158 protein-coding genes, 1 tRNA gene and 3 pseudogenes (1 of these 162 running past the window's edge) are annotated in these 195,086 nt (G+C 72.3%); 68 read left to right on the forward strand and 94 right to left on the reverse strand.

Going from position 1 to position 195,086, the window contains the following annotated elements:
• A protein-coding gene (gene treY, locus ACIPYQ_RS22530; RefSeq protein ID WP_401253882.1) for a malto-oligosyltrehalose synthase crosses the window boundary here: on the forward strand, nt 1-507 show its final stretch. The gene continues 1,764 nt to the left of window position 1, outside the view; 507 of the gene's 2,271 nt are visible here — the last part of the coding sequence; its start codon lies off the left edge, out of view; its stop codon occupies nt 505-507.
• 46 nt (nt 508-553) lie between these two features.
• Here treY and ACIPYQ_RS22535 read toward each other — a convergent pair whose 3' ends face one another.
• A complete protein-coding gene (locus ACIPYQ_RS22535; protein ID WP_401253885.1) occupies nt 554-1,462 on the reverse strand; it encodes a LysR family transcriptional regulator in 909 nt (302 codons plus the stop codon).
• Between the two features lie 83 nt (nt 1,463-1,545).
• On the opposite strand from ACIPYQ_RS22535, the gene lpdA reads away from it, so the two are divergent.
• Nucleotides 1,546-2,985 carry a dihydrolipoyl dehydrogenase gene (lpdA, locus tag ACIPYQ_RS22540; RefSeq protein WP_401253888.1) on the forward strand — a complete coding sequence of 480 codons (1,440 nt, stop codon included), beginning with the start codon at nt 1,546-1,548 and terminating at the stop codon, nt 2,983-2,985.
• A 113-nt stretch (nt 2,986-3,098) separates the two neighbouring features.
• Nucleotides 3,099-4,367: a M14 family zinc carboxypeptidase gene (locus tag ACIPYQ_RS22545; RefSeq protein WP_401253891.1), complete on the forward strand. Its 1,269-nt coding sequence runs from the start codon at nt 3,099-3,101 to the stop codon at nt 4,365-4,367.
• A gap of 28 nt (nt 4,368-4,395) precedes the next feature.
• Here ACIPYQ_RS22545 and ACIPYQ_RS22550 read toward each other — a convergent pair whose 3' ends face one another.
• Both ACIPYQ_RS22550 and ACIPYQ_RS22555 read right to left on the reverse strand, forming a co-directional pair.
• Nucleotides 4,396-4,866, reverse strand: coding sequence for a GNAT family N-acetyltransferase (locus ACIPYQ_RS22550; protein ID WP_401253894.1), 471 nt, complete (start codon nt 4,864-4,866; stop codon nt 4,396-4,398).
• Between the two features lie 114 nt (nt 4,867-4,980).
• The gene (locus tag ACIPYQ_RS22555) at nt 4,981-5,544 is read right to left on the reverse strand and encodes an FHA domain-containing protein (RefSeq protein WP_401253897.1); all 564 of its coding nucleotides are present in this window, start codon (nt 5,542-5,544) and stop codon (nt 4,981-4,983) included.
• Between the two features lie 111 nt (nt 5,545-5,655).
• Here ACIPYQ_RS22555 and treZ point away from each other — a divergent pair, with 111 nt between their 5' ends.
• Nucleotides 5,656-7,425 (forward strand): malto-oligosyltrehalose trehalohydrolase, encoded by a 1,770-nt coding sequence (gene treZ / locus ACIPYQ_RS22560; RefSeq protein ID WP_401253900.1) that lies wholly within the window; start codon nt 5,656-5,658, stop codon nt 7,423-7,425.
• 31 nt (nt 7,426-7,456) lie between these two features.
• On the opposite strand, the gene ACIPYQ_RS22565 is transcribed toward treZ, so the two are convergent.
• On the reverse strand, nt 7,457-8,596 hold the full coding sequence (locus ACIPYQ_RS22565; RefSeq protein ID WP_401253903.1) for a M24 family metallopeptidase: 1,140 nt from the start codon (nt 8,594-8,596) through the stop codon (nt 7,457-7,459).
• Nucleotides 8,593-9,438: a LysR family transcriptional regulator gene (locus ACIPYQ_RS22570; protein ID WP_361768169.1), complete on the reverse strand. Its 846-nt coding sequence runs from the start codon at nt 9,436-9,438 to the stop codon at nt 8,593-8,595. The genes ACIPYQ_RS22565 and ACIPYQ_RS22570 overlap by 4 nt, the downstream gene beginning before the upstream one ends.
• A gap of 77 nt (nt 9,439-9,515) precedes the next feature.
• Here ACIPYQ_RS22570 and ACIPYQ_RS22575 point away from each other — a divergent pair, with 77 nt between their 5' ends.
• Both ACIPYQ_RS22575 and ACIPYQ_RS22580 read left to right on the forward strand, forming a co-directional pair.
• Entirely contained in the window at nt 9,516-10,343 is an 828-nt protein-coding gene (locus ACIPYQ_RS22575; RefSeq protein WP_401253906.1) for a hypothetical protein, read from the forward strand.
• 74 nt (nt 10,344-10,417) lie between these two features.
• A tRNA-His gene (locus tag ACIPYQ_RS22580) sits at nt 10,418-10,490 on the forward strand.
• Between the two features lie 73 nt (nt 10,491-10,563).
• Here ACIPYQ_RS22580 and ACIPYQ_RS22585 read toward each other — a convergent pair.
• On the reverse strand, nt 10,564-11,319 hold the full coding sequence (locus tag ACIPYQ_RS22585) for an alpha/beta fold hydrolase (RefSeq protein WP_401253909.1): 756 nt from the start codon (nt 11,317-11,319) through the stop codon (nt 10,564-10,566).
• Between the two features lie 72 nt (nt 11,320-11,391).
• Here ACIPYQ_RS22585 and ACIPYQ_RS22590 point away from each other — a divergent pair, with 72 nt between their 5' ends.
• Nucleotides 11,392-12,126 (forward strand): hypothetical protein, encoded by a 735-nt coding sequence (locus ACIPYQ_RS22590; RefSeq protein WP_401253912.1) that lies wholly within the window; start codon nt 11,392-11,394, stop codon nt 12,124-12,126.
• Here the strand turns inward: ACIPYQ_RS22590 and ACIPYQ_RS22595 are convergent.
• From ACIPYQ_RS22595 to ACIPYQ_RS22635, 9 genes are all read right to left on the reverse strand, one after another.
• Nucleotides 12,113-14,173 carry a phosphocholine-specific phospholipase C gene (locus ACIPYQ_RS22595; RefSeq protein ID WP_401253915.1) on the reverse strand — a complete coding sequence of 687 codons (2,061 nt, stop codon included), beginning with the start codon at nt 14,171-14,173 and terminating at the stop codon, nt 12,113-12,115. The genes ACIPYQ_RS22590 and ACIPYQ_RS22595 overlap by 14 nt on opposite strands.
• 135 nt (nt 14,174-14,308) lie before the next feature.
• Nucleotides 14,309-14,908, reverse strand: coding sequence for a GTP-binding protein (locus ACIPYQ_RS22600; protein WP_401253918.1), 600 nt, complete (start codon nt 14,906-14,908; stop codon nt 14,309-14,311).
• Complete coding sequence (locus tag ACIPYQ_RS22605; protein WP_361754155.1) at nt 14,895-15,263, reverse strand: DUF742 domain-containing protein; 369 nt, start codon at nt 15,261-15,263, stop codon at nt 14,895-14,897. The genes ACIPYQ_RS22600 and ACIPYQ_RS22605 overlap by 14 nt, the downstream gene beginning before the upstream one ends.
• Nucleotides 15,263-15,682, reverse strand: a complete 420-nt coding sequence (locus tag ACIPYQ_RS22610; protein ID WP_361754152.1) for a roadblock/LC7 domain-containing protein — start codon at nt 15,680-15,682, stop codon at nt 15,263-15,265. Before ACIPYQ_RS22610 ends, ACIPYQ_RS22605 begins: the two co-directional genes overlap by 1 nt.
• On the reverse strand, nt 15,679-18,054 hold the full coding sequence (locus tag ACIPYQ_RS22615) for a nitrate- and nitrite sensing domain-containing protein (RefSeq protein WP_401253923.1): 2,376 nt from the start codon (nt 18,052-18,054) through the stop codon (nt 15,679-15,681). The genes ACIPYQ_RS22610 and ACIPYQ_RS22615 overlap by 4 nt, the downstream gene beginning before the upstream one ends.
• A 365-nt stretch (nt 18,055-18,419) precedes the next feature.
• Entirely contained in the window at nt 18,420-18,833 is a 414-nt protein-coding gene (gene msrB, locus ACIPYQ_RS22620) for a peptide-methionine (R)-S-oxide reductase MsrB (RefSeq protein ID WP_327417056.1), read from the reverse strand.
• Nucleotides 18,834-18,856: 23 nt separating this feature from the next.
• Nucleotides 18,857-20,251 carry a UDP-N-acetylmuramate--L-alanine ligase gene (murC, locus tag ACIPYQ_RS22625; protein ID WP_401253927.1) on the reverse strand — a complete coding sequence of 465 codons (1,395 nt, stop codon included), beginning with the start codon at nt 20,249-20,251 and terminating at the stop codon, nt 18,857-18,859.
• Between the two features lie 52 nt (nt 20,252-20,303).
• A complete protein-coding gene (locus ACIPYQ_RS22630) occupies nt 20,304-20,771 on the reverse strand; it encodes an indole-3-glycerol phosphate synthase (RefSeq protein WP_361754142.1) in 468 nt (155 codons plus the stop codon).
• A gap of 148 nt (nt 20,772-20,919) precedes the next feature.
• Nucleotides 20,920-21,702, reverse strand: a complete 783-nt coding sequence (locus ACIPYQ_RS22635; RefSeq protein ID WP_401253931.1) for a pyrimidine reductase family protein — start codon at nt 21,700-21,702, stop codon at nt 20,920-20,922.
• Between the two features lie 84 nt (nt 21,703-21,786).
• Here ACIPYQ_RS22635 and zapE point away from each other — a divergent pair, with 84 nt between their 5' ends.
• Both zapE and ACIPYQ_RS22645 read left to right on the forward strand, forming a co-directional pair.
• A complete protein-coding gene (gene zapE / locus ACIPYQ_RS22640) occupies nt 21,787-22,842 on the forward strand; it encodes a cell division protein ZapE (RefSeq protein ID WP_401254261.1) in 1,056 nt (351 codons plus the stop codon).
• 62 nt (nt 22,843-22,904) lie between these two features.
• A complete protein-coding gene (locus ACIPYQ_RS22645; RefSeq protein ID WP_361754133.1) occupies nt 22,905-23,333 on the forward strand; it encodes an OsmC family protein in 429 nt (142 codons plus the stop codon).
• Between the two features lie 244 nt (nt 23,334-23,577).
• On the opposite strand, the gene ACIPYQ_RS22650 is transcribed toward ACIPYQ_RS22645, so the two are convergent.
• Together ACIPYQ_RS22650 and ACIPYQ_RS22655 are read right to left on the reverse strand one after the other, a co-directional pair.
• A complete protein-coding gene (locus tag ACIPYQ_RS22650; protein ID WP_401253935.1) occupies nt 23,578-24,672 on the reverse strand; it encodes an amidohydrolase family protein in 1,095 nt (364 codons plus the stop codon).
• A gap of 26 nt (nt 24,673-24,698) precedes the next feature.
• Nucleotides 24,699-26,012, reverse strand: coding sequence for a cytochrome P450 (locus ACIPYQ_RS22655; RefSeq protein WP_401253938.1), 1,314 nt, complete (start codon nt 26,010-26,012; stop codon nt 24,699-24,701).
• Between the two features lie 256 nt (nt 26,013-26,268).
• Here ACIPYQ_RS22655 and ACIPYQ_RS22660 point away from each other — a divergent pair, with 256 nt between their 5' ends.
• The 3 genes from ACIPYQ_RS22660 (at nt 26,269) to ACIPYQ_RS22670 (ending at nt 29,311) form a co-directional block, all read left to right on the forward strand.
• A complete protein-coding gene (locus ACIPYQ_RS22660; RefSeq protein ID WP_401253941.1) occupies nt 26,269-26,844 on the forward strand; it encodes a hypothetical protein in 576 nt (191 codons plus the stop codon).
• Nucleotides 26,845-26,940: 96 nt separating this feature from the next.
• Nucleotides 26,941-28,296: an alkaline phosphatase PhoX gene (locus ACIPYQ_RS22665; protein WP_401253944.1), complete on the forward strand. Its 1,356-nt coding sequence runs from the start codon at nt 26,941-26,943 to the stop codon at nt 28,294-28,296.
• A 112-nt stretch (nt 28,297-28,408) separates the two neighbouring features.
• Complete coding sequence (locus ACIPYQ_RS22670; protein WP_401253947.1) at nt 28,409-29,311, forward strand: polysaccharide deacetylase family protein; 903 nt, start codon at nt 28,409-28,411, stop codon at nt 29,309-29,311.
• A 45-nt stretch (nt 29,312-29,356) separates the two neighbouring features.
• Here ACIPYQ_RS22670 and ACIPYQ_RS22675 read toward each other — a convergent pair whose 3' ends face one another.
• Entirely contained in the window at nt 29,357-29,548 is a 192-nt protein-coding gene (locus ACIPYQ_RS22675) for a hypothetical protein (RefSeq protein WP_361754115.1), read from the reverse strand.
• Between the two features lie 217 nt (nt 29,549-29,765).
• Here ACIPYQ_RS22675 and ACIPYQ_RS22680 point away from each other — a divergent pair, with 217 nt between their 5' ends.
• The 3 genes from ACIPYQ_RS22680 to ACIPYQ_RS22690 are packed head-to-tail and all read left to right on the forward strand — an operon-like array spanning nt 29,766 to nt 33,354.
• The gene (locus ACIPYQ_RS22680; protein ID WP_401253950.1) at nt 29,766-31,124 is read left to right on the forward strand and encodes a discoidin domain-containing protein; all 1,359 of its coding nucleotides are present in this window, start codon (nt 29,766-29,768) and stop codon (nt 31,122-31,124) included.
• Nucleotides 31,124-32,371, forward strand: a complete 1,248-nt coding sequence (locus ACIPYQ_RS22685) for an MFS transporter (protein ID WP_401253952.1) — start codon at nt 31,124-31,126, stop codon at nt 32,369-32,371. Before ACIPYQ_RS22680 ends, ACIPYQ_RS22685 begins: the two co-directional genes overlap by 1 nt.
• Nucleotides 32,365-33,354: a TolB family protein gene (locus ACIPYQ_RS22690; protein WP_401254264.1), complete on the forward strand. Its 990-nt coding sequence runs from the start codon at nt 32,365-32,367 to the stop codon at nt 33,352-33,354. Before ACIPYQ_RS22685 ends, ACIPYQ_RS22690 begins: the two co-directional genes overlap by 7 nt.
• A gap of 48 nt (nt 33,355-33,402) precedes the next feature.
• Here the strand turns inward: ACIPYQ_RS22690 and ACIPYQ_RS22695 are convergent, their stop codons facing one another.
• From ACIPYQ_RS22695 to ACIPYQ_RS22710, 4 genes are all read right to left on the reverse strand, one after another.
• Nucleotides 33,403-33,906 (reverse strand): hypothetical protein, encoded by a 504-nt coding sequence (locus ACIPYQ_RS22695; protein ID WP_401253955.1) that lies wholly within the window; start codon nt 33,904-33,906, stop codon nt 33,403-33,405.
• 190 nt (nt 33,907-34,096) lie between these two features.
• Nucleotides 34,097-34,747 (reverse strand): ABC transporter, encoded by a 651-nt coding sequence (locus ACIPYQ_RS22700; RefSeq protein ID WP_401253958.1) that lies wholly within the window; start codon nt 34,745-34,747, stop codon nt 34,097-34,099.
• Nucleotides 34,744-35,577, reverse strand: coding sequence for an ATP-binding cassette domain-containing protein (locus ACIPYQ_RS22705; protein WP_401254267.1), 834 nt, complete (start codon nt 35,575-35,577; stop codon nt 34,744-34,746). The genes ACIPYQ_RS22700 and ACIPYQ_RS22705 overlap by 4 nt, the downstream gene beginning before the upstream one ends.
• On the reverse strand, nt 35,574-36,245 hold the full coding sequence (locus ACIPYQ_RS22710; RefSeq protein WP_401253961.1) for an AIM24 family protein: 672 nt from the start codon (nt 36,243-36,245) through the stop codon (nt 35,574-35,576). Before ACIPYQ_RS22710 ends, ACIPYQ_RS22705 begins: the two co-directional genes overlap by 4 nt.
• 96 nt (nt 36,246-36,341) lie before the next feature.
• Here ACIPYQ_RS22710 and ACIPYQ_RS22715 point away from each other — a divergent pair, with 96 nt between their 5' ends.
• From ACIPYQ_RS22715 to ACIPYQ_RS22730, 4 genes are read left to right on the forward strand one after another with little or no spacing between them, the layout of a single operon-like run.
• Nucleotides 36,342-37,787 carry a site-specific integrase gene (locus ACIPYQ_RS22715; RefSeq protein WP_401253964.1) on the forward strand — a complete coding sequence of 482 codons (1,446 nt, stop codon included), beginning with the start codon at nt 36,342-36,344 and terminating at the stop codon, nt 37,785-37,787.
• A complete protein-coding gene (locus tag ACIPYQ_RS22720; protein ID WP_401253967.1) occupies nt 37,787-39,538 on the forward strand; it encodes a hypothetical protein in 1,752 nt (583 codons plus the stop codon). Before ACIPYQ_RS22715 ends, ACIPYQ_RS22720 begins: the two co-directional genes overlap by 1 nt.
• Nucleotides 39,535-41,733 (forward strand): hypothetical protein, encoded by a 2,199-nt coding sequence (locus ACIPYQ_RS22725; protein WP_401253970.1) that lies wholly within the window; start codon nt 39,535-39,537, stop codon nt 41,731-41,733. The genes ACIPYQ_RS22720 and ACIPYQ_RS22725 overlap by 4 nt, the downstream gene beginning before the upstream one ends.
• Nucleotides 41,733-42,215 (forward strand): hypothetical protein, encoded by a 483-nt coding sequence (locus tag ACIPYQ_RS22730; protein ID WP_401253972.1) that lies wholly within the window; start codon nt 41,733-41,735, stop codon nt 42,213-42,215. Before ACIPYQ_RS22725 ends, ACIPYQ_RS22730 begins: the two co-directional genes overlap by 1 nt.
• Before the next feature lie 288 nt (nt 42,216-42,503).
• On the opposite strand, the gene ACIPYQ_RS22735 is transcribed toward ACIPYQ_RS22730, so the two are convergent.
• The 5 genes from ACIPYQ_RS22735 to ACIPYQ_RS22755 form a co-directional block, all read right to left on the reverse strand.
• Nucleotides 42,504-43,598, reverse strand: a complete 1,095-nt coding sequence (locus ACIPYQ_RS22735; RefSeq protein ID WP_401253975.1) for a protein-L-isoaspartate(D-aspartate) O-methyltransferase — start codon at nt 43,596-43,598, stop codon at nt 42,504-42,506.
• Nucleotides 43,595-44,545, reverse strand: coding sequence for an ATP-grasp ribosomal peptide maturase (gene tgmB, locus ACIPYQ_RS22740; RefSeq protein ID WP_401253978.1), 951 nt, complete (start codon nt 44,543-44,545; stop codon nt 43,595-43,597). Before tgmB ends, ACIPYQ_RS22735 begins: the two co-directional genes overlap by 4 nt.
• Nucleotides 44,546-44,568: 23 nt before the next feature.
• Entirely contained in the window at nt 44,569-44,805 is a 237-nt protein-coding gene (locus ACIPYQ_RS22745; RefSeq protein WP_401253981.1) for a hypothetical protein, read from the reverse strand.
• A 126-nt stretch (nt 44,806-44,931) separates the two neighbouring features.
• Nucleotides 44,932-45,111: a hypothetical protein gene (locus ACIPYQ_RS22750; RefSeq protein ID WP_401253983.1), complete on the reverse strand. Its 180-nt coding sequence runs from the start codon at nt 45,109-45,111 to the stop codon at nt 44,932-44,934.
• A gap of 44 nt (nt 45,112-45,155) precedes the next feature.
• Nucleotides 45,156-45,320 (reverse strand): hypothetical protein, encoded by a 165-nt coding sequence (locus ACIPYQ_RS22755; RefSeq protein WP_401253986.1) that lies wholly within the window; start codon nt 45,318-45,320, stop codon nt 45,156-45,158.
• A 163-nt stretch (nt 45,321-45,483) separates the two neighbouring features.
• Between ACIPYQ_RS22755 and ACIPYQ_RS22760 the strand changes: the two genes are divergently transcribed.
• The 6 genes from ACIPYQ_RS22760 to ACIPYQ_RS22785 all read left to right on the forward strand — a co-directional run bounded on the left by ACIPYQ_RS22760 (nt 45,484) and on the right by ACIPYQ_RS22785 (nt 54,967).
• Complete coding sequence (locus ACIPYQ_RS22760) at nt 45,484-46,815, forward strand: tetratricopeptide repeat protein (protein WP_401253989.1); 1,332 nt, start codon at nt 45,484-45,486, stop codon at nt 46,813-46,815.
• A gap of 206 nt (nt 46,816-47,021) precedes the next feature.
• Nucleotides 47,022-49,298: a restriction endonuclease gene (locus ACIPYQ_RS22765; RefSeq protein WP_401253993.1), complete on the forward strand. Its 2,277-nt coding sequence runs from the start codon at nt 47,022-47,024 to the stop codon at nt 49,296-49,298.
• A 370-nt stretch (nt 49,299-49,668) separates the two neighbouring features.
• Nucleotides 49,669-50,421 (forward strand): aminoacyl-tRNA hydrolase, encoded by a 753-nt coding sequence (locus ACIPYQ_RS22770; RefSeq protein WP_401253996.1) that lies wholly within the window; start codon nt 49,669-49,671, stop codon nt 50,419-50,421.
• 141 nt (nt 50,422-50,562) lie between these two features.
• On the forward strand, nt 50,563-52,209 hold the full coding sequence (locus ACIPYQ_RS22775; RefSeq protein WP_401254270.1) for a DUF692 family multinuclear iron-containing protein: 1,647 nt from the start codon (nt 50,563-50,565) through the stop codon (nt 52,207-52,209).
• Nucleotides 52,206-53,228 (forward strand): TIGR04222 domain-containing membrane protein, encoded by a 1,023-nt coding sequence (locus ACIPYQ_RS22780; RefSeq protein WP_401253999.1) that lies wholly within the window; start codon nt 52,206-52,208, stop codon nt 53,226-53,228. Before ACIPYQ_RS22775 ends, ACIPYQ_RS22780 begins: the two co-directional genes overlap by 4 nt.
• A gap of 101 nt (nt 53,229-53,329) precedes the next feature.
• The gene (locus ACIPYQ_RS22785) at nt 53,330-54,967 is read left to right on the forward strand and encodes an alpha/beta hydrolase (protein ID WP_401254002.1); all 1,638 of its coding nucleotides are present in this window, start codon (nt 53,330-53,332) and stop codon (nt 54,965-54,967) included.
• Nucleotides 54,968-55,080: 113 nt separating this feature from the next.
• On the opposite strand, the gene hemQ is transcribed toward ACIPYQ_RS22785, so the two are convergent.
• Nucleotides 55,081-55,794: a hydrogen peroxide-dependent heme synthase gene (gene hemQ / locus ACIPYQ_RS22790; RefSeq protein ID WP_361754078.1), complete on the reverse strand. Its 714-nt coding sequence runs from the start codon at nt 55,792-55,794 to the stop codon at nt 55,081-55,083.
• Nucleotides 55,795-55,798: 4 nt separating this feature from the next.
• Complete coding sequence (hemG, locus tag ACIPYQ_RS22795; protein WP_401254005.1) at nt 55,799-57,304, reverse strand: protoporphyrinogen oxidase; 1,506 nt, start codon at nt 57,302-57,304, stop codon at nt 55,799-55,801.
• A 168-nt stretch (nt 57,305-57,472) separates the two neighbouring features.
• Here hemG and ACIPYQ_RS22800 point away from each other — a divergent pair, with 168 nt between their 5' ends.
• Both ACIPYQ_RS22800 and ACIPYQ_RS22805 read left to right on the forward strand, forming a co-directional pair.
• Nucleotides 57,473-58,507 carry a DUF4349 domain-containing protein gene (locus ACIPYQ_RS22800; RefSeq protein WP_401254008.1) on the forward strand — a complete coding sequence of 345 codons (1,035 nt, stop codon included), beginning with the start codon at nt 57,473-57,475 and terminating at the stop codon, nt 58,505-58,507.
• A gap of 61 nt (nt 58,508-58,568) precedes the next feature.
• Nucleotides 58,569-59,951: an FAD-dependent oxidoreductase gene (locus ACIPYQ_RS22805; protein ID WP_401254011.1), complete on the forward strand. Its 1,383-nt coding sequence runs from the start codon at nt 58,569-58,571 to the stop codon at nt 59,949-59,951.
• A gap of 15 nt (nt 59,952-59,966) precedes the next feature.
• Here the strand turns inward: ACIPYQ_RS22805 and ACIPYQ_RS22810 are convergent, their stop codons facing one another.
• A complete protein-coding gene (locus ACIPYQ_RS22810) occupies nt 59,967-61,088 on the reverse strand; it encodes an NADAR family protein (RefSeq protein WP_401254014.1) in 1,122 nt (373 codons plus the stop codon).
• Between the two features lie 47 nt (nt 61,089-61,135).
• A complete protein-coding gene (hemE, locus tag ACIPYQ_RS22815) occupies nt 61,136-62,200 on the reverse strand; it encodes a uroporphyrinogen decarboxylase (protein ID WP_401254017.1) in 1,065 nt (354 codons plus the stop codon).
• A 91-nt stretch (nt 62,201-62,291) separates the two neighbouring features.
• Between hemE and ACIPYQ_RS22820 the strand changes: the two genes are divergently transcribed.
• From ACIPYQ_RS22820 to ACIPYQ_RS22830, 3 genes are all read left to right on the forward strand, one after another.
• Nucleotides 62,292-62,948: a DUF3000 domain-containing protein gene (locus ACIPYQ_RS22820; protein WP_361754060.1), complete on the forward strand. Its 657-nt coding sequence runs from the start codon at nt 62,292-62,294 to the stop codon at nt 62,946-62,948.
• A gap of 250 nt (nt 62,949-63,198) precedes the next feature.
• Complete coding sequence (locus ACIPYQ_RS22825; protein WP_007267191.1) at nt 63,199-63,861, forward strand: response regulator transcription factor; 663 nt, start codon at nt 63,199-63,201, stop codon at nt 63,859-63,861.
• Between the two features lie 150 nt (nt 63,862-64,011).
• Nucleotides 64,012-65,295 (forward strand): HRDC domain-containing protein, encoded by a 1,284-nt coding sequence (locus ACIPYQ_RS22830; protein WP_401254021.1) that lies wholly within the window; start codon nt 64,012-64,014, stop codon nt 65,293-65,295.
• Between the two features lie 48 nt (nt 65,296-65,343).
• On the opposite strand, the gene ACIPYQ_RS22835 is transcribed toward ACIPYQ_RS22830, so the two are convergent.
• On the reverse strand, nt 65,344-66,513 hold the full coding sequence (locus ACIPYQ_RS22835) for an alpha/beta fold hydrolase (protein WP_401254024.1): 1,170 nt from the start codon (nt 66,511-66,513) through the stop codon (nt 65,344-65,346).
• 320 nt (nt 66,514-66,833) lie between these two features.
• Between ACIPYQ_RS22835 and ACIPYQ_RS22840 the strand changes: the two genes are divergently transcribed.
• From ACIPYQ_RS22840 to ACIPYQ_RS22850, 3 genes are all read left to right on the forward strand, one after another.
• Complete coding sequence (locus ACIPYQ_RS22840; protein ID WP_215142984.1) at nt 66,834-68,060, forward strand: acetyl-CoA C-acyltransferase; 1,227 nt, start codon at nt 66,834-66,836, stop codon at nt 68,058-68,060.
• Nucleotides 68,057-70,186 (forward strand): 3-hydroxyacyl-CoA dehydrogenase NAD-binding domain-containing protein, encoded by a 2,130-nt coding sequence (locus ACIPYQ_RS22845; RefSeq protein ID WP_401254028.1) that lies wholly within the window; start codon nt 68,057-68,059, stop codon nt 70,184-70,186. The genes ACIPYQ_RS22840 and ACIPYQ_RS22845 overlap by 4 nt, the downstream gene beginning before the upstream one ends.
• Nucleotides 70,187-70,277: 91 nt before the next feature.
• Nucleotides 70,278-71,318: an LCP family protein gene (locus ACIPYQ_RS22850; RefSeq protein WP_362235225.1), complete on the forward strand. Its 1,041-nt coding sequence runs from the start codon at nt 70,278-70,280 to the stop codon at nt 71,316-71,318.
• A gap of 74 nt (nt 71,319-71,392) precedes the next feature.
• On the opposite strand, the gene ACIPYQ_RS22855 is transcribed toward ACIPYQ_RS22850, so the two are convergent.
• The 6 genes from ACIPYQ_RS22855 to ACIPYQ_RS22880 form a co-directional block, all read right to left on the reverse strand.
• Nucleotides 71,393-72,880 (reverse strand): amino acid permease, encoded by a 1,488-nt coding sequence (locus ACIPYQ_RS22855; protein ID WP_401254032.1) that lies wholly within the window; start codon nt 72,878-72,880, stop codon nt 71,393-71,395.
• 130 nt (nt 72,881-73,010) lie between these two features.
• Nucleotides 73,011-74,927: a 1-deoxy-D-xylulose-5-phosphate synthase gene (gene dxs, locus ACIPYQ_RS22860; RefSeq protein WP_362238409.1), complete on the reverse strand. Its 1,917-nt coding sequence runs from the start codon at nt 74,925-74,927 to the stop codon at nt 73,011-73,013.
• Between the two features lie 262 nt (nt 74,928-75,189).
• Nucleotides 75,190-76,476 (reverse strand): sugar ABC transporter permease, encoded by a 1,287-nt coding sequence (locus tag ACIPYQ_RS22865; protein ID WP_401254273.1) that lies wholly within the window; start codon nt 76,474-76,476, stop codon nt 75,190-75,192.
• Between the two features lie 26 nt (nt 76,477-76,502).
• On the reverse strand, nt 76,503-77,291 hold the full coding sequence (locus ACIPYQ_RS22870) for an ATP-binding cassette domain-containing protein (RefSeq protein ID WP_361754036.1): 789 nt from the start codon (nt 77,289-77,291) through the stop codon (nt 76,503-76,505).
• A 161-nt stretch (nt 77,292-77,452) separates the two neighbouring features.
• On the reverse strand, nt 77,453-78,568 hold the full coding sequence (locus tag ACIPYQ_RS22875; protein WP_361754033.1) for a substrate-binding domain-containing protein: 1,116 nt from the start codon (nt 78,566-78,568) through the stop codon (nt 77,453-77,455).
• Nucleotides 78,569-78,685: 117 nt separating this feature from the next.
• Nucleotides 78,686-79,900: an ROK family transcriptional regulator gene (locus tag ACIPYQ_RS22880; protein WP_362238412.1), complete on the reverse strand. Its 1,215-nt coding sequence runs from the start codon at nt 79,898-79,900 to the stop codon at nt 78,686-78,688.
• Nucleotides 79,901-80,528: 628 nt separating this feature from the next.
• Here ACIPYQ_RS22880 and mgtA point away from each other — a divergent pair.
• The 4 genes and pseudogenes from mgtA to ACIPYQ_RS22900 all read left to right on the forward strand — a co-directional run bounded on the left by mgtA (nt 80,529) and on the right by ACIPYQ_RS22900 (nt 85,027).
• Nucleotides 80,529-83,255 (forward strand): magnesium-translocating P-type ATPase, encoded by a 2,727-nt coding sequence (mgtA, locus tag ACIPYQ_RS22885; RefSeq protein WP_401254037.1) that lies wholly within the window; start codon nt 80,529-80,531, stop codon nt 83,253-83,255.
• A 48-nt stretch (nt 83,256-83,303) separates the two neighbouring features.
• Nucleotides 83,304-83,423, forward strand: a pseudogene (locus ACIPYQ_RS22890) (MgtC/SapB family protein); the annotation flags it as partial.
• Between the two features lie 142 nt (nt 83,424-83,565).
• Nucleotides 83,566-84,021 carry an MgtC/SapB family protein gene (locus tag ACIPYQ_RS22895; RefSeq protein WP_401254040.1) on the forward strand — a complete coding sequence of 152 codons (456 nt, stop codon included), beginning with the start codon at nt 83,566-83,568 and terminating at the stop codon, nt 84,019-84,021.
• 112 nt (nt 84,022-84,133) lie between these two features.
• Entirely contained in the window at nt 84,134-85,027 is an 894-nt protein-coding gene (locus ACIPYQ_RS22900) for a hypothetical protein (protein WP_401254043.1), read from the forward strand.
• 10 nt (nt 85,028-85,037) lie between these two features.
• On the opposite strand, the gene ACIPYQ_RS22905 is transcribed toward ACIPYQ_RS22900, so the two are convergent.
• The 4 genes from ACIPYQ_RS22905 to acnA all read right to left on the reverse strand — a co-directional run bounded on the left by ACIPYQ_RS22905 (nt 85,038) and on the right by acnA (nt 91,404).
• Entirely contained in the window at nt 85,038-85,970 is a 933-nt protein-coding gene (locus ACIPYQ_RS22905; RefSeq protein WP_362239330.1) for a carbohydrate ABC transporter permease, read from the reverse strand.
• A gap of 13 nt (nt 85,971-85,983) precedes the next feature.
• On the reverse strand, nt 85,984-86,928 hold the full coding sequence (locus ACIPYQ_RS22910) for a sugar ABC transporter permease (protein ID WP_361754016.1): 945 nt from the start codon (nt 86,926-86,928) through the stop codon (nt 85,984-85,986).
• Nucleotides 86,929-86,948: 20 nt separating this feature from the next.
• Nucleotides 86,949-88,376: an N-acetylglucosamine/diacetylchitobiose ABC transporter substrate-binding protein gene (ngcE, locus tag ACIPYQ_RS22915; RefSeq protein ID WP_401254047.1), complete on the reverse strand. Its 1,428-nt coding sequence runs from the start codon at nt 88,374-88,376 to the stop codon at nt 86,949-86,951.
• 298 nt (nt 88,377-88,674) lie between these two features.
• Nucleotides 88,675-91,404 carry an aconitate hydratase AcnA gene (gene acnA / locus ACIPYQ_RS22920; RefSeq protein ID WP_401254050.1) on the reverse strand — a complete coding sequence of 910 codons (2,730 nt, stop codon included), beginning with the start codon at nt 91,402-91,404 and terminating at the stop codon, nt 88,675-88,677.
• Between the two features lie 460 nt (nt 91,405-91,864).
• Between acnA and ACIPYQ_RS22925 the strand changes: the two genes are divergently transcribed.
• Nucleotides 91,865-94,147 (forward strand): DUF6585 family protein, encoded by a 2,283-nt coding sequence (locus ACIPYQ_RS22925; RefSeq protein ID WP_401254053.1) that lies wholly within the window; start codon nt 91,865-91,867, stop codon nt 94,145-94,147.
• A gap of 212 nt (nt 94,148-94,359) precedes the next feature.
• Nucleotides 94,360-95,889: a UDP-N-acetylglucosamine 1-carboxyvinyltransferase gene (locus ACIPYQ_RS22930; RefSeq protein WP_361754002.1), complete on the forward strand. Its 1,530-nt coding sequence runs from the start codon at nt 94,360-94,362 to the stop codon at nt 95,887-95,889.
• On the opposite strand, the gene ACIPYQ_RS22935 is transcribed toward ACIPYQ_RS22930, so the two are convergent.
• Nucleotides 95,886-96,848: a MerR family transcriptional regulator gene (locus tag ACIPYQ_RS22935; protein ID WP_401254057.1), complete on the reverse strand. Its 963-nt coding sequence runs from the start codon at nt 96,846-96,848 to the stop codon at nt 95,886-95,888. The genes ACIPYQ_RS22930 and ACIPYQ_RS22935 overlap by 4 nt on opposite strands.
• A gap of 138 nt (nt 96,849-96,986) precedes the next feature.
• Between ACIPYQ_RS22935 and ACIPYQ_RS22940 the strand changes: the two genes are divergently transcribed.
• A complete protein-coding gene (locus tag ACIPYQ_RS22940) occupies nt 96,987-97,793 on the forward strand; it encodes an excalibur calcium-binding domain-containing protein (protein WP_401254060.1) in 807 nt (268 codons plus the stop codon).
• 76 nt (nt 97,794-97,869) lie between these two features.
• Here ACIPYQ_RS22940 and ACIPYQ_RS22945 read toward each other — a convergent pair whose 3' ends face one another.
• Together ACIPYQ_RS22945 and ACIPYQ_RS22950 are read right to left on the reverse strand one after the other, a co-directional pair.
• Nucleotides 97,870-98,802, reverse strand: coding sequence for an RNA polymerase sigma-70 factor (locus ACIPYQ_RS22945; RefSeq protein ID WP_361753996.1), 933 nt, complete (start codon nt 98,800-98,802; stop codon nt 97,870-97,872).
• Nucleotides 98,803-98,952: 150 nt separating this feature from the next.
• Complete coding sequence (locus tag ACIPYQ_RS22950) at nt 98,953-99,258, reverse strand: putative quinol monooxygenase (protein WP_401254063.1); 306 nt, start codon at nt 99,256-99,258, stop codon at nt 98,953-98,955.
• A 203-nt stretch (nt 99,259-99,461) separates the two neighbouring features.
• Between ACIPYQ_RS22950 and ACIPYQ_RS22955 the strand changes: the two genes are divergently transcribed.
• Genes ACIPYQ_RS22955 through ACIPYQ_RS22965 form a run of 3 tightly spaced genes read left to right on the forward strand, consistent with a single transcriptional unit; the run spans nt 99,462 to nt 102,070 of the window.
• The gene (locus ACIPYQ_RS22955; protein ID WP_401254066.1) at nt 99,462-100,895 is read left to right on the forward strand and encodes a cytochrome P450; all 1,434 of its coding nucleotides are present in this window, start codon (nt 99,462-99,464) and stop codon (nt 100,893-100,895) included.
• A gap of 24 nt (nt 100,896-100,919) precedes the next feature.
• A complete protein-coding gene (locus ACIPYQ_RS22960) occupies nt 100,920-101,513 on the forward strand; it encodes a hypothetical protein (protein WP_401254069.1) in 594 nt (197 codons plus the stop codon).
• A gap of 38 nt (nt 101,514-101,551) precedes the next feature.
• Nucleotides 101,552-102,070, forward strand: coding sequence for an FBP domain-containing protein (locus ACIPYQ_RS22965; RefSeq protein WP_401254072.1), 519 nt, complete (start codon nt 101,552-101,554; stop codon nt 102,068-102,070).
• Between the two features lie 60 nt (nt 102,071-102,130).
• Here the strand turns inward: ACIPYQ_RS22965 and ACIPYQ_RS22970 are convergent, their stop codons facing one another.
• Entirely contained in the window at nt 102,131-103,684 is a 1,554-nt protein-coding gene (locus ACIPYQ_RS22970; RefSeq protein ID WP_401254075.1) for an MFS transporter, read from the reverse strand.
• An 83-nt stretch (nt 103,685-103,767) separates the two neighbouring features.
• Between ACIPYQ_RS22970 and ACIPYQ_RS22975 the strand changes: the two genes are divergently transcribed.
• Nucleotides 103,768-105,867 (forward strand): prolyl oligopeptidase family serine peptidase, encoded by a 2,100-nt coding sequence (locus ACIPYQ_RS22975; RefSeq protein WP_401254078.1) that lies wholly within the window; start codon nt 103,768-103,770, stop codon nt 105,865-105,867.
• A gap of 45 nt (nt 105,868-105,912) precedes the next feature.
• On the opposite strand, the gene ACIPYQ_RS22980 is transcribed toward ACIPYQ_RS22975, so the two are convergent.
• The 15 genes from ACIPYQ_RS22980 to ACIPYQ_RS23050 all read right to left on the reverse strand — a co-directional run bounded on the left by ACIPYQ_RS22980 (nt 105,913) and on the right by ACIPYQ_RS23050 (nt 122,747).
• Nucleotides 105,913-106,245 carry a hypothetical protein gene (locus ACIPYQ_RS22980; RefSeq protein WP_401254081.1) on the reverse strand — a complete coding sequence of 111 codons (333 nt, stop codon included), beginning with the start codon at nt 106,243-106,245 and terminating at the stop codon, nt 105,913-105,915.
• A gap of 125 nt (nt 106,246-106,370) precedes the next feature.
• The gene (locus tag ACIPYQ_RS22985) at nt 106,371-107,396 is read right to left on the reverse strand and encodes an ABC transporter ATP-binding protein (RefSeq protein ID WP_401254083.1); all 1,026 of its coding nucleotides are present in this window, start codon (nt 107,394-107,396) and stop codon (nt 106,371-106,373) included.
• Entirely contained in the window at nt 107,393-108,397 is a 1,005-nt protein-coding gene (locus ACIPYQ_RS22990; RefSeq protein WP_401254086.1) for an ABC transporter ATP-binding protein, read from the reverse strand. The genes ACIPYQ_RS22985 and ACIPYQ_RS22990 overlap by 4 nt, the downstream gene beginning before the upstream one ends.
• Nucleotides 108,397-109,383: an ABC transporter permease gene (locus ACIPYQ_RS22995; protein WP_401254089.1), complete on the reverse strand. Its 987-nt coding sequence runs from the start codon at nt 109,381-109,383 to the stop codon at nt 108,397-108,399. Before ACIPYQ_RS22995 ends, ACIPYQ_RS22990 begins: the two co-directional genes overlap by 1 nt.
• The gene (locus ACIPYQ_RS23000; RefSeq protein WP_401254092.1) at nt 109,380-110,525 is read right to left on the reverse strand and encodes an ABC transporter permease; all 1,146 of its coding nucleotides are present in this window, start codon (nt 110,523-110,525) and stop codon (nt 109,380-109,382) included. The genes ACIPYQ_RS22995 and ACIPYQ_RS23000 overlap by 4 nt, the downstream gene beginning before the upstream one ends.
• A gap of 23 nt (nt 110,526-110,548) precedes the next feature.
• Entirely contained in the window at nt 110,549-112,291 is a 1,743-nt protein-coding gene (locus ACIPYQ_RS23005; protein ID WP_401254095.1) for an ABC transporter substrate-binding protein, read from the reverse strand.
• Nucleotides 112,292-112,494: 203 nt separating this feature from the next.
• Complete coding sequence (locus ACIPYQ_RS23010; protein WP_401254098.1) at nt 112,495-113,205, reverse strand: GntR family transcriptional regulator; 711 nt, start codon at nt 113,203-113,205, stop codon at nt 112,495-112,497.
• Between the two features lie 70 nt (nt 113,206-113,275).
• Nucleotides 113,276-114,184, reverse strand: coding sequence for an ornithine cyclodeaminase family protein (locus ACIPYQ_RS23015; RefSeq protein ID WP_401254277.1), 909 nt, complete (start codon nt 114,182-114,184; stop codon nt 113,276-113,278).
• A gap of 29 nt (nt 114,185-114,213) precedes the next feature.
• A complete protein-coding gene (locus ACIPYQ_RS23020) occupies nt 114,214-115,230 on the reverse strand; it encodes a proline racemase family protein (protein ID WP_401254101.1) in 1,017 nt (338 codons plus the stop codon).
• Nucleotides 115,227-116,231 (reverse strand): proline racemase family protein, encoded by a 1,005-nt coding sequence (locus tag ACIPYQ_RS23025; protein ID WP_401254104.1) that lies wholly within the window; start codon nt 116,229-116,231, stop codon nt 115,227-115,229. The genes ACIPYQ_RS23020 and ACIPYQ_RS23025 overlap by 4 nt, the downstream gene beginning before the upstream one ends.
• A gap of 20 nt (nt 116,232-116,251) precedes the next feature.
• The gene (locus tag ACIPYQ_RS23030; protein ID WP_401254106.1) at nt 116,252-117,166 is read right to left on the reverse strand and encodes a dihydrodipicolinate synthase family protein; all 915 of its coding nucleotides are present in this window, start codon (nt 117,164-117,166) and stop codon (nt 116,252-116,254) included.
• 75 nt (nt 117,167-117,241) lie between these two features.
• On the reverse strand, nt 117,242-118,735 hold the full coding sequence (locus ACIPYQ_RS23035) for an NAD(P)/FAD-dependent oxidoreductase (RefSeq protein WP_401254109.1): 1,494 nt from the start codon (nt 118,733-118,735) through the stop codon (nt 117,242-117,244).
• Complete coding sequence (locus ACIPYQ_RS23040) at nt 118,716-119,030, reverse strand: (2Fe-2S)-binding protein (RefSeq protein WP_401254112.1); 315 nt, start codon at nt 119,028-119,030, stop codon at nt 118,716-118,718. Before ACIPYQ_RS23040 ends, ACIPYQ_RS23035 begins: the two co-directional genes overlap by 20 nt.
• Nucleotides 119,031-119,131: 101 nt before the next feature.
• Entirely contained in the window at nt 119,132-120,283 is a 1,152-nt protein-coding gene (locus ACIPYQ_RS23045; RefSeq protein WP_401254114.1) for an NAD(P)/FAD-dependent oxidoreductase, read from the reverse strand.
• A gap of 82 nt (nt 120,284-120,365) precedes the next feature.
• On the reverse strand, nt 120,366-122,747 hold the full coding sequence (locus ACIPYQ_RS23050; RefSeq protein WP_401254117.1) for a collagenase: 2,382 nt from the start codon (nt 122,745-122,747) through the stop codon (nt 120,366-120,368).
• Nucleotides 122,748-122,949: 202 nt separating this feature from the next.
• Here ACIPYQ_RS23050 and ACIPYQ_RS23055 point away from each other — a divergent pair, with 202 nt between their 5' ends.
• Nucleotides 122,950-124,329, forward strand: coding sequence for an aminopeptidase P family protein (locus ACIPYQ_RS23055; protein ID WP_401254120.1), 1,380 nt, complete (start codon nt 122,950-122,952; stop codon nt 124,327-124,329).
• A 444-nt stretch (nt 124,330-124,773) separates the two neighbouring features.
• Here ACIPYQ_RS23055 and ACIPYQ_RS23060 read toward each other — a convergent pair whose 3' ends face one another.
• Entirely contained in the window at nt 124,774-125,703 is a 930-nt protein-coding gene (locus ACIPYQ_RS23060; RefSeq protein ID WP_401254123.1) for a LysR family transcriptional regulator, read from the reverse strand.
• 111 nt (nt 125,704-125,814) lie between these two features.
• Here ACIPYQ_RS23060 and ACIPYQ_RS23065 point away from each other — a divergent pair, with 111 nt between their 5' ends.
• Both ACIPYQ_RS23065 and ACIPYQ_RS23070 read left to right on the forward strand, forming a co-directional pair.
• Nucleotides 125,815-126,570, forward strand: a complete 756-nt coding sequence (locus ACIPYQ_RS23065; RefSeq protein WP_401254126.1) for an SDR family NAD(P)-dependent oxidoreductase — start codon at nt 125,815-125,817, stop codon at nt 126,568-126,570.
• Nucleotides 126,571-126,623: 53 nt separating this feature from the next.
• A complete protein-coding gene (locus tag ACIPYQ_RS23070; RefSeq protein WP_401254129.1) occupies nt 126,624-126,833 on the forward strand; it encodes a 4-oxalocrotonate tautomerase family protein in 210 nt (69 codons plus the stop codon).
• A gap of 29 nt (nt 126,834-126,862) precedes the next feature.
• On the opposite strand, the gene ACIPYQ_RS23075 is transcribed toward ACIPYQ_RS23070, so the two are convergent.
• On the reverse strand, nt 126,863-127,261 hold the full coding sequence (locus ACIPYQ_RS23075) for a RidA family protein (protein ID WP_361753935.1): 399 nt from the start codon (nt 127,259-127,261) through the stop codon (nt 126,863-126,865).
• Nucleotides 127,258-128,403 (reverse strand): acyl-CoA dehydrogenase family protein, encoded by a 1,146-nt coding sequence (locus tag ACIPYQ_RS23080; RefSeq protein WP_401254132.1) that lies wholly within the window; start codon nt 128,401-128,403, stop codon nt 127,258-127,260. The genes ACIPYQ_RS23075 and ACIPYQ_RS23080 overlap by 4 nt, the downstream gene beginning before the upstream one ends.
• A 127-nt stretch (nt 128,404-128,530) precedes the next feature.
• Between ACIPYQ_RS23080 and ACIPYQ_RS23085 the strand changes: the two genes are divergently transcribed.
• From ACIPYQ_RS23085 to ACIPYQ_RS23100, 4 genes are all read left to right on the forward strand, one after another.
• On the forward strand, nt 128,531-130,207 hold the full coding sequence (locus ACIPYQ_RS23085) for an AMP-binding protein (RefSeq protein WP_401254135.1): 1,677 nt from the start codon (nt 128,531-128,533) through the stop codon (nt 130,205-130,207).
• 4 nt (nt 130,208-130,211) lie between these two features.
• Nucleotides 130,212-131,012, forward strand: coding sequence for a PaaX family transcriptional regulator C-terminal domain-containing protein (locus tag ACIPYQ_RS23090; protein ID WP_401254138.1), 801 nt, complete (start codon nt 130,212-130,214; stop codon nt 131,010-131,012).
• 73 nt (nt 131,013-131,085) lie between these two features.
• Nucleotides 131,086-131,511: a hypothetical protein gene (locus ACIPYQ_RS23095; RefSeq protein ID WP_401254141.1), complete on the forward strand. Its 426-nt coding sequence runs from the start codon at nt 131,086-131,088 to the stop codon at nt 131,509-131,511.
• Between the two features lie 43 nt (nt 131,512-131,554).
• A complete protein-coding gene (locus ACIPYQ_RS23100; RefSeq protein WP_401254144.1) occupies nt 131,555-132,394 on the forward strand; it encodes a GNAT family N-acetyltransferase in 840 nt (279 codons plus the stop codon).
• 229 nt (nt 132,395-132,623) lie between these two features.
• Here the strand turns inward: ACIPYQ_RS23100 and ACIPYQ_RS23105 are convergent, their stop codons facing one another.
• The 10 genes and pseudogenes from ACIPYQ_RS23105 to ACIPYQ_RS23150 form a co-directional block, all read right to left on the reverse strand.
• Nucleotides 132,624-134,552, reverse strand: a complete 1,929-nt coding sequence (locus ACIPYQ_RS23105) for a protein kinase (RefSeq protein WP_401254147.1) — start codon at nt 134,550-134,552, stop codon at nt 132,624-132,626.
• Nucleotides 134,553-134,762: 210 nt separating this feature from the next.
• Nucleotides 134,763-135,026, reverse strand: a pseudogene (locus ACIPYQ_RS23110) (hypothetical protein); the annotation flags it as partial.
• A 33-nt stretch (nt 135,027-135,059) separates the two neighbouring features.
• A pseudogene (locus tag ACIPYQ_RS23115) lies at nt 135,060-135,905 on the reverse strand (IS5 family transposase); the annotation flags it as partial.
• Nucleotides 135,906-135,921: 16 nt separating this feature from the next.
• Entirely contained in the window at nt 135,922-138,159 is a 2,238-nt protein-coding gene (locus ACIPYQ_RS23120; RefSeq protein ID WP_401254150.1) for a bifunctional salicylyl-CoA 5-hydroxylase/oxidoreductase, read from the reverse strand.
• A 19-nt stretch (nt 138,160-138,178) separates the two neighbouring features.
• Nucleotides 138,179-139,006: an enoyl-CoA hydratase family protein gene (locus tag ACIPYQ_RS23125; RefSeq protein ID WP_361753917.1), complete on the reverse strand. Its 828-nt coding sequence runs from the start codon at nt 139,004-139,006 to the stop codon at nt 138,179-138,181.
• Between the two features lie 87 nt (nt 139,007-139,093).
• On the reverse strand, nt 139,094-140,113 hold the full coding sequence (gene argF / locus ACIPYQ_RS23130) for an ornithine carbamoyltransferase (RefSeq protein WP_401254153.1): 1,020 nt from the start codon (nt 140,111-140,113) through the stop codon (nt 139,094-139,096).
• 144 nt (nt 140,114-140,257) lie between these two features.
• Nucleotides 140,258-141,484, reverse strand: coding sequence for an arginine deiminase (locus ACIPYQ_RS23135; RefSeq protein ID WP_361753911.1), 1,227 nt, complete (start codon nt 141,482-141,484; stop codon nt 140,258-140,260).
• Nucleotides 141,485-141,530: 46 nt separating this feature from the next.
• A complete protein-coding gene (locus ACIPYQ_RS23140; RefSeq protein ID WP_362236957.1) occupies nt 141,531-142,037 on the reverse strand; it encodes a hypothetical protein in 507 nt (168 codons plus the stop codon).
• Nucleotides 142,038-142,213: 176 nt separating this feature from the next.
• On the reverse strand, nt 142,214-144,814 hold the full coding sequence (locus ACIPYQ_RS23145) for a polynucleotide kinase-phosphatase (RefSeq protein WP_401254158.1): 2,601 nt from the start codon (nt 144,812-144,814) through the stop codon (nt 142,214-142,216).
• Nucleotides 144,811-146,289, reverse strand: coding sequence for a 3' terminal RNA ribose 2'-O-methyltransferase Hen1 (locus tag ACIPYQ_RS23150; RefSeq protein WP_401254161.1), 1,479 nt, complete (start codon nt 146,287-146,289; stop codon nt 144,811-144,813). The genes ACIPYQ_RS23145 and ACIPYQ_RS23150 overlap by 4 nt, the downstream gene beginning before the upstream one ends.
• Before the next feature lie 215 nt (nt 146,290-146,504).
• On the opposite strand from ACIPYQ_RS23150, the gene ACIPYQ_RS23155 reads away from it, so the two are divergent.
• On the forward strand, nt 146,505-146,927 hold the full coding sequence (locus ACIPYQ_RS23155) for a hypothetical protein (protein WP_401254164.1): 423 nt from the start codon (nt 146,505-146,507) through the stop codon (nt 146,925-146,927).
• A 49-nt stretch (nt 146,928-146,976) separates the two neighbouring features.
• On the opposite strand, the gene mmuM is transcribed toward ACIPYQ_RS23155, so the two are convergent.
• Nucleotides 146,977-147,876, reverse strand: coding sequence for a homocysteine S-methyltransferase (mmuM, locus tag ACIPYQ_RS23160; protein WP_401254167.1), 900 nt, complete (start codon nt 147,874-147,876; stop codon nt 146,977-146,979).
• A gap of 13 nt (nt 147,877-147,889) precedes the next feature.
• Nucleotides 147,890-148,813: an LLM class F420-dependent oxidoreductase gene (locus tag ACIPYQ_RS23165; protein WP_401254170.1), complete on the reverse strand. Its 924-nt coding sequence runs from the start codon at nt 148,811-148,813 to the stop codon at nt 147,890-147,892.
• A gap of 201 nt (nt 148,814-149,014) precedes the next feature.
• Between ACIPYQ_RS23165 and ACIPYQ_RS23170 the strand changes: the two genes are divergently transcribed.
• Entirely contained in the window at nt 149,015-149,269 is a 255-nt protein-coding gene (locus tag ACIPYQ_RS23170) for a hypothetical protein (protein ID WP_401254173.1), read from the forward strand.
• A gap of 49 nt (nt 149,270-149,318) precedes the next feature.
• Here ACIPYQ_RS23170 and ACIPYQ_RS23175 read toward each other — a convergent pair whose 3' ends face one another.
• The 4 genes from ACIPYQ_RS23175 to ACIPYQ_RS23190 all read right to left on the reverse strand — a co-directional run bounded on the left by ACIPYQ_RS23175 (nt 149,319) and on the right by ACIPYQ_RS23190 (nt 152,249).
• On the reverse strand, nt 149,319-149,804 hold the full coding sequence (locus tag ACIPYQ_RS23175) for a DUF6099 family protein (RefSeq protein WP_401254176.1): 486 nt from the start codon (nt 149,802-149,804) through the stop codon (nt 149,319-149,321).
• Nucleotides 149,805-149,927: 123 nt separating this feature from the next.
• Entirely contained in the window at nt 149,928-150,329 is a 402-nt protein-coding gene (locus ACIPYQ_RS23180; protein WP_361753887.1) for a nucleotide pyrophosphohydrolase, read from the reverse strand.
• Nucleotides 150,326-151,786 carry an ATP-binding protein gene (locus ACIPYQ_RS23185; protein ID WP_401254179.1) on the reverse strand — a complete coding sequence of 487 codons (1,461 nt, stop codon included), beginning with the start codon at nt 151,784-151,786 and terminating at the stop codon, nt 150,326-150,328. Before ACIPYQ_RS23185 ends, ACIPYQ_RS23180 begins: the two co-directional genes overlap by 4 nt.
• 67 nt (nt 151,787-151,853) lie before the next feature.
• Entirely contained in the window at nt 151,854-152,249 is a 396-nt protein-coding gene (locus tag ACIPYQ_RS23190; protein WP_030721444.1) for a cell division protein SepF, read from the reverse strand.
• A 157-nt stretch (nt 152,250-152,406) separates the two neighbouring features.
• Here ACIPYQ_RS23190 and ACIPYQ_RS23195 point away from each other — a divergent pair, with 157 nt between their 5' ends.
• Both ACIPYQ_RS23195 and ACIPYQ_RS23200 read left to right on the forward strand, forming a co-directional pair.
• A complete protein-coding gene (locus ACIPYQ_RS23195) occupies nt 152,407-153,114 on the forward strand; it encodes a DUF2470 domain-containing protein (protein WP_401254182.1) in 708 nt (235 codons plus the stop codon).
• A 37-nt stretch (nt 153,115-153,151) separates the two neighbouring features.
• On the forward strand, nt 153,152-154,072 hold the full coding sequence (locus tag ACIPYQ_RS23200; protein ID WP_401254185.1) for an NADP-dependent oxidoreductase: 921 nt from the start codon (nt 153,152-153,154) through the stop codon (nt 154,070-154,072).
• 47 nt (nt 154,073-154,119) lie between these two features.
• Here the strand turns inward: ACIPYQ_RS23200 and ACIPYQ_RS23205 are convergent, their stop codons facing one another.
• From ACIPYQ_RS23205 to ACIPYQ_RS23240, 8 genes are all read right to left on the reverse strand, one after another.
• On the reverse strand, nt 154,120-154,473 hold the full coding sequence (locus ACIPYQ_RS23205) for a 4Fe-4S dicluster domain-containing protein (protein WP_401254188.1): 354 nt from the start codon (nt 154,471-154,473) through the stop codon (nt 154,120-154,122).
• On the reverse strand, nt 154,470-156,059 hold the full coding sequence (locus tag ACIPYQ_RS23210) for an FAD-dependent oxidoreductase (RefSeq protein WP_401254191.1): 1,590 nt from the start codon (nt 156,057-156,059) through the stop codon (nt 154,470-154,472). Before ACIPYQ_RS23210 ends, ACIPYQ_RS23205 begins: the two co-directional genes overlap by 4 nt.
• On the reverse strand, nt 156,056-157,390 hold the full coding sequence (locus ACIPYQ_RS23215) for an LLM class flavin-dependent oxidoreductase (RefSeq protein ID WP_361753872.1): 1,335 nt from the start codon (nt 157,388-157,390) through the stop codon (nt 156,056-156,058). The genes ACIPYQ_RS23210 and ACIPYQ_RS23215 overlap by 4 nt, the downstream gene beginning before the upstream one ends.
• A gap of 74 nt (nt 157,391-157,464) precedes the next feature.
• Nucleotides 157,465-159,057: an ABC transporter permease subunit gene (locus ACIPYQ_RS23220; RefSeq protein ID WP_401254195.1), complete on the reverse strand. Its 1,593-nt coding sequence runs from the start codon at nt 159,055-159,057 to the stop codon at nt 157,465-157,467.
• Complete coding sequence (locus ACIPYQ_RS23225; protein ID WP_361753868.1) at nt 159,054-159,848, reverse strand: ABC transporter ATP-binding protein; 795 nt, start codon at nt 159,846-159,848, stop codon at nt 159,054-159,056. The genes ACIPYQ_RS23220 and ACIPYQ_RS23225 overlap by 4 nt, the downstream gene beginning before the upstream one ends.
• Nucleotides 159,849-159,856: 8 nt before the next feature.
• On the reverse strand, nt 159,857-160,891 hold the full coding sequence (locus tag ACIPYQ_RS23230) for an ABC transporter substrate-binding protein (RefSeq protein ID WP_401254200.1): 1,035 nt from the start codon (nt 160,889-160,891) through the stop codon (nt 159,857-159,859).
• A 41-nt stretch (nt 160,892-160,932) separates the two neighbouring features.
• A complete protein-coding gene (gene ssuE / locus ACIPYQ_RS23235) occupies nt 160,933-161,490 on the reverse strand; it encodes an NADPH-dependent FMN reductase (protein WP_401254203.1) in 558 nt (185 codons plus the stop codon).
• A gap of 95 nt (nt 161,491-161,585) precedes the next feature.
• A complete protein-coding gene (locus ACIPYQ_RS23240) occupies nt 161,586-162,584 on the reverse strand; it encodes a TauD/TfdA dioxygenase family protein (RefSeq protein WP_401254205.1) in 999 nt (332 codons plus the stop codon).
• A gap of 1,440 nt (nt 162,585-164,024) precedes the next feature.
• On the opposite strand from ACIPYQ_RS23240, the gene ACIPYQ_RS23245 reads away from it, so the two are divergent.
• Nucleotides 164,025-165,137 (forward strand): MerR family transcriptional regulator, encoded by a 1,113-nt coding sequence (locus ACIPYQ_RS23245; protein ID WP_401254208.1) that lies wholly within the window; start codon nt 164,025-164,027, stop codon nt 165,135-165,137.
• Between the two features lie 14 nt (nt 165,138-165,151).
• Here ACIPYQ_RS23245 and ACIPYQ_RS23250 read toward each other — a convergent pair whose 3' ends face one another.
• Entirely contained in the window at nt 165,152-165,649 is a 498-nt protein-coding gene (locus ACIPYQ_RS23250) for a hypothetical protein (RefSeq protein ID WP_401254211.1), read from the reverse strand.
• 217 nt (nt 165,650-165,866) lie between these two features.
• On the opposite strand from ACIPYQ_RS23250, the gene ACIPYQ_RS23255 reads away from it, so the two are divergent.
• The 4 genes from ACIPYQ_RS23255 to meaB all read left to right on the forward strand — a co-directional run bounded on the left by ACIPYQ_RS23255 (nt 165,867) and on the right by meaB (nt 171,851).
• A complete protein-coding gene (locus tag ACIPYQ_RS23255) occupies nt 165,867-166,490 on the forward strand; it encodes a hypothetical protein (protein WP_401254214.1) in 624 nt (207 codons plus the stop codon).
• A gap of 321 nt (nt 166,491-166,811) precedes the next feature.
• Nucleotides 166,812-168,677 (forward strand): methylmalonyl-CoA mutase family protein, encoded by a 1,866-nt coding sequence (locus ACIPYQ_RS23260; RefSeq protein ID WP_401254217.1) that lies wholly within the window; start codon nt 166,812-166,814, stop codon nt 168,675-168,677.
• Nucleotides 168,674-170,857, forward strand: a complete 2,184-nt coding sequence (gene scpA, locus ACIPYQ_RS23265) for a methylmalonyl-CoA mutase (protein ID WP_361753852.1) — start codon at nt 168,674-168,676, stop codon at nt 170,855-170,857. The genes ACIPYQ_RS23260 and scpA overlap by 4 nt, the downstream gene beginning before the upstream one ends.
• Before the next feature lie 10 nt (nt 170,858-170,867).
• On the forward strand, nt 170,868-171,851 hold the full coding sequence (gene meaB / locus ACIPYQ_RS23270; RefSeq protein ID WP_401254220.1) for a methylmalonyl Co-A mutase-associated GTPase MeaB: 984 nt from the start codon (nt 170,868-170,870) through the stop codon (nt 171,849-171,851).
• 350 nt (nt 171,852-172,201) lie between these two features.
• Here the strand turns inward: meaB and ACIPYQ_RS23275 are convergent, their stop codons facing one another.
• On the reverse strand, nt 172,202-173,203 hold the full coding sequence (locus tag ACIPYQ_RS23275) for an asparaginase (RefSeq protein ID WP_361753848.1): 1,002 nt from the start codon (nt 173,201-173,203) through the stop codon (nt 172,202-172,204).
• Between the two features lie 139 nt (nt 173,204-173,342).
• On the opposite strand from ACIPYQ_RS23275, the gene ACIPYQ_RS23280 reads away from it, so the two are divergent.
• The 4 genes from ACIPYQ_RS23280 (at nt 173,343) to ACIPYQ_RS23295 (ending at nt 179,178) form a co-directional block, all read left to right on the forward strand.
• Entirely contained in the window at nt 173,343-173,801 is a 459-nt protein-coding gene (locus ACIPYQ_RS23280; RefSeq protein WP_319726384.1) for an Lrp/AsnC family transcriptional regulator, read from the forward strand.
• Between the two features lie 5 nt (nt 173,802-173,806).
• A complete protein-coding gene (locus ACIPYQ_RS23285; protein ID WP_401254225.1) occupies nt 173,807-175,939 on the forward strand; it encodes a PQQ-binding-like beta-propeller repeat protein in 2,133 nt (710 codons plus the stop codon).
• A gap of 108 nt (nt 175,940-176,047) precedes the next feature.
• Entirely contained in the window at nt 176,048-176,983 is a 936-nt protein-coding gene (locus ACIPYQ_RS23290) for a serine/threonine protein kinase (protein WP_401254228.1), read from the forward strand.
• 5 nt (nt 176,984-176,988) lie between these two features.
• Nucleotides 176,989-179,178, forward strand: a complete 2,190-nt coding sequence (locus tag ACIPYQ_RS23295; RefSeq protein WP_401254231.1) for a protein kinase — start codon at nt 176,989-176,991, stop codon at nt 179,176-179,178.
• Between the two features lie 83 nt (nt 179,179-179,261).
• Here the strand turns inward: ACIPYQ_RS23295 and ACIPYQ_RS23300 are convergent, their stop codons facing one another.
• Together ACIPYQ_RS23300 and argB are read right to left on the reverse strand one after the other, a co-directional pair.
• Complete coding sequence (locus ACIPYQ_RS23300; RefSeq protein WP_361753840.1) at nt 179,262-181,511, reverse strand: MMPL family transporter; 2,250 nt, start codon at nt 181,509-181,511, stop codon at nt 179,262-179,264.
• Nucleotides 181,512-181,993: 482 nt separating this feature from the next.
• Nucleotides 181,994-182,902 carry an acetylglutamate kinase gene (gene argB, locus ACIPYQ_RS23305; protein ID WP_361753838.1) on the reverse strand — a complete coding sequence of 303 codons (909 nt, stop codon included), beginning with the start codon at nt 182,900-182,902 and terminating at the stop codon, nt 181,994-181,996.
• A 426-nt stretch (nt 182,903-183,328) separates the two neighbouring features.
• On the opposite strand from argB, the gene ACIPYQ_RS23310 reads away from it, so the two are divergent.
• Nucleotides 183,329-183,565, forward strand: a complete 237-nt coding sequence (locus tag ACIPYQ_RS23310; protein ID WP_361753836.1) for an MbtH family protein — start codon at nt 183,329-183,331, stop codon at nt 183,563-183,565.
• 110 nt (nt 183,566-183,675) lie between these two features.
• Here ACIPYQ_RS23310 and ACIPYQ_RS23315 read toward each other — a convergent pair whose 3' ends face one another.
• Nucleotides 183,676-185,034, reverse strand: coding sequence for a lysine N(6)-hydroxylase/L-ornithine N(5)-oxygenase family protein (locus ACIPYQ_RS23315; protein ID WP_401254236.1), 1,359 nt, complete (start codon nt 185,032-185,034; stop codon nt 183,676-183,678).
• A 235-nt stretch (nt 185,035-185,269) separates the two neighbouring features.
• Between ACIPYQ_RS23315 and ACIPYQ_RS23320 the strand changes: the two genes are divergently transcribed.
• A complete protein-coding gene (locus ACIPYQ_RS23320) occupies nt 185,270-185,917 on the forward strand; it encodes an FMN-binding negative transcriptional regulator (protein ID WP_401254239.1) in 648 nt (215 codons plus the stop codon).
• 77 nt (nt 185,918-185,994) lie between these two features.
• On the opposite strand, the gene ACIPYQ_RS23325 is transcribed toward ACIPYQ_RS23320, so the two are convergent.
• Nucleotides 185,995-186,873, reverse strand: a complete 879-nt coding sequence (locus ACIPYQ_RS23325) for an LmbU family transcriptional regulator (protein WP_401254242.1) — start codon at nt 186,871-186,873, stop codon at nt 185,995-185,997.
• Nucleotides 186,874-187,339: 466 nt separating this feature from the next.
• Between ACIPYQ_RS23325 and ACIPYQ_RS23330 the strand changes: the two genes are divergently transcribed.
• Together ACIPYQ_RS23330 and ACIPYQ_RS23335 are read left to right on the forward strand one after the other, a co-directional pair.
• Nucleotides 187,340-188,530 carry a cytochrome P450 gene (locus tag ACIPYQ_RS23330; protein ID WP_401254245.1) on the forward strand — a complete coding sequence of 397 codons (1,191 nt, stop codon included), beginning with the start codon at nt 187,340-187,342 and terminating at the stop codon, nt 188,528-188,530.
• Between the two features lie 110 nt (nt 188,531-188,640).
• Nucleotides 188,641-195,086: acyltransferase domain-containing protein (locus ACIPYQ_RS23335; protein ID WP_401254248.1), on the forward strand; the 6,446-nt coding region annotated here is incomplete at its 3' end.

A 195,086-nucleotide genomic window follows, 5' to 3' on the forward strand; every position in this document is an offset into this window, starting at 1 on the left:
CTCGGCATGACCCTGCTGCACCTGGCGATGCCGGGGGTCCCGGAGGTCTACCAGGGCGCCGAGACCGAGTACCGGGCCCTCGTCGACCCCGACAACCGGCGGCCGGCCCGCTTCCCCCGCCGGGAGCTGGCCCGGCTGGACGCGGGGGCCGCCCCGCAGGGCCCCGCCGAGGAGAAGCTGGCCCTGACGGCCGCCCTGCTGCGGCTGCGCCGGGACCGGCCGGAGCTCTTCCGGGGCTACGCCCCCGTCCCGGCGCTGGGCCCGGCGGCCGGCCATCTGGTGGCGTTCACCCGGGCCCCGGGCCTGCTCGTGGCGGCCACCCGGCTGTCCCACCGGCTGGCCGCGTCCGGCGGCTGGCGCGGCACCCGGCTGCCCCTGCCACCCGGCACGTGGACCCCCGTCCTCCCGACGCACCCGAGCCCGAACTCCCTCACTTCGCACAGCGGTTCGCTTGACCTGGCCGACCTGCTGGACGGCCGCCCGGTGGGTGTGTGGCTGCGCCGCTGATCCCCTCGGCGCGCGGTACCGGCCGGACCGGTCCCGCTCGCCGCACTCAGTCTGGCCGAGCACTCCCGGCCGGAGCTGCCGTAGCCCCGGCCCCGAACAGTCCTGCGAAGGCCTGTGCCGCACCGGTCAGCGGGACCCTGGAGAAGACCGCCAGTGGCCGGTGCCACGGCGGGTCGAGGGAGAGCAGTACGCAGTCCTCGCCGACGGCGCCCCGGACCATGTGGGCCGGGGCCATGACGACGCCCACCCCGGCGGCCGCCATCCGTACGGCCGTCGAGGTGTGCTCCGTACGCAGCACCGTCCGCGGGGTGAAGCCGACCGCGCCGCACGCCCGGTCCAGTACGAGGGCGCCGTCGACCAGCGGTTCCATCGCACAGCGGATCCAGTCGCGGTCGGCGAGCTCTGCGAGGCGGACGGCTCCCCGCCCGGCCAGCGGATCGTCGAAGGGGACGACGATGACCAGCTCCTCGCGGCCGATCCGCAGCAGCGGCCCCATCCACTCCGCAGGCTCCGGGCCCACCGCCAGGTCGGCGACGCCCCGCTCCAGCTGCTCCTCCAGCGCGTCGGTGGACCCGTACTCCCGCATCACGAGCGACACCCCCGGGTGCAGCGCCCGCCAGCGGGCGGCGATGCCCGGGAGCAGACCGACCGCCACGGCGTGCACGGTGGCGATGTGCAGTTCGCCGCCGGCCACACCGGCGGCGGCGCGGGCCGCCCGCTCGGCCTGGCGGGCGCTGCGCACGGCGAGCTGCGCGTGCGGAAGGAAGGCGCGGCCCATGGGGGTGAGCCGGACCCCGCGCGGCATGCGCTCCAGCAGGGCGCCGCCGACGGACCGCTCCAGGGCCTTGACCTGGTGGGACAGGGCGGGCTGGGTGACGTGCAGGGCCTCCGCGGCGCGGGTGAAGGAGGACTCCTCCACGACGGCGAGGAAGTACTCCATCTGGCGCAGGCTCATGAGCCGGAAGCATAAAGAGCGTGCATGGCACCCAGAAGATCATTTCCTTGGACGTGGCGCAACGGGCCGTCCAGGCTGGGCACATGACCAACGACGTGAGCGACGACGTGACCGACGAAAGCACCAGCACCGTGGACGTGATCGTGATCGGTGGCGGCACCGGCGGATACAGCACCGCCCTGCGCGCCTCGGCCCTCGGCCTGACCGTCCTGCTCGCCGAACGCGACAAGGTCGGCGGGACCTGCCTGCACCGCGGCTGCATCCCCAGCAAGGCGATGCTGCACGCCGCCGAACTCGTCGACGGCATAGCCGAGGCCCGCGAGCGCTGGGGGGTCCGGGCGAGCGTGGAGTCGGTCGACTGGTCGGCGCTGACCGCCACCCGGGACGACATCGTCTCCCGCAACCACAAGGGCGTGGAAGGGCATTTGGACCACGCCGGGGTACGTGTGGTGCGCAGAGGCGCGCGGTTGACCGGCCCGCGCTCCGTCCGCACCGAGGACGGGCGGGAGTTCACCGCGAGCCGCGGGATCGTCCTGGCGACCGGCTCCCGGCCGCGGCTGCTCCCGGGGCTGGAGCCGGACGGGGCCACGGTGGTCACGAGCGACGACGCCCTGTTCGCCCCCGGGCTGCCGGCTTCGGTCCTGGTGCTGGGCGGCGGGGCGATCGGGGTGGAGTACGCCTCCTTCCACCGTTCCATGGGCGCCGAGGTGACCCTGGTCGAGGCGGCGGACCGGCTGGTCCCCCTGGAGGACGCGGACGTCTCCCGGCACCTCGCGCGGGGCCTGAAGAAGCGCGGCATCGACGTGCAGACCGGGGCCCGGCTGGAGGGGGCCACCGTGGCGGGCGGGACCGTGCGGGCCACGGTGCGGACCGCGCGCGGGGAGCTCCGCGAGCTGACGGCCGAGCGGCTGCTGGTGGCGGTCGGGCGGGTCCCGGTCACCGACGGGCTGGACCTCGCGGCGGCCGGACTGGGCACCGACGAGCGGGGGTTCGTGGCACCGGCCGACTGGTCCCGGCTGGAGACCGCCGTCCCGGGCATCCACGTGGTGGGCGACCTGCTGCCGCCGCCCTCGCTCGGGCTGGCGCACGCCTCCTTCGCGGAGGGGCTGCTGGTCGCCGAGACCCTTGCCGGGGTGGCGAGCGCACCGGTGGACTACGCGGCGGTGCCGCGGGTGACGTACTCGGCGCCGCAGACGGCCGCCGTCGGGCTGACGGAGGCGCAGGCGCGCGAGGCGGCGTACGACGTGGTGGTGAACACGATGCCGCTGACCGCCGTGGCGAAGGGCATGGTGCACGGGCAGGGCGGCACGGTGAAGGTGGTCGCGGAGCGGGGCGGGCGGGTGCTCGGCGTGCACCTGGTGGGGCCGCACGTGTCGGAGATGATCGCGGAGAGCCAGCTGATCGTGGGCTGGGACGCCGAACCGTCCGACGTGGCCCGCCACATCCACGCCCACCCGACGCTCTCGGAGGCCGTGGGCGAGGCCTTCCTCTCCCTGGCGGGCCGCGGCCTGCACCAGCAATAGGCCCGGGCTCCGCCCCAGGGGTGGCACACCTGAGCGGGGGAACTGCCTGGCCTGCGGAGCAGTAGGCGGTGGGCCCTGCGGGCATGGCATCCCTTGTGACTCTCCTCCGTGACATGTGCTACCCCACGCCACGCGAACTCGGGCTGGCCGCCCGCGCACTGGCGGACGAACACCCCGGCGAGGTCCGGCTCCGCCAGGCCGGAACCTCCCGGGCCGGGCAGCCGCTCTGGGTCCTGTCCGTCGCTTCCGCCGGCCCGGGCACCCCCACCCGCAACGTCCTCGTCGTCGCCGGGGCGCACGCCAACGAGCCGGTCGGCGGCGCCACCGCCCTCTCGCTCGCCCGGCGCCTCCTGCACGAGCCCGCGCCGCGGGCCGGCTGCGGCTGGCACTTCCTGCTCTGCGCGGACCCGGACGGCGCGGACCTGCACCGCACGCCCCGCCCGTACTCGCTCCTGGACTACCACCGGAGCTTCTTCCGGCCGCCCGGCCCCGAACAGCCCGAGTGGGCCCCGTCTTTACTGCCCCCGGACCGGCTGCCGCCCGAGACGCTGGCCCTGACCGCGCTCATCGACGAGCTGCGGCCCGTGCTCCAGGTCTCGCTGCACGCCACCGACCTCGGCGGCTCCTGGGTCCAGCTCACCCGGGACATCCCCGGCCTCGCCGAGCCGTTCGCCAAATCGGCCGCCGAGCTGCGCATCCCGGTGGAGAACGGGGCCTCGGACGCCGCCGGCTGGCCCTCCCCCGGTCCCGGGATCTTCGTGATACCGCAGCCGGGGAGCGAGGCCGCCGGGGCCTTCCACCCGGAGGACACCCGGCTCAGCACCTGGTACCACGCACACCGGTACGCCGGCACCACCGCGATCGTCGAAGTCCCCATGTGGGCCTCCGACCTGGTGGACGACCCGGCTCCGCACCCCGACCCGCGCGGCGCCCTGCGGATGCTGGCCGGGCGGCTCACGGCGGACGCCGCGCTCGTCTGCGGGGTGCGGGACCTGATGCGGCCGGGTCCGCCGCCGTACGAGGACCGGGCCGCGGCCGCGCTGCTGCGCGCCGTGGACTGGACGCTCGCGCTGATCCCCCGGGTCACCGTCGAGTGGACCGGCGCCGGGGCCCCCACGGAGGCCACGGCGGCGTACATCGCCAGCATCGACGCCTTCGGGCGGCGGCTGTCGCTGCGCGCCGCCGCGATGCTGCTGCGGGTGCTGCGCGCGCAGGGGCATCCGGCGGCGCCCGGGCTGGACCGGCTGGTCACCGGGTGGTGCGAGGACTTCGCGGCCCGCTTCGGGGCCCGCTGGGTCCCCGTGGCCACCCAGGTGGAACACCAGTCCCGGACCGTCCTGGCCACCTACGAGCGCCTCCTGGCGGCCGACCGGTCCCGCTAGGCCCTCGGGAGGTGGGGCGGCCGGGCCGTCACGCGGTGGGGTCCACGGGCAGGGCGTAGCGGCGCTTCGGGGAGCCGGTGGCGCCGAGCCGGTCGTAGAAGCGGATCGCGCCCTCGTTCCAGTCGGGGGTCTGCCACTGGACCTGTTCGAGGCCGAGCTCGCGGGCCAGTTCCCGCACCCCGTCCATCAGGGCGGCGCCGAGACCGTGGCCGCGTGCCTCCTGCGCCAGGTAGAGGCAGTCCATGTGCAGGTAGTGGCGGGCGTCCCAGAAGGCGAACTCGGCGGAGCAGGCGGCGTATCCGGCGACCGCGCCGTCGGGGGTCTCGGCGAGCAGCACCCACAGCCGGGCGTCCTCGGCGAACAGCTGCGGGCCGAGCCGCCCGGCGAGGTCCGGCGGGCGCGGCGCCGACCTCTCGTACGCGACGTGCTCGTGGACGAGCTCGACCAGGCGGGGGAGGTCCCCGACGCGTGCACGGCGGATGGCGGGCGTGTGTTCCATGCCCGCCATCCTGCGCGGTGACTCCCGCCGACGCTCCGGCGGGTCCCGGTCGCGCGGTCCGGGTCGCGCGGCCCCCGTCCCCCGTCCTGCGGTCCGCGGTCCGCGTCCGACGGCCTAGCTCGCCGAGAGCCGGAAGGTCATCTTCCCGAAGCTGATCTGGTCCCCGGCGCGGACCACGGCGGAGCCGGTCACCCGGCGCCCGTTGACCGAGGTCCCGTTGGTGGAGCCGAGGTCCGTGACCACCCACACCCCGTCGCGCAGGCTCAGTTCCGCGTGCGCCCGGGAGACGGTCTCGTGGCTGAGCCGCAGTCCGTTGCCGGGGTCGCGGCCGATCCGCAGGACGGCCGCGCTCGGATGCGGGAGCAGCAGCTTGGGCAGCTTCTCGGCGGCCCAGGCGTGCCGGATGCCGACGGAGACGGCCGAGACCCGGCCGACCCAGCCGAACAGCCGACGGGTCCACGGGCTTTCGGCGGAGTCCCTGGCCTGGAGGTCGGCCGTGAGGACGGCGAGGTCCTCGGAGCGGCGGGCGACCAGGGCGAGTTCCATCCGGCGCAGAAAGGTGTCGTGGGACAGCTTGCCGAGGGCAGCGCCCTCTCTGAGCTGGCCCAGCGCCCGGTCGCGCTCGGCGTCGGACAGCCGCGGCGCGGGGAAGGCGGGGATCTCGAAACTCGACGTCACAGGGTGATTGTCGGCCCGTCGGGGCCGGAGTGTCCAGAACTCCCCCGCCACGCCCGGAATGATGGGCAGGATACGCATGCCGGCCACCGCCGCTGACGAGGGGACCGACTGTTGCAGTTCGAGGTGTGGGCACCGCAGACAGGTCATGTCGCCATGCGACTCGACGGGGCGACGTACGCGATGGAGGGCGATCCCGACCGGGCCGGCTGGTGGACCGTGGAGGCCCCGGCCGGTGAAGGGAGCCGCTACGGGTTCCTGTTGGACGGCGACCCGGTCCCGCGGCCCGATCCGCGCGGGCGGCGGCTGCCGGACGGCCCCGACGGGCTGTCGGCGGTGGTCGACTTCGAGGCTCTGGACGGGGCAGTGGCCGGGGCAGGGGCCGCGCCGGTCCCGCCGCCGCACACCCGGCTCCAGGACGCGGTCCTGTACGAGCTGCACATCGGCACCTTCACGCCCGAGGGCACCTTCGACGCCGCGGCCGACCGCCTCGGGCACCTCACCGCCCTCGGCGTGACCCACGTGGAGCTGATGCCGGTCTGCAGCTTCCCCGGCCGGCACGGCTGGGGGTACGACGGGGTGGCGCCCTGGGCCGTGCACGAGCCGTACGGCGGCCCGGCCGGGCTGGTCCGGTTCGTGGCGGCGGCGCACGCCGCCGGGCTGGGCGTGGTGCTGGACGTGGTCCACAACCACCTCGGCCCCTCCGGCAACCACCTGCCCGCCTTCGGCCCGTACTTCACCAACACCCACCACACGCCCTGGGGCGCGGCGGTGAACCTGGACGCCCCCGGCTCCGACGAGGTGCGCGCGTACCTCGTGGGCAGCGCGCTGGCCTGGCTGCGCGACTACGGGATCGACGGACTGCGGCTGGACGCCGTGCACGCGCTCGCGGACGGGCGGGCGCTGACCTTCCTGGAGGAACTGTCCGAGGCCGTCGACGGGCTGGCCGCGGAAACCGGCCGGCCGCTGTTCCTGATCGCCGAGTCCGACCGGTGCGACCCGCGCACCACCACCCCGCGCCCCGCCGGCGGCCTGGGCCTGCACGCCCAGTGGAACGACGACTTCCACCACGCCCTGCACTGTGCGCTGACCGGTGAATCCCAGGCCTACTACGCGGACTTCGCCGAGGCCCCGCTGGCCGCCCTCGCCAAGACCCTGACCCGGGCCTTCTTCCACGACGGGACCTGGTCCTCCTTCCGCGGCCGCACCCACGGCCGGCCGGTGGACCGCCGCCGGACCCCCGCCCACCGCTTCCTCGGCTACACCCAGACCCACGACCAGATCGGCAACCGGGCCCTGGGCGACCGGCTCTCGGCCTCCCTGCCCCCCGGTCTGCTGGCGTGCGCCGCGACGGTGGCGCTGACCGGCCCGTTCGTGCCGATGCTGTTCATGGGCGAGGAGTGGGGGGCGCGGACCCCGTGGCAGTACTTCACCGACCACCCCGACCCGGTGCTGGCCGAGGCCGTACGGACCGGCAGGCGCCGGGAGTTCGCGGCGCACGGCTGGAAGGCCGAGGAGGTCCCCGACCCGCAGGACCCGGCGACCCGGGACCGCTCCTGCCTGGACTGGTCGGAGCCCGAACAGGCGGTCCACGCCCGCCTGCTGGAGTGGTACCGCACCCTGGTCGTGCTCCGCCGCAGCCACCCGGACCTGCGCGACCCGGACCTGGCGGCGGTCCGGGTCGCCCACGACGAGGAGCGCCGCTGGATCACGTTCCGGCGGGGCGACGTACGGGTGGCCGTGAACCTCTCCCCGGAACCGGTGACGATCGCGCTGGGCCGCAACGGGGTGCGGGTGCTGGCCGCCTGGGAGCCCCTCGAACACCCGGGCCCCGACGGCCGGATCCACGTACCCGGCGAATCGGCGGTCGTGCTGGGGCCGTGAGACCGCGGCCGCCGCGGCCCGCCGGGCGGGCCTACTCGACGACCGCCAGCTCGCGCGGGGCGTTGTTGAGGCGGCGCCCGCCGTCCTCCGTGACGGTCACGATGTCCTCGATGCGGACGCCGAACCGGCCCGGCAGGTAGATGCCCGGCTCCACGGAGAAGCACATGCCGGGGACCAGGGGCTGCTCCTCTCCCTCGACCATGTACGGGGGCTCGTGGGTGGTGACGCCGATGCCGTGGCCGGTGCGGTGGATGAAGCGGTCCCCGTACCCGAACTCGGTGATCACCGCGCGGGCCGCCCGGTCCACCTCCTGGCAGGAGACCCCGGGGCGGACCGCCGCCACGCCCGCCTGCTGGGCCTCGCGGACGATGTCGTGGACCCGCTGTTCCTCGGCGGTGGGCTCGCCCACGTGCACGGTGCGGGAGATGTCGGAGCCGTAGCCGAACCGCAGGCCGCCGAAGTCGAGGACCACCATGTCGCCGCGGCGGATGACCCGGTCGCCGGCCTCGTGGTGCGGGTTGGCCCCGTTGGGGCCGGAGCCGACGACGGTGAAGTCGACCTGGGAGTGGCCGTGGGCGCGCAGCAGGGCGGCCAGGTCGGCGGCGACGTCCGTCTCCCGGCGGTCGGCGAAGGGGAGGTGGAGGATCTGCGCGTAGGCGGCATCGGCGGCGGCTCCCGCCGCGGCGAGCCGCTCCAGTTCCCGTTCGTCCTTCACGGCGCGCAGCATGGGCAGGCAGTCGGTGAGGGCAGCGTAGGAGGTCTGCGGCAACTCCCGCTGGAGGCCGAGGAGATGCAGGGCCCAGGTGTTGTCGCTCACCCCGAACCGCCCGGTCGGCCCCAGCAGCGGGGCGGTCACGGCGTACGGGTTCTTCCCGTCGGCCCAGTCCCGCAGGGTCAGCGCGGCGGCGCCCGGGGCCTTGGCCGCGTCGGGGGCCTCCAGTGCGGGGGCGACGAGCACCGGGTCCTGCCCGGCGGCCAGCACGAGCAGGGTGAGCCGCTCGGTCTCGGCGGTGGGCCGGTATCCGGTGAGGTGCGTGAGGTCGGGCCCGGGGGCGATCAGCAGTCCGGCCAGTCCGGCGTCGGCGGCGGCCTGCGCGGCCGCGGCCATCCGGGCGGCGTAGTCGTCGGCCGTGAAGGGTGCCGGGTCGTGGGATGCGGCGTCACGTGTCATACGGGTGATCCTGCCGTGAGCCGGGCGGCGAGGGCGGCGGCCGCGCCGGTCGGCGTGCCGGGCGTGAGCAGTTCCGTACGGTGCACCAGGCGCGGGGCGGACAGCGGTACGGCGACGCCCGCGCGGGCGGCCTCGGCGACCCGGCGGGGCAGCAGGGCGAGGCCGTGCCCGGCGGCGGCGAGGGCGCAGAGGGCGTGCAGGTCGGTGCCGTCGTAGCGGACGGAGGCGCGGGCGGCGGTGAGGGGCAGCCCCACGCCGGGGGCGTCGAGCCAGCGCGCGTCGGCGAGGTCGTCCAGCCGGAGCGCCGTCCGGCCGGCGAAGGGGTGCCCGGCGGGCAGCAGCACGGCCAGCTCCTCCTCCCCCACCCCGGTCACGGTGAGCGGTGCCACGTCGGGCAGCCGCAGCGGGTCGCTGGGCGCGGCCGGGCCGTCGACGAGGCCGAGGTCGCAGCCGCCGGTGGCGACGGCGGCGGGCACCTCGGCCGGGGGCAGCACCTTCAGGGTGACTCCGGTGGCGGGCAGGGCCGCGAGCAGCCGGGGCCCGACGGCGAGCGGGGACGCGGCGAGGGTGACCCGGCCGGGCGGGGCGGCGGTCAGCCGCAGTACGTCGGCCCGTGCGGCGTCGAGCCGCAGCAGCAGCGGCCCGGCGTGCTCCAGCAGCCGCGCCCCGGCCGCGGTCGGCGCGACGGGCCTGCGGGTGAGCAGCTCGGCCCGCAGGTCCCCTTCGAGGGCGGCGATGTGCTGGGAGACGGCGGACTGGGTGTAGCCCAGCTCGCGGGCGGCGGCGGAGAAGGAGGCGAGCCGGGCCACGGCCACGAAGGTGCGGAGCAGGTGCGGGTCCATGGTCATCAGGATCACTGATGGAAGGTGCAGGAACAATCGTTGGCGCTGAACGGCCGCCCGGCCGCAGGATGATCCACATGACCACCGCACAGACCACGCAGACCGCACAGACCGCACAGACCGCACGGACCTCGCCGGCGGCGAGGATCGCGCTCGTCGGCGACCGCTCCCCGCACGTGAAGTCCCACACCCGGATCCCGCTCCTCCTCGACGCCCTGGCCTCCCGCGACGGGCTCGTCCTCGACGCGTACTGGATCCCCACCGGTGACGCCGGGGCAGAGGCCGCCGCCGGGACGCTGGCCCGCTTCGACGCCGTCTGGGTGCTGCCGGGGAGCCCGTACGCGAGCGAGGCCGGGGCGCTGGCCGCGATCCGGGTGGCCCGCGAGGAGGGCATCCCCTTCCTCGGGACCTGCGGCGGCTTCCAGCACACGCTGCTGGAGTACGCCCGGTCGGTCTGCGGGCTGACGGCCGTCGCGCACGCCGAGAACGACCCGGGGGCGGCGGATCCGCTGATCGCGCCGCTCGCCTGTTCGCTCGTCGGGCACGAGGGCCTCGTACGGGCCGAGCCCGGCTCGCTCGCCGAGGCCGCGCTCGGCGCGGAGCGGTCGATGGAGCGCTACCACTGCAACTACGGACCCGCGCCCCGGCACCTGCCGACGCTCACCGCCCACGGGCTGCGGCTGTCGGGGCTCGACGAGGAGGGGCAGCCGCGCATCGTGGAGCTGCCCGGGCACCCGTTCTTCCTGGCCACGCTGTTCCAGCCGGAGCTGCACGGGGACGGGTCGCGGCCGCACCCGATCGTCAGGGCCCTCGCCGCGGCGGCCGTCGCGCACGCCGGCGGCCGCCCGGACGGGGTGACGGCCCGGCTCGCCGCCACCCTCGCCGCCGGCCGGTCGGCGGGATAACGCGTCGCGGGACCACCCTGCAGATCGGCTATGCTGTGCATGCACATCGAACGGGTGGTCCGCCGCCCTTCGTGGTGGGTGTAGCTCAGTTGGTAGAGCACCTGGTTGTGGTCCAGGTGGCCGCGGGTTCAAGTCCCGTCACTCACCCTGATCCCCGGGGCACGAGGTCTCCTCGTGCCCCGGGGCTTTTTTGCGTCCGGACCGTGCTCCGCGGCTGCGGCTAGTCGCGCAGGAAGGCCTCGACCTCGGTGGCGAAGGCCACGGGGGTCTCGTGCGGCGGGTAGTGCCCGGCGCCGGGGAGGGTGCGGATGCGGCAGTTCGGGTACCAGACCTGCCAGGTGGCGCGCATCACGTCGGCGGTGAGCGCGAGGTCGTACTCCCCGGTCAGGACGAGCACGGGCACCGTGTTGCCCTTGACGGCGTCGGACAGGTCCAGGGACTGCCAGCTCGCGAGGTAGTCGGCGAAGGCCTCCGGCCGGGAGACCTCCAGGGAGTGGGCGACCATCCGGTCGATCCAGCGCCGGCTCGCCCGGTTGCCGGTGACGAGGTCGAGGATGGCGCGCCGGTTCTCGGCGCTCTCCGCGGCGCCGAAGAAGAGGGCGTGGGTGGCGGCGTCCATCTCGTACGGCCCGGCCGGGACCGGGTTGATCCCGACGAGCTTCTCGATCCGCTCGGGGGCGCGCACGAGGACCTGCTGGGCCGCCTTGCCGCCCATGGAGTGGCCGAGCAGCGAGAAGGTGTCCCAGCCCAGCTGGTCGGCGAGTTCGAGGACGTCGTCGGCGATCTCGGGGAGCGTGTGGCGGCCCGTCACGTCCCGGCGGTCGCCGTAGCCGCGGTAGTCGAGGAAGGCGTACGAGAACCCCACGGGGTCCAGGTGGTCCAGCACGGAGCCCCAGTTGGCAGAGGTGCCGAACCAGTCGTGCAGCACGATGACGCGAACGGGTCCGGTGCCGATCCTGCGGTGGGCGATGGCCATGCGTTCTCCCTCGGTGACGGGGGCGACGAAAACGGACCCGTACGTTCTGCCCACCGGACCTACGATCACACCGTGAAACCGACATCGCGCACGGTGCGCATCGCCGTCACGGCCTCCCGGACCGGCACCGGCCGGCCGCACCACCTGCATCACCCGAACGCGTACGAGGTCCTCGACCGGGCCGAGATCGCGGAGGTGCTCGCCCTGTGGCCCGAGCGCGAAGCGCACGACGACTTCGAGTGCATGTGCCACGGGGACGGCGGGCTCTCGCTGTACGAGGCCGGAGGCGAGCGCATCGGGTCCGCCGAGCCGACCGGTCCGCTCGGGCCGCTGTTCGATCCACGGGACCCGGCCGGGATCCCGGCCCGGCACCGGGACCGGTGGGCCGCGGCGGCTCCCGAGGGACTGCGGGAGTACGCCCGGGCCCTGGCTGCGGGCGGGGAGGAGCCGCCCCCGCCGCACGGGGTGCCGCCCCGCGTGGTCTTCGGCTGGCTGGGCGCCGTACGGGAGGAGCCGCGCGACGCGGCGTGGCTCCTCGCGGAACGGGTTCCCCGCCTGCTGCTGGCCGGGAGGTCCACGGAGGAACTCGCCTGGGCGGTGCGGGAGACGGACCGCACCGGGCTGGAGGGCGCCGTGCGGTTCTTCGCGGGCGAGGAGTTCACCACCCGCCACCCGAAGCGGCGCCGGGTCCCGGACACCGCCCGCGACCTCCTGCTCCGGTACGCCCGCAGCCACCGCCCCGAGGACCTCCCGGTCCTGGAACGGCGGCTGCTGCGCACGCCGGAGGACCGCGTCAGACGGTCTTGATCGCCGGGTCGGAGACGCCCGGGGCGCCCGTCTCCACGTGGCCCGCGAAGCGGCGGAGGAAGGTGGCGTCGGCGTCGGAGACGACGTTCACGTCGTACCAGCGGCCCGTGGCGCCGAGGTCCACCGTGTGGGCGACGCTGCCGCCGGCCGGGACCCTGATGATCTGGGGCCCGCCGCCGTAGGCGTTGGTCACCGTGAGGTTGACGGCGGCCGTACCGGAGTTGGTCAGGGTCAGGGCCAGGTTGCCGGTGGCGGCGACGTGGCGGGCCGTGGCCTCGGGGCCGGCCTTCTTCGCCGGTCCCTTCCAGGTGCGCAGGAACCCGTTGGGGCCCCACACCGTCAGGTTGATCTGGTTGCCCGTGGAGCTGCTGGTGGACCAGGTGTCCGAGAGGGTCTTGCCCGCCTCGACCGTGTAGGGCCAGGGGCCGTCCGTACGGTTGCCCGAGGTGCTGTGGAAGTGGGCGCCGAGGGTGGGGCCGGAGGCGAAGGTGAGCGTGAACTTGCCCGTGGAGACGGTGCGCGCGCCGTCCACGTACGGGCTGTAGCCCAGGGCGCGGGTCGGCTTGGAGCCGGCCTCCTGCCTGGGCAGGGTGCCCGTGGCCGGCGGGGTCGGGTGGTAGGAGGGGTGGCGGTTCTTGTCCGGCGGGACGTACCCGGCCGTGGAGGGCAGGGCGGCGGGCGCGGCGTCGGCGCGGGTGAAGTCGAAGGCCGAGGTCAGGTCGCCGCAGACGGCGCGGCGCCACGGGGAGATGTTGGGCTCCTGCACCCCGAAGCGCTTCTCCATGAAGCGGATCACCGAGGTGTGGTCGAAGGTCTCGGAGCAGACGTAACCGCCCTTGCTCCACGGGGAGACCACGATCATCGGGACGCGCGGGCCGAGCCCGTACGGTCCGGCCGCGTAGCCGCCTCCCCCGTTGTAGAGGTCGCCGGTCACGCTCGCCGTGGACAGGCCCCAGGCCGAGGAGGCGGGCGGGTACGGCGGGACCACGTGGTCGAAGAAGCCGTCGTTCTCGTCGTAGGTGATGAACAGGGCGGTCTTCGCCCACACGGCCGGGTTCGCCGTCAGCGCGTCCAGGACCTGCGAGATGTACCAAGCGCCGAAGTTCGTCGGCCAGTTGGCGTGCTCGCTGAAGGCCTCGGGGGCGGCGATCCAGGAGACGGAGGGCAGGGTGCCGTTCACCACGTCCGCGCGCAGCCGGTCGAAGTAGCCTTCGCCCGCCTTGACGTTGGTGCCGGTGCGCGCCTTCTCGTACAGGGCGCTGCCGGGCTGGGCATTGCGGTAGGTGTTGAAGTACAGCAGCGAGTTGTCGCCGTAGTTGCCGCGGAAGGCGTCGTTGATCCAGCCCCAGGAGCCGGCCGCGTTCAGGCCGTCGCCGATGTCCTGGTAGACCTTCCAGGAGACCCCGGCGGACTCCAGGCGCTCGGGGTACGTCTTCCAGCCGTACCCGGCCTCCTGGTTGCCGAGGACCGGACCGCCGCCCACCCCGTCGTTGCCGGTGTAACCCGTCCACATGTAGTAGCGGTTCGGGTCCGTGGCTCCGATGAAGGAGCAGTGGTAGGCGTCGCAGACCGTGAAGGCGTCGGCGAGGGCGTAGTGGAACGGGATGTCGTTCCGGGTCATGTACGACATGGTCGTGGCCGTCTTGGCCGGGATCCACTTGTCGTACTTGCCGTTGTTGTACGCCTGGTGGCCGCCGGCCCAGTCGTGGTTCAGCCCCTCCAGGAACTGCATCCCGAGGTCCGCGACCTGCGGGTTGAAGGGCAGGACGTCCTTGGTCCCGTTGGACTGGAAGAAGACGGACTTGCCGTTGTCCTGGAGGACGGGCCGCGGGTCGCCGAAGCCCCGGACCCCCTTCATCGCGCCGAAGTAGTGGTCGAAGGACCGGTTCTCCTGCATCAGGACGACGACGTGCTCGATGTCCTGGATCGTTCCGGTGGTGCCCTGCGCCGGGATGGCGGCGGCCCGCGCGATGCTGTCGTTCAGCATCGTGAGGGCGGCCGTGCCGCCGGCTATCTGCAGGAACCTGCGACGGTTGAGTTCTGCCATGGCGTGAGGACCTCTGCGGGTGAGGGCGGGTCGAGGGGCGCCCCAAGGACAGCGGCCCCGGGGTACCAGCCGGGGATACCCTCATGACGCCGCGCCGTACACCTGGAGAACGGACGACGTTCCTCCGCCCGGAGGTCAGTTGCCGGCGGCCGCCGGTGCCTGCGCCCTGACGATGAGCCGGTCGAGCAGCGAGAGCAGGGACGCGCGCACGTCCTCACGGGAGCGGGCGTCGAGCATGAGGACGGGCGTGTCCGGATCGCGCAGGTGCAGCGCCGCTCCGATCTCCTCCGCGGTGTAGGGCTGTTCGCCGTGGAAGCAGTTCGCGCCGACCACGAACGGCAGTCCGCGGCTCTCGAAGAAGTCGACGGCGGGGAAACTGCGGTCCAGGCGCCGCGTGTCGACCAGCACGACCGCCCCGAGCGCCCCGTTCAGCAGGTCGTCCCACATGAACCAGAAGCGTTCCTGGCCCGGGGTGCCGAAGAGGTACAGGACGACTCCGGCGTCGGTGAGGGTGATCCGGCCGAAGTCCATGGCCACCGTGGTGACCGTCTTGGACTCGATGCCCGCGAGGTCGTCGACGCCGACGCCCGCGGCCGTCAGCCGTTCCTCCGTGCGCAGCGGCTCGATCTCGGAGATGGTCTCCACCAGGGTCGTCTTGCCGACCCCGAATCCACCGGCGACGAGGATCTTGACCGGGGCCGTTTCCCGGGAGGCGGGCGTGTCATATCCGGGCAAGGTTGTCCCTGATTCTCATGAGCAGGTTGACGTCGGTGGTCTCGGCGGCCGCCAGGGGCGGCCGGTGGTCGATCAGCCCGCGTTCGGCGAGCTCACCGAGGAGCAGCGTCATCGGGGTGAGGCGGATGTGCATCCGCGCCGCTATCTCGGCGACCGCCCGCCCGCCCGGCGGCGCGCACATGGCGAGGATCTCCTGCCACTCGGTGGGCAGCCCGCCGAGCGCTTCGTCGGTGGCCGCCGCCGTGATCGTGGTGTCCATGGTGAGGACGGTCTGCGGCACGGCTGTACGTCCGTCGGTCAGGGCGTACAGCCGCGTACGGCGGCGGCTCGCGGGCTGCGACTCCTCCTGCGGCATTACGCGGACGGCACCTGACCGCGCTCGGGGGTGCCCAGCCACTCGCCGAGCGCCTGGGCGGTGCGTACCGCCTCGCCGCCCAGTTCGCCGAGGCGGGCCTTGCGGGAGGTCACCACGATGAGCGTGCTGCCCTCGCCGCACCCGACGATGCAGAGGTACCGGTCGTCCATCTCGACGAGCTGGCGGATGACGCTGCCGCCGTCGATCTCCCGCGATATCGCCTTCATCGTGGAGGCGATGCCGGAGGCGGCGGCCGCCATGCGCTCGGCCTGGGGCTGGTCCAGCAGGTAGGCGCTGAGCCGGATGCCGTCGTTGGACAGGAGCACGGCTCCCTGGATGCCAGCGATCCGGCTCAGGTTGTTGTCGAGGACGCTGTAGATGGCGTCGTTGGCGGCGGCGGTGTTCGGTGAGGTGGTCATGGCTGATCCCGTCGGAGCTCTTCTTCCACTGTCTGGGTCCCCTGTTCGTAGTCCGCCCAGGCGTCGGCCACCTCTTCGGGTGTCGCGGTGTCCGGCCTGACGGGCGTTTCCGGCGCGCGGGGCGCGCGCAGCTGGTCGGCGATGTGGGATTGCGGGACCCGCTCGGGGAGGGCCGGCCGCGTGGGGGCCTGCACAGGAGCCGGCCGGGCCGTGAGTGCGGGCACGGGAGCGGGCGTCTTCGCACGGCGGCTGGGCAGACCGGCGTCCGTGAGCAGGACCGGCTCGGGCTGGGGTTCGGCCTCGTGCTCGGGCTCGTGCTCGTGCTCGACAGCGGGCTCGTGCTCGACAGCGGGCTCGGGCTTCTCGGGGAGGGCCCGGGGGGAGACGGCCGGCGCGGTGGCGGCCGGGGCCGGGGCGGACGGCGCGGGCCGGCTCGGGGCGTCCGGGGCGGTCGCCACCAGCAGGTTCCCGGGGAGGACCACCACCGCGCAGGTCCCTCCGTACACCGAGCGGCGCAGGGTGACCGTGGCCCCGAGCTGGTCGGCGAGGTGGCCGACCACGAAGAGCCCGAGCCGGTGCGCGTTCTGCGCCAGGACGGAGTACGGCGGGGCCTGGTGCAGGCGCCCGTTCATCTCCTCGTAGCGCTCGGGGCTCACCCGCGGCCCGCGGTCCTCGATCTCGACCGACAGCCCGTCCGCGACCAGTTCGGCGCGGATGACGACCGTCGACCGCGGCGGGGAGAACCGGGTGGCGTTGTCCAGCAGTTCCGCGAGCAGGTGGCTGATCTGGCTGATCGCGCTCGGTTCCACGCTGGTCTCGTCCAGGGCCTGCCGCTCGATGCGCCGGAAGTCCTCGACCTCGGCGGCGGCTTCGCGCAGCAGGTCGGCGACGCGCATGGGCTCGGTGTGCGGGTCGGGGACCTCGCCGCCCGACAGGATGAGGAGGTTCTCGATCTGCCGCCGCATGCCGACCGTCAGCTGGTCGGACCGCATCAACTGGGCGAGCAGCGCCTCGTCGTGGCCGAAGGTGTCCTGGAGGTCCTCGGTGAGGCTCAGCTGGCGGCTGACCAGGTTCCCGGTGCGCGAGGCGATGCCCGAGGCGAACAGGCCGAACCCGTGGCGCTCGGCGGCGAGCAGGCGGTGTCCGTCGACCGATACGGCGACGGCCCGGGCGAACGCGTCGCTGATGCGTCCGACCTCGTCCCGGTCCCCGCTCACGGCCGGCAGGGCCTCGGGGTCCACGGTCTGTCCGCGCTGGAGCCGGTCGACGACCTCGGGAAGGGTCTCCTCGGCCACCGTCACCGTGCGTTCGTGCAGGTCGTTCAGACGGCGCAGCACCGACCGGGTGGTGAACACGACCACGACGACCACGGCCAGCAGCCCGCCGCCGCTTCCCCCGATCAGCCAGGCGACCTCGGTCTGCAGCTCCGCGGCCTTGGCCTCGCCGCGGGCGAGCACCGAGCGCGCCAGGTCGATGTTGAGCGTGGTCATCTGCACGGAGAAGTTGGAGTGCGCGGACGACCAGCCGGCGACCTCGGCGGGCACCCTGATGCCCGACACGGTGTCCTTGTGCCCGGAGAGGACCGCGTTCTCGATGCGCGTCTTGGTCTGCCAGTCCGCGGAGCCGACGACCCGCTGGTAGAACCGCTCGTCCCCCTCCGCGAGGTGCGGGACGATCAGCGCCTCGTGCAGGTACCGCTGGGCTCCCAGGGAACTGACGAACTGGTCGTAGCCGGCGAAGCTCAGCTCTCCGGAGGGCCCGGCCAGGGCCAGGACGGTGTCCTCGCGCGCCACCATCTCGGTGGCCTGGAGCATCGCCACCACGGGCCGGCTCGCCTGGGCGAGTTCGGCGTCCTCCGCGTGGCTGAACTCCTGCTGGTACACCTGGATGACCTTGCCGATCACCTCGGAGTAGTAGGTCAGCGTGCTGTCGGGGGCGCCGCTGCGGGTGTCCGCGCGCTGGCGGTACGCGTCCAGTTTGTCGAGCTGCCGGGTCACCTCGGCGAAGGACCTGGAGGGGTCGTCCGCCAGCCGGCGGAACTCGGCCGCGGCCAGGTCCGTGGCCCCGCGCCGGGCGCCCAGTTCACCCTCGGTGGCGGATTTGCCCGCCCACTGGGCGGCGGTCGCCGTCCGCTCCGCCTGCATGTCGACCATGAGCGTGTAGAGGGGGGCGCCGATCCGCTCGGCGGCCTCCACGTCGGCCCTCAGCTGGTCCGACTGGTCCAGCAACCGCTGTGCGGTCACCGTGACTTGAGTGCCCATCGCCAGGGTGGGGAGCACCGCCAGCCAGATGAGCAGGGTGCGCAGGCGCACGGTGCGCCACCGACGGGTCGTCGACTGCCCTCGTACGCCTTCGGGTTCTATGGGAGACATCGGTCCTCGGGAGCGGGGGCGGCAGGGGGATGTCGGGGGTTGCCGAGCAGCCGGACGGCACGGTCCTGGGGAGGGGACGGCCACAACCGGTCCGGCTGCGGCGGGATGTGAGGGTGCCGATCATAACCAGACACATGGAGAAAACGGATAGGTGTCTTCACCGGCCAAACCTGCTATCGCCTCTGGATCACCGCAGGCCAGAGACCGGATCGGAATCGAACCGCGATGTCCTCGACACCATGACGGGCCCGTTCCCGCCAGCGGCGCGACCGCCCGTCCGCCGTGGGCGGACCGGCAACCGGAACGCACGCGGGCCCCCACCGGCCTGGAGAAGGTCGGTGGGGGCCCGCCGGGGTCCCGCGGTGTCAGCCCTCGTCGGAGGAGGGGGTCAGGCGCAGGGAGATGCTGTTGATGCAGTACCGCTGGTCGGTGGGGGTGGGGTAACCCTCCCCCTCGAAGACGTGGCCCAGGTGGGAGCCGCACTTCGCGCAGCGGACCTCGGTACGGACCATGCCGTGCGAGGTGTCGGCGATCAGCTCGACCGCGTCGGTGTCCTTCGGGTCGAAGAAGGACGGCCAGCCGCAGTGCGACTCGAACTTCTCCGAGGAGCGGAACAGCTCGGCCCCGCAGCCGCGGCAGGAGTAGACGCCCTCCGTCTTGGTGTCGGTGTACTCACCGCGGAAGGCGGGCTCGGTGCCCGCGAGGCGCAGCACCTGGTACTCGGACGGGCTCAGCTCCGCCTGCCACTGCTCGTCCGTCTTCTCGACCTCGTAGGACATGACTCTCCCGCTCCCTCGTACCTTCAGCTCGACAGCCGGGCGAGGATGGCCGGACCGAGGTCCGTGACGTCTCCGGCGCCCATGGTGAGAACGAGATCACCGGGCTTGGCCATTCCCGCGATGACGTCGGCGACGGCCGCCTTGTCGTGCTCGGCGGTGACGTCGGCGCCCGCGGACCGGGCGGCCGCGATGATCAGCTCGCTGGTGATGCCGGGGATCGGGTCCTCGCGGGCCGGGTAGATGTCCAGGACCACGGAGGCGTCGGCCAGGGCCAGCGCCCCGCCCATCTCCTTGCCCAGTTCCTGGGTGCGGGAGAAGAGGTGGGGCTGGAAGACCACCAGGATCCGGGAGTCCCCGGCGGCGCCCCGGATGGCCTCCAGGTCGGCGGTCATCTCGGTGGGGTGGTGGGCGTAGGAGTCGATGACCTGGACGCCCGCGGCCTCGCCCTTGAGCTGGAGGCGGCGCTTGACGCCGGTGTACTTGCCGAGGGCGGAGGCCAGGTTGTGCGCCGGGATGCCGAGGGCCACGCCGGCGGCGAGGGCCGCGACGGCGTTGTGCGCGTAGTGGCGGCCGGGGACGGAGACGGTGAAGGTGAGCATCCGGCCGTCCAGGACCACGGTGACCTCGCTGGTCAGGCCGCGCGGGGTGATCTTGGTGATCCGGACGTCGGCGTCCTCCTCCTCGCCGTACGTGACGACGGTGAGGCCCTCCCGGCCCGCGACGCGGCGGGCGATCTCGGCGGCGCCCTCCTGGCCGTGGGCGACGACCAGGGTGCCGCCGGGCACGACCTTGCCGACGAAGGTCTCGAAGGACTCGTAGATCTCCTCGATCGACGCGTAGTTCGCGTGGTGGTCGAGCTCCGCGTTGAGGATGATCGCGACCTGCGGGCTGTACTTGTGGAAGGTGCGGTCGCTTTCGTCCGCCTCGGCCACGAAGATGTCGCCCTCGCCGTGGTGGGCGTTGGAGCCGGGGGCGTCCAGGTCGCCGCCGATGGCGTACGAGGGGTCCAGGCCCAGGGCCGAGAGGGACACCGCCAGCATCGACGTGGTGGTGGTCTTGCCGTGCGTACCGGCGACGGCGATCGGGCGCAGCCCGTCCATCAGGCCGGCGAGGGCGTCGGAGCGGTGCACGACGGGGATGCCGAGCTCGGCGGCGCGGGCCAGCTCGGGGTTGTCGGCGCGGATGGCGCTGGAGACGACCACGCAGGTGGAGTCGTCGGCGAGGTGGCCGGCCGCGTGCCCGACGTGGACCGTGGCGCCGTGGGCGCGCAGGGCCTCGGCGGTCTCGGAGTCGCGGGAGTCGCTGCCGGCGACCTGCGCTCCGCGCTGGGCCAGGATCTTCGCGATGCCGGACATCCCGGCGCCGCCGATGCCGATGAAGTGGGGCCGTTCCATGGCGGTCGGCAGGCCGGGCTTCATTCAGGTCGCTCCAGGATCGAGGGGTGGTGCTTCGAGCTCTGACGGGCCAAGCCTATTCGTTGTGGGCGAAGAGCTTGAGCACCGGAACGCCGACCTTGTGGCGGGCCCGGGAGGCCCAGTCTCGGTGGAAGAACTCCTCCACGAAGTGCGGGGCGGTCAGGACGATCACCTCGTCGGCGCCGGTCTCGTCCACGACGGCCTTCAGTTTGTCGAGCGGGTGGTCCCCGATGATCTGCCCGGTGGCGTTGGCGCCCTTCTGCCGCAGGGCGTTCAGGGAGTGCGCGAGGGCGTGCGCCGCAGGGCCGCGGGCGGCTTCGCCCTCGGGTACGTCGCCCTCGTGGATGGCCTCGGGGAGCTCACCGAGCGCGACGTCGTCGATGGCGCGCAGCAGGCGGTCCTGGTCGCCCCGGGGGCGCATGAGGACGACGAAGGAGACCGGGTCGTCCCCGTGCAGGGTGGTGACGAAGTCCACGTCCACCGTGGTCAGCGGCTGCTCGATCATCAATACGCTCGTGAACACGGACGCCCTCTCCTTCATGGGCCGAGGCCGGCTGGCCGGCCCCTGCGGAAACCATCCTGCCCCGCTGTCGCACGGGGCCTTGCGCAGACATGTCTGCCCAGTTATGTGCCCAGCGGAAGCAAAGCGGAACGCCAAATTCCGCCCCTTGTCAGATCCGACGGTAGCTCGTGAAGAGGAACCCGGCCTCCTCCAGTACGGAGGCGGGCGCGAGCCGGTGCGGAACCGTGACGGAGGGTCCCCCGGCGATCCGCTGGGCGTCACCGGCGGCGAGCATCGGCGAGATCGTCAGGCACAGCTCGTCCAGGGCGTCGGCGGCCACGAACTGGCCCAGCAGCCGGGGCCCGCCCTCGGTGAGCTGGCGGCGCAGCCCCCGCCCGGCCAGCTCCCGTACCGCACGGGCCGGGTCCACGGCCGCGCCGTCCCCGGCCACCACGACCTCGGCCCCGGCCTTGACCGCCTCGGCCACCCGGTCGGCGGGCGCGCCGGCGCCGGTGACCACCAGGGTGGGCGCCAGCGGGGAGGTGAACAGGGGCAGCGAGAAGTCCAGGTCCATGCGCGCGGTGACCACGGCGATGGCGGGGGCCGGGCCCTGTCCGGCGGCCGTGCGGCGGGCGGCGAAGGCCTCCCGGGCGCGGGCCGGTCGGTAGCCCTCCTGGCGAACCGTTTCCGCCCCGACGACCACCACATCGGCCAGCGCCCGCAGGGTGCCGAAGATCTTCATGTCGGTTTCGCCGGAGATCGGCTGCGAGCGGCCCTCGTGCTGGGCCGCCCCGTCCAGGGTGGAGACCATGTTCGCCCGCAGCCAGTGTCCGTCCGGCCCCAGGGAGGGGTACGCGTAGGCGTCCGCGAGCTCGTCGAGCGACCACTCCCGGTCGGCCCGGTCCTGGGGCGAGGCTGGTGTCTGATCGGTCACAGGGAACAGGCGTCGCATCCGGGCAGTGTGCCACGCCCCGTAGAGTTAAGGGCTGTGTCGACATCACTCTCCACCTCCGGTTACACCTCAGGCCGGCCTCCGATAGCCGACGCGGGGCCCCAGGCCCTGTGCGCGCGCGAGCCGCGGGTGCCCGCCGAACGGCTGGTGGCCGAGATGGTGCCGCCGCCGCGGTTCGACTCGGTCCGCTTCGACACGTACAACCCGGACCCGGCCCAGCCGAGCCAGTCCGAGGCCGTCACCGTGCTGAGCGGCTTCGCCGCCGGTCTGGGCGGGGCGCACGCGAGCGGCGCCGGCAAGAAGCGCTGGTTCTCCAAGAAGCCGGCGGCCCCCGCCGGCCCGCGCGGGGTCTACCTCGACGGCGGGTACGGCGTCGGCAAGACCCACCTGCTCGCCTCCCTGTGGCACGCCACCCCGGCCGAGCCCGCGCTCAAGGCCTTCGGCACCTTCGTGGAGCTGACCAACCTGGTCGGCGCGCTCGGCTTCCAGCAGACCGTGCAGACCCTGGGCGGGCACCGGCTGCTGTGCATCGACGAGTTCGAGCTGGACGACCCGGGCGACACCGTGCTGGTGTCCTCGCTGCTCAGCCGCCTCGTCGAGCAGGGCGTGGCGCTGGCCGCCACCTCCAACACGCTGCCCGGCAAGCTCGGCGAGGGCCGGTTCGCCGCCGCCGACTTCCTGCGGGAGATCCAGGGTCTGTCGGCGCACTTCCGGCCGCTGCGGATCGACGGCCAGGACTACCGCCACCGCGGCCTGCCCGAGGCTCCGGCTCCCTTCTCCGACGAGCAGGTCGCCAAGGCCGCGTACGCGACCGACGGCGCGAGCCTGGACGACTTCCCCGGCCTGCTGGAACACCTGGCCCGGGTGCACCCGAGCCGCTACGGCGCGCTCACCGACGGGATCACGGCCGTCTGCCTGACCGACGTGGGCCCGGTGCCCGACCAGTCGACGGCGCTGCGGCTCGTGGTGCTGGCCGACCGGCTGTACGACCGTGAGGTCCCGGTCCTGGCCTCCGGGGTCCCCTTCGACCGGCTCTTCAGCGACGACATGCTGAACGGCGGTTATCGGAAGAAGTACTTCCGCGCCATATCGCGGCTCACCGCGCTGGCGCGCGACGCGAAACCCCTGGTGTCCCAGTAGGTTTGGGGATGCCGGACTCCTCCGGGCGCCCGGCCGTTTCCGCTTCTACGAAGGGATCCACCATGGCCGCCACACGCAACGCCCACGCCGTCTGGGAGGGCGACCTGCTCCAGGGCAAGGGCGTCGTCACCCTCGACTCGTCCGGCCTCGGCAGCTACCCGGTCTCCTGGCCCGCACGCACCGACGAGGAGGCGAACGGGCGGACCAGCCCGGAGGAGCTCATCGCCGCCGCGCACTCCAGCTGCTTCAACATGGCCTTCTCGAACGTCCTGGCGAAGTCGGGCAACCCGCCGGCCAAGCTGACCACTTCGGCCGCCGTCACCTTCGTTCCCGGCAAGGGCATCACGGGCATCCACCTCACCACCGAGGGTGAGGTGCCGGGCCTGGACGCCGACGCGTTCACCGCCGCGGCCGAGGACGCCAAGAAGAACTGCCCGGTCAGCCAGGCACTGACCGGTACGACGATCACCCTGGACGCCAAGCTCGTCTGATCGCTCCGGCCCCGACGGGGGTGGGGGGCGCGCCCCCCGGCCCCCCCCCCCCCCCGGGGGGGGGCCCCGGGGGGGGGCGCCCCCCCCCGGGGGCGGGGGGGCGCACCCGCCACACCGCCCCCCCACACCACCGCCCGGCTCCGCCCGCCCCCGCCCGGCCCCCCCACCCCCCCCCCCCCCCCCCGCCCCCGGGCGCCCCGCCCCCGCGGGGGGGGCGGCCCGCCCCGCGCGCCCCCCACCCCCGTCAGGCGGTCGCCAGCTGCGGGATCAGGCGCACCGCGTTGCCGTGGTAGATCCCCTGCAACTGCTCCGGGGTGAAGGCCGGGTCCGCGTCGAGGGCGGGGAGCGCCAGCTCAGTGACCGTGTCGGCGGGGGCCGCGGGCCAGTCGGTGCCGAAGAGGACGTGGTCGGCCGGCACGTGCTCCAGCAGGGTCGCCGCGGGCGCCATGGGGCCGGCCGTGTCGTAGTAGAAGCGGCTCAGGTGGTCGCGGACGGCGGCCGGTTCGACGGGCGGTTCGCAGAACCGTCCGAGGGCCTGCAGGCGCGTGGCGATGTACGGGAGGAAGCCGCCGGCGTGCGGCAGGACGACGGAGATGTCCGGGAAGCGGTCCAGCGTCCGCCTGCTGATCATGTTCACGGCGGCCCGCGTGGTGTCCAGCAGGAAGTCGCACATGAAGTTCGGGATGCCCGGAACCGTCGACGCGCCGGGCGGGCAGCCGGGCAGGTTGTGCGGGTGGGTGTCCACGACGGCGGAGAACTCGTTCAGTTCGTGGAACAGCCGGTCGTAGGAGGGGTCCCCGAGGTAGACGCCCCCGTAGTTGGCCGTCACGTTCACGCCGACGGCGCCGAGCTGCCCGAGGCCGCGGCGCACGGCCCAGGACGAGGCCTCCTGGTCGTCCAGGAACAGCGGCACGTAGTACGAGAACCGGCCCGGATGCGAGGTCGCCACCTCGATCATCGACTGCAGCGTGATGTTGACGGCCTCGCGCAGCTGCGCCGAGGACCGGTAGCGCGCCGGCAGCATCGGCTTGAGGACGGCGGTCGTGATGCCCGCCCCGTCCATGAACCGGATCGCGTCCTCGATGCCGAGCCGCGTCCACGGGGGCAGCTGTTCCGGCGTGATCAGCCCGTGGTGCACGGCCCACTCGCGCCATTGCGGCGCGCAGTAGTGGTGATGCATGTCGATCTTCGAATGGACCGCGCGGGCCGCGTCCGGGCCCGGTGCGGAGGGGCCGCGCCCGACCCGGATGACTTCGCTGGTGCCCACCGCGGCGATGCGCAGTTCGTCCGCCGGCGTGCCCAGGAGGCGCAGCGCCGGGGTACTCACGGAATCCGTCATGCCGGTCCACCGCCCATCGGGTCTGGTTACTTTCCGGAGGCCACGGAGGCCAGGGTGGGCTCGCCGGGCTCCTCGTCCGGGCGCGAGGGCTCCAGGACGAGCCGGAGGTGTTCGAGCCCCCGGAACGCCGCCACCGGCCCCTTGAGCCACGCCCCCTTGGTCTCCTCCGCGTCCGCGAGCTCCATGTCCGGGAACTCCCGCAGGAGGCAGCCGAACGCGATCTCGAGTTCGAGCCGCGCCAGCGGAGCCCCCAGGCAGTAGTGGGTGCCGTGGCCGAAGCCCAGGTGCGTCCCCTGGAGTCCCTCGCGCGTCACGTCCAGCTCGTCCGGGGAGTCGAACTTCTCGGGGTCCCGGTTGGCCGAGGAGATCGCGATCTGCACCAGGGCGCCCTCGGGGATCAGCGTGTCCCGGATCCGGGCGTCCTGCGCCGCGTACCGGAAGGTCGACGTCTCCACCGAACCCTCGAAGCGCAGCATCTCCTCGACCGCGCGGGGAATCAGCCGGGGGTCCTCGCGGAGCTTCGCCGCCTGGTCGGGGCGGAGCAGCAGGTTGAGGACGGAGTTCCCGATCTGGTAGGCGGTGGTCTTGTGGCCGGCGAAGAACAGCACCCACAGCGAGGCGACCAGTTCGGGGTCCTCCAGCCGTTCCTCCGCCTGGACGAGGTCGCTGAGGAAGGAGTCCGACGGGTGCGCGCGGGTGTCCGCGATCAGCCGCTCCAGCCGGTGCTGCAGCCGCTCCTCGGCCGCCTTCAGCTCGGCCCGCTTGCTGGGATCGAACCGGGAGCGCGTCACCACGGCGAACTGCTCCAGGATCTCCGGGCGGTCCTCCTGCGCGATGCCCATCAGCTCGCACAGGACCGCGATGGGCAGCGGGAACGCGAAGGCGGCCATCAGGTCGACCGTGCCGGCCCTCCGGCACTCGGCGAGGATGTCCTCGGCGATCTCGGTGATCCTCGGGCGCATCTGCTCCACCCGCTTGGGGGTGAAGGCGCTGCGCAGGATGCGGCGCAGGCGCGTGTGCCGGGGCGGGTCCGAGAAGAGCACGTTGTCGTCGAGCGCGTCGAAGAAGCTGCCGTACACGGCGTGGTAGGTGTCGATGGCGCCGCGCATGTTCTTGCTGAAGCGGGGGTCCGACAGGGCGTCGCGGGCGTCGTCGTGGCGGGTGATGAGGTACGTGTCGACCCCGTGGGGCGGGGTCAGCCGGCACACCGGGGCCTGCTCGCGCAGGGCGGCGTACATGGGGTGCGGGCACTGCCGGTACTCCGGCGCGCCCCTGGACACGGCCGAGACGATGTCCTGCAGCTCTCCGCCGCCGTTCGGTGCCGCATCCTGCTGCGCCATGTTCCGCACCCTCCGTCGCACTCGCTCGCACTCGCCTCCTGCGGACACACGGGTTCCCCGTGCGGGTGCGCCGCGAAACGGCGCCGCTCCCGTTCGAGTGAGGCGGCGGGGCCGGGTACGGGGTCGTCCGCGTGCGGGCCCCGGCCGCCCGTCAGCCGATCGGCGGTCGGCCGTCCGGGGCCGGGTGGGTGGCGGCCGCCGCGGCCCGGGGAAGGGGTAGGTGGTCTCCCGCCAGCCCGTCGCAAGGAGCCCGCGCATGGCCCGCAGTCTCGCCCTGGCCCTCACCGCAGCCGCCTCGCTCACCGTGGCGGCGCTCGCCGCTCCCGCCGCCTCGTCCGCCGCCGTGCCCCGTCCCGACGCCGACCGGGGCGTCGGCCGGGCGGTGGCCGACCGGGCCCTCGTCTACAAGGCGACCGCCAAGTACCTGGTGCACGCCAACGCGGTGGCGGCCGGCTACAAGCCGGACAAGTACTGCGTCTTCGACAAGGCGGGGGGAACGGGCGCGCTCGGCTACCCGCACTTCAACCACGCGTACGACAACTCCCTCGACCCGGCGAAGCCCGCCGCGCTGTACTACGAGGACGACGGGCGCGGCGGCAAACGCCTCGTCGGAGTGCAGTGGCTGGTCTACGACCGCGACCAGAAGCCGACCACGGACGAGGACCGCCCCACCCTGTTCGGCGTCCCCTTCAAGGGCCCCAAGCCCGGCAACTTCCCCGGCCAGCCGGTCCACTACGCCCTGCACCTGTGGCTCTGGAAGGAGAACCCCGCCGGCCTGTTCCAGACCTTCAACCCGGCGGTGACCTGCCTCCCGGGCACCACCCGCCCCTGACCCCCTCCCCGACGCCGTTCCTGAACACCGCTGCCGCACGACGCTGCCCGAACACCGCTGCCGAACAGCGCTGCCGAACACCGCCCGGAGCCGCCGATGTCCGTCACCCGACGCAGCCTGCTCGCCGCCGGCGCGATCGCCTTCAGCGGGACGCTCGGCGCGCTGTTCGCCGGCGGCACCCCCGCCCCGGCCCGGGCCGCCGGCGCCGGGCGGGGGTACGGGCCGCTGCTCCCCGACCCGCGCGGACTGCTCGACCTGCCCGCGGGGTTCGGCTACCGGGTGCTCTCGCGCGCGGGCGGTCCGCTGCGCTCCGGCGAGGGCACCGTCCCGGCGAACTGCGACGGCATGGCCGCCTTCGACGCCGGCGGCGGCCGGGTGCGGCTGGTCCGCAACCACGAGAACCGCACCACCGCGGCCCTGCGCGTCCCAGCCGTGCCGGGACTGACGTACGACCCCGGGGCCCTGGGCGGCTGCACGGTCCTGGAACTCGACGCGGACGGGAGGGTCACCGGCGAGCGGGTCGCCCTCGCCGGCACCGCCGTCAACTGCGCGGGCGGCCGCACCCCCTGGAACACCTGGCTGAGCTGCGAGGAGACCGAGGACCGCGCGGGCACCTCCGGCTACGCCCAGGACCACGGCTACGTGTTCGAGGTGGACCCCGCCGACCCGCACCGCTCGGGGGCGGTCCCGCTCACCGCGATGGGCCGCTTCGCGCACGAGGCCGTCGCCGTGGACCCGTACCGCGGGGTCGTCTACGAGACGGAGGACGCCTTCATCGAGCCCTTCGGGCTGTTCTACCGCTTCCTGCCGGCCCGGCCGCTCGGGGGGCTCGGCTCGCTGCGGGCGGGGGGCGCCCTGGAGGCCCTGCGCGTGCCGGGGATCGCGGACCTCGCCGCGGTGGACGAGCCCGGGGCGGAGTTCCCGGCGGAGTGGGTGCCCGTACCGGACCCCTCCGCGGCCGGGACCCCGATCCGGCTCCAGGACTTCGGGCCGGGCGGGATCACCCACGCGCAGAAGCTGGAGGGCTGCTACTGGGGCGGCTCGGGCGTCCACTTCGTCTCCAGCTTCGCCCGCACGGGCGAGGGCGCGTCCGCCGACCACCACGGACAGGTGTGGTTCTACGATCCGCGCCGGGCCCGGCTGCGGCTGGACGTGCTCTTCGGCCCGGCCGCCGACGTCGCGCTGCCCGGGGACTCCCCCGACAACATCTGCCTGGCCCCGGACGGCGGCCTGATGGTGTGCGAGGACGGCGGCGGGGCCCAGTACGTCTTCGGCGTGACGGAGGGCGGCGAGGTCTATCCGGTGGCACGCAACGCCGAGGACATCGGCCGGCCGGGGGCCCCGGAGTGGGGGGAGTTCGCCGGGGTCGCCTTCTCTCCCGACGGGCGCACGATGTACGTCAACGCCTACGCCCCGGGCACCACCTTCGCGGTGACGGGCCCCTGGCGCTGATCCCGGGCTCGTATGACTGCATGACCACATGACTGCATGACCACATGACCGCGTGCGGACCGCACCGCCTGTCGCGAAGCCTCTTTGTCGGATAGTCATATAGTTTGCGTGCGTGACCCTTTCCGCACGAAAAGTAGCTGCCACGGCCGTCACGGCGGTGCTGGGTGCCGCCCTCGCGGGATGCGGGGGCGGCGCCTCGTCGGACGCCGGCCGCGAAGCCCGCCTGGGCACCCCCGCCGCCACGGCCTCCGGTGCGCCCGCCGCGTCCCCGCAGAACGGCGCACCCGCCTCCCCGCAGGCAGGCGCGCCCGCCAAGGCCCCGACCCTGGCCCCCGGCCCGAACGGCCTGACCCCGGTCTTCGAGCGAGCGAAGCAGCAGACGGACAAGACCGTGGCGCTGACCTTCGACGCCGACATGACCTCCGACCAGGGGCCGCGCGCCGCGGACGGGGAACACTTCGACAACCCGCAGCTGATCTCCACCCTGCGCACGCTCAAGGTGCCCTCGACCGTCTTCATGACGGGCCGCTGGGCCGAGGAGTACCCGGACCAGACGAAGTCCATCGGCACCGACCCGAACTTCGAGATCGCGAACCACTCGTACAGCCACCACGCCTTCAAGTCCCCCTGCTACGGGCTGCCGGCGCTCGACGGCGCCGCCGCCCGCGCCGACGTGGACCGCGCCTTCGCCGCCTTCCGGCAGGCGGGGGCCGTCAACACCGTGCCGTACTTCCGCTTCCCCGGCGGCTGCTACGACGACCAGGCGCTGCGGGCCCTGTCCACGGCCAAGGTCACGGCCGTCCAGTGGGACGTGGTCAGCGGGGACGCCTTCGCGAAGGACCCCGACGCGGTGGCCCAGCAGGTCCTCGCCGGGGTGAAGCCCGGCTCGGTGGTGGTCATGCACTGCACGCGCAGCGCCGCCCCGGTCACCGAGGAGGCCGTCCGGAAGATCGTCCCGGAGCTGCGCAAGCGCGGCTACCGCTTCGTGAAGGTCTCCGAGCTCATCGGGAAGTGACCGGCGGCCGGGAGGTGACGGGCCGCCGGGAGGTGGCGGGGCCCTTCAGCCGGAACAGGCGGTGCGCTGCGCGTCCTGCCATTCGCACACCGGGCAGAGCACCACGCCCGGCGTCGCGACCCCGTACTCGGTGGGCTTGCCGCACTCCAGGCAGTCCGCGTACGGCGGCCCGTCCACCCGCCCGGCCGGGGCGGCGGGAGCGGGGCAGTACGACGGGTTCTCGGCCGGCTGATCCATGCGGACGAGCCTACCGGGAGTACTGGTAGGAAACTTTCCTTCCTGTTAGTCTCCCGGGCGGCGGCTTGGCGCGGTGCCCGTCCCCATGGGCATGACGCGCTCAGCGAGAGCTCTGACCCGGCCGCCGTGCACCGCCCCCTGCCCGCCCGCGGGCCGGGGCGCGCTGCTCCGCGCCAGAGTCCAGCTCTCGCCGCCCCCCAGGCCAGGGAGTCCAGGTATGCACCTGAACGCTTCCGCTCCATCCCCCACATCCCGCTCGTTCCGCAGCAGGCCCGGCGCCCTCCTCCTCGCGGGAACCGCCGTCCTCGTCCTCCTCGGCGGGCTCCTGCTCGCCTGGCCCGAACGGGCCGGGGCCGCCGCCGACCCCCTCATATCCCGCGGGAAGCCCGCCACCGCGTCCTCCGCCGAAACCTCGTCGCTCGGCGCGAAGAACGCCTTCGACGGCGACCCGGCCACCCGCTGGGCCAGCGCCGAAGGCAAGGACCCGCAGTGGATCCGGGTCGACCTCGGCGCCTCCGCCACCGTCTCGCGGGTACGGCTGCGCTGGGAGGCCGCCTACGCGAAGGCGTACCGCGTCGAGGTGTCCGCCGACGGCTCCTCCTGGACCGCGCTCGCCACCGAGGCCGCGGGCGACGGCGGCGTCGACGACTGGACCGGCCTGTCCGGCAAGGGCCGGTACCTGCGCGTCCACGGAACCGCGCGCGGCACCACGTACGGCTACTCACTGTTCGAGGCCGAGGTGTACGGCACCCTCGACGGCGGGCCGCCGCCCGGCGGCGCCTTCACCGTGGTCGCGGCCGGTGACATCGCCGCGCAGTGCACCTCCTCCGACAGCGGCTGCGCACACCCCAGGACCGCCGCGCTCGCCCGGCAGATCGACCCGAAGTTCTATCTGACGATGGGCGACAACCAGTACGACGACGCCCGGCTCTCCGACTTCCGCGCCTACTACGACAAGAGCTGGGGCGCCTTCAAGGCCAAGACCCGCCCCGTGCCGGGCAACCACGAGACCTACGACCCGGCCGGCTCCCTCGCCGGGTACAAGGCCTACTTCGGGAGCATCGCCTTCCCGCAGGGCAAGAGCTGGTACAGCTACGACGAGGGCAACTGGCACTTCATCGCCCTCGACTCCAACTCCTTCGACCAGGCCGCCCAGACCGACTGGCTCAAGGCCGATCTCGCCGCCAACACCAAGCGGTGCGTCGCCGCCTACTGGCACCACCCGCTGTTCTCCTCCGGCGGGCACGGCAACGACCCGGTCTCCAAGCCGGTCTGGAAGATCCTCTACGCCGCGAAGGCGGACCTCGTCCTGGGCGGCCACGACCACCACTACGAGCGGTTCGCCCCGCAGGACCCCGACGGCAGGGCCACCGCCGACGGGATCGTGGAGATCGTCGGCGGGATGGGCGGCGCCGAGCCCTACCCGATCGAAGAGGTCCAGCCCAACAGCCAGAAGCGCGTCAGCGGCCCCTACGGCGTGGTGAAGCTGGACTTCACCGACTCCGGCTACAGCTGGACGTACGTCGCCACCGACGGCAAGGTCAAGGACACGAGCCCGAAGTACAGCTGCCACTGATGTACCTGGCCGCCAACGGCCGCCCGGACGCGCCGCCCCGCACCCCCGGGGCCCGGCGGCGCGTCCCCGCCGCCGTCCTCGCGCTCGGCGCCGTCAGCCTGGTCACCGACATCTCCTCGGAGATGGTCACGGCGGTGCTGCCGCTCTACCTGGTCCTCGGGCTCGGCCTGTCCCCCCTCCAGTTCGGCTTTCTCGACGGCATGTTCAACGGCGCGACCGCACTCGTACGGCTGCTCGGCGGGCGTCTCGCCGACCGCGGCGGCCGGCACAAGCGCGTCGCCGGGACCGGCTACCTGCTCTCCGCGCTGTCCCGGCTCGGGCTGCTCCTCGCCGGGGGCGCCACGGGCGGGATCGCCGCCGCGCTCGCCGCCGACCGCCTCGGCAAGGGCATCCGCACCGCCCCGCGCGACGCGCTGATCTCGCTCAGCGGACCGCCGGAGGAACTCGGCCGGTCCTTCGGCGTGCACCGCGCCATGGACACCACCGGCGCCCTCCTCGGTCCGCTCGCCGCGTTCGCCGTGCTGTGGGCCACCGCCGACGCCTACGACGCGGTGTTCGCCGTCAGCTTCTGCACCGGCCTGCTCGGTGTGCTCCTGCTCGTCGTGTACGTCCCGGCCGGGCCCGGACCGGCCGTCCCTCCCCCGCGCGCCGCCCGCCCGCCGCAGCGCTCCGCCCTGCGCGACCCCGCCTTCCGCCGCGTCCTGTACGCCACGGCCCTGCTCGGCGCCACCACCATCGGCGACGCCTTCCTCTACCTGCTGCTCCTGCGCGGTCTCGACCTGCCGCCCGCCCTGTTCGCGCTGCTGCCGCTCGGCGCCGCCGCCGGCTACCTCCTGCTCGCCGTCCCTGCGGGCCGGTTCGCCGACCGGACCGGACGGCGGCCGGCCTTCCTGCTCGGGCACGGCGCCCTGCTCTGCGCGTACGCCGTGCTGCTGGCGCCCGTCTCCTGGCCGACCGCCGTCGCCGTCCTGACCCTGCTGGGGATCTTCTACGCCGGCACGGACGGCGTCCTCATGGCACTGGCCGCGCCGGCACTGCCCGCGCAGGGCCGGGCGGGCGGACTCGCGCTGCTGCAGACCGGCCAGGCCCTGGCCCGGCTGCTGGGCGCCGCGGGATTCGGAGCCGCATGGACCTTCTGGGGACCGCAGCCCGCCCTGTGGGCGGCTGCCCTCGCGCTGGCGGGGGCGCTCACGGCCGCCTCGCGCATCCTGCCCGCCGCTCCCCCGACCGCCCCGGAGGCATCGTGAACCCACCGTCCCGAGGGCTGCGCCTGGCCTTCGTCATCGCCGCGGTGCTGTTGCTGGCGGGAGGCTCGCTGGGCTACGTCCTGCACGCGCGGCACCGGGAACGGCCGCCCGGGCAGCAGGCCGACGCCTCCTTCACCCTCGCGGAACCCGGCCTCTACTTCCGGGACTCGGCCGGCGGACGGGTGGCGCGCCAGGGCGGCCCGGGCCTGCCGCGGGTGACGGGCGGACCGTCCTGCGACCGCTTCCACGCCGCCGGTGAGCACGCCCTGTGCCTGCGCAAGCTGCCCGGCATCCCGGCCCGCACCGACGCCCTCGTACTCGACCGGCGGCTGCGCGAGATCCGCCGGGTGACCGTGCCCGGCATCCCCAACCGGGCCCGCGTCTCCGCCTCGGGGCAGCTCCTGTCCTGGACCACCTTCACGACCGGCGACTCCTACGCCACCACCGCGTTCTCCACCCGGACGGCGATCCTGGACCTGCGCACCGGCTATCTGATCAAGTCCATCGAGCAGATCCCGCTGACCCTCGGCGGGGCCCGCCACCACGACTCCGACGTCAACTACTGGGGCGTCACCTTCGCCGCCGACGACAACCGCTTCTACGCCACCGTCTCCACCCGGGGCGCCACCCACCTCGTCGAGGGCGACCTGCACGCCTGGTCGGCGAAGGCACTGCGCGACAACGCCGAATGCCCGTCGCTGTCACCGGACGGCACCCGCGTCGCCTTCAAGAAGAAGGTCTCCGACGACCCCCGGTCGCCCTGGCGGCTGTACGTACTCGACCTCGCGACGATGGGCGAGCACCCGGCGGCCGAACCCCGCAGCGTCGACGACCAGGCCGCCTGGCTGGACGACTCCACCCTCGCCTACGCCCTGCCGGGACAGGACGGCCGCGCGAGCGACATCTGGTCGGCCCGGGCGGACGGCACGGGCGAGCCCCACCTGCTCGTCCCGGGCGGTTCGTCACCCGCCGACATGGACTGAGGGGTGCCCTGCCGCCTGTCGGCAGGACACCCCTCGGAGAGTTCTGCCCTACCTCATGACGGGGGTGTTCGGGAGGAGCGAGAACCCGTCGCCGCACGCTCCCACGATGTTCGACGGCGAGAAAGGCGTCGAGGTGTCGAGGGTACATACGGCCTGGTGCTGTGCCCCGTCCTGGGTCAGCAGCGTGATGTAGAGGGCACCCGGGCTGTTCTCGACGACCGAGGCCGCGGTGCCGATGACGCACTTCGGCGCGTAGGCAAGAGCACCGAGGTTGATCCACACGCCCGGGCTCCGGCTGTCGTTGAGGAACGAGTGTCCCTTCGCGTCGCTCGCGACACGGAAGATCACGCCCTCCGGGAAGTTCTCGTAGTCCGCAGCGGCGGAGCTGACGTCGCGGGCGCCGCACTTCTTGCCGTCCGCCATGGAACTGCTGGGATCCGCAGTGTTCCCCGGGCCGTCGTCGGCGATCGCGGACGGGACCATGAGCGCCCCGAGCAGTACCGCTCCCGATACGACCGACATGCCCCGCGCGGCCCAAGCCAGCTTCTTCATGTGCTTCCTTTCCTGGAGGGAGGCCCTCCGCTGCACGCGGAGTGGCCGTTCTACGGGAACGGGCATCCCCGCACCCACCGGGAAGGTCACTGAAAGTCATGGATCGTCACCCTTTGAAACGGAGAGAGGCCTCGAATGGCGGCGACCGGGCGCCCATCTGCCCGGCGGGAAGGCACCAGGAGGGCCCGTTCTAGGCGCTCCGCGCGGCGGCGCGGCAGGCCGCCGCGCCCGCCGTGGTCGCCAGGAACAGTGCCCCCGCTAGGGCTGTGAACGGCAGCGGTACGGCGCCCGAGCGCGCCCCCGTGGCCAGGGCGGACACCGCGCCGTGGGCCGGGGAGGGCGCGAGGACCAGGGCCAGCAGGGAGCCGAGGGCCGCGGCCAGGACCCCGTAGCCGCGGCGCCGTACCAGCGGCCTGTTGCACAGCGCTCCCACGGCGGCGCCGGTCAGCGCGCACACCGCCACCGCCAAGCCGCCCGCGAGGGCGGTCCGGGCGGGGTCGAGCCCGCCCGGGTCGCCGAGCAGCAGCGCCACGGCCGCGCCCGCCGCGCCGGTGAGCAGCGCCCCGGCGAGGGCGGTGAGCAGGGCCGCCGCGTGCACCCGTACCGGACCGGCCGCGGCGGCCGCGACCTCGCGGGCTGCGGCGGGCTCGCCGGTGACGCAGATCCGGACCAGCCAGGCCGTCAGCGGGACCAGGCCGGCGGCCGCGTAGCCGAGGGAGTCCGGCACCGGGTCGCCCGGCCGGATCCCGACGGCCACGAAGGCGGCGTACAGGGCGAAGGGCGCGAGCCACCGCTGGGAGCGCAGCAGCAGGGCGCACTGGTAGCGGAGCAGTGCGGTCACGGCAGTTCCTCCACGGCGCGGACGTGCCAGGGCGGCCGGGCGGTGAGCAGGACGCGCAGGACGTCGTCGGAGCGGGCGGGGTCCACGGTCAGCACCACGGCGCCGTCGGGGCCGGGGCGCCCGTCGAGACCCGGCGGCAGCGGGCCGCCGGGCGGTCCGGCGGCGCGGATCCGTACGCGGGACCCCGCCGTCCCGGACCCGGGAACGGGGACGCACACGGGAACGGGAACCAGCGCGGCCCCCTCGACCCGGTAGTGCGCGTCGGGTGCGCCCGCGAGCCGCCGGGGATCGTGGTCGACGAACACCACGGCGGCTCCGGCGGCGGTGCGTTCGGCGACGGCGAGGTCCAGCTCGGCGCGGGCCGCGGTGTCCAGCCCGGTCCAGGCCTCGTCGAGGACGAGCAACTCCGGTTCGGCGATCAGGGCCTGGGCGACGGCCACCTTCTGGCTGGTCCCCTTGGACAGCTCGGCCATCGGGGTGCGGGCGTACCCGGCGGCCCCGAACCGCTCCAGCCAGTGCGCCGCCCGCCGGGCCGCCCCGGCCCGCCCGAGCCCGTGCACCCGGCCCAGATGGGTCAGGTACGACGCGGCCGTGAGCGGCAGCGCCGCCGGGAAGCGCTCGGGCACGTAGGCGGTGCGGCGCGGGCGGCCGTCGACGCGCCCCTCGGTCGGGGTCTCGATCCCGGCGACGAGCCGCAGCAGGGTGGACTTGCCGCCGCCGTTGCCGCCTTCGATCCGGACCAGCGTGCCGGGCGGCAGCTCCAGCGAGACCCCGCGCAGCACCCAGGGCCGGCGCGGCCCGTAACGGCGGCCCACGCCGGTGAGGTTCAGTGCGCCACCGTCTCGGTGACCTCGCTCGGGCGGACGATGACGAAGCCCTCGCCGCTCAGCTTCAGCTGGACGGCCTCGCCGGAGCCGCCGCGGATCATCGAGCCGACCGACTGGGAGCGGTGCAGGCCGGTCTCCAGCTGGGCGCTCCAGCCGACCACCGCGTCCGTGTCGACGTAGACCGGGGCCTGGGCGGTGACCGGGATGATGATCGGGTTGCCGTCGCACATCACGGCGAGCTTGCCGGTGCCGGTGAAGACGCTGTTGAAGAGTCCGCCGCCGGTCATGCCGGCGCCCTTCACCATCTTGATCTCGTAGGACAGGGTGGGGTCGAAGCAGAGCACGTTGCGGCCGTTGACGGTGAGGGCGTCGCCCGGCTCGAAGTCGATGATGAAGCAGTTGGCCGCCTGGTGGGCGAACCAGGCCTCGCCCTGGCCCCGTACGGACATGAGCGCCAGGCCCTCGCCCGTCACGGCGCGCTTGAGCATGCCACCTATGCCCTGGCCCTTGCGCTCGAACTGGAGGTTGCCGCGGTAGGCGACCATCGAGCCCTGACGGGCCAGCATTTCACCGTTGACGTTGTACTTGACGGACTTGGCGTTCTGCAGGCTCATGCCAGGGGTGACGGCGGCCTGGGCCAGGTTCTCGGACGCGAAAAGATCACTTATCACTGCGCTTTAGTCCTGTCTCTTTAGACGGCTGGGGAGGAGTGCAACTACCTTTCTATCCACCCTACTTGAGCGCGTCTCAATGCCTATGGTGTGGACATGCTGCTCACCTACTTCACCCCGGACGGGTGGGAGTCCTGGGACCTGGACCGGAAGCCCCTGATCCGCCAGGACATGCCGGTCCTGATTGATGACGACCTTCGGTTCGAGGACGAACACGGCCCCCGCCCCACCGTCGCGGTGAACGCCTGGCTCCGCGAACTCCCCATCAGCGGGGTGCCGGCCGCGAAGTCCTGGCGCGCATACGCGCAGGCCATGCGGTCATGGCTGGCGTTCCTGGCCTCCCGCTCCATGCACCCCTTCGCAGAGCGCGAAGACCTGCGGGCCGCACTGGGCGCCTTCGCGGAGTACCGGCTGGCCGGACCCGTCGAAGCCCGATGGGACGGCGCCACCTGGAACCACCGCGTCAACGTGATGTCCCGCTTCTACTCCTGGGCCGTCGACAACGGCCACTGCACGAAGGTCCCGTTCACGTACGCCATGGGCACCCGCTACAGCAGGGAGGCCGGCGCGATGGAGGTACGCCGCAACACCGCCACCGTCCGCCGCGCGAAGCCCCACGTGAAAATGAAGTACCTGGAGCCGGAATTCCGGGACACCTTCCTCCGGGCCCTGGCCGGGCTGGACCCCGACGGCGCCCCGGACGACTCCTTCCGCGGCCGGGAGCTGGCCCGCAACGGCGCCATGGGCGGCCTGGTCACCGCAACCGGACTCCGCGCCCAGGAGTTCACCTACCTGCTGACCTACGAACTCCCCGCGCTGCCAGCACGGCGGACACCAGTCCCGGTCTGGTTCCCACTTGCCGAATCCACGACCAAAGGACAGAAGGCCCGCGCCACCTGGACCAGCCACAGGGCCCTGGCCGACGTCCACCAGTACGTAGAACTAGACCGGGACGCCGCCGTAACCCGCGGCCCCTACCGGCCCCCGGCCCGCCTCGGGCCGCCGCTGATCATCGAAGCACCCGACCACGAAGGCGCCCACATCAACGGCCACCGCACCCCGTGGCGCCACCTATCCCCGGCCGAACGCCTCCGGCTGGTTAACCCCGACGGCACGTCCCCAATGGTCGCCGTGCAGTCCACCGGCCAGCCCTTCGAGGACTGGGGCACGGTCTTCCGGCGCACCTCTCAGCGCATCCGGGAACGGTACGAACCCCGCTTCCCACCCAAGATGTCTCCGCACGTGCTCCGGCACACCTTCGCCATGGACACCCTGGAGGCCCTGGTCAAGGGCTACTACCAGCGGGCCGCCGCGCTGATCACCGACACCGGCGGGGACGGTGGCCTGGCCCTCTACCTGACCAAGACGGACCCGCTGATGATCCTTCGGGATCTCCTCGGACACTCCTCCGTCACGACCACGGAAATCTACCTCCGACGCCTGGACGTCCAGCGGATCTACCGCGACGCCTACACCAGCGCCCGCCACGACGATGACGACGCCGAGGCAGAGGCCGCCGCCGAGTTCGGAGAGGACATCTGATGCCAGCTCACGTCCGCCACGACCCGCTACGGGTCGAATTCGTATTCCCGGACGGGTCCCGGTACACGGCCCTGTTCGACGCGACCGCGAACCACCGGCTAGCCGCCGAGCTGGCGGCCGGGTTTCCGGAGCTGGTCCACCCCCACGGGGTGATCGGCACCCGTGGAACGGCGGTCCACTACGCGTCAGCCCTGCGGGTTCTGGTCCGCTGGCTGGCCTTCCAGGGCTTCACAGGCGGCCTGGCGGACCTGACGCGTCCGCTCCTGCTGCGGTACTGGCTGGAGATCAGCGCGGCCCGGGCGGACCTGTCCCGCACCGTGCTGCGAGCCGCCCACCAGGCCAGCGGATCTCTGGCCCCGGACGTCGTCCCCTACCTGGACGGGCGTCCCCTGAAGGCGCGACCGCGGTCAAGGCCGCACCAGCCGTATACCGAGGGCGAGTGGCAGCGGATCACCGACGCTCTTCGTCAGGCCGTCCGAGAGACCTGGGACGACCACCGCCGTGCCGTGGCCGACGCCGCCGAAGGCGAGGATCCCCGCGTGGGAGGACTCACCCGAACAAACATCGCCTGGACACTCGTACAGCACGGACCCATGTCCACGCTGGCCTTCGCCTCCCACGTCGGGTCCACCCACTACTGGGTGGAGAAGACGGAGCTGACAGCGATCCGTGAAGCGCTCTACCCATCGGCGGCCACAGCTACCGCATACCGCCTTCTCCTCGGCGTATACAGCGGAGTCGTCCCCGACGGAGTCGCAGGTCTCGGTATCGGTGACGTGACCTGGTCCGGAGACTCCGCCGTCCTACTCGGCTACATCAAGGGCCGGAGCGGTCCGGAGTCGGTCACGCTCACCGGCCGCCCGGTCCGGCTGATCGAACGATGGCTGAACCACTCGTCACTCCTGCGCCGGCACGCAAAGCCCGACACCCGCGACGAACTATGGCTCCGATCCCGCGTTCCCAGCGTGAAAGGTGAATCGAACGGATACGGCTACGTCATCAGCGGTCCCAACAGCTCCAAGACCAACATGCGCGCCAGCAGCACCGGGCTGACGGACCGCATGGCGCTGGTCGATGACGCCGGAGCCCCGTTGCGGCTCCACTCAGGACGGATTCGCACTACCTACCTGAACACTCTCAGCCGCAAGGGCTGGATGGGAAACACGGCGATCGACCCGAACCACAGCACAGCCGTGGAGGGAGACCGCTACCTGACCGCGCAGACCCCCGCCCAGCGGGACGCGGTCGAAACGATCATCGAAGAGAGCCAGGCAGACATCCTCCGCCGGGCCCTCCCGCCCGTTGTTCTCTCCCAGGAAGCCGCCGCCCGCGCCGCGGCCGACCTCCCCGCGGCGGCGGGCCGCCTCGGCGTCACCGACGGTGCCCTGGCCGAGCTACTGGGCGGCGAACGTGATGTGTTCACCGCGTCGTGCCGCGACCCTCTGTCCGGAATCCAAGGGGGGCCCGCCGGGAAGCCCTGCCCGGCACGGCCATGGGTGTGTCTACTGTGCCCGCTGGCCGTGTTCCTGCCCCGGCACGCAACAAACCTCCTGCGGCTCCGCGCGTACTTCGCACGCCAGCAACGGCAGCTGACCATTTCCGAGTTCATCGCCGTGTTCGGCCCGTACGCCGACCGCCTGGACCGGGAAATCCTGCCCGCGTTCCCGGCCGCCGCGCTGGAGGCCGCGGCGGCCGGCGTAGCCGACACCGACGTCGAGATTCCCGTACGACCCGAGGAGACAACCGTATGACGACGCCCAGCGCTCGGGCGGCCTCCAGCCGCCAGTCCCCATTCGCGGGCCTGGACGTCTGCCAGGTTGCAAGGCTGGAACTGTCCCCCGGGGCTCACGGGCCCCGGTTCGATGACGACCTGTGGGACTTGACGGGGCTGGCCCTGGCCCCGAAGTCCATGGGGTCCTATCACCTGCGGTGGGACTTCGCCCGCATCGTGAACCCAACGTGGAGGCTGGTCGCGAAAGAGATGATCACGGCCCTCCTCGCCCCGCACGACGAACGGGTGGCGCTACTGCCGCACGCCTTCCGTACGCCGAAGTCGGTCGGGTCCATGTACGACATGATCCGGCACCTGGCCAACTGGCTGAACTGGCTGACAACCGAAGGCGTCACCACCCTGGCCACCGTGGACCAGGACCACTGTGATCGATACCTGGCCCTGGCATCGCGCCGACTCAGGGGCGACGGAACGGTAAAGCCCACAACCCTGGTAGGCCGGATCACACCCGTCCAGAACCTGGCGCTGTACGGAGAGCTGTACACCCAGGACGCATACGCGCCCGGCTTCCTGCCCTGGGGCGGCCGGGCAACATCCGAAATCGCTGGATGTCAGCCAAGGGACGGGAACCTAGTGGGCCCGGTTCCCGACCACGTGTTCCAGCCGATGATGGCGGCCGCCCTGTGGATGGTCGAAACCCTCGGCCCGCATGTGGCAGAAGAGATCGAACGCGAACAGGCCCGCGCCGTCCCCATCTCCGGCATCCCGTACAAGCAGGCCTTGACCGACCGCCAGAAGCGACGGTTCCAGGCCCACATCCGGGCGTGCGTACGCGACGGCGTACCGCTGCCCCGGCTGGCAGACCGGGACATCACACAGCGCGTGATGTCAGGCGGGTGGTCGTCTTCGGATCCTCTACTCGAAGTCCACACGGACCAGTTGCTCCGGGACGGCGCAGGTAACAGATCTATGCACCCGCACAACCTGGAGATTCTCCGACCCCTCATGGAAGACGCCGTAGCCAAAGTCGGTGTCGTTGCCGTCAACGGCCGTGACGCTGCCGCAATCCAGCGCGCTGACGACACCGGACTGGTTCCGTGGACGCTCCCGCTCGACCACTGGGCACTCCACCGGCTGGCCAGCATCGTGCAAGGGGCGTGCATGGTGGTTACGGCCGCAGTCAGCGGGATGCGCGCCAGTGAGCTGGCCGAGCTGACCGAGGATTCCTGTCTCCCACCCACCTCCGCCTACAGCGGAGCCATGCGCTACCGGCTGGCGTCGCAACTGATCAAGAGTCAAGAGCTGGGCGGTGTACCGGAGGAGTGGGTCGTGGTCGAAGAAGCCTGGAGGGCCGTCGGCCTGGCCGCGCGGATCGCCCGGCGTAGCGGTGCACTGCACGGCGCCGTGTTCGGAATGAAGACACTCGCCACAGCCGACGTCTACACCCGTTTCCGCGACTGGGTGAACGGGCCCGAAGGGATCCGCCTCGGCCTAGCACAGATCCCAGACGGCCCCGTGAACGCGCGGAAGCTACGCCGGACCCTGGCCTTCGCTCTGGCTTACAGGCCCGGCGGCTTGATCGCCGCGAAGATCCACCTAAAACACGTACACGTCGCCACCACCGAGGGTTACGCGCACCGGCCCGGCGGCGCCCAGGGGTATTTCCTGGCAGAAGTGGGCGAGGAGGAGGCGAACCACCACCTGGAGCTGACCGCCGCCGCGTTCCGGGAGTTCCAGGCTGGCAACATGCCGTCCGGACCCGGGGCCCGAGACGTGATCGCCTCCTTCCGGCAGGTGGACAACGCCCTGGGCGGCCACCAGGCCGGGGAGCCCAAGGTGATGGGGTCGGACCGCCAACTGGTCAACCTCCTGCGGGACCAGGCCCAGTACCTCCACGTCGGCGCCGCGAACTACTGCTGGTTCAAGGACCCCGCGAAGGCCCTGTGCCTGAAAATCGCGGGGGCCCCAGTAACCGCCGACTCCCAGCCGATGGCCGGCATGTGCGACTCGGCCCGGTGCCCGCAGGCCACCCACCACCCGTGCCACCGGCCGGTGTGGGCGGAGAACGCGGAGCGGGCGAAGACCTTCCTGGGCACCATCCCACGCGGCCACACGGCCGCCCGCGAGCGCGTACGCGCCGACCTGGCCCGCACCGTGCGGGTCTTGGATGAGATCGACGCCGCAGCCGGTACCGGCCCGGACAGGGGGCAGTGATGGCACGCATCAGCGACGAGGCGAAGCAGCACAACGAGAGAGCGATTCGCGCGGTCATGGACCGGCTGTTGCGCGGGGAACTTCCACCCGGTGGCCGATGCGACCTGCGGACCCTGGCCGCCGAGGCCGGCGTGACCCGCACCGGGTTCTACCCGAAGAAGGACCGGGCCGGAAACGAACGGCCCGGCCCGTACCAGCACCTGGCCGAGGAGTTCGAGCGGCGCCGCCAGGCCCTGGTGGATGCCGGGGACGTCATCGACCCGCGGGACGCCCAGTTGGAGCGGTTGAAGGCGGAGAACGCCAGTCTCCGGGAGCGGCTGGCCGCGCGGAACGAGACGATCAACGAATTGACCGAGTTCCGTACGCGGGCGGTGTCGCAGCTGGCCGCCCAGCACGCCGAGATTGAGAGGCTGAGGAGAGCCCTGAACGGGGCCCAGAACGTCCGCGTACTGTCGCATGGCTCCCAAACCGGGCACGCGTAACTGGAGAGGCATACGACCCTCCAAGGTCACGCAGAAGGCCCCCACCCGTGTCGGGGTGGGGGCCCTTCGCGTACCCGGGCAGTCAGGCGCCGCTGTTCCCCTGGGCGAGGATCTCCCGGACGCGGGCGCCAGCCTGCGGGTACTTCACCGCGGTGCGGGCCGCGTGGGCGCGGCCGCGCTGGACCGACGTCCACAGGCGGGCCCGACGCTGCGGCGGAAGGTCAGGGCGGAAAGTCAGCCGGGGCCGGGGTGGGGGTCATCAGGGTCTCCTTCTCTCAGGGCCAGCGGTCACATGGCGGATGGAATGACGGCCTCGGGGGTGTCCACCCAGAGAGTCTGGCCGTCGGTGGTGATGGTGAGGCCGAACCGGTCGTGGCCGGGGCCGTTGTGCTCCTCCCACACCTGGTGGGCGCCCTCGGTGAGGTCCCAGAGGTTGCGGGGACCGGCCTGGTGGGCGGTGCCCGCGGTGACGCGGGCCCAGGAGCCGTCGGCGGTCCAGATCCGGCACCCGGTGACGGTACCGGCGGCGTCCAGCTCCGAGGAAAGGGCAACGCCGGGGAGCGTCAGGGACAGCAGGAACGGGAACCCGTCCCTCCCGAATAGGGCGGCTGGGTCCAAGCTGGTCGGACGGGTCACCGGGTTGTCCTCGGCGGCGTGCGGGTAATCGGCCGCCCCGGTGGTATCGGCTTCCCGTACGGCCATGAAGTACGACGGTTCCGGCAGGAACTGGCCCTCCGCCCGCTTGCCGGTGTCGTCCACGACCAGGCGGGCGTTCCCGGACCCGACAGGGCAGACGATGACACCGCCGGGCCGCATCTGCTCCACCCACGTGAACGGCACCGTGGCGAAGCCGCACGTCGCAATCAGCCTGTCGTACGGGGCCCGGTCCCAGAAGCCAGCCCGGCCGTCCCCTGTAATGACCAAGGGGTGGTATCCGGCCTCGGCCAGCCGCCGCCGTGCATCCCCGGCCAGGCCAGGGTCCACTTCGATGGTGGTCACGTGATCGGCGCCGGCCAGCTCGCACAGAATGGCGGCGTTGTAGCCGGTGGCGGTGGCCACCTCTAGGACCCGGTGATGGGGTCGAACGCCCAGGGCTTGGAGCATAGGGAGCATGAGCCCAGGCGCGGTGGACGACGACGTGACCACCCCGTCCGTGAACTGGGTGGCCAGGACGTCGTCCGAGTAGACCCGGGTCAGGTAGTCAGGGCCGTCCGGCCCGACCAACTGGCCGGGGCCGGCCCAAAACGCCGGCACCAGGAGATGTCGCGGGACGGCCTCCAGGGCTCGGCGTAGGACGGGATCGGATAAGGCCCCCTTGGCCTCCAGGGTGTCGGCCAGCTGGACCCGCAGCTGACGCGCGTAGGGAGGATCGAGCACGGTCATGGGGTACCTCCGGCGAGGAGTTCGGCCAGGGCGGCGGAGATGGGCAGTCCGGTCCGGGTCTCTATGAAATGCCACTCGCCGGACGGATTGCATTCGAACATCACCCATTCCCCTTCGGGGGTTACGGCGAAGTCGAACGCGCCGTAGTTCAGGCTGAAGTGGTCCAGCCAAGCCAGGACTCCGTCCCGGACGGGGCCGGGCACGGTGCACGGCTTGTACGACAGGGCGTCGTAATCGCTGCGCCAGTCCACCCTGGAGGCTTCGCTCCCGGCGTGGATCTCCGCCGCGAACAACTCCCGCCCCACGACGGTCAACCGGACTTCATACGCCTTCGGGATCCACTCCTGGAACAGGTGAGCGGTCAGGGCCACAGAGTCGTCCAGAGCAGCCGGGTCGATCAGATGGGTGGGGACGCCCTGGCGGCGGCCGTCACCGTAGTGGAGCGGGCCGCCCATCAGCGGTTTGCAGATCACCGGCCCTTCGATGCTCGCCGCGAACGCGCGGGCATCCTCGGGAACGTTCGTGATCATGGACCGGGGGGTGGCCAGCCCACACGCCACGGCCACCGGGAGCTGAACCGGCTTGTGGGAGGCGATCTTGTCGACCTCGGGCCGGTTCACCCACAGCACCGGGAGCGCGTACAGGGTGCCCAGGAGGCCGGCCAGGGCCTGCTCCGCCGCCCAGCTGTGATGGGGTTCGGTGATGACGTCGGTGATGGAGGGGAGGCGGGGCCGCCGGTAGTAGACGGCCCTCACCCCCTCCAGCCGCACAGAGCGCAGGTCATCGGCCAGGAGGCCGGACCACGGGCCGGTGGTGTGCTCCGCGGTGAGCGTCATCCGCTGCGGAAAGTCGCCCATGTCGAAGCGCATCACCGGCACCTGGCGGCTGACCAGTTCGTCCACCACCAGGTCGGCCGCCGGGTCCATCTCCTTTGAGACGACCAACACCGCGCCTCTGTTGAGAAGCTGGGTCACTGCATCACGTACGGGTCGGTGGTGTCGTCGTTGGTACTGTCCCAGTTGGTGTTGGTGCAGGACGCGGCCATGGGCCGATGGGCCAGCAGATCGCCGGACCCGTCGGTCAGGACGTTGACCTGGCGGACGCGGTCGAACGCGAAGGTGGAGCCGTCCAGGTCGATGGTGTAGGGCTCACGCTCGGCGCGGGCCCCGAACGGGATGGCCTTCGGAAGTTCCAGGGTGTCGTTCACGTGGTGCTCCTTCGGTCGGCCCCGAGATGTCGGGGCGGGGTTTGGTGTGCTGGCCCTGCGGGCCGGGGCACAGCCCCGGCGTGGGGTGGATCGGGGCTGTGCGCCGCCCCGCAGGGCCGAGGGGGTCTACAGCGGGGCTCGGTCTCCGCACCGGCACGAATGGCCGTCGGGGTCGTCGTCGTTGGGGAGGTCGGGGCGGGCGGCCACGGGCTGGTCCCCGTGGGCGAAGGCCGCGGTGGCGGACTCGCCGGACTGGGCCATCAGGACGCCGGCGGCGACGTGGCTGACGGCCCATACCACCGCCATGACCGTGCAGACCCGGTCCCGGGACCGGCCTCGACGGCGGCTCGTCACGGCACGTCCGGTGCGTCGGCGAGTCGGTCGTGCTGGACGTCTTCGGCGGGCGCCTCCAGGCGCTCCAGGAAACGCTCAAAGCCGACCGCGGCCCGGTCCGCCAGGTCGTCGCTGGGGTCGGGTGAATCTGCGGAAGGGGGCGGGAACTCCTGGTCGGACACGACGTCTCCCCTCGAATGCTTCGACGTGGTCCCGCCCAAGGCCACGGATGCGGACCACTCACAGCCCCGGGCGGGTGATGAACAGTCAACTGCCGTGCACACAGCGTGCGTATGGTGGTGACGGCTCCGGACCGTGAAAGCCGTGAAAATGCGGGAGACGACCATGGCAGCAGGGACACCGAACACCGCGTTAGCAGCGCTTTTCGAAGAGACCGGCTGGACCCGTGGCCAGCTCATCCGGGCCGTTGCCCGGGTGGGTGCCGAGGTCGGCATCCCGTTCCAGTACGACGAATCGGCGGTCCCGAAGTGGATCGCGGGAAGCCTGCCACGGCCAGCAGTTCGCCCGCTGGTCCTGGAAGCCCTGTCCCGCAGGCTGGGCCGCCCGGTCACGCCATACGCAGCGGGGTTCAGTCAAGCGCCCGAGATTTCCCGCCAATCGCCGGATACCGTGGCGGGGTTGGTCGACCTCGGGAGCGCAGACATGGACCCATCACGCAGAAGTGTCCTCGGCGCCGGCTTCTTCTCGGCCGCCGCTGCCATCCCGGGCTGGCCGGACGTCCGCGACCGTCTCGAGCGCGTCCAGGCAGACCCGCACACCCGCATCGGTCGAGCCGAGGTAGATGCCATCGCAGCCATGATCGAACACATAAGCGACCTTGATGACAAATTCGGCGGCCGGATGGCCCGTCCCATGGCTGCCGCGTTCCTGGTCAACACCATCGTGCCTGCGCTGAAAGCCACCGCGACCGACGACGTGAAGAACGCGATGCGGTCGGCGGCGGCTGATCACTGCTACCTCACTGGTTACATGGCGATGGACGAACGCCAGGACGGCCTGGCTCAGCGCTACTACGGCAAGGCGCTGGAACTGGCCGGCACCGCCGGGGACCACCTGACCTACTGCACCACCCTGCGGGGGATGAGCGTCCAGGCGGTCGACCTCGGCCATGGCCCCCTGGCGATCCGTCTGGCAGACGCGGCAGCCTCGGCGTCACCGCAGGCCGGGCCTCGGATGCTGGCCTTCCTCACGGGTCAGCAGGCCCATGCGGCGGCCCAAACCGGGGACCGTGCAACCGCCCTCTTGCGGATCAAAGAGGCCGAGACCGCCATGGAAAAGGCAGAGTCCCGGGCGAAGGCGTTCGGGTCGTACGACCCCTCCGCACTGGCGTACCACACGGGCCAGGTTCGCTACGAGCTGGGCGACGTCGCCGGCTCGATCGCATCCATGGAGCTGGCCGACCGCTTGCGGGAGCCGGTCTACCGCCGGACCCGAGTCCGGTACAACTCCATGATCGCGGAGCGGAAGCTTTCCGTGGGTCGCCTGGAGGAGGCGTGCGTGGACTGGGGCCGAGTCCTGGACGACTACCCGCACGTTCAGTCAGGCCGCTGCGACGACCGCGTACGAATCATGCTTGCCTCCCTCCGGCCTCACCTCGGCAACCCCTACGCCCGGGAGGTGTACGAGCGCGGGCGCCCGATGCTGCGGACCGCCTGAGTCCAGCCGGGGCGCCGGGCACCGGCCGTTCGCGGAAGGGGGACCCCGAACTCCTTTTCGCATCCCAGGTTGCAAACTCCGCTGGCAACGCCCCTCCCGAACATTTCAAGAGGGCAGTGCCTGCTACCGATAGCGTCGGCACGGTTGATGCCCTTCGTCTCAGCGTGCAAGCTGATGGCACATTCACTCTGTTGGAGAGTACAGATTTGGCCGACTACGACTTCCGCACCCTCTCGCCCAACGACTTCGAGATATTGATTCGCGATCTCCTCGAAGCCGAGTATCGCTGGCGCTTGGAGGCGTTCGGGCGTGGCCGCGATGGCGGCATTGACTTGCGGGCAAGCACAGCAGAGGGAAAGCTTGTCGTCCAGTGCAAGCACTACCTCGGCTCATCGTTCTCAGATCTCCGCTCGTCGGCGCGTCGGGAATCCCCAAAAATGGACAAAGAGAAGCCCGACCGCTATCTCTTCGTCACGTCCCAAAATCTAAATAGGACACAGAAGGACACCCTCGCAGGTGACCTCAAGCCGTGGATTTCTGACACCGCGGACCTGCTGGCCCAAGTCGACATTAATGGCCTAATCGCGCGACATCCGGTAGTGGAGCAACAACATTTCAAGCTTTGGCTCGCCTCGACAACCATTCTGGAACGCATTGTTCAGAGCGGCATCTGGGAGCGCAGCGAGGCGCTGCTCGAAGACATCAGGGATCGAGTCAAGCTGTACGTTCCCACCAGCAGCTTCAAGGCAGCACACGAACTACTCGACGAGAAGCACGTCGTCGTTCTAACGGGTTCGCCCGGAGTCGGCAAGAGTATGCTCGCCGAAATGCTCGCTCTAAGGTACTGGCACGAGGGATGGCAGATCGTATCGGTCGGAACCGACGTTGACGACGCGTGGGATGCATACAAGTCAGGCCGCAAACAGGTGTTTCTGTTTGACGATTTCCTCGGGCAGACAGACCTCAGCGAAAGGCGAGCCAAGGACAGTTGGGTAATACGCCTAATGGACCGTGTGGCGCGGAACCCGGACAAGCGGCTTGTCATGACAACGAGATCACAAATCCTTCAACAGACTCGACTAATCAGCGAGCCAATCGCTCATGCCGACTTTCGAGTTGTCGAGTGCGTAATAAAGATCGCTGACTACGGGGCTATCCAGCGAGCGCGCATGCTATACAACCACCTCTACTTTTCAACCCTCTCGCGAGAAGTTGTCAGGGAGTATGTAGGAAATTCGTCCTACTGGACAGTTGTTAACCACAAGAACTTCTCCCCGCGGATCCTCGAACTGGTCATCAAGCGGTCTCACTCGTCGGCGGATGAGCTCGCACGTACCCTTAACCACACGCTTGACCATCCGCTGGATCTTTGGAGAATAGTCTTCAACAACGGGTTGTCGGATCTTGGCCAACGGATCACGCTTACACTTGCGTCATTCCCTGTAAATGGCGCCAGCTCCAGCGACCTCAGGGCTTTGGTTCAGAAAGAGGCGAAGCCAACGGAGTACACGAGCGCACTTCGAGTACTAGAAGGCACCTTCGTCCGTGTGGAGAAAAGGAATGACGGGGTCACGATGATCGCCTACGCAAATCCAAGCGTACGCGACTTCACTCTCGCTTTCCTTGACGAAGAACCAGACTACCTGATGGCCATCATCGGGGACTCGGTACATCTTGCTCAAGTGAGCACGCTCCTGGTGTACGCGGTATCCGAGCCTGACGGGAAGCTCCGATTCCAGCACTGCGCCGGCACCGTGACTCGCCACTCAATCTCCATTGCCAGAAAGATGATGGAGCTGATTGTCAAAGAAAAGGAAGCCAGCAAGTCCGATTCGCGCGGACTGCTTAGGAGCTACCAGCGGACGATCAAACCCCTCCTCGACTCGCTACAGCCGGCGCATCGGCTGATGGGGAAATCGTTCAATGAGATCCTTGCGGTGACAACCGAACTCCTTAAGGGCTCAGCCTCCAAATACATGGATCCCGACGATTGGAAACTCTTCAATACGGCATTGATGATGCGTTACACAGAGGATCCGCAACACGTTCGAGGCGAGCTGAGATGGGCCTTCGAGAGCTGGGGCGAATTGCTTTACAGCATAGACGACGTGACCGCATTCGAAGAATTCTTTGAATCATACGGTCCAGTTCTAAATCGGCATTTCGACCCTAGTGAAAAATTTTACGAGAGCGTCTGGTCTGGATTGCGGCAGGAACTGGAGAATCTGTCCGGCAACGAACAAGATCGTGATGCTGATCACCAATGGGTCGACGAAGTCGAAACGGCGGCGACCAGAGTCGGCGTAATCGACGACATGAGATCGGAGATCGAGTCTGCCCGAGATTCGATTGAACAACGTTACGCAGACGACGAGTATTCTCGCAGTCGGCTTACCTCTGGGACGAGCTACGGATTCCCAGGAGCCTCCGTATCGGTTTCCGAACGCATTGAGATCGATGGAATGTTTCGCGAGCTTTCATAGCGCCCAGAATCCAGCTAACGGTGCTCCCTGGCTGCACCCAGGCGACATCGGAGACTCTTGACCTTCCGCACCATCTACCTAGCGGGACTCCACTTCGCCGGCATCGTCATCTGGTCAGCATGATGATCCAAACGAAACGCTTCGAGCTGTGATGCTGGCCACTCCGCTAGGGTCCCCATCGCTTCCTTATGCGACACCCACCTCTACCTGGTACGAGACACGGCGGCGCTGCCGTCGGGGAGCTATGAGACTCGACCTGCGGGGGACACAGCGGGTGCCGGAATAAGATCACTCTTCATGCCGCCGATCCTCGCCCGCGGTGAGTACCCGGGGCATCCTCCTTGAGGTGGAGCCTGGCATCCTTGGCGGGATGAGCAGCCAGCACACGAACGACATCTCCGACGTGCCCGCGGTCGGCGCGGACAGCCCCTTCCGGCAGGAGCACGCCCTGCGCGACGAGGCCCCGCAGTTCGTCCTGCCGCTCGTGGTCCGGATCGAGAAGGCCGAGCCGCCGGCCCGGACGGACGCCCTGGAGACGGCGGCCCGCGCGGTGTTGGTCCTGCTCACCGACGAGCGGGCGCAGGGCGAGGGCGAGTGGGCCGAGGCGGTCCGCGACTGGCAGGACGCGCGGATCCGCAAGGTGGTCCGCCGGGCCCGCGGGGCGGAGTGGCGCAAGGCGCAGACCCTGCCGGGTGTCACGGTGCACGGTGACACCTCGGAGGTACGGGTCTTCCCGCCGGTGCCCCTGGACGGCTGGCCCAAGGAGCTCGCGAAGCTCCAGGTGTCGGGAACCGATCTGGACGACCCGGAGCCGGTGGCCGCGGTCGGAAACCCGGAGCTGCCGGTGCTGTGGCTCAACCCCGGCCTCGACATGTCGGCCGGCAAGGCGATGGCCCAGGCCGGGCACGCGGCGCAGCTGGCGTGGTGGGAGCTGACCGGCGCGGAGCGCACCGCCTGGCGGGAATCCGGCTTCCGGCTGGCCGTACGGACGGCCGCGCGCGAGCGGTGGGCGGAGCTGAGCGGGAGCGGGCTGCCGGTGGTCCGCGACGCCGGGTTCACCGAGATCGCGCCGGGCAGCGCGACGGTGGTCGCCGACCACCCGGCGCTGCGCGCCCGGCTCTGACCGAGCCGCTCGGACACCCCCGCGTGCGCGGGAACCTCAAATGTTCCTCTGAACGTCCCCTGCTGCGGGTTGGCTCGACTCCGTCGGGGCCATGACACCGGCACACGATGCGTTGAGAGGGGGCGAGGGGACATGAAGCCCATGGCACACCTGGGGGTGGGCATCGGCTGGCGGCCGGAGATCGCGGACGCCGTCGAGCGGCTGCCCGGCCTCGACTGGGTCGAGGTGGTGGCCGAGAACATCTGCCCGGGCCACCTGCCCGAGGCACTGCTGCGGCTGCGCGAGCGCGGCACGCGCGTCGTGCCGCACGGGGTCTCGCTCGGCCTCGGCGGCGCCGACCGGCCGGACCCGGCGAAGCTGGCGGCGCTCGGCGAGCGGGCGGTGGCGCTGGGGGCGCCGCTCGTCACCGAGCACATCGCCTTCGTACGGACGTCCTCGCCCGTGCTGGAGGCCGGGCACCTGCTGCCGGTGCCGCGCACGCGGGACGCGCTGGACGTGCTGTGCGAGAACGTACGGATCGCGCAGGACGCGCTGCCCGTACCGCTGGCGCTGGAGAACATCGCGGCGCTGTTCTCTTGGCCGGGCGAGGAGCTGACCGAGGGGCAGTTCCTCACGGAGCTGGTCGAGCGGACCGGTGTCCGGCTGCTCATCGACGTGGCCAACCTGCACACCAACCGGGTCAACCGGGGCGAGGACCCGGCGGCCGTCCTGGACGCGATCCCGCTGGAGGCGCTGGGGTACGTGCACGTGGCGGGCGGGGTCGAGCGGGGCGGCGTCTGGCACGACACGCACGCGCACCCGGTGCCGCCGGTGGTGCTCGACCTGCTCGCCGCACTCCGCTCCCGGGTGGACCCGCCGGGCGTGCTGCTGGAGCGGGACGACGACTTCCCGCCGGAGGCGGAGCTCGCCGGCGAACTGGCCACGATCCGGGCGGTGCTGACGTCCGACCCCGCGCCGCGGGTCCGGAGGGAGAACGACCCGGAGACCGCCCAGGGGCGGGGAAGTGCGCCGGAAGCCGCCGGTGGGCCGGAGAGCGTGCCGAAGGCCGCCGATCGGCAGGGGAACGCACCGAAGGCCACCGCCAGGCCGGGCGGCACGCCGAAGGGCGCCGAGCGGCAGGGGAACGCGCCGAAGGCCACCGCCGAGCCGGGCAGCACGTCGGAAGCCGCCGACGGGCCGGAGAGCGCGCCGAAGGCCACCGCCGAGCCGGAGAGCACGCCGGAGGCCACCGCCCAGCCGGACAACACGCCAAAGGCTGCCGCCGAGCAGGCCAACGCGCCGCAGACCGCCGCCGGGCAGGCGAGCACGCCGGAAGCCGCCGGTGGGCTGGAGAGGGCGTGGGAAGGAGCCGACGGGCGCGGGGTGCGGGACGGTGTCGAGGCCGCTCGGACCCGGGTCGCGCTTGGGCAGGCCGCGCTGTTGTCGGCGCTGGTGGCCGGGACTCCCGTACCCGAGGGCTTCGACCGCGGGCGCATCCGGGTGCAGGCCCGGGCGCTGGCCGCCAAGCGGGCCGACGTGGTGGCCAGGCTGGCTCCGGAGCTGCCCGGGATCCTGGGCGGCCGCGACCCGTACCGCGAGGCGTTCCTCGCGTACGCCAAGGGCCGCCCGATGACCGGCGGGTACCGGCGGGACGCGCTGGACTTCGCCGAGCACCTGCTGATCCGGGACCTGCCGGCCGATCCCGCCGCGCGGCGCCGGCTCACCGCCTGGTGGCGGGAACGGGCCGGGGTGCGGCCGCCCCGACGGGTGGTCCGCTGGGCCCGGGCGCTCGCGGGGAGGGCGGCATGAACCTCCTCGCCGTGGCGGTCTGGATCGCCGTCCTCGTCTCCTCCGTCCTGCTCCTGCGCCGTGGGCGCGGGGGCCGCCCCGCCCCGGCGGGATCCGCGGCCCGTCTCCACGACCTGTCCGAGGCCGCCTTCGTGGTGGGCGGGCCGGGCACCGTCGTGGACGCCGCGCTCGTCGCGATGCTCGGCGACGGCCGCCTGGTGGTCGGCGGTCCCGGCATCGTCCAGGTGCGCCCCGGGGCCCGGGCCACCGACCCGGCCGAGCGGGCCGTCCTCCAGGCCCACGCCGGAGCTCCCTCCGGGTGGCTCTACCAGGTGCGCTACGCCGCCATGTGCGACCCGGCCGTCCAGGAGATCGGGGACGCCCTGGCCGCCCGCGCAATGGTGTCCCCGCCCGGATCCGGGCGGACCCGGCGCCGCTGCGGGGTGGCCCAGACCGTCGTGTGCACACTCATGATCCCGGTGTCGCTGGTGCTGACCGTCGTGGGGCTCGCCCTCGACAGCGCCCAGGTGCCGTTCGCCGTGAAGGTGCTGCCCGTGCTGGTGATCGGCATCATCGTGGGCGTGATCGGCGCGGTCCGGGCCAAGAGCCGGGTGACCGGCGCCGGGCTGCGGGCGCTGCGGGCGATGCGTTCCGCCTACGTGAACGACCGGACCCCGCACGTGCAGACGGCCCTGTTCGGGCTGCGCGGCCTGCGGGACCCGTACCTGCGGCAGCAGTTGGTGCCCGCCGCCCGCGGCACCCGGCTGGCCGCGGCGCAGTCGGGCGCGCGCTCCCACCACACCGACTCGTCGTCGTCCGGCTCCGCGGACATGCTGCTCCCGGTGGTCTGGTGCGCCGCGAGCGACGGGGGCGGGGGGTCGAGCTGCGGGGCCTCGGGCGGCAGTTGTGGAGGCAGCGGTTCCGGCTGTGGCGGCGGCAGCGGTTCGAGCTGCGGCGGCTCCTCCGGTTCCAGCTGTTCGAGCAGTTCGGGTTCCAGCTGTTCCAGCAGTTCGAGTTCGAGCTGCTCCAGCAGTTCCTGATAGGCCGACGGAGGCCAGGGCGGCCGACACCCGCCGGTGATCCTTTACAACGCACACGGGCCGGTCTCTCATCACTTCATACGATGAGAGGCGGGCCCGTCATGCGGACGAGACTCGCACGCCACGGAGCCGCCGTGGCGGCGCTCTCCCTCGCCCTGTGCACCCCCACCGCCCGCGCCGCACCGGCCCCGGACGCCGCCGGGGCGGGCGCCGGCACCGAGGCCGAGTCGGCCGGCGCCGCGCTCGCCGCCCGCCGGGCCGCCACCGCCGGTCTCGACTTCCGCGCCTGCCCCGGCGTCGAGGGGCTCCCCGCCCCGGTCCGCTGCGCCACCCTGCGCGTACCGCTCGACTACGCCCGCCCCGACGGCCCGCAGATCTCCCTCACCGTCAGCCGGGTCGCCGCCACCCGCGCCCGCGGAGCCGTCCGCCAGGGCGCGCTCGTCCACAACCCCGGCGGCCCCGGAGCCTCCGGGATGTCCTTCCCGCTCGTCGCCGGCCTGCCCGCATGGGAGCGCATCGCCGCCGCCTACGACCTCGTCGGCTACGCCCCGCGCGGCGTCGGCCGCTCCGCCCCGCTGTCCTGCCAGGACCCCTCCGCCCGCGCGACGGGCCCCACCCAGGAACCCGCCGACCCCTCCCCCGCGTACAAGGAGCAGCGCGTCGAGGCCGCCCGGGCCTACGCCCGCGGCTGCGCGCTGCGGGCCGGCGCGGCCCTGCCGTACTACTCGACCCTGAACAACGCCCGCGACCTGCACGTCCTGCGCGCCGCGCTCGGCGAGCGGAAGCTGACCTTCATGGGTGCCTCGTACGGCACCTACCTCGGCGCCGTCTATGCCGCCCTCCACCCCGGCCACGTCCGCCGGATGGTCCTCGACTCGGCGGTCGATCCCGACCCGCGCCGCATCTGGTACCGCAACAACCTCGCCCAGGCGCCCGGCTTCGAGCGCCGCTGGTACGACTTCCGCGCCTGGGCCGCCCGCCACCACGGCACGTACCGCCTGGGCGCCACCCCGGCGGCCGTGCAGGCGAGCTACGAGCGGGTCCGGGACGCGGTGGCCCGTACGCCCGCCGGCGGAAGGGTCGGCACCGGCGAACTCCGGGCCGCCTACCTCCAGGCCGCGTACTACGACGACGTCTGGCCCGAGCGTGCGTCGGCCCTGGCCGCCTTCCTGCGCGGCGATCCGGCGGAGCTGGCCGCCCAGGCCGCCCCGGACCCGGCCGCGGCGGCCGCGGCGGAGAACGCGACGGCCGTCTACACGGCGGTGCTGTGCAACGACGCCCCCTGGCCCGCGGACTGGGGGACCTGGGACCGCGACAACACCGAGCTGGCCCGCACGGCCCCCTTCGAGACCTGGGCCAATGCCTTCCTGAACCTGCCGTGCGCCTCCTGGCCGGTGACCCGGCGGCAGCGGCCGGTGGCGGTCGAGCGGCCGGCCCTGCTGCCGCGGACGCTGGTGGTCGCGGCGGAGCGGGACGGGGCGACCCCCTACGCGGGAGCGCTGGAGCTGCAGCGGCGGCTGGGCGCCGGGGCCGCGCTGGTGACGGAGGCCGGGGCCGGCTCGCACGGGGTGGTCGGCGGACGCAACGACTGCGTGGACCGTCACGTGGAGCGGTATCTGCTGACGGGCGCCACCTCGGGATGGCGCGTCACGTGTGCGCCGCATCCGGAGCCCGCACCGGTGTCGCTGGACGACCGGGCAGCGGGCGCCCGCAGGGCGCTGCTGCCGCCAGTCGTCTGAACTTCCGGGCGGGATCTCCGGCTGCGTCGTTTCGGGGGCAGGGCCTCCCGATCCACCGGAGGAACTCACCTGACGGTGTGGTCGTCCTCCGGTCCTTCCCCCCAGGGGAGGTATCAGGCGAGCCCGGCCACCAGATCGGCGACGGACTTGCGGCGCCCGGTGTAGAAGGGCACCTCTTCGCGGACGTGCATGCGGGCCTCGGAGGCGCGCAGGTGACGCATGAGGTCGACGATGCGGTACAGCTCGTCCGCCTCGAAGGCCAGCATCCACTCGTAGTCGCCCAGCGAGAAGGAGGCGACGGTGTTGGCGCGGACGTCGGGGTAGCCGCGGGCCATCTTGCCGTGGTCGGCGAGCATGCGGCGGCGGTCCTCGTCCGGCAGCAGGTACCAGTCGTAACTGCGCACGAAGGGGTACACGCTGACGTAGTCGCGCGCGACCTCGTCGGCGAGGAAGGCCGGGATGTGCGACTTGTTGAACTCGGCCGGGCGGTGCAGGGCCATGTTCGACCACACCGGCTCCAGTGCGCGGCCCAGCTTGGTGCGGCGGAACAGGTTGTACGCGGTCTGCAGCTCGTCCGCGGTCTCCGCGTGCCACCAGATCATGAGGTCGGCGTCGGCGCGCAGGCCGGAGACGTCATAGGTGCCGCGGACGGTGATGTCCTTGGCGGCCAGCTGGTCGAACAGCTCCTGGACCTCGTCGGCGAAACCGGCGCGGTCCTCGGGCAGGACGTCCTTCAGCTTGAAGACGGACCACAGGGTGTAGCGGATGACCTCGTTGAGGTCCTTCGCCTTCTTCCCCGCGTTGGGAATCTTCTCTGGTGCAGTCATGTTCCTATTGTCCCGTGCCCTGATCAGTGGTCGGCGCCAGGGGTGCCGTACGCGCACCGAGCGAGGCGAGCACCGCCTCGGCGGCCCGGCCGGCGCCGGCGATGCAGGCCGGGATGCCCACCCCGTCGTAGAGGGCGCCGCACACGGCGAGACCCGGCAGGGCGGCGACGGCCCCGCGGATCCGGGCCACCCGATCGAGGTGGCCGACCGGGTACTGGGGCAGCCCGCCGTCCCAGCGGGTGACGGTGGAGGCGACCGGCCGGGCCGCGAGGCCCACGGCCTCGCCGAGGTCGGCGAGGGAGACCTCGACCAGCTCGCCGTCCTCACGCCCCAGGTCGGCCTCGTCGGCGTAGCGGCCCACCGAGGTGCGCAGCAGGAAGAGTTCGGGATCCGCCCCGGCCCAGGCCCACTTGTTGCTGGAGAAGGTGGAGGCCTTGATGGTCCGGCCGTCGACGGGCGGTACGAGGAACCCGCTGGCGCCCCCGCCGGCGACGGCGGCCGGCAGGTCGGAGCGGCGGAAGGCCATGGTGACCAGGGCCATCGAGGCGTACTCGACCCCGCGCAGCTCGGCCGCAGCGGTGGGCGCGAGCCCGTCCAGCAGGCGTGCGGCGGGCCCGGCCGGGGTCGCGAGGACCACGCCGTCGGCCTCGATGATCTCCGTGCTCGCGGCGGTTCCCGCGCCGGCCACGATCCGCCAGCCTCCGGGCGTACGCGTGACCTCGGTGACGGGTGCGCCGGTGACGATCCGCGCTCCGGCCGCGCGGCAGGCCTCGGCCACGGCGAGCGGGAGCCGTCCGATGCCGCCGTCGATGCCGGCGAAGACCGGACCGGCCTGCTGGGGGGCGGCCGCCGCCCTCTGCTGCAGTTCCCGTACCCCGTCGGACAGCAGCGCGTGCGTCCGGGCGGCCTCGAAGAGCTGGGGCACGGCGGCCCGCATGGAGATGCGGTAGGCGTTGCCCGCGTAGACGCCGCCGAGCAGCGGTTCCACCAGCCGGTCGACGACCTCGTGGCCGAGCCGGGCGGCGACGTACGCGCCGACGGCGACGTCCTCGCCGATCTCGGCGGGCGGGAGCGTGCGTTCGGCCTCGATGCGGGCCAGGCCCTCCGCGGAGAGCACCCCGGAGGCGGCGAGCGGCCCCAGGTCGCCGGGGACCCCCATGACGTGTCCGCGCGGCATCGGCCGCAGCGCGCCCCGGGTCCACAGGTGGGCGGTGGCGGTGGCGGGCGGCTGCACGGCCTCGCCGAGGCCCACGGCCCGGGCGAGGTCCACGCCTTCGGGGCGGCGGGCGAGCATGGATTCGGCGCCGAGGTCGACGCGGGCTCCGGCGAGCTCGCCGGCGTACAGCTTGCCGCCGAGGCGCGGTCCGGCCTCCAGCAGCGTGACGCGGGCGCCTTCGGCGAGCAGCCGGTGGGCCGCCGCGAGGCCCGCGATGCCGCCGCCGATGACGACGACGTGGCCGGGGGAGCCCGCCGGGCCCGGCCGATCCGTACGCATGTCCGCTTCGTGCATGGACACATCGTCTCAGACCGATCTCCGAGGCCGGACCGTGACCGCATCGGGACCGGCCCGGGACCGTGGAAGCGAAACCCGCGGCGGGACTCTGTACGTCGAAACGGCAACACCAGCCGATCACCGGGGGTTTGCAAGATGCATGCTCTGTACAGACACCGTTCCGCGGTGGCCGTGGCCGCCCTCTCCCTGGCCGGGGCGCTCGCGCTCACCGGCTGCGGCGCGGACGCCGGGGGCAAGGCGTCCTCGGCCGACCGGGCGGCGGTCGCGCCGGCGCCCGCCCAGGACGGCAAGGCGCCTCAGGGTGCGGAGGGCGCGAAGGGCGCCGCGGCGGCCCCGTCGGCCGCCCCCGCCGACAAGAACGCCCCGCCGGCGGCCGCGGTCCGCCCGAACGTGATCCGTACGGCGACGCTCGGCATCGAGACCACGGACGCCCAGAAGGCGCTCGCCGCCGCCCGCGCCGCGGCCGACGGGGCGGGCGGCTACGTCGGCAACGAGTCGACCAAACGCGGCGAGGACGGCCGGATGACCTCGACGGTGACCCTGCGGGTGCCCGGCGAGCGCTACGACTCGGTGCTCAGCGCCATGGAGGGCAGCGGGAAGCTCCTGCACCGCAAGGTCGACGCGCAGGACGTCACCGAGAAGGTCGCCGACATTGGCAGCCGCGTCGCCTCGCAGCAGGCGAGCGTGGCGCGGGTGCGGGAGATGATGGGCAAGGCCACGGCCCTGAGCGACGTGGTGATGCTGGAGAGCGAGCTGAGCCGGCGCCAGTCCGACCTGGAATCGCTGCAGGCGCAGCAGACGGCGCTCAAGGACCAGACCTCGATGGGCACCATCACGCTGGAGGTCACGGAGCCCGCCCCGAAGCCGGAGGCCAAGGAGAAGAAGGAGAAGGAGCCCACGTTCCTGGACGCCCTGCGCGGCGGCTGGGAGGTCTTCACCACGGTCGTGCGGTACCTGACGGTGGCGGTGGGCGCGCTGCTGCCGTTCGCGCTGACGGCGGCGCTGGTGGTCGCGCTGGTCCGGCTGTACCGCCGGCGGCGCCCGGCGCGCCCGGGGGTTGCCCAGGCTCCGGCTCCGGTCCCGCAGCGGAGCGCGGCCCAGGTCCCCGCGCCTCAGTTCCCCGCACACCAGGTCCCCGCGCCCCAGGTCCCCGCGCCCCGGACGCCGGCTCCGGACACCGAGGCCGACGTGCAGGACTGAACGCGCGTTCGCCCGTAGCGTGTTCACCATCCGATGACGGGGTGAAGGGGCGGTACGGACGATGGCGACGGAACGACTGGTGGTGGTCGGCGGTGACGCGGCGGGGATGTCCGCCGCGTCACAGGCCCGCAGGCTCAAGGGCCCGGCGGAGCTGGAGATCGTCGCCTTCGAGCGCGGGCACTTCACGTCGTACTCCGCGTGCGGCATCCCGTACTGGGTCGGCGGCCGGGTCGCCGGGCGCGACGAACTGATCGCCCGCACCCCCGAGGAGCACCGCGCCCGCGACATCGACCTGCGCACCCGTACGGAGGTCGTGGAGCTGGACCTGTCCGGATCCCGGGTCCGCGCCCGCGATCTGGACAGCGGATCCGAATCCTGGACGGACTATGACAAGCTCGTCCTGGCCACGGGCGCCCGCCCCGTCCGCCCCCGGCTCCCCGGCATCGGCGCGCACGGGGTCCACGGCATCCAGAGCCTGGACGACGGCCAGCGCCTGATGGACTCGCTGGAGCGCACGCAGGGCCGCCGGGCGGTCGTGGTCGGCGCGGGCTACATCGGCGTGGAGATGGCGGAGGCCCTGGTGGAGCGGGGCTTCGAGGTCACCGTCCTGCACCGGGGCGCCCAGCCGATGGCCACGCTGGACCCGGACATGGGCGGCCTGGTGCACACCGCGATGAACCGCATGGGGATCCGTACGGTCTCCGGCGCCGAGGTGACGAAGATCCTCACGGACGAGCGGGGCCGGGCCCGTGCGGTGGCCACGGCCGGGGGCGAGGAGTACGAGGCGGACGTGGTGGTGCTCGGCATCGGCGTGGAGCCCCGTACGGCCCTCGCCCGCGCCGCGGGCCTGCCGCTCGGCCCGTCGGGCGGCATCCTCACGGACCTCTCGATGCGCGTCCGGGGCCACGAGAACATCTGGTCGGGCGGCGACTGCGTGGAGGTCCTGGACCTGATCGCGGGCCGCACCCGGCACATCCCGCTGGGCACGCACGCCAACAAGCACGGGCAGGTCATCGGCTCGGGCGTGGGCGGCGGCTACGCGACCTTCCCCGGGGTCGTCGGCACGGCGGTCAGCAAGGTCTGCGACCTGGAGATCGCCCGTACGGGGCTGCGCGAGCGCGACGCCCTGGAGGCGGGCCTGCGCTTCGTGACGGCCACGATCACCTCCACGACCACGGCCGGCTACTACCCGGGCGCGGCGGAGATGACGGTGAAGATGCTGGCGGAACGCCGCACGGGCCGGCTGCTCGGCGTCCAGATCGTCGGCGGCGCGGGGTCCGCGAAGCGGGTGGACATCGCGGCGGTCGCCCTCACGGCCGGCATGACGGTGGACCAACTGGTCACCCTCGACCTGGGCTACGCCCCGCCCTTCTCCCCGGTCTGGGACCCCATCCTGGTGGCGGCGCGCAAAGCCGTCTCCGCGGTCCGCTCGGCGGGGGTCTAGGTCGTCTCTTACTGCTTAGGTCGCAGCGCGGAGTTCGGAGCGGATCAGTTCCAGCAGGCGGCCCGTCCAGTTGCGGCCGCCGCGGGGGCCCTCCTCGCGCCAGTAGGGGGCGTCGGAGTAGCCCGTGTAGAGGATTGCGGCTTCTCCGGTGGCGGTCAGGAGTTCCGCGAGGCGCGGGTGCTGCCCGAACTTGGCGCGGAGCAGCCCGGCCATGACCGCGAGGCGCACGGCGGGCCAGTCCGCGCGCCGCGCGGCCCGTCCGCCCAGCTCCTGCGCCTCGTGGGCGGTCGCGGCGGCGCGGATCCGGTCGTGGTCGTCCCGGTCGGCGGCGGAACGGGCCCAGTAGCCGTGGAGCACGGTGAGGTAGGTCTCCCCCTCGTACGTGAAGGGGGCGTCGTAGTCGTTGCGCAGCACGAAGTCGCCGAGTTCGGCCGGCCAGCCCCGCGGGTACACGCTCTGGTGCAGGACGACCGGGGGCTGCGGGGCGCCCGCCGGGCCGTCCGCGTGCAGGACGGTCTGCCGCTGCCCGGCCCGCTCGACGCCCGCGTCCTGGTCGGTGAAGTACGCGAGGGCCTCTCGGTGCATCTCCTCCGTCACCACCGGGCCGTCCCCGTCCGCCGCCTCGCCCTGGTCGGTCACCAGGATCCGCAGCGGCCGGTCCTGGCGGTCCATGTCGCCCAGGACGTAGACCCGCAGGTGGGCGGGGACGGCGAGGTACGCCTCCCGGAGCCGGGCCCGTCGCTCCTGCGTCGGCTCCGCCTGGTAGGAGCGGACGGCGTCCCAGCACCGGTCGGCCGCCGTCGGCCGGCCGGCCAGCCGGGCGATCTCGTCGGCGACCTCCAGGAGGAAGCTCGCGTCCGTCCGCGGTTCCGGGCTGCGGGAGCGCCATTTCGACGGCTCGTCGGGCCGCTCCCGGGCGCCCGGCGGGTCCAGGGCGATCTTCCCGGAGGCCAGCAGCTTCCCCAGCCCGGCGAGGTCGGTGGCCTCGTACCCGGGGGTGATCCTGCCGTCCGCGTAGACGAAGAGGTGCTCGACGAAGTACTCGTCCAGCAGGTAGTGCCTGCGCCACACGAGGCACCAGGCCCCGTCGATGTGTTCTCCGTCGGATATGCGAAACGTCGGCCCGTGCCATGTCATGCACGGCACAGTACCGACGTTTCGATCTTGTTCGGGTGCGGTTCCGCTCAGCGGGCCGTCTTGGTGTGGACGTACTCCACCAGGCGGGTCAGCGCGTCGGGGTCGGTCGTCGGGAGGACGCCGTGGCCCAGGTTGAAGACGTGGCCCTCCAGGCCGGCCGCGGCCGCGAGGACCTCGTCCGTCTTGGCCTCGACCGCCTCCGGCGTGGAGAAGAGCACCGCGGGGTCCAGGTTGCCCTGGAGCGCCTTGCCGGGGCCCACGCGGCGGACGGCCTCGTCCAGCGAGACCCGGTAGTCGACGCCCATGACGTCGGCGCCGGCCTCGCCCATCAGGCCGAGGAGCTCGCCCGTGCCCACGCCGAAGTGGATGCGCGGGACCCCGTACGAGGCGACGGACTCCAGGACCTTCGCCGACGCGGGCATCACCGAGCGGCGGTAGTCCGCCGGGGCGAGCGCGCCGACCCAGGAGTCGAAGAGCTGGACGGCGGAGGCTCCGGCCTCGATCTGGACCTTCAGGAAGGCGGAGGTGATCTCCGCGAGGCGGTCCAGCAGGTCGGCCCACAGCTGCGGGTCCCCGTACATGAGGGCCTTGGTGTGCTCGTGGTTCTTCGAGGGGCCGCCCTCGACGAGGTAGCTCGCGAGGGTGAAAGGCGCGCCCGCGAATCCGATCAACGGCGTGGAGCCCAGTTCACTCGTGAGCATGCCGATCGCCTCGGTGACGTACGCGACGTCCTCGGGGGTGAGGTCGCGCAGCTGTGCGAGGTCCTCGCGGCGGCGGATCGGCTGGGCGACGACCGGGCCGATGCCCGGCTTGATGTCCAGGTCGACGCCGATGGCCTTGAGCGGGACCACGATGTCGGAGAAGAAGATCGCCGCGTCGACGTTGTGGCGCCGCACCGGCTGCAGGGTGATCTCGGTGACCAGGTCGGGCCGCATGCAGGACTCCAGCATCTGCGTGCCCTCGCGCAGCTTGCGGTACTCCGGCAGCGAGCGCCCGGCCTGCCGCATGAACCACACCGGGGTGTGCGGCACCGGCTCGCGCCGGCACGCCTTCAGGAAGGCGGAATCGTACGTCTGACTCGGCTGGCCCGTCGGGCGGTCGTTGGCACTCACGACCCAAATCTTCGCACGTATGAAGAAGTGCCCGACCCGGCGCGGGTGTCCCTGCGCCGTACGGCCGCACATACCGCCTAGTCTTCCCCGCATGGCTGCGGCTCAGGGACGATTTTCAGATGGCGCTGACAATGTGGACAGCGCGAAGGAGAGCTCCGTCCCGCTCCCGTTCCGCCGGGCGGTCGACGGCTTGAAGAAGGCGCGGCTGCGCCCGGGCATCGAGATCGACCCGACGAAACCGCCCCAGAGACTGGCCCCGCACGCCTACGCACTGGAGGCCGCGGTGGTGGACGGCGAGGACGACCTCGCCGACGGCCGGCTGATCCTGCTCCACGATCCGGCCGGGCACGACGCCTGGCACGGGACCTTCCGGCTGGTGACGCTCGTACGGGCGGAGCTGGAGCCGGAGATGGCCGCGGACCCGCTCCTCCCCGAGGTGTGCTGGTCCTGGCTGACCGGGGCGCTGGACGCGCGCGGGCTGACGTACGGGGAGGCGAGCGGGACCGTGACCATGGCGAGCTCGCACTACTTCGGCGGGCTCGCGGAGCGGCGCCCGGCCACGCAGATCGAGATCAGAGCCTCGTGGACGCCCCGCGAGGGGGTGGGCGGGGTGCCGGACACCTCGGCGCACCTGTCGGCGTGGTGCGAGCTGCTGTGCCAGATCGCGGGGCTGCCGCCGGTGGGTCCGACGGACACCGTCACGGGAGTGGTCTCCCTGCCACAGCGGCGCGGTCCGCACCACCCGTAGCCGCACGGCCGTACGGACGCCCCGCGGACCACCCCGAGCAGCGGGTGTCGGAAGGCGGCGTCCGTTGTGGGCTTCTGATCACCCGATGATCGATCGTGCGTCCGAATTGCCCGAATTGTTACTCACCAAATCGTGATCATTCCCTAAAGCCGGGCGGGTGACGTGCCGAAGGAGTCAGTGACCATCCGTACGGTTCGCACCGGCTTCCTTCCCCGAGCCGGCCGTCCCGCCACTCCCCCAGGAGGCCTAGGTGTCCGTTCTTCTCGAGCAGCCCGCAAGCCTGGTCGCCTACCGCCCGAACAAGCCGACGGCCATGGTCGTCGTGGCCGACCCGCGCGTCCGCTCCACCGTGACCCGCCATCTGTGGGCCCTCGGAGTACGTGACGTGATCGAGGCGTCGTCCATCGCGGAGGCCCGCCCCCGCGTCGGCAGCCCGCGCGACATCTGCGTGGCCGACGTACACCTGCCCGACGGTTCCGGTCTCACCCTGCTCTCCGAGACCCGCGCAGCCGGCTGGCCCAACGGCCTGGCCCTGTCCGCCGCCGACGACATCGGCGCCGTGCGCAACGCCCTCGCGGGCGGAGTGAAGGGCTACGTCGTCACCGGTACGCGGACCAACATCGGGCTCCCCACCCGCCCCGGCGCCGCCCCCATCGGCGCCGCGGCCGCCCGTATGCACCGCCGCCCCCCGGGTGCCCCGAGCCACCCGGGCGGCTACCGGGAGCTCTCCGGCCGCGAGGTCGAGGTCCTGCGCCTCGTCGCGGAGGGCCAGTCCAACAAGGCCATCGGCGTCTCGATGGGCCTGTCCGCCCTGACCGTCAAGTCCCACCTAGCCCGGATCGCCCGCAAGCTCGGCACCGGTGACCGCGCCGGAATGGTCGCCGTGGCGCTGCGCACCGGGATCATCCACTGAGCGCGGGGCGGCGGTCCCGGATAACCTCCCCCGGACTCCGTCCGGGGGAACCTCCGGGGATACCCCCGGAAAACTCCCCGCATACTGCCCGCACCCGTCGCCGGAACGTTCCGGCGACGGGTGCGTCGTATACACGGATACCCTTGACCGGTGACCGACGCCCAAGAGACCGCAGCAGACCTGCGCACCACCACCGGGGGCGGCCCCCCGGACGACGTCGTTGTTCCGCCCGGTGGGGTGCCGATTCCGTTGCTGGAGCCCCGTGAGGGGATCCCGCCGGTGGTCGCCGACGCGGACGCCCTCGCCGAAGTGGTCGCGGCCTTCGCCGCGGGCACCGGCCCCGTGGCCGTCGACGCCGAGCGAGCCTCCGGATACCGCTACGGCCAGCGCGCCTACCTGGTGCAGCTGCGCCGCGAGGGTGCCGGGTCCGCGCTGATCGACCCGGTGGGCTGCCCCGACCTTTCCTCGCTGGGCGAGGCCCTGTCCGGCACCGAGTGGATCCTGCACGCCGCCACCCAGGACCTGCCGTGCCTGCGCGAAATAGGCATGGTGCCCACCTCCCTCTTCGACACCGAGCTGGCCGGCCGCCTCGCCGGCTTCCCCCGGGTCGGACTCGGCGCGATGGTCGAGAGCGTGCTCGGCTACGCCCTGGAGAAGGGCCACTCCGCCGTCGACTGGTCCACCCGCCCGCTCCCCGAGCCGTGGCTGCGCTACGCCGCTCTGGACGTGGAGCTGCTGGTGGACCTGCGGGACGCGCTGGAGAAGGAGCTGGACCGGCAGGGCAAGCTGGACTGGGCCCACCAGGAGTTCGACGCCATCGCCTCCGCCCCGCCCGCTCCGCCCCGCAAGGACCCCTGGCGCCGTACGTCCGGCATGCACAAGGTGCGCCGGCGCCGTCAGATGGCGGTGGTACGGGAGCTGTGGGAGTCGCGGGACCGGATCGCGCAGCGGCGCGACGTGTCGCCGGGCAAGGTGCTGGGCGATGCGGCGATCGTCGAGGCCGCCCTGGCCCTGCCCGCGAACGTGCACACCCTGTCGGCCCTGCCCGGCTACGGGCAGCGGATGGGCCGGCGCCAGCTGGACCAGTGGATGGCCGCCGTGGACCGGGCGAAGGCCCTGCCCGAGAACGAGCTGCCGCAGCCGGGGGCGACCCCGGCCGGTCCGCCGCCGCCGCGCTCCTGGGTGGACAAGGACCCGGCCGCCGCGGCCCGGCTGTCGGCGGCCCGTACCGCCGTCTCGGCGCTGGCGGAGGCGCTCAACCTGCCCCAGGAGAACCTGATCACCCCGGACACGGTCCGCCGGCTGTGCTGGGAGCCGCCGCAGCGGCTCGACCCGGACACGGTGGCGCAGGCCCTGGCCGGCTACGGCGCCCGCGCCTGGCAGATCGAACAGGTCACCCCGGCCCTGGTCACGGCCCTGGCGGCCACCGCCTGACCCGGCCTGCCGTGCGGTGGAGCCCCCGGCCCGGTGCCGGGGGCTCCGCTAGACGGTGTCCGTGTAGGCGCCGTCCTCGTCCACGTAGAAGCTGCCCTTCTCCAGGTCCTCGACCTTGGTGTGCTTGATCCACCGCTTGGACAGCCGGTGCAGGACCTTGTGCTGGCGCTCCCAGACCATGGAGTGCCCGGCGCCGGCCACCCGGAACATCAGCTTGCGGACGCCGGGGATCGCGTCGTAGAAAGCCGGGACGGAGAAGGTGGGCGAGTTCGCCGTCTGGTCGTGCTCTCCGTAGACGATCATCACCGGAACCTGGTCCCCGAGCACGCCGTCGATCGAGACGGTGTCCTTGTTCCATCCCCACCAGTAGGTGTTGCGGAACCGCAGGACGCCCTCGGGCGCTCCGGCGACCGGGCCGCCCCAGGTCTTGCCGACCGGGTCGACGGCCATGCACTCCTTCCACACCGCCTCGACCATGCCGGCGGCCCGCTGCTTCTTGCTGTGCACCTCCTTGTCCCAGGCGTTTTCGAGACCCGTCCTGCTGGTGAGGTTCATCGGGAAGCCGAACAGGGACGGCGGGGTGGAGGCGGGAAACGTCGGCACCGGTGCGCCGAAGCTGTTGGGCGGCACGCTGGCCCGGCCGTCGGGCGGATAGATGGGCGCCAGGAGGAGCAGGCTCTCCACCTTCTCCGGGTGCTGGATCGCGTACGGCCCGAACACGAAGGCGGCCGCCGACTGGCCCACGAGCGACACCTTGGTCAGGCCCCGCAGGTTCTTGATGAACTCGACGACCGTGTCGACCTCGCCCCACTCGCTCTCCGAGTTCCCCAGCTCGTGCGGGTAGGGCGGCGGGCTGGTGTCCGGCAGCGGGTTCGGGATCAGGATGGCCTGGTGCAGCGGGTTGGCGTTGCGGGGCTTGTCCATCTCCGGCCGCGGCGAGAGGCCGGAGCCCGTGAGCTCCATGAGGAACACGTCGAATCCCGCGTCGGCCAGGAACCGCGCCCAGCTGTACTTGCCTCCGTCGTGCTGGAGGTCGAAGGCCACGACCGAGGGAACGCTGCGGCCGTGCAGCATCAGAACGGCCTTGCGCTGCGCGTTGGCGCCCGTCGGGGTGCCGTCGTACTCGCGCACGAACAGCTTGACGGCCTGCCCCTTGTTGGCGGGGACGGTCGAAGTGTGCGGGACCTGGTGGTTCACGGCCGGGGTGGTGGGGGGCATCGCTGGCATCCGATCCGTCGACTCAGCCGGAGGAGGGACGCTCCGGCCGGGTCAGGATCGGGACGGTCCGGGGGAAATGCCACGACCACGGCCGGGCGCCCACCGGACGTGACCTGAACGGGTTGGCCCGCCGGGTCCGATCGGACGGGGGCGGACGATCGTGGCGCCACGGGCGGAGTGTGACCTTCACCGCTCCTGGGGGAGGGGGTGTCCACAAGGGTTACCCGCAAGTAGCATGGTCGGGTGAGCGGGCGCTCAGCAACACATGCCGAACGCCCCCGCGCGCAGCAGTGCACACCCGCACCTGGAGGAGAGCCAACGTGCCTCGTACCGTCAGGGACGTCGTCTTCGTCGACGGCGTCCGCACCCCGTTCGGCAAGGCGGGCCCGAAGGGCATCTACCACGAGACCCGCGCCGACGACCTCGTCGTGAAGGCGATCCGGGAGCTGCTGCGCCGCAACCCGGACCTGGACCCCGCGAAGATCGACGAGGTCGCCATCGCCGCGACCACGCAGATCGGCGACCAGGGCCTCACGCTGGGCCGCACGGCCGGCATCCTCGCGGGCCTCCCGCAGTCCGTACCGGGCTACTCCATCGACCGCATGTGCGCCGGCGCGCTGACCGCCGTGACCGCCGTCGCGGGCGGTGTGGCCTTCGGTGCGTACGACGTCGCCCTCGCCGGCGGTGTCGAGCACATGGGCCGCCACCCCATGGGCGAGGGCGTGGACCCGAACCCGCGCTTCGTCTCCGAGAAGCTGGTCGACGAGTCCGCCCTGTTCATGGGCATGACCGCCGAGAACCTGCACGACCGGTACCCGACGATCACCAAGCTCCGCGCCGACGAGTACGCCGTGCGCTCGCAGGAGAAGGCCGCCAAGGCGTACGCCGACGGCAAGATCCAGCAGGACCTGGTCCCGATCTCGGTGCGCAACACCAACGAGGCGGCCGGTGAGACGGGCTGGGGCCTGGTCACCACCGACGAGCCGATGCGCCCGGGCACCACGCTGGAGAACCTGGCCGGCCTGAAGACCCCGTTCCGTACGCACGGCCGGGTCACCGCGGGCAACGCCGCCGGTCTCAACGACGGTGCCACCGCCGCGATCATCGCGTCCGAGGACTTCGCCCGCGAGAACAACCTCCCGGTCAAGATGCGCCTCGTCTCGTACTCCTTCGCGGGTGTCGAGCCGGAGGTCATGGGCTACGGCCCGATCCCGGCCACCGAGAAGGCCCTCGCCCAGGCCGGTCTGTCCATCGAGGACATAGGCCTGTTCGAGGTCAACGAGGCCTTCGCCGTGCAGGTGCTGGCCTTCCTGGAGCACTACGGCATCGCCGACGACGACGCCCGCGTGAACCAGTACGGCGGCGCCATCGCCTTCGGTCACCCGCTCGCCTCCTCGGGCGTGCGCCTGATGACGCAGCTGGCCCGTCAGTTCGAGGAGCAGCCGCACGTCCGCTACGGCCTGACCACCATGTGCGTCGGCTTCGGCATGGGCGCGACCGTCATCTGGGAGAACCCGAACTTCAACGCCGAGGGAGACTCCAAGTGAGCACCACCGCTGAGCTCCTGAAGGGCGCGGCCGAGCTGTTCCCGGACGAGGTCGTCACGTCCGCGCACGTCCGCCACCTGGACCTGCCGTTCGGCGCCGGGCGCTTCGCGCTCATCACGCTGGACAACGGCTTCGACCACACCAAGCCGACCACCTTCGGTCCGCAGTCCCTCGCCAACCTGAACGCGGCGATCGACCAGGTCGAGCAGGAGGCCCTCGCGGGCTCCATCGTCGGCGCGGGCATCACCGGCAAGCCGTTCATCTTCGCGGTCGGCGCCGACCTCAAGGGTGTCGAGCTGCTGAAGAAGCACGACGAGGCGCTCGCCATCGGCAAGGGCGGCCACGACGTCTTCAAGCGCCTCTCGGCGCTGGCGGTCCCGACCTTCGCGTACTACAACGGCGCGGCCATGGGCGGCGGCGTCGAGGTCGGCCTGCACTGCTCCTACCGCACCGTCTCGAAGGCCATCCCGGCCTTCTCGCTGCCCGAGGTCTTCCTCGGCCTGGTGCCCGGCTGGGGCGGCTGCGCCATCCTGCCGAACCTGATCGGCGCCGAGCGCGCGGTCTCGGTGATCATCGAGAACTCGCTCAACCAGAACAAGCAGCTGCGCGGCAAGCAGGTCTTCGACCTGGGCATCGCGGACGCGCTGTTCGAGGGCGCGGACTTCCTGGAGCAGTCGCTCCTGTGGACCGCGAACGTCCTGAACGGCACCACCGAGGTCGTCCGCGACGAGATCGACCGCGGCGAGGCCTGGGACGCGGCCGTCGCCAAGGGCCGCTTCATCGCGGACTCCAAGGTGCACGGCGCCGCTCCCGCCGCCTACCGCGCGCTGGACATCATCGCCGCGGCCAAGTCGGGCGACCTCCAGGCCGGCTTCGACGCCGAGGACACGGCCCTGGCCGACCTCATCATGGGCGGCGAGCTGCGCTCCGGCATCTACGCCTTCAACCTGGTCCAGAAGCGCGCCAAGCGCCCGGCCGGTGCCCCGGACAAGTCCCTGACCCGTCCGGTCACCAAGGTCGGCGTCGTCGGCGCGGGCCTGATGGCCTCGCAGCTGGCGCTGCTCTTCCTGCGCCGCCTGGAGGTGCCGGTGGTCCTCACCGACATCGACCAGGAGCGCGTGGACAAGGGCGTGGGCTACGTCCACGCCGAGATCCAGAAGCTGCTCGGCAAGGGCCGCATCAACCAGGACAAGGCCAACCGCCTGACCGGCCTGGTGACCGGTGTCCTGGACAAGGCCGAGGGCTTCGCGGACGCGGACTTCATCATCGAGGCCGTGTTCGAGGAGATGTCCGTCAAGCAGAAGGTGTTCGCGGAGGTCGAGGCGGTCGCCCCGGCGCACGCGATCCTCGCCACCAACACCTCCTCGCTGTCGGTGTCGGAGATGGCCTCCAAGCTCCAGCACCCGGAGCGCGTGGTCGGCTTCCACTTCTTCAACCCGGTCGCGATCCTCCCGCTGCTGGAGATCGTCCGCGGTGAGCAGACCGACGACGCCTCGCTGGCCACGGCCTTCGGTGTCGCCAAGAAGCTGAAGAAGACCGCGGTCCTCACCAAGGACGCCCCGGCGTTCGTCGTGAACCGCATCCTGACCCGCTTCATGGGCGAGATCCAGAACGTCATCGACGAGGGCACCCCGGTCGTCACGGCGGAGAAGGCCATCGAGCCGCTCGGCCTGCCGATGTCCCCGCTGGTGCTCCTGGAGCTCGTCGGACCGGCCATCGGTCTGCACGTGTCCGAGACCCTGAACCGCGCCTTCCCGGAGCGCTTCACCGTCTCCCCGAACCTCGCGGCGGTCGTCAAGGCCGGCAAGCGCGGCTTCTACGTCTACGACTCCGGCAAGCCGGAGCTGGACCCCGAGGTCGCCGCCCTCCTGGTGCAGGGCGACTCCGTCCTGACCGAGGAGCAGGTCCGCGCCCGCGTCCTGGACGCGGTGGCGCAGGAGATCGGCCTGATGCTGGAGGAGGGTGTCGTGGCCGAGGCCCAGGACATCGACCTCTGCCTCATCACCGGTGCCGGCTGGCCCTTCCACCTGGGCGGCATCACGCCGTACCTGGACCGCGAAGGCGTCTCGGAGCGCGTGAACGGCAAGAAGTTCCTCGCCCCCGGCCTGGCGAGCATCCCGGCCTAGTCCGGGTCTCAGACGGGCGTTCCACGGCCTGGCCCGCCCCCTTCGGGGGGCGGGCTTCGGCCATTCGAATATCTGTCTAAGATTCACCCCCATGACGGAAACGCACGCGCGGCCCAGGCGCCGCCGACGCCGCATTCTGCGGATCACCCTGCTGCTGGTCGCCGTGCTGATCCTGGGCGCGGCGGGGGCCGGCTGGTGGACGTACAGCCACCTCAACGGCAACATCGACAGCGTCGACCTGGATCAGGCGATCGGGGACAACCGGCCCCCGAAGGTGGCCGCGAACGCGCAGAACATCCTGGTGCTCGGCTCCGACTCACGGGCCGGCGCCAATGCCGATCTCGACCACGGCGATGTCAGCGGCGCCCGCTCGGACACCGCGATGCTGGTGCACATACCCGAGGGCCGGGCCAAGGCGACCGCGGTGAGCATCCCGCGCGACACCCTCATCACCCGGCCCGAATGCAAGGACGCGAAGGGCAAGACCCTGCCGTCCGCGAAGCGGGTCATGTTCAACTCCGTCTACTCGCTCGCCGGTCCGGCCTGTGTGGTCAACACGGTCGAGCAGATGTCCGGCGTCCGCGTGGACCACTTCGTCGAGGTGGACTTCGCCGGCTTCAAGGGCCTGGTGGACGCGCTGGGCGGGGTCACCGTCACCCTGGACAAGCCGATGAGCGGCGCCAAGGGCGGCCTGAAGCTGGACGCGGGCACGCACCGGCTGGACGGCACCGACTCGCTCAAGTTCGTCCGTACCCGCTACGGCTACGGCGACGGCAGCGACCTCGGGCGCATAGGCCTGCAGCAGCAGTTCATGCTGGCGATGCTGTCCGAGATCAAGAAGCAGGACGCCTTCGGCAACCCGGCGCGGCTCTACAAGCTCGCGGACGCCGGGACCAAGTCGCTGACCACCGACTCCGACCTCGCCTCGCTCACCGCGCTGTCCGACTTCGCGCAGAGCATGAAGGGCGTGAACCCGGAGACGATGGAGACGATCATGCTGCCGGTCGCCTACGACAAGGTGGACCCGAACCGCGTGGTCGTGGCCGAGCCGCAGGCCACCCAGCTGTGGGACGCCCTGCGCAAGGACGAGAAGGTCCCCGCCTCGGCGAAGGACTCCCCCGCCAAGGGCTGACGGACCCGCACACACGGAGGCCGGCCGTACGGGTGACCCGTACGGCCGGCTTCCGCCGTTCCACCGTTCCGCCGCTAGAACTTCGCGTCGGCGCCGACCTTGCCGAGGCGGCTGTGCGAGCGTCCGTAGAGGAAGTAGACGACGATGCCGATCGCCATCCAGATGCCGAAACGGACCCAGGTCTCGGCCGGCAGGTTGAGCATCAGCCACAGCGAGGCCGCGATCGACAGGATCGGGATCACCGGCACCCACGGGGTGCGGAAGGCCCGGTGCAGGTCGGGGCGGGTCTTGCGGAGGATGATCACGCCGAGGGCGACGAGCACGAAGGCGAAGAGCGTGCCGATGTTCACCAGTTCCGCGAGCTTCTCCAGGCTGGTGAAGCCCGCGACGACGGCGATGACGCAGCCGAGCAGGACGGTCGCCCGGTAGGGGGTGCGGTACTTGGGGTGGGTGACCGAGAAGACGCGCGGCAGCAGTCCGTCACGGCTCATCGCGAAGAACACGCGGGTCTGGCCGAGCAGCAGGATCATGCTCACGGTGATCAGACCGACGGCCGCGCCGAGGCTGATGGCGCCGGAGAAGAAGGGCTGGTTCACCGATTTGAAGGCTTCGGCCAGTGGCGCGGTCGGTGACATCTCCGTGTACTTCTGCATGCCCGTGACCACCAGCGTCACGGCGACGTAGAGCACGGTGCAGATGAGCAGCGAGCCGAGGATGCCGCGCGGCATGTCCCGCTGGGGGTTCTTGGTCTCCTCGGCCGCCGTGGCCACGACGTCGAAGCCGATGAAGGCGAAGAAGATGAGGGAGGCCGCGGTGAAGATGCCCATGACGCCGAAGTTGGTGGGCTCGTAGCCGAACATCAGCTGGACCAGTGGCGCGTGCCAGCCGCTGACGCCCTCGGCCTGTGGCTGGGCCGGAGGGATGAACGGCGAGTAGTTGTCGGCCTTGATGAAGAACAGGCCCGCGACGATGACCAGCAGGACCACGGTGACCTTGATGGCGACCACGATCGCGGTGATCCGCGCCGAGAGCTTCGTCCCGACGACCAGGATCGCGGTCAGCGCCAGGATCAGCAGGAAGGCCAGCAGGTCGAAGTGACCGCCGGCGTCGGGTCCGGACAGGGAGGTCGGCAGGGTCCAGCCGAGGTTGGTGTCCATGAGGTGGCGCACGTAGCCGGACCAGCCGACCGCGACCACCGCCGTACCGAGTGCGAACTCGAGCACCAGGTCCCAGCCGATGATCCACGCGGGCAGCTCGCCGATCGAGGCGTACGAGAAGGTGTACGCGGACCCGGCCACCGGCACGGTGGACGCGAACTCGGCGTAGCAGAGCGCCGCGAGGGCGCAGACGATGCCCGCCGCCACGAAGGCGAGGGCGGTGGCGGGTCCGGCGTTGTTCCGGGCCGCGATGCCCGTGAGCACGAAGATGCCGGTGCCGATGATGACACCCACACCGAACACCGTCAGGTCCCAGGCGGAGAGCGACTTCCGGAGCGCGTGTTCCGGCTCCTCCGTGTCACGGATGGACTGCTCCACCGTCTTGGTGCGGAAGGGGCTGTTCATATCCCTACTCACCGACGCACCTCCGAAAGGTGTCGACGCACGCGAACGGGCCGGGAGGCCCACCCCTTCAAGGGTGATCTCCCGGCCCGTGACGTGCAACCGCGCGGCGATCTAGTGGCCGGTACCCGTCCTAGTCGACGGCGGCGGCCGGCTCGCTGTCGTAGCGCCCGTCGAGCTTCGCCACCAGGCCCGTGACCTGGCGTGCGATGTCCGGAGCGGTCAGCCCGATCTCGGCCATGACCTCCTTGCGGGAGGCGTGGTCGAGGAAGCGCTGCGGGATGCCGAAATCGCGCAGCGGTACGTCGACGCCCGCGTCCCGCAGGGCCTGCGAGACGGCGGAGCCCACACCACCGGTACGGCCGTTGTCCTCGACGGTGACGACCACGCGGTGGCGGTCGGCGAGCGGGGCCAGCGCCTCGTCCACGGGCTTGACCCAGCGCGGGTCGACCACGGTCGAGGTGATGCCCTGCTTGTCGAGCAGGTCGGCGATCTCCAGGCACATCGGGGCGAGCGCGCCGACCGAGACGAGCAGTACGTCCGGTCGGGTGACGTCGGCGCCGGGAGCGCGCAGCACGTCCATGCCGCCGACCTTGCCGACGGCCGGGACGGCCGGGCCGACGACGCCCTTGGAGTAACGGACGACGGTCGGCGCGTCCTTGACCTCGACGGCCTCGCGCAGCTGGGCGCGCAGCTGCTCGGCGTCGCGCGGGGCGGCCAGGCGCAGACCGGGCACGACCTGCATGATCGACATGTCCCACATGCCGTTGTGGGAGGCGCCGTCGGTGCCGGTGACGCCGGCCCGGTCCAGGACGAAGGTGACCCCGCACTTGTGCAGGGCCACGTCCATCAGGACCTGGTCGAAGGCGCGGTTGAGGAAGGTGGCGTACACCGCGAAGACCGGGTGGGCGCCGCCGGTCGCCAGGCCCGCCGCCGAGGTGGCGCCGTGCTGCTCGGCGATGCCGACGTCGTAGATCCGGTCGGGGAAGGCGTCCGCGAACTTCTTCAGGCCGACCGGCTGGAGCATGGCCGCGGTGATCGCGACGATGTCCTTGCGCTCCTTGCCGAGCCTGACCATCTCGTCGGCGAAGACGGAGGTCCAGCTGGCGGCGTCGGTGGAGACGGGCAGGCCGGTGTCCGGGTGGATCGGGCCGATGCCGTGGAAACGGTCCGCCTCGTCCTGCTCGGCGTGGGTGTAGCCCCGGCCCTTCTGGGTGAGGCAGTGCACGATGACCGGGCCGCTGAAGCGCTTGGCGCGCTGCAGGGCCGACTCCAGGGCCTCGATGTCGTGGCCGTCGATGGGGCCGATGTACTTCAGGCCCAGGTCCTCGAACATGCCCTGCGGGGCGATGAAGTCCTTGAGGCCCTTCTTGGCGCCGTGCAGGGTCTCGAAGAGCGGCTTCCCGACGACCGGGGTGCGCTCCAGGATCTCCTTGCCGCGGGCCAGGAAGCGCTCGTAGCCGTCCGTGGTGCGCAGGGTGGCCAGGTGGTTCGCGAGGCCGCCGATGGTGGGGCCGTACGAGCGCTCGTTGTCGTTGACCACGATGACCAGCGGGCGGTCCTTGGCGGCGGCGATGTTGTTCAGCGCCTCCCAGGCCATGCCGCCGGTGAGCGCACCGTCGCCGATGACTGCGGCGACGTGGTGGTCCTCGCGGCCGAGCACCTCGTTGGCCTTGGCGAGGCCGTCGGCCCAGCCCAGCACGGTGGAGGCGTGCGAGTTCTCGATCACGTCGTGGTCGGACTCGGCGCGCGAGGGGTAGCCGGACAGGCCCCCCTTGGAGCGCAGGTTGCCGAAGTCCTGGCGGCCCGTGAGCAGCTTGTGGACGTAGGCCTGGTGGCCGGTGTCGAAGAGGACCTTGTCCTTGGGCGATTCGAAGACCCGGTGCAGGGCGATCGTCAGTTCGACCACGCCGAGGTTGGGGCCGAGGTGCCCGCCGGTCTTGGAGACGGCGTCGACGAGGAAGGACCTGATCTCTGCGGCGAGCTGGTCGAGCTCCTCCTGGCTGAGCCGGTCCAGATCGCGCGGTCCCTTGATGCGGGTCAGCAGCACCCGTGCCTCCTTGCAGTTGCTTGCTGGTCTGTCGAGTCTAATGTTCCGCCGCGCGGCGCGGTCATCGGGCCGTCCCGGCAGAGTCACACCTTTGTCATACATGTACGTACGACCATGCGGCCACACCTCACATACGGGCGGATACCCGCACAGGAGTACCCGCGCATGTACGCACGGATGCCCGGCGCCACGCGAAGTGGCACCGGGCACTGTGACCGTTCTTACCGCCGGATGCCGCTCCGGCGCGCAGTCGGCCGCGCGGTCAGGCGCGTCCGGCCGTCTTCTGGGTCTTGCGGGTGATCGAGTCGATCACCACGGTGGTCAGCAGCACCGCACCGGTGATCATGTACTGGATCGGCGTCGCGATGCCTTCCAGTGCCAGACCGTACTGGATCGAGACGATGACCATGACGCCGAGGAGGGCGTTCCAGGTCCGGCCCCGGCCGCCGAAGAGGCTGGTGCCGCCGATGACGGCCGCCGCGATCACGTTCATCAGCAGGTCGCCGGCGCCGGCGCTCTGGTTGGCCGCCGCGATCTTGGAGGCCCAGAACAGGCCGCCGATGGCGGCGAAGGTGCTGGAGATCGCGAAGACCGTGATCCGGATGCGGGTGACGTTGATGCCCGCACGGCGGGAGGCCTCGACGCTGCCACCCAGTGCGAAAACGTTTCGCCCGAAGGTCGTGCGGCGCAGCACGAAGTCCGTGACGACCAGCGCCAGCATGAAGAGCACCACCGCGAGCGGCAGACCCTTGTACTGGTTGAACACCACGGCGGGGCCGAAGGTGAACACCGCGAGCAGTCCGGTGCGCAGCAGGATCTCGCCGAGCGGCCGGGTGGGCATCCCGGCGGCGCCGCGGCGCTTCGCGTCGAGGTAGCAGGCGAGGAAGTAGCCGGCCACCGCCAGCGCGGCCAGCCCGTAGGCGACGGCCACGTCCGAGAAGAAGTACGTGGTCAGCTGGCCGACCACGCCGTCGGCGTCGATGTTGATCGTGCCGTTGCTGCCGAGGATCTGCAGCATCGCGCCCAGCCAGAACAGCAGGCCCGACAGGGTGACCGCGAAGGCCGGGGCGCCGATCCTGGCGAAGAAGAAGCCGTGGATGCAGCCGATCAGGGCGCCGCCGGCGACGGCGGCCAGGATCGCCAGCCACTCGTTCACTCCGTGGGTGACGGCGAGGACGGCGACGATCGCGCCCGAGACACCGCTGACCGAGCCGACCGAGAGGTCGATCTCGCCGAGCAGCAGCACGAAGATGATGCCGATGGCGATCATGCCGGTGGCGGTCATCGTGATCGCGATGTTGGTGAGGTTCTCCGGGGAGAGGAAGTTCGAGTTCAGCCCCTGGAAGATCGACCAGATGATGATCAGACCGATGACGACCGGCAGGGAGCCGAGGTCGCCGGCCTTCATCTTGCGCTTGAACTCGCCCACGTACCCGGCGAGGCCCTGCTCCCGGACGAGCAGGCGGGGGTCCACGGCCGGGATCGCGTCGTGCGCGGCCGCGGGGTTGACCGGGTCGATGTGCTCCTGCGCGACGGGGCCCTTGTCCAGTGGACCGGTGGCAGGGTTCTGGGTGCTCACTTGCCGGCCTCCGAGGTGCGGGCCGCCCGGCGGGTCACGGCGTTGTCCGTGGCACCGGTGATGGCGGAGATGATCTCTTCCTGCGAGGTGTCGGCGACGTTGAAGACACCGTTGTTGCGGCCCAGCCGCAGGACCGCCACCTTGTCGGCGACGGCCTTCACATCGGCCATGTTGTGGCTGATGAGGATGACGGCGTGGCCACGCTCGCGCAGGCGTTCCACCAGGTCGAGGACCTGTGCGGTCTGCTCGACGCCGAGGGCGGCGGTGGGCTCGTCGAGGATGACGAGCTGGGGCTCGCCCAGCATGGAACGGGCGATCGCCACGGTCTGGCGCTGACCGCCGGAGAGCGAGGCGATGGGGATCCGGACACTGGGGATCCGGATGGACAGGGTGGTCAGGAGCTCGCGGGCGCGGCGCTCCATCTCCACCTCGTCGAGGATGCCGAAGCTCTTGAGCTCACGGCCGAGGAAGAGGTTGCCGACGACATCGATGTTGTCGCACAGCGCCAGGTCCTGGTAGACCGTCGCGATGCCCAGGTTCTGGGCTTCGTGGGGCTTGGTGATGGAGACCGGACGGCCCTCCCACTCGATGACGCCGTCATCGATGGGGTGCACGCCGGCGATCGTCTTGACCAGCGTGGACTTGCCGGCGCCGTTGTCGCCCACCAGGGCGACCACCTCGCCGGAGTGGATCTCGAGTTCTACGTCGGTCAGGGCCTGAACGGCGCCGAACCGCTTCGAGACCCCTCGCAACGCCAGCACGGGCGCAGCGGACACATGAACCATCTCCTTCGCCGCCTGACCGGCGGGGATGTCGTGCAAAAAGAGCAGGAGCGGGGCGAATGGGGGAACGTTTCTGCCCGGCGCCCCGCCGGGTGGCGGGGGAAGTGGGGGCGGGGCGCCGGTCAGGCACGGGGGGCCGCCTCGCGAGGAGGCGACGGGGGCCGCTACTTCAGGCCGAGGGCGGCACAGGCGGCCGCGTACTTGTCGGTGCAGATCTCTGCGACCGAGTAGACGCCGTCCTTGACGACGGTGTCGTTGATGTTGCCCTTGGTGAGCGAGACGACCGGGATCAGCACGGACGCGACACCCTTGGTGGTCGGGCTGTCGACCGTGGAGGTGGTGATCCCGTCGAGCTTCTCGCCCTTGGCGAGGGCGACGGCCATCTTCGCCGCGGCCTCGGCCTCGGGGGCGTACGGCTTGTAGACGCTCATGAACTGCTCGCCCGCGACGATGCGCTGCACACCGGCGAGTTCGGCGTCCTGGCCGGTGACCGGGGGCAGGGGGGTGACGCCGGCCGCCTTGAGGGCGGTGATGATGCCGCCGGCCATGCCGTCGTTGGCGGAGTAGACGCCGATGACCTTGTCCTTGCCGAGCGCGGAGAGCGCGGCGGCCATGTTGGTGTTGGCGTTCTCCGGCTTCCACTCGACCGTGTCGTACTCCTTGCCGACGTTCACCTTGCCGTCGAGGACGGAGTGCGCGCCGGACTTGAAGAGCTTGGCGTTCGGGTCGGTGACCGAGCCGTTCATCATGACGATCTGGCCGTCCTTGGCCTTGTCGCCCAGCGCCTCGAGGAGCGCCTTGCCCTGGACCTTGCCGACCTCTTCGTTGTCGAAGGAGGTGTAGGCGTCGATCGGGCCCTCGGCCAGACGGTCGTAGGCGATGACCGGGATGCCGGCGTCCTTCGCCTTCTTGACCGAGCCCGCGATGGCCTTGGAGTCCACCGCGTCGACGATCAGGACGTCCACCTTGTTGGTGATCATCGTGTCGACCTGGGAGTTCTGCGTGGTCGCGTCCTGCTTGGCGTTGGCGTAGACGACCTTGCCCTTGCCGCCGGTCAGCTCCGCGACCTTCTTCTCGATGAGCGGCTTGTCGAACTTCTCGTAACGCGCGGTCTGGTTCTCCGGCAGGAGCAGACCGACCTTGATCGCGTCGCCCTTGGCAGCGCCGGAGGATTCCTTCGTCGTGTCGCCGGCCTCCTTCGCACTGCCGCAAGCGGCGAGGGAAACGGCCATGGCACCGGCGGCAACAGCTACGGCGGCTCTGCGCATACGCGTGTTCATTACTTGAACCTCCCTGACGAGGCCGCAGCACTGCGGCCGAGGTGGATGTGAGTCAACCCCGGCCGCGTTTTGCCGTCAAGGAGTGAATCCTTAACGAGATGACAACGGTGCCATCCGTTATCTACCTGAAGGCAAGACGGCGGGAGCTCGCACTCCACTTCCATGGTCTGACAAAAGTGTCGAATCGCCCATCTCGCTGAGTACGAGCGCCAGCGCGCCCAACACCTCGGCACGCCCGCCGAGGGACCCCGTCAGTACCGACAACTGCCGGGCCGCGCTGGGAATCGCGTACCTCCCCACTGATTCACGGATGGGGGCCAGGACGAGTTCACCGGCCTCCGCCAGCGAGCCGCCCAGCACCACCCGGCTGGGGTTCAGGAGGTTGCACAGGCTGGCCACGCCGCTGCCGATGTGGCGGCCCACGTCCGTGATCACTCGGCGGCAGCCGGGGTCCCCCTCGCGGGCCAGTTCGACCACCCGCTCCATCGTCAACTCCGGCCCGTGCGTGCCCTGGAGCAGCGGCAGGACGTACCGGGCGGCGGCGAAGGTCTCCAGGCAGCCGCGGTTGCCGCAGCGGCAGACCGGGCCCGATTCGTCCAGCGTGATGTGCCCGATCTCCCCCGCCGTGCCACCCGGTCCGCGGTAGATCTGGCCGTTGATGACCAGGCCCGCGCCGACGCCGCTGGCCACCTTGATGTAGGCCAGGTCCTTTACTCCCCGCCCGCTCCCCCAAACGAGTTCGCCGAGGGCGCCGAGGTTCGCGTCGTTGTCCACGTACACCGGCACGCCGAGGCGCTGCGAGAGCTCCTGGCGCGGGTTGATCCCCGCCCAGCCCGGCAGGATCGCGGTCGATCCCAGGGTCCCGGACTCCACGTCGATGGGGCCGGGCACGCCGAGGCCGACGCCGATGACCTTCTCCAGCCCCACCCCGATGTCCGCGATCAGTCGCCCGACCAGGGCTTCCGCCCGGTTGAAGCCGTCCGCCCAGGACGCGTCGACGTCCAGCGGCTCGGACTCCTCGGCCAGCACCTGGTGCGCCAGGTTCCCCACCGCCACCCGCAGGTGGGTGTGGCCGAAGTCGACGCCGATGACGATGCCCGCGTCACCGCTGAGCGAGACGCTGCGTGCGCGCCGGCCGCCGGCCGAGGTGTCGGTGACCTCGACGGTCCCGCCGTCCTTCAGTTCTCGGACGATGTTGGAGACCGTGGCCGCCGACAGTCCGGTGGTGCGGGCGATCTCCGCCTGGGTCAGCGATCCCGCGAGCCGCACCGCCCGCACGACCCGTTCGAGATTCGCGCGATGCAGCGAGGACTGCGATCCGGGAGTCTGCACGACTCATCCACTCCTGCCCATAAGCGACGGCAAGCCGTCGCCCCCCGGCCGGGACACGTCGCGGTTGCGCGCTCCGAGACCCCGGCGTCTCTCCAACTTGTGAACCTTAAGTCGAGCCTTTGCGCTTCCACACGTCAAGAGGCTGACACGGCACGAAACGGCCAGTACTGACCGAAAGGGGGAGGGAACCGGCCCCCTAGATCGTGCTACGGTCGCTGAGGCGCCGGTCCTCTGCGGCCTTTCCCGGCCGGATCGGGCGCCTGTCATGACAGCGCTACGCGAGGAGGTGTTCGGGATGAGTCCCGATCGAAGTCCTTGCCGCGCTCTCATCGGCTGACCTGTTGATCAGCTGACCCCTGTCCGAGTGCGCACGGCCGCGGTTCACCGCTGTCCCGTGCGTTGTGGCGTTTCTTTCCATTCTCTTCTTTCCGCGTGCCCCGGCAGCTCCGCCGGGGCACGCTCCCCCGGCTCCTCGCCCGGCCTTCGCCGAGGCGTGCCCCGGGGTCACTCCCACCCTGTCCGCCGGCGCGTCCCGCGGCCCTCCCGGCCGCTCCGCGCCGACCCGTGATCACTCCACGTGACCGCGCGGCTCCGTGCTGCCCGGACACCGTGGAGGGAGGTATTCGTCATGACCATGCTCACCCCCCGTACCCCGACCACACTCGCACCGCCGGGCCGGTCCCGCCGCGAGCGCAAGGCGGCCGAGCTGGAGTCCCGTACCCGGCTCGTCGGCGAGCGCCTCGCCGAGACCAGCGCCCGCCCGGCCGTCCGCGTGCTGCAGTCCGTGGACGCCTCCGCCAACGGCCTCACCCACGCCGAGGCCGCGCTGCGCCTGGAGCGCCACGGCCCCAACGTCGTCGCCCAGGAGCGCGCCCCGCGCTGGTACCTCCAGCTGGCGAAGGCCTTCTGGAACCCCTTCATCGCCGTCCTGGTCTTCCTCGCCGCGGTCATGTACTGGCAGGACCCCGCGGACCCGGGCGTCGTCATCCTCTCCGTGATGGTGGGGATCAGCGGGCTGCTGCGCTTCTGGCAGGAGTTCCGCTCGGGCCGCGCCGCCGACGCGCTGAAGAAGCTCGTCACCACCACCTGCGCGGTGCAGCGCCGGGCCGGCAGCGGCTCCGGGCCCACCACCTTCGAGGTGCCCATGGACCGGGTGGTCCCGGGCGATGTGGTCAGGCTGGCCGCCGGCGACCTGGTCCCGGCCGACCTGCGGCTCATCGGCGCCAAGGACCTGATGGTCAGCCAGGCCGCCCTCTCCGGCGAGTCCCTGCCGGTCGCCAAGGCCGACACCGGCACCCGCGGCGAGGACCTCGGCCAGCAGACGACCACCGACCCGGTCGAGGCCGACAACCTGGTGCTGATGGGGACCTCGGTCGCCTCCGGCACCGCCACCGGGGTCGTCGTCGCCACCGGCGCCGACACCTACTTCGGCTCGATGGCCGGCTCGCTCGTCGGCGAGCGCCCGCAGACCAACTTCGACACCGGCGTGCGCAAGGTCAGCTTCCTGCTGATCCGCTTCATGCTGGTCATGGTCCCGGTCGTCTTCATGATCAACGGCTTCACCAAGGGCGACTGGGACGAGGCCTTCCTCTTCGGCATCGCCGTCGCCGTCGGTCTGACCCCCGAGATGCTGCCGATGGTCGTCTCCGCCAACCTGGCGCGCGGCGCGGTCGCCATGTCGAAGCGCAAGGTGGTCGTCAAGCGGCTCAACGCGATCCAGAACCTGGGCGCGATGGACGTGCTCTGCACGGACAAGACGGGCACCCTCACCGAGGACCGGATCGTCCTGGACCGCTACCTGGACGTGCACGGCGAAGAGGACGACGAGGTCCTGGAGTACGGCTACCTCAACGCGCACTTCCAGACGGGCTTGCGCAACCTCATGGACCAGGCGGTCATCGACCGCGTCAACGAGGCCGAGGAGGTTGTCGTCGACGCACGGTTCTCGATGGTCGACGAGATCCCCTTCGACTTCGCCCGGCGCCGGATGTCCGTGGTCCTCAACCGGAACAGCATGGTGGGCAACTCCGGCCGCACCGAACACGTCATGATCACCAAGGGTGCCGTCGAGGAGGTCCTGGACCTCTGCACGCACATGACCGACCGCGGCGAGACGGTCGAGCTGACCGAGCAGCTGCGGTGGCACGTCACCCGGATCGCGGAGGACAACAACCGCCGGGGCCTGCGGGTCCTCGCCGTGGCCACCCGCACCGTCGGCACTCCGCGCGACACCTACACGGTCGCCGACGAGGACGGGCTGACCCTGGTCGGCTTCCTCGCCTTCCTCGACCCGCCGAAGGCCGACGCCGGACGCGCCCTGCAGGGCCTCGCCGACAAGGGCGTCACCGTCAAGGTGATCACCGGCGACAACGACCTCGTGGCCGCCCGGGTCTGCGCCGACGTCGGCATCGAGGTCGGGCACGTGGTGCTCGGCAGCGGGATCGACGGCCTCGACGAGGCGGAACTGCGCGCGCTGGCCGCCCGTACGACGGTCTTCGCCAAGGTCAACCCGGTCCAGAAGGCCCGCATCGTCCGGGCCCTGCAGGCCGACGGCCACACGGTCGGCTTCCTGGGCGACGGCATCAACGACGCGGCCGCGCTGCGCGACGCCGACGTCGGCATCTCGGTGGACACCGCCGTCGACATCGCCAAGGAGTCGGCGGACATCATCCTGCTGGAGAAGGACCTGACCGTCCTGGAGCAGGGCGTGGTCCAGGGCCGGACCACCTTCGGCAACACGATCAAGTACATCAAGATGACGGCGTCGTCGAACTTCGGCAATGTCTTCTCGGTGCTGGTGGCGAGCGCCTTCATCCCCTTCCAGCCGATGCTCGCGATCATGCTGCTGGTCCAGAACCTGGTCTACGACATCTCGCAGCTGGCGACGCCGTGGGACCGGATGGACGAGGAGTACCTGCGCAAGCCCCGGAACTGGGACGCCAAGGGCATCGGCCGCTTCATGGTCACCATCGGCCCGGTCAGCTCGATCTTCGACATCTCGATGTTCCTGATCATGTGGCACGTCTTCGGGGCGAACAGCGAGGCGAGCCAGTCCCTCTTCCAGTCCGGCTGGTTCATCGAGGGCCTCCTCTCGCAGACCCTGATCGTCCACATGATCCGTACCCGGAAGATCCCCTTCATCCAGTCCCGCGCCTCCTGGCCGGTGATGGTGACGACCGTCCTCGCGGTGCTGACCGGGCTCTGGCTGCCCTTCTCCCCGCTGGCTCCCACGCTCGGCTTCGTGGCCCTGCCGGCGAGCTACTTCCCGTGGCTGATCGGCGTGCTGCTCGCGTACTGCACGCTCACCCAGCTCGTGAAGACCTGGTACATCCGCCGGTTCAACACCTGGCTGTAGGGGCCCCGTCGAAGGGAGGAGAGGCCGGTGCTGCTCACCGAATGGCAGATGGCCGCACACCTGGCCGCCGCGCTCGGACTCGGAGCGGTCATCGGCCTGGAGCGGCAGTGGCGGGCCCGCCTCGCGGGGCTGCGTACGAACGCCCTGGTGGCGGGCGGGGCCGCGCTGTTCGTGCTGCTCTCGCAGTACGGCTTCCTCAGCGCGGCCTCGGAGGTCGACTACGACGGATCCCGGGTCGCCGCCCTGGGGGTCCCCCCGGACGGAGTCTGGGGGAGTCTCGGGGATCGGCTTCCTCGGGGCCGGTGTGATCATGCGGGACGGCCTGAGCGTGCGGGGCCTGAACACGGCCGCCACCCTGTGGTGTTCGGCAGCCGTCGGCTGCCTGGCAGGCGTCGGCCTGTTCGTCCTCGCCGTCTGCGGCACGGCGGGCGTGGTGGGAGCCAACATCCTGCTGCGCCCGCTGGGCCGGCGCCTGGACCGCGAGCCGCGCGGCGGGGCCGAGGTGGCGACCGACTACCACTTCGAGGCGGTGTGCCTGGAGGCGGAGGAGGCCCACATCCGCCACCGGCTGGTCGACGCGCTGGGCCGACCGGGGTACCAGCTGCGCTCGATCCGCAGCCAGGACGGCCCGGCGCCCGGCCGGGTGACGGTGTCCGCGCTGCTGACCGCCGAGGGCGAGGCGGGCCGGACGCTGGAGGAGGCGGTCAGCAACCTCTCGCTCGATCCGTCGGTGTCGGCGGTCAGCTGGTCCGTCGTGCCCGCGTGACGGGGCGCGAAGAATGAATTGAACACGTTCAGTCCGGCTGGCAGTATGGAGGCGCGCGCACCGCCGGCCGGGCGGACGCGTTCGTTTTGCCGTGCCACGAGGGGGGTTGGCCGTGCACGAGAAGCATGAGACGCGCGAGAAGCGGTCGTACGGCCTGATGCTGCTGGTCTCGGTGCTGGTGGGCTGTCTGGAGGTCGCCCTCACCGTCGTGGTGATCTTCCTGTACGTCGAGACGCAGCCGCCGCCGGACACCCCCGTCGACCACACCGCCCTGGCGGGGTCCCTGCTCTCCCTCGGCATGATCGTCGCGGTGATCGCGGTGCTGCTGACCCTGCTGTTCGTCCTGCCGTCGGTGGCGCTGGCCCACCTGCTCGGCCGCCGGATCGGCGGCCGCGAGGCGTGGTGGTGGGTGCCGCTGACGACCGCCGCCCTGGTCGCGGCGCCGATCTGGACCTTCGCGTCGTACAACGACGTGGAGACGCGGCCCGTGCTCGTCTTCTGGGCGATCTCCACGGCATCGCTCTCGGCGGGCGGCCTGATCGCCCGGCTCCGGCACCCGCAGCTGCTCCGGCGCGTGGCCCTGGGGGGCGTGGCGCTGGTGGTGGGAACCGGCCTCCTCGGCGCACTCGGTCTCACCGCCGGCCTGCTGCCCGCGTACGAGCCGCCGAAGATCGGTCCGGCGACCATGCCCGGCACCTGGGGCGACGGCTTGAACGGAAGCCTCGTCTTCACCTCGGACGGCCGGGTCACGGCCGACGGCGTCGGCGAGCCCCGACCCGGCGACGACCCCCACGTCCTGCCACCGCCGTGCTCGGGCTCCGGCACCTGGTCGTACGAGCCCGGGCGGGGCGTCCGGACCCAGAAGGTCCGGATACAGGTCCCGGGGTGTTCCTGGCCGGCGTGGAGCGTCGGCGGCACCGACGGCGAGCCCAGGCTCTACCAGCACATCGGTCACCCGGATTCCGGATACCTCTACAAGCTGCGGAAGGTCACCGGCGGCTCCTGACGCCGGGGCGCTACTTCAGCGTCGCCGAGGTGAGGCCCGCCTGGATCTGCCGCTGGAAGGAGAGGTAGACGACCAGCATCGGGACCATCGCGATGGTGGCGCCGGCGAACAGCACGGGCAGGTCCGTCTCGTAGCCCATCTGGTACTGGAGCTGGATGAGCCCCTGGGTGAGCATGTACCGCTCGGGGTCGGCGCTCGTCTGCGGCTGCATCAGCACGGCGGGCAGGATGTACTGGTTCCACTGGCCGAGGACGTTGAAGATCCCGACGCTGATCAGGCCGGGCTTGGCCATCGGCAGCATCACCTGGAAGAAGATCCGGGTGTCGGAGGCCCCGTCGATGACCGCCGCCTCGTGGATCGCCGTCGGCAGCGTCCGGAAGAAGGAGTGCATGAAGAAGACCGTGAAGGGCATCGAGTAGGCGACGTACACCAGGATCAGGCCCTGGTAGGTGTTCAGCATGTCGAAGCGCTTGACCATGAAGAAGAGCGGTACGAGCGCCAGGAACACGGGGAACATCGCCCCGCTGACGAAGAAGTAGTAGATGATCCGGTTGCCCGTGAAGGGGTAGCGGGCCAGCACGTACGCGGCCATGGAGCCGAACAGCATGGTCAGCGGGACCGAGAACACCAGCACGATGAGGGTGTTGGCGAAGTAGCCCCCGATGCCCTTCGTCCAGGCCCGCCCGAAGGCGTCGAAGTGCCAGTTGGAGGGCCAGCTCAGGGCCGAGCCGCCGATCTGCGCGTCGGTCTTGAAGGCACCGAGCGCGAGCCAGATCAGGGGCAGCACGATCATGATCGCCCAGACGACGAGGAAGCCGTGCGAGAAGACGTTGAGGGCCATGCCCTCGGAGCGGCGCTCCCGCTTCCCCGTCCCTCCGGCACCGCCGGGCTGCTCCGCGGCCTTTTCGCCCGGCGCCTTGATCACTGTGGACTGTGCAGTCATCGTGGAACTCCGCTCAGAACTCGATGCGCTCGCGGCGGGTGGCGCGCAGCGTGATGACGGAGAGGATCATGGTCAGGGCGAGCATGACCACGCCCATGGCACAGGCGTACCCGCTCTTGCCGAAGTAGAGGAAGTTGCGCATCAGCACCGTCGACATGACCTCGCTGTGGTGGTCGGGGCCGCCGCCGAACTGGCCCGAGGTCATGGTCGACACCAGCACGAACATGTCCATCGCGGCGATGCCCAGATAGACCGCGGAGGTCTGCACGGAGTCCCACAGCAGGGGCAGCGTGACCTTGAAGAAGGTCTGGGCGCGCCCGGCGCCGTCGAGCAGCGCGGCCTCGTAGATGTCCTTGGGGACGGACTGCATGGCTGCGGAGAACAGGACGAGGTAGAAGCCGACGCCGTGCCAGACGACGACGAGGAGCAGGCACCAGAGGACGAGGTTCGGCTCGTTGAGCCATTCGACGGGGTGGTTCGCGTCGATCAGGCCGAGCCTGGTCAGGAAGCCGTTGAGCAGGCCGCCCTCGTCGCTGCGGTAGATCGCGCCGAAGAGCACGGAGAGGATGGCGAGGGAGAGGACCTGCGGGAAGAAGTAGACGACCTTGTAGAAGCGCGATCCGCCGACTCCCTGCACTCCGCCGGCCCCGCCACGCCCGCCCGCGTTCACCATGAAGGCGAAGAAGAGGGCGAGCAGGATGGTGACGAGCGGGACGAACACCAGGAGCAGCAGGTTGTGCCAGAGCGCGCCGCGGAAGACCTCGTCCTTCAGCAGGGCCGCGTAGTTGTCCGTGCCGACGAAGTCGAACGTCGGTGACTGCCCGGTCCAGTTGGTGAAGGAGTAGCCGAACGTCTGCACGTACGGCCAGATGACGAAGGTCAGGTACAGCGCGAGGGGCGCGAAGAGGAAGCCGGCGATGAAGCCGTACTTTCCTCTCCCTTGGGCTACATGGCTCATGGTGTCCGTCCCTGCGGTGGTCAGCTGCGCTTGTTGTTCTTGGCGTTCGGGTCCTGGGCCGCCTTGTTCACCGCCGCCTGGGCCCGCTTGATCCACTCCTTGGGCTGGATCCGCTGCGCCATGAGCTCATTGGACGCGTTCTGGATCTCCGTGTCCATCTCGCTGTACCAGTCGGGGTAGCGGTAGCTGAAGGTGTTGCTGCCCGCGGCCTTGAGCGCCTCGACCGCCGACTGGGTGCCGGGCCGCAGCTTGACGCTCGGATCCACGCCGTCCTTGACCACCGTCAGCGAGTTCGCCTGCTGGGCGAAGATCGTCGACCATTCGCGGGACAGCATCGAACGGAGGAACTCCAGGCCCGCGGCCTTGTTGGCGGCCTTCTCCGGCACGATGAACGGCTCGTCGACGCCGGCCCGGATGGCCTCCAGCGGCATCTTGCTGTCGGCGAGCAGGGGCACCGGCAGGAACTTCATGTCGAAGTCCTCCGGGGTCTGCTTGAGCTGCTCGTTCTCCAGCCAGGAGCCGGAGGGGATGAAGGCGGCCTTGTACTGGTTCCAGGCCGTCTGGGACTCCGTGTGGGTGAGGCCGTTGGTGCCCGGCATCAGCAGGCCCTTCTCGACCACCTCGTAGACCGCCTCGACCGCGGCGAGGGCGGCCGCGTTGCCCTCGAAGGCGTTCGGTTCGAGGTTGTCGATCGCCTTCACCGCGTCCAGACCGCCCTTCTTGGCGATCAGGTCCATGATGACGACGTTGATGTAGTACGGGTACTTGCCCTGGTGGGCGAGACCGCCGATGCCCGCCTCCTTGGCCTTGGTGCAGACGGCGAGGAACTCGCCCCAGGTCTTGGGCGCCGTCCAGCCCTTCTCCTTGAAGAGCTTGCCCGAGTACCAGAAGCCGGACACGGCGTACACGTACTTCAGGACGACGTACTTGCCGCCCAGCATGCCCTGTTCGACGGCCCCGTCCACCAGGGTGTCGCGCACCTTCTTGCTCGGGTCGTCGAGCGAGGGCGCGTCGAGCACGGCGTTGAGGTCGGCGAGCTGGCCGCCCTTGCCGAGCACGTCCAGCGGGATCTTCTGGGCACCGGAGTCGTCGACGACGTCCGGCGGGTTCCCGCCGTTGAAGCGGGGCTGCAGCTTGGCGGTGATCTCCTGGGTGCCCAGGTGGGAGCTGGTGGTGCCCCACTTCTTGTCGAAGGCGGCCTCCCAGGCCTTCGCGTAGTCGTCGCCGAACCCGCCCTTGAAGACGACGACGTCCAGCTTGCCGCCCTTCGCGACGCCGAAGGGGTTCTCCTTGGTCACCGGCGCCTTGGCCGGGCCCTTCGTGGAGTTCTCCTCACCGCCGGAGGCGCAGGCGGACAGGAAGCTCATCGTCGGCACCGTGATCAGTCCGAGTGCTGCGGAGCGCTTGATCAGGTCGCGGCGTCCGAGGCCCTCACCAGTGGATCCCATGCTCATGTCCTCGCCTTCGTCAGAAGTGTGAAGGAGGCCGGAGATTCACGGTGGTTGCCGTGCATGCGGACATCACCAGAGGTCCCCGCCCGTCCCCCGGCCCGGAGCCACTGTCTCGCGGTGATCCGGACGGGCACAGGTATAGTCCACTTCCGCTCGTGTGAGCAAGATCATGCACAGTTATGGCCGCCAGTTTTTCCGAGTTGAGACCTGTCCGTCACATGGACACGCCGCCGGACGAACGGAAGGGCCGTACCCCCGTGACGGGGATACGGCCCTTTGGCTCCTATGCCGTGGCTCAGCCGCGGATGAGGTTCCGGAGCACGTACTGCATGATGCCGCCGTTGCGGTAGTAGTCCGCCTCACCCGGCGTGTCGATGCGGACGACCGCGTCGAACTCCACACCGGTGTCGGTGGTCACCTTGACGGTGCGCGGGGTGGTGCCGTTGTTCAGCTCCTCCACACCGGTGAAGGCGAAGGTCTCCTCGCCGGTGAGGCCCAGGGAAGCCGCGGTGGCGCCCTCCGGGAACTGCAGGGGCAGGACGCCCATGCCGATCAGGTTCGAGCGGTGGATGCGCTCGTAGGACTCGGCGATGACGGCCTTGACGCCGAGCAGCGCGGTGCCCTTGGCCGCCCAGTCACGGGAGGAGCCGGAGCCGTACTCCTTGCCCGCCAGGATGACCAGCGGGACGCCGGCGGCCTGGTAGTTCTGCGAGGCGTCGTAGATGAAGGAGACCGGCGCGCCCTCGACGGTGAAGTCGCGGGTGAAGCCGCCCTCGGTGCCCGGCGCGATCTGGTTGCGCAGGCGGATGTTGGCGAACGTACCGCGGATCATGACCTCGTGGTTGCCGCGGCGGGAACCGTACGAGTTGAAGTCGCGGCGCTCGACACCGTGCTCGGTGAGGTACTTGCCGGCCGGGGTGTCGGCCTTGATCGCACCGGCCGGGGAGATGTGGTCGGTGGTGACCGAGTCGCCCAGCTTCGCCAGCACGCGGGCGCCGGCGATGTCGGAGACCGGGGTGGTCTCCATCGTCATGCCCTCGAAGTAGGGGGGCTTGCGGACGTAGGTGGACTGCGGGTCCCACTCGAACGTGTTGCCGGTCGGGATCGACAGCGCCTGCCACTGGGCGTCGCCCGCGAAGACGTCCTGGTAGGACTTGCTGAACATGTCCTCGCCGATGGCGTTCGCCACGACGTCGTTGACCTCGGCCTCGGAGGGCCAGATGTCCTTGAGGAAGACCGGGTTGCCCTCGGTGTCGATGCCGATGGCCTCGGTGGTGATGTCCACCTTCATGGAGCCCGCGATGGCGTACGCGACGACCAGCGGCGGGGAGGCCAGGTAGTTCATCTTGACGTCGGGGTTGATGCGGCCCTCGAAGTTGCGGTTGCCCGAGAGGACCGAGGTGACCGCGAGGTCGTGCTCGTTGATCGCCTTCGAGATCTCCTCGTCCAGCGGACCGGAGTTGCCGATGCAGGTGGTGCAGCCGTACCCGACGAGGTTGAAGCCCATCTTGTCGAGGTACGGGGTCAGGCCGGCCTTGTCGAAGTAGTCGGTGACGACCTTCGAGCCCGGGGCCAGGGTGGTCTTGACCCACGGCTTGCGGGACAGGCCCTTCTCGACCGCCTTCTTGGCCACGAGCGCCGCGGCGACCATGACGTAGGGGTTCGAGGTGTTGGTGCAGGAGGTGATCGCGGCGACGGTGACGGCGCCGTGGTCGATCTCGAAGGAGGAGCCGTCGGCCAGGGTGACCAGGGTCGGGCGGGTCGGCACGCCGTTGGTGGCGGCCGGGGCGTCGGAGGCCGGGAAGGACTCCTTGCCCGCCTCGTCGTCGTCCTCGACGTAGTTGCGCACGTCCTGCGCGAACTGCTGGGCGGCGTTGGCGAGGACGATGCGGTCCTGCGGGCGCTTCGGGCCGGCGATGGAGGGGACGACCGTGGAGAGGTCGAGCTCCAGCTTCTCGGAGAAGTCCGGCTCGGCGGCCGGGTCCAGCCACAGGCCCTGCTCCTTGGCGTACGCCTCGACGAGCGCGACCTGCTGGGCGTCGCGGCCGGTCAGGCGCAGGTACTTCAGGGTCTCGTCGTCGATCGGGAAGATCGCGGCGGTGGAGCCGAACTCCGGCGACATGTTGCCGATGGTGGCGCGGTTCGCCAGCGAGGTGGCGGCGACGCCCTCACCGTAGAACTCGACGAACTTGCCGACGACGCCGTGCTTGCGCAGCATCTCGGTGATCGTCAGCACGAGGTCGGTGGCGGTGGTGCCGGTGGGCAGCTCGCCGGTCAGCTTGAAGCCCACGACGCGCGGGATCAGCATGGAGACCGGCTGGCCGAGCATCGCGGCCTCGGCCTCGATGCCGCCGACGCCCCAGCCCAGCACGCCCAGGCCGTTGACCATGGTGGTGTGCGAGTCGGTGCCGACGAGGGTGTCGGGGTACGCCTGGCCGTTGCGGACCATGACCGTGCGGGCCAGGTGCTCGATGTTGACCTGGTGGACGATGCCGGTGCCCGGGGGGACGACCTTGAAGTCGTCGAAGGCGGTCTGGCCCCAGCGCAGGAACTGGTAGCGCTCCTTGTTGCGGCCGTACTCCAGCTCGACGTTCTGCGCGAACGCGTCCGGCGTGCCGAACTTGTCGGCGATGACCGAGTGGTCGATGACCATCTCGGCGGGCGAGAGCGGGTTGATCTTCGCCGGGTCGCCGCCGAGGGCCTTCACGGCCTCACGCATGGTGGCGAGGTCCACGACGCAGGGGACGCCGGTGAAGTCCTGCATGATCACGCGAGCCGGCGTGAACTGGATCTCCTCGCTGGGCTGGGCCTGCGAGTCCCAGTTGCCGAGCGACCGGATGTGGTCGGCGGTGATGTTCGCGCCGTCCTCGGTACGGAGCAGGTTCTCCAGCAGGACCTTCAGGCTGTAGGGAAGGCGGGCGGAGCCCTCGACCTTGTCCAGCTTGAAGATCTCGTACGACTCGTCGCCCACCTGCAGCGTGCTGCGGGCGTCGAAGCTGTTCGCCGACACGACAGTCTCCTTCATGCATGAATTCGCGCGTATTAACCGCATCCTGCCGCCACGCCCCTTGGCCAATCCGCTAAGGTAGGGCTAAGTTAGGTAACCCTTACCAGCGGGGGCGGCTGCGGTACGCCTTCGGCAGATATCTCGATGTCGAGATAACTCTAGTACATGTCCGGGTCCGGGGACGAGGCGCGCACCCCGGGGAAGGCCTGCCCGGTCGGTCGACCGGGGGCTTCCGCTTGCTCCGGCGCGACCTCGACGCGGCCGCTGCGACCGGCGCCGACACCGGAAACCGCCCCGTTCCCGTCCGGCCGCCCGGCCGTGACGATGATCACGGAGCGTTCCGGCGCGGCCGGCCCATCCGGCCCCGCAGGGCTTGCACGCACCCCCGAGCGCCCCCCTTTCACGCCCTTCGCGGCGGCCCCCTTCGTCCCTATCCTGCTGCGCGTGGGGGCTGGGGTTTCCGGGTCAGGGGGCGACTGTGGCACGTGCGGTGGGGATCGACCTGGGGACGACGCACTCGGCCGTGGCCGTGTTCGAGGGGGGCGGTGACCGCCCGGTGGTCACCGCCGTCCCGAACGCCGAGGGATCCCGGACCACGCCGTCGGTGGTCGCCTTCACCGCGGACGGGGAGGTCCTCGTCGGCGAGGCGGCCGCCCGCCAGGCCGTCACCAACCCGGCCAGGACCGTGCACGGCGTCAAACGCCGCCTGGGGACCGACTGGACGCTGTCGGTCGACGGGACGGCGTACAGCGCGCAGCGGATCGCGGCCCTCCTGCTGGGCAGACTCCGGCAGGACGCCGAGGCCTGGGTGGGCGAACCGGTGACCGAGGCGGTGATCACCGTCCCGGCCGACTTCGGCGAGGCGCGGCGGCAGGCCGTCCGCGAGGCGGGCGAGCTCGCCGGCCTGACCGTGCTGCGCCTGATCAGCGAACCCGGCGCCGTCGGCCTGGCCTACGGCACGGACCGCGACGCCGACGACGAGACGGTGCTCGTGTGCCGGCTCGGCGGCGGCACCTTCGACGTGGGCGTACTGGAACTGGGCTGGGCCGGGAACTCCTTCGTCGTCGAGGTCAAGGCGACGGCCGGCGATCACCTGCTCGGCGGCGAGGACTGGGACCGCGCCGTGGCCGACCGGCTGGCCACCCGGTTCCGCGCCGCGCACGGAGTGGACCTCACCCGGGACGGCACGGCCCTGCGCCGGCTGCGCGAGGCGGCCGAGCGCGCCAAGACCGACCTGTCCTCGTCCACACGGACCGCCGTCGGCGTGCCGTTCGTCGCCGCGTCGGAGCACGGCCCGCTGCACCTGGACGAACAGCTGACCCGGGAGGAGCTGGAGCGGCTGACCGGTGGCCTGCTCGAACGCTGCGCGCCGCTGCTGCGCCGGGCGGTGAAGGACGCCGGCGTCTCCCCCGGTGAGATCACCCGGATCGTCCTGTCCGGCGGCGGAACGCGAATGCCGGCCCTCGCGGACCTCGTGCGCGACGCGCTGGCCGAGGGGCCGCAGGAGCACACGACCGTGCGCGTGGAGGAGGCCTGCGTGCGCGGCGCGGCCCTGCAGGCCGCCGTGCTCACGGGGGCCCACCGGAGCCTGCTGCTGCTCGATGCCACCCACGCGGCCCTGGGCGTGGAGACCGCGGGCGGCGTCATGGCCCCGGTCGTCGTCCGGGGCACCACGATTCCGACGCGGGCGTCGAGGGAGTTCACCACCGACGCCGATCTGCCGGAGGGCGGCACCCTGGCCTTCCGCGTGTACCGGGGCGACGACGACGCGGTCGCGGGCTGCGAACAGCTCGGCACGGTCGAACTGACCGGCCTGCCCCGCCGGGGCCGCGGCGCCCCGCGCATCGAGGTCACCTTCGAGATCGGGGGCGACGGCTCCGTGGACGTGGTGGCACGGGACGCCTCCAGCACGCGGACCGGGCGGATGGTCCGGGGCCGGACCGGCGCGGCGCCGCCCGGTCCCGCCCTGGTGCCACTCTCTCCGAAGGACGCGGGCAAGGGCCCGAGCGCGGCCACCGCGCCGCCGCCCGCCCGGCTGGCGGCCGAACAGGAGGGCCTGGGCGGGCACACCATGGGCTACGCCTCGGCCGGCTCCGGGGCGTGGTCGGGGCTGGCCGGGGCGGCCGGCGTCGGTGCGGCGTTCGTCCCGGCCGGCGCCCTCCTGGCGCAACCCGTCCTGTCGGTGCTGGGCGCCGTGACGGCGATGGCCTTCGCGGTGCCCGCCCTGCTCGCGCACGCCGCCCGCGGGAAGTACGCGCGGCTCGACCTCTTCGAGCGGGGCGTGGTGGTCTCCGGCACCGACGGCCGGACCGTCGCCTGCCGCTGGGACAGCCTGCAGGTCCGGCGGCACAGCGTCGACCACTACCTCAACGCCGTTTACACCGGTACGCACCACTACTGCACCCTGTCGCTGCGCGACGGCTCGCTCCTGTTGCCCGGCACGAAGTTCCCGTTCGCGCAGAGCTGGGGTCCGGTGGTGGAGGAGGAGGCGGCCCGGGCGCAGCTGCCCGGCGCGCTCGCGACGGTCCGGGCGGGCGGCAGCGTGGTCTTCGGCCCGTTCTCGCTGAGCAGGGAGGCGGTGACCGCGGGCGGCCTGTCGGTGCCCTGGGAGAGGATCGAGCCCGTCGCGTACGGCAACGGCACGGTCTCGCTGAGGGTGGTGGGCCGGCGGCGGCCGCTGGCCACGGTGTCGGTGGGGGCGGTGAACGGCCTCCGCGTCTTCCTGACGCTGGTCGACCACCTGCGGGCGGGCCACCGCTGAGTCCGGCGGCCGGGCCCGGAACCGGCAGTGCCCGCCCGGCCGGTGCGGCGGCAGCGGCTCACCCGTCTGCCCGGCCGGATCTTCACGCATCCCACGTACGGGGACCCCACCATGGGACCTGACGGTCAATAACCCACAAAACGCCCACCCGACACACCCATCTGGCATACCCGGGGCGGGGCTCATCTCATATCTGAGATAACGTGCCACCCATGGCAGACGACTACCTCGTACGCATCGGCAAGCTCATCCGTGACGCCCGTCAACACCGGGGCTGGACACAGAGTCAGCTCGCCGACGCACTCGGCACCAGCCAAAGTGCCGTGAACCGCATCGAACGCGGCAATCAGAACATCAGCCTTGAGATGATCGCCCGCATCGGTGAAGCACTCGACAGCGAGATCGTCTCCCTGGGCTACGCCGGCCCGATGCACCTGCGCGTGGTCGGCGGCCGCCGGCTGTCGGGCGCCATCGACGTCAAGACGAGCAAGAACGCGTGCGTCGCCCTGCTCTGCGGCTCGCTGCTCAACAAGGGCCGTACGGTGCTGAGGCGGGTGGCCCGCATCGAGGAGGTCTACCGCCTCCTGGAGGTCCTGAACTCCATCGGCGTCCGCACCCGCTGGATCAACGACGGCGTGGACCTGGAGCTGATCCCGCCGGCCCGCCTCGACCTGGAGGCCATGGACGCGGACGCGGCGCGCCGGACCCGGAGCATCATCATGTTCCTGGGCCCCCTGCTGCACCGGATGGACTCCTTCCGCCTGCCCTACGCGGGCGGTTGCGACCTCGGCACCCGCACCGTCGAGCCGCACATGATCGCCCTGCGCCGCTTCGGTCTGGACATCACCGCGACCGAGGGCATCTACCACGCGAAGGTGGAGGCCGGGGTCTCCCCCGACCGCCCGATCGTGCTGACCGAGCGCGGGGACACGGTCACCGAGAACGCGCTGCTGGCCGCCGCCCGGCACGACGGCGTCACCGTCATCCGCAACGCCTCCTCCAACTACATGGTCCAGGACCTGTGCTTCTTCCTGGAGGAGCTGGGCGTCAAGGTCGAGGGCGTCGGCACCACCACGCTCACCGTCCACGGCGTTCCGAACATCGACGTGGACGTGGACTACTCCCCCTCCGAGGACCCGGTCGAGGCGATGAGCCTGCTCGCCGCGGCGGTCGTCACGGAGTCGGAGCTGACCATCCGCCGGGTGCCGATCGAGTTCATGGAGATCGAGCTCGCGGTGCTGGAGGAGATGGGCCTGGACCACGACCGCTCGGCGGAGTACGTCGCGGACAACGGCCGCACCCGCCTGGTGGACCTCACGGTCCGCCCGTCCAAGCTCGAAGCCCCGATCGACAAGATCCACCCGATGCCGTTCCCCGGGCTGAACATCGACAACGTCCCGTTCTTCGCGGCCATCGCCGCCGTCGCCCAGGGCCAGACCCTGATCCACGACTGGGTGTACGACAACCGGGCCATCTACCTGACCGACCTCAACCGCCTCGGCGGCCGCCTCCAACTCCTGGACCCCCACCGCGTCCTGGTGGAGGGCCCCACCCGCTGGCGCGCGGCGGAGATGATGTGCCCGCCGGCCCTGCGCCCGGCGGTGGTCGTCCTCCTCGCGATGATGGCCGCCGAGGGCACCTCGGTCCTGCGCAACGTCTACGTGATCAACCGCGGCTACGAGGAACTGGCCGAACGCCTCAACTCGGTGGGCGCCCAGATCGAGATCTTCCGGGACATCTAGCCTCTCGGGCTCGTTCGGGGGCGGCCGCTGCGCAGCCCCTGGACGAGCCAGGGGTACACCGGGACCAGATCCGGCACCACCTGCCAGCCGTTGACGATCCACACCAGCCTCCAGTACCGGTCCACCCGGGGATCGTGCGCTTCTTCGAACCGCTCGGCCATCCAGTCCCGGAACCGGGTGTCAGGGGTGCGCGCGAGGACCTCGGCGAAGCGGTGCACGAGGTCGTCGATGACGCGTGCGCCCCTGTCGCCCAGCGGGTCGATGCCCGACTCCACGGCCTCGGCTACCTTCTGGCGGGTGAACTCCATCAGTTCCTCGCCGGCCTCGCTCTCGATGTCGAGCGGGCGCCCGGCGGCCCGGTGGCCGGCCGTCCGGCGCATCCGGGCCCGGAAGTCCTCGTCGCCGACCAGTTCGGCGAGTTCGGCCCACGCGGCGACCTGCTCGCCGGACGGATCGTCGGGGAGGTCGGGGGTGGCCGCGCGCACCATGGCCGCCGCGGCCGGGTCCGCATCGGCGGTGCCGGAGGCACCGAAGGTGCCCTCCACGAAATCGTCGATCAACCGTCGGCGTTCCTCGCCGGACAACTGCGTGAGCCTGTGCATGAGCTTGGTCTCCTCGGGACCGGCCCCGCCCCTGGCCACGGCTCGCAGAACGCTCCGGCGCAGTTGCAGCACCCGGATCTGGACGTCCGTGGCATCGGCGTGCGCCGCGGCGACTTCCGCCACCGAGAGCTCGCGGTCCAGCACCCGCTGGATCGTGGCCAGGTCCATGCCCAGCTCGCGCAGCGTGCGCAGGAGTTCCAGGCGATGCAGGGCGTCGAGGTCGTAGAGCCGATAGCCGGCGGGGCTTCGGGTGGTCGGCGCCACCACCCCCGCGTCGGAGTAGAACCGGATGGTTCGCACGGGCAAGCCCGTCCGGCGGGAGAGCTCCCCGATCGAGTAGAGGGTCGTGGCGTCCATGTCCCCCACTCTGCTGTCTCCAGTCACTGGAGACTCAAGGCCCTCCCCTCCTCCAACTCATCTCGCGTACCGACCGGTACAAGTTTCAATCTTCTATACGCTCGCCGGGCCCCTCACGTACCGCCAGAAGGACGCCACGTGACATACCCTGCGCCGCACCCTTACCCGCAAGCGCCCGTAAAGCGCTGGTGGCAGCATCCGGCACTGATCATTTCCCTGCTGGTGGTCATACCGCCCGCCGGCATAGCCCTCGCCTGGCTGAGTCCGTGGAGCCAGGTGAAGAAGGTCGTCGCGACGGTTCTGGCCGGCCTCTGGTTCCTGACGCCGTTCCTGGGCGATCCGCCGAAGAAGACCGCCGCCGACGCCAAGCCCCAGCCCGTCGCCACCCAGCCGGTCGCCGCCGCGGCCACGCCTCCGGCCGGCGCTTCGACGGCGCCCGCCGCACCGACGCAGAGCGCGGAACCCCTGATGCCTGCCGTCGTGGGCAAGCCCTTCGAGCAAGCGGAGAAGGCCGTCGAGGACCTGATCGACAAGGAACTCGCCGCTCTCAGCGCCTACAACGACGTACCGCTTCCCGCCGCCCACGCGGACTGGACCGTCTGCTTCCAGAGCCCCGAGGCGGGCGTGAAGCTCGTTCCGGCGGACGCGAACACGAGCGTGCACCTCGTCGCGCCCGGCACGGGGTGTCCGGCCGCGAAGGACACCGACCTCCACCCGAAGCCCGCGCCCAAGCCCACGCCCACGCCGACGGCGGCGCCGCGCCCGCCGAGCGACGATGACGGCTCCGACACCTCCGCCGGATCGTCCACTGGCGGTGGCGGTGGCAGCGTCTCCTACAAGAACTGCACGGCGGTTCGCGCGGCGGGAGCCGCTCCGATCCGCCGGGGCGACCCCGGATACGGACGCCACCTCGACCGGGACGGCGACGGAGTGGCCTGTGAATAGGCCAGGGTGACGGACCGGCACGAGCCGGCTTCGAATCCGTGCCGGATTCCCGAGCCGCCCCGCTCTCGCGCGGTGTTCACCGAAGGGTGAGCGGGGTCTGCGAGGCGATGCGGGTGAGCTTCTCCGGGTTGCGGACGTAGTAGAGGCCGGTGATGTGGCCGGCGTCCACGCGGGCCGTGATGATGCCGTCGATCTCGCCGTTCACGCGCACGAAGAGTGCCGGGTGGCCGTTGGCCACGGTGGGGTCGGCGGTGACCAGGTTCCGGTGCTTGACGATGCCGCCCAGGATGAAGCGGCTCACCTTGTCCGCGCCGCTGACCGGCCGCACCGCGGCCCGGATGACTCCGCCGCCGTCGGTCAGCAGGACGACCTCGGGGGCGAGGACGTCGAGGAGGCCCTGCAGGTCGCCGGTTTCGAGCGCGCGCTGGAAGGACTCCAGAGCCGCTCGGGTCCTGCTCGCGGAGACCGTCTCACGCGGGCGGCGGGCGTCCACGTGCCGGCGGGCGCGGTGCGCGATCTGGCGGACGGCCGCGGGGCTCTTGTCGACGGCCGCCGCGATCTCCTCGTAGCCGACGTCGAAGACCTCGCGCAGCACGAAGACGGCGCGCTCGGTGGGCGACAGCGTTTCGAGGACGAGCATGAGCGCCATCGACACGCTCTCCGCGAGCTCGGCGTCCTCGGCCACGTCCGGCGCGGTGAGCAGCGGCTCGGGCAGCCAGGGGCCCACGTACGACTCCTTGCGGCGGGTCATCGTCCGCAGCCGGTTGAGCGCCTGCCGGGTCGTGATCCGGACCAGGTATGCGCGCTGGTCGCGCACCTCCTGCAGGTCCGTCCTGATCCACCGCAGCCAGGTCTCCTGGAGGACGTCTTCGGCGTCGGCCGCCGATCCGAGCATCTCGTAGGCGACGGTGAAGAGCAGGTTGCGGTGGGCGACGAAGGTCTCGGTCGCCACATCGGCGGCCTGCTCGGTGGCCTGGTCCGTGGCCTGCTCGGCGGCCTGGTCGTTCATGTCCCGATCCCTCTCGTTCCCGGCCCGCCCGGTCATGGCGCGCCTCCGCCGCATCGCGCGGCTCGCCCTCAAGACACCGCGCGGGTGGCCGTTGTGACGTGCCGTGAGGCAGATCACTCCACCGCGGGGCGCGACCGGACCCGGCTACGCCTACAGGGCACCCTGTGCGGCCCCCGCCGGCCGGGGCTGGAGGATCGTGACATCGGCGGGCCGGTCGCGCAGGGCGTTCAGCTCCGGCCCGAGCTTCGCCATCACCTCGCCGCTCGCGTGCGCGTCGAGGTCGGCCCGGCTGGCCCACTTCTCGATGATCACGATCGAGGTCCCGTCGGTGTGCAGCGCGTACAGCTCGCAGCCGGGCTCGGCGTGGACGGCTTCGATGTGGCGGGCGTACGTGGCCAGCGCCTCCTCCAGGAGCCCCGGCCTGGGGTGGACAACGGCGGTGACGACGACGGACATCGGGAACTCCTTCAACGAGACGGGCGTTGGCCGGCGTTGGCCAGGGTAGGTGATGTCCCGTCACGCACGGTCTCTTGATCACCCTGTGGACCGTCCGGCGTCCGGGAGGCTCGTCGGTATTCGGACGGATGGGGCGTGGGTCCTGGTCAGACGCAGCGGGCGAACGGCAGAATCGGGCCTCCGGTACGGGTGAGGGAGCGGGCATGGCAGGTGGATCGGACGCAGGGGCCGGTGCGGTGGCGGAGGTTCCCGGGCTCGCAGGGGTTCCGCTGCTCGGGTCGCTCTTCGACCTGAAGGCGGACTCCCTCGGCACCTATCTGCGGGCGCAGCACCGGCACGGCGACCTCGTACGGGTCACGGCCGGCCCGCCCGGCATGCGGGCCGAGCTGTACTGCGTCTTCTCGCCCGAGGGCGCCCAGCAGGTACTCGCCTCCGACGCGGCCAACTTCCGCAAGGACAACGCCTTCTACCAGGAGGTCCGGGAGTCCTTCGGCAACGGCCTCCTGACCAGCCAGGACGAGGACTACCTGCGCCAGCGCCGGCTGGTCCAGCCGCTCTTCACCCGGCGCCGGGTGGACGGCTACGCCGGGGCCGTCGCCGCCGAGACCGCATCGGTGATCGCCGCCTGGGAGGAGGCCGTCGACGGCGTGGTCGACGTCTCCGACGAGATGATGCACCTCGCCCTGCGCGCCGTCGCCCGGATCCTCTTCGGCACCGACGTCGAGGCCACCGCCGAGGTCGTGTCCCGGTGCTTTCCGGTCATCACGGACTACGTGCTGCGCCGCGGCTACTCCCCCGCCAACGTCCCGCGGCACTGGCCCACTCCGGGCAACAGGCGGGCGGCCGCCGCGATGGACGAGCTCTACGGGGTGTGCGACAAGATCATCGCCGAGCGGCGCGGGGCCGGTGCCGACCCTGCCGGTGCGGACCCTGCCGGTACGGACACCGGTGGCCGGGGCGGCACCGGCGAGGACCTGCTGACGCTGCTGGCCGCCGCCCGGAGTTCGGACGACGGGGAGTTCGACGCCTCCGAGCTGCGCGACCAGGTGCTGATCTTCCTGCTCGCCGGGCACGAGACGACCGCCACCTCCCTCTGCTTCGCCCTGCACCTGCTCGCCCGTCATCCCGAGGAGCAGAACCGGGCCCGCGAGGAGATCTCCCGCGTCCTGGGCGACCGTACGCCCGAGGCCGCCGACATGGACCGGCTCCCGTACCTCACCCGGGTGCTCAAGGAGGCCATGCGGCTGTACCCCGCGGCGCCGGTCATCGGCCGCAAGGCCGTCGCCGACACCCGGATCGGGGAGCACACCGTCCCCGCGGGCGCGGACGTGATCCTGGCGCCCTGGGTGACGCACCGCCACCCGGAGCACTGGCCGGACCCGGACCGCTTCGACCCGGAGCGCTTCACCCCGGAGGCCGAGGCGGCGCGGCCGCGCTACGCGTGGTTCCCCTTCGGCGGCGGCCCGCGCGCCTGCATCGGGCAGCACTTCTCGATGCTGGAGTCGGTGGTCGCGCTGGCGATGATCCTGCGGGCGTACGAGTTCGAGGCCGTGGACACCGAGATCCCCGTCGGGGCCGGGATCACCCTGCGGACGGACGGCCCGGCGCGCTGCCGGGTCCGTCGCGTGGACGGGTAGCGGCAGCCCGGCCATCATGGCCGGATGGACGAGGAGATTCCGGGCAGATTGTCCCCGTACGCACGGCGCCCGCCGCGCGTGATGCTGCCCGGCTCGCCCGCCCCGGAGCCGTTGCTCCGCCGGGTCGGCGGCTTCTTCCTCTTCCGGTTCCTGAGCGCGCTGCCCGACGACCTGGCCGACGCGGTGGCCGCGCTGCTGGACCCGTTCGAACGGGCCGCCCGCCTGGTCGGGCGGCTCTTCCACGGCCCGGCGCTGCGGGGCGGCTGGGCGGGCGAGGCGGGCCGGTTCGCCCTGGCCCTGCACGGCTTCCACTGGACGCGCTGGCAGGCCGGGAGCGACGGGCCGCACGGCATGTTCACCGCGCGCCCCGGCCGCCCGGGGGACGCGCGGGGCGCGGGCACCGTCATCGCGCGGCCTCCGTGGGGCCGCGGCGACCCGGCCCGGGCGGCGCACACCGCGGCCTGCGCGCTGCGGCGCGTCCCCCGGCTCCGCCGCCGGCCGGCCCGGGTGGACCTGGCCTTCGCGGACGGCTCCTGGCTGGCCCTGCGGATGAACACCCGGGCCGACGCCGTCCGGCTGCGCGCCGCGCTCGCGCAGGTCCCGGACACCGGATATTGACGTGCGACCGGTCAGAACGGGCCATAAGGTCGATGCCCGTGGAACCACTCAGCGAGAAACAGATCCGTGCGTCCTTCGTGAACTGCACCAAGGGCGAGGCGGCGCGGCTGCGACTGCCCCTCGACTTCGCCGAACTGCCCTGGGACGACCTGGACTTCCTGGGTTGGGTGGATCCGGGAGCGCCCCTGCGGGCCCACCTCGTGCTGCCGCGGGAGACGGGGCCGCTGGGGATCTCCCTGCGCGTACCGTCCGTGGGCCGTACCAGCGCGGTGAAGTCCAGCCTGTGCCAGATCTGTCTGACGGGTCACGCGTCCTCCGGGGTCACCCTCCTCGTCGCCCCCTTGGCGGGCGCCCGCGGCCGGGAGGGCAACACGGTCGGCACCTACGTCTGCGCGGACCTGGCCTGCTCCCTGTACCTGCGCGGCAAGCGGCAGCCCAAGCTGCGCGCCGGCCGCCACGAGGAGTCCCTGACCCTGGACGAGCGCCTCGCCCGCATGGGAGCCAACCTGGACGCCTTCGCGGCCCGGGTCACCGCGGCGGGCGTCCCCACCGCCTGACCGTCCGGGCGCCTGACCGTCCGGGCCGTCCGGGCCTCCGGGCCGTCGGCGGCCACCGCACTAGGTGCGGTCCGTGGCCGGGGTGTGGTTGCCCTGGAGGCGTTCGAGGTCCGAGGGGCGGACCTGGATGGCGAACAGTGCGATCGCCGCGCCGACCAGGGTGAACATGGCCGCCACGATGAAGGCCGCGCTGATGCCCGAGGTGAGGATCTGGTCGCTCCACGGCTTCGGGACCTGTCCGGTCTGCTGGAAGGACACCCGCTGCGCGGGGGTGGCCGTACTGAGGAAGCCGGCCACCTGGTTCTTCGCCTCGTTGCGGCTCGCCGTGCCGAAGACCGTCACCAGGATGGACAGGCCGAGCGAGCCGCCCACCTGCTGCATCGTGTTGAGCAGTCCGGACGCGGCTCCCGACTCCCGGTCGGGGACGTTGGACAGGGCCATCAGGGTCAGCGAGACGAACTGCAGACCCATGCCGAAGGCGAACAGCAGCATCGGACCCAGGATGCTGCCCAGGTAGGTGGAGTGGACGTCCGTCTGCGTCAGCCAGCCGAGCCCTGCCGCCGAGGACAGGGCGCCGCCGACCATGAACGGTTTGGGACCGAACTTCGGGAGCAGTTGTGAGGTGAGCCCGGCACCCACCGCGACCATCACGCTGACCGGCAGGAAGGCGAGGCCGGCCTGGATCGGGCTGAAGCCGAGCACGATCTGCACGAAGAGGGTCAGGAAGAAGAACATGCCGAAGATCGCGCAGGCGAGCATGAGCATGATCCCGTAGGTCCCGGCCCGGTTGCGGTCGGCGAACATGTGCAGCGGCGTGATGGGCTGGGGCGAGCGCCGCTCGTTGAGGATGAACAGGGTCAGCAGGACCACGGCGGCGCCGAAGGAGCCGAGGGTCACCGGGTCGCGCCAGCCGTCCTGGGAGGCCCTGATGAAGCCGTAGACCAGCGCCACCATGCCCAGTGTGGACAGCAGCGCGCCGGCGAAGTCGAAGTGCCCGGGGTGACGTTCGGACTCGTGCAGGACCTTCGTGGCCAGCACCGCGATCACCACGGCGATGGGGACGTTGACGAAGAGCACCCAGCGCCAGTCGAGCCATTCGACGAGGATGCCGCCCGCGAGCAGACCGATCGCGCCGCCGGCCGCCGAGACGCCGGCGAACACGCCGAAGGCCCGGTTGCGTGCCGGGCCTTCGCGGAAGGTGGTGGTGATCAGCGCGAGGGAGGTCGGGGACGCAATGGCTCCGCCGACGCCCTGGAGGGCGCGGGCCGCCATCAACTGGCCCTCGTTCTGGGCGAGTCCGCCGAGGAAGGAGGCCAGGCCGAAGAGCAGGACGCCGAAGATGAAGACGCGCTTGCGGCCGAGGATGTCGCCGGTGCGGCCGCCGAGGAGCAGCAGGCCGCCGAAGGCGAGGGTGTAGGCGTTGACGACCCAGGAGAGGCTTTCGGTGGAGAAGCCGAGCGCGGTCTGGATGTGGGGCAGCGCGATGTTCACGATCGTGATGTCGAGGACCACCATGAGCTGACAGGAGGCGATGACGAACAGGGCGAGTCCGTGGCCGTTCCCTCGGACCTTGCCATCGGTCCCGTTGCTGCTCGGCGATGCGTTCGGGTCCACCCTTTCGACGCTAAGCCCGAGCCTCCGGGGTCACCACTCGAACGGCCTAGTGGTAGTGACATTGCACATGTCACACTACGATCATGGATGACTTCCTCAGGCTCTCCGCGAGCACGGCCCGTTTCTCCTACGGCGCACCGCGCGCGTTCTCCTTCGGGGACGACGGCCGGCTCCTCTGGTTCCTCCGCTCCAGCGGTCCCACCGACGCCTTCGACAGCCTCTGGGTGCTCGACACCACCACCGGAGCCGAGACCCGGCTTGCCGATCCCCGTGAACTGTGCCCCGAGCCGGGCGCCCTCCCGGACGCCGAGCGCCGGCTGCGCGAGCGGACCCGGCTCGTCGCCGCCGGGATCGGCTCGTACGCCCTCTCCGGTGACGGCCGGCGCGCCGTCTTCGCGCTGTACGGACGGCTCTACGGGGTCGCGGCGGCCGGCGACGGGAAGCCCGAGGAGATCCCGGCCGCCGGACCCGCCGTGGACCCGCGACCCAACGCCGACGGCTCGCGCACCGCGTACGTCTGCGACGACGCCCTGTACGTCGCCCCGGGCGGGCGGGTCAGCCCCGACGACGGGGCCCGCTGGGGCCTCGCCGAGTTCGCCGCCGCCGAGGAGCTCGGCCGCTCCCGGGGCCACTGGTGGTCCCCGGACGGGGTCACCCTGCTGGCCGCCCGCGTCGACGAATCCGCGCTCCAGCGGCGGTACTTCGCCGACCCGGCGCACCCCGAGCTGCCCGCCGAGGACTTCGCCTACCCCGAGGCGGGCGGACCCAACGCCGACGTCCAGCTGTGGGTGCTTCGCGAGGGCGAGGGCAAGGGCGAGGCCGGAGGCGGGGGCGAGGCCGGGGGCCCGGCCCGGATCCGGCTCGACTGGGACGCCGGGACCTACCCCTACGTCTCCGACGCCGGCTGGGAGTCGGAGGGGGAGATCCTGCTGACCGTCCAGGACCGGCTCCAGCAGAACGTGCTGCTGCTCTCCGCCGATCCGGCCACCGGCCGCACCACCGAGCTGTCCCGCACCACGCACCCGCACTGGGTGGACCCGGACCTCCCCGGCACCCCGGCGCGCCTCGCCGACGGGCGGATGCTGACCGCCGCCGGCACCGGGGGCGGCGCCGCGCGGGCCCTCGCGGTGGACGGCCGGCTGCTCACCGGGGACGGCATCCAGGTCCGCGGCGTGGCCGGGGTCCACCAGGACCGGCTGCTGATCACGGCCGGTCTGCGCGACCCCGCCGAACAGCAGGTGCTGCTGCTGGACCCCACCACCGGGGAGCTGACCCCGGTCGCCGACGGCCCCGGGGTGCACACCGTGTCCGCCTCGGCCGGCACCCTGCTGCTGACCTCCGCCGACGCCGACGGGGTCCGCCGCACCGTACGCACCCCCGACGGGCGGGAGTTCACCCCTGCCGACCTGTCGCAGCCGCTGCCCTACCGGACGGCGCCCCTCCTGGAGCGGGTCACCGAGCGCGGCATCCCCACCGCGCTGGTGCTGCCCCGCGACCACGTGCCCGGCCGGAAACTGCCCGTCCTGATGGACAGCTACGGCGGCCCCGGCATGCAGGACGTCACCGCCGACCCGCGCCGCTGGCAGCTCCGCCAGTGGTGGGCCGACCAGGGCTTCGCGGTGGTGACCGTCGACAACCGCGGGACCCCGTACGTCTCCCCCGCCTACGCGCACGCCATGTACCGCGGCTTCTCCGAGGTGACCCTCGACGACCAGGTCGCGGCCCTCCACGCGCTCGCCGCCCGCCACGGCGACCTCGACCTCGGCCGGGTCGGGGTGCGCGGCTGGTCCTACGGCGGCTACCTCGCGGCCATGGCGGTGCTGCGCCGCCCGGACGTCTTCCACGCGGCGGCGGCCGGGGCCGCGCCGACCGACTTCCGGCACTACGACACCGCGTACACGGAGCGGTACCTGGGCCTCCCGCAGGAGCACCCGGACGTCTACGAGCGGGACTCCCTCATCCCCGATGCCCCGGAACTCTCCCGCCCCCTGCTGCTGATCACGGGCCTGGCCGACGACAACGTCCATCCGTCGCACACCCTGCGCCTCTCGCAGGCCCTGACGGACGCGGGCCGCCCGCACCAGCTGCTGGCACTCCCGGGCGTCACCCACATGACCCCGGGCGGCGTCCGGGAGAAGCTGATGGCCCTGGAACTGGAGTTCTTCCGCCGCGAACTGGCCTAGCCCCTGCCCGCTCCCCCCTGACCACCCTGACCGCCGGCGGGGCGGTCAGGGCCTCGGGGCGAACACCATGCGCACCAGGGCGGTGACGACCAGCACCGCTGCCGGCGCGTACCACCAGCGCCGCAGCCGGGCCGTGTTCACAGCGGCCGCCGTCGCCGCGAGGGCCATCAGCTCCACCACCAGCCCGAGCCCCGCCATCAGCCGCGCCGTGCCCGTCACCGTACGGTCCCAGGGGCCTTCGGACTCGGTGAGCAGCGCGTTGAGGACGAAGAAGGCGGCCACCGTGTGCAGCCCCAGCAGGAGGGCGGCCCACGCGGCCGTCGCCACCGGATGGCGCCGGGTGGGGGCCGGTGTCCCTTGTATCTCCTGCTCGGTCATTCGACGCCCGCCCCGTTCCGGTTCCGCCCGTGGTCCTTCGCCACAGTGTCGCGCCCGCGGGGGCGGTCGGGGGACCCGGGGGGCGATCGTGCCGGCCCCGGGTCCCCCTCTTCCCGTGATCCCCGTCAGTCACCCGGGAAGTGGCAGGCCACCTCGCGGGAGGCGGCGAGTTGGAGCAGGGGGCGTTCGGTGCGGCAGATCGCCTGGGCCTTGGGGCAGCGCGGGTGGAAGGTGCAGCCGGGGGGTGGAGCGGTCGGGCTCGGCGGGTCGCCGAGCAGCACGATCCGCTCCCGCCGCCGCTCCGCCGCCGGGTCGGGCAGCGGGACGGCGGACAGCAGCGCCCGGGTGTACGGGTGCTGCGGGTTTTCGTAGAGGGACTTCTTGTCCCCGATCTCGACGATCCGGCCGAGGTACATGACGGCGACCCGGTCGCTGACCCGTTTGACCACCGACAGGTCGTGGGCGATGAACACGTAGGCGAGGCCCAGTTCGGTGCGCAGCCGCTCCATCAGGTTGACGATCTGGGCCTGTACGGAGACGTCCAGCGCGGAGACCGGTTCGTCGGCGACGATCAGCCGGGGGCTGGTGGAGAGCGAGCGGGCGATGCCGATGCGCTGGGCCTGGCCGCCGGAGAACTCGTGCGGGTAGCGGTCGATGTGCTCGGGGATCAGCCCGACGAGCTCCATCAGCTCGGCGGCGCGGCGGCGGGCGTCCCCCGCGCTCCAGCCCTGCACCAGCAGCGGGTCGGAGATGATCCGGGCCACGGTCTGGCGCGGGTTGAGCGAGGAGTGCGGGTCCTGGAAGACCATCTGGATGCTCTTGCGCAGCGGGCGCAGGGCGCCCTGGGACAGCCGGCTGATGTCCCTGCCGTCGAAGGTGACGCTGCCCGAGGTGGGCTGCAGGAGGCGGACGAGCATCCGGCCGGTGGTGGACTTCCCGCAGCCGGACTCCCCGACCAGGCCGAGGGTCTGCCCGGCCGCCAGCTCGAAGGAGACCCCGTCTACGGCGCGCACGGGCGCCCCCCGGCGCCCGGTCACGGATCGTCTGCCGGGGAAGGTCATGGTGAGGTCCTGTACGGACAGCAGGACAGGGGCGCTCTCGCGTGCGGCGGGCTCGCGTGCCGCGCTCTCGCGTGCGGCGGTCTCGGTCATCGGGCCGCCTCCTCGGCGGTACGGGTCAGGGCCCCGGCGAAGTGGCAGGCCACCGTCCGGTCCGGCCCGTCCCCGTACGCCGCCGGCTCGGGCCGTACGTCGGTGCAGCGCGCGGCCGCCCGGGGACAGCGCGGGGCGAAGGCGCAGCCGGGGGCCGGCGCGAGCAGGGAGGGCGGGGAGCCGGGGATGAAGGGCAGCGGCTGGTCGTCGGCAGTGTCGAGGCGGGGCAGGGAGTCGAGCAGGCCCCGGGTGTAGGGGTGGGCGGGGTCGGCGAAGAGATCGTCGGCCGGGGCCTGTTCGGCGGCCCGGCCCCCGTACATGACCAGCACCTCGTGGGCGACGCGGGCGACGACGCCCAGGTCGTGGGTGATCATCACGACGCCGAGTCCGCGCTCCTGCTGGAGCCGGGCGATCAGTTCCAGGATCTGCGCCTGCACGGTGACGTCCAGGGCGGTGGTCGGCTCGTCGGCGATCAGCAGGTCGGGCTCGCAGGCCAGGGCCATGGCGATCATCGCGCGCTGCCGCATGCCGCCGGAGAACTGGTGCGGGTACTCCCCCGCGCGCCGGGCCGGCTCCGGGATGCCGACCTCACCGAGCATGTCGACGGCGCGTCTGCGTGCGGCGGCCCGCCCGGCCTTGAAGTGGACCCGGAAGTGCTCGGCGATCTGCTCGCCGACCGTGTAGTAGGGGTGCAGGCTGGACAGCGGGTCCTGGAAGATCATGGCCATGCGGCGGCCGCGGACCCGGGAGAGCTCCCGCTCGGACAGGGTGGTCAGCTCCTGTCCGGCGAGGGCCACGGAGCCGCCGACCTCGACCGCGCCCCGGTGCAGGCCCATGACGGCGAGCGAGGTCACGGACTTGCCCGAGCCGGATTCGCCGACGATGCCGAGGGTGCGTCCGGCCTCGACGGTGAAACCGATCGAGTCGACGGCCCGTACGGTCCCGCGCGCGGTGGTGAACGTGACGCGCAGATCACGTACTTCGAGGAGCGGAGCGGTCATCAGTACCTCACTCTCGGGTCGATGACGGCGTACAGGAGGTCGACGAGGAGGTTGGCGACGACGATGAAGAAGGCGGCGAGCAGGGTGACCCCGAGGACCACGGGCTGGTCGGAGTTGACCAGCGCGCCGTAGAAGAGCCGCCCGATGCCGGGGAGTCCGAAGATGGACTCGGTGATGACGGCGCCGGCGAGCAGGCCGCCGAGGTCCATGCCGAAGATGGTGAGGATCGGGGTCATCCCGGAGCGCAGCCCGTGTTTGACGACGACCGTGCGCTCGGGCATGCCCTTGGCGCGGGCGGTGCGGATGTAGGGCTCGGCCATCGCCTCGATCATCGAACCGCGGCTCTGGCGTGCGTACATGGCGGCGTAGAGCAGCGCGAGCGCGATCCAGGGCAGGAGCAGGTTCGAGGCCCACCCGAAGGGGTTGTCGGTGAAGGCCTGGTAGGTGGGGTAGGGCAGGAGGCCGGCGATGCGGATGACCCCGTAGATGAGCATCACGGAGGTGAAGTACACGGGCAGGGAGGCGGCGGCGACCGCGCCGACCATCAGGGCCTTGTCGGTGGCGGTGTCCTTGCGCAGGGCGGCGGTGACCCCGGCGCCCAGCCCCAGGACCAGCCACAGCACGGCGGCGCCGACGGCGAGGGAGGCGGAGACCGGGAGCCGGTCCATGAGCAGGTCCCACACGGGCAGGGAGTTCTCGTACGAGTACCCCAGGCACGGGAAGTCGCAGTCGACGGCGTACTGGCCGGTGCCGAGGGTGCGGCCGGTGAAGATGCCGGTCAGGAAGTCGGCGAACTGGCGCCACAGCGGCTGGTCGAGACCCAGGTACGCCCGTACGTCGGCCAGGCGCTCGGCGCTGCAGGTCTTGCCGCAGGCGGCCGCGGCCGGGTCGGCGGGCAGGACGTAGAAGATGAGGAAGGTGACGGCGGCGATGGCGAGGAGGACGCCTGCGAGGGCGAGCAGCCGGCGGGCGAGGTAGGCGATCACGTGCGGCCGCCCCTCGGGTCGAGGATGTCGCGCAGCGCGTCGCCGAGCAGGGTGAAGGCGAGGACGGCGAGGAAGAGGAAGACGCTGGGGATGACGAAGTACATGGGGTCTGTCTCGTAGTAGGCGACGGACTCGGCGATCATCTGGCCCCAGGAGGGGGTGGGCGGGCGCACTCCGACGCCGAGGTAGCTCAGGGCGGCCTCGGTGCTGATCATCCCGGGGATGAGCAGGGTGGTGTAGGCGATGACGGGGCCCGAGACGCCGGGGAGGATGTCGCGGGTCAGGATCCGCCAGGGGCCGGAGCCGCCGACGCGGGCGGCGTCGACGTACTCGCGGTGTTTGAGGGAGAGGGTCTGGCCGCGGACGACGCGGGCGACGCCGGGCCAGCCGAAGACTCCGATGACGGAGGTCATGAGGACGATCCGGTTGACGTCCTTGGCCACGGACAGCATCGCGATCATGAAGATCAGGGAGGGGAAGGACATGGTGAGGTCCATGAGCCGGGACAGGACGGCGTCGGTGCGGCCGCCGAAGTAGCCGGCGGCGATTCCGGCGGCCGTACCGGCGACCACCACGATGGCGGTGGCGGCGAAGGCGATCAGGAGGGAGACCTGGGCGCCGTGGATGACACGGGCGAACAGGTCGCGGCCGGTGACGGGTTCGACCCCGAGCCAGTGCTCGGGGCTGATCCCGCCGAAGGCGCCGAGGGGCTGGCCTCCGAGGTAGGGGTCGATGGCGGTCTTGTCGAACTCGTTCGGCGACCAGCCGCCGAGGGCCCCCAGCCAGGGGGCGGTGACGGCCATCAGGACGAAGAGGAGGACGACGCCGAGGCTGACGCGGACGGCGGGGCGGCGGCGGAGCTCCTGCCGGGCGAGCTGCCAGGGGCTGCTGCCGGGCGCTGCCGCGGGCTGGACCGTGGTGGCATCGGGGGCAGGGGCTGCGCCGGCGGCCGGGGCGCTGCCAGGGGTCGGTGCGCTGCCGGGAGCCGGGGCCGGGGCCGGGCCGGGGGCCGGGGCGCTGCCAGGGGTCGGGGCGCTGTCGGGGGTCGGGGCGCTGTCGGGGGCGCGGGCGGCATCTGGTGCCGGGGGGCCGTCGGGGCCCCGGGGCGCCCGGTCGTCCGGGACCGGTGCTGTGGTGGTCATGGCCGCGGGGTTCCTTCGGGCCCTCAGCCCTGGCTCTTCGAGGGGTCCTTGAGGCCGACGGTCCCGTAGTCGATGGTGCCGGTCCACACGGGGTGGCCGAAGGCGCCCGCGATGTTGGTGCCGACCAGGAGCGGCTTGCGCTCCAGGAGCAGCGGGACGTTCGGGGACTTGGCCATCAGGGCGGCGTCGAGGTCGATCCAGGCCTGGTTGGCCTCCTTGGCGTCGGCCATGGCGTTGATCTCGTCGATCCGCTTCATGGTGGCCTCGTCGCGGAACTGGCTGTAGTTGCCCTGGTTGCCCTTCTCCTTGATGGTGCGTCCGTCGAAGACGAACGGGATCCAGGTGGAGCCGGAGGGGTAGTCGGGGCACCAGCCGGTGAGGGTCATGTCCGGGGTGGTGGAGAGGTCGCCGATGACGTCGTAGTAGGCGCCCGGGTCGACGGTGTCGATGACGACCTCGACGCCCGCGCGGGACAGGCCCTGCTGGATGGCCTCGGCCTTGCCCTTGTCGCCGGTGGAGACGGAGAGGGACACCTTCAGGGACTCCTTGCCGGCGGCCTTGAGGAGTTCCTTGGCCTTGGCCGGGTCGCCGGCCGGGGCGATCTTCAGGACGTCGGCCTGCTTGCCGCCGGAGAGGGCCGGGGGGAGGTAGGCGGTGGCCACCTCGTTGAGGGCCGGACCGCCGCCCGCGGTGACGACGGCCTCCTTGTCGACGGCGTACTGCATGGCCTCGCGGACCTTCGGGTCGTTGAAGGGGGCGCGGGAGTTGTTCAGGTGGAGCATCTCCGTACAGCCCTGGGACTCGGCGAGCAGCCGGGCCTTGACCTCCGGCTTGGGCAGCACCTTGGGGGCGCTCTCGGGGCGCATGTCGGCGTACTGGACGGTGGAGGCGTCGGCGCCCTCGCCGGCGATGATGCGGTCGTCGATCTGGCCGCCCTTGAGGCCCATGACGACGACGAACTTGTCGGGGTAGGCCTTGCGGACGGTGTCGGTCTTCGCGTCCCAGTGCTCGTTGCGGACCAGGACCAGCTTCTTGTCGCGGTCGTACGACTCGATCTTGTACGGGCCGGAGGAGAACGGGCGGGCGTCGTACTGGGTGCCCTTCTCCTGGGACTGGGGGACGGGCGCGAAGGTCGGCAGGGTGGCGGTCGCGGAGAACTCGGCCACCGGACGCTTGAGTTCGAAGACGATCGTGCGGTCGTCGGGGGTCTTGACGGAGTCGAGGTGCTGCCCCTGGAGAGGGCCCTTGTAGCCCTCGGTCCCGGCCAGGTACTGGGCCGCGTAGTCGGGGCCGCCGGTGAGGTCGGGGGCGAAGGAGCGCTCGACGTTGTACTTGACGTCCTGGGCCCTGACCGGCGTGCCGTCCTCGTACTTCACGCCCTCCTTGAGGGTGAAGGTCCAGGTGCGGCCGCCGTTGGACGGGGTGCCGAGGTCGGTGGCGAGGTCGGGGACCAGCTCGCTGCCGGCCTTGCCGGGCTCGGCCTTGAAGGTGACGAGCGTGCGGTAGAGCAGCCGGGTGCCGAAGTCCATCGTCGGCATCGTCCAGTTGCGGGCGGGGTCGAGGTGCGCGAAGTCCTGGTTGGACAGGACGGTGAGGGTGCCGCCCTTGACCGGGCTGCCGCCGAGGATCTTGCCGTCGTTGGCGGCGGCGGGGTTGGAGGCGCCTGCGCCGGCCGGGCCCTTCTTGGTGTCGGAGCAGCCCGAGGCGCCGAGTGCGAGAGCTGCCACCAGGGCGGTGGCGAGGGCGAGTTGGGTGCGCTTGGTCATGGGTCACTCCAGTGAAGGGCCGCGCTCTAGGATGTGACCGGTAACATAGTAATGTGAAATTGTACTGACAAGGGGTTGAGCGCCCCGTTATCCAGCCGTGTCCAAATCCGCTGGCCCGCACGGCAGTTGGGCCGGGGTACGCGACAGGGCCCGCCGTGGCGGGCCCTGTCGGAGCGGAGAGGCCGGAGACTGGTGGCCGGAGGCTAGAGGCCGGAGCCGAGGCCGCCCGGGGTGCGGCCGACCGGTTCGTCGCGGCCCTGGGCCCACAGCGAGCGGACGTGGCCGAGGTGGCGGGCCATGCAGGCCTCGGCCGCCGCGGCGTCTCCGCCGATCATCAGGTCGAGCAGCTCGATGTGCTCCTCCGCCGAGGAGACCAGCTTGCCGGCCTCGTCCAGGCCGGTCAGGCCGTACAGCCGGGACCGCTTGCGCAGGTCGCCGACGGTCTCGACGAGCCGGTCGTTGCCGGCGAGCCCGAGCAGCGCGAGGTGGAAGCGGCGGTCCGCCTCCAGATAGCCGATGAGGTTGTGCTCGCGCGCGCTGGTGACGATCTCCTCCGCGATCGGCCGCAGCGCCTCCAGCTGTTCGGCCGTGGCGATCTTCGTGATCCGCCCGATGGTCGGCACCTCGATCATCGTCCGCAGTTCGGTGAACTGGTCCAGGTCGCGCTCGCTGACCTCGGTGATCCGGAAGCCCTTGTTGCGGACCGGCTCGACCAGTCCCTCGCGGGCGAGGTCGAGCATGGCCTCGCGGACCGGGGTGGCCGAGACGCCGAGTTCGGCCGCGAGGCCGGGCGCCGAGTAGACGCTGCCGGGGCGCAGCTCACCCGCTATCAGAGCGGCGCGGAGTGCGTGGCCGACCTGGTCCCGGAGCCGTTCCTGGGCCTTGATGAGACTGTGCTGCTTCAGGTCACCCATTGCATTTCCTCCGAGACCCCCGACACCACCGACACGCAGAGGAACAGCGTACAATGTCACGTTGCGCTGCTCACACTCCGGCGGCCTCACACAGCGCGACCGCCACGGCGAGATCTTCCCAGGCCATGCCCACGCTCTTGAAGAGCTGTGGACAACTCGGCGCTCCGCCCGCCGGCATCCGCCCCAAGACCAGGTCGGCGAGGGTACCGGTGATGTGGCCCGGCCCGATCGCCCCCTCCGCCTCCGGGACCAGCAGGTCACCGGCCTCGCGCAGGGCCGCCGCGCGGGATTCCACGTACACGGCCGCGCGTCGCACGAGGGCCGTGTCCGTCTCCCGGGCGGTCGGCTCGTGCGAGCCCACGGCGACGACGGTGGCGCCCGGGCCGACCAGGCGCCCGTCGAAGAGCGGTTCCCGGGCCGTGGTGCAGCAGATGACCAGGTCGGCGTCGGCCACCGCCTTCGGGGTGCCGGTCCGGGCGGACAGCCCCAGCCCGCGGGCGTGCGCGGCGAGCCGGTCACCGCTCGCCGGGTCGCGTGCGACCACCACCGCCTCGGCCAGCTCCCGTACCGAGAGGGCCGCTTCCAGGTGCCCGTACGCCTGTGGTCCGGAGCCGAAGAGCACCAGCCGCAGCGGCCGGCCGGCCGGAGCCAGGTGGCGCAGCGCGAGGGCGGAGACGGCCGGTGTGCGCAGGGTGGTCAGGGCCGCGCCGTCGAGCAGGGCCCGCGGGCGCAGGGTGGGCCCGTCCAGCAGCAGGTAGGAGCCGGTGATCCGGGGCAGCCCGCGGGCCGGGTTGCCCGGCGCCACCCCGGCGATCTTCACCCCGGCGTACGAGCCGGACGCGGCCGGCATCAGCAGCAGTTCGCCCCCGCCGGGCACCGCGATCGCGGAGCGCGGCGGGCAGCCCTCCGGGTCGAGGCCGCCACGCAGGGCGGCGGCCAGGGCGTCGGCGGCCTCGGCCGGGGTGAGCAGGGCGGCCATCCGCCCGGCGTCGAGCCGGAGGATGCCGGTCACAGCGAGAACCCGCTGCCGAGGGCGTCGTGCGGGTCCAGCAGGAAGGTGTGTTCGCCGGTGCGGTAGGCGGTGCCGGTGACCTCGGTGACCCCGCCGTCCAGCATCCGCCCGGTGAACATGGTGCCGGTGACCGACTCGTTCAGCAGGTCCTCGCCGGGGCCGAGCCGCCCGTCCTCCGCGAGCAGCGCGAGCCGCGTCGAGGTGCCGGAGCCACAGGGTGAGCGGTCGATCTGGCCGTCCGCGAAGACGGTGACGTTGCGCTCGTGCGGCCCGAACGGAGTGCCGGGGAGCTCCTCGTGGAGGATCACCCCGTACACCCCGGACAGCAGCGGACCCCCGGGGTGCCAGGTGGCGGGGTGCGTGGCGAGCGCGGCCCGGATCTCCTGGCCGGCCCGCACCAGGGCGGGCAGCGAGGCCCGGGAGACGTCCAGGCCGAGGTCGCGGGCGCGGACGGAGGCGTAACAGGCCCCGGCGTGTGCGATGTCCACCTCGGCGAGTCCGAGGGTGGTGGCGACGGGGACCTTGCGGGCGCCCACCCGGGCCGGCACGTTGCGGAAGGTGACCCCGGTGGTGCGGCCACCGTCCCGGTGCACGGTCGCGGTGACCCGCCCGGACGGTACGTCGATGCGCACCTGGGCGTCGCCGTGGTCCGGGGCGGCGACCCGGCCGGTGTCCACGGCCCAGGCCCCGAGGGCCATGGTGCCGTGGCCGCACGCGGTGGAGTAGCCGTCCTTGTGCCAGAACAGCACGCCGAAGTGGGCCCCGTCGTCGTCGGCCGGGACCACGAACCCCCCGTACATCCCGGCATGCCCACGCGGCTCCTGCACGAGCAGGCGCCGTACGTCGTCCAGCGCACCCCGGCGCGGCGCGGTCCCCGAGCCTCCCGGGCCGATCGCGGTGGCGCAGCGCTCGGCGACGGTGTCACCGGGCGCGGCCAGGTCCTGCGCGCCGCAGTCGACGATCCGGAAGGGCTCGCCGGCGGTGTGGTAGTCCACCGTTCGGACGGTGATCACAGCAGGAAGCCTCCGGGGAAGGGGTCGGCCGGGTCGAGGAAGTACTGGGCGGTGCCGGTGATCCAGGCCCGGCCGGTGACCGTGGGCACCACGGCCGGGAGTCCGCCGACGGTGGTCTCCGCGACCAGCCGGCCCGTGAACTCGGTGCCGATGAAGGACTCGTTGACGAAGTCCGTGTCGAGCTCCAGGAGTCCGCGGGCGTGCAGCTGGGCCATCCGCGCGCTGGTGCCCGTACCGCAGGGCGAGCGGTCGAACCAGCCCGGGTGGATGGCCATGGCGTGCCTGGAGCGGCGGGCGTCGGAGCCGGGGGCGGCGAGGTAGACGTGCTTGACCCCGGCGATGGAGGGGTTCTCGGGGTGGACGGGCCGGTCGTCGCCCGCGTTGATCGCGTCCATGACCGCGAGTCCGGCGGCGAGCAGGTCGTCCCCCCGGGCGCGGTCGAAGGGGAGGCCGAGGGCGTCGAGTTCGACGAAGGCGTAGAAGTTGCCGCCGTAGGCGAGGTCGTAGGTGACCGTGCCGAAGCCGGGGACCTCGGCCTTCAGGTCGAGGCCGACGCTGAAGGAGGGGACGTTGGTGAGGGTGACGGCGGTGGCCGCACCGTCCTCGACGCGGACGTCGACGCTCACCAGTCCGGCGGGGGTGTCGAGCCGGACGGTGGTGACCGGCTCGACGACCGGCACCATGCCGGTCTCGACGAGGACGGTGGCGACACCGATGGTGCCGTGCCCGCACATGGGGAGCAGGCCCGACACCTCGATGTAGAGGACGCCGTAGTCGGCGTCGGGGCGGGTGGGCGGCTGCAGGATGGCGCCGCTCATCGCGGAGTGGCCGCGCGGCTCGTACATGAGCAGGGTGCGAATGTGGTCCGTGTGCTCGATGAAGTGGAGCCGCTTCTCGGCCATGGTGGCCCCGGGGATCACCCCGACTCCCCCGGTGATCACCCGGGTCGGCATCCCCTCGGTGTGCGAGTCCACCGCGTGGTAGACGTGGCGCGTACGCATCGGGCGTCCCCTCCAGCTGGTTAGTTGAGGCCCTCGGCGAGGGCCTTCTCGGTGGCGGCGCGGACGGCGGCCTCGGTCTCGCCGGTGAGCGGGAAGCGCGGCGGCCGGGTGGCGCCGCCGGGGCGGCCGGCCAGGTCCATGGAGAGCTTGATGGCCTGGACGAACTCGGTCTTGGAGTCCCAGCGCAGCAGGGAGTGCAGGGACTTGTAGAGCGGCAGGGCGGTGGTGAGGTCCCCCGCGACGGCGGCCCGGTAGAGGGTGGCGCAGGACCGGGGCAGGGCGTTGGGGTAGCCGGCGATCCAGCCGACGGCGCCCGCGAGGGCCAGTTCGAGCAGGACGTCGTCGGCGCCGATGAGCAGGTCGAGACCGGGGGCGAGCTCGGCGATCTCGTAGGCGCGGCGCACGTCCCCGCTGAACTCCTTGACGGCGACGATGGAGCCGTCGGCGTGCAGCCGCGCGAGGAGGTCCGGGGTCAGGTCCACCTTGGTGTCGTACGGGTTGTTGTACGCGACCACGGGGAGCCCGGCGCGGGCGACCTCGGCGTAGTGGGCGCGCACGGTCTCCTCGTCGGCCCGGAAGGCGTTGGGCGGCAGGAGGAGTACGGAGCCGGCGCCGGCCTCGGCGGCCTGCTCGGCCCAGCGGCGGGCCTCGGCGCTGCCGTAGGCGGCGACGCCGGGCATGACGCGGGCGCCGTCTCCGGCGGCCTCGACGGCGGTGCGCACGACCCGTGCGCGCTCCTCGTCGGTGAGGGTCTGGTACTCCCCGAGGGAGCCGTTGGGGACCACGCCGTCGCAGCCGTTGGCGATCAGCCAGGCCACGTGTTCGGCGTAGGCGTCGTAGTCGACGCCGAGGTCCCGGCGCAGCGGGAGCGCGGTGGCGACCATGATGCCGTGCCAGGGGCGGATGCGGGGCGCGGGGGTGTGCGCGAGGGTCATGAGAGGGCTCCCTAGTGTGGTGTGTGACATTTTACTAGTGGGTGCGGGACGGCCACAAGGGCCAGAACGCCCCGATCAGCGGTCCGCGGGCGGAAGTTCGGCGAGCCGGCCCAACGGGACCGGGCAGGACAGCGGCCGCCGGTCGGCCGGCTGCTCCTCCCCGGCGAGGGCGGCGACGGCCGGGCCGCACATCCGGCCCTGGCACCATCCCATGCCGGCCCGGGTCAGGAGCTTGACGGTACGGGTGTCGCGCGCGCCGAGGTCCTCGGCCGCCTCCCGGATCAGGCCGGCCGGGACCTCCTCACAGCGGCACACGACGGCGTCGTCCCGCAGCCAGCCGGTCCAGCCGTCGCCGGGGCGGTGGGCGGCGCCCATGGCCTCGGCGAAGCCGCGCAGCCGGGCGCGGCGGCCGGCGAGCGTGGTGGGCGCGCGCCGGCCGGCAATCGCGTGAGCGGCGATCTCCCCTTCGATGAGGGCGAGTTGGGCGCCGCCGATGCCGCCGGTCTCGCCCGCCGACCAGATCCCGGGGACGGAGGTCCGCTGCTCGGCGTCCAGCGCCAGGGCGACGGTGCCGTCGGCGGTCCGGCGGGTGGCGCAGCCGAGGCCGGTGGCCAGCTCCAGCTGCGGGACGAGCCCGTGGCCGACGGCGAGGGCGTCGCAGGGGATCCGGCGGGCGGTGCCGGGCAGCGGACGCCAGTCCCGGTCGAGCCGGGCCACGGTGACGGCCTCGACCCGGTCGGTGCCGTGGGCCTCGGTGACGGCGTGCCGGGTGAGCAGCCGCACATGGTGGCGGGCCAGCGCCCCGCCGTAGCCGGCGGCCTCGGCGAGCTTGCCGGGGTTGCGGAACATGGTGGGGAGATGGCCCGCGTACGCGGTGTACGCCGCGGCTTCGACCACGGCCGGCACCCGGGCCCCGGCGGCCGCGAGCGAGCCGGCGACGGCGAGCAGCAGCGGGCCGCTTCCGGCGACGACGACCCGCTTGCCCGGCAGGACGAGCCCGCTCTTGAGCATGGCCTGGGCCCCGCCGGCGCCGACCACCCCGGGCAGGGTCCAGCCGGGGAAGGGCAGTTGCCGCTCGTACGATCCGGTGGCGAGGAGCACGGCCCGGGCGTGCAGGGAGGCGGCCGCCTCCTCGGGACCGGCGACGGCGTGCAGGGTCCAGCCGGGGCCGTCGGCCGGGACCACGGTCCAGACGTGGTGGGCCGGGAGGTACGTGATCCGGCCGGCCGACTCGTGGGCGCGCAGGGCGGCTTCGCGGTCGGCGAAGTCGTTCCAGCCGTGGTGCAGGGCCTCGGGGCGGGCCGCGCCGAGGCCGGGTGCGGGGTGGCGGTAGTACTGCCCGCCGGGGCGGTCGCCCGCGTCGAGGAGCGTGACCCGCAGCCCGAGCCCGGCGGCCGTGACGGCCGCGGCCAGCCCGGCCGGACCGGCTCCCACGACGGCGAGGTCGACGGCGGGGGCGGGGGCCGCAGGCGATGCGGGTACGGCGGCCGGGCTCGCGCCGGGACCCGCCGCAGGGGCGGCGGCCGCGGCGGCAGGCGGGACGGTCGGCTCAGACGGCGAGGTCGGCATGGCCGGTTCCCTCCTGGGTGGTGACGGTGTCCCCCGGCCGGGCCGGGACCAGGCAGGCGCGCTGGTTCGGGCGGCCGTTGACGGTGACGAGGCAGTCGTAGCAGCTGCCGATGCCGCAGAACGCGCCGCGCGGGGCGCCGCCCTCGCGGGTGGTCCGCCAGGCCAGGATCCCGGCGCCCCAGAGCACGGCGGCGATGCTCATCCCGGCCTGGGCGGTGAGCTCCCGCCCGTCGAAGCGCAGGACGTACGTGGCCGAGGGGGCTCCGCCGACGAGGGTGCGCGGGGTTCTGCTCATCGGCGGTTCTCCTTGGACGTGGTGCAGGTGGTGGGCAGGTGCGGGTGCCCGCTGCGCGGGGCCGGCCATCGCAACGGGCACCCGCACCGGCGCCGGGGCCGTCATCGGGCTGCGTCCCCGGCAAAGCGGGCCGGGTCGAACGGGGCCGGGGGGAGCGGGGGTTCAGTGCCCGTCAGGGCCGCGGTGATCAGGGCGCCCGTGGCCGGGGCGAGGCCGATGCCCGCGCCCTCGTGGCCGCAGGCGTGCAGCAGCCCGGGGCGGCGGGCGTCCTGGCCGATGGCCGGGAGGTGGTCCGGGAGGTACGGGCGGAAGCCGTGGTACGTGCGCAGGACCCGGACGTCGGCCAGCACCGGGAAGAGCGCCGCCGCCTGCGCGGCCAGGCGGCGCAGGGCCTCCGTCGAGAGGGAGCGGTCGAAGCCGACCCGCTCCCGGGTGGCGCCGATCAGGACCGGGCCGGAGGGGGTGCCCTCGACCACGGCCGAGGACTGCAGGGCGGCGGAGCCGCTGGCGACGTCCGCGATGTAGTCGGCGGCGTAGACCTTGTGCCGGACCACCCGCGGGAGCGGCTCGGTCACCAGGACGAAGCCGCGGCGCGGGAGGACCGGCAGGGCGACCCCGGCCAGCGAGGCGATGTGGCCGCCCCAGGTACCGGCCGCGTTCACCACGGCCGGGGCCAGGAGTTCGCGGCGCGGGGTGCTGACCCCTCGTACGGCACCCCGGTCCAGCAGTACGCCCGTCACCTCCTCGCCGAGGTACACCTCGGCTCCGGACGCGGCCAGCAGCCGCGCTGCCGCCTGGGCCGGCTGGACCTGGGCGTCCTGCGGGTAGTGGAACCCGCCCGCCAGGCCCGGGGCCAGGTGCGGCTCCAGTGCGTGCAGGGCGTCCGCGGGCACCTCGACCGCGTCGACCCCGGCCTTGCGCTGACCCTCGGCGAACCTCCGCAGGGCCTGCACGGTGGTGTCGTCCGGGGCGACCACGAGGCCGCCCTTGGGCTCGTACTCGATCGCGCGCGGGAGGACCGCGGCGAGTTCGGTCCAGAGCCGGGTGGAGAGGAGGGCGAGGTCGAGTTCCGGTCCTGCCTCCTTGTCGGAGACGAGCAGGTTGCCTTCGCCGGCGCCGGTCGTGCCGCCCGCGACGGGGCCGCGGTCGACCACGGCCACGGAGAGCCCGGCGCGGGTCGCGTAGTAGGCGCAGGCCGCCCCGACGACGCCGGCGCCGATGATCACGGCGTCCAGGGAGTGTCTCTTGAGCACGACAGTAATATGTCACATTCTTTAGTGCCTGCCCAGACCGGTCCCGCACCCCCCTCGGGCGCGGGACCGGTCCGGTGCCGGGTCAGCTGCGGAGCGGTCCCTCGCAGCTGTAACTCGTGGTTCCCGCCTTCTTGTTGCTCCAGATCTCCAGCGGACCGAAGGAGCAGTTCATGTCGGCGAGGTTGTTGGAGGCCGCACCCGCCCGGTCGAGGATGAAGTAGTCGACCGTCTCCGACACGTCCTTGAAGTTCTGGTCGTCGCTGCGCCAGTTCTTCAGGTTCGCGGTGATCCGGCCGGTACAGGTGAACCGGCGCTTGCCGGCGTCGCCGTTCTCCACGCAGTCCGGGGTGTTGTACGTGGCCGTGGCGAAGGCCGACTTCACCGACGCGAGCGCGGAGTCGCGCAGCTGGTCGTTCGGGGTGAAGGAGGTGTTCGGCACGTAGAGCTGGTCGACCTTGGCGATCTGCGCGTCCAGGAAGCGGTCGTAGTCGCGCTGGAGGTAGGTGTCCGATCCCATCCGGTGGCGCCAGGCGTCGTACGCCGCCACGTCGTTGGCCCGCAGGTGGGTGTACATCTCGCGCAGCAGGGAGGGCTTCTCGGTCCACAGGAACTCGAAGAAGGTGCCGGCGTAACTGTAGAAGCGGAAGCCGTCGCCGTCGTAGGTGGCGTTCAGCAGCTGCTCGACGCTCATGCGCGGGCCGCCGCCGGCGGTGTCGCTGATGATGCTCTTCACGAGGGACTTGCGGACGGCGATGCCGTTGTCGCGGGTGGCGCCGTCGAAGAACTCGGCCGTGCCCTCGTCCATCGCGGTCGTGCGGTCGCCCTCGTACCAGGGGCCCTCGCCGAAGAAGCCGGGGACGGCGTAACGGCCGTTGAGGTAGTGCGTGTACTCGTGGCGGAAGAGCTCCTCGAGGGTGAGGGAGGAGTCCTGCGGGACACGGCGCTGATAGGTGTAGAAGGTGGCGCCGTTCTCGATGTAGATGCCGCCGTTGTTGGTGCCGTAGCCGGTCAGGATCGGGTGGTAGTTCACGTAGTCGGCGCGGGAGCCGTAGAGCACGATGTTCAGCGTGGTGTTGGGGTCGCCCGCGAGCGGCTGCTCGGTGCCGAGCACGCGGTGGTACTGGGACTTGACCTGCTTGCTCGCGTAGTACAGCTGGTCGACGGTGGCCCGGTCCAGGCCGGTGCGGACCTTGATGGCGCCGTTGTCGTAGGTGTAGGTGTAGGGGAAGAGCTGCTTCTCGATGTCCTCCTTGCACACCCCGTACGGCTTGCAGGCCTCGTAGAAGTTGAGCCAGGAGACGAGCTTGGCCCACTGCTCGCTGCCGTCGCCGAAGCCGGCCTTGACGGGCCCGAGCAGCGCGCCGAGGTCGGCGACGACCTGGTCCCTTACGCCGTCGATCTGGCCGAAGCGGCCGTACTCGCCCAGCGCGTCGCGGGCCACCCAGGCGTTGCCGGTCCCCTTGAGGTGGGTGTAGCCGGCGAAGTCCTTGAAGGCGGCGCGGTAGGCGGGGTCGGCGGAGACGGCGGCGTGGAAGGCGGTGTCCTGGTTGCCCGGGTAGACGCCGAGGTAGTTGGTGGAGAGCGCGGCGAGGACGGCGCCGGCCCAGGTGGCGTCGAGGTTCGTGGCGGGGTGCGCCGGGTCCATGGTGGCCAGGACCTTCTTGATGAGGCCGAGCTGGTGCTGGCGCAGGCCGGGGCCGGCGGCGTAGAGGGCCTCGCGCAGCGTGCGGGCGTTGCTGGGCGTCACGTCGAAGGTCCGCGCGGCGCCCGCGAAGTCGTCGATGGCCTTGCGGGTCGCGGCGACGGTCGGGGCGTCGGTGACGTCGATCTCGTCGCGTGAGAAGTCGTGGTAGGCGACCGCGTGCAGGTAGGTGAACATCTCCTCCAGGTGCGAGGAGTTGCGGCCGTCGTGGGCGGCGGCCAGGGCGGATATCCGGCGGGAGACGGCCTGGACGTGCGCGTCCGACATCACCGGGGCGAGGCGGGCGTCCCAGGTCCAGATGAGGCCGCGCAGGCAGCCGTCGGCGAGGACGGCCTGGTCGCCGAGGAAGTCGGCGAACTGCTCCGGGGTGAGGTTCGTGATCCCGTCGAGGGTGCAGGGGACGCCGGCGGCGACGCTCTTCGCGGTGGGGGCCGCCTTGGCGGCCTTGCCGCGCTTCTCCAGGTCGTCGACGGGCGCGGCGGCGGTCGCGGCGCCGGGCACCTGGCCGGTGATGGCCTGTCCGCCGGGGGCCGGGGCGGGCGCCGGGGTGTTGTCCTTCGCGTTGGCGAGGCGGTCGACCTCGTCGAACGGGTTCCCCGTGGGGCCGGAGGCGGGCACGGCCCGTTCGCCGGCGAAGGCGGCCGGCGCAGGGGCCTGCGGCGTGGCGGCGGCCTGCGTGGTGGCCTGACCCGCGGTGGCGAGGAGGGTCACGGCCACGGCGGAGGCGAGGAGGGAAGAGCGCACTGCTCTGTGCTGGAACACCGAGAACTCCTGTGTGGAGAGGGTGAGGTGGGGGGTGGTGCGTGAACTGCCCTGAGTCGTCTGTTCTGGGCCAACTGCCCTGGGTCACACGGCGTTTGACGGGGGTTAACGTGCCGCGGTGTGAGCTGTAACATAGTAATGTGAAATTGCACTGACAAGACCTGTGCGCCCATCAGTTCGCATCTTTTCTTGAAGGAGCCTCGTGACCGAGACCCCCGCCCTCCTCAACACGGGCAGTCACGACCGCCCGGTATCCCCGGAGTTGTCCCGCTTCATGGCGGGCGACTGGGCCGCTTCCCCGCTCCCCGACTCCGCGCGCGTACCGGCGTACGCCGTCACCCCGGCCCGCCGGGCGCGGCTCTCGGCCCGCTTCCCCGGCGAGCGTCTGGTCGTCCCGGCCGGCGAACTGAAGGTCCGCTCCAACGACTGCGACCACCGCTTCCGCCCGCACAGCGCGTACGCCTGGCTGACCGGCCTCACGGGCGAGGACCAGGCCGGTCACGTCCTGGTCCTGGAGCCCTCGGGCCCGCACGCGCACGAAGCGGTGCTCTACCTGCGGCCCCGCTCGCCGCGGGCGGGCGGGAACGAGGAGTTCTTCCGGGACCGCCGGTACGGGGAGTTCTGGGTGGGCCGCCGGCCGGACCTGGCGGAGGCGCAGCGCCTCACCGGCATCCGCTGCGCGCACCTGGACGAGCTGGGGTCACCGGCGGGCCGCAACGCGGCCTCCGACGCGGAACTGGCCTCCGTGCTCTCGGAGTTGCGCCTGGTGAAGGACGCGTGGGAGGTCGAGCAGCTCCAGCTGGCCGTGGACCACACGGCGGCGGGCTTCGAGGACGTCGTACGGGCCCTGCCGCGCGCGCTGGCCCATCCGCGCGGGGAGCGGTGGATCGAGGGGGTCTTCGGCCTGCGCGCACGGGCCGAGGGCAACGGCACCGGGTACGAGACCATCGCGGCCTCGGGCGCCCACGCCTGCACCCTGCACTGGATCCGCAACGACGGCCGGCTGAACGGGGACGAACTGCTCCTGCTGGACGCGGGCGTGGAGACGGACACCCTCTACACGGCGGACATCACCCGCACCCTCCCGCTGTCGGGCCGCTTCTCCCCCGTCCAGCGGCAGGTCTACGAGCTGGTCCTGGCCGCCCAGGACGCGGGCATGGCGGCGCTGCGCCCGGGGGCGAGCTTCGGGGACTTCCACCGGGCCGGGATGCGGGTGATCGCGGAGGGCCTGGCGGAGTGGGGCGTCCTGAAGGACGCGGAGGGCGACCTGCACCGGCGGTACACGCTGTGCAGCAGCGGGCACATGCTGGGACTGGACGTGCACGACTGCGCGAAGGCGCGGGCGGAGACCTACCTGGACGGCGTCCTGGAGGAGGGCCAGGTCCTCACCGTGGAGCCTGGCCTTTACCTCCAGCCCGACGACGAGACCCTCCCGGCGGAGCTGCGGGGCATCGGGGTCCGCATCGAGGACGACCTGGTCATCACGGCGGACGGCGCCCGCCTGATGTCGGGCGCGCTGCCGCGCACGGTCGCGGGCATCGAGGAGTGGATGGGCCGCCTACGGGACGCTGCCGCGGGCTGAGCCGATGCCCTGCCCTGAGCCGGGCGGGCCGGCGGGCAGGGCCGATCCGCCGCGACGAGACCGTGAGCCGGACGGCCCATCGGGCGGGGCGCGTCCCGCCACGTCAGGCCTCTTGGCTGGGCGGGCCGTCGGGAGGGGCTGATCCACTGCGGCGAGGCCCTGAGCCGGGGGCCCGTGGGGCGGGGCGCGTCCGCCGCGGCGAGGCCCTGAGCCGGGCGGGCCGTCGGGCGGGGCGCTCCCGCTGCGGCGGGAGCTTGAGTCAGGCGGGCCGTCCGCGGGGGCCCTCCGGGGCGTCTCCTCGGCTCGCGCCTGCGGGCACGGCACGAACGTCCGGGGCGGTTGCGCGCTCGTCCTGCGGGGACGCCCCTGCACGCCCCCGCTCCCGCACCTGGCGGCCCCCCGCCCGCCGGGGTGGGGGGATGCTGCCGATGCCCCGGGCGGCGGTCAGGCGGGGCGGTCCTCAGGCGCCGCAGCCCGGGGGGCCGTCAGGTGGGTGGTGAGTTCCTCTACGAAGGCTTCCAGATGGGGCGGGCGCGGTCCGGTGCGGGTGGCGCAGAACCAGGTGCGGGTCAGCGGCTCCGCGCCGATCCGCACGAGGGCGAGGCCGTGCGAGGCGACGTACGGGGCGGCCACCCAGTTGGGCAGGACCGTCACGCCCTGGCCGCCCGCGACCATCTCGACGACCAGTTCGGTGACCACCGGCATGGTGGTGATCCGGCCGGGCCGGGACCCCGGCGGGATCGGCAGCGGGATCGACGGGATGCGGCTCTGGTCGTAGCCGTCGTAGAGGACCAGGTCGACGCCGTCGAAGTCACGGGCGGTCAGGTGCTCGCGCGCGGCCCACGGGTGTCCGGCCGGCACCACGGCCATCATCTCGTCGTCGAACAGCCTGGTCAGGGACACCCGGTCCATCTGCAGGTCCGGCTTGGTGACCAGCGCGACGTCGACGAGGTCGGCGAGCAGCGCCGGGACCGGCGCGTCGTCGGGGACGGTCTCCAGGCGTACGTCGATGTCCGGCTCGCGCTCGCGGAAGGCGCGCAGTACGGGCGGCAGCCAGGGGAAGGTCGTACTGCACTGCGCGGTGAAGCGGACCCGCCGGTCGCGCCCGTCGCGGATCTCCTTCAGGTCCCGGGAGGCAGAGGCCAGTTCGCCGAGGACCTGGCGGGCCGCCACGAGCATCCGGCGGCCGGCGGCGGTGGGCACCAGGCGGCGGCCCTTGCGGTCGAAGAGCGGCATGCCCAGGCGGGCCTCCAGGCGGGTGAGCCGCTGGCTGAGGGCGGGCTGGCTCACGTAGAGCCGCTCGGCGGCCGCGGTCAGCGAGCCGGCCTCGGCGGTGGCGTCCAGGAGCTCCAGGTCGCGCAGATCCACATTCATAACGCGGGATTATGACATGCTCCAATTTCCGTCGTGGTGTTATGGGTTGATGGTTCGTAGGTTTCCGGTGTCAGCAGGACGGACCCCTCGCCCCGGAAGAAGGCACACACCATGACCGCCCACACCCACGCCACCACCGTCACCGCCCTCGTCACCGGCTCCTCCAGCGGCATCGGGCTGGACATCGCCCGCGCCTTCCTGGCGAGCGGCGCCAACGTCGTCCTCAACGGCCGGGACCCCGACCGCCTCGCCAAGGCCGCCGCCGCTCTCGGGCACCCGGAGCGGACCGCCTGGGTCGCGGGCGCCATCGCCGAACCGGAGACCGGTGAGGCGCTCGTCCGCACCGCGCTCGACCGGTTCGGCGCCATCGACGTCCTGGTGAACAACGCGGGCACCTTCGCCTCCAAGCCCTTCACCGAGGTCACCGAGGCCGAGCTCGACGGATTCCTGACGGGCAACCTCAAGGGGACCTACCTCACCACCCAGGCCGTGGTGCGGGCACTGCGCGCCCAGGGCCGCGGCGGCAGCATCGTCAACATCGGCACCGTCCTGGTGGACCACGCGCTGGCCGGCTTCCCGGCCTCCGCGCCCGTGGTCAGCAAGGCCGGAGTGCACGCGCTGACGACCAGCCTGGCCGCCGAGCTCGCCGCCGACGGGATCCGCGTCAACCTCGTGTCGCCCGGCATCATCCGCACTCCGCTGCACGCCGGCTCCGACGTGGACTCCTTCGGCGGACTGGCCCTGCTGAACCGGGTCGGCGAGGCCCCCGAGGTCGCCGACGCCGTGCTCTACCTCGCGGGCGCCACGTTCGTCACCGGCCACGCCCTGCGCGTGGACGGCGGCCACGTGACCGGCCGCGCCGTCTGAGCCCCGCCTGCCCGCCCGCGCACTCCCCTCTCATCGGAAGGACATCCACCGCCATGCCGTACGTCAACGTCAAGATCACCCGTGAGGGCGCCACCGCCGCCCAGAAGGCCGAGATCATCGCCGGTGTGACCGAGCTGCTGGTCAGGGTCCTCGACAAGGACCCGGCCACCACCTTCGTCCTCATCGACGAGGTCGACCTGGAGGACTGGGGCGTCGGCGGCGTCACCACGCGGGAGTACCGCCGCGCCCGTGCGCGGAGCTGAGCGGCACGGGCCCTGTTCCCCTCCGGCGGTTACGGCAGGACCGCGACCCCGTCGAGTTCGACCCGGGCCTGTTCGTCCCAGAGGCGGACCACGCCGATGACGGCCATCGCCGGGTAGTCGCGGCCCGCCAGCCGGCGCCAGATCCGGCCCAGTTCGGCCGAGCACTCGCGGTACGCCGCCACGTCCACGGCGTACACCGTCACCCTGGCCAGGTCCCTCGCGGCGCCGCCCGCCGCCGCGAGGGCGGCCAGGAGGTTGGTCAGGGCCACCTCGAACTGCTCCGGCAGGGTCTCCCCCACCACCTTGCCCGAGCCGTCCAGGGCGGTCTGGCCGGCCAGGAAGACGAGCCGGGATCCGGTGGCGGCGACCGCGTGCGAGAAGCCCGTCGCCGGCGACAGTTCCGGCGGGTTGATCCGCTCCGGGCTCATCGGGCCGCCACCTCCCCGGACAGGGTCCCGTACAGCTCCTTCGCGATGATCGTGCGCTGCACCTCGCTCGCCCCCTCGTAGATCCTCGGCGCCCGCACCTCCCGGTAGAGGTGCTCCAGCAGGTGGCCCCGCCGCAGGGCGACCGCCCCGTGCAGCTGGACCGCGTGGTCGACCACGTACTGGGCCGTCTCGGTGGCCAGCAGTTTCGCCATGGCCGCCCGGCGCGGCACGTCCGCGGCGCCCCGGTCGTAGGCCCCGGCCGCCGCGTACACCAGCAGCCGGGCCGCCTCCGTGCGGGTGGCCATCTCGGCCACCCGGTGCGCCACCGCCTGGAGGTCGCTCAGCGTCCCGCCGAAGGCCGCCCGCCCCGCCGTGTACGCCAGCGTCGCGTCGAGCGCGGCCCGGGCCATGCCCACCGCGAAGGCGCCGACGCTCGGCCGGAAGAGGTTCAGGGTGTCCATCGCGACGCGGAAGCCCCGCCCGGGTTCGCCGAGCAGGTCCCGCGGGCCGACCGGGACCCCGTCGAAGGCGAGGGAGCCGATCGGGTGCGGGGACAGCATGTCCAGCGCTTCGCCGGAGAGTCCGGGGCGGTCGGCGGGGACCAGGAAGGCCGAGACCCCCTTCGCCCCCGGCCCCTCACCCGTCCGGGCGAACACCGTGTAGAAATCCGCTTCCGGGGCGTTGGAGATCCAGCACTTCTCCCCGCTGAGCCGCCAGCCGCCCCGCGCGTCCGGGTCGGCGTCGGCCGCCAGCGCCAGCGCCGCCGCGTCCGAGCCGGCGCCCGGCTCGCTCAGCGCGAAGGCCGCCACCGCCCGCCCGGCGCGCACCTGCGGCAGCCAGCGCTCCCGTTGCGCCTCGCTCCCGAACCGCAGCACCGGGTACGCCCCCAGCCCCTGGAGGGCGAGGGCCGTCTCGGCCTCCGTGCAGCCGTAGGCGAGGGACTCGCGCAGCAGGCACAGTTCCAGCGCGCCCGAGGCGAACACCCGCTCCAGCAGGCCCAGCTCGCCCAGCGCGGCCAGCAGCGGCCGGTTGACCCTTCCCGGTTCCCCCTTCTCGGCGAGCGGCCTCAGCCGGTCGGCCGCCAGTGCGCGCAACTGCCCGCACCACTCCTCCTGGTCCACTCCGAGCGCGAATCCGGTCATCCGAATGTCCCCGCATCTATCGCGTCCTGTTGACTGCCGTCACCATCACGATACGCTCGTAGGGCAAACAGCACGGCCGGCCCCACCCATTCCGGACCGCTGCAGGGGGCGACCCGCCTTGGACCTCATGCCTTCCGCTCACACGGACACCTTCGCCCGTGACCATCTGCCACCCGCCCACACCTGGCCGGAGCTGGTCTTCGATCTGCCCGAACTGGCCTACCCCGACCGCCTGAACTGCGGGGCGGAGCTGCTCGACGCCACGATCGCCCGGTTCGGCCCCCGGGGCGCCGACCGCCCGGCCTTCCGCAGCGGCACGGGCGAGGTGTGGACGTACGGCGGGCTGCGCGAGCGCGTGGACCGCCTCGCCCACGTGCTCACCGTCGACCTCGGCGTCGTCCCCGGCAACCGGGTGCTGCTGCGCGGACCCACCGGCCCCTGGCTCGCCGCCTGCTGGCTGGCGGTCATGAAGGCGGGCGCGGTGGCGGTGACCGTACTGCCCCAGCAGCGCGCGAAGGAACTGGCCACGGTGTGCGCGATGGCCCGGGTCCGGCACGCCCTGTGCCATGCGGACGTACTGGACGACCTGGTCAAGGCCGAGGTGCCGGGGCTGCGGATCACCGCGTACGGGGGCGGCGCGCGGGACGACCTGCTGCGGCTGGCCGAGAGACACGAGGAGCCCTTCCCGGCCGCCCCGACCTCCGCCGACGACGTCGCCCTGATCGCCTTCACCTCCGGGACCACCGGCCGGCCCAAGGGCTGCATGCACTTCCACCGCGACCTGCTCGCCGTCGCCGACACCTTCTCCCGCAGCGTGCTGCGCCCCCGCCCGGACGACGTGTTCGCGGGCAGCCCGCCGCTCGGGTTCACCTTCGGCCTCGGCGGGCTGGTCGTCTTCCCGCTGCGGGCGGGCGCGTCCGCGCTGCTGCTGGAGGAGGCGGTGCCGCGCCGGCTGCTGCCCGCGCTCGCGGAGCACCGGGTGACGGTGCTGTTCACCGCGCCCACCGCGTACCGGACGATGCTGGACGCCCTGGGCCCGTACGACGTGGGCATGTACGACCTGTCCGCGCTGCGCCGCTGCGTCTCGGCCGGGGAGAACCTGCCCGCCGCCACCTGGCAGGCCTGGTACGAGCGGACCGGCCTGCGGATCATCAACGGCATCGGGGCGACCGAGCTGCTGCACATCTTCATCTCCGCCGCCGACGAGGAGATCCGGCCCGGTACGACCGGCCGGGTGGTCCCGGGCTGGCAGGCCCGGGTGGTGGACCGGTCCGGCCGGCCGGTCGCGGACAACGAGCCGGGGCTGCTGGCCGTCCGCGGCCCGGTGGGCTGCCGCTATCTGGCGGACCCCCGGCAGGGTGAGTACGTACAGGACGGCTGGAACCTGACGGGTGACACGTACGTGCGCGATCCGGAAGGCTATTTCCGCTACGTCGCCCGGGCCGACGACATGATCGTCTCGGCGGGGTACAACATCGCGGGCCCGGAGGTGGAGGAGGCCCTGCTGCGCCACCCGGACGTGGTGGAGGCGGCGGTCGTGGGCCGCCCGGACGAGCGACGCGGGCAGATCGTGGTGGCGTACACCGTCGCACGTGACGGTGTGGTCCTCACCGAGGAGGCCCTGCGCACCTTCATGCGGGAGGAGCTGGCCCCGCACAAGTGCCCGCGCTCCTTCGTCTTCCTGCCCGCGCTCCCGCGCACGGCCACCGGCAAGCTGCAGCGCTTCCGGCTGCGGGACCTCGGCACGGGGCCGGACCGGACCGACCGGACCGACCGGCCCGACGCGCCTGACGGCCTAGAGTGAAACCGTGGTCGAGCAGCACACCCCGCGATCTCTGATCGTCACGTTCTACGGAGCCTACGGGCGGGCCTTCGAGGGCCCGGTCCCGGTGTCCGCGCTGGTCCGCCTGCTGGGCGCGGTCGGCGTGGACGCCCCGTCGGTCCGCTCGTCGGTGTCCCGGCTGAAGCGGCGCGGCTTCCTGCTGCCCGGGCGCGCCGCGGACGGCTCGGCGGCGTACGGGCTCTCCGAGGAGGCGCAGCAGCTGCTGGACGACGGCGACCGCCGGATCTACGGCAGTCCGCAGCTGTCGGACGAGTGGCTGGTGGCGGTGTTCTCCGTCCCGGAGCAGGAACGGAACAAGCGGCACCTGCTGCGCTCCCGGCTGGCCCGGCTCGGTTTCGGCGCGGTGGCGCCGGGCGTGTGGATCGCCCCGGCCCGGCTGGCCGAGGAGACCGCGCACACCCTGGAGCGGCTGCACCTGACGCCGTACGTGGAGCTGTTCCGCGGGACCCACCTCGGCTTCGCGCCGAGCGCCGAGGCGGTGGGCCGTTGGTGGGACCTGGCGGCCCTGGCCAAACAGCACGAGGAATTCCTCGACCTGCACGAACCGGCCCTGCGCGCCCTGCAGTCCGGCCCGGAGCCGACGCCGGAGGAGGCCTACCGGGGCTACCTGTTCGCGCTGGACTCCTGGCGGCGCCTGCCGTACGCCGATCCGGGCCTGCCGCGCGAGCTGCTCCCGGCGGGCTGGCCGGGCGACCGGGCGGCGGCCGTCTTCGCCGAACTCCACGCGCGGCTGCGCGAGCGCGGGGCGGCCTTCGCGGAACCGTGAGCGGCGCCGTCATCGGCACCGTCTTCGGAGCCGTGAGCGGAACCGTGCGGGGCGCCGAAACGTCGAGCGGGGTATGACGCCACCCGGCACGCCGCCTGGCACGCCACCCGCCACGACCGCGGCCCCCTCCCTGCGGAAACGTCTCTTCACACTGGTCCCCGCCACTCTCGCCGGGCTCGCGGCGGGCTGCCTCGCCATCGTGCTGGCCTCCCACGCCCGGGAGTACTGCGACGCGGGCGCGGACGCGGGCGGCCGCTTCGAGCTGGGCCTCACCCTGCTACCGCTGACCGCGGGCTTCGGCGTGGTGGCGCTGCTCGTGGCGTACCTGCTGGACCGGCAGCCCGTGGCCCTGCAACTGGGCACCGTCCTGGTGGTGCTGGCCGGCCTGACGATCCTGTACTTCGCCGTGCGCGGCACCCTCGACGGCTATCCCGGGGACCGGGCCAAGTGCGGCCCGGACAACGTGCCGCCGTGGTGGCCGGGGTGGCTGCCCGCCTGAAATTTCCGGTGCGGCCGCGGACGGCGGCGCGCCAGAATGCGCCATGACGTGGACCTTCACCTCCGACCTCGCGGCCTATCTGGCCGCCGCCCACCCGACCGTGGCCGCGCGGCCCGTCTCCGACACCCTCATGCTGACCGTGACCGACGCGCTGGAGCGGCGCGGCAGCGACGCCTACGGGGCCGAGGCGCCCCTCTTCGGCTGGTGGACCGGGGCCGACGGGGCCGTCGCCGGCGGGCTGCTGTGCACGCCGCCGTTCCCGATGGTGCTCGGCGTGGTGCCGGCCGAGGCGGTCCGGGCGCTGGGGGCCGCGCTCTCCGCCGAGCCGCTGCTCGCCGGGATCCGCGCGTTCAACGCCCGCCGCCCGGACGCGGAGGCGCTGGCCGCGGCCTGGGGTCGGCCCACCCGGATCACGGAGGAGCTCCGCCTGTACCGGCTGGCCGGCCTGGTCGCCCCGGATCCCGTCCCGGCCGGGCGGCCGCGGACCGCCACCGAGGCGGACCTCCCGCTGCTGCTGGAGTGGATCGAGGCCTTCCACAAGGAGGCGGGCGGGCACGGCGCCGCCTCCGAGGCCGCCCTGCGCGACCGCATCTCGTACGGCGGGGCCCTGCTGTGGGAGCACGAGGGCGAGCCGGTCTCCCTGGCGGGCTTCTCCCGCCCGATCTGCTCGGCCTCCCGCATCGGCCCGGTCTACACCCCGCCCGCCCTCCGCGGCCGCGGCTACGCCGCCGGGGCCACCCACGCGGCGACCCGGGCCGCGCACGCGGCCGGCGCCACGGAGGTCCTCCTCTTCACCGACCTGGCCAACCCCACGAGCAACGGCGTCTACCAGCGCCTGGGCTACACCCCGGTCGAGGACCGCGCCGAGGTCGTCCCGGTGTGAGCGCACCGGACCGGACCGCCACGGGGACGGCTAGGTCGTGTTTTAGGTGGTATCGCGGCGGACGATCTCGTAACCGCCTTCGTGCAGGGTGGCCAAGGAGGCGAACCAGACGGGTCGTTTTCGTCGGGCTGGACGACCACGAATGGTCACCTTGTCTGGCCTCGCGCGAGCCCTGCACGACACAGCGGTTCCCGTGGTAGGCGATGCTGGCGGGCGAAGTACGCTTCGGTCACGGCTTTTTACGTTCTAGATAGAGGCCCTCCCCGCCTACTCTGGGCAGACCAAGGATGTCTCCGTGCAGGACGTCGCGCCGGGGGATCGTGTAGCGGTACCCCACGGTGACCGTCTTGCAGTACCCCAGGTCCGTCGATTCGGCCTGGTCCAACCGGCCGGGGGGAATGAGGAGCTGGTTGCCCCTGGTGGACCAGATCTTCGCCGTGTACTGACAGGTTTCCCGGTCGACCGTGCGCCTGTACGTCAGCTCGCCTGCCCCTGCTCCGTCGGGGATGTTGATTGAGACCGTGTCAAGTTTCCACTCCCAGGTGCCCCGGAAGGCGCTGACCTCTGGGTCTCGAGCCGTCGGGTCGTACCGCTCCAGTTCCGCCGTGTACGCCGCACCCGCCCAACTCAGCGCTTTGCCACCGCCGTCACCGATGGTCAGGACCGACTCGGGCCCCGTGCCGCAGGGCTTGCCGATGTCGCTGACGATGGAGCTCTTGAGCCGGACCTCCCTCAGATGCAGCTTCCGCACCCTGTTCTCGGAGTCGTACTCCGTGGACGCCGGCACGCTCTGGAACACGCACAGACTCCTCGAGTTCAGCAAGGAGACTTCAGCAACAGGGGCGCTGCCCGCTTCATCCTTGATCGCCACTCGGACGTGCGTCTGGTACGGCTTCCCTCCCTTCTCCTTGGCCTCGCCCTCCCAGGTGCCGAGGAACGCTGCCGGCACCGAATCGAGTTTCGGGCCGGGCTTGTCGTCGCCGCCCCGGGGGACGAGCGCAAGCAGCGGAAGGCTGGACAGGGTCAGAGTGACGGCTATTGCCGTGAGCACGATTGCTTTGGTGCGACCGCGGCCCGGCGGGGTGCCGGGTTCCGTGGGAATAGTCGATCCCTCTGGCGGCTCGGGTGCCGGCGACTTCGGGGCGCGAGGGACTCGGCTCGGGCCCGGCTCGGGCTGCGGCCGCAGGGCTGTGACCGTTTTCAGCTCCGGCACCGGCAGGGTGGGCAGCGTGTCCAAGGTGGTCGACGTCGGCTGCCGCGCGGGGTCGAAATCCAGAAGCTTCGCTGCATCCCGTCCCAGCTGTTCGAGGAGCTCGCCCGGCAACCAGGGTCTGGGCGGCCGGTACGCAGCCGCTCGTTCGGCGACCTCCTGCGGAGTGGGACGCCGGACCGGGTCCCGGTGCAGGCAGTCGCGTATGAGGTCGAAGAGCGGCTGCGTTAAGCCTTCCAGATCAGGCTCCTCCTCGGCCACCCGGAGCATCAGGGCGTGCACACCCAGGTCCGCCGAGCCGAAGGGAGCGCGTCCCGTGGCGGCATAGGCGAGGACCGAGCCCAGGCAGAACAGGTCGCATGCAGGGGTGAGTTCCTGGCCCCGCACTTGCTCCGGCGACATGAAGCCGGGCGAGCCGATGACCGCGCCGGTCCGCGTCCGTACCCCGTCCGCGAGGGTCTCCAAGGGGCGAGCAATGCCGAAGTCGATGACGCGAGGACCGTCCACGGCGATCAGCACGTTGGACGGCTTCAGGTCGCGGTGGATCAACCCTGCCTGGTGAATGGCCCCCAGAGCGAGCGCGAGGCGGTGGGCCAGGGCAAGCACCGACGGCTCGGGCAGCGGCCCGTAGCGCTCGGCGACGACCGTGTGCAGATCCGGTCCGGGCACGTAGCCGGTGGCGACCCAGGGGGTGATGGCCTCGGTATCGGCGTCCAGGACTGGTGCGGTCCATCTCCCGCCGACTCTCCGCGCGGCCGCGACTTCCCGAGCGAAACGACGTCGGAATTCGGGGTGGTGTGCAAGCTCGGCCTGCACGACCTTGACGGCAACCGTGCGTCCGCCCTCGGAACGTGCCAGATAGACGCGGCCCATGCCGCCGGCGCCGAGACGGGCGATGAGGCGGTACGGGCCTATGTGCGCGGGGTCATCGGCGATCAACGGATCCACAAGAGGACGGTAGACGCATCACCCGGCCGGAACAACGCCGACTGCTCGGCCTGCCTGCAAGCCACAAGCGCGGCCTGTCGCCAATCTGTGGCTATTTCATCAACTATCCGGGTCAACCAAGCCAGTTAGCGAACGTGGGTACGAATTCGCGATAGGTTTGGATGCCCTCGGGTCGGCTCCGAAGCCGACGCCCGTCCCACAGGAGCCTGTTCATGCAGAAGGTGCTAGGTCGCCCGCGATCTGGTTGATGCTGGTTTCGATGGTGACGTCGTGCTCGCGTCGACTGGTGTCGCACCGGACGATCTCGTGGCCGCCCTCGTCCAGCACCGCGACGGAGGCGAACCAAACGGAATCGTCCTCGTCGGGCTGGATGACGATGAAGGTGTTGTCTGAGCCGTTCAAGTCGCTGACCAGCATGAACAAGGCGTCTTCGGACGGGTCGTCGACGTGGTCGCCGTTCTCGCTGTCCGCGCCAGCATCACACGCCCCGTATGGCCGGCGCGTGGATCACAGCCACTGGTGGATCGCAGCGACCTGGACGGCCGCCTCGAACCGGACCGCGAGCTTGTCAAAGCGGGTGGCGACCGCCCGGTGCTGCTTGAGGCGGCTGATTCCGCACTCGACCGCGTGCCGGGCTTTGTAGTCCTGCCGGTCGAAGGCCGGTGGGCGTCCATCGACAGGACCTCGGCGCTTGCGGTTGCGGACCTGGTCGGCCGGTTCCGGGATGGTGCATCTGATCCCGCGTCTGCGCAGGTAGGCGCGGCTTGGGCGGGAGGAATACGCCTTGTCGCCCCGTACTCGCAGCGGTCGGCTTCGTGGCCGGCCCTGACCGGTTCTGGGAACCCGGATTGCGTTCAGGACCGCCTCGAACTGCGGGCTGTCACCCCGCTGCCCGGCCGTGACCAGCAGCGACAGTGGCTTCTGCCCCTGCTCGCACGCCAGATAGATCTTCGTGGTGAACCCGCCCCGCGACCTGCCCAGCCCGTGGTCGTCCGGCTCGTCATGGACCCCACCGGGCGGTTCCTTTTGCCCGGCGCCGTTCCGGCGGGCACCGGCCGCGTGCTGGTGGGCCCGGCAGATCGTGGAGTCGACGTTCACTTCCCACGCGATGAGCCCAGCCGCGTCAGCTCCCTGCAGCAACGTCAGCAGCCGGGCCCACACACCCTGCCGCTGCCAGCGTCGGAACAGTCCGTAGACGGTCTGCCAGGGTCCGTACTCGGCTGGCAGATCACGCCACGGAACCCCAGTCCGCACCCGCCACCGCACACCGTCCACCAGCCGCCGTCGGCCCAACGACCTGCGACTCACACCCGCCACAGGCAACAACGACTCCAGCACCGACCACTGCTCATCCCACCTAAAACACGGCCTAGCCGCGTCCCGTAGGCGGTTTGCGGCTGCCCGCGCGGTACGGGGCCGGCCAGGGGGCGCCCGGGCCTTCGTAGGACTGGTCGGCGGCCGCGTGGAGGGTCCAGTGGGGGTCGTAGAGGTGCGGGCGGCCGAGGGCGCAGAGGTCGGCGCGGCCGGCCAGCAGCAGGGAGTTCACGTCGTCCCAGGAGGAGATGGCGCCGACCGCGATGACGGGGACGCCGAGCGCGTTGCGGATCCGGTCGGCGTACGGGGTCTGGTACGAGCGCCCGTACTCGGGGGCTTCGTCCGCGACCACCTGGCCGGTCGAGACGTCGATGGCGTCGGCGCCGTGGGCGGCGAAGGCGGCGGCGATCCGCACCGCCTCCTCGGGCGTGGTGCCGCCGGGCGCCCAGTCGGTGGCCGAGAGGCGGACCGTCATCGGGCGGTCCTCGGGCCAGACCGCGCGAACCGTGTCGAAGACCTCCAGCGGGAAGCGCAGGCGGTTCTCCAGGGTGCCGCCGTAGGCGTCCGTGCGGTGGTTGGTCAGGGGGGACAGGAAGCCGGAGAGCAGGTAGCCGTGGGCGCAGTGCAGTTCCAGCAGGTCGAACCCGCAGTCGGCGGCGCGCACGGCGGCCGCCGCGAACTCGGAGCGCAGCGCCACCAGGTCCGCCTGTCCGAGGGCGCGCGGGGGCGCGGAGACGCCCGGCCGGTAGGGCAGCTCGGAGGCGGCCACCAGCGGCCAGTTGCCCTCCGGGAGGGGGTCGTCCATGCCCTCCCACATGACCCGCGTCGAGCCCTTGCGGCCCGCGTGCCCGAGCTGGACGCCGAGCGCGGTGCCGGGTGCGGAGGTGTGGACGAATTCGGTGATCCGTCGCCAGGCCGCCGCCTGTTCCTGGGTGTAGAGGCCGGCGCAGCCGGGGGTGATCCGGCCCTCTGCGGAAACGCAGACCATCTCCGTCATCACCAGGCCGGCCCCGCCGAGGGCCCGGGCGCCCAGGTGCACGAGGTGGAAGTCGCCCGGGACTCCGTCCACGGCCGAGTACATGTCCATCGGGGAGACGACGACCCGGTTGCGCAGGGTCAGGCCGCGCAGGGTGAGGGGGGTGAACATCGGCGGGGTGTGCTCGTCCGGGCAGCCGAAGTCGCGTTCCACCGCGCGCGCGAACCGCTCGTCGCGCAGCCGCAGGTTGTCGTGCGTGACCCGGCGGCTGCGGGTGAGGAGGTTGAAGGCGAACTGCCGGGCGGGCTGGTCGACGTATCCGGCGAGCTCCTCGAACCAGGCCCGGCTCGCGGCCGCGGCCCGCTGGGTGCTGGCGACCGCGGGGCGGCGCGCCGCCTCGTACGCGGTGAGGGCGGCCGGTACGTCGCCCTCCGCTCCGGCCACCGCTTCGGCGAGGGCGAGCGCGTCCTCGACGGCCAGCTTGGTGCCGGACCCGATGGAGAAGTGGGCGGTGTGCGCCGCGTCGCCGAGCAGGGCCACGTTGCCGTGTGACCAGCGCTCGTTGACGAGGGTGTCGAACCGCGTCCAGGTCGAGCGGTTGCCGCGCAGCGGCCGTCCGCGCAGGGCCTCGCTGAAGATCTTGGCGCAGCGGGCCGCGGACTCTTCCTCGTCGCACAGGTCGAGGCCGGCCGCGCGCCAGACCTCCTCCCGCATCTCGACGATCACCGTGGAGGCGTCCGCCGAGTAGGGGTAGGCGTGCAGTTGCATGACCCCGTGCTCGGTCTCGGCGATCTCGAAGCGGAAGGCCTCGAAGGCGAAGTCGGCGGCGAGCCAGATGTAGCGGCAGCGCCCGGGGGTCAGCGTCGGCCCGTAGTGCGCGGCCCCGTCCTCCCGGATCGCGCTGTGCACTCCGTCCGCCGCGACCACCAGGTCGTACGCGGCGGCGAGGTCCCGTACGTCCGGGGCCGCGGTGCGGAAGCGGAGCCGGACGCCGAGTCCGGCGCAGCGCTCGTGCAGGATCTGCAGCAGCCGGCGCCGCCCGATGGCCGCGAAGCCGTGGCCGCCGGAGGTCAGCAGCCGGCCGCGGTGCACGATGTCCACGTCGTCCCAGCGCACGAACTCGGCGCTCAGGGCCGCGTAGACGACGGTGTCGGCCCGCTCGATGCCGCCGAGGGTCTCGTCGGAGAGGACCACGCCGAAGCCGAAGGTGTCGTCCGGGGCGCCCCGCTCCCAGACCTCCACGGCGTGGCCCTGGCGGGCCAGGAGCGCGGCGGCGTACAGCCCGCCCGGTCCCCCGCCGGCGACGGCGACCCGCATGACCCCCGGAGACACCCCCCTACCTGCCCTTCCAGGCGGGCGGCCGCTTCCCGGTGAAGGCCGCGTGGAACTCCGCGTAGTCCTGGCCGTTCATCAGCAGGGCCTGGGTGGCGGCGTCCAGCTCCACCGACGCGGCCAGCGGCATGTCGAGTTCGGAGGTGAGCAGCGCCTTGGTCTGGGCATAGGCGAGCGCGGGCCCCGAGGCCAGGTGCGCGGCGAGTTCGGCGGCCCGTACGTGGGCCTTGCCCTCCTCGGTGAGCTCGCTGAGCAGGCCGATCCGCTCGGCTTCGGGGGCGCGTACGGGCTCTCCGAGCATCAGCAGCCGGGTGGCGTGGCCGAGGCCGACGACCCGGGGCAGCAGGTAGGCGGCGCCCATGTCGCCGCCGGAGAGGCCGACGCGGGTGAAGAGGAAGGCGAAGCGGGCGGTGGGGTCGGCGATGCGGAAGTCGGCGGCGAGCGCGAGGACGGCGCCGGCCCCGGCGGCCACCCCGTGCATGGCGGCGATCACCGGGAAGGGGCATTCGCGGAGGGCGCGCACCACCTGGCCGGTCATCCGGTTGAAGTCGAGGAGCTGGGCGGTGTCCATGGCGAGGGTGGCGCCGATGATCTCGTCCACGTCCCCGCCGGAGCAGAAGCCGCGTCCCTCGCCGCCCAGGACGAGGGCGCGCACGGAACGCTCACGGGACAGTTCGGCGAGCAGATCGCGCAGGTCGGCGTAGGCGCCGAAGGTGAGCGCGTTCAGCTTTTCGGGGCGGTCGAAGGTGACGGTGGCTACGCCGTCCTGCCGGGTGACCCGGAGGTGGTGCCACCGTTCGGTCGCTGCTGTGGAACCGGTGAAGGGGCTCACACGATCGACGGTATCACCAGATCGTGACTGCCGTCAGATGTGCGCGACACCGCGTCGGCCTTCACGTCCGCCCCCCGCGGCGTATGACTATGCGTCACTCCGGCCGGGGCGGCCGAGCGTGGCGACGAGTACGGCCTTGATGGTGTGCAGCCGGTTCTCGGCCTCGTCGAAGACGACGGAGTGCGCCGACTCGAACACTTCGTCGGTCACCTCCAGGGATTCCAGCCCGTGCCGCTCGTGGATCTCCCGGGCCACCTTGGTGCCGAGGTCGTGGAAGGCCGGCAGGCAGTGCATGAACTTCACGTCCGGGTTCCCGGTGGCCCGCAGCACGTCCATGGTCACGGCGTACGGGGACAGGGCCGCGATCCGCTCGTCCCAGACCTCCTTGGGCTCGCCCATGGACACCCAGATGTCGGTCACCACGAAGTCCGCCCCCGCAACCCCCTCGGCGACCTCCTCGGTCAGGGTGATCCGCGCGCCGCTCCCCTGCGCGAGCTCCTGCGCCGCGGTCACCACCGCATCGGCCGGCCAGTAGGCCCGGGGCGCCACGATCCGTACGTCCATGCCCAGCAGCGCACCGGTCACCAGGTACGAGTTGCCCATGTTGAAGCGGGCGTCGCCGAGGTAGGCGAAGGCGATCCGGTCCAGCGGCTTCGCGGTGTGCTCGGTCATGGTGAGGACGTCGGCCAGCATCTGGGTGGGGTGCCAGTCGTCGGTGAGACCATTGAAGACGGGCACGCCGGAGTGGGCGGCGAGCTCCTCGACGGCCTCCTGGCTGTCACCGCGGTACTCGATCCCGTCGAACATCCGGCCGAGCACCCGCGCGGTGTCGCGGATGGACTCCTTGTGACCCATCTGGGAGCCCGCGGGGTCGAGGTACGTGGTGTGGGCGCCCTGGTCCGCGGCGGCGACCTCGAAGGCGCAGCGGGTCCGCGTCGAGGTCTTCTCGAAGATCAGCGCGATGTTCCTGCCCTGAAGGAGGCGCTGCTCGACCCCGGCCTTCTTGGCCGCCTTCAGCTCGGCGGCGAGCTCGACCAGGCCGCGGAACTCGGCGGCCGTGAAGTCGAGCTCCTTGAGAAAACTGCGGCCTGCGAGGTCGGTGGCCATGGGGTCGCTCCAGCGTCACGGTGACAGGGGATGCTGGAAGTCTATACGATCCTCTGCATTGATATACAGAGCCCTGTTCCCGCCCTCCCCCGTCGTCCCGTGCCCTTCCCCCTCCCCGGGGCCGGTGGCTGCCCGGGTGCGACCTCAGACCGCGTCCCGCTCGACCGGACAGCTCATGCAGCGCGGGCCGCCCCGCCCCCGGCCCAGCTCGCTGCCCGGGATCTCGATCACCTCGATGCCCTGCTTGCGCAGGTGTGTGTTGGTCGTCACGTTCCGCTCGTACGCGACCACCACCCCCGGCTCCACGGCCAGTACGTTGCACCCGTCGTCCCACTGCTCGCGTTCCGCCGAGTGCACGTCCTGCGTCGCGGTCAGCACCCGGATCGAGTCCAGACCGAGCGCCGCCGCGATGGCCCGGTGCATGTGATCCGCCGGGTGGTCGGTCACCTTCAGCTCCTGCGGTCCCGCGCCCGGCTCGATCGTGTAGGAGCGGAGCATGCCGAGTCCCGCGTACTGCGTGAACGTATCTGCGTCGACCATCGTCATCACCGTGTCCAGGTGCATGAAGGCCCGGCTCTTCGGCATGTCCAGCGCCACGATCGTGGTGGCCGAGCCGGCGGCGAACAGGCCCCGCGCCAGCATCTCCACCGCCTGGGGGGTGGTGCGCTCGCTCATCCCGATCAGCACCGCGCCGTTGCCGATGACCAGCACGTCCCCGCCCTCGATCGTCGAGGGGTAGTCCGCCTGGCCCTGCGACCAGTAGTGGAAGGCGCCGGAGGTGGTGAAGAGCGGGTGGTGCTTGTAGATGGCCTCGAAGTGGACGGTCTCGCGCTGCCGGGCCGGCCACCGCATCGCGTTGATGGACACCCCGTCGTAGATCCAGGCGGAGGTGTCGCGGGTGAAGAGGTGGTTCGGCAGCGGACCCAGCAGGAAGCCGTCGGTGTCCAGGGCGTGGAAGCGCACGGACACCGGCTCGGCGTGCCGCTCCAGGAACTCCCGCTTGGTCATCCCGCCGACCAGCGCCTCCGCCAGCTCGGCCGAGGGCAGCCCGTCGAACACCGACCGCAGGTGGTCGGTGGCGAGCGGCCCGTACTCCTTCTCGTCGAACACCCGGTCCAGTACGAGATGTCTCGCCTCCGGGATCTCGAGGGCCTCGCACAGCAGGTCCCCGAAGAGGTGGACCTCCACGCCCCGGTCCCGCAGCACGTCCGCGAAACCGTCGTGCTCCTGGCGGGCCCGGCGCACCCACAGCACGTCGTCGAAGAGGAGCGCGTCCTTGTTGCTCGGTGTGAGCCGCTTCAGCTCCAGGTCGGGCCGGTGGAGGATGACGCGGCGAAGCCGCCCGGTCTCGGAGTCGACATGGAATCCCATGCCGTACACATTCCCAGACCGGGCGGCCTTTTGACGTGGCGTCCGCTCAGCGGGGGGTGCCGAGGCCGAGAAGCGCCGACGGGGCGCCGGTGAGTTCCGGGGCGGTCAGGCCCAGTTCGGGCGCTGTCAGGTTCGGGATCCCGGAGTTGGAGGCGTCGGGCATCGTCAGCAGACCGCCGGTGACCAACCCGGGGGTCCGGGCGAGCAGGCGGGTGGCCGGAGCCTCCACGGATCCCTCGCCGTCCGTCTCCGGCTCGCCCAGCAGGTTCGGCACCGGGGAGGTGACGAGGGTGCTGCCGAGCTCGGTGCCGATCGGGACCACCGGGAGCAGTGGGGTCGGGAGCATGTCCCCCTTGTGGAAGCGGGGAGCCTCGGGAGCTCCCGCGACCGGGACCGGCACGCCCGTGCCCACGCGCGGGGTGTCCACGCCCAGCGTGGTCTTCACGGCGTCCAGCGGCACACCGACCGGCACCGAGTTCGCCGCGGCCGGGGTGGCCGCGCCGGCCGCGGCCATACAGGTCATGAGCGCCGCAATGCTTCCGCGCGCGGTCATCTTCATAAGTGACGTTCCGTCCTTCCAGGGTCGCGGACATTCCGCTGCCCTGGTTGAACGATCCCGCCGGTGGTTTTCCCGGAGTTCACCACGAAAGTTCCCCCATACGACCTAATTAGCGGCCGTACGGGGGCCACCCCTTTACGGGTCGTGCTGACGCAGCCGGGCCCGGCACCTCAGAGCCGGGGGTCGACCGGCTCCGACTCCAGGGCGAGCACCGCGAAGACGGCCTCGTGGACCCGCCACAGCGGCTCCCCGTCCGCCAGCCGGTCCAGCGCCTCCAGCCCGAGCGCGTACTCGCGCAGGGCGAGCGAGCGCTTGTGCCCGAGGAACCGTTCGCGCAGCCGCTCCAGGTGGTCCGGGCGGGTGTACTCCGGGCCGTAGATGATCCGCAGGTACTCGCGTCCGCGCACCTTCACCCCGGGCTGGACCAGGCGGCCCTTCCCGTCCCGGGCGTAGGCCTGGAGCGGCTTGACGACCATGCCCTCGCCGCCGGCGGCCGTCAGCTCCAGCCACCAGTCGGTGCCCGCCCGTACGGAGTCCTCGTCCGCGGTGTCCACCAGGATCCGGCCGGTGCGGCGCAGCAGCCCGGTGCCCGCCGACGCGTCGGCGGTGCACAGCCGGTCCAGCCAGAACAGCTGCTCGTCGTGGGGCACGGCGGCCAGCGACCGCCCGGCCGCCGCCAGCAGCTGGAAGGGCGCGAACCGTACGCCGTCCAGTCCGTCGGTGGTCCAGCAGTAGCGCCGGTACGCGTCGGTGAAGGCGGCCGCGTCGGTGGCCCGGCCGCGCTGCCGCTCCAGCAGCTCGCCGGTGTCGACACCCCGCGCGGCTGCCGCCTCCAGGGCGGCGATGGCGCCCGGGAAGACGGCGCCCGAGGCCGCGCCCACGGCGGCGTACTGGTTGCGCAGCAGGCCGCCGGACTTCAGGGACCAGGGCAGCAGTTCCCCGTCGATCAGCAGCCAGTCCGTGCCGAGCTCCTCCCAGAGGCCGGCGCCGGTGACCGCCGAGCGGAGCCGGGCGAGGACCTCCTCGGTGACCTCCGGATCCTTGAAGAAGGGCCGCCCGGTGCGGGTGTAGACGGAGCCGGTCGGGCCCTCGACGCCGAAGCGCTCGCGGGCCGCGTCGGCGTCCTTGCAGACCAGGACGGTGGCGCGGGAGCCCATGTGCTTCTCCTCGCACACCACCTGGGCGATGCCGTCCGCGCGGTACTGCGCGAAGGCCTCGGCCGGGTGCTCCAGAAAGCCCTCCTCGCGGGAGGTGGCCGTGGGCGCCATGGTCGGCGGCAGGTACGGGACCAGCCGCGGGTCCACCGCGAAGCGGCTCATGACCTCCAGGGCCGCCGCCGCGTTCTCCTCGCGCACGTTGACGTTGCCCAGGTGCCGGGTCTCCACGACCCGGCGGCCGTGGACGTCGGCCAGGTCGAGCGGGCGGCCGTCGTGTCCGCCCGGCGTCTCGGCCGCGAGCGGGCGCGTCGGCTCGTACCAGACCTTCTCGGCCGGTACGTCGACCAGTTCGCGCTCGGGCCAGCGCAGGGCGGTCATCTTCCCGCCGAAGACGGCTCCGGTGTCGAGGCAGATGGTGTTGTTGATCCAGGTCGTGTCCGGGACCGGGGTGTGGCCGTAGACCACGACGGCCTTGCCGCGGTAGTCCTCGGCCCACGGGTAGCGCACGGGCAGGCCGAACTCGTCGGTCTCGCCGGTGGTCTCGCCGTAGAGGGCGTGCGAGCGGACCCGGCCGGAGGTGCGGCCGTGGTACTTCTCGGGCAGCCCGGCGTGGCAGACCACCAGCCTGCCGCCGTCGAGGACGTAGTGGCTGACGAGGCCGCGGATGAACTCCCGTACCTCCGCGACGAACTCCTCCGGCTCGGCCTCCAGCTGCTCGATGGTCTCGGCGAGGCCGTGGGTCCGCTGGACCTTGGAGCCCTTGAGGTGGCGGCCGAGCTTGTTCTCGTGGTTGCCGGGCACGCACAGGGCGTTGCCGGACTTCACCATGCCCATGACGCGGCGCAGCACGCCGGGGCTGTCCGGGCCGCGGTCGACGAGGTCGCCGACGAAGACGGCGGTGCGGCCCTCGGGGTGGACCCCGTCCTCGTAGCCGAGCTTGGCGAGCAGGGTCTCCAGCTCGGAGGAGCAGCCGTGGATGTCACCGACGATGTCGAAGGGGCCGGTGAGGTGGGTGAGGTCGTTGAAGCGCTTCTCCAGGACCACCTCGGCGGTCTCGGCCTCCTCGACGGTGCGCAGGACGTGGACCTTGCGGAAGCCCTCGCGCTCCAGGCCGCGCAGCGAGCGCCGCAGGTCGCGGCGGTGGCGCTGGATGACGGCGCGGGGCAGTCCGGCGCGGTCGGGGCGGGCCGCGTTGCGCTCGGCGCAGACCTGTTCGGGCATGTCCAGGACGATGGCGATGGGCAGGACGTCGTGCTCGCGGGCGAGCCGGACCAGCTGGCGGCGGGCGTCGGCCTGGACGCTGGTGGCGTCGACGACGGTGAGGCGGCCGGCGGCGAGTCGCTTGCCCGCGATGTAGTGCAGGACGTCGAAGGCGTCACGGCTCGCGCTCTGGTCGTTCTCGTCGTCGGAGACCAGGCCCCGGCAGTAGTCGGAGGAGATGACCTCGGTCGGCTTGAAGTGCTTGCGGGCGAAGGTGGACTTGCCCGATCCGGTGGCCCCGATCAGGACGACGAGGGACAGGTCGGTGACGGGAAGTACGCGGGTGCGGTGGGTCGCGGTCTCGCTCACGGTCTCGCTCGCGGTCTCGGTCTCGGTCTCGGTCTCGGTGGTCATGCTGCCTCGCCCTCCTTCGGGGTGTCGGTGGTGGTGTCGGACTGGGTGAAGACGGCCATCTGCGTCGGCGGCCCGACCTCGGGGTCGTCGTCGCCGACGGGGACGTAGGCGACCACGTACCCGTGGCGCGCCGCCACGGCGTCGGCCCAGGCCCGGAACTCCTCCCGGGTCCACTCGAAGCGGTGGTCGCCGTGCCGGACGTGCCCGGCGGGCAGGGTCTCCCAGCGGACGTTGTACTCGACGTTCGGGGTGGTCACGAGGACCGTGCGGGGGCGGGCCGAGCCGAACACCGCGTACTCCAGCGCGGGCAGCCGCTCCAGGTCCAGGTGCTCGATGACCTCGCTGAGCACGGCCGCGTCGTAGCCGGCCAGTCGCTTGTCGGTGTAGGCGAGCGAGCCCTGCAGGAGCGTGACGCGCGAGCTCTGCCGCTCGCCCAGCCGCTCCAGGCGCAGCCGCCGGGCCGCCGTGTTGAGGGCCCGTACGGACACGTCCATGCCGATGATCTCGGTGTACGCCGGGTCCTTGAGCAGGGCCTGCACCAGCTGGCCCTGCCCGCAGCCGAGGTCCAGCACCCGCTGGGCACCCGCGGCGCGCAGGGCGGCGAGGATCGCGTCGCGCCGCTGCACCGCGAGCGGCACGGGCCGCTCCTCGGTGTCGCGCGTCTCGTCGACGGCGTTGTCGAGCTCCTCGACCTCGCTGCCGTCGGCCTCGGCGAGGCGGACCAGCTCCAGGCGCTCGATGGCGTCCTGGGTCAGCCGCTTGTGGCGGGCCAGGTAGCGGGAGCTGATCAGCCCGTTCTCGGGGTGGGCGGCGAGCCAGCCGTCTCCGGCGCGCAGCAGCTTGTCGACCTCGTCGGGGGCGATCCAGTAGTGCTTGGCGTCGTCGAGCACCGGCAGCAGCACGTAGAGCTGGCGCAGGGCGTCCGCCAGGCGCAGCTCTCCCTCCAGGACGAGCCGTACGTAGCGCGAGTCCCCCCACTCGGGGAACTGCTCGTCGAGCGGTACGGCCTCGGCCTGTACGAGGTCCCAGCCGAGCGGGTCGAACAGCCGGTGCACGAGCCCCGCCCCGCCGCGGGCGGGCAGCACCGGGATCTCGATGCGCAGCGGCATCGCCCGCTCCGGGAGTTCCGGGCGGAGGGCGCACTGGCCCTTGAGCGCGGTGCGGAACACCCCGCTGAGGGCGACGGCGAGCAGCGAGGAGGCGGCGTACGGGCGGTCGTTGACGTACTGGGCGAGCGCGGCGTCGGGCGCCCCGCCCCGGCCCTTGCCCTGACCGCGCCGCACGAGTGCGACGGGATCCACCTCCAGCAGCAGGGCCGCCGTGCACCGTTCGGCCGTGGCCTCGGGGTAGAACACGTGGGCGGTGCCGTGGGAGGTGCCGAACTCCTGCGTCTTCCCGGGGTGCTTGTGCAGGAGAAAGCCCAGGTCAGTGGCGGGGTGTTCGGCCGTGCCGGTCGCGGAGATCGTCAGGAACATGCATCTGAGTATGTGCGGACGGGCCGGGCCGGACCAACGCGTTTTGTGCGCTCGGGGAAGCCGGCATGCCGCCGCGGAGGCCAACGGGCCGTCCGGAAAAGGGCGCAGAGGTGAATACGTATCCATCATGACAGGTCAGAGGGCGTTTTCGTAGGACGAAGGGCACAGTCGAATGCCCTTGTTTGGGCCCCTGTGCGGCTTTCAGAATCTCTCTCATGAATCCCACGGAGAACATCAATCACGACGCTGTGCTGCGAGCCCGGGTGGCGCTCCTCGGATCGGGGACGCTGCCGGTCCGGCAGCAGGTCGCCGCTTATCGCGTTCTCGTCCGGGTGAGTCCGTTGGCCTATCTGCCCCCGCTGGCGCTCGCGTTGTTCGCGTACAGCCGCCAGGAGTTCGCCCACCGGCCCGCGATAGCGCTGGCCCTGCGCGCCGAGTCGGTCGCCGCCGCGCGCCGGATGTGCGCGCTGGAGCCCGAGCGGAGCCAGTTGCTCCTCACCGCGCTGGTCCACTACGGCGAACAGCTGGCCCTCATGGACCGGCCCGGGGAACTCGCCGCCGTGGAGGCCGAGACGGCCGAGCTCGTAGCGTCCGGCGGCGGGCTGGTGAGCGTGCGCTGGGACATCAGCGGCGTGTAGCGGTCCGGGGGGACCGGCCGGGTCGGCTCCCCGTCGGGCCGGGCCCCGGCTACAGGTCGACGGCCAGTTCCGCGATGCGGCTCGGGCCGATGCGGCAGCAGCCGCCGATGAGGCGGGCGCCGGCGCGGTGCCAGGCCCGGGTGGGCCAGGGGGCCAGGGTCTCGGGGGTGTGCCAGGTGTGGGTGGCGGCGTCCCAGACGGAGCCGTCGTTGGGGTAGGCCAGGAGCGGCTTGCGGGTGGTGGCGGCAGCGGCTTCGAGGGCGGGGAGGACCTCGGCCGGGTCGCAGCAGTTGACGCCGAGCGCGATGATCCCGGGGGCCTGCGCGGCGAGGGCGAAGGCCTCGGGGAGGGGCGCGCCGGAGCGGGTGCGGCCGCCGGCCACGGTGTAGCCGAGCCAGGCGCGGGCGCCCGTCTCCGCGAGGACGGTGAGCACGGCCTCGGCCTCGTCCGGGTCGGGGAGGGTCTCCACGGCGAGGACGTCGGGGCCGGCGTCGAGCAGGGCCTCGATGCGGGGGCGGTGGAAGGCGGCGAGCTCGCGCACGCTCAGGCCGTACCGGCCGCGGTATTCGGAGCCGTCCGCGAGCACCGCCCCGTACGGGCCCACCGAGGCGGCCACCCACACCTCGTGGTCGGCGGCCGCGGCCGCGCGGGCGGCGAGGGCGACGCTGCGGTGCAGCAGGGCGGTGGTCGCGGCGCGGTCGCGGCCGTGGGCGGCGAAGGCCTCGTAGCCGACCTGGTAGCTGGCGGTGATCAGCACCTCGGCGCCGGCCCGCGCGTACGCCGTGTGGGCGGCCTCCACCTGGTCCGGCCGCTCGGCGAGGACCCGGCCCGTCCAGAGGCCGCCGGACAGGTCGCAGCCCTGGGCGGCGAGCTGGTTGCTCAGACCGCCGTCCAGGAGCACGGTCCTGCGGCCGAGGGCCTCGGCGAGCGGGCCGGACGCGCGTGTCACGGGGCGGCTCCTGCTAACCGAGCCGGGAGAGCACCTGGGCGGAGATCAGCTCCAGGTGGTCCAGGTCGTCGAGGTCGAGCAGCTGGAGGTAGACGCGGGAGGAGCCGGCGGCCTCGTAGGCGCCGATCTTCTCGACGACCTCGGCCGGGGAGCCGGCCAGGCCGTTGGCCTTGAGCTCGTCCACGTCCCGGCCGATGGCGGCGGCCCGCCGGGCCACTTCGGCGTCGTCCTTGCCCACGCACACGACGAGGGCGTTGGAGTAGATCAGGTCGTCGGGCTTGCGGCCGGCCTCCTCGGCCGCCTCCCGGACGCGGCCGAACTGCCGCTCGCTGTCGGCGACCGACGCGAACGGCACGTTGAACTCGGACGCGTAGCGCGCGGCGAGCCGCGGGGTGCGCTTGGCTCCGTGGCCGCCGACGAGGACGGGGATCCTGGCCTGGGCGGGCTTGGGGAGCGCGGGCGAGTTCTCCACCTGGTAGTGGCGGCCCGCGAAGTCGAAGGTGGCGCCGGTCTCGGTGGCCCACATGCCGGTGACGATGGCCAGCTGTTCCTCCAGCCGGGACATCCGGTCCGCCGGGAAGGGGATCCCGTACGCCTTGTGCTCCTGCTCGAACCAGCCCGCGCCGAGGCCCAGTTCGACGCGGCCGCCGGACATCTGGTCCACCTGCGCCACCTGGATCGCGAGGACGCCGGGCAGCCGGAAGGTGCCGGCCGTCATCAGCGTGCCCAGGCGGATCCGCTTGGTCTCGCGGGCCAGGCCGGCGAGGGTGATCCAGGCGTCGGTGGGCCCCGGCAGGCCGTCGGCGGAGCCCATCTTCAGGTAGTGGTCGGAGCGGAAGAAGGCGTCGAAACCCAATTCCTCGGTGGCCTTGGCGACCCTGAGGAGGGTGTCGTAGCTCGCGCCCTGCTGGGGCTCGGTGAAAATGCGCAGATCCATGAAACCATCCTGCACTTCCCGCCCCGGCAGGGTGAATCTGCGTCAACCGGATGGTCGACCCGGCACGCCGCCAGTGACCAGCCCGGATGGGGATCGTTTCCTCGACGGAGCCGGACCGCCCGGCCCGCGCGCCGGCGGACTCCCGCCGGTGCGTCCACCGCCCCCTTCCGCCTTGGAAGGGCCAGGGCCGAGGAGGCCGCCATGTCCCACGAGGCCGTGCCGGAGACCCCGCAACAGACCGGGCCGACCGGACCGACCGGACAGGCAGCACACGAGCACGCACCCCAGGAGTCCGCGGTGCCCGCCCAGGGCGGCGGCGCGCCGAAGGGCCTGCTGCAGCAGATGGAAGAGCTGATGGCGGCGCTGAACGCCGACCTCTCGCAGCTCGACGCCGATCTCCAGTCCTCCACGGACCGCACCCCCGAGGACGGGCGCCCGTCCTACCGGCCGTCCTGACCGTGCGGGTCCCGCCGCGCACGGCGGGACCCCCCTCGATCCACCCGCATCAGGCCACGCCGGATGCGGATCCCCGCTCGCGCACCACCATGCGGCGCAGGATGCCCCGTACCCGGTCGCTCGACTCGTCGGCCGCGTCGATCGACTCTATGCACTGCCAGTACAGGGTCTCGTCGTCCGTCCCGCAGGCCACCCCGACCAGGGCTATGCCCACTTCGCCCAGCAGCGCCTGGAGCCCGAGCAGCGCCTGGCGGACATCCGGGACCTCGCTCAGCTGTGCCGCCCGCGGCGGATACTCGGGCGCGCTGCCCTCGCCGCGCAGGGCGGCTCTGTCGAGCACCCCGCACCCTCTGCCTCCCGCTTCCCCCAGTCCCCGTGCCTCCGATCTCAGCTCCGGCGGCCCGGTGACCGCCAGATAGCTCCCGATCCCCTGCGCGAGCGCCTGGGCCTGCCAGGCCTCGCCCACGATGTCCCACGCAGCCCCGCTCTGTGCCAGCGCGTGCCGGCCGGCCGCGATGAGCCGTACCGCATCCATATGCCGTCCCCCGTCCGCACGACATCCCGCCGTCCTCACCACTACCCAGAGTGAGGGCAATGCGCCAGTAAAGCCAGGGGTATTCGGAAAATGTGGACACAAACGTGATTGTGGATGAGTCCATCACTCCGAAGAGTGACGATTAGGTGTCGGTGTACCGGTCACAGGGAAGCGGAGTTCGTTCCTCTCGATCTTCGCGGCGAGCGCATCCAGCACATCCACCCCGAGGACCTCACAGAACTGCAGCAGATACGCGAGCACATCGGCCACCTCATCGGCCACGCGGTGGGCGGTTTCCGGCTTCTCCATGACCTTCGCCGACTGTTCCGGTGTCAGCCACTGGAAGATCTCGACCAGTTCGGAGGCCTCCACGCTCAGCGCCACCGCCAGGTTCTTGGGCGTGTGGTACGGCTCCCAGCCCCGCGCCGCCGCGAACTCCGCGAGCCGGCGCTGCAGTCGGTCCAGCCGCTCATCCGGCTTCTCATGGGACGGCCCATCGGGCTGCGGCTCCTGCGTCTCGTTCATGCCCTCAGGTCTACCATCGCGACGCCCGGGAGGCGGCGGGCGGTCTCCGCGGTCTCCTCCCCCACCGCCGCCACCAGCCGGATGTGGCCGCGGCTGCCGGACAGCAGGGCCAGGCGCAGCAGCTCGGCGCTCTGGCGCCGGTCCAGGCCGCGGTCGAAGCCGTCGGCCAGCACGGTCAGGGCCTGCTGCGCGGAGAGCAGTTCGGCGGCCGGGTCCATGGCCAGTACGCCGGGGCCGGTCAGCAGGACCAGTGCCAGCGCGAGGAAGCGCAGTTCGCCCGCGCCGAGGCGGGCCAGTTCCGTGGCGGGCCGGGCGGGGCCCCGGTCCAGCACCGCGGTGACGGGGCCGCCGCCCGCGCCGGCCCGTACGTCGAGCCCGGCGACGGGCCCGGCGCAGCCCGTGCGGGCCGCGCCGGCCAGCAGCGCGTGGCGGGTGCCGCATTCGTAGCGGGTCCGGCGCAGCACGTCGGCCAGGTTGGCGCAGTCGCCCAGCAGCCGGCCCTCCCCCGGCGGGACGGCGGCGCGCATCCGGTCGGGGCGGGGATCGCACGGGAACACCGAGCGCAGGGCCACCACGACCTGCTCGGCGGCGGCCAGGACCTGCCGCTGGCCCGCCGTGGATCCGGCGACGCGCAGCGGGAGCAGCGCGGTGCCGAGCCGGTCGTCGGGCAGCGGGGCCCGGGTGACGCCGATGGCGCCGCCGGTCAGCCAGGCGGCCTGCACGGAGCGCCGGCCGGGGTCGCGCAGGGCGGTGGCGAGCAGGATCTGCCCGTCCTGGGTGAGCCGTTCGCCGACGATCCGCAGGGTGGGCTCGGCCTGGACGGCGAGGTCGAGCCGGACCGGGCCGGCGGGGCCGTCGACCGTGCAACCGAGGCGGAATCCGCGCCGCCGCTGGGCGTCGGGGACGGCGAGGTCGGGGATGCGGGCGCGCGGGTCCGGGAAGGCCTCCTCCAGCGTGGCTCCGGATCCCAGCCCGGCCAGGGACTCGTAGGCGGCCAGGGCCTGGGACTTGCCGCTGCCGCTCGGCCCGGCGAAGAGGGTGACGGGCCCGAGCGGGAAGGCGGCCGACCGGTGCGGCCCGTAGGCGGAGAGCCGCAATTCGGTGACCACGGGCCGCGGATACCGCTGCGCGGGCCCGGCGGGGTGCCCGGAGCCGTCGGACCCGGCGTGCGCCGGCACGGCCGGGCCGTCGGCCGCAGCAGCCGACGCGGAGGAGGCGGGGCCCACGCCCACACCCGTGGAAGCGGCGGGCCGGGCCGGGGCCCCGGTCACCGCGGCAGCGGTGACCCGCGCACGGGCGGCGCGGCCGGAGGTGGCCGGTCCGGCCTGTGCCGGAACCGTGGGGGCGCCGGCCGGCCCGCCGTCGGCTAACGCGACGTCGGGGGCGAGTGCGGGGGCGAAGTCGGGGGCGAGTGCGGCGGGGGCGGGGCCCACCGCCGCGTCCGAGGTGGCGTCCATGCGCGGGACGGTACGGGCCGCCGGACCCCCCGCGGCCCCGGCGAACCGTTCCCTCGCGGGGACCTTCCTACGATCGGGGGACGGCCGCGGCCGCGATCCCCTCGACCTCGGTCCCCACCGGGGCCAGCAGGAAGACGTTCCGGTCCACCCGGTGCATGCCGCTGCCCAGCCCGAAGACCACACCGCTGCTGAAGTCCAGGATCCGCTTGGCCACTTCGCTGTCCGCTCCGGTCAGGTCGAGCAGCACCGGGATCTGCGCGATCAGGTACTCCGCCACCTCCCGCGCGTCCGCGAAGATCTGAACTCTGATCACCACGAAGCGCCGCTGCTCCGCCACCGACGCTCCGGGCGCCTTGGGAATCGTGCGGTGGTCCACCCGGGAGGGCCACTCGTTGCGACTGCGCAGGGGGACCACCTGCGCGAGCCCCTCCCACTGTTCGTCGGTGACGTCGTACCTGCTCACCGGGCCGCCTCGGCCGCGCGCTTCATGTGCATCCCCCCATCCTCTCGCGTTTCACCCGTTCAGCCCAACAGCGACACGAACCACGCCGGGTACTCCCGGAGCTCCGAATGAGTTAGGTTAGGCATACCTAACCTACTCTGGCGATGGAGAGATCCGCATGCGCATGTCCGGTGCCCCTGCCACCCCGGCCGCCCGGCCCACCGACGCCGAGCGAATCCGGTCGATCCTGACCGCCGCCCACTCCATGACCCTGATCACCGACGAACGGCGCACCGAGGTCCGCCACCTCGACGGCAGCGACCCGATGGGCCGCTTGCACCTGCACCCCGCCGAGCCGGGCGGAGACGACGAGTACCGGCCCACGATCCGGCTGGAATTCACCGACGTCGCCCCCACCCCGGTGCGCGACCGGGTGCGCGCCCGCGTCACGGTGCTGGGCCGGCTGCTCACCCCCTACTCGGACGAGGCCGCCGACTCCACCTGCGTGGAGTTCGGCCAGGCCGTCCTGGAGACCGAGCACGGCCTCGCCTACGTCGGCCTCGAAGAGCTGGAAGCGGCCCACCCCGACCCGCTCGCCCCGTACGAGGCGGGCATGCTCACGCACCTCCTCGACGACCACCACGACCTCGTCACCCTGCTGCTGCGCCTGGTCCGGCCGCTGCCCACCGCCGCGGTCGTGCGCGCGCTGCCGGTCGCCCTGGACCGGTACGGGATCACCCTGCGGCTGGAGGAGCGGCGCGGCCACCGGGACGTGACGCTGCCCTTCCCCTCCCCCCTCGACGACGTCGAGCAGTCGGGTACGCAGATCCAGGCGCTCTTCGCCGCGGCCCGCCGCAGCTCCCACCGCAACACCCTGCCCGCGTGAGGGAATAGCGCCCCGCGGGCCCCTGTTGGCAGTGATCATGAAGGCCATCACGTACAGCGCATACGGAACTGCCGGGAACCTCACGCTCGTTGACGTACCGCAGCCGAAGGTGGGACCGGGCGAGGTCCTCGTCCGCGTCAAGGCCGCCGGGGTCAATCCGGTCGACTGGAAGCTCGCCGCCGGATACCTCGACCCGATCCTCGAAGTCCGCTACCCCGTCATACCCGGCTGGGACGTCGCCGGAATCGTCGAGGCGGTCGGCCCGGACACCTTCGACCACGCCGTGGGCGACGAGGTGTACGGCTACGTCCGCAAGGAGTGGGTGGAGCTCGGCACCTACGCCGAACTGGTCAGCGCCCCGGTCCGCACCCTCGCCCGCAAGCCCCGCGAGCTGAGCTTCGAGCAAGCCGCGGGCATCCCGCTGGCCGGCCTCACCGCCTACCAGTCGCTCACCCGCGTGGGCGCCAAGGCCGGCGAGACCGTCGTCATCCACTCCGCGGCGGGCGGCACCGGCTCCTTCGGCGTGCAGATCGCCGTCGCGCTCGGCCTGCGGGTCATCGGCACGGCCGGCGCGCACAACCACGACTACCTGCGCGCGCTCGGCGCCGAACCGATGCTGTACGGGGAGGGGCTGGCGGACCGGATCCGCGAGCTGGCGCCCGAAGGCGTCGACGCGGCCCTGGACTTCTACGGGGACGACGTGGTGGAGACCCTGCAGTCCCTCGTCAAGGAGCGCGGCCGGGTCGCCTCCATCGCCGACTACCAGGCGGCCGCCAAGGGCGCCCACCAGCTGTGGGTGCGCCCCGACACGGCCGACCTGACGTTCCTCGCGGAACTGGCCGACGCGGGCAGCCTCACCGTCAACGTGGAGCACGCGCTGCCGCTCGCCGAGGCCGCCAAGGCCTGGGAGCTGAGCGCCGCGGGCCGCACGCGCGGCAAGATCGTCCTGACGGTCTGACCCGGCAGCGGACAGGGGGCGGTCCGCCCGGACCGCCCCCCCCTGCCTCAGGACGTGATCGGCCGCGGGTCCTGGCCCAGCGGCGGCCCGACCGCCCTGAGCGACCCGGGCGTCCGGCCTTCGCCCCAGCCGATCTCGCGCCGGTAGCTGCCGAGCAGGCCGCGCTCCGCCAGCGCCGCCTCGTCCCGTACGGCGGGGTCGTCCGCGGCCGGGCGGGTCAGCGGGGAGACGAACAGCGCGTCCACCGGGCAGTTGGCCTCGCACAGGAAACAGGTCTGGCAGTCCTCCTGCCGGGCCAGCAGCGGGATCCCCCCGGGCCCCTGCTCGAACACGTCCGTCGGGCACACCTCGATGCACTTGTCGCAGCTGATGCACCGGTCGCGCGAGACCAGTTCGATCACGCCACCGCCCCCGTTCCCGTCAGGGCCGCGGGCCGGGTCCACACCCGGTCCAGGCCGCCCACCAGGATCCGGTGGTGCAGCTTCGGGTCCTGCTGCGGATGGTCCAGCCGCTTGGCCATCCCCCGGGTCTCCGGCCGGGCGAGCGCGGCCGCGTACATCCACCGCGCGTGCGCCGTCATCGCCGCCGCCTGCCGGGCCCTGACCAGCTCCGCGCCCTCGCCGTGCAACGTGGCCCGCAGCTGCGACCAGACCGTGTCGAGGGTGCGCAGCGAGGCGGCGAGGACGTCGCCGCGGCGCAGGTAGTTCTTGTCGTACGGGAGGACCTCGGACTGTACGAGTTCCACGGCGGCCCGGTGCCCGCCCGGCTCGGCCCGTTGCCCCGTCGGGCGCAGTCCGGCTCCGCCGGCGCCGGTGACGGGGCGGCGGGCGGCCCGTCCCGGCCCGAGGGACAGGGCGTGCCGGGCGGCGCCCCGGCCGGCCCAGCTGCCGGAGGAGACGGCCCAGGCCGCGTTGTGGCTGCCGCCTCCGGTGAAGCCGCCGCAGATCTCCTCGCGGGTGGCCGCGTCCCCGGCGGCGTAGAGGCCCGGGACGCCGGTGGCGCAGTCGTCGCCGGTGATCCGGATGCCGCCGGTGCCGCGGACCGTGCCCTCGGCAAGCAGGGTCACGGCGAAGCGGTCGGCGAAGGGGTCGATGCCGAGCCGGTCGAAGGTGAGGAAGAAGTTGGGCTGCGCGAGGCGCATCGCGGCCCGGGCCTTCTCGTCGGCGCGGTCGAGGCGCGCGTACACCCGGGCGCCCGTGAGGAGTTCGCGGGCGATCGCCGAGCGGCCGCCCTGGCTGGCCGCGCCCTCCAGCACGCTGCCGTCCTCCTGGTAGAAGATGGCGAAGGAGTAGAAGGCGGTCTTGGTGACCGAGGTGCCCTCGGGGGCGATCCCGTAGGCGTTGGAGAACTCCATGCCGGAGAGCTCCGCCCCGGCCTCGGCGGCGAAGAGCGCGCCGTCCCCGGTGTTGGTGTTGGTGCCGAGCGCCCCGCTGAGGAAGGCGCAGCCGCCGGTGGCGAGGACCACGGCGCCGGCCCGGACCCGGTAGTGCTCCCGGGCCTGGCGGCGGTAGCCGGCGGCGCCCGCGACGGCGCCGTCCGCGTCGGTGAGCAGTTCGGTGACGGGGCTGTGGTCGAGGACGCGGACCCCGGCGCGGCGGATCCGGATGCGCATCCGCCGCATGTACTCGGGGCCTTGGAGGCCGTTGCGGAGCGGCCGGCCGTCCGGCCCGGTGGGGAACGGGTAGCGGCCCTCGGTGGCCAGCTCGTTCATCCGGTCGTACGTCTCGTCGAGGACCCGGGCCATCCAGCGCCGGTCGGCCAGGTAGCCGCCGAGGCCCTCGCGGGAGGCCATGGCCGCCTCGCGGGCGGCGGGCTCGGGCGGGACGTACCAGACGCCGGTGCCGCCGGCGGCCGTGGCGCCGCTCGTACCGCAGTAGCCCTTGTCCGCGAGGACGACCCGGGCGCCGGCCCGGGCCGCCTTGAGGGCGGCCCAGGTCGCGGCCGGTCCGCCGCCGACGACGAGGACGTCGGTGACGTGGTCGGTCATGCGTCCTCCCGGGTGTGGCGGTTGGCCGGCCGGGCGAGGCCGTAGTTCTCGCGCAGGGTGCGGCCGGTGTACTCGGTGCGGAACAGCCCGCGCCGCTGCAGGATCGGCACGACGTGGTCGACGAAGGCGGTCAGGCCCGTGGGCAGGACGGGGGCCATGATGTTGAAGCCGTCGGCGGCGCCCTGCGTGAACCACTCCTCCAGCTGGTCGGCGATCTGCTCGGGGGTGCCCGCGAAGGTGCGGTGGCCGCGGCCGGCGCCGAGGCGGGCGATCAGCTCGCGCAGGGTGAGGCCGTCGCGGCGGGCCAGCTCGGCAACGAGGGTGAAGCGGCTCTTGTTGCCGTTGATGTCCCGCTCCTCGGGCAGGTCCGGGAGCGGGCCGTCCAGGGGCAGGCCGGTGAGGTCCACGTTCAGCATCCCGGAGAGCTGGGCGAGCCCGTACTCCGGCACCTGGAGGTCGGTGAGCTGCTGCTCCAGGGCCTTCGCCTCGGCCTCGGTGGATCCGATGACGGGGGCGATGCCGGGCAGGACGAGCAGGTCGCTCTCGGTGCGTCCGTACTTGGCGAGGCGGGACTTGAGGTCCTTGTAGAAGGTCTGGCCGTCGGCGAGGGTCTGCTGGGCGGTGAAGACGGCCTCGGCGTACTGGGCGGCGAACTCCTTGCCGTCCTCGGAGGAGCCGGCCTGCACGAGGAGCGGGTGGCCCTGGGGCGAGCGCGGGACGTTGAGCGGTCCGGCGACCCCGAAGTACTCGCCGCGGTGGGCGGCGGGGTGGAGCTTGTCGGTGTCGGCGTAGATGCCGCGCTCCTTGTCGAGGACGATCGCGTCGTCCTCCCAGCTGTCCCAGAGCTTGGTGGCGACGTCGAGGAACTCGCGGGCGCGGTCGTAGCGGAGGTTGTGCGCCAGGTGCTCGTCGCGGTTGAAGTTGCGGGCCTCGTCGACGGTGCCGGAGGTGACGATGTTCCAGCCGGCGCGGCCGCCGCTGATGTGGTCGAGGGAGGCGAACTTCCGGGCCGTGTTGAAGGGCTCGTTGAAGGTGGTGGAGACGGTCGCGATCAGCCCGATGTGCTCGGTGACTGCGGCGATCGCGGACAGCAGGGTGAGCGGCTCGAAACCGCCGAGGGCGTTGTAGCGGGCCTTGCCCCAGAGGGCGAGTCCGTCGGCGAAGAAGATGGAGTCGAGCCGGCCGCGCTCGGCGGTACGGGCCAGTTCCTGGAAGTAGCGCAGGTCGGTGACCCGCTCGGGGGTGCTGTCGGGGTGGCGCCAGGCGGCGTCGTGGTGCCCGGCGTTCATGAGAAAGGCGTTGAGGTGGAGGGTCCGGGGGGCGGTGGTCATGACGGTTCCTCGTGTGTGTCAGGTGGCGCGCGGCGGGGGTGGGGCGGCGGCGGGGTGGTCAGGCGGGGTGGTGGTCAGGCGGGGACGCGCCAGGTGCTGAGGCGGCGTTCGATCGTGACCAGCAGCTGGTTGAAGGCCACGCCGATGGCGGAGATGGTGACGATGCCCGCGTACATCTGCGGGATCGCGAAGTTGAACTGCGAGGCGTTGATCAGATAGCCGAGGCCCGCCTTGGCGCCGATCATCTCGGCGGCCACGAGGACGAGGATGGAGACGGCGCCGGCCAGCCGGATTCCGGTGAAGACGGCCGGTACGGAGGCCGGCAGGATCACCTTCTGGAACAGGCGGGGCGTGGAGAGGTCCATCGACCGGGCGAGCCTGATCAGGGTGGGGTCGGCGTTCCGGACGGCGCTGATGGTGTTGAGCAGGACGGGCCAGAGGCAGGCGTAGACGACGATCGACACCTTCGAGGTCTCACCGATGCCGAGGAGCAGCACGAAGACCGGGAGCAGCGCGAGGGCCGCGGTGTTGCGGAAGACCTCCAGCAGCGGGCCGAGGAAATCGGCGAGGGGCCGGTACCAGCCGATGAGCAGGCCGAGCGGGACCGCGACGGCCACGGCGATGCCGAAGCCGCCGAAGGAGCGGATCAGGCTGGCCTGGGTGTGGTCGGCGAGCTGGCCGTCGCCGGCCAGCTCCCACCAGGCGACGGCCACCTCGCTGATGGGAGGCAGGAAGGTGGCGTCGACCAGGCCGGCGCGCGGGGCGATCTCCCAGAGGGCGACCAGGGCGAGGATCGCGGCGGTCCGCACGGCGACGGCCTTCAGCGCGCGTACGACGACGAGCGCGGCGGCCCTCGTCCGGACGGGGGCGGATGCGGGTGCCGGGGCCGGCGCCTTGAGGGCAGGGGCCCCGTCGGGGGCGGCGGGGGCGGTCCCCGCGCCCGGGGCGGCCCCGGCCGGGGCCGGGGGCCCGTCCTCGGCGGATTCGGCCGGGGCCGGAGCTCCGGCCTGGGCGGATTCGGCCGGGGCGAGGGCGGATGCCGGGGCCCCGGACTTGAGGGCGGGGGCCCCGTCCGGGGCGGACCCGGCAACGGCGGGAACCGTACCCGCGACCGGGGTGGACCCGGCGGTGGCAGGGGCCGCGTCCTGGCCGGATTCAGCCGGGGCAGGGACCGCAGCCGAGGCGTCGCCCGGGGCCGGGGCGGGTGCCGGGGCCCGGGTCTTGAGGGCGGGGGGCCCGTCGTGGACGGCGGTCCCGGCAGCGGCGAGGGCGGACGGGGCGGACCCAGCGGGGGCGGGCGCCGAGGCCGAGGCCCGGGTCTTGAGGACGGGAGGCGCGTCCTGGACGGCGGTCCCGGCAGCGGCGGGGGCGGTTGGGGTGGACCCGGCCGGGCCCGGGGTGGGAGCGGCGGTGGCAGGGGCCGCCTCCTGGGCGGAGTCAGCCGGGGCTGGGACCGCAGCCGGGGCGTCGCCCGGGGCCGGGGCGGGTGCCGGGACCCGGGTCTTGAGGGCGGGGGACTCGTCCTGGACGGCGGTCCCTGCAGCAGCGGGGGCGGTCGGGGCGGACCCGGCCGGGGCCAAGGCCGAGGCAGGGACCGGGCTCGGGGCCTGGGTCGGGGTGGTGGGGGTTGGGGGGGTCAGGGGGGTGGTGTCGGTTCCGGTGGTCATGCGGCTGCCGCCTCCTTCTCCAGTTGCTGGGCGCGGGCCACCTCGTCGTGGAGGAGGTTCCAGATCTCGTGCCGGTAGCGGGCGAACTCCGGGCTGGACCGCAGGGCCTCCCCCAGCAGTCCGTCGCGGTCGCCGAAGGAGACCGGGACGACCTCCTTGACCCGGCCGGGCCGGGAGGTCATGACGGCCACCCGCTGCCCGAGGTAGACGGCCTCCTCAATGCCGTGCGTGATGAAGACGACGGTCTTGCCGGTGCTCTGCCAGATGCGGCGCAGCTCGTCCTGGAGGGACTCGCGCGTCTGCGCGTCGAGCGCGGCGAACGGCTCGTCCATCAGCAGCACGTCCGGGTCGTACGCCAGCGCGCGGGCGATGGCGACGCGCTGGCGCATGCCCCCGGAGAGCTGGTGCGGGTGCCGGTCCTCGAAGCCGGTCAGTCCGACCAGGTCCAGGAACTCCTTCGCCCGGGCGGCGCGTTGCCGGCGCGGCACACCGGTGGCCTCCAGGCCGAACTCGACGTTGCCCTGGGCGGTCCGCCACGGCAGCAGCGCGTACTGCTGGAAGACGATGCCCCGGTCCAGGCCGGGCCCGGTGACCGGCTTGCCGTCGAGCAGGATCCGGCCGGCCGTCGGGGCCGCCAGGCCGCCGAGGAGGTCGAGGAGGGTGGACTTGCCGCAGCCGCTGGGGCCGACGACCACGAGGAACTCCCCGCTGCGGATCTCCAGGTCGATGCCGTCGAGGGCGGTGAAGTCCCCGAAGGTCTTGCGCACGTCCTCGAACACGATCTTCGTCATGGCGGCCGTCACCCCTTTCCGTGCGCGTTGAACTCGTTGGTGTAGAGGTCTGCGGCCTTGAGCTGGCCCTGCTTGATATCGCCGCGCTCACCCAGCCAGTCGAGCCAGAGCTGGAACTCCTTGTCCTCGATCCGGCCGCCCGTCTCGGCGACCCCGTACGAACGCCAGAACTGGAGGGTGGCGGTGTCCTCGTTGCGTCCGCGCTTCTTGACGATCTCGGTCTGCCGGGCGATGACCTGCTCCCGCGGGGTGGTGCGGGCCCACTCGATGGCCTTGGCCACGCCGGTCACGAAGGTCCGTACGGTGTCCGGGTTCTCCTTGATGAACCGTTCGGTCATGATGTAGGAGCCGGCGCTGAACTTGCCGAGCAGGTCGTAGTCGCTGAACAGCGGTCTGATCCCGCCGGCCGCCACGGCCTTGTCGCGCAGGACGCCGCCCAGCACGCCCACCTCGATCTGCTTCTGGCGGAGCGCCTGATCGGTGTTGACGGGCGGCACGACGAGCGACTCGACCTTGGACGAGTCGGCCTTGGAGATGCCGTTGCGGCTCAGGTAGATGTCCAGGACGGCCTGGGAGTGCGCGCCCAGGGTGTTCATGCCGACCTTCTTGCCGAAGAGGTCGCGGGCGGAGCGGATCGGGCTGTCCTCGAGGACGTAGTAGCCGCTGTACGCGTGCTCGTCGACGCCGTAGTAGGAGATGACGGCCTTGATGGGGGCCTTGCTGGAGGCGAGTTTGACGATCGCTCCGTTGAAGGCGCCGCCGAAGTGGGTCTGGCCGGTGGCGGCGGACTGGATGTCCTGGGGACCGCTGATGGTGTTGCCGACCCACTCCAGCTTGAGGTCGCCCAGGTATCCGAGGTCGGCGGCGAGTTCGGGGAGCGTGACCGCACCGACCGAGCCCTGGTACTTCAGGGTCTTGACCTGCGCACCGGATCCGCCGCCGTTGGCGGTGGCCGTGCCGCAGCTCACCGCGGCCGCCGAAATGCCGAGCAGGGTGAGGAACTGGCGCCGGGAAGTGCGGGTCGAGGTGAATGCTGCGGGCATGACGGGGTCCTTGTCGGTGCGGGGTGCGGGGTGGCGTGGTGTTACGGAGCGGTGGTGAGCGCGGCGGCGGGCGCGGTGCGCAGGGCTTCGGCGAACTCGTCGACCGCCTGGAAGAGGTCGAGCTCGGCCTCGGGCCGCAGCCGGTCCGGGCCGGATCCGCGCTCGACGGAGGAGTCCAGGACGAACCGGCCGGCGGTGACGTGCCGGGCGCCGAGGGCGGCGAGCACGGGGCGCAGGGCGTAGTCGATGGTCAGGACGTGGGCGAGGCTGCCGCCGGTGGCCAGCGGCAGGATCGTTTTGCCGGCCAGGCCGTCCTGCGGGAGCAGGTCGACGAAGGCCTTGAGCAGGCCGGTGTACGAGGCCTTGTAGACCGGGGTCGCGATGACCAGGCCGTCGGCCTCGGCGACGGCTTCGAGCGCCCGGCGGATCTCGGGCTCGCCGCGGCGGGCGGCGAGCAGGTCGGCGGCGGGGAGCTCGCGCACGGCCAGGTGGGCGGTCCCGAATCCGGAGTGGGACAGGCGGCGCAGCACATGGTCGGCGACGACGGCGGTACGGGAGTGGGCGGAGGGGCTGCCGGTGATGGCGAGCAGGTGGGGCACGGGGGCTCCTTGGGTGACGTACGGGAGCGGGCGGGACGGGGTGGTGCGGGGCGGGGCCGGGTCGGTCAGGGCCGGGTCGGGTCGGGTCGGGGCGGTCAGCCGGAGGTGGAGCCGGAGCCGGAGGTGGAGCCGGAGCCGGAGGTGGAGCCGGAGCCGGAGGTGGAGGCGCCCGACGGGATGCCGAAGGCGGGGTCCGGGACGGCCTCCGGGCTGAGCAGGCGGGAGGGCTCGCCGTCGGGACCGACCGGGACGTCGCCGTCGACGGTGACGCGGCGCAGGGTGCGCTCGTGGTCGTCGGAGTCGTCCACGCCGTAGTGCTGGGTGGCGCGGTTGTCCCAGATCGCGACGTCACCCGTCTGCCACTGCCAGCGGACGGTGTTCTCGGGGCTCTCGATGTGCGATTGGAAGAGGTCCTGGAGGACGCGGGAGTCGCGGCCGGTGAGGCCGTTGATCCGCTGGACGAAGTTGCCGAGCAGCAGGGTGCGTTCGCCGGTCTCGGGGTGGACGCGGACCACGGGGTGCTCGGTGAGGAACTTGGTGGAGGTGAACACCTCGCGGTACTGGGCCAGGGCCTCGGGGAGGGCGTCGGGCTTGAGGGCGGCGTAGTCGTACTCGTTGGAGTGGACGGCGCGCAGGCTGTCGGCGAGGGCGCGGAGCGGCTCGGGGAGGTGGGAGTAGGCGGTGGCCGTGTTGGCCCAGAGGGTGTTGCCGCCGTACGGGGGGATGGTGACGGCGCGGAGGATGGAGAAGGCGGGGTAGGCGGGGACGAAGGTGACGTCGGTGTGCCACTGGTTGGCGCGGGCGCCGTGGTGGGAGTCGATGCCGAGGGCGTAACGGCCGTCCGCGGAGGGGACGGTGGGGTGCGCGACCGGCGCGCCGAGCAACTGCGCGAAGGCTTCGTGGCCGGCCTCGTCGAGGTGGTCCTGGCCGCGGAAGAAGACGACCTTGTGCGCGAGGAGGGCTGCGCGGATCTCGGCGACGGCGGCGTCGGGCAGATCGCCGCCGAGCCGTACGCCGCCGATCTCGGCGCCGATGCGGCCGCCGATCTTGGTGACGGTGACGGTGACGGTGGGCGTGGGGAGGGTGGTGGTCATGGGAGCTCCCTGCTGAGGACTGGCTGCGGGCAGGTTCGTGTCCGCAGCGGAGGAAACGGAGGTGCGCGAAGTGGTGTGTGCGGTGCGGGTGGTACGGCGGCGGGTGCCGGCTCCCGAGACCGCGGAGGCCCCTCGGGTGCCCGGGCACGCCGCCCCTGCGTGGCCCGCTCGGCCGGACAGGGGCCCGGCCGGACGCCCCCGGACGTAGCGCCTGTCCCGGATTCCCCGGCCGGACGCCCTACCGCCGGGCGCCGATCCGGTCGGACGCCCCCGCCCGGGCGCTCCCGGGACGGCTCCCCGGCAGGGCGCCGTCCGTGAGACACACAGGTGAGTCGCCTTCCCGCGGGACGCCCTGGCTGCGTGCCGTCCGTGGCACATCCGGGTGGGGCGCTGCCCGGCGGACACCCTGCTGGGCCGCCGACCGGCGGACACCCTGCTGGGGCGCCGACCGGCGAGACACCCCGGGTGGGGCACCGACCAGCCGAACACCCCAGGTGAGGCACCGACCGGCGAGACACCCCGGGTGGGGCACCGACCGGCCGAACACCCCGGGTGGGGCACCGACCGGCCGAACACCCCGGGTGGGGCACCGACCGGCCGAACACCCCGGGTGGGGCACCGACCGGTGGGACCCCCTGGTGGGGCGTCGGCCCGGCCGAACACCCCCGCTAGGGGGAGCCGTCGGGGAGCGCACCGGAAGGGCGTCCTGGGCGGGACGCCGCTCCGGCGGGGTGTACCGCGCCGGTGGGGCGGCTCCCCCTCGGAGAGGCAGACCCGGGTGGGGCGACTCCCCTCGGAGAGGCGGACCCGGGTGGGGTGCCGGACCGGTCGGGCCCTCTGTGGAGGGGCACCGTTCCGGAAGGGCGGCCCCGCTCGGAGCCGGGCCGTGGGGCGTCGTCGCGGAAGGGCATCGCCGGTGGGCGCCGGCCCGGCCGGGCGGCCCCGGTCAGGGGTGCCGGGCCGGGTGGGCGTTCCCGGTGAGGCGGGTCGTCCTGGCCGGGCCTCGTGGTGAAGGGAGGTCCCGGGGGCAGCCGCGCAGGGGCGGGGCGGGGGTCAGGCCGTGGGGGCCGGACAGCGGCCCGGACACTCGCCCGGCTCGGTACAGAGGCCGGGGGTGTGGAGCCGCGTGGCGAGGAGTTCGGTCGCGGACATGGCTCGGAGACTGTCAGCGCCCCGGCCGCCGGTCAACCCCCGCCCGAGGCTCCCGGAGGTGGCCGGAACACACCCCCCGCCGGACCTCGCACACCGGCTTTGATCTGGACTTTCCCTCGGGTCCGTACATCATCCGCAGCGCCGTCGGCGGCCGGAAATCCATGGCTGGATTTCACGACTCCGCAACGCCACCGCCACGCACGCCACCACGCGCGCCGCCCCACGGCAGCGGCGGCGGTTGACCCTCGACCTGGTGGAGGGCCCAGAGTTGCGGGTGTGGAGAGCGAGATGCGCAGCATTGGCGAGATGGCCCGGGACAGCGGGCTGACGGTGAGCACCCTGCGGTTCTACGACGGTGCGGGCGTGCTGGTACCGGCCTGGGTGGATCCGGTGAGCGGCTACCGGTGGTACGGCCCCGAGCAGCTGGAGGAGTCCCGGTTGCTGGCCCGGCTCCGGCGGGCGGGCATGCCGTTGGCGGACATCCGGCTGATTCTGGCCGGCTGGTCCAGCGCGGACACCGACCTGGTGCGCAAGCTGCTGCAGGCACATTTGCGCCGTCTGGAACGGGGGTTGTCCGATGCGCGCGACGAGTTCTCCACCGTCCGAGCGCTACTCGAATGCAGGGAGAATCCGATGACCGTGCTCCGCACCACCGCCGCCACGACGGCCACCGCCACCACCGCCGTCCGGCTGGCCGTTTCCGCCCCCGAGCTGGCCGCCGCGCTGGACGCGGTCCGCTTCGCCGCCGGCACCGATCCGGACCTGCCGGTGCTCGGCGGTGTCCTGTTCGACGTCGAGGGCGACGTGCTCCGCGTCGTGGCCACCGACCGCTACCGGATGGCCGTCGCACGGGCCGGTGCGAGCGGCCACGACGGGCCCCGCGTGCAGGTCGTCGTACCGTCCCCGCTCGCCGACGCGATGCGGGCGCTGCTGAGCGACGGCGCCCCGGTCCGGCTCGCCGTGGACGGCGGCCGGGTGACCCTGGAGGCGGGGGACCGCCAGACGGCCGGCCAGTGCGTCGATCACGACTTCCCCGACTACCGTCGCCTCGTCAGCCTGCCGGCGGGGCGCCGCGTCCTCGTCGATGTCGCGGCCTTCCGGGAGGCGTTGGAGACCGGTCCCGTCCGTGCGGGTGAGGTGCGCGAGGAGGACGGTGTCCCCTGCGACCTCAGCGTGCTCAAGGTGACGGCCGAGGGCGGGGTGACCGTCTGCGAGGACGGCGACGAAGACCCGCACCGCGTCGCCGTCAACCGCGCGTTCCTTCTGCAGGCCCTCGCCGCCGCCGGCGCCCGCGACCGGCTGGTCCTGGAGTTCGGCGCCCCCACGGCGCCCCTGGCGATCCGCCGGACCGACACCGAGGACGCCTTTTCGCTGCTGATGCCCGTCCGTCTGGAGGACTGACCGGTGCGGCGCGCTCAGGCCCCGGCCCAGGTGCGCAGGAGGGACTCCCGCGCGGGTGGCTTCGGCGTGCCCTCCGGGGCGTGCTCGCGGCCCCAATCGGCCAGGGTCCGGGGGTCCGCGGTCCCCGCGACGAAACGGGCGAGCAGGTCCTGGGAGAGGGCCGCCTCCTCGGCGCCGTAGCCGGCGACCGCCGCGTAAGCCGTCACCTCTTCCGGCCCGTTCTCCGTCTCCAGCCGCAGGGTCATCTCGGGCGGCCCCCCGCCGAGGAAGGCGTCGAACGCGGCCGCGACCACCGAGCCGAGGAGTTTCGCCGCGCGGCCCGACGGGCCCTCGACGGGCACGTCCTCGACGACCGCGGAACGCAGCTCCGCCCACCTCCACGTCCGGGAGCCGTCGGGGTCCACCGCTTCCAGCCCGTCGCCGGTCAGACGTACGCAGCCGCCGATGGCACTCGGCGGCGATCCCACGTACACCGCGTCCGGAGTGACCCAGAACAGCCCGACCATCGCCACAACCGACTCCCACCACTCGCACCACTCGCACCGCCGGCCCCGCCCACCACCCGTACCGGCCGGGCGGAACGGACCACCGCAGACACGCCGGGGGCCGGGCCCGTCCGGATGCATCCGTGCCCGCCGGGACGGACGCTGGGAGGGTGGGCCGGGAATCCGCACGTGATCGTCATCGTCCGCCTCCGGCGCCGCCCCCACGTCATGGGAAGTGATCCGCATGGCCGACCGTTCTCGGACGCAGCGCCTTCTGATGCTCTCCGCCTCGGCGGCCCTGGTCGCCGGGGGCGTGCTGCCCGCCGCCCCCGCGTTCTCCGCCGCCCCCGCGTTCCCCGCCGCGCCGGCGGCGTACGTCGGCGCCCAGACCACGGCGCCCGCCGTGGAGTGGGTGACGACCACCGATCCCCCCAGTGGCATCACGGCCGAGCTTCCCGGAAAGGCACAGGTCCGGAAGGCCTCCATCCCCACCGCCGGCGGCGGGACCGTCGAGGGCCGCTCGTACGGGCTGGAGATCCCCGAGGGAGCCATCGGCTTCACCGTCCACGACATACCGGGCGATCAGCTGTCACTCGACGAGGCCCTCAAGGGCCTCACCGGCAAGTACGAGGCACTCGGCGGCGCACCCCTGACCAGCACCGACGTCAGGAAGAAGACGGTTGACGGCCGCCGGGTCATCGACGCGCGACTGTCCACCGTGGAACACGACCAGCGCCTGGTCGGATGGGTCCGCGTGATCGCCGACGACGACCACCTCGTGCAGGCCCTGACCCTGGGCCCCGAGGCGGACGAGAAGACGTTGAAGGAGATGCACGAGCGACTCGTCGACAGCATCCGCATCCCCTGACTCGAGCTCGCGATCGGGATCGGTGATCGGCGCTTCTGTCGGAAGTCTTCAATCCGGCGCTCAGGGTCGTGACGGCGCCGACGGACGTCCCGCGCGGGAGAAGTCCGCAGGAGACCGGGACCGCCGGCACGGACCTCTCGCCCGTCCGTGGAGATCCCCGACGGATCGTGGTAACGCGCGCGGGTCCGTACGTACTCTCCAGTACCGCGGCAACGGTGCTGCTCAGCCCGCTAGTCAAGATCCTTTCAGCATCTCGTGAGAGGGCGAGATCACACCGGACGGTATGGTGCGCCTTTAGCGCCCGCCCCTAGCATTCGAGCCATGACGGTCCTGCCTGACGACGGGCTCTCCCTGGCCGCCGAGTTCCCTGACGCGACGCATGAGCAGTGGCAGCGCCTTGTAGAAGGCGTACTGCGCAAGTCGGGCAAGGAAGCCTCCGGCGAGGCCGCAGAAGACGCGTTGTCCACCCCACTCGAGGACGGGCTCACCACCCGCCCGCTGTACACCGCGCCGCCCGACGGGGCGGCTCCCGACACCGGTCTCCCCGGCTTCGCCCCCTTCGTACGCGGAGGCAGGCCCGAGGGCACCACCGCGAACGGCTGGGACGTGCGCCAGCGCCTCGCCGGCACCGATCCGGTGCGCGTGAACGAGGCGGCCCTCGCCGATCTGGAGAACGGGGTCACCTCCCTCTGGTTCACCGTGGGCCGCGCCGGCCTCCCGGTCGACGGCCTCGCGCGGGCGCTGGAGGGGGTCTACCTGGACCTCGCCCCGGTCTCCCTGGACGCGGGAGCCCAATACGCCGAAGCCGCACGCGAGTTGCTGCGCCTGTTCACCGAGAGCGCGGTGGCCCCCGAGGCCGCCCGGGCCTCGCTGGGCGCCGACCCGCTGGGCCACGAGGCCCGGACCGGCGAGGCGCTGGACCCGGCCGCCGCCGTGGAGCTGGCCCGGGAGGCCGCCGCCGGCTGGCCCGGGGTGCGCGCCCTGACCGTGGACGCCCTGCCCTACCACGAGGCCGGCGGCAGCGCCGCCGAGGAGCTGGGCCTGTCCCTGGCCACCGGTGTCGCCTACCTGCGCATCCTCACCGAGGCCGGGCTGAGCACCGAAGCGGCCCTCGGCCAGCTGGAGTTCCGCTACGCCGCCACCGCGGACCAGTTCCTCACCATCGCCAAGCTGCGCGCCGCGCGCCGGCTGTGGTCCCGTATCGCCGAGGCCTCGGGGGCCCCGGAGGCGGGTGCCCAGCTGCAGCACGCGGTGACCTCGCCGGTGATGATGACCCGCCGCGACCCCTGGGTGAACATGCTTCGCACCACCGTGGCCTGCATGGCCGCGGGCGTGGGCGGCGCGGACTCGGTCACCGTGCTCCCCTTCGACCACGAGCTGGGCCTGCCGGACGCCTTCGCGCGCCGGATCGCCCGCAACACCTCCACCATCCTCCTGGAGGAGTCGCACCTGGCCCGGGTGATCGACCCGGCCGGCGGCTCGTACTACGTGGAGCGGCTCACCGACGAACTCGCGCACGCGGCCTGGGATTTCTTCCGGACCGTGGAGAAGGCCGGCGGCCAGGCCGCCGCCCTGCGCTCCGGGCTGGTCGCCGAGCGGCTCGCCGCCACCTGGGCCGCGCGCTCGAAGAAGCTGGCCAAGCGCCGCGAACCGATCACCGGGGTCAGCGAGTTCCCGCTGCTCTCGGAGAAGCCGGTCGTACGCGAGCCCGCGCCCGCCGGACCCACCGGCGGACTGCCCCGCGTCCGGCGCGACGAGGCGTACGAGGCCCTGCGCGCCCGCAGCGACGCGCACCTGGCGGCGACCGGGGCCCGGCCGAGGATCTTCCTCGCCGCACTGGGCCCGGCGGCCGCGCACACCGCGCGGGCCACCTTCGCCTCGAACCTGTTCCAGGCGGGCGGCATCGAACCCGTCCACGACCCCGTGTCCGTGGACCCGGCGACGGCCGCCGAGGCCTACGCCGCGAGCGGCGCGGACGGCATGGCCGTGCTCTGCTCCAGCGACGCGCTGTACGAGGAGCAGGCCGCGGCGGTGTCCGGGGCGCTGCGCGCGGCGGGCGCCACGACCGTCTTCCTCGCCGGCCGGCCGGGCACCGCAGAGGCTTCCGTGGACGAGTACGTCTTCGCCGGCTGTGACGCCGTCGCCGTGCTGTCCTCCGTTCTCGACCGGATGGGAGTGCCGTCTTGAGCATCCCCGATTTCTCCGAGCTGGCGCTCGGCTCCTCCGCCGCCGGGGTCTCCGAGGAGCAGTGGCGCGCCTCGGTGAAGGAGTCCACCGGCACCGCGGCCGCCGACCTGCTGTGGGAGACCCCCGAGGGCATCGGGGTCAAGCCGCTGTACACCGGGCGGGACCTGGAGGGCCTGGACTTCCTGCAGACGTACCCGGGCGTGGCCCCGTACCTGCGCGGCCCGTACCCGACGATGTACGTGAACCAGCCCTGGACGATCCGGCAGTACGCCGGCTTCTCCACGGCCGAGGAGTCGAACGCCTTCTACCGACGCAATCTGGCGTCCGGTCAGAAGGGCCTGTCGGTCGCCTTCGACCTGCCGACGCACCGCGGCTACGACAGCGACCACCCGCGCGTGACGGGCGACGTCGGCATGGCGGGCGTGGCGATCGACTCGATCTACGACATGCGGCAGCTGTTCGACGGGATCCCGCTGGACAAGATGTCGGTGTCGATGACGATGAACGGCGCGGTGCTGCCGGTCCTCGCGCTCTACATCGTGGCGGCGGAGGAACAGGGCGTCTCCCCCGACAAGCTGGCCGGGACCATCCAGAACGACATCCTCAAGGAGTTCATGGTCCGCAACACCTACATCTACCCGCCCAAGCCCTCGATGCGGATCATCTCCGACATCTTCTCCTTCACCTCGCAGAAGATGCCGCGGTACAACTCGATCTCCATCTCCGGCTACCACATCCAGGAGGCCGGGGCCACGGCCGACCTGGAGCTGGCGTACACCCTCGCCGACGGCGTGGAGTACCTGCGGGCGGGTCAGGCGGTCGGGCTGGACGTGGACGCGTTCGCGCCGCGCCTGTCGTTCTTCTGGGCGATCGGCATGAACTTCTTCATGGAGGTCGCGAAGCTGCGCGCGGCCCGCCTGCTGTGGGCGCGCCTGGTCAAGCAGTTCGACCCGAAAAACGCCAAGTCGCTGTCGCTGCGCACGCATTCGCAGACCTCGGGCTGGTCGCTGACCGCGCAGGACGTCTTCAACAACGTGACGCGCACGTGCATCGAGGCGATGGCGGCGACCCAGGGCCACACCCAGTCGCTGCACACCAACGCCCTCGACGAGGCGCTCGCGCTGCCGACGGACTTCTCGGCGCGCATCGCCCGCAACACCCAGCTGCTGCTGCAGCAGGAGTCGGGGACCTGCCGGTCGATCGACCCGTGGGGCGGCAGCGCGTACGTCGAGAAGCTGACGTACGACCTGGCCCGGCGGGCCTGGCAGCACATCGAGGAGGTCGAGGCGGCCGGCGGCATGGCGCAGGCCATCGACGCGGGCATCCCGAAGCTGCGCGTGGAGGAGGCCGCGGCGCGCACGCAGGCGCGCATCGACTCCGGGCGGCAGCCGGTGATCGGCGTCAACAAGTACCGCGTGGAGAACGACGAGGCGATCGACGTCCTCAAGGTCGACAACTCCTCGGTGCGCTCCCAGCAGATCGCCAAGCTGCGCCGGCTGCGCGAGGAGCGCGACGAGGCGGTCACGCAGGACACCCTGCGGGCGCTGACGAACGCCGCCGAGCGCGGGGACGGCAACCTGCTGGCCCTCGCGGTGGACGCGGCGCGCGCCAAGGCCACCGTCGGTGAGATCTCGGACGCACTGGAGAAGGTGTACGGGCGGCACGCGAGCCAGATCCGTACGATCTCGGGTGTGTACCGCACCGAGGCAGGCGAGTCCCCGTCCCTGGAGCGCACCCGTGCGCTCATCGACCGGTTCGAGGAGGCGGAGGGCCGCCGTCCGCGCATCCTGGTCTGCAAGATGGGCCAGGACGGGCACGACCGCGGCCAGAAGGTGATCGCGTCCGCCTTCGCCGACCTGGGCTTCGACGTGGACGTCGGCCCGCTGTTCCAGACCCCGGCGGAGGTGGCCCGCCAGGCCGTCGAGGCGGACGTCCACGTGGTGGGCGTCTCGTCGCTGGCGGCCGGCCACCTGACCCTCGTACCGGCGCTGCGCGAGCAGCTGGCGGAGGAGGGCCGCGAGGACATCATGATCGTCGTGGGTGGGGTGATCCCGCCGGCCGATGTCCCGACGCTGCTGGAGATGGGTGCGACGGCGGTGTTCCCGCCGGGCACGGTGATCCCGGACGCGGCCCACGACCTGGTGTCGCGGCTGGCCGCGGACCTGGGCCACGAGCTGTAGGCGGGCGCCGGTGCCGAAGATCGACATCGAGGCCTACGCGAAGGGGGTGCTCGACGGGAAGCGCGCGTTCATCGCGCGTGCGATCACCCTCGTCGAGTCCACCCTGCCCGCCCACCGGGTGCTGGCGCAGGGGCTGTTGACGGAGCTGCTGCCGCACGCGGGCCGGGCCCGCCGGATCGGCATCAGCGGTGTCCCGGGGGTGGGCAAGTCCACCTTCATCGACGCGTTCGGCACCATGCTGACGGGTCTGGGCCACCGGGTCGCGGTCCTCGCGGTGGACCCCTCGTCCACACGCACGGGCGGCTCCATCCTGGGTGACAAGACCCGGATGGAGCGGCTGTCGGTGGACCCGGCGGCGTTCGTGCGGCCGTCCCCGTCGGCGGGCACGCTGGGCGGCGTCGCCAAGGCCACCCGCGAGTCGATGATCGTGATGGAGGCGGCGGGCTACGACGTGGTCCTCGTCGAGACGGTCGGCGTGGGCCAGTCGGAGACGACGGTCGCGGGCATGGTCGACTCCTTCCTCCTGCTGTCCCTGGCCCGCACGGGCGACCAGTTGCAGGGCATCAAGAAGGGCGTCCTGGAACTGGCCGACGTCCTGGCCGTGAACAAGGCGGACGGCCCGCACGAGCGCGACGCGAAGGCGGCGGCGCGGGAACTGTCGGGCGCGCTGCGGCTGATGCACCCCGTGGACGCGGCCTGGACGCCGCCGGTCCTGACGTGCAGTGCGCGGGAGTCGGCCGGGCTGGACGAGGTGTGGAACCGCCTCGAACAGCACCGGACCCTGCTGGACGCGGGGGGCCGGCTGGCGGCGAAGCGGGCGGCGCAGCAGGTGGAGTGGACGTGGTCGATGGTCCGCGAGGCACTGCTGGAACGGTTGCGGGCGGATCCCTCGGTGCGGGAGCTCTCCTCGAGCCTCGAAGCCTCGGTCCGGGCGGGCACGGTCACGGCCACGTCTGCGGCGGACCAGATCCTGGCGGCGTTCGGCCGGGCCTGACCCGTGTACGTGCGGCGCCGTTGCGGGGGCCCTGCCCCCGAGCCCCCGCGCCTCAAACGCCGGCGAGGCTGGAAAGACCGGGGCTCCGCCCCAGACCCCGCCGGGCTCCGCCCGGACCCGCTCCTCAAACGCCGGAGGGCTGAAATTGCGCTCCGCGCAATCCAGCCCTCCGGCACTTGCAGGTTGCCGCCGGGCAAATCCAGCCCCTCCGGCGTTTGAGGAGCGGGGCGCGGGGCGGAGCCCCGGTCTTTCAGCCTCGCCGGCGTTTGAGGCGCGGGGGTCTGGGGGCTGGCCCCCGGCAGCGGCGCCGCGCATGCGGGGACGGGCAGGCGGCAACGGGCAGGCGGGGGTTAGACCTCGGCCAGGATGGGGCTGGTGGCGTTCAGGGTGAGGCGGAGGATGCGGGACTGTTCCACCGGGTTCTCGGTGGCGAGGAGGGCCGAGAGGACCGCGATGCGGGCCTGGCCCGCGCGCAGGGTGCCCGTCGGGACGGCGCCGGCCGCGACCAGGTCCACCGCGCCGCCGTGCGTGTAGATCTCGGTGACCGGCCCGGCCATGACCCGCGTGCTCAGCGCGACCAGCACGCCCCGCCCGACGGCGACCTTGACCGCGTCCACGATCTCCGGCGTGGCGTTGCCCGCGCCGGTGCCGACGAGGACGATGCCGCGCGCGCCCGCCTCGACGGCGGCGTTCAGCAGGAGCGGGTCGCCGTCGGCGTGGTGCACCACCACGTCCACGCGCGGCGGGAGTTCCGGCATCGCGGGCAGCGGGAGCGGCGCCGGGCGCTGCGGCGTGCGCAGGATGGTGACCTTGCCGAAGCCAATCTTCCCGAGCAGTTCCTTGGAGGGGTCCGCGAACGCGTCCAGTTCCACGGCCTGCGTCTTCACGGTGCCGCGCGCGGCGTGCACCCGCCCGGCGAAGGCGATCAGCACGCCCAGCCCGCGGGTGTTGGCGGCGGTGAGCAGTGCGTCGTAGAGGTTGCCCGGTCCGTCCCCGTCGGCGGTGCCCATGGGCCGCTGCGAACCGGTGAACACGACGGAGCGCGGGTCGTGGTGGTGGAGGTCGACGAGGAACGCCGACTCCTCCAGGGTGTCGGTGCCGTGGGTGACGACGATGCCGTCGACGCCGGGGTCGGCGAGCACCTCGTGCACGGTGCGCAGCAGGGTGAGCTGGTGGGCGGTGGTCAGCCGGGGGCTGTTCACGCTGAACAGGTCCACCACCTCGACCGTGACGCCCTCGGGCAGCGGCGCGGTCGCGATGACCTCGCTCCCGTCGGCGTCCGCGGCGAAGCCGGAGCCCTGCCAGCGGCTGGCTATCGTTCCGCCGGTGCTGATGACGACGATCCGTCCCATTGGCCGTGGCCGCCCTTCTCGTACTCGCTCATGGTCACTCGCACACATGTGCTCAAAGCAGCAATGATAGAGCGATCTACGCGCAATGTGATTGCGTCTTCCACCCGGTCTGTTACACAGCGCGGGCGATAATTGCGCCATGGATGCCATTGACAGGGATATCTTGCGCGAGCTCCAGGCGGACGGGCGCCTCAGCAACCAGGAGCTCGCCCAGCGCGTGGGGCTGACCCCCTCCCCGTGCATGCGCCGGGTGCGCCAGCTGGAACAGGACGGGGTGATCCAGGGCTACCGCGCCGTGATCTCCCCCGAGGCGGTCGGCCGCGGTTTCGAGGTGCTCGTCTCGATCGAGGTGCGCCGCGACCGCGAGGCCGTCGAGGCCTTCGAGGCGGCCCTCCAGGACATCCCCGACGTCATCGAGGCCTACCGTCTCTTCGGCAGCCCCGGCTGCCTGCTGCGGATCGCCGTCGCGGACCTGCGCGCGTACGAGCGCCTGTGGATCGAGAAGCTGACGGCCCTCTCCGGCATCACCGAGGTCAACTCGCAGATCATCATGAAGCGCATCAAGGAACCGACCGGCCTGCCCGTCGACTTCCGCTGACACCCGTGAACGACAGAAAGCAGCACGTCATGAAACCCCTCGGCGCCGGTGACCCCATCCGGCTCGGCCCGTACCGCGTCCTCGGCGTCCTCGGCGAGGGCGGCATGGGCAAGGTGTACTTCGGCCGGGACGACAGCGGCCGGACCGCGGCCGTCAAAGTGCTGCTGCCGGAGCTCGCGCACGACCCGCACCTCGCCCAGCGGTTCCTGCGCGAGGCCCACACCGCCCGGGCGGTCACCAGCGGCGGCGTCGCCCGGGTCCTGGACGCGCGGACCGAGGACACCGGCAACCGGCCCTGGATCGCCACCGAGTTCCTGTCCGGGCCCACCCTCGACGACGCCGTCCGCCAGTACGGGCCCTTCGGCCCGGACGGCGTCCGCGCCCTCGCCGCCTCGCTCGCCACGACCCTGCGGGACATCCACGCGGCCGGGCTGGTGCACCGCGACCTGAAGCCGGCGAACATCGTGCTCACCTCCGAGGGGCCGCGCGTCATCGACTTCGGCATCGCGCGCCCCGAACACGGTCTGACGCTCACCACCACCGGCCAGGTGCCGGTCACCCCCGGGTACGGCGCTCCGGAGCAGGTCCTCGGTCAGCGCGTCGGACCGGCCGCCGACGTCTTCTCGCTGGGCACGGTGCTGGCGTACGCGGCCACCGGGCGGCGGGCCTACGACGGTACGCACGTGGCCGCCGTGCAGTACGAGGTGGTGCACGGGGAGCCCGAACTCGACGCGGTGCCGCAGGACTTGCGCGTACTGATCTCGCCCTGCCTCGCCAAGGACCCCGCGCACCGCCCGACCCCCGACCAGATCGCGGGCGCCTTCGCCCCGCCGCCGGGAGCGGACCGGATCTGGCGCACCGGAGCCCTGGCCGAGGACATCGAGCGCCGGGGCTCCGAGGCCGACCGGCAGGCCACCGTCATCGCACGCGATACCGGGACCGGGCCCTCGCGCAGAAAGCTGCTGCGCACCGGGCTGGTGGCCGGGGGCGTACTGGCCGCCTCGGGCGGAGCCGCGGGTGCCTGGTGGCTGCTGCGCGAGGAGCCGCGGGTGATACCGCCGGCCGGGCAGGAGAGCTACGCGGAGGCGCTGTCCCTGCTCTACGGGGACCACGGGACGGCTCCGCGCGAGCTGTGGGGTCCGCTGCCCGTGGCGGCTCAGGCGGTGGACGGGGTGGTCACCACCCCGCTGCCCGTGCTCGACGTCGTCGTCTTCGCGGCGAAGGGCGGCGGCCTGGCGGCGCGGCTGACGACCGACGGCAAGGAGAAGTGGCGGCTGCCCGGGGTCCGGCCCTCCGCCGGGCTGGTCGCTGTGCCCGGGCACCTGTTCGTGACCGCGGGCGACGACGGGGAGCTGCGCTGCTTCGAGGGCTCCACGAGCCGGCAGGTGTGGTCGGTGGAGGGCGCCGACACCGGCCGCATCCTGGCCGCGGACGAGTCGGCGGTGTATCTGGTGACGCGCGGCGGGAAGTTGCGCGCCGTGGACACGGCCGGCCGCAAGGTCCGCTGGACCGTGCCGCTGGCGGAGACCGCCGTACGGGCTCCCGGGCCGCGGGCCGCGACCGGCAAGGGCATGCTGGTGTTCTTCGGTGCCGACGGTGACGTCCTCGCGTTCGACACGGCTTCGGGTCGCACGGTCTGGCGGCTCTCCGGGCAGGCGAAGTCCGCCGTGCAGCCGCTCGTCGTGGACGACGTCGTCTTCCTCGGCGGGCGTTCCCTCCAGGCCCTGAAAGTCGGCACGGGCGTCGAGGTGTGGGACAACAAGTGGAACAAGAACACGAGCTCCGAGGAACCGCAGCAGGGGGCCGGGGGCTGGGGTCCGGCGGCGCTCCAGGACCGATACGTGCTCGCCCTGGACGGGACGTCGCTGTCCCAGGTGCCCAGGGACAGCGGCTTGGCGTTTCCGGTACGCCGGAGCGTGCCGGGGCCGATGCCGCACACGCCCCCGGTCGTGGAGGGCCGTACGGTCTGGTTCGTCGAGGCGGACGGACGGGGCGTCTCGGCCCACTCGACCATCGACCGCGGCCGCTTCTGGACCTGGTCCCCCGAATCACGCGGGCCCTGGGGCCTGTCCAGCGCCGGCTACCGCGTCTTCCTCGTCAACGACGGAAAGCTCACGGCCATGCCCACCATCGGCTGAGGCACGCCCCCGGCCCGTCCCCGCACCCAAGCGGCTCCCGCCCGGTTCGGCCGCCGCGGCGGGCACCGCTTAGGCTCGGGGCCGATCAACCGACCCGGGAGAGCGCACATGGAACGCCTTCGTCACGACGACCCGTCGCACGTCGGGCCGTACGTGATCCTGGCCCGGTTCGACGCCGAGTCCGCCGAACGCACCGTTCCCGAACGCCGCTACCTCGGGCGCACCGCCGACGGGCAGCGCACCGTTCTCGTCTGCGTGCCCCGGATCGGCGCCGATCCGTCCCGGTGGGCGATCGAGGCGGAGGGCGCCCGGCGGCTGTCCGTGCCCCGATTCCTCGGCATCGCGGAGATGGGCGGCACGGCGGGGTTCCCCTGGTACGCCGCCCCGTACACGCCAGCGCTGCCGCTGCCGGCCGTGCTCGCCGCGTACGGCGGCCCGCTGCCCGAGGACACCGTCCGCCGGCTCGGAGCCGCGCTCGCGGAGGGGCTGGCCGCCGTACACGCCCGGGGGGTGACGTACGCGGGCCTGTCGCCGGCCGCGGTGCTGGTCACCCCGGGCGGGCCGCTGCTGACCTGCGTCGGCGCGGTGCGGGCCGCGGCTCCCGACGGAGTGCGGCGGTCGGGGCTGCCCGGGCTCGATCCCGGGTGCCTGGCCGTGGAGCAGGCGTCGGGCGGCCGGCCCGGGCCGCTCGGGGACGTCTTCGCGCTCGGCGCCGTACTGGCGTACGCCTCCACCGGGCACACCGTGCCCGAGCAGGGCGAACTGCCGCCGGGCCTGCGCGGGCTGGTCGGGTCCTGTCTGTCGTCCGACCCGGCGGCGCGGCCGCAGTCCGCGGGGGAGGTGCTGCGCGAGCTCGTGTCCCCGGCGGCGGGCCGGGGCCCGGGCGGGGAGGCGTACCCGCGGGCCGGAACCGTCCTCGACCACGCGGCCGTGCCGCTGCCGGGCCGGGTGGTCGCCGCGCTCGCCGCCCAGTCCGCCGCGGTGCTCGCTGCGGAACTCCCCGCCCCGCACCAGCCGTTCGCCTCGCCCCAGAAGGTGCACTGACCCTGATGTCCGTCTCGCCGCCGCGCGCACCGCTCGCTCCCCTCACCCACGACGACCCCCAGGCCCTCGGTGACTTCCGGCTGCTCGCCCGGCTCGGCAGCGGCGGCATGGGCACGGTCTATCTGGCCCGTTCGGCGGGCGGGCGGACGGTCGCGCTCAAGACCGTGCACACCCGGATCGCCGCCGACACCACCTTCCGTACCCGGTTCCGGCTGGAGGCGGACGCGGCCCGGGTCATCGGCGACCGGTACGGAGCCCGCGTCTTCGGCTCCGACGCTGTGGCCGCCACGCCCTGGCTGGCCACCGAGTACGTCATCGGGCCGCAGCTCGACGAGGCGGTCCGGCTCGCCGGTCCGCTGCCCGAGGCGTGCGTCCGCTCGCTGGGCGCCGACCTGGCCCTGGCGCTCGGGCAGTTGCACCGCTCCGACGTGGTGCACCGCGACCTCAAGCCCTCCAACATCATGGTCACGGCCGCCGGCCCCAAGGTCATCGACTTCGGTATCGCGCGGGCCCTCGGCGACGAACGGCTCACCCGCACCGGGGCCGCGGCGGGCACCCCGGCCTTCATGTCGCCGGAGCAGGCCGGCGGTCTCGAACACTCCCCGGCCGGCGATGTGTTCGCCCTGGCCGGCGTACTGGTCTTCGCCGCGTCCGGGCACGGCCCCTTCGGTGGCGGGCAGGCCGCGGACCTGCTGTACCGGGTGCGGTACGCGGAGCCCGACCTGGGCGGCGTACCGGCGGCGCTGACTCCGCTGCTCGCCCGCTGCCTGGCCAAGGACCCGGCGCAGCGGCCCACGACGGCCGAGCTGGCCGGGCTGCTCGCTCCCGGCGGCGCCCCGTTCGCGGACGGGCTGCCGCAGCCGGTGCTCGCGGACATCGCCCGGCGCAGTGCGGTGGTGTGGCAGGAGCCGCCGCTCCGGCTGCCGGCGCCCGCCGTGGAGCCGGACACCGTGGTCGGCGCGGACGGCGGCATGTCGCGGCGCAGGCTGTTCGCGGTCACCGGCGCGGCGGCCGGCGGGGTGGCGCTGGCGGCGGGAGGCGGGCTGTGGGCCTGGCTCGGCAACCGCGACGGGGACGCGGCGAAGGATGCCGGGCAGCCCGCCCTGCAGCCGCCGCCGGACCCGCTGTGGCAGGACCAAGGGCCTCCTCCGCGGGTGGGCGGCACCCCGTTGGCGGTGAACGGCATGCTCGTCATGGCCCGCGGGATCACGACCGTGGGGCTCTCCCCGCAGGACGGCAAGTACCTGAGGGACTTCCAGGGGTTCTCGGACGCCTGGCGCGTCGCCACCGACGGCAAGGTCCTGTACGGGATCCGGAAGCCGGACGCCGCGGACAAGGCCCTGGCGGTGGTTCCACTGTCCCTGGAGAACGGCAAGGAGCAGGCGCCGCTCGTCCAACTGCCCGCGTACGACGGTACGAACGTGCTCAACCAGATCCTGGGCGTGGACGGCGACACCGTGTTCCTCTGCGCGAAGGCGGCCGGGAGCGGGCAGTGGTCCGTGGTGGCGGCGAGCCTGAAGACCGGCAAGGAGCTGTGGCGGCAGCCGACGGCGGCCCCCACCGCGAACCAGGTGGAGTTGGGGCGCCCGTCCCTCGTCCGCGCCAAGGCCGTACGCGGCGGGGTGCTGCTGTGGCAGCGGGCCGACACCGGCGACGCCCTGCGGGTGTCCCTGCACGACGCCGGGAGCGGCGCGGAGCGCTGGGCCGTGTCGCTGGAGGCGCCGGGTGCCACGCCGGACCAGCCGGCCACGGACGACCAGCACGTGTACGTCGGTGCGCAGAACCTGCAGGCGCTGCGGCTCACCGACGGCCAGCAGGCCTGGTCCTTCGGCGAGGGCCACGACGTGGGCAAGGTGATCGGCCAGCGCCGGTACGGCATGCCGGCCGTCCGCGACGGGATCGTCTACGCCGTGCAGGGCACGCGCGGCATCGTCGCCATCAGCGCCGCCTTCGGCACGCTGCAGTGGACGGACGTCCTGCCGCAGGGCACGAACCCGAATCGCGACATCGCCCCCGTGGTCACCCCGAGCCACATCTACAGCATGGACGCCACGGGCCTGCGAGCCGTCCGCATCCGCACGCAGAGCGCGGTCTGGCACTACCAGACGAGCGCCTCCATCCTGACCCCGGATCCTGACGGCAAGCGGCTCTACCTCCGCGAGGCGAAGAAGCTGATCGCCCTCCCGCTCCCCTAGTCCGTCTCTCGCCGCAGCGCGAACGCCCGTACGCCGACGGCTCCGGGAGCCGTCGGCGTACGGGTGTTGTGTTCAGCGGAGGATCAGCCGGAGATGTGGACCTCCTGCTCCCGGCGCTGCTGGGCCGGGATCGGGGCGCCGAGCACGTGGTTCAGCTTCTCGCCCTCGACGTCCATGTTCGGCAGCAGCCGGTCGAGCCAGCGGGGCAGCCACCAGGCCGAGCGGCCGAGCAGGGCGAACAGGGCGGGCACCAGCGCCATGCGGACCACGAAGGCGTCGAAGAGGACGGCGATGGCGAGGCTGAAGCCGACCATCTTGACGAAGACGTTGTCCTCCATGATGAAGCCGGAGAAGACGCTGACCATGATGATCGCGGCGGCGCCGACCACCCGTCCGCCGTAGCGGAATCCGGTGACCACGGCCTCGGACGGCTGCGCCCCGTGGACGTAGGCCTCCCGCATGCGGGTCACGAGGAAGACCTCGTAGTCCATCGCGAGACCGAACACCACACCGATCATGAAGATCGGCAGCGTGCTCATGATCGGGCCGGGCTGCTCGACTCCGAAGAAGTCGCCCAGCCAGCCCCACTGGAAGACGGCCACGACCGCGCCGAGGGCCGCGCTCACGGAGAGCAGGAAGCCGAGCGCCGCCTTGAGCGGGACGAGCAGCGACCGGAAGACGAGCACCAGGAGCAGGAAGGCGAGGCCGACGACCAGGCCCAGGTAGGGCAGCATCGCGTCGTCGAGGGTCTGGGAGAAGTCGATGAACAGGGCGGTCTGACCGGTCACCAGGATCTCGGCGCCTCCGTTGGCCGCGCCGAGGGTGCCGGCGATGCCCCGGATGTGCCCGACCAGGTCCTCGGTCTCCGTCTCGGTGGGACCGGTCTTCGGGATGACGGTGAGGACCGCGGTGTCGCCCGTGTCGTTGGGTGTCGCGGGGGTCACCGTGGCGACGCCCTCGACCTTGCCGAGCTCCTTGCCCACGCCGGCGGCGGCGGTCGCCGCGTCCTTGGCCTGGACGGTGACCATCAGCGGCCCGTTGAAGCCGGCCCCGAAGGACTCGGACAGCATGTCGTACGCCTTGCGCTGGGTGGTGTCCGGCGCCATGGTGCCCTCGCCGGGCAGGCCGAGCTGCAGGCTGGCGGCGGGCACCGCGATGGCACCGAGGCCCACGACACCGAAGAGGAGGACGACCAGGGGACGGCGTACGACGAACCGCGCCCAGCGGGTGCCCAGGTTCGGCTTCGTGCGGGCGGCCCGCTTGTCGGCCTTGCGCTGCTGGCGCTCGGTGAGCGGCTTGCCGTAGTACTTCTTGCGCTCCTTGCGGGGCATGACCTTGATCGGCGCGAAGCCGAGGAGCGCCGGGACGAAGGTGATCGCGATCAGTACGGCGACGGCGACCGTGCCGGCGGCGGCGAGGCCCATCTTGGTGAGCATCGGGATGTTCACCACGCTGAGGCCGGCGAGGGCGACGATGACGGTGAGACCGGCGAAGACGACGGCCGAGCCGGCCGTGCCGACGGCCCGTCCCGCGGCGTCCTGGCGCTCACGGCCCTCGGCCATCTCGGAGCGGTAGCGGGAGACGATGAACAGGGCGTAGTCGATGCCGACGGCGAGGCCGATCATCAGCGCCAGGGTGGAGGTGGTGCTGGAGAGACCGAAGGTGGTGCCCAGGGCGGTGATGGCCGCGCCGCCGATGGCGACGCCGAAGATGGCCGTGAGCAGGGGCATGCCCGCTGCGATCATCGAGCCGAAGGTGAGGACCAGGACGATGGCCGAGACCAGGATGCCGATGCCTTCCGCACCGCCGCCCGGAGCCCCGTCCACCTTCACGGCGTCGCCGCCCGCCTCGACGGTCAGGCCGGCGGCCCGGGAGTCCTCGAGCGCCTTGTCGAGGCCGTCGTGCGCCTCGTCGGTCACCTTGAGGGCCGAGACCTTGTATGTGGCCACGGCGTAGGCCGTGGTGCCGTCCTGGCTGACGGCGTTGGTCTTGAAGGGGTCGGAGGCCGCGACGACGTCCGGCGCCTTGGCGAGCGCGCCGACCAGGCTCTCGACCTTGGCCTTCTGGGCCGGATCGGTGAGCTTCTCGCCGGCGGGGGCACGGACCACCACGCGGGCGGTCGCACCGTCCACGCTCATGGCCGGGAACTTCTCCTTCAGCAGGTCGAAGGCCTTCTGCGACTCCGTACCCGGCATCGAGAACGTATCGGTGGGCGGCGGCGGAGCGACGGAGGCCGCGAAACCGGCCCCGACGACGACGGCGAGCCACAGCAGTGTCACCAGGCCTCGTCGCCTGAAGGCGAATCGGCCCACTTTGTAAAGGAAGGTGGCCATAGCGAAAAGAACTCCTGTTTGAATCGGTACCGCGAGCGGCGGCGGGTGTTTCCGGTGGGGACGGACGGCCGGTCAGTACGGCCGGCTGCAGGCCCGGCCGGCCCGTTGCGGGCCGGTCGAGGCGAAAAGGCAGAGGAGGCGAAGGAGGCGCCGCTGGCACGCTTCCTACGACGTCGGGTCGATGACGCCAGCATGGCACACATATGGTGCCACTGTCGCGCCACATCTGAGCCAGAGCGGCAGTCTGGCCGAAAGACGTCGCCCGTACAGCCGGGCCACGGGTCTTCCGACGCGAGCAGGAACACTGCGCCGACCTGGGCCGCGACGCCCCGGAACGACCCCGGAACCGGGCGGGGACACAGCCGCGCGAGCCATCGCATTCCGGCCGGTGTCCATCGGACCCTCCCGCCAGCCCCGGCGGCACCGGCCCGGCCACTGTGGCGCCATCGTGACGCCATCCCGGCTCGGCCGGCCGGTGCCGCTCATGCCGGCACCTCCGCCTCTTCCAGGTCCGGCACGATCACCGTGCCGACCCCTTCGTCCGCGAACATCTCCAGCAGGATCGCGTGCGGGACCCGCCCGTCGATCACCCGCGCCCTGTCGACTCCACCCCGCACCGCGTGCAGGCAGCCGGTCATCTTGGGGACCATGCCGTCGGCGAGCTCCGGCAGCAGCTTCTCCAGTTCGCGGGCGGTGAGCCTGCCGATGACCTCGTCGCTGAGCGGCCAGCCCGCGTACAGACCCTCGACGTCGGTGAGCATGACCAGCTCCTGGGCGCGCAACGCGGTGGCGAGCGCCGCGGCCGCGGTGTCGGCGTTGACGTTGTAGACGTGACCGTCCTCGGCGCTGCGGGCGACCGGAGAGACAACCGGAATGCGACCGTCCGCCAACAGTGCCTCGATGGCCCCGGTGTTCACCCGGGATATGTCGCCGACCCTGCCGATGTCCACCGGCTCGCCGTCGATCCACGGCACGTGCCGGGTCGCGGTGAGGGTGTCCGCGTCTTCTCCGGTGATGCCGACGGCGAGCGGGCCGTACGCGTTGATCAGCCCGACCAGTTCGCGCTGCACCTGCCCCGCGAGCACCATCCGGACCACGTTCATGGCGGGGGTCGAGGTGACCCTGAGGCCTGCCTTGAACTCGCTGGCCAGACCGCGCCGTTCGAGCTCGGCGCCGATCTGCGGACCGCCTCCGTGAACGATCACGGGCTTCAGTCCCGCGTAACGCAGGAAGACCACGTCGCGGGCGAAGGCGGCGGTCAGCGCCTCGTCGACCATGGCGTGTCCGCCCAGCTTGATGACGACGGTCCGGTTCTGGTGGCGGGTCAGCCAGGGCAGCGCCTCGCCCACGGACCGCGCCTTGGCCAGGGCTGGATGCTGACGGGTCGTCATGGTCGTCATGAGAACCTCGCGCGCAGGGTGAAGAGAACGCCGGCCGCGCTGGTGACGCTCATCGGCACAACTCCTTCTGTGGAGGACTCAGGGCTCCCGGAAAACGCGAATTCCCGCGGGCAGAGGCCGCGGTCGCCGGTCCAGCATCGCGCGGGAGAAGGGCCCACCGGAAGCCCATTCCAGGGAACTCAGGGCAGAACGGCGAAGATTCGGGGCAGTGTGTTACCGCTGTCCCGTCAACAGGACGGCGGGGAAAGGGCATCGACGACCGGTGGAGCGCTTCATGGGCCCACCGGTCTCCACGGGGCGCCCGAAAGGTGCCATGATCGGGCATGGCGGTCTCGCCAACTCCATCCCCACTAACGGATGACGGCCCGTTTCCCGCCCGGGAAGCGGACCGTGAACGGCTTGAATTGGAGTGCATTCATGAGCAGCAACCCGTTCGACGACGCTGACGGCCGGTTCTACGTCTTGACGAACGACGAGGAGCAGCACTCGCTGTGGCCTTCGTTCGCCGAGATTCCGGCCGGCTGGCGCATCGTATTCGGCGAGGAAAGCCGCCAGCAGTGCCTGGAGCACGTCGAGGCGAACTGGACCGACCTCCGCCCGAAGAGCCTGCGCGACGCGATGGCCGCCGACTCGGTTTCCGCCAGCGCCGCGTGAGGTGAATGCGGCATTCCACGGAATGGCCGAAGACGGACGAAGGGTGGGCCCCGGTGCTGGAGGAACAGCACCGGGGCCCACCCTTCGGCGTGGGGGGTTGGAACGCGGGGTCAGGCCCGGCCGGCCGCGCCGGCGACCTCGACGGTGCGCGCCCCCGCCTGCTCCTGTTCGGCCCGCCGCAGCACGATGGAGTCGGCGATCTCCCCACTGCGCACGGCGATGTTCGACAGCAGGGACGAGGACAGCCCGTGGGTGTGCTCGGTGCCGCCCTGGAGGTAGATCCCGCAGGACGGTCCGGTCGCGGTGACGAGCCGGTAGTCGCGCTCCACCCGGTGCCGGCCGTTCACGTCCCGCAGGAAGTGGCGGTCGAAGTCGCCGAGCAGGCGGGCCGGGTCCATGCCCTCGTAGCCGGTGGCGAAGACGAGCGCGTCGACGTGCAGCTCCTGAGGCTCGCTGTCGAGCAGCGAGTTCAGGGTGAGCCGCGTGTCGCTGCCGTTCCGGGTGACCTCCGCGACCCGGGTGAGGTTGAGGAAGTACAGCCGCTTGCTGCCGCGCACCTCCTCCTCGTACGAGCGCTGGTGCAGGTCGCGGATCACCTCGTCGTCGACGACCGAGTAGTTCGTGTTCCGGTGGTAGTGCCAGAAGGCCTCCCGTGCCTGGTCGGTGCCGAAGTAGTACTCGTCGACCGCGGCCGGGTCGAACACCTGGTTGGCGAAGGGCGTGTCGTCCGCGACGGAGTACCCGTAGGACGGGATGACCGCCGAGACGCGCGCGTGCGGAAGCTTGTCGTACAGGAACCTGGTGATCTCGGCCGCGCTCTGGCCGGCGCCGACCACCGCGACGCTCTTGAGCTCGTTGGGGTCGAGGCCGTGGAACTTCTCCAGGAACTCGGAGCTGTGCCACACCCGCTCGTCGCGCGCGACCCCCGCCGGCATGCGCGGCACCAGGCCCGTCGAGATGGTCACGTTGCGCGTGCGGACCTGGCGGACGCCGCCCGCCGCGTCGCGGACCTCGAGCCGGAGGTGCTCGGGGGTCCCCGCACCGGTGTCCTCGGCGGGCCGGATCGCGGTGACCTCCGATCCGTAGGAGACGCGGTCGGCGAGGCCGGACGCCGCCCATTCCAGGTACTGGTGGAATTCCTGCCGGGTCGGGAAGAAGTCCTGGTTGTTCACGAACTGGACCAGCCGGCCCGCGGCGTGCAGATACGAAACGAAGCTGAACCGGGACACCGGATTGCGGAAGGTGGCCAGGTCCTTCAGGAACGAGATCTGCATGGTCGTCGACGGCAGCAGCATGTTGCGGTGCCAGCCGAAGGCGGGCTGCCGCTCGAAGAATGCGGCCTTGACCGGGTGCTCCGGAACATTGGCCCGGTGCTCTTCCAGAGCGATCGCGAGCGACAGGTTGGACGGGCCGAAGCCGATGCCGACCACGTCGTGTATCTCGTGGTTATGCGTACCCGTTGTACCCATAGACAATTCTCCCGCTAGCGTCTTGGAATCTCGACCGGTGATCCGGGAGACCTCTTTTAAGTATTGCGCCGGAGAACGTCCCGGCGCCAACCTGAACACGTCAAGAAGACGATCCTGGCGACCCTGATGCGGACCGAATACCGAATATCTCTGTCCGGCCGACGGGACAGCGGTATGGTCGGCCCGGATTTCCATGTCCTCGCGCATTTGCGCAGACCGAAAGGGTGAATTCCGGATGTTCGTCCCCAGCAACTATCGCGAACCGGACGGTTCGTGGATGACCGATCTGATACGAGACAATCCACTGGCCATGGCGGTGACCAACGGGACCGCCGAAGACGGACCCTTCGCCACGCACCTGCCGGTGATCGCGGACCCGCAGGCGAACGACGAATGGTCGGACGACCTGTCCGGCGGCATTCTGCTCGGGCACATGAACAGGGCCAATCCGCACTGGGCGGCACTGGAAACGGGAAGCCTCGTCCTGCTGACCTTCACCGGGCCGCATTCCTATGTATCGCCGACGGTGTACGAGAAGTCGCCGGCCGCCCCCACGTGGAATTTCACCTCGGTGCACGTGCGGGGCGTGGTGGAGAAGATCGATTCGATCGAGGCGACGATGGGAGTCGTGCAGTCGACCGTGCGCGCCTTCGAGGAGTCGAAGTTCGGCACCGGCTGGGACATGTCCGATTCCCTCGGCTACTTCCGCCAGATCGTGCCCGCCGTGGGCGCCTTCCGGGTCAGGGTCACGGGGGCTGAGGGCATGTTCAAGCTCAGCCAGGAGCAGCCCTCCGAGGTCCGCGGCCGCGTGCTGGACTCGTTCGCCCACAGCCCGTGCACCCGGCAGCGCGACACTGCCGACCTGATGCGCCAGCTGCCCTGATCCGCGAGGCCGGCCCCAGCCTTCAGGGCCCACACTCCCGAGGGAGTGCGGGCCCTGTGACCCGTACCGCCGAGCGGTCAGGCGGTGATGGCCAGCCGCTGCACGGAGCCGGGCGACTGCGCCGGCCCACCGGGCTCCGCGGATCGGGCGGGTTCCGCGGACCGGCCGGCCTCCGTGGACCGCTCGACCTCCGCGGACCGGCCGGCCTCCGCGGACCGCTCGGGCTCTGCCGAACCGCCGGAATCCACCGCCCCTTTGAGCTCCGCGGGCCCATGGTCGTCCTCCAGCCTTTCGAGCTCCTCCAGGGCCTCCTTCGCCGCGCTGTCCAGGGTCACCAGCACCCAGCGCTCGAAGTCGACGCCCGCCTGCTCCGCGGCCTTGTGCCACCACTGGAGCCGGCTGCCGGGCACCTCCAGCCGCCGCGTCGGCTCGGCGGGCAGCCTGACCTGCGCCTCGTCCTCGCGGGCGGCGCGGATCGCGCTGCGCAGCTGCTTGGTGGTCCACTTGCGCTGCTCGGCCCGGTCGAGCCAGGCCTCCTGCTCGTCGTGCGGCAGCGAGGCCAGCTCGGCGTGGTGCTGGAAGCTCAGGGCGCCCCGCCGCCGGCTGAAGTCGAACCGCCGGGAGACCCAGGCGTAGTTGCGCAGGGTCTGGTACTGCAGCCCGGCGGCGCGGATGCCGCGCTGGTAGCGGTCGGTGTAGTGGTCCTTGCCGTACACGAGCCAGTCACCGAGCCACCATGAAGAGGAGTCAACGATTCCGGACAGCTGGCGTCCAGCCTTCTCCCAGTCGTCGAAGGACATCCCCGCCGGCATCTGCAGGCCCACCTTCGTGGTCAGCACCTGGCCACGGCGCGGATCCTCACCCATGGCCCGCCGCTGCCTCGGCGCCGGGTCGGGGCTCGTACGGATCTGCCCGATTCTCGATCCCTCGATGTCGCCGGCCTGAATCGCCATCATGCCTCCATGTGAAGGGGTCCACAGATCAGGTGTGGAGGCTCCCAGCCCGTGCTAAAGGCAGGCCAAAGCGGCCGGACGCCGGCTCGTCCCGCGGGGGTGGGCCCTGCGGGCCGTCCCGTCGACGGGACAGCGTCACGGAGCTCATCGAACAATTGAACAGACGCCGGCCGTTGTCGGCGCCTTTCTGTTCTCCACTTCCCGGGCGGAGGGTATGTTCATTCTCGGCCAGAGTTTCTTCGCTGCGGCACACGAGTATTTCCGGCGCCGCCGGCCCGGCTTGTTCACGAGGCATCAGAGGTAAAAGCGTGGCGGTTTTCGTCCGTATACCCACGCGCCCGCACCGCGCCTCCCCAATTCAGCTCATCCAGTCAATTCAGCAGGAGCAGGAGGATCGGAAATGACGCAGTGCGGGGCCGGGCACCGGCTTCTGATCACCTGACCGCCGAACACAACGGGGAGGAATCACATGAAGCACCGCAGCGCCGGCCCGCTGGGCCCGCTTCCGGAGTTCCTTGGGCAGTACGTGGCCGGGGAGGGGCGCATCCCGGACGGCATCGACGTCGTCCCGTTCTTCACGCCCGCCGGGGACAAGATGTGGCTGGTGTGCGACTACGCGCTGGCCCGCAAGGTCCTCACGGACAAGCGGTTCAGCCGCGCCGAGGCCGTCACGCCGCACGCCCCGAAGCTCAACGACGCCCAGCCCGTGCCCAACTCCATGATGAGCATGGACGGAGCCGATCACTCCAGGCTGCGGCGCGTCGTGACCAGGGCGTTCACCACCGGACGGACCAACGCGATGGCCCCGGCCGTGGAGGAGCTCGCCGACCGCCACCTCGACGCCATGGCCGCGTCGGGGCCGAGCACCGACCTGATCGAGGCGCTCGCGGCCCCGCTGCCGCTCGCCGTCCTCTGCTCGCTGCTGGGCGTTCCGCCCGAGGACGGCACGCGGTTCCGGGACTGGGTCGAGGTGCTGTTCGACATCTCCGCCAGCACACCGCAGGAGAAGGCCCGCCGCCGGCTCGAACTCATCGACTACATGGCCGACTTGATCGACCGCAAGCGCCGCCGGCCCGAGGACGACCTGCTCACCTCCATGATCGGGGCGCACGAGCAGGGCGACCTGTCCATGGGCGAGCTGCTCACCATGGGACTCACCCTCCTGATGGCCGGCTACGAGACCGTCGTCGGGCAGATCGGCACGTCGGCGCACGCCCTGCTCCGCGACCCCGGCGCCTACGAGGAGCTGCGCGAGCAGCCCGACCGGCTGGCCCCCACGGTCGAGGAGCTCCTCCGCCTGACCCCCTCCACCCCGATCAGCTTCCCGCGCGTCGCGGTGGAGCCGGTGCCGCTCGGCAGCGTGACCGTCCAGGCCGGGGAAGGCGTGATCGTCTCCCTGCTGCACGGCAACCGTGACGGCAAGACGTTCGCGGACCCCGAACTGATCGACCCGCAGGGGCACGACGCCGCCCATCTGACGTTCGGTCACGGAGTGCACCGCTGTCTCGGCGCGCCGCTGGCCAGGCTCCAGCTGCAGATCGTCCTGGAGCGCCTGTTGCGGCGGTTCCCGACCCTCCGCCTGGCTCCCGGCCCCGACGCCGTGGTCTGGAAGGACGGCCTCGGCACGCGCGGGCTGTCCCGGCTGCTGGTGGAGTGGTAGCCGCTCCGCGCAGGCCGGTCGTACAGGCGGATCGCCTCCCGGGTGTTCCCGGCGTCCGCCGTTCAAGTGCTGCTCCCTGGAACACCTTTGGACTTGGAGTGAGGATCCGCATGTCTGTCGAGACCACCCGCCGCGATGCCGAGCTTGTCGGGGACGCCGGGAATGCCGGGGAGCCCGTCGCCGTCATCGGGCTGTCCTGCCGCTACCCGGACGCGCACTCCGGCGGGGCAGCCGGCTCCGAGGGCGCCGAGGGCTTCGACCCGGGCCCCTTCGGCCTCGCGCCGGACGCGGCCGCGTCGATGGACGCGGGGCAGCGGCTCCTGCTGGAACTGGCCTGGGAGTCCCTGGAGGAGGCCGGCATCGTGCCGGCCTCCCTGCGCTCCGCCCGTACGGGGGTCTTCCTCGGCGCGCCCGGTTCCAGCCGGGCCGCAGAGGCCGGCGCGGCGGCCGGCACGGACACCGCCCCGGACGCGGACCGCGCCGAGGGCGTCCGCGCCGTACTCGGTCTGAGCGGACCGGGCCGGACCGTGACCGGCGGCGCTCCGTCCGCCCTGAACGCGGTGCACCTGGCGTGCGCGAGCCTGCGTTCCGGCGAGAGCGGGATCGCGCTCGCGGGCGGTCTCGACGCCGGACCCGCGGGCGGGGCCGTTCTCGTACTCAAGACCCTGGCGCGGGCCCTGGCCGACGGCGACCGCGTACGCGGTGTCCTCCTCCGCACCGGGCCCGCCGCCGAGCGGGCCGAGGGCGGGCCCGCCGGTGCCGCCGGTACCGCCGGGCTGGTCGAGGCCCTGCGCTCCCCCGCCTCCCCCGGGCAGCCGGTCAGCGTCTCCGCCGCCGACGCGGACGCCGACGGCACGGCCTGGTCGGTGGAGGTCGCCGAGGCGCCCCGTACCGAGCAGGAACCTTCCGCCGGCCCGGCCGCCTTCCGGGGCGCCACCCTGCCCTGGCTGGTCTCCGGAGCGAGCGCGGCCGCCGAGCGTGCGCAGGCCGGGCGGCTCCTGGCCCGGCTCACGGCGAGCGCCGGGGGCACCGCGACCGCCGAGGGCACCGCGGACAGCACCGCGACCGCCGCACGCCCCGGCATCGCCGACATCGGTCACTCCCTCGCCGTGTCGCGCACCGCTTTCGCGCACCGCTCGGTCCTGCTGTCCGGCACCGAGGACGGGTTCGCCGAGGAGCTGGCCGCGCTCGCCGAGGGCCGCCGCGGCTCCGGGCGCGTGAGCGGCACGGCCACGGCACGCGACCGGGCCGTCTTCGTCTTCCCCGGCCACGGCGCGCAGTGGCCCGGCATGAGCGCCGACCTGCTCGACACCTCGGACGTCTACCTCGCCAGCATCCGGGCCACCGCCGAGGCGCTCGCCCCGTACGTCGACTGGTCCCTGGAGGACGTCCTGCGCGAGGCGCCCGGTGCGCCCGCGCTGGACCGCATCGACGTCATCCAGCCCGCCCTGTTCGCGACCGCGCTCGGCCTCGCCGCCCTCTGGCGCTCCTTCGGCATCGAGCCCGCCGCGGTCGTCGGGCACAGCATCGGCGAGCTCCCCGCGGCCGTGGTCGCGGGCGGGCTGAGCCTGGAGGACGGCGCCCGCGCCGCCGCGCTGTGGGGCAAGGCGCAGGCCCGGCTCGCGGGCCGGGGTTCCATGCTCTCGGTGCTGCTCCCCCTCGACGAGGTGCAGAGGCGCCTGGCGCCCTGGGGCGGGAAGCTGGCCGTCGCGGGCGTCAACGGGCCGCGGTCGATCGCCGTCGCCGGCGACATCGACGCGATCGAGCGCCTCCAGGAGGAGTTCACCGCCGAGGGGGTGCGGGCCCGCCGGGTCGCCATCGACTACGCGCCGCACTGCGCGCACATGGACGAGATCCACGAGGAGCTGCTCACCGTCCTGGCCCCGCTGCGGCCTCGGAAGGGGAACATCCCCTTCTACTCCGCTCTGACGGGCGCCCTGCTGGACACCCGCTCGCTGGACGCCTCGTACTGGTTCCGCAGCCTGCGCGAGCCCGTGCTGTTCGAGAGCTCGATCCGGTGCCTCACGGACCACGACCTCTTCGTAGAGATCAGCCCCCACCCGGTGATGACCCTGCCCGTCGAGCAGATCCTGGAGACCACCGACTCCACGGCCCTCGCGGTCGGTTCGCTGCGCCGCGGCGCGGACGGGCCGCACCGTTTCCTGTCCTCCGTGGCGGAGGCGTACGCGCACGGCGCCCCGGTGGACTGGAGTCCCGTCTTCCCCGTCGACGCCCCGGTCGTCGCCCTGCCCACGTACGCCTTCCAGCGCAGCGCCCCCGGTGCGGCCGCCGACCCGTTCGGGACCGGCGGGGACCCGGAGCGCACGGCCAGGTTCCTGATGGACCTGGTGCGCTCCGAGGTGGCCCTCGTCCTCGGCCGCGGAAAGGGCGGGGACATCGACCCCGGCCGCTCCTTCCAGGAGCTCGGATTCGACTCGGCGACCGCCGTGGAGCTGCGCAACCGGCTCTCCGCCGCCACCGGTCTGAAGCTGCCGACCACCCTCCTCTTCGACCGGCCCACCCCCGAGAAGCTGGTCGCCCGGCTCGCCGAGCTCTCGGGCGTGGTCTCCGCGCACGAGCCCGTCTCCCGTGCGGTCGCGCGCCGGGTCCCCGGCTCCGACGAGCCCATCGCGATCGTCTCCATGGCGTGCCGCTTCCCGGGCGGCGTGGCCTCCCCGGAGGACCTGTGGCGGCTGCTCGTGGAGGAACGGGACGCCGTCACCGAGTTCCCCGGCAACCGCGGCTGGGCGCTGGAGACCCTCTTCGACGGCGACCCCGACCGCGCGGGCCGCTCGTACACCCGCCAGGGCGGGTTCCTGCACGACGTCGACCGGTTCGACGCCGAGTTCTTCGGGATCAGCCCGCGCGAAGCCACCGCCATGGACCCGCAGCAGCGCATGGTGCTGGAGACCGTGTGGGAGGCCGTGGAGCGGGCCGGGATCGATCCCGCCGCCCTGCGCGGCAGCGGCACCGGCGTGTACGTAGGCGCCATGGCGCAGGACTACGGCCCGCGCCTGCACGAGGCGGGCGAGGGCGTCGGCGGGTACCTGCTGACCGGCACCTACACGAGCGTGGTCTCCGGCCGCGCCTCCTACACCCTGGGCCTGGAGGGCCCCGCCGTCACCGTCGACACCGCGTGCTCGGCGTCGCTGGTGGCCCTGCACATGGCGGCGCAGGCGCTGCGGGCCGGCGAGTGCGAACTGGCCCTCGCCGGCGGTGTGACGGTCATGGCGACCCCCGGCATGTTCGTGGAGTTCAGCCGCCAGCGCGGCCTGTCGGTCGACGGGCGCTGCAAGTCCTTCGCCGAGGCGGCGGACGGCACCGGCTGGGGCGAGGGCGTCGGCATGCTCCTCCTGGAGCGGCTCTCCGACGCCCGCCGCAACGGCCACGAGGTCCTCGCGGTCATCCGGGGATCGGCCATCAACCAGGACGGCGCGAGCAACGGGCTCAGCGCCCCCAACGGCCCCTCGCAGGAGCGGGTGATCCGTGAGGCCCTCGCCGCCTCCGGGCTGTCGGCGACGGACGTCGACGCCGTCGAGGCGCACGGTACGGGCACCCGGCTCGGCGACCCCATCGAGGCGCAGGCCCTGCTCGCCACCTACGGTCAGGGGCGCGACGCCGACCGGCCGCTGTTCCTCGGCTCCCTCAAGTCGAACATCGGGCACACCCAGGCCGCCGCCGGTGCGGGCGGCGTCATCAAGATGGTCATGGCGATCCGCAACGGCCTGCTGCCCCGCACCCTGCACGTGGACACCCCGACCTCGCACGTGGACTGGGCGAGCGGCGCGGTCTCGCTGCTCACCGAGGCCACCCCGTGGCCGGAGACCGACCGGCCCCGCCGGGCCGGCGTCTCCTCCTTCGGCGTCAGCGGCACCAACGCCCACCTCGTCCTGGAGCAGGCCGCGGAGCCCGCACCCGCCGAGCCCGAGCCGACCGAACCCGAGCCGGCCGGGACGCAGGCGCCCGCGGCCGTCCCCTTCCTCCTCTCCGCCAAGAGCGACCAGGCACTGCGCGCGCAGGCCGGCAAGCTGCTCGACCGGCTTCGGGAGCAGCCGGGCGACCGCCTCGCGGACATCGGGTACTCCCTCGCCGTCGGCCGGGCCCACTTCGACCGGCGGGCCACCGTGGTCGCCGAGGACCTCGCGGGCCTGGAGCAGGGCCTGCGGGCGCTGGTCGACGGCGCCACGGACCGCGGCCTGGTCACCGGGCAGAGCCGGCCCGCGGCCCGTCCCGTGTTCGTGTTCCCCGGTCAGGGCGCGCAGTGGGTGGGCATGGCGGCCGGCCTCCTGGAGTCCTCCCCGGTGTTCGCCCGGCGGATGGCCGAGTGCGCGGCGGCCCTGGAGCCGCTGGTGGACTGGTCGCTCCTCGACGTCGTACGCGGCGCCGAGGGGGCTCCGGGCTTCGAGCGGGTGGACGTGGTCCAGCCCGTGCTGTGGTCCGTGATGGTGTCCCTGGCCGAGGTCTGGCGCTCGCTGGGCGTCGAACCGGCCGCGGTCGTCGGCCACTCGCAGGGCGAGATCGCCGCGGCCTGCGTGGCGGGCGTCCTCAGCGTCGAGGACGCGGCCCGGGTCGTGGCGCTGCGCAGCCGCGCGCTGACCGTGCTGTCGGGCCGGGGCGGCATGATGTCCGTGGCCCAGCCCGTCGCGTGGGTGCGGGAGCGGATCGGCGCCTGGGAGGGACGGATCTCGGTCGCGGCGGTCAACGGACCGTCCCAGACCGTGGTGTCCGGCGACCCGGAGGCCCTCGCCGAGTTCCTCGCCCAGGCCAAGGAGCAGGGGGCGCGCGCCCGCCTCGTGGACGTGGACTACGCCTCCCACTCGGCCCATGTGGAAGAACTCGAGGACGAGTTGGCGCGGATCCTCGACGGCATCGAGGCACGCCCGGGCGAGGTCCCGGTGTACTCCTCGCTGACCGGCGCGCTGCTGACCGACACCGCCCTGATGGGCGCCGGGTACTGGTACCAGAACCTGCGCGAGACGGTGCAGTTCGAGCAGGCGGTCGGCGAGCTGCTCGCCGCCGGCCACCACACCTTCATCGAGGTCAGCCCGCATCCGGTGCTCACCATCGGCGTGCAGGCGGCCCTCGACGAGGCCGGCGCGCGGGGCACCGCCCTGGGCACCCTGCGCCGCGACGAGGACGAGGCCGGACGCCTGCTGCTCTCGCTCGGCGAGGCCCACTGCCACGGCGTGCGCGTCGACTGGTCCGCCGTGTTCGGCGGTACGGGCGCCCGGCGGGTCCAGGTGCCGACGTACGCCTTCCAGCGGAGCCGGTTCTGGCTCGACACCCCGGTCACGGCGGAGGACCCGTCGGGCCTCGGCCTCGCCTCCGCGGAGCACCCGCTGCTCGGCGCGATGACCAGCCTCGCCGACCGCGAGGGCGTGCTGTTCACGGGCCGCGTCTCACGGCGCACCCACCCGTGGGTCGTCGACCACGCGGTCGTCGGTACGGTCCTGCTGCCCGGCACCGCCCTGGTCGACATGGCCGTCTCGGCGGGCGACCGCTTCGGCTACGACCAGCTCCGGGAACTCGTCCTGGAGGCGCCGCTGATCGTCCCCGAGGAAGGCGGCATCCACCTCCAGGTCGCCCTCGGCCCCGCCGAGGAGTCGGGCACCCGCTCCGTCACCGTCCACTCGCGCCCCGAGGGCGCGGCGGAGGAGGAATGGACCCGGCACGCCTCCGGCCTGCTGGCCACCGGCGAACACCCGGTCCCCGCCGCCACGCGGACCTGGCCGCCGGAGGGCGCGCGGTCCCTCACCCGTGAGGACACCTACGACCGGCTCGCCGACCGCGGCTACGAGTACGGGCCGGTCTTCCAGGGCCTCGGCCGGGTCTGGCAGTCGGGCGAGGAGCGGTTCGCGGAGGTCTCGCTCCCCGAGGAGCAGCACGCCGACGCCACGGCCTTCGCCCTCCACCCGGCGCTCCTCGACGCGGCCCTGCACGCCATGCTGCTCGGTGACGGCACCGAGCTGACCATCCCGTTCTCGTTCAACGGGGTCACCCTGCACGCCACGGGCGCGACCGCGCTGCGGGTGCACGTGATCCCCTCCGGCCCCGACAGCGCCTCGCTGACGGCCACCGACCCCGACGGACAGCCCGTCGTCACGGTCGACTCCATCACCCTGCGCCCGGCCGGCGACCTTCGGGCGGCCACGAACACGGGCAAGCACTCCGGCCTGCACCGACTGGGCTGGAAGCCCCTGCCGCAGACGGCCGTGGAGACCACGGCCGGGCTCTGGGCGGTACTGGGTTCGGATCCGCACGGCCTGGCCTCGGCCGTCTCCGGGGACACGTACGCCGACGCCGCCGAACTGCGGACCGCTCTCGGCGACGGCGCCCAACTTCCTTCCTTCATAGCCCTGTCACAGGAGACCACCGAGGTCCACGCGGCGGTTCAGGGCACCCTGGCCACCCTCCAGGAACTGCTGGCCGACTCCGCCCTGGACTCCACCCGGATCGTCGTCCTCACCCAGGGCGCCACCGCCCTCACCCCCGACGAGGACATCACCGACCTCCCCGCCACAGCCCTCACCGGCCTCATCCGCACCGCCCAGAACGA

The sequence above is a fragment of the Streptomyces sp. NPDC090045 genome, assembly GCF_044747975.1.
Classification (GTDB): Bacteria; Actinomycetota; Actinomycetes; order Streptomycetales; family Streptomycetaceae; genus Streptomyces.

What these genes read in the sequence shown, in the direction of transcription:
- ACIPYQ_RS22535 (WP_401253885.1), bottom strand. Translation starts at nt 1,462, where the DNA reads ATGAGCCTGCGCCAGATGGAGTACTTCCTCGCCGTCGTGGAGGAGTCC.
- lpdA (WP_401253888.1), top strand. Translation starts at nt 1,546, where the DNA reads ATGACCAACGACGTGAGCGACGACGTGACCGACGAAAGCACCAGCACC.
- ACIPYQ_RS22545 (WP_401253891.1), top strand. Translation starts at nt 3,099, where the DNA reads ATGTGCTACCCCACGCCACGCGAACTCGGGCTGGCCGCCCGCGCACTG.
- ACIPYQ_RS22550 (WP_401253894.1), bottom strand. Translation starts at nt 4,866, where the DNA reads ATGGAACACACGCCCGCCATCCGCCGTGCACGCGTCGGGGACCTCCCC.
- ACIPYQ_RS22565 (WP_401253903.1), bottom strand. Translation starts at nt 8,596, where the DNA reads ATGACACGTGACGCCGCATCCCACGACCCGGCACCCTTCACGGCCGAC.
- ACIPYQ_RS22570 (WP_361768169.1), bottom strand. Translation starts at nt 9,438, where the DNA reads ATGGACCCGCACCTGCTCCGCACCTTCGTGGCCGTGGCCCGGCTCGCC.
- ACIPYQ_RS22575 (WP_401253906.1), top strand. Translation starts at nt 9,516, where the DNA reads ATGACCACCGCACAGACCACGCAGACCGCACAGACCGCACAGACCGCA.
- ACIPYQ_RS22585 (WP_401253909.1), bottom strand. Translation starts at nt 11,319, where the DNA reads ATGGCCATCGCCCACCGCAGGATCGGCACCGGACCCGTTCGCGTCATC.
- ACIPYQ_RS22595 (WP_401253915.1), bottom strand. Translation starts at nt 14,173, where the DNA reads ATGGCAGAACTCAACCGTCGCAGGTTCCTGCAGATAGCCGGCGGCACG.
- ACIPYQ_RS22605 (WP_361754155.1), bottom strand. Translation starts at nt 15,263, where the DNA reads ATGCCGCAGGAGGAGTCGCAGCCCGCGAGCCGCCGCCGTACGCGGCTG.
- ACIPYQ_RS22610 (WP_361754152.1), bottom strand. Translation starts at nt 15,682, where the DNA reads ATGACCACCTCACCGAACACCGCCGCCGCCAACGACGCCATCTACAGC.
- ACIPYQ_RS22615 (WP_401253923.1), bottom strand. Translation starts at nt 18,054, where the DNA reads ATGTCTCCCATAGAACCCGAAGGCGTACGAGGGCAGTCGACGACCCGT.
- msrB (WP_327417056.1), bottom strand. Translation starts at nt 18,833, where the DNA reads ATGTCCTACGAGGTCGAGAAGACGGACGAGCAGTGGCAGGCGGAGCTG.
- murC (WP_401253927.1), bottom strand. Translation starts at nt 20,251, where the DNA reads ATGAAGCCCGGCCTGCCGACCGCCATGGAACGGCCCCACTTCATCGGC.
- ACIPYQ_RS22635 (WP_401253931.1), bottom strand. Translation starts at nt 21,702, where the DNA reads ATGCGACGCCTGTTCCCTGTGACCGATCAGACACCAGCCTCGCCCCAG.
- ACIPYQ_RS22645 (WP_361754133.1), top strand. Translation starts at nt 22,905, where the DNA reads ATGGCCGCCACACGCAACGCCCACGCCGTCTGGGAGGGCGACCTGCTC.
- ACIPYQ_RS22650 (WP_401253935.1), bottom strand. Translation starts at nt 24,672, where the DNA reads ATGACGGATTCCGTGAGTACCCCGGCGCTGCGCCTCCTGGGCACGCCG.
- ACIPYQ_RS22655 (WP_401253938.1), bottom strand. Translation starts at nt 26,012, where the DNA reads ATGGCGCAGCAGGATGCGGCACCGAACGGCGGCGGAGAGCTGCAGGAC.
- ACIPYQ_RS22660 (WP_401253941.1), top strand. Translation starts at nt 26,269, where the DNA reads ATGGCCCGCAGTCTCGCCCTGGCCCTCACCGCAGCCGCCTCGCTCACC.
- ACIPYQ_RS22665 (WP_401253944.1), top strand. Translation starts at nt 26,941, where the DNA reads ATGTCCGTCACCCGACGCAGCCTGCTCGCCGCCGGCGCGATCGCCTTC.
- ACIPYQ_RS22675 (WP_361754115.1), bottom strand. Translation starts at nt 29,548, where the DNA reads ATGGATCAGCCGGCCGAGAACCCGTCGTACTGCCCCGCTCCCGCCGCC.
- ACIPYQ_RS22680 (WP_401253950.1), top strand. Translation starts at nt 29,766, where the DNA reads ATGCACCTGAACGCTTCCGCTCCATCCCCCACATCCCGCTCGTTCCGC.
- ACIPYQ_RS22685 (WP_401253952.1), top strand. Translation starts at nt 31,124, where the DNA reads ATGTACCTGGCCGCCAACGGCCGCCCGGACGCGCCGCCCCGCACCCCC.
- ACIPYQ_RS22695 (WP_401253955.1), bottom strand. Translation starts at nt 33,906, where the DNA reads ATGAAGAAGCTGGCTTGGGCCGCGCGGGGCATGTCGGTCGTATCGGGA.
- ACIPYQ_RS22715 (WP_401253964.1), top strand. Translation starts at nt 36,342, where the DNA reads ATGCTGCTCACCTACTTCACCCCGGACGGGTGGGAGTCCTGGGACCTG.
- ACIPYQ_RS22720 (WP_401253967.1), top strand. Translation starts at nt 37,787, where the DNA reads ATGCCAGCTCACGTCCGCCACGACCCGCTACGGGTCGAATTCGTATTC.
- ACIPYQ_RS22725 (WP_401253970.1), top strand. Translation starts at nt 39,535, where the DNA reads ATGACGACGCCCAGCGCTCGGGCGGCCTCCAGCCGCCAGTCCCCATTC.
- ACIPYQ_RS22730 (WP_401253972.1), top strand. Translation starts at nt 41,733, where the DNA reads ATGGCACGCATCAGCGACGAGGCGAAGCAGCACAACGAGAGAGCGATT.
- ACIPYQ_RS22735 (WP_401253975.1), bottom strand. Translation starts at nt 43,598, where the DNA reads ATGACCGTGCTCGATCCTCCCTACGCGCGTCAGCTGCGGGTCCAGCTG.
- ACIPYQ_RS22750 (WP_401253983.1), bottom strand. Translation starts at nt 45,111, where the DNA reads ATGGCGGTGGTATGGGCCGTCAGCCACGTCGCCGCCGGCGTCCTGATG.
- ACIPYQ_RS22760 (WP_401253989.1), top strand. Translation starts at nt 45,484, where the DNA reads ATGGCAGCAGGGACACCGAACACCGCGTTAGCAGCGCTTTTCGAAGAG.
- ACIPYQ_RS22770 (WP_401253996.1), top strand. Translation starts at nt 49,669, where the DNA reads ATGAGCAGCCAGCACACGAACGACATCTCCGACGTGCCCGCGGTCGGC.
- ACIPYQ_RS22775 (WP_401254270.1), top strand. Translation starts at nt 50,563, where the DNA reads ATGGCACACCTGGGGGTGGGCATCGGCTGGCGGCCGGAGATCGCGGAC.
- ACIPYQ_RS22780 (WP_401253999.1), top strand. Translation starts at nt 52,206, where the DNA reads ATGAACCTCCTCGCCGTGGCGGTCTGGATCGCCGTCCTCGTCTCCTCC.
- ACIPYQ_RS22785 (WP_401254002.1), top strand. Translation starts at nt 53,330, where the DNA reads ATGCGGACGAGACTCGCACGCCACGGAGCCGCCGTGGCGGCGCTCTCC.
- hemQ (WP_361754078.1), bottom strand. Translation starts at nt 55,794, where the DNA reads ATGACTGCACCAGAGAAGATTCCCAACGCGGGGAAGAAGGCGAAGGAC.
- hemG (WP_401254005.1), bottom strand. Translation starts at nt 57,304, where the DNA reads ATGCACGAAGCGGACATGCGTACGGATCGGCCGGGCCCGGCGGGCTCC.
- ACIPYQ_RS22805 (WP_401254011.1), top strand. Translation starts at nt 58,569, where the DNA reads ATGGCGACGGAACGACTGGTGGTGGTCGGCGGTGACGCGGCGGGGATG.
- ACIPYQ_RS22810 (WP_401254014.1), bottom strand. Translation starts at nt 61,088, where the DNA reads ATGACATGGCACGGGCCGACGTTTCGCATATCCGACGGAGAACACATC.
- ACIPYQ_RS22820 (WP_361754060.1), top strand. Translation starts at nt 62,292, where the DNA reads ATGGCTGCGGCTCAGGGACGATTTTCAGATGGCGCTGACAATGTGGAC.
- ACIPYQ_RS22835 (WP_401254024.1), bottom strand. Translation starts at nt 66,513, where the DNA reads ATGCCCCCCACCACCCCGGCCGTGAACCACCAGGTCCCGCACACTTCG.
- ACIPYQ_RS22850 (WP_362235225.1), top strand. Translation starts at nt 70,278, where the DNA reads ATGACGGAAACGCACGCGCGGCCCAGGCGCCGCCGACGCCGCATTCTG.
- ACIPYQ_RS22855 (WP_401254032.1), bottom strand. Translation starts at nt 72,880, where the DNA reads ATGAACAGCCCCTTCCGCACCAAGACGGTGGAGCAGTCCATCCGTGAC.
- ACIPYQ_RS22870 (WP_361754036.1), bottom strand. Translation starts at nt 77,291, where the DNA reads ATGGTTCATGTGTCCGCTGCGCCCGTGCTGGCGTTGCGAGGGGTCTCG.
- ACIPYQ_RS22875 (WP_361754033.1), bottom strand. Translation starts at nt 78,568, where the DNA reads ATGAACACGCGTATGCGCAGAGCCGCCGTAGCTGTTGCCGCCGGTGCC.
- mgtA (WP_401254037.1), top strand. Translation starts at nt 80,529, where the DNA reads ATGACCATGCTCACCCCCCGTACCCCGACCACACTCGCACCGCCGGGC.
- ACIPYQ_RS22895 (WP_401254040.1), top strand. Translation starts at nt 83,566, where the DNA reads ATGCGGGACGGCCTGAGCGTGCGGGGCCTGAACACGGCCGCCACCCTG.
- ACIPYQ_RS22905 (WP_362239330.1), bottom strand. Translation starts at nt 85,970, where the DNA reads ATGACTGCACAGTCCACAGTGATCAAGGCGCCGGGCGAAAAGGCCGCG.
- ACIPYQ_RS22910 (WP_361754016.1), bottom strand. Translation starts at nt 86,928, where the DNA reads ATGAGCCATGTAGCCCAAGGGAGAGGAAAGTACGGCTTCATCGCCGGC.
- ngcE (WP_401254047.1), bottom strand. Translation starts at nt 88,376, where the DNA reads ATGGGATCCACTGGTGAGGGCCTCGGACGCCGCGACCTGATCAAGCGC.
- acnA (WP_401254050.1), bottom strand. Translation starts at nt 91,404, where the DNA reads ATGAAGGAGACTGTCGTGTCGGCGAACAGCTTCGACGCCCGCAGCACG.
- ACIPYQ_RS22930 (WP_361754002.1), top strand. Translation starts at nt 94,360, where the DNA reads ATGGCAGACGACTACCTCGTACGCATCGGCAAGCTCATCCGTGACGCC.
- ACIPYQ_RS22935 (WP_401254057.1), bottom strand. Translation starts at nt 96,848, where the DNA reads ATGGACGCCACGACCCTCTACTCGATCGGGGAGCTCTCCCGCCGGACG.
- ACIPYQ_RS22945 (WP_361753996.1), bottom strand. Translation starts at nt 98,802, where the DNA reads ATGAACGACCAGGCCGCCGAGCAGGCCACGGACCAGGCCACCGAGCAG.
- ACIPYQ_RS22950 (WP_401254063.1), bottom strand. Translation starts at nt 99,258, where the DNA reads ATGTCCGTCGTCGTCACCGCCGTTGTCCACCCCAGGCCGGGGCTCCTG.
- ACIPYQ_RS22955 (WP_401254066.1), top strand. Translation starts at nt 99,462, where the DNA reads ATGGCAGGTGGATCGGACGCAGGGGCCGGTGCGGTGGCGGAGGTTCCC.
- ACIPYQ_RS22960 (WP_401254069.1), top strand. Translation starts at nt 100,920, where the DNA reads ATGGACGAGGAGATTCCGGGCAGATTGTCCCCGTACGCACGGCGCCCG.
- ACIPYQ_RS22975 (WP_401254078.1), top strand. Translation starts at nt 103,768, where the DNA reads ATGGATGACTTCCTCAGGCTCTCCGCGAGCACGGCCCGTTTCTCCTAC.
- ACIPYQ_RS22980 (WP_401254081.1), bottom strand. Translation starts at nt 106,245, where the DNA reads ATGACCGAGCAGGAGATACAAGGGACACCGGCCCCCACCCGGCGCCAT.
- ACIPYQ_RS22985 (WP_401254083.1), bottom strand. Translation starts at nt 107,396, where the DNA reads ATGACCGAGACCGCCGCACGCGAGAGCGCGGCACGCGAGCCCGCCGCA.
- ACIPYQ_RS22990 (WP_401254086.1), bottom strand. Translation starts at nt 108,397, where the DNA reads ATGACCGCTCCGCTCCTCGAAGTACGTGATCTGCGCGTCACGTTCACC.
- ACIPYQ_RS23000 (WP_401254092.1), bottom strand. Translation starts at nt 110,525, where the DNA reads ATGACCACCACAGCACCGGTCCCGGACGACCGGGCGCCCCGGGGCCCC.
- ACIPYQ_RS23005 (WP_401254095.1), bottom strand. Translation starts at nt 112,291, where the DNA reads ATGACCAAGCGCACCCAACTCGCCCTCGCCACCGCCCTGGTGGCAGCT.
- ACIPYQ_RS23010 (WP_401254098.1), bottom strand. Translation starts at nt 113,205, where the DNA reads ATGGGTGACCTGAAGCAGCACAGTCTCATCAAGGCCCAGGAACGGCTC.
- ACIPYQ_RS23015 (WP_401254277.1), bottom strand. Translation starts at nt 114,184, where the DNA reads ATGGCCGCCCTGCTCACCCCGGCCGAGGCCGCCGACGCCCTGGCCGCC.
- ACIPYQ_RS23025 (WP_401254104.1), bottom strand. Translation starts at nt 116,231, where the DNA reads ATGCGTACGCGCCACGTCTACCACGCGGTGGACTCGCACACCGAGGGG.
- ACIPYQ_RS23030 (WP_401254106.1), bottom strand. Translation starts at nt 117,166, where the DNA reads ATGACCCTCGCGCACACCCCCGCGCCCCGCATCCGCCCCTGGCACGGC.
- ACIPYQ_RS23035 (WP_401254109.1), bottom strand. Translation starts at nt 118,735, where the DNA reads ATGCCGACCTCGCCGTCTGAGCCGACCGTCCCGCCTGCCGCCGCGGCC.
- ACIPYQ_RS23040 (WP_401254112.1), bottom strand. Translation starts at nt 119,030, where the DNA reads ATGAGCAGAACCCCGCGCACCCTCGTCGGCGGAGCCCCCTCGGCCACG.
- ACIPYQ_RS23060 (WP_401254123.1), bottom strand. Translation starts at nt 125,703, where the DNA reads ATGAATGTGGATCTGCGCGACCTGGAGCTCCTGGACGCCACCGCCGAG.
- ACIPYQ_RS23065 (WP_401254126.1), top strand. Translation starts at nt 125,815, where the DNA reads ATGACCGCCCACACCCACGCCACCACCGTCACCGCCCTCGTCACCGGC.
- ACIPYQ_RS23070 (WP_401254129.1), top strand. Translation starts at nt 126,624, where the DNA reads ATGCCGTACGTCAACGTCAAGATCACCCGTGAGGGCGCCACCGCCGCC.
- ACIPYQ_RS23075 (WP_361753935.1), bottom strand. Translation starts at nt 127,261, where the DNA reads ATGAGCCCGGAGCGGATCAACCCGCCGGAACTGTCGCCGGCGACGGGC.
- ACIPYQ_RS23080 (WP_401254132.1), bottom strand. Translation starts at nt 128,403, where the DNA reads ATGACCGGATTCGCGCTCGGAGTGGACCAGGAGGAGTGGTGCGGGCAG.
- ACIPYQ_RS23085 (WP_401254135.1), top strand. Translation starts at nt 128,531, where the DNA reads ATGCCTTCCGCTCACACGGACACCTTCGCCCGTGACCATCTGCCACCC.
- ACIPYQ_RS23095 (WP_401254141.1), top strand. Translation starts at nt 131,086, where the DNA reads ATGACGCCACCCGGCACGCCGCCTGGCACGCCACCCGCCACGACCGCG.
- ACIPYQ_RS23100 (WP_401254144.1), top strand. Translation starts at nt 131,555, where the DNA reads ATGACGTGGACCTTCACCTCCGACCTCGCGGCCTATCTGGCCGCCGCC.
- ACIPYQ_RS23120 (WP_401254150.1), bottom strand. Translation starts at nt 138,159, where the DNA reads ATGCGGGTCGCCGTCGCCGGCGGGGGACCGGGCGGGCTGTACGCCGCC.
- argF (WP_401254153.1), bottom strand. Translation starts at nt 140,113, where the DNA reads ATGGCCACCGACCTCGCAGGCCGCAGTTTTCTCAAGGAGCTCGACTTC.
- ACIPYQ_RS23135 (WP_361753911.1), bottom strand. Translation starts at nt 141,484, where the DNA reads ATGGGATTCCATGTCGACTCCGAGACCGGGCGGCTTCGCCGCGTCATC.
- ACIPYQ_RS23140 (WP_362236957.1), bottom strand. Translation starts at nt 142,037, where the DNA reads ATGACCGCGCGCGGAAGCATTGCGGCGCTCATGACCTGTATGGCCGCG.
- ACIPYQ_RS23145 (WP_401254158.1), bottom strand. Translation starts at nt 144,814, where the DNA reads ATGACCACCGAGACCGAGACCGAGACCGAGACCGCGAGCGAGACCGTG.
- ACIPYQ_RS23150 (WP_401254161.1), bottom strand. Translation starts at nt 146,289, where the DNA reads ATGTTCCTGACGATCTCCGCGACCGGCACGGCCGAACACCCCGCCACT.
- ACIPYQ_RS23155 (WP_401254164.1), top strand. Translation starts at nt 146,505, where the DNA reads ATGAATCCCACGGAGAACATCAATCACGACGCTGTGCTGCGAGCCCGG.
- ACIPYQ_RS23165 (WP_401254170.1), bottom strand. Translation starts at nt 148,813, where the DNA reads ATGGATCTGCGCATTTTCACCGAGCCCCAGCAGGGCGCGAGCTACGAC.
- ACIPYQ_RS23170 (WP_401254173.1), top strand. Translation starts at nt 149,015, where the DNA reads ATGTCCCACGAGGCCGTGCCGGAGACCCCGCAACAGACCGGGCCGACC.
- ACIPYQ_RS23175 (WP_401254176.1), bottom strand. Translation starts at nt 149,804, where the DNA reads ATGGATGCGGTACGGCTCATCGCGGCCGGCCGGCACGCGCTGGCACAG.
- ACIPYQ_RS23180 (WP_361753887.1), bottom strand. Translation starts at nt 150,329, where the DNA reads ATGAACGAGACGCAGGAGCCGCAGCCCGATGGGCCGTCCCATGAGAAG.
- ACIPYQ_RS23185 (WP_401254179.1), bottom strand. Translation starts at nt 151,786, where the DNA reads ATGGACGCCACCTCGGACGCGGCGGTGGGCCCCGCCCCCGCCGCACTC.
- ACIPYQ_RS23195 (WP_401254182.1), top strand. Translation starts at nt 152,407, where the DNA reads ATGCGCATGTCCGGTGCCCCTGCCACCCCGGCCGCCCGGCCCACCGAC.
- ACIPYQ_RS23200 (WP_401254185.1), top strand. Translation starts at nt 153,152, where the DNA reads ATGAAGGCCATCACGTACAGCGCATACGGAACTGCCGGGAACCTCACG.
- ACIPYQ_RS23210 (WP_401254191.1), bottom strand. Translation starts at nt 156,059, where the DNA reads ATGACCGACCACGTCACCGACGTCCTCGTCGTCGGCGGCGGACCGGCC.
- ACIPYQ_RS23215 (WP_361753872.1), bottom strand. Translation starts at nt 157,390, where the DNA reads ATGACCACCGCCCCCCGGACCCTCCACCTCAACGCCTTTCTCATGAAC.
- ACIPYQ_RS23220 (WP_401254195.1), bottom strand. Translation starts at nt 159,057, where the DNA reads ATGACCACCGGAACCGACACCACCCCCCTGACCCCCCCAACCCCCACC.
- ACIPYQ_RS23225 (WP_361753868.1), bottom strand. Translation starts at nt 159,848, where the DNA reads ATGACGAAGATCGTGTTCGAGGACGTGCGCAAGACCTTCGGGGACTTC.
- ACIPYQ_RS23230 (WP_401254200.1), bottom strand. Translation starts at nt 160,891, where the DNA reads ATGCCCGCAGCATTCACCTCGACCCGCACTTCCCGGCGCCAGTTCCTC.
- ACIPYQ_RS23240 (WP_401254205.1), bottom strand. Translation starts at nt 162,584, where the DNA reads ATGACCACCACCCTCCCCACGCCCACCGTCACCGTCACCGTCACCAAG.
- ACIPYQ_RS23245 (WP_401254208.1), top strand. Translation starts at nt 164,025, where the DNA reads ATGCGCAGCATTGGCGAGATGGCCCGGGACAGCGGGCTGACGGTGAGC.
- ACIPYQ_RS23255 (WP_401254214.1), top strand. Translation starts at nt 165,867, where the DNA reads ATGGCCGACCGTTCTCGGACGCAGCGCCTTCTGATGCTCTCCGCCTCG.
- ACIPYQ_RS23260 (WP_401254217.1), top strand. Translation starts at nt 166,812, where the DNA reads ATGACGGTCCTGCCTGACGACGGGCTCTCCCTGGCCGCCGAGTTCCCT.
- ACIPYQ_RS23275 (WP_361753848.1), bottom strand. Translation starts at nt 173,203, where the DNA reads ATGGGACGGATCGTCGTCATCAGCACCGGCGGAACGATAGCCAGCCGC.
- ACIPYQ_RS23280 (WP_319726384.1), top strand. Translation starts at nt 173,343, where the DNA reads ATGGATGCCATTGACAGGGATATCTTGCGCGAGCTCCAGGCGGACGGG.
- ACIPYQ_RS23290 (WP_401254228.1), top strand. Translation starts at nt 176,048, where the DNA reads ATGGAACGCCTTCGTCACGACGACCCGTCGCACGTCGGGCCGTACGTG.
- ACIPYQ_RS23295 (WP_401254231.1), top strand. Translation starts at nt 176,989, where the DNA reads ATGTCCGTCTCGCCGCCGCGCGCACCGCTCGCTCCCCTCACCCACGAC.
- ACIPYQ_RS23300 (WP_361753840.1), bottom strand. Translation starts at nt 181,511, where the DNA reads ATGGCCACCTTCCTTTACAAAGTGGGCCGATTCGCCTTCAGGCGACGA.
- argB (WP_361753838.1), bottom strand. Translation starts at nt 182,902, where the DNA reads ATGACGACCCGTCAGCATCCAGCCCTGGCCAAGGCGCGGTCCGTGGGC.
- ACIPYQ_RS23310 (WP_361753836.1), top strand. Translation starts at nt 183,329, where the DNA reads ATGAGCAGCAACCCGTTCGACGACGCTGACGGCCGGTTCTACGTCTTG.
- ACIPYQ_RS23315 (WP_401254236.1), bottom strand. Translation starts at nt 185,034, where the DNA reads ATGGGTACAACGGGTACGCATAACCACGAGATACACGACGTGGTCGGC.
- ACIPYQ_RS23320 (WP_401254239.1), top strand. Translation starts at nt 185,270, where the DNA reads ATGTTCGTCCCCAGCAACTATCGCGAACCGGACGGTTCGTGGATGACC.
- ACIPYQ_RS23325 (WP_401254242.1), bottom strand. Translation starts at nt 186,873, where the DNA reads ATGATGGCGATTCAGGCCGGCGACATCGAGGGATCGAGAATCGGGCAG.
- ACIPYQ_RS23330 (WP_401254245.1), top strand. Translation starts at nt 187,340, where the DNA reads ATGAAGCACCGCAGCGCCGGCCCGCTGGGCCCGCTTCCGGAGTTCCTT.